Here is a 198,974-nt window from a genome sequence, read left to right as displayed (position 1 = left end):
AGCGACCTCTTCTCCTCCCCACACCAGTTGGGCCGTGCGTGTTGAGACAACCTTGGAACCACCATGCCTGACGCATGAATACGGTTTCTATATTATGAGCCCTGGATTCGTCACCCTATGACGTCATGTCCGGAGGCTTGTGCAGGTGCTGACTGTTCAAGCTGCTGAGTGTCTCATTTCTCAGCACTGGACATTCTTGATTCAGAGGGATTGGCCGCATCACGTGAATTCCTGCTGGACACGTGAGGCAACCTCCAGGCGGATACATTGCGGCTATGAATCTCCTCGACCGCCTTTTGGGGCACGACGCCTGGACGACTGCGTGCCTGCTGCAGCAGAGTCGTGCCCTGACGGAGAAGCAACTTGATCAGGAGTTCGACCTTGGCTGGCGGACAGTGCGCGCTACGCTGGAGCACATCATCGACAACATGGAAACCTGGGTGGACCTGATGAATGGTGGCCTCTTCCGCGAGCACCCTGAGCCAGCCGGTTACTGGCGTACACTTGACGGCCTTTCAGACCGCCTGACGCAGGCCAGCCATGATCTCGCCATCCTTGCGCAGCGTATCCAGGCTGAAGGGCGTTTCGACGACACATGGGTAGACGTTCTCGACGAGCCACATCGCCAGAAGACATTTGGTGGGGCAATTGCGCACGTCATTACGCATTCCATGCATCACCGCGCACAACTCATCCATATACTCCGTAGGCATGGCGTGAAGGATGTCATCGAGGGGGATTTGCTCAGCTGGGAACAACAGTACGCTCTCGCTTGATGCGGCGGCCAAATACTCCACGAAAATCACAACTTTACCTGAATGCGCTTTGAGGTACTGGTCAAAGATAAGGGAGGTCCAGGTCTGAACTTGGGCAGACGTCATCAACCTCCTGCCGTAACGGAAAACATTGACCGCTCGGCGCCCACGATTTTCTACGCCCATTGGCTGTAGCGTGTTTTTCTATATCTCCATCCGAAAAGAGGAGACGACAGCTAGGCAGAGTAGGCCGAACGGGTTCATGGCGGTACGTTGTGGTGATGTGGCTTTACTCTGAACCCAGGCTCTATGACATCGACGCGGAGAAGCAGCGTTTTTCCCAGATGCGGCGTGGTGGTATATCTCGTGCGTGCCAAATCATGTGATAGGTGTTCTGCGAAGTCATCTCCATGATCGGTATGATCACATGCATTTCGTTCCCCTCCGGACGACCTCTCTCCAGGATCCTGGCCATACAATCTGTTTGTACAGGCCATAAGGTGACTTTCACCTGCAGGTTGGTCTTTGTGGTGTCCAACCGGCAGCGATAAAGCGCTGAATGTTGTGTTTCGTCAGGAACGTGAGCCAGTCGCTGTCCTGCAATCGCTGGTCAACAGCCAGGACTGTGAGATTGTTGGTCGGCAAGTTGCGCAGGCTATACACCTGTTGCTTCAGTGTGGCTGTATTGCTCTTTCGACCATCCGACAAAAATGTCCTAGACACCCAGGGTGACGCGTACTGGTAAAGATTATGTTGAGCGTAACCACGGACGTACAGTGCGGCACGCACATGCGGGTTCGTTCCGCGTCACTCAGGCAGGCCAGCAACCGGGGGTAGGGGTTAGCGCGTCATGTGGTCCGCCCGCTGGCGCAGCGTCGGCAAGGGTCACGGGGACAGATCATACTCAGATGGTTCGACGCATTCACAGAGTCAACACGTCAAGGGTCAAGGCGTATGACCTCGCCGATGCATGTGACCTCCTGGTTCTGAACGACCACGCCTGACCCGTCCGGACAGGCATATACGGGCAGCGCGTGCTGAGCTGCAAAGCGCGAGAGTTCGTGCAAAAGACCTGGTGTACCATCGAAGTGCGGCTGAAACGCGAAGTTCACGAGGTTTAACCCGGTGGGGTCGTCGTTGACCGGATTATCGGCGTATGCGCCGAGGTGCGTGGTGCCTATGTGCGGCGTGCTGAGGATCGCGCCGGCACTGATCCCGACGTAGACGCCTCCGTTGGCAACCCACGCACGCAGGTCATTTTGCAGGGAGTGACGCCGCAGCCACGCGACGAAGTAATACGTGTTTCCCCCGGAAAAGTGGATAGCGTCGCACGAGAGCAGCGCGCGCCACGCTGCACGGTCGAGCGCACGGTCGATACGGGTGTACGGGTCGAGGGTCAGGCCGAGCCGTGCATAGTACGCTTGTTTCGCACGGAACCAGGAGCGGTCCGGGTCGCCTGACGATGGAACGAATTTGACGCGCGCGCCAGGAGGAACAAGTGACAGCAGGACCTGATCGACGCGGGCATCCTCCGGTGTTTCTTGCGCGCTGTACAGGACGAGAGTGTGTGGCGTCATACGGCGCGACGATAGCAGGGCCTATGACGCGTCGCATCCGCCGAGATACGTATGACTGGAAGACATGGGAAGAAGATCAAATGGCTGCTGAAATGCATCTCATCGTGCCCCATCTTGCTGCCGAAACGTGGCAGGAGCGTTGCGAGAGGAAGCCACAACGTTGACTGACGCGGCTGCAGATCCTGCAAGGCATCTGAGCCAAAGCCAACCACGCTCGAGCCTGCTCAGGTCTCGTCTTCACGTGAAGACGTGACCTGATTACTGTTCCGATGACAGGGTAGGGCTGAAGTAGGGGTGCGGTCTACGTGAGGGCATCAGTAGCCTGCCTCAGGAAATTCTGCCAGATCAGCTGCCATGTTCACGGGTGAGAGGGCAAAGGCACAGCGCGCAAAAGGCGGACCTCTATTAGTGGAGGTCCGCCTGCTAAATTCTCCGCTCAGCCGTTGACGACCTCTCCACCGTTGGGATGCAGTACCTGCCCGCTGATATAGCTACTGTCGTCCGAAGCAAGGAATACAAAGGACGGGGCAACTTCAGCTGGCTGCCCAGGACGCTTCAGCGGCGTACTCTGACCATGGGCAGCAACCCGCTCAGCGTCGAAGGTGGCTGGAATCAATGGTGTCCAGATGGGACCGGGTGCTACCGCGTTCACACGAATGCCCTGCTCAGCAAGGTTCTGGCTGAGACTGCGTGTGAACGCGACTATGGCTCCTTTGGTGCTTGAGTAGTCGAGCAATTGGGGGCTGCCTTTGTAGGCAGTCACAGACGTCGTGTTGATAATCGTAGAGCCGGGTTTCAGGTGTGGCATCGCGGCCTGTGTCAGGTAGAACATGGCAAAAATGTTGGTCCGGAAAGTCCGCTCCAACTGTTCAGGGGTGATATCGCTGATGCTGTCCTGGGGATGCTGCTCTGCGGCGTTGTTCACGAGAATATCAAGCCCACCAAGTTCCTTGACCGTCTGCTGGACAGCCTGTTTGCAGAATTCGACGTCACCAATATCTCCAGCGATCAGTACACCGCGGCGCCCTTCCTCCTGCACCATAGCCAGTGTCTCCTGGGCGTCCTGTTCCTCATTCAAGTAGAGGATGGCTACGTCGGCTCCCTCACGGGCAAAGTGCACTGCTACTGCCCGGCCGATGCCACTGTCACCTCCGGTGATAAGGGCGACCTTCCCCTTCAGTTTGTCGCTGCCACGGTAGTCATCCCGGATGACGACGGGCGTCAAGCTCATTTCGGATTCGATCCCCGGCTGAACGGACTGCGTCTCTCCGGGTGCCTCCTCAGGCATGTTTTCGGTCGAGGCGGTTTCGGCATGGACGTTCTGCAGTTTTTCATCGTTTGACATAAGTTCTCCTCTCCGCGTGAGTGTGGCGAAGCAACTTGGTACCCGGGCTTGACCCAGATCAAGACATCTTGAGCGGTTCCAGTCAGGACCACAAATGTTCACAAACAGCCGGTGAAGCTAAGATGCCGGATTAATGTAAGGGAAGACTCATTTGGCAGATAATTTTGGCCTGTCAGAGATTGAGTTGATATCTTCACACCGCTGGGTACAGTTGTGTGTGAGAAGACCCAGAGCGCGGTCTACAAGTCGCGGCGGCATACTCGTGACCTGCTGCCTGACATTTCCTCGGTGTGGTGCCCCGCACCCGCATGGGCTGATGACACCATCACGTGCCTGCCTGAGGATACTCAACTGAAACACCTTGCTCAAAGGTAGCGAGAAGCCATTCGTGCTTGTCTGCACACCCTGTCCAATGATCTGAGGCCAAATGTTGAAAGCCTGCCAAATTTCGTTGGGCGGCAGGTCTTTTCATGGGCCATCCACGGGGCAGAAGGGATAGGGGTTGGCTCTGGAACCTGTCAGCTTATGCCTTTGACCGACTCCCGTCACGGGATACATCGCCGCTTTCTCATCACGATGCTGTGGCATCCGGTCACTCGACAAAGTCAGATTGAACCTGATCAGGAGCCCGAAAGTACCCTGACTCGACTTCGCGCACGACTCGTTGACCTTCTGACCCTGACGGATGTGCCCGTGCTTCACAACCTTTTGGCAGTGGAGGACGTTGCTGAACAATCACTCGGCAGATGTCCTCTCCTGCGTCCAACAGGGTGCGGAAGAGGTGACTGAAAACCTTTCTGAGAGGGAAGGCAACCTGATACATGTCGGATCTCCAGAACGCGGATAGATAACCGGAGCGTATATCATCCGCTGAGCCTCACGCCTGGCAGACAGGGGGCTCCACAATTGCCTTGGATTCCGCCAGCAGCTGTTGATGTCTCGAATGGGCCGGAGGACCGGGGTTATGTGCTGCAGGATGGTCTGCCGGAATGGCGGGATGGGCAGTGCTCCTTTGAACTCTGGACCACAAGTGTTCCTCTTTAAAACTCGTCAAGCTGGATGTGAGATTTGCAGGTTCGACAAACACGCCTGCGATCTCAGACAAGGTGACAGATCATAGTTGACGGCCCATTATTTAGCCTCTGGTTTTCAACAAGATCGTTCCTCTCAGCACTGACTGCACCTGTTGGAAAGCTGTTTGAGAATGCATAGAGTGCATTTTCCTCTGCCGTGTAGGAACACGCGCTTCTTGAAAAGCAGCTCTATTAGCCTGGGAGGTAGCGCAACCAGCCGCATTATTACCAGTGATGCCTTCATCTTTATTTCGAAGCGTCATAACCAATCAGAGCAGCACTCACAGGCCAAAAGCGGGCTGCAGGCCTCTAAAGACCGGCAGCCCTACAAGCCATCCCAAAAACGGGGTGATGACCGACTACCGTTTGCGACACGTCCCTCAATACCCGTAGATTTGAGCCGGGTTGATGATGATGAGGATACCAGCAGGCGCCAATTGATCCTGAAGATCGTCTGAGATCGCCGGGGCCTGAATAATGCACCACCGTTCACCCGTCAGCGTGCCTCTCTCGTCCAGAGCTGCGGTTACCGAACCCCCCTGGGCCAGAACCTCCGGTGCCAGTGTCCAGGCGTACCGCCCCAACCAACAATCCAGAATGACATTTGCCTCGATGGCCTCCAGCGTGGAGAGCAGGGCGGCAAAACGATCAAACCAGGTGTGCCAATCATCCTCCACTTGCTTGAAGGTGCCTCCAAAAATGATCGAAGGCGCTTTGTAGCGGGGTGCGCTCTCGATGTGGAAGATGTTCGGGAACGGGTAGAGCTCGTCATATGGAAATGCCTGGAGGGCCTGCCTGTTGGCTTCGTGAGCCTGATTGTCCAGGGTATGGATGTGGCCAAAGACGACAGATCGGAAGCCCATTGCCCCTCATCCTGCCATGCTCGCTCTTCCTGTGCTCATGCGGGTTCAGCAGCATGACGCCGTGGAGTTGACCGATCAACAGTGGGATCTCGTTGCCCCCTTCTTCTCCGATCCGCCGCGCCGCACCGATGGTAAAGGTCGTCCCCGCACGTCAAGTCGACCGATCCTCAACGGGATTTTGTGGATTCTTCGGACTGGTGCGCCTTGGAAGGACTTACCTGCACGCTACCCATCGCGCTCCACCTGTCACCGCCGCTTCCAGGAATGGATTTCCTCCGGTGTGCTTGACCGTGTCCTCCAGGCCTTGTACGAGCAGCTTGCCGACCAAGGGCAATTCAACCTTAGCGACTGTTACATCGACGCGACGTTTGTCAGCGCGAAAAAGGGGGCCTCGAGGTCGGCAAGACCAAGCGCGGTAAAGGCACCAAAATCATGGCGATCACCGACGCGAACGGCCTTCCGATTGCCGTCCACACCGCCAGCGCCAGTCCACACGAAGTCACGCTGGTCCATGACACGCTGGACGCCTCCTTCGGTTTCGATCTCCCACAACGATTGATCGGCGACCGCGCCTATGACAGTGATCAGCTGGACGTCGAGCTTGCGGCTCAGGGTATCGAAATGATTGCGCCCAACCGCCGTAATCGGGCTAAGACGCAGGATGGCCGGGCCCTCCGAAGATATAAGCGGCGCTGGCGGATCGAACGGCTCTTCGCATGGCTTCAGAATTTCCGCCGCCTCGTGGTCCGTTGGAAACAGCATGACGGGAACTTTTTCGGGATGGTGCAACTCGGCATGATGGTCGTGCTCTTGCGGCGCCTTCAACGTTGCCTCTGATCCAGTCCGCTATTTCCGCCGGGCCAGAAGCTTCCGTACCTCAACCCGCTTAGGACGAGTTCGATCCAGGCGCATTTCGCGTTGTGAGAGCAGTTCTGGCAGCTCTCGTAGGTGCTGAGGATACTCGTAGCTCGAACTATGGGGGAAGGTGAAACCTGCCGCGCGAATGGCCTGTACTTTTGCCCACTCCTTATCGTTGTGCCGCCGAGGTACTCGGAATCCTCGACCCATGTATGCCATTGCCTGGCCGCATTTTCTGCATTTTGGGGCGCTTTGATCGTCCTCCTGGCGGGTGGTGAGCCTGTCCTGGAAGCACACCCACGTGGAGTTCGACATACCTAATTATCTGAAACGAATGGGCCAGAAGACATGCGCCAACTGATCTACAGCTTCCCATCGTGCCCGATTTTGGGATGACTTCTAACGAGAATTCTCGGGAACACTTTCTTTAGGGCACAACCCTTCGGGCCTGACCAGACCACGTTCCAATGATTTCATCTGCTACGGATACAGCTGTACCAGACCGGACAAGCGCGACAACCGCCCCGCCGAATCCAGCTCCTGTCATGCGGGCACCGTACACATCTGTATGCGCCTGAAGAAGCTCGACCAGGGAATCGACGTCAGGATGGCTCACGGCATAGTCGTCGCGCAGACTGGCGTGAGACGCATTCATGAGCGCACCAAACTCAGCGGCACCTATTCCGGGCTGCACCGCCTGCTGAACCCGCTGATTCTCACTGACCACGTGGCGTGCCCGCTCCCGCAGTGGGCTGGGCAGGGTCTCTACGTCGGCAACGTTTTGAACGTCGCGCAATTCCTTGACGCCCAGCAGGCGTGAGGCTTCTTCGACTTGTGCCCGGCGTTCGTTGTACCCACTTTCTGCCAGGCGCCGGGGAACCCCAGAGTCCAGAACCAGAACCTCCGATCCTGCCGGCAGAGGCCGCAGTTCGCGGTCCAGGCTGCGGGTGTCCAGGTAGAGCAAAGAACGGGAGTCGGCCAGACTGCTGGCCATCTGGTCCATGATCCCGCATTGCACGCCCACGAATTCGTGTTCAACACGTTGGGCAGTCAGTGCGATCTGCACGTCATCCGACACCAGCAGGCCCAGATCCCGCAGGCCCCGCAGAGTAGCAACCTCCAGGGCTGCACTGCTGCTGAGCCCGGCGCCCATGGGAATGGTGGACGTAATATGCAGGTTCAGGCCTTCTCTGACCCCGCTCAGGGCCAGCGCACCCGCCACGTACCGGGCAAACTCCTCGGGAGCATTCTGGCCCACATCGAAGGTGGAATACTCGTCCAGGTCAGCGGCGTACACCCGGTGCTGCTGGGTACCGTTGCGGCTCAGCTGCACGGTGGTGGTGCGTGTGATGGCCGTCGGCAGGACGAACCCGCCCTGATAATCAGTGTGCTCGCCCAGCAGATTGACCCGGCCGGGGGCGACAGCCGTAATGTCAGACGGCTGACCGTAGACGTCTTCAAAGGTTTTCAACTTGTACCTCCCTGAGCTCCTGAGCCGCCACTTCCGGGAATTTGTCGTTGGCGAATTCTCCGGCGCCCTGCTCGGTGCCTGCCAGGAATTTCAGCCGCCCAGGCGCGCGTAGATACGGGTAGATCTCTATGTGTAGCGGAAAATCCGGGACCGCTGCGTCGCCAACCGGTGCCTGATGAACGGTCATCAGATACGGCATGCGGGCCCCAAACAGGCCGTCAAGACGCTGTAGGGCGTCTTTGAGGACCCGGGCGAAGGCCATTCTTTCGGCGTCATCAAGATCACTGAGCAGCCCTACCGGCCGGGCGGGGACCACCCAGGTCTCATAGGTATAGCGGGCAAAAGGTGGCACGACACTGAGGCTTAGGCCCTCGTCCCGGATAACCCGGACCGCGCTGTCGCGCTCTGCCTTCACAAAGGTTTCCAGCCAGGGCTCGCCGGATTCAGCCCGATGTTTCTGGGCCTGCGCAAGAATGGTCGCCTGGACCGGCGGCACGTGATCATAGGCGTAAATCTGTCCGTGCGGATGGTGCAGTGTGACACCCACCTCCACGCCACGGTTCTCGAAGGCCAGCACGGAGCGAATCTTGCCGGTCGCGGCGAGCACGCTGGTGCGGTCTGCCCATACCCCGAGCAGCAGGGCCATCTGGTCGTCGCTCAGGTCCGCCAGGCGGCCGCTGGCATTCTGACTGAAGACGACCACCTCACACTTGCCGGTCGCAGCCCGCTGCTCCGTATTCAGGGAATGTGCAGGAGTGGGCGGTGACGGCGCTTCCAGCGTCAGACTCGGAAAGCGGTTGTCAAACACGGCGATGTCATAGGTGCCGCGCGGCAGTTCTGTGGGATGCGCCGGGTCAGAGGTGGGCGCCAGAGGATTGTATTCAGGAGGCGGAAGGAAGGTTCGTCCCAGCCGGTGCGCTGCGTACATGACCCATTCACCGCGCAGGGGGTGCCAGCGCATGACTGGCCGGGCGTCTACTGGATCTGGACTTGGGCTTGGTACCTCAGAGTCGAGGTGTACAGGTTGCAGCCCATACAGGGTCAGGCCGCGCCCATCAGGCTTCTGAAGGTGCTCGACGTAAAAGGGGAGGGGAGAGGTGGTCATGGCTGAACGGCTCTTTTCATGGCTGGACTCCCGGGGCACAGAGGAAACATAGAGCGCCCTGCATCGGCTTAAAGCCCAGGTACGGGCTCAGGAACAACGTGGACGGGGATACGACTTGCCGGAGCTGACGCCCCAGTGGCGACCATTCAGCCCAGAGGCTCTGCGTCGTAGAACGTAAAGGCATAGCAGGTGTGCGATGTGTAGGTCTCGCCCGGACGAAGTACGGTGGATGGAAAGTGAGGCTGATTTGGAGAATCCGGGAAATGCTGGGTTTCCAGGCAGATCCCCCAGTGCTGGTTGTACACCTGACCCCCTTTGCCCCGGATCCCGTCCAGATAATTGCCGGTATACACCTGCAGTCCCGGTTCCGTTGTGGTGACGACCAGGCACCGGCCCGAGTGCGGTTCGCGCAACTGGGCAGCCAGGTGCATTCCCGGGCCCTCACGCAGCACAAAGTTATGGTCGTATCCTTTGGCCTGCCGGAGCTGCTGCTCGTGCCCATGCTCACGCAGGACGTCGCCCAGGCGCCGCCACTCACGGAAATCGAAGGGCGTGCCCTCCACAGGCTGCACGACGCCTGTGGGAATAAGTTGCTCGCTGACCGGCGTCATGGCATCAGCCTCGATCTGCAGCTCATGCTCCAGAATGTCCCGCCTGGCATTGCCCGCCAGATTCCAGTAACTGTGCTGAGTCAGGTTAACGATGGTGGGGGCGTCGCACTGGGCGTGATAGGCAATTTCCAGCTGCCCGGGGAGGCCCAGCGTGTACGTGACGCGGACGTCCAGGCGGCCCGGGTAACCTTCCTCTCCTGCGGGGCTGCTGTAAGTGAGGTCAAGCGCTGGCCCACTGTCTGCGAGCCGCATTTCTCCGTGCCAGTGACGGTGGTCGAAACCCCCCTCGCCGCCATGCAGTGCGTTTGGGCCGTCGTTGCATCCCAGACTGTAGGTCTCGCCGTCCAGCGTGAAGCGTCCCTGAGCAATCCGGTTGCCGTACCGGCCGATCAGGGCCCCGAAATAGGGCGACTGATCCCGGCTGAAATACGGGGCTGCCTGATCATGGCCAAGCACTACATCTTCAAGGCGGCCCGATCTGTCAGGGAGCAGCAGGCGGACCAGCACACCTCCGTAGTCCATGATGGCTGCTTCGGTCTGGTCCGGTGTGCGCAGGGTAAACAGCGTGATCTCGCGGCCTTCGGGGGACAGGCCCCAGGATTCAGCGCTGATGGAACCTACGGGACCCGAGAGGTGCTTTCCCGGCGCGTGGTTAGGAGTCATTGGGTGCCTCGCTTTCAAGGGGCCAGCATCTCTTCAACGGCCCGGCGGCGGCTTTTGCCGGGACAGAACGAAAAGCGGGAGAAAACAGAACTATGGTCATGGAGCCTCCTGGCACAACGGTGATACAGGATGCGGAGCAGTCTCAGCTGGCTGGGCCGCATAGATCTGGTCTCACCTTACAAGCCCTGACCCCCACGCCATGATGAGCCCAGGCTAGGGCATCCTCAACACAGAAGGCCCTGCCTCGTCCGGCAGGGCCCTGGGTCATGTGCCTTCTTACTTCAGTACGACGACTTTGTCGACTTCAGCCGTGCCTGAGTAGGTCGTCGCAGCATTCAGATAACCCCTCAGCTCCACGGTCCAGGTTCCAGCCACCGGGTTGGACACGGTGACGGCCTCACCCGTACTGACGCCCTGGGCACTGGAAGCCATCAGCTGACCTGCCGGATCATAGACATACAGATCAAGGTCATACACGGCGTTGCCCCACTCGGTGGCCACCCTCAGCGCGCTGCTTCCCGCGGGAACACTGACGGCGTGTTTGTCGCTGGCATTCACCGCACAGTTCGCCCCAGGGACGCATGCGGCCGGGCTGACGCTGCTGCTCCAGCCTGGCAAAACGGTGGTCTCGACCGTGGTGCGCTTGGGGTTCAGCCGTGCGGCTTCGCGGACCGCAGCGTGAGCGTCGACGTAACCGTAGCCGACTTCCCATTGCTCGCGCCGCGTGGTGGTGCCGGAACTGGCGCTGTACATCTCACGGCTGGTCTTTTTGAACACATTCAGCACCGTGTCGAGATTCAGGCCTGGATTGGCCTCCAGCATCAGGGCGATGACGCCACTGATATGCGGGGTGGCCATGCTGGTACCACTGATCGTGGAGTACTGGGCGTTGTCCAGGTCAGGCAAGGTGGTGGCCGCGACGCCGGTGGTCGCCCGCGCAGCACTGATCTTCACGCCCGGTGCGGTCACGTCGGGGTGAACGTTGGCGTCCCCTGCAACTCCCCGGCTGCTGAAGCTTGCCAGTGCGCCCTTCTTGTCGCCCGCTGCCACGCTGATCACGCAGGGACTGGCTGAATAGGGATTCAGGGTATCGGCGTTCGGGCCTTCGTTGCCCGCTGCGAAGACCACAATCATTCCAGCGTCGTAGGCGCGCTTCGAGGCCAGATTGATGGGGTTGTACGGAGCGAACTTGCCGCTTGTTCCCCAGGAATTGCTGATGATCCGCACGTTATGGTTCTGGCGGACTTCGGGGCGCATCACGTAATCAAAGCCCTGCAGGGCGTACAGGATGCTCAGCCCGTCTCCAGCACCGACGCCCACCAGGGTGGCCCCCGGCGCCACGCCACGGCGGATGTGGGTACTGCCAGCCGACGCCTCGCCGCTGCCGCCTATGGTGCTGGCGACGTGGGTCCCGTGCCCACTGCTGGTGTCGGTATTGACCAGATCAACGTGCACCGCACCACCGACGGGGGAGTTGGTCACGGAGCCGACCAGTTTGACGTTTTTCGCCACGTGGTCAAGGTCGGCGTGCGTGCCGTCCACACCGGAATCAATAATGGCCACACCGACGCCCTTGCCGCTGACGCTGTAAGTGCTCTGGGCCGTATCTGCACCAATGAACGAGACGCTTTCGGCCAGGCTGTAGCGCAGGGGTGCGTCCTGATAGATCGACAGCAGACCAGGAAGATTCTGTTCCAGGTCCTGGATCAGTTCAGGGGTCACCATGGTCCGTACGGCCACCATGGGCAGGTGGGTCAGCGCCCCCAATCCATTGCCCGGATCCACTGCCAGGTTCGAATCCATCCAGGTAATGGCCCGGCCCTTGCTGGCGTCGTCCACGAAGGACAGGATCAACGTGGCGACTTCGCCAAAACGCATGGCGTTGTCTACCTGGACCCGATTTGGGGCGGCGGCATACATCGCCTGGCAGGCACTCAGGCTATTGCCCTGGGCCGAGAGTGAACCGGAAAGGCTGGCTGCTGGGGTCGTGCCTGGTACCGAGGTCTGGGGCGTACCCTGACCGCAGGATGCAAGCAGAAGGGTGATGCAGAGGGTGTACGGGGTGAGCTGTTTCATCGTGCGGCTCCTCAGGGCAACAAGGCAGGGGAAGGGACAATACGGTTGAGCTATTTGACCGCCTTGCCCTCAAAAAAAGCTCAAATAAGCTTCAGGCATACCTCCAACAGCGGGGGTACTGCACTACACTTAAGAAAGAGTCAAGCCGCACCCATATTGCGGGCCGCAATGAAAATACCGTTGCACACAGGGTTATATTGGAACGATGGACACCCTGCCTGCCCGGCTGCGAGGGCGTCTTCATGAGGGTCTGCACGGCGTAGTGGCTCCGGTTGAAGTAGGTGCCGGCCAGCCCGCTTTACGCAAGTGGGCACGCGCGGCCAGCTGGACTGTACTGGATGCGCTCCCCGGACCGGGAGCGAGACGCTGGCTGTGGTGCCCTGCGACACACACGGACCTGCGCAGCCTGTCAGGGGAACATTACGCTGCCCTGATCCTGAGCATGAGTGACCTCAGTCCTGACGAGGATGACTGGAATGCTGCCCTGTCAGGAGCGAGCCCTGACTGGCGGCAGCAGACCTTCGCTGCCTTCGGCCGCTGGCCGGCGGCCATGGAACTGCTGGCCCGGCTGCTTGCTCAGCAGGGAACCGAGAATCTCCCGCCTGTCGAGGAACTGCACCGCCATCCGCTGATGAGCGTGCTGGTCGCTCCTTACCAGCCTTCTGGCTCTCTCAGGGCTGCTGCCGTTCAGCTGGCAGCTGCCGCGCTGGTGACACCCGCCGTGGCTGATGGTCTGGACGTTGAACGCCATCATCTGGAAACCCTGAGCGACGAAGGATGGTTGTGGCCGTCACCAGGCGGCTGGGCATTTCCTGAACTGCTCCGGCGGACCCTGGCCCCGGTCCCGGACCCACGAAGGGCAATCCGAGCCGCTCAGGCGCTTCAGGCCGCAGGACATATGCCGGAGGCTCTGCTCACCCTGGCAACGGCGCAGGCCTGGAGCGAATATCTGGAACTGCTGGCGCAGAATGCCCGCGCGGGGCAGGGTGAAGCGACGCTGCGGGAGCAACTGGCCAGCGTGCCGGAGCACTGGCGTCAGGCACCGGCTGCACAGTATCTGGCCGGGCTGCTGGCACGCAGCGCCGGAGATCTGAACGAAGCTGAGGCGCTGTACTCACAGGCACTGAGCGGCCTGCCGGAGCCCCTGGTGGCCACGGTACACAACGCCCGGGGAGTGGTGCGGGCGATGCGGGGCTCAACCGAAGGTGCCCTGGCCGACTTCGAAGTTGCCGAAGCAGGCAGTGGGGTCACCGCGGGGGAAGCCAGTCAGAACCGCGCTCTTCTGCTTATTCAGACCGGGCGGCATGCCGAAGCCGAACTCAGCCTCGGCCGGGCGGTGGCTGCGTTTCGTGCCGCGGGCGATTCCCAACGCGAGGCCCGCAGCCTCGAAACTCTGGGCGGATTGCAGTTTGGCCGTGGCCTGCTTCGTGAAGCCCTGCCGCCCTATGCCAAGGCGCTGACCTTGTATGCCGGGTATCCCCGGGATGCGGCGATGACTCACCTCAATCTGGCTGAAGTGCACGCTGCGCTGGGTGATGTCGTCAGTGCCGAATCCGAGTTGCATCTGGCCCAGGCGTTGATGCGTGCCCGGGAAACCGACGGCGACGTAGCTGGGTGGGCGTTACGGGTCCAGGCGCTGCTGGCCCTGCACGGCGGTCAGCCCTCACAGGCCCTGCACTGGCTGGGTCAGGTGCAGACCGCAGACCGCACGCTCCATGCTGAAACATCGTTGCTTCTGGCCCGGGCCTACCGTGAAGCCGGTGATCCCGAACGCGCGGCCGTTTCCCTGGAGGGGGCGCGGCAGCTGGGCCTGCGTGCCGACCTGGAAGCGGCCTTGCAGGGCCAGGGAGATCTGGACAGGGTGATTGCTGAGGCTCGTGGCGAAGAGGCCCGGCTGGAATTGGCCACGGCCCTGCTGGAACGGGGCAACGGGGATGATCTCACCGAGACCCTGGAGCTGATCCGGACGCATGGATACCTGCCTTTGTTGAGCAGCCGCGCGGCCGGCACCCTGGTCAGCATGGCCCAGGACGCGGAGACACGCGCTTTGTTCCCTCTGCGGGTGCAGGCGCTGGGTCCGTTGCGGGTCCAGCATGCTGGGCGGACACTGCAGCTGGTTGACTTTCCAACCCGCAAGAGCGCGGCGTTGCTCGTGGCTCTGGCTCTGTCACAGCGGCCCCAGAACCGCGAAACGCTGGCCGAGCGCTTCTGGCCTGGGGCCAAGAACCCGGTGGCAAGCCTGCAAACGGCCCTTTATCATCTGCGCAGTGTCTTTGGCACACCGCTGGTCACGACCGAGAGGGGACAGGTGTCGATGCTCTTTCCGGTTCATAGTGATCTGGATGAGCTGCGCAGCGCACTCAACGGGCCGGATCTGGCGCGCCTGGCAGAACTGCTGCGGCCCATGACGGCGCCGCTGAGCGTGTTTTCAGACCTGCCGACCGAATTGCCCGAGGAACGTGAACAGGCCGAGCGCCTTGTGCACGACGCCTTGAGAATTCATGTCCATGCTCAGCCTGCCGGTGATGCCCGAAGGCGTGACGCCCTGAGGGTACTGATCACCGCAGATCCCCTGGACCTGGACAGCCGTATGGATCTGATCCGGTGGCATGAACTGCACGGCGAACAGGAAGCTGCGGAACAGGAGCGGCGGCACCTGGAGCAAGCCCGGCAGGATCTTGAAGCCCCGTAACTGCTCAGCTGAACTCACGTATGGATTCCGTTGTCTGACTGGACGGCTGAGCCTGAAGTGCAGGCAGCAAAATGTCGGGCTGATGTCGTTCTAAGAAACCCGGTACGCCCGGAGGACGGACCACAATCCGGTATTCACGCCCATAGCGGAGAGTTAAAAGGTTCAGCCGGTGGTGCGGCGCCGGTCGTGCCGTGCCCCCAGAACAACAAACAGCAGAATACCGCCCAAGCCCAGCAGCACCGTCGCGGTCATCCAGCTTGCCTGTGGGGCCAGCAGACTCATGAAGACCACGGCCGTCCCATAGGTAAGCCAGGCGCGCCCAAGACGCCGGAGCGTACTGGCAGAAAGCGGCGGGCCGCTTAAGCTGCTGGGCTCAGATTGAGCTAGCGCAGGACCCATCAGTATGAACAGGACACCCAGGCCCATCATGGTGGCGCGGAAACTGTCCCAACCAAAGGCTTGCGCGGTGGTGTGGGCCAGAGCCAGGAGGCCCAACCCGAGGACACTCACGCGGAGCAGGGGTGCTGAGGTAGGTCGGGCGGGAGACGCGGCCAGAACCAGCAGACTCGTAAACAGCAGAACACCCGGCAACATGAACAGCCCCTCCAGCGGACTCCCCCAGCGGTCGGGTTGACCGCTGGGGCCCCAGTGAATGGGTATACGAGAGGATTGCTGAGGTAAGGCCCAGACGCCCACGGCAAAGCTCAGGCCGAAAGGGAGAAACAGCAGCCAGGCCGGAAGTGTGCGCATTACACCATGGTACCTGGCCTGCAAAGTACTTGCGGAAAGAAATCCGCTATTCACGCTATAAACAACGTGTTTGTGTCAGTCGTTGTGTGAGCCGGAAGCTACCCCGGTTGAGGCAAAAAAGTGTACCGCCTGTTTTCCATTCTGCTTCACGTGGTACATGGCCCGGTCCGCGTGACGCAGCAGGGTGGGGGCGTCCATACCGTCCTCGGGGAACATGCTGACCCCAACGCTCGCACTGATCTGTACGGGGTGTCCCGCAATGATCAGCGGCTGCTCCAGCGATTCCAGAAATCTCATCGCTACCAGCCTGGCTTCAGGTTCCCTGCTGTCCAGAAGCACGGCCGCAAACTCATCTCCGCTAACGCGCACCACCACATCCCGGGCCCGGCACGCGTCCCGGAGGCGACTGGCGACTTCCCGGAGAACCAGGTCGCCCCCCTCATGGCCCAGCGTGTCGTTGATACTTTTAAAGCCGTCCAGGTCAATGCTCAGAAGGCTGAAGCCTGTGGTGTTGGAGATATGCGTCGCCTCCTCCAGGGTCCGCTCGAGCTGCCGCCGGTTGGGAAGACCGGTCAGAGCGTCCACATACACCAGATGTTCAAGGTTCTGAGCATGGGCGACCGTCCGCACATGCTGATTGGCAAAACGGTAAACAATACCGGACAGAACGAACAGCGTGCAATTCGCAAGGTTAAGCTGAACCAAGGCGTTCAGAACCGATGGATCCGAGTCAGGTGACTTGATGATTCCGTACCCGGCAGAAATCGCCACGAGCAGCAGGACAAACAGACGGCCAGTCAATCGGGCGCGGTCCAGGCGTGTGGTGAAGAAGGCAAGCAGATATATCCCAGGAATCCAGAAAAAGGATTCGGTGAATTCAGCCAGCACGTTCAGGCCAGGGCTGGGGAAGAACAGCAGGGCAACCAGCTTGCTGAGAAAAAAGACGCTACTTCCAAGAAGCATTGCCCCAGTGACGTAAGGGTACGAGCGCGGCATGAGAAGAAGCACAGTTTCCAGCGCAAGCAGCGCAGTAAACATCAGCGGATGGGCCACACGGTCAAAAGGATTTTCCTGGCCCGACCGTACATCAGACACGATGGCAATAAGAAACGCGAAGGCGACAATCGGCAGAGTAATGGAAACTGTCCTGTACAGGTCAGCAGAAATAAGTGGCGAAGCCTTGGCATTGAGGGTACTGTTCTGGGTGTCCACGGTCTCCCTTTCCGCCACATCCTGAGGGTAAGCGACTTTGACGCTCTGCCTTTCATTCTAAAGGTAATGAACTGATGTGCAGGTTAAATACCCTGCCTGCACTCAGGTCACGTCATAAATGGACACAGCGTTTGCAGCTGACCAGCGACAACCAAATCGCGGTCCACTTAACTGTCAGAAGTGTCAGGTGACATTCAAGAGAAATCCATTATATAGGGGCATAACGGGCGCAACTTTGGCAGATTTCAGCCAAGCCTGCAGGCCACGAATGTTGACGCGCTCATTTCTTTGCAGCGCGTATCACAGCGCATAAATCCAGTTCTTGCCTGGAGTATGAAACGCCAGGCCTAAAACAGACTCAGGCCGACAGTCGCTGGGGCATGCACTCATTGACCAGTGTGGACAGGCCGCTGATGTATTCGCCCAGGGTCTCGCCCTTTTCGACGACAGGCAGGCTCAGCCCGGTCAATACCTGCCGGTGGCCGGAATGAGCCTGAAGTTCATGTCGGCGGCCCCACAGGACCACGGGCAGTGACCGCCACACCGGATGCAGATCCAGATGATGGAGGAAAGTTTCACTCTCCATATCAGGAAGAGTCACTGAAGCAATAATCATGGACGGCAGAGGAGAGGTTTCCAGATACCGCAAAGCTTCTTCCGCAGAAGCACAGATCATTGCATCAAATGCATACCCACACTTGCTGAGGGCTTTTTGAAGCAGGAGCCGGTCAGTCCTGTTTCCCTCGACAAGAAGTAGCGGGTATGTAAGGTTCATGTTGGCATCCTCCACTAAGGTGCGTTTTGTGACATGGCAGGCAGCTAAAGAGGCTTTGATATTGAAGTTTCGACAAAGTTCAGTTCAACGAAAGCTCAATGTTGGCTATAGATACCAGGCTGGCTATCAGCGTGGATTGTGTTGTCTGGTCCTGACATTGAACCCCTAAATAAGCTGGCAAAAAGTGTACGAAGCCGTGAATAACAGTTGCTCCAGAGCGACCTTTTGAGGGTCTCCAGGGGTTCCTGCGTCCTCCTGCTCAATCAAAAACCGTGTGCTTTGGGGAGAGGATTTGCCTCTGCCCCTGGCGTACCTATGAGAATTTCATGCGCTGAGTAGCGGTTTTCCACAAAATGGCCAGTGCTCGGCACACAATCCAACGTGCGGGAGATGACCGGGCCTCCGGCTGACTTAGTCGTGGGTAGCTGAACCTTTTTCCCCGCCAGGGCGGTCCACGCCGCGCAGGATGCCCACTATGCTGGAGCCATTATTCGGTGGTTCCAGCAGGTGCTTGAGCACCCCACCTGGTTCTACACCGGATACAGGAGGAACCGTTGTGGCTCTTACAGGCCGGGACACGATGTATCAGGAAGCTTTCGAAGCCATACCCTCGACGCTGGCTATCCTTGATCAGAATGGTGTGATTCTTGACGTCAACGACGCATGGATAAAATTCGGTGCCGAGAATGGACTGGAGATGGCTGATGCTGCGGTGGGCACAAATTACCTGAAGGTGTGTGATGCCAGTTCCCTGCCGGAAGCCCATGAAGTGGCCCGTGGTATTCGAAGCGTTTTAGACGGACAGCGCAGCATATATACCCACGTTTACCCCTGCCACAGTCCAGAAGTGCGCCGATGGTTTCAGATGCAGGTAACAGCTTTCGATGAGGGCCGCCGGGCAGTGCTGATCCATGAGGACGTCAGCACCTACAAGCTGGCGGAAGACTACATGCGCGAGCAGGCAGAGTTTACCCAGGCCCTTTTGACCAACAGTCCCGATTCCATACAGGTTCTGAGCCTGGAGGGCACTGTGTTGTGGATCAACGAACGAGGCCGCTTGGCGCTGGAAACACATCAGATTGGACCAATGGAGGCGGTTTCCGGCTCAGGCCTCTGGTCAGAGGAATCGCAACCCAAAATCCAACAGGCCCTGGAAGGTGTCCGGCGGGGAGAGGTAGCCCACGTTGAGGCGGCCAGCCTCACCCTGCAAGGTGCGTTCAGGTTCTGGGACATTGTCATGACGCCCCTGCGGGATGCCACGGGCACGCCAGCGCAGATCCTGGTGACTGCCAGGAACCTGACGGATCTGCAGAACGCCCGGCAGGAGGCCGCACAAAAAGCAGCGCAGATGACTGCAATTCTTTCCAGGATCGAGGAGGCCTTCTTGGCCATAGATACCGAATGGCGCCTGACTTACCTCAATCCGTCGGCCGAGCAGATTGTCCAGCGGTCAGCCGCTGATCTGCTCGGCCACGTGATCTGGGAACTGTTCCCAGACGCTCTGGACAGTGAGTTTCATCAGCAGGCCTCAGCAGCCATTCAGTCGCAGGGAAAAGGCGAGTTCGAAACGTTTTATGCCCCCCTGAACGTCTGGCTGAGACTGAAAATCTACGCTCACTCCACTGGGCTGACGGTTCTGATGCAAAACATCACGGGCAAGAAGGCCGAAGAGCAGGCTCAGGGAGACCGCAACGCCATCCTGGAAATGACAGTCCAGGGCAAGCCGCTCTCCGAGATCCTTCACCGGGTAGCCACGATGGTCGAGGCACAGGTGCCGGACTACGTGTGCGCTGTGCTCCTGCGGCAACGCGGCAGACTGGCGGTGTACGCTGCACCCAGCCTGCCACCGGAGGTGCGCCTGGCACTCAACGGTGCCCCTGATCATGACGGGATCTGCGGGCCTGCAGTTCTGAACGGAGAAGTTCTTATGGTAGAGGATCTCACGACAGATCCTGCCTACGCTGACTGGCAGATGGTTCTGCTGCCGCATCAGCTGCGGGCCTGCGTGTCACTTCCGGTCAAGGACGGGGGCCAGTCGGTGCTTGGGGCCATGACTCTCTTTGCAAAGTCGCCAGGGGTGCTGCCCCCGGAAGTGCTGAGGGTACTGGATAAGGCGCGGCATCTCACGGCCGTAGCTGTCGAACATCATCACCTGACTGAGCAGCTTAAGTATCAGGCGCTACACGATGCGCTGACTGGGCTGGCCAACCGGCAGCTGTTTGAAGAAAGTCTCCAGCGGGCCCTGGACGCTGCGCAGCACGTGGGTGGTGAGCTTGCTGTTCTCTTTATCGATGTAGACAATTTCAAAAGTGTGAACGACAGCCTTGGCCATGAGGCGGGAGATCAGGTCCTGCGGGAAATAGCCAGCCGCCTGAAGGGCTGTGTTCAGCACGGCGATACGGTGGCCCGGATCAGTGGAGACGAATTTACTGTCATTCTTCCGTTTGCTTCAGAATCTGACGCTCTGGAGGTGGCCCGGCAGATTACTGAGGTGCTGTCGGACCCCATGCACGTGGTTGACCGCCAGATTAAGGTGAGTGCGTCGATCGGAATCACCCTGACGCCTGAGGGGGGTAGCGACCCTGAAATGCTGCACCGTACCGCTGACCTGGCGATGTATCACGCCAAGAGCCGCAAGATGAGCTTCGCGGTTTTCCGCAGTGAGATGAACCGCCGTGCGTACGAGCGCTTTCAGCTCACTTCGTTTTTGCGCCAGGCCGCCGAGCACAACGATTTCGAGTTGCACTATCAGCCGCTGATCCGCCTGTTCGATGGTCAGCTGACCGGGGTCGAAGCGCTGGTCCGGTGGCAGCATGAGGAACTGGGCGCCGTCTCGCCAGAACGCTTTATTCCGCTGGCCGAGGAAACTGGCCTGATCGAGTCCATCGGAGCGTGGGTGCTCAAGGAGGCATGTCGTCAAGGCGTGCTGTGGCAGGCCCAGGGGCATTCGCAACTCCGGGTCGCCGTTAATGTTTCCGCACTTCAGTTTGAGCGCAGAAATTTCGTGGAAACGGTTGCCCGTTGTCTGGAAGAAACTGGGTTTCCCGCAGAACAACTGGAACTGGAGCTGACAGAACGAGTCATCATGCGTCAAGTAGAAGAATCAGTCTGGCGGATGCGTCAGCTCCGGGACCTGGGTGTCTGGATTTCCGTGGATGATTTCGGGACCGGCTACTCGAGTCTCAGTTATCTGCCACGTCTTCCTATCAATATTCTGAAAATCGACCGTTCCTTCGTTACTGGTCTGAGCGAAACGTCTCCTACCTTTCCCGTCGTCCAGGCAATTCTGAGTCTCGCCCGCAGTCTGCACCTGGAGGCTATAGCCGAAGGCATTGAAACCAACGAGGAACTGAGTGTCTTGAAGCACCTGGGATGTGACCTGGGCCAGGGTCATTTCTTTGGACGTGCCAAACCTGCCAGCAGGACGAGACTTCTGTAACGCATCCGGAGAACCGGTCCGTAGTGCGAACTGTTGTCTTGTCGGCAGCAGCAAGCGACCAGTCACACTGGACCACTGAACGCAAAAAGCAGGGCCGGTCATGGCCCTGCCTGCGGCTGTTTTTGTCTACCGGGTTGGAACCCGGGCCAAAAGAACTGTAGTTACCCCGTAGGCCTGCCAGACCGAGAGTCGGATGCGTTCACCGTTGCGCTCCAGAATCATGACCTGACGCTCTCTGCCGCTTGGTTGGGCAGAGGCTGCCGTGTCGTCTGCCGCTTCCGTGTCGCTTGCCGTGTCTGTTGCTGCCGTGTCCGTGCCGCCAGTGGTGGTGCCGCCGGCTGCAGCCGTCCCTGTGCCTCCCGCAGCGCTCCCGGTGGTACCCGTACCCGTGGCTGTGCCACCTGTGGCTCCTCCCGTCGCAGTGCCGCCCGCCGTACCTGTGGCCCCCGCTGGCGCCGCGGCGCCTGCTGCTCCAGTCGCGGCGCCCGAAGCACCCGTCGCTGGAGCTGAGCTTCCTTCCGAATCCTCCGAGGCGTCGGCGGCTGTTGCGGGGGTCGCGAAAGGAATGGTTTCGCTCGACACTTCTGTGAAGCCAGCCGCCGTCAGGGCCTCGGCATAACGCTCAAAAGCGTCGGCAACCGCACCTCGATAAAGGACAGCGACGCCCGAGACGGTTTCCACACTGCGAACGGGGGTGGCTCCCGTGAGGTAAGGCAGGGTGATGGGTCCGGAGGCAAGCGTAAATGTGGTTTGTGCAGGCAGTTCGGTGTCAGCCGTGCCGGGGGTTGTGGTGTCTGTTGTCTCCGTCTCAGGAGTTGCTGGCGGCTCTGCCTCCGTCGGTGGGGTCGGGGTGGCCGGAGGTGTGGTGGGCGGCGCTGGCGTCGTAGGCGGTGCAGGCGTCGTCGGTGGAGCCGGGGTCGTCTGCGCACTCACGGTTCCGAGGGCAAAGCAAAGAGCAGTAGTCAGCAGCGTGGAACGGAAAAAGGTTGGCTTCATCTGATCTCCTGAAAAAGAGAATAAAAAGGCCCACATGCTGGCCCTACGCCAGCATGTTCAGCGTAAGAGCCCCAGATGTGGGATGTCGTTCAATATCGCAAGGTTCACTTGGCCCAGGCTTGAGAGTCTTCATCACACACCCGAATGACCGTCAATGCATAGTGGTTCCGGACGCATGGGGCGCAGACCGAGGCTCAGAACTCTTCGGCGCGCTGTTGGGTGCAAAGAAGTGATCTTCCAGGTCCTTAGTGCTGGCCCTCCCCCCGGTGCCAGTAGGCTGGTGTCTCTCCGGCATCAAGCAGGCGCAGCGTATCGGTCCCGGCACGTTCCGAGAGCGCCTGGGCTTCGCGAGCGGCGCGCTCTGCGCCCAGCCACGCCCCCCAGTAGTGGCGCAGCGTAGCCGTGACCAGTGCGGTTTCTACACTGGAGGCGCCGTTCAGCGGTTGATACAGCAGGTCGAGGTCGGTCAGAGGGCCCCCATCAGGACCACCGACAGGTTGCCAGTACGGCACATCCACGGTGCGGTAGCCAAGAGCATGCAGTGCCCGGCGCCTCGCAACTGGGTCAGTCCCGGCCCGTGTCTCGGCTGCACGGTCTGCTGCCGACTGCCGTCCCGCATAGACGCTGTCGGCGAAGAGCCCGGACAGACCAGCGTCGCGGACTTCGCCCAGCCGGGCGGCATGTAGGGCCCGGCTGATCCCCTGTCCTCTGACTTCAGGTGCGACGGCCAGGAAGGAACTGAAGGCGGCCTCTGGCAACAGGTGGTATACCGTGCCTCCAAGCACCTTCCCTGCGCCGCTTTCGGCCACCAGAATGCGGTCCCGGCGCTCGCCCCGGCGCCCGCTGGAGACCAGCCGGGGAAACGCCGCAGGAGGAATAAGCATCTCGGGTGCGTAATAGCTGCGCTGCTGGATCTGTCCGAAGGCCAGCAGCGCTGGATCTGAAGACTCCGTAACGCGGCGAACATGAACATCCGGAGGCGCAGGCATGTCTTTACGGTAGCGCCGGGCCCTGGAAGGCGGATGATGGTCTGCGGTCCCCGCTCAGGGATCCTTCACAGGTGATCGCCGGCGCATATGGGGCGGTAACGCGAATTCCCAGCTCCGCGCCTACACTGCCCGCAGGGTAAAAAAGAACGTGGTGCCCTGTCCGAAAGTCGACTCCAGCCAGATCCGTCCACCATGACGCTCGACAATCTTTTTGCACACCGCCAGACCGATTCCGGTGCCCTGATATTGCTCCTGTCCATGCAGCCGCTGGAAGATCTCGAAAATGCGGCTGTGGTACTGCGGTTCGATACCAATCCCGTTGTCCTGCACGGCAAACCGCCACATGTTTCCGTCGCGCCGGGCAGAAACATGAACGTGAGCGACCACATCCTCGCGGCGATATTTCAGGGCGTTAGACATCAGGTTCTGCAGCAACTGGTCAAGCTGCGGCGCATCTGCGAGGACCAGCGGCAGAGGGTCGCTCGTTATCTGGTGTGCATGCATTTCGCCGTCTTCCGACAGCCTTCCAGCCACCTCCTTGAAGACCGCCTGAGTATCGGTGGGTTCGAGACTGTGCTGCGTGGTGTGTATGCGTGAAAAGGCCAGCAGATCGTCCACCAGGCGTTTCATATGCAGACCGCTGGTTACGATCTGACTCAGGTACTTCTGCCCGCGTTGATCAAGCTGACTGCCGTACCTGCTCTCGAGCAGGCCGGCGAAACTGGTGACCGCCCGAATCGGCGCCTGCAGGTCGTGCGACGCGATATAGGCAAACTGCTCGAGTTCCTGATTGCTCCGCTGCAATTCTGTGGCCTGAGCCTTGAGCTGCTCGGTACGCTCTTCAACGCGCCCTTCAAGCTCACTGTGGCTGTCCTGAAGTTGCTGGTACAGCCGGGCATTGTCGAGGGCCACGGCGGTTTGTGCCGCCAGCCCCAGGGTGACGTTTTCGGCGCGTTCAGTAAATATTCCCGCCTCCTCGTGGCCGAAGAACAGTCCTCCCAGCACTTCACCCGAGCGGGCTATGACGGGCACCGCCAGATAGCTGCGCACCGCCAGATGCCCTTGTGGCATGCCGTGATGCGGCGCGTTTTGTCCGTAGCGCGCATCCTGGGTCACGTCATCGACGCGAATGACCCCCTCACCGCGGAACGTCGGGCCGAAGATGGCTGTCGTGCGGGGCAACGGATAGCCTGCGAACGCCTCCCGGGGAACGCCGGATAATGCATACAGGGTGTGCGTTTCCTTGTTCCGATCGGTGGTGTTATAGAAAAAAGCGCCAAACTGTGCGCCAGTCAGTTCCACTCCTGCATCGGTCACGGCCTGCACTAGGGCGCTCAGTTCCAGCTCGGCAGACAGGGTCTGGCCAATCCGGTTCACGGTCGCGAGGATTTCGGCCTGGGCCCGCAGTTCTTCTTCCACCTGTTTACGCCCGGTAATATCCTGCACCAGCCCCAGCATGTGACCCTGACTCTGATCCTGAACCGTCAGGGAAAGGCCGTGTCCCCAGATCCAGCGGACCTCGCCGTCCGCACGGCGCACACGGCACTCAAAATCCCAGGGGAGGCCGCGTGCCAGCGCCGACTCATAGGTCTGGACAATCCTCTCCCGGTCCTCGGGGAGGACATGCTCAATGAACGAAGTGTAGGTCCAGTCCGGGTGCCCGTCCGGGTAACCGAAAATCGCGTCATGGCGGGCAGAACGCCAGGTGTTCTGAGTCCGTGAGTCCAGTTCCCAGTGACCGATCCCAGCCGCTTCCAGCATGACCCGCAGCTGCGCCTGACTTGTGCGGCGACCTGCCTCTGCCTCGGTTCGCCCAACCGCCTGTGAACACTGCTCTACCAGACTCAGCAAAAATTCCTGTTCAGCAGGATAAAAACGCCGCGCTTCCTCGAAGCTGAGGGCCAGCACGCCCCAGAGTTTTCCTTCGACCGTAAGAGGCAGGGCGGCGAGGCTGCGCGTCTGCTGGGCACGTACCCCCATAGACCCGGGGTAAAGCCGGTCGAATTCATCTCCGCTGACGAAGATGGCGCGTCCCCGCCGGACGGCGTCGCAAGGTGGAATGTCGAGATCCACGGAGAAACGTGCGAAGCGCTGGCGGAGTTCAGGTGTGTAGCCGACATCTTCCTGAAGTTCGAGCGAGGTGCCGTCGGCGCTGGGCGCAGCCAGCGCGCCCATATACGCACCGGCGGACGCCACTGCCTGTTCCAGCAGGACCCTGCCGACCTGCCTGGGTGTAGAGGCCTGGTTCAACCTGGCGGTCAGCTGCTGCAATGACTCGGTCCGTCTGACAAACGTGACGTCCCGCAGCTGCACCGCCAGCCCCTCAGGGGTTGGCACAATATGCACCCGCACCCAGGTGCTCATTGAAGGGCTGAACGCGTCGTACTCGACTGGACGCTGCAGTTCCAGGGCCCGCCGGCTTTCGCCTGGCCAGCGCCGGCTGAAGGCGTCCGGAAAATCCCGCTCCAGGTGCTTGCCGAGGACTTCGGCGGGCGTCAGATTGATCATGGCTGCCGCCGTACTGTTGGCATAGGTGAAATAGCCGGCGGCGTCCAGGGTAAAGATTGCGTCGCCTACGGCGTCCAGAAGATGGACCAGTGGAGGAGTCAGGACAGGGAAGAAGGTCATAGTTCAGATGCAAAACGGCCCTGGATATCCGTGCCAGACATGTTTTGGACGCTCAGCATAAAGCATCTGCGCCGGCGTTCTCGCTGGCATGCCTGCGGACGAACTCTGGACGAGTCAACGTACTGCAACAGAACTCCTCGGTTCGTGGTTTGTTGAAGCTGGAATCAGCCACCCTGATCATCTCGGGAAAAGTATTAAGCAGTGTGGTGTGACACTGAAAGCAAAGGAGTTCACGGTCCGAATGAGCCTGCAGGCTCTTTATCGGTTGAGTTCGTGCACGCCGCCTGTTGCGGTCCTGGCTCCTTTGCTTTCATGTCTGAACACCACAGCGCGCGGTATATACGCCGCATACCTTCACGTCCCGCTGCAATGGCACGAGCTAACGGAACTCCGTGCCGCAACGCCAGCTCAGGAACGTCAGGCCACTCAGGATCCAGACCCACCTTGGCGCGCGTGACGTCGCGCATCAGGCCAGTATCAGTGACCTGATCAGTCAGGACCTCCAGGATTTCATGGTCCGGTTCGCCTAATAAAGCCAGGTGACGCCGGACCATCAGCACCTGCACTGCACTAGGACCTGACCCTTCGTCAGGCCCCTTTTGAATTGTGGGCATGGCTGGAGGCTACTCCTCACTCGTTAGGATTTCGATAAAAGCGTTCAGTATATCGGGACAAAAAAACAAATATGGAGCATGTACTCGGTCAAACGTGGAATGCTTCATGGTTACCCTAAATATATATGTAATGAATACGTCCGCAACTGCATGGTTATGCGTCCGGAGGCTCAGGCTAGATTCCCGGTTTTTGGTGATCAAAAGCCAGCAGATCAGAAGGAACGAGGTGGCTGGACTCTGCAAGACGTGCGGTCTGACACAGCCAGCAGTTTCCCAGAGCTGTAGTTGGCAGGAGGGTCTGCTTCGCGTCCCAGCAGGTTTGAGGTCAGTTATGCGGGGAAAATTACGTCAGGTGCGCTGCACCGGACACGGTTGGTGACAGGCTCATGGTCCGCAGGGGAGGCTGCATATTGCACGCAGCCTCAGGAGGCGCTCCCGGCATTACTCTCAGGTTCTGGTGCTGCAGCTAAGTATCGGGGAAGGAGATTCATGGTGAAGTCTTTGTTTTGTACCGTTCTTGTGGCTCTGGCGTTGGGTGGGGCCCGGGCTGAAACGGCTCAGGTCGCTGCCGCTTCCGATCTGAAGTTTGTTCTGGATGAATTGATCAGCCGCTACCGTCAGCTGTACCCCACAGCTGATCCAGTACAGGTCAGTTATGGCAGCAGTGGCAACTTCGCGGCCCAGATCCGTAACGGCGCACCCTTCACGATGTTCCTGAGTGCAGACAGCAGCTACGCCCGGAAACTGGAAGAGGCGGGCCTGACAGTGCGCGGCACGCGCCGGGACTACGCGATTGGTCGACTGGTGATCTGGGTTCCCAAAGGCAGTCCAGTCGACGTGGCCAGGCTTGGTCCAGCGGCTTTGAATGACCCCCGTGTGCGCAAAATTGCGATTGCCAACCCGGCGCACGCTCCGTATGGTCAGGCGGCTTTGTCGCTGCTGAGGTCGTACAAGCTGGAGAGCACCCTGAAAGGGAAGTTCGTGCTGGCGGAAAACATTGCTCAGGCTGCGCAGTTTGCCTCTACGGCGGCTGACGGCGGCATTCTTGCCTACAGCCTGGTCAAAGCTCCTAGTTTTGCTGCGCTTGGAGGAGAGTACTGGCTTGCTCCACTGGGTCAGCACCAGCGACTGCAACAGCAGATGGTCATCATCAAAAATGGAGAAAATACCCGGCGCCTCTGGAGCTTTCTCCTCAGCCCTAGGGCCCGGGAGGTCTTCAGGCAGTACGGCTTCGTCCTTCCCAGGGAGCAATAATTGGACGCCCCTCTCCGTGAAGCCCTGCTGCTGACCCTCAACCTCGCGACCGTAACCAGCCTGCTGCTGCTGCTCGCCGGGTATCCGCTGGCCTTGTGGCTGGCACGCACCGCGGGCTGGTGGTCCACGCTGCTGCGGGCGCTGATCAACCTTCCACTGGTGTTGCCGCCGACCGTGCTGGGGTACTACTTGCTGGTCGGTATGGGGCGTGAAGGCCTGATTACTGACCTGACTGGCGTTCAACTCGCGTTCAGCTACCCCGGCCTGTTGATCGGGTCGCTGCTGTACAGCCTGCCGTTCGCTGTCGGGCCATACATCAGTGCTTTAGAGGGCCTGGACCCCAAATACGAGGATGCGGGGCGCGCACTGGCGCTGAACCGCTGGCAGCGGCTGCGCTTTGTGGTGATTCCGCTCACGCTGTCCGGCGTGGTCACCGGCACTGCCATGAGCTTTGCACACACCCTGGGGGAGTTCGGAGTGGTCCTGCTGGTGGGGGGCAATATTCCTGGGCAGACCCGCACAGCGGCGATTTATCTGTTCGATCTAGTTCAGGCCCTCGAATACGAACGGGCTGGTCAGCTGGCGTTCGGACTGCTGGTGACTTCAGCTGTCCTGCTGGTCCTGATTCAGCTGCTCGGCCGGCGGCTCATCGTGCGCGTATAAACGGAGTTCCGTGCGCATGGTCAGGCTCCAGGGAAGGACTTCAGCCAGACGGTCGCTGCGCCCGGAGAAGATCTGGCGGCATCAGCCTGAACAAGACCCACCCAGATGCGTGGCTCAGTCCCTGGAAGCGTTCGACTGCGCCTCGTCGGGCGGCACGTCGACGGGACTGATGGCTGGCACATCACCGCCGGTAAAGCGTTTGGTCAGCCAGCGGTCGAAACGGGCCAGGTTTTCTGCCTGCCGGTCGTAGGCATCGTGCAGCATCCGCAGCCGAGCATGAAGGGCGCGCAACCGGGCGTCATCCAGAGGCACGTCCTCTCGCCGCCAGTCACGCCGGTAGGTGCCGTCGACGTTATGTGTAGCGCGGCGCAGAATCACCATGTCACGCGCTTCCTCCAGGGGCAGGCCCAGAGCACGCAGGTCAATCAGGTCGCGCAGCAGCCTCAGCGAGTAGGGTGCGTACAGCGACCGGCCTGACACCGTGATCTGGTCCGGCGTGAGCAGTTGCAGTTCGGCATAGTGCATGACGGTCCGGCGTGTGACGCCTGCGGCGCGGGCCAGCTCGGCCGTGGTGTAGTACGTCACGGGGGTCGCCTGGGAGTGCTCGGGCCCGGAGGTCACGGCGTCAGCACGACCTTTCCGGTAACGCGGCGGTCAAGCAACGCGCGCAGCGCCTCACCGGTGCGCTCCAGCGGATAGCGTTCGCTGACCAGCGGGCGCACCTCGCCCTGGGCGATCCAGGCTGCGAGGCGTGAGAGGTTCCGGGTGTTGCCCTGCGGATCACGGCGCGCGAATTCACCCCAGAAGACGCCTACGATGCTCGCGCCCTTCAGCAGCGGCAGATTCAGCGGCAGGCGCGGAATTTCTCCACCGGCGAAGCCGATCACCAGATAGCGGCCACCCCAGGCGATCGACCGGAAGGCAGCTTCGGCGTAGCGGTCTCCTACGGGGTCGAAGATCACGTCCGGGCCCTGTCCGCCGGTCAGCGACTTAAGGCGCTCGCGCAGGTCCTCCGTGCTGTACTCGATGACCTCATCGGCGCCGTGCTGCCGGGCAACATCGCCCTTCTCAGGAGTGGAGACACCTGCAATCACCCGGGCCCCCAGAGCCTTACCGATCATGACGGCGGCGAGACCTACGCCGCCAGCCGCTCCAAGCACGAGCAGGGTCTCACCGGGCTGCAGGGCACCGCGCTGGATCAGGGCGTGCAGGCTGGTGCCGTACGCCAGCGGCAGGGTGGCTGCCACGTCCAGCGGCAATGCGTCAGGCAGCGGCATCACGGCCCGGGCGTCCGCCTTGAGGTGACTGGCAAAGGCGCCAGTTCCGGTAAAGGCAGCCACCCGCTGGCCGACCTGCAGCCCGGTCACACCTTCTCCTACAGCACTGATGCGCCCGGCTGCCTCAGCCCCCGGAGTAAAGGGGAGGGGAGGGCGCACCTGATACTGGCCCATGACCATCAGGGCGTCGGGGTAATTCACGCCCGCGGCTTCGACGGCAATGACCACTTCTCCTGGGCCGGGTTGCGGGTCGGGAAGCGTCTGGACGGTCAGGGTCTCGGGCTGGTCAAAGGTCTGGCAGATCACGGCGCGCATGGGGGTCTCCTTGAAAGGGGCGCAGGGGGCGGGGTCGGCAGGGGAATGGCCTATAGTAACGCTTACGTTCAAAGTAGACGTGCGCGGACACTCGCGCACCGTTCCCGACCTTCTTTCCCCCAGGAGATCTGCGATATGGCCCCCTTCCTGAGCAAACGAGACCTGAGTTTTCAGCTGTTCGAGGTTCTGAATACTGCTGCCTTGCCGGAGCGTCCCCGTTTTTCGGAGCACAGCCGCGAGGTGTACGAGGACATTCTGAACCTCGCGTACACGGTTGCAGACCGCCACTTTGCCCCGCATGCCCGGGAAGCTGATCTGAACGAACCGCATGTGGTGGACGGCAAGGTCAGGCTGGTTCCCGGCGTCGCGCAGGCTCTCGCCGCGTTTCGGGACGCCGGATTCTTCAGCGCCCATCACGACGAGGAGCTGGGCGGGCTGCAATTGCCCTGGGTGGTGATGCAGGCGGTGCAGGCGCACTTTCAGGCGGCCAACGTGGGAACGAGCGGCTACGCCTTTCTGACGATCGGTAATGCCAACCTGCAGCGGGTGTTCGCCTCACCTGAGCAGCAGCAGCGGTACATGCTGCCGCTGCTGGAGGGCCGCTGGCTGGGCACCATGGCCCTGTCCGAGCCGCACGCTGGGTCCGGGCTGGCCGACATCACGACCACTGCTGCCCCGCGTGGGGACGGGACCTACAGCATCACCGGAACCAAAATGTGGATTTCGGGCGGTGAGCACGAACTCAGTGAGAATATTGTCCACCTCGTGCTGGCACGGATTCAGGGCGCACCAGCCGGAGTCAAGGGCATCAGCCTGTTTCTGGTGCCACGCTACCGTGTCCAGGACGACGGCTCTCCGGGCGAATGCAACCACGTGGTGCTGGCGGGCCTGAACCACAAGATGGGCTACCGCGGCACCACCAACACACTGCTGAATTTCGGGGAAGGCGGCGAGACCATCGGCGAGCTTGTCGGTGAGCCTGGGCGCGGGCTGGCGCAGATGTTCTACATGATGAACGAGGCGCGTATCGGGGTCGGGATGGGCGCCGTCATGCTCGGCTACGCCGGCTATCTGGCCAGCCTGGAGTACGCCCGCGAGCGCCTGCAGGGGCGGCCCGCCAGCCAGAAGGACCCGCTGAGCCCGCCAGTCCCGATCATCCGGCATGCGGACGTGCGCCGGCTGCTGCTGCGCCAGAAGGCGTTCGTTGAAGGCGGGCTGGCGCTGGGACTGTACGCCTCAAGCCTGGTGGACGACCTGCAGACCGGCCCGGAGGACGGGCGCGAGGACGTCCATCTGCTGCTGGACCTGCTGACCCCGCTGGTGAAGTCCTGGCCCAGCAAATACAGCCAGGAAGCGCTCAGCGACGCCATTCAGGTGATGGGTGGGGCAGGCTACACGCGCGACTTCCCGGTCGAGATGTACTACCGCGACAACCGCCTCAACCCCATTCACGAGGGAACCGAAGGCATTCAGGGCAACGACCTGCTGGGCCGCAAGATCACCCAGGCTGGGGGCCGTGGCCTGCAGGTGCTGCTCTCCCGCATACAGGCCGATCTGCGCGCCTCAGAGGACCTCGATGGGCTCGACGAGATCCGTGCGGCCCTGGCCACAGCCGTGAACCAGAGCACCCAGGCCCTGCAGGCGCTGCTGTCCCAGGCCGGGCAGATCGGTCCGGACCTGTATCTGGCCAATGCCAACAGCGCGCTGGAAATGCTGGGTCATACCGTGATCGGCTGGATGTGGCTGCGTCAGGCGGCGGCGGCAGCCCGCGCCCTACCCACGGCCCGTGGCGACGACGCCGACTTCTACCGGGGCAAACTGCATGCCGCCCGCTTCTTCGCCACCCACGAACTGCCCCGTGTGCGCGCTCACGCTGACCTGCTGGCCAGCGTGGACCGCACGACCACCGACATGCAGGAGGCGTGGTTCTGATGCCAGCTTTTGCTCCGCCGAAAACGTTGAAGATCCAGGGGCGCACAGTCGCCTACAGCGAGATGACGCCGCCTGAACCGCAGGGCACGGTCCTGTTTCTGCCGGGACTGGGCGGCACGCGGCTGACCTGGCGCTCTCAACTGCCGGTGTTCGGGCGAAGGTACCGGGCCCTGAGCGTGGACCACCGAGACACTGGCGCCAGTGATCCAGCTCCGGACGACTACACCACAGCCGAGCAGGCGGACGACGCCGCGGCGCTGCTCCGCGCCCTGGACGCGGCGCCCGCGCACGTGGTGGGCCTGAGCATGGGCGGCTTTGTCGCCCTGAACCTCGCGGTGCGGCACCCGGAACTGCTGCGCAGCCTGACGCTGGTGGCCACCTCCGCCGGCGGAGAGACTCACGTCAAACCCGATCCGGCAGGGCGAGAAGCGCTGCGCCCCGACTTTTCCCTGAGCGCGGGAGAATGGGCGCTGCGCTCCACCCGGCTGATCACCGCGCCAGGCTGGATGGACGCCAACACCAGGCTGCATGCAGGGATTGCCGCCGGCGCCGACGAGTATCCGTTGACGCCCGAGGTCCACGCCCGCCAGTTCCGCTCCACCAAAACCCATGATGTGACTGGTGATCTGAGCCGGCTGGACCTTCCCACGCTCGTCATTCACGGCGACGCCGACCCGCTGGTCCGCTACGAGAACGGCGAGCACCTTGCACGCAGCATTCCAGGCGCACAGTTCATTACCTATGCCGGGACCGGGCACCTCCCGCCACTAGAGCGCTACGAGGACTTCAACCGCGACGTGCTGGCGTTCCTGGACGCGCACTAGCCGCCCCCTTCCGCCGGCACGCGCTTGGATGACACACTGAACCATGCAGCGTTCTGACGGTCCTTCTGCGCGCCTCTACTACGGCTGGGTGGTCGTCGCCGTGACCGTCGTCGCCCTGCTGCTGGCCGCTGGCGCCCGCAGTGCTCCAGGGGTGTTTCTGCTGCCCATGGAGCGTGACCTGGGCTTCTCGCGCGCCGAGCTGTCGTTCTCGGCCAGCCTGGGACTGCTGGTGTTCGGGCTGGCTGCGCCGCTTTCTGGACGGCTGATGGACCGCTCCGGGCCACGGCGTGTAGCGACCGCCGGGCTGGTGCTGGTCGCACTGAGTTTCTACCTCAGTACGCTGGCGCAGTCTCTGCTGGCGCTGCACCTCAGCTGGGGCCTGCTCAGCGGCCTGGGCACCGGACTGGTGGGGAGCGTGCTCGGAGCGACCGTGGCCAACCGATGGTTCGTGCGCCGGCGCGGCCTCGTGGTGGGTCTGTTCGGAGCCGCGACCAGCGCCGGGCAGCTGCTGTTCATTCCACTGCTGACCGGCTGGGCCCAGTCGCTGGGCTGGAGCGGCGGCACCCGGCTGATCGGCCTGGGGGCACTGGTGATCGCGCCGCTGGTGTGGGCGCTGCTGCGTGATCATCCTTCGCAGCTTGGCCTGCTGCCCGACGGTCCGGGGCAGGCCGGCACCCCGGTGCCCGTCAACCGCGCGCCGGATCCGCACGTCATGCGCCGCGCCCTGCGCCACCGCGACTTCTGGCTGCTGTCCCTGACATTTTTCGTGTGCGGAGCCACCAGCAACGGCATTATCGGCACCCACTTCATCGCTTTTTGCAGTGATCTGGGCCTGACGGCGGGCTTCGCGGCCGGCATGCTGGCCCTGATGGGCGCGTTCAACTTTATCGGCACGCTGGCCAGCGGCTATTTTACCGACCGGGTCGATCCCCGCCTCCTGCTCGGTGCGTTCTACGCCTTCCGGGGCCTGAGCCTGGTGATCCTGCCGTTTCTGCCGCCGGGGCTGGCCTTCACGGCGTTCGCTGTGCTGTTCGGCCTCGACTACATTGCCACCGTGCCCCCCACCACCGCCCTGGCAGCGGACATCTTTGGCCGCGAGAACGTCGGCACGGTGTACGGCTGGGTGTTCTGTGCCCATCAGGTGGGCGCGGCGCTGGCCTCCTGGCTGGGAGGCGTCAGCCGCGACGCTCTGGGCAGCTACAGTGCGGCGTTTATCGCAGCGGCAGTCCTGGCTGTGGCGGCGGCCGTGCTGGTGCTGGGCGTGACTCCATCAGCCCGGCGGGTCGCTGCGGCGCGGTAATGCGCCTGCGCTGAGCTTGTGTCTTTAGCAAACCTCCGGACTCCCGGCCCTGGTTGGGTTGCGGGCCGGATACTCCTGGGATGAACCCTGGCCGACCCTACAGTGACCCTCAAGGCGGCGGCTTCGTGCGCGTTCGTGGCGCGCGCGAACATAACCTCAAGGACATCTCGGTGGATGTTCCGCGTGACGCACTGGTCGTGTTTACCGGCGTGTCGGGCTCCGGCAAGTCGTCGCTGGCGTTCGGCACACTGTACGCCGAGGCACAGCGGCGGTACCTCGAATCGGTCTCGCCCTACGCCCGGCGGCTGTTTCATCAGCTCGGCGCGCCTGACGTGGACGCCATCGAGGGGCTGCCGCCCGCTGTGGCCCTGCAACAGCAGCGTGGGGCGCCCACCGCACGCTCCTCGGTGGGCAGCGTCACCACCCTGTCGAATCTGCTGCGCATGCTGTACTCGCGGGCCGGGGACTACCCGCCCGGGCAGCCGATCGTCTACGCCGAAGGGTTCTCGCCCAACACCCCGGAGGGTGCCTGCCCCAACTGTCATGGCCTGGGCCGGGTCCATGAAGTAACGGAAGCGTCCATGGTGCCGGACCCCTCGCTGAGCATCCGTGAGCGGGCCATCGCGGCGTGGCCCACGGCCTGGGGCGGCCAGAACCAGCGCGACATCCTGGTGACCCTGGGCTATGACGTGGACCGGCCCTGGCGTCAGCTGCCCCAGGAGCAGCGCGACTGGATTCTGTTCACCGAGGAGCAGCCGGTGGTGCCGGTGTATCCCGGTCTGACCCCCGAGGAAACGAAACGGGCCCTGAAGCGCAAGCTGGAACCCAGTTACATGGGAACCTTTTCCAGCGCGCGGCGGCACGTGCTGCACACCTTCGCCACCTCAGAAAGTGCGGCCATGAAAAAGCGGGTCCAGCAGTTCATGCTCAGCACCGAGTGCCCGGTGTGTCACGGCAGGCGCCTGCGGCGCGAGGCGCTGTCGGTGACTTTCGCCGGAATGGACATCACCGAGTTCTCGCGCCTGCCGCTCAAGGCTGTGGCGCAGGTGCTGCGCAGCCACGCCCAGGGAACTCCTGCCGCTGACGACAGGATGCACCCCGAGCAGGCCATTGCCCGGCAACGCATGGCCCAGGACCTTCAATCCCGTCTGGAGGTGCTGCTGGACCTGGGGCTGGGGTACCTGTCGCTGGAGCGGGCCACGCCGACCCTGTCGCCGGGAGAACTGCAGCGCCTGCGGCTGGCGACCCAGCTCTACTCGCACCTGTTCGGCGTGGTGTATGTGCTCGACGAGCCCTCGGCCGGGCTGCATCCGGCTGACACCGAGGCCCTGCTCACGGCGCTCGACGGCCTCAAGCGTGCGGGCAACTCGCTGTTTGTGGTGGAGCATGACCTCGACGTGGTGCGCCGCGCCGACTGGCTGGTGGATGTGGGACCGGCTGCTGGCGAGCACGGCGGGCAGATTCTCTACAGTGGCCCGCCGGCCGGTCTGAGGGATGTAGAAGCCTCCCAGACCGCACGCTACCTGTTCCGCGACGAACGGGTGGGTGACCACACGCCACGCGTGCCTGCCGGATGGCTGGAACTCCGCGGCGTGACCCGCAACAATCTGCAGGCGCTGGACGTGCGCTTCCCAATGGGCGTGCTTACAAGCGTGACGGGCGTGTCGGGCTCCGGCAAATCCACCCTGGTCAGTCAGGTGCTGGTCGAGGCTCTGGCGGTTCGGCTGGGACATGAACTTCCGGCCGAAACCGAGGACGACGACCACGCCGAGCCCCAGTCAGAGATGCCAGCCACCACAGCACAACTTGCAGGAGACGTGGACCGGGTGAGCCGGCTGGTCCGGGTGGATCAGAAGCCGATCGGGCGCACGCCGCGCAGCAACATGGCCACGTACACCGGGCTGTTCGACCATGTCCGGCGCCTGTTTGCTGCTACACCTCTGGCGAAGAAGCGCAAGTACGGCCCCGGGCGCTTTTCCTTCAATGTAAAGGGCGGCCGCTGTGAGCACTGCCAGGGAGAGGGCTGGGTGATGGTGGAACTGTTGTTTCTGCCCAGCGTATACGCGCCCTGCCCGGTGTGCCACGGCGCCCGCTACAACCCCCAGACCCTGGAAGTCGAATATGCCGGGCAGAATATTGCTGGTGTCCTGGGCATGACGGTGGACGCAGCCCGTGAGTTTTTTGCCGGGGAGCCTCCGGTCCGCCGCGCCCTGGATACTCTGGCCGAGGTGGGTCTGGGGTACCTGCGTCTGGGACAGCCGGCCACGGAACTCTCGGGCGGTGAGGCCCAGCGTGTGAAGCTGGCCACCGAACTGCAGCGCACGGGCCGCGGCCATACGGTCTACGTGCTTGATGAACCGACGACGGGACTTCATCCTGCAGACGTCGAACGTCTGCTGCGGCAGCTTGGGCGCCTGGTGGACGCCGGTCACACCGTGATTACTGTCGAGCATGATTTACAGGTGGTTGCCGGAAGCGACTGGGTGATCGATCTGGGACCGGGGGCTGGCGATGAAGGCGGCCGGATTGTGGCGGCTGGCCCCCCCAGCGAGGTGGCGGGCGACAAGCAGAGCCGCACCGCGCCGTACCTGCGCCGGGTACTTGGCGCAGGGGCCGGCTGACGGGCGCCCCCTGACCAAGCGGGGCATGGCTCACGACCGGTCAGCGCTTCGGGCTTTGTCTCCAGGCGCCGGGCGGGCACTGAGCAGCACAGGCGGCAGGTCTCCGATCAGACCGTCGACTTCCAGGCCGCAGAGCCGCTGCACCTCCTGAAGGCTGTTGACTGTCCAGGCGTTGACCCGCCAGCCGTGTGTCCGGGCCTGGGCCATCAGACTGCGGGTCACCAGGGTATGCAGGGGATGAAGGGCCTGACAGTCAGTCCAGCGCATCACCAGGGGTACGAGGTCCAGCGGTCCAAGGCGGTATGAGCGGTGGATCAGCAGGGCGCGCGGCACTTCGGGCGCGTCAAGCCGTGCGGCCAGCAGCAACCAGGGATTGAAGGAACTGACGATCACCTGCCCTGTCAGGCCAAAAGCACGGATCAGATCCAGGGTGCGGCCTACCCGGTCATCCGGCCGTGCGGCCTCAAATTTCAGTTCCACGTTGACGTAAGCGCCGGTGGTGCCTGCCCAGGCCAGGGCCTGCGCCAGGGTGGGGACCTGCGGTGGCAACTGATGGCGCTCCAGGGTGGTCAGGGCCCGGCCATCTGGCAGTACGGCGTCGTGGTGGACGACCAGCGTGCCGTCTCGCAAGCGGCGCACATCGAGTTCGATCCCGTCGAGCCCGGCATCAAGGGCCGCCTGGAACCCGCTCAGGCTGTTTTCTAAATGTTCTCTCGGAGAACCGCGGTGGCCCAGCAGCAGAGGACGGCGGAGGGCAGAGGAGACCATACCGCAGCGTAACGGGCCAGCGTCAGGACAGATGGGGCAAACTGGTTGTGAAGGCTGTCCGAATCAGTGTGAAGTGCCGACCACACGGTTGACCTGCCAGTACGACAGAAACGCTTCAATCTGCGTCAGGAAGCCGCTGAAGGATGGCGCCTTGACCAGGTAGGAGCTGGCATGCAGCGTGTAGGACCGCGCCACATCTTCCTGCGACTGTGAGGTCGAAAGCATGACCACTGGAATCAGGGCCAGCCGGGGATCCGCCTTCAACGCTGCCAACACCTCGAAGCCGTTCATGCCGGGCATATTCACGTCCAGCAGCAGAACGTCCGGCAGCACCGCAGCATTCTTCAGATACTCCAGGGCTTCAGGGCCGCTGGGCTGGGTAATCAGGTGGCAGTCGCCGCACACCTGCTCAAAAGCCTCTTCCGCCAGGACACGGTCCTGGGGATTGTCATCTATGAGCAGAATCTGGCGCACCATATGGTTTTTATATTAACGCAATCTTCATTCGGTGGGGTGAGACTTCAGTACAGCCCTCAGGGGCCTGGAATATCCCTTTTCGTTCAAAATTGACGCGCACGTACATTTCTCCGTATGCTGGCCGGGCACCGCAATTCAGCCCAAGTTCCTGCACCTGGAGGTCTTATGCCGCCCCAAGAACCCGCGTCCGTGCCGTCTTCAACCCTCAAGAACCTGTTTGACCTGACGGGCCGGATCGCCCTGATCACCGGTGGCTCACGTGGTCTGGGCCTGCAGATGGCCGAAGCCCTGGGCGAGTACGGCGCCACCGTGGTCCTGACCGCCCGCAAGCAGCACGAACTCGACGAGGCCCGCGCACACCTGCAGGGCATGGGCATTCAGGCCCACGTGTATGCCGGCGACCTGGGCGATTTCCAGAATATCGAACCCACCGTGGAGCGCATTCTGGCTGAGGTCGGTCATGTCGACATTCTGGTCAACAACGCCGGAGCGACCTGGGGAGCACCCACGGCCGAGCACCCCATGGAAGCCTGGATGAAGGTCATGAACGTCAACCTCAACGGCACTTTCCTGCTGACCCAGCAGGTGCTGCGCCGCAGCATGCTCCCGCGTGGCAAGGGGCGGATCATCAACATTGCCAGTGTGGCCGGGCTTCAGGGCAACGACCCGCGCATGACGGCCACGCTGGCCTACAACACCTCCAAGGGCGGGCTGGTGAACTTCACCCGCGCTCTGGCCGCTGAAATGGCCGACAAGGGCATTACGGTCAACAGTATCTGCCCCGGCTACTTTCCTACCAAGATGACCAAGGGCACCCTGGCCTACGGCGAGCAGTCCATCCTGGAGCACACGCCCATGCGCCGGCTGGGCAGCGAGCATGACCTCAAGGGGCTGACGCTGCTGCTGGCCAGTGACGCCAGCGCCTACATGACTGGTCAGAACATCGCTGTCGACGGCGGCATCACGGCAGTATGACCACCCTGACGCCTTCTACCGTGGCCGATCACATCGGTCAGGAGGTCGCCTTGTCGGAGTGGGTTCTGGTCGATCAGAACCGCATCGACGCGTTCGCCGCCGCCACCGGAGACCACCAGTTCATCCACGTGGATCCGGCCAGGGCCGCCGCCGGACCTTTCGGCACCACCATCGCTCACGGCTTCCTGACCCTGTCGATGCTGGCTGGCGAATTCATGAACACGGGCGGCGCGCCGCACATCGAAGGAGCCCGGATGGTCGTGAATTACGGCCTGAACCGGGTGCGCTTCATCACCCCGGTCCGTTCCGGAACGAGGCTTCGGAACCGCGCCGTGCTGGTCTCGGCCGAGCCCGGCGCCGGCCACTTGCAGCTCACGGTGCTGAACACCATCGAAATTGAAGGGGAAAGCCGGCCCGCGTGCACCGCAGAGAGCATCTTCAGGGTGTACCTGTGACCCCGGCATGAATCCTGGCGCCGTGTACACGCTGGAGTGCGGTGAGGTCATGCTCGGCACGCTGACCGTGACAGAGGCCGGGACGTTCGCTGTCCAGGCTGTGTTCGAGGCCACAACCGCCTTTGCCGCGTACCGGCCACTGTTCGACGAGGATGCCGCCCTGGCCGCCCAGGTGGCCGACGATCCCGATCCGGCGCTTCTGAGCCGCGCCGAAGCGCTGCTTGAACGCATCCTGGCGCTGGGCTTAATGCTGCGCAGCGCCAGGGGTACCGGATACCGCGACTTTCTGCTCAGCATCGAGGGCAACCAGGCCGGTTTCCGGCCCCTGACCCCCGAGGAGGAACCCTTATGACCCTGTTTGACGTCTCGCCCCGCGTCCGTGACCTGCACGGGCGCCTGACGGCCTTTATGGACGCGCACATCTATCCCAACGAAGCCGAATTTCACCGTCAGGTAAACGAAGGCAACCGCTGGGAGCATGTGCAGCTGATCGAGGACCTCAAGCCCAAGGCCCAGGCCGAGGGACTCTGGAATCTGTTTCTGCCGCCCTCCAGCGACCCGGACGGAAAATACGGCGGCGGCCTGACCAATCTGGAATACGCCCGGCTGTGCGAAGTCATGGGCCAGGTCTGGTGGGCGCCTGAAGTTTTCAACTGCAACGCGCCCGACACCGGCAACATGGAGGTTCTGGCCCGCTACGGCACGCCCGAGCAGAAAGCGCAGTGGCTCACGCCCCTGCTCAACGGCGAGATCCGCAGCGCTTTTTCCATGACCGAGCCGGAAGTCGCCAGCAGTGACGCCACCAACATTCAGGCCAGCATCGTGCGTGACGGCGACGAGTACGTCATCAACGGGCGCAAGTGGTGGACCAGCGGCGCTGGTGATCCGCGCTGCACCATCAGCATTTTTATGGGCAAGACTGACCCGTCGGCCGAGCGTCACCTGCAGCAGTCCATGATCCTGGTCCCGATGGATACGCCCGGGGTCACCACCGAGCGCATGATGACGGTCTTCGGGTACGACGACGCGCCGCACGGGCACGCCGAGATGACCTTCGAGAATGTGCGCGTGCCGGCCAGCAACATGCTGCTGGGCGAAGGCCGCGGCTTCGAGATCGCTCAGGGCCGCCTGGGGCCGGGGCGGATCCACCACTGCATGCGCCTGATCGGGCAGGCCGAGCGCGCCCTGGGCCTGATGATCGAGCGGTCCTCACAGCGCGTCGCTTTCGGCAAACCACTGGCCGGGCACCAGCACGTGCGTGAAGCCATCGCCCACAGCCGTATGGAAATCGACCAGGCCCGGCTGCTGACCCTGCAGGCCGCGCACATGATGGACACCGTGGGCAACAAGGAAGCCCGTGGCCAGATCGCGGCCATCAAGGTCGTGGCCCCCAACGTGGCGCTGAAAGTCATCGACCGGGCCATTCAGGTGTTCGGCGGCGCTGGGGTCAGTCAGGACACGCCGCTGGCCATGATGTACGCCCAGGCCCGCACCCTGCGCCTCGCCGACGGCCCGGACATCGTGCATACCGAGACGGTTGCCAAGGAAGAGCTGCGGCGCCATGGCGTGAGCATGCGGAGGGGCTGACATGGCCTTTCAGAACCGCGTGGTGGTGGTCACGGGTTCAGCATCCGGCATCGGGCTGGCACTGGCGACTCAATTTGCTGCTGAAGGAGCAGTGGTCGTCGCTTCTGACCTGAATGCCGAGCAGGGCGCAGCAAAAGCCGCAGAACTCGGCGCCCGCTTCGTACCTGCCGATGTGGGACAGGAAGCAGGAGTCCAGGGGCTGATCGAGGACGTGCTGGCCGCCGAGGGCCGCATCGACGTGTTCTGCTCCAACGCCGGAATTGCTGTGGGCAACGGCCTGGAACCGCTCGACCGGCTGTGGGATCTGAGCTGGCGGGTCAATTTCATGAGCCACGTGTGGGCCGCCCGTCACCTGTTGCCTCACATGCTGGAGCGCGGAGAGGGAACGCTCCTGAACACCGTTTCCGCTGCCGGTCTGCTGACTGAGGTTCATTCCGCTCCCTACGCCGTGACCAAACATGAGGCGATGGCTTTTGCCGAGTGGCTGGCCATCACCTACGGTGACCGCGGCATCAGGGTGTCGGCGCTGTGCCCCGAGTGGGTGCAGACCCCCCTCATCGAGAACGCGCCGCACCTGCAGGAAGCGGCGATCAGCGCAGATGAGGTCGCCCACGCGGCACTGGATGGACTGCAGCAGGGACAGTTCCTGATCACCACCCACCCGATGACCCTCAAGGCGTTCCAGTCCCGCGCCAACACCCACGACCGCTGGCTGGGCCGGGTGCGCATGCTGGCTCAGCAGACTCAAGAGCAGCTGGCGGGACGCGAGGCGTTCCCGGACAAGTACACCCAGGGGGAGTAAGACATGGACTTTCACAACAAGGTGATCGTGGTGACGGGCGCGGCCTCAGGCATCGGGCTCGCGCTGGCCACCCGTTTCGTGGCCGAGGGCGCCACGGTCGTGGCGTCTGACCGCAATGAGGGGCTCGGCGCGCAGAAGGCCGCTGACATTGGTGCCCGCTTCGTACCGGCCGACGTGGCCCAGGAGGCAGGAGTCCAGGGGCTGATCAAGGACGTGCTGGCCACCGAGGGCCGCATTGACCTGTTCTGCTCCAACGCCGGAATTGCCATCGGAGAAGGCCCGGAGACTGAAGACCGTCACTGGGACCTGATCCAGCGGGTCAACCTCATGAGCCACGTCTGGGCCGCACGCCACGTGCTGCCTCACATGCTGGAGCGGGGTGAAGGCCACCTGCTGAATACCGCCTCGGCGGCTGGTCTGCTGACCGAGCTGCATTCGGCGCCCTACGCCGTGACCAAGCACGCCGCGCTGGCCCTGGCCGAGTGGCTGGCCATCACCTACGGTGACCGCGGCATCAAGGTGGCGTGCCTGTGCCCGGAAGGCGTGTGGACCCCCATGATCCAGAATGCCCCGATCCTGCAGCAGACCGCGATCAGTACCGACGAGCTGGTTGAGAAGACCCTGGCCGTGCTGCGCGCCGATGGCTTCCTGATCACCACCCACGAGACCACACTGAAGTCGTTCCAGAACAAGGCCAACAACTACGACGAGTGGATCAGCAAGATGCGTCACCTCCGCACCAAGGCCATGGCGCTGCTCTCCGGACAAGCGGCCTACAGCGGGGACGCCCGGCCGTGACCCGTCCTGACTCCGCGCCTATGCGCCCCGGCGAGGAGCTGCCCCTCGACCGGCTGCGCGAGGCCCTGCGTGGCCGCCTTCCGGGTGACCTGGAAGCCCTGAGTGCCGAGCAGTTTCCCGGAGGCTTTTCCAACCTGACCTACCTGCTGAGAGCCGGTGAACAGGAATACGTGTTGCGCCGCGCACCGCTGGGGCCCGTCGCCAAGGGCGCGCACGACATGGCCCGCGAGTACCACCTGCTTGAGCGGATTCATCCGGTGCTGCCGGTCGCCCCGCGCCCGGAAGTGCTGATCGAGGACCCGGAGGTCCTGGGCACACCCTTCTACCTCATGGAGCGCCGCCGCGGCGAGGTGGTGCGCTCGTCGCTGCCGGCCGCGTTCGCCGCGAATGCGGACGCTCCACGGCAGCTCTCCGAAGCACTCGTAGACACGCTCTCGGACCTGCATGCCGTGGATATCGACGCGGCCGGGCTGCGGGCCATCGGACGCCCCGAGGGCTTTAACACCCGGCAGGTCCAGGGCTGGGCCGGCCGCTGGCGCCGGGCGCGGGAGCTGCTGCAAGACAGTGGCGACCTGCCTCCTCCGCACGACCTGCATGACGAGGACGTCATTGCCTGGCTGGAAGCCCATACCCCGGCCGAGAGCGCCCACACGCTCGTGCACAACGACTTCAAGCTCGACAACCTGATGTTCGACCCGGCCGACCCCTCGCGGGTGGTGGCGCTGCTGGACTGGGAAATGACCACCGTGGGCGATCCGCTGGTGGACCTGGGCCTGACCCTGACCTACTGGACCATGCCTGAGCAGCCGGGCGGGGCCAGCAACCGCATCGGCGCAGCAGGAGCAGACCAGGGTTACCTGAGCCGAGAGGCGTTTATTGCCCGCTACGCGCAGCGCACCGGGCGGACAGTCACGCCGCAGTCGGTGACCTGGTACGAGGTGCTGGGCCACTTCAAGCTGGCCGTGATTGTGCTGCAGATCTTCGCGCGTTACCGCGCCGGCCAGACCAATGATCCCCGCTTTGCGCCACTGGCTGGTCAGGCCGAGTGGCTGATCCGCGAAGCCTGGAGCCGCATTCAGGCGCTGGAGGGCGCAGGGCCGTCATGAGTGAACTGATTCTGGTCCGGCATGGGCAGGCCACACCCTTTGAAGCCGACACCGACCGGCTCTCCAGCCTGGGCGAGGAGCAGGCCCGCGTGGTGGGCGCCGCCCTCCGTGCTGAGGGCGTCATGCCCACCCACGTGCTGCATGGACCACTGGTGCGTCAGCGGCGCACCGCCCAGCTGGCAGGAGCGGCCGACTGGCCGGCGCCCCAGGAGGACGCCCGGCTGGCCGAATATGACGGTGACGGGCTGATTCGCACGCTGGCACCTATGCTCGCGGCGCGCGACCCGGAGTTCGCCGCTCTTGGAGAGGCCTTCGCCGCGCAGCAGGGAGGAGGACCTGAGCGCAACCGCGCCTTTCAGAAGTACCTCGAAACCCTGGCTGCCCAGTGGCAGGCCGGCTCGGTGACCCACCCGGAAGTCGAGGGCTGGGCGGCCTTCCAGGCGCGTGTTCGCGCGGTCATGGGTGACATTCTGAAATTTCCGCCGGGAAGCACCGTGCTCGCCGTGACCAGCGGCGGCGTGATCGGCCTCAGCGTGGCGCTGGCCCTCGGTGCCCCGGATGCGGCAGCGCTGGCCCTGAACTGGCGGGTCCGCAACGGCAGCGTGACGCGCTTTACCTTTGGTGGCGGGCGGATCAGCCTGGATTCGTTCAACGAGATTCATCATCTGGAGACCGCGCTCCGGTCATGGCGCTGAGTGACCCCCTGCAAAAGGACGCCCCCGCCTTTTCAGGCGGGGACGCGTCCGGTCGGTACTCAGGCTTACAGGTTGCCCTTGAGGGTGCTGGCGACCTTGAAGGCCACTTTCTTGCCGGCGGGAATCTGGATCTTCTCGCTGGTGCCGGGGCGCACGCCGGTACGGGCGGCGGTCTGCTTGACGCTCAGGGTTCCGAGGCCGGGCATGCCGACGCTCTTGCCTTCACGCAGGGCGCCCACGATGCTCTCCAGCATGGTGCTGACGGCTTCCTCGCTCTGCTTCTTGGTCAGGCCGGTGCGGTCGGCGACCATTTCCACGAGCTGGGTCTTGGCGACCTTGTTGCTCTCAGCGGCCACAGCACCCTTCTTGGGGGCAGCCTTGGCGCTGGCAGCGGGCTTCTTGGCGGGGGCTTTCGCAGACTTTTTCGTCATGGTGAGCAGCATGACATATCCCCTCGCCGCTGTGAAGGGGGTCGGAAACAGCGAAGCCCGGCCAGCACGTCCTTTACGGACGGACGCTCTGAAAAATGCCGTCCAGCACGCATGTTTAGTCGTGCGGCCGTGAAGTCCGTCTGGCACGGAGAAACCTTAACCGACGCTCGCGATGGCGCCTGTAGCCTGCCCCGGCAGGGCGTGAGTTACACTTTTGACCACGCACAATCCTATTTCTCCCTTCAACAGGCGGCCCTGCCGCTCTTTTTCAGGAGGTCCTGACATGACTGATTCCACGGTACCCACCCGCTACTGGCCCCCCCACAAGCCCCGCACCCTGACCCTGCCGCAGACCGGCCTGATGCACAACCTGCGGGTGACCTCGGACCGCTACCCGTTCAAGACGGCGCTGTGGCACTACGGCCGCAGCGTGTCGTACCGCGAACTTCGCGAGCAGGCCGAACGCCTCGCAGGTCATCTGGCCAGCCAGGGTGTCCGGAAGGGTGACCGTGTCGCGGTCTGGATGCAGAACAGCCCGGCGTGGGCAGTCAGCGCCCACGCCGTGTGGCACCTGGGCGCCGTGGTCGTTCCGCTGGCCCCCATGCTTCAGGCGCGCGAGTTCGGATTTTTCCTGCAGGACGCCGGGATTCAGGTGGGCATTGTCGGCGCCGAGCTGTACGAGAAGGCCAAGCAGGCCGGGCTGGGCCATGTCGTTGCCGCCAACATCATGCTCGGCACCGACCGCGAGACGGCGCGCATTCCTCTGCCCGAGGGCCTGGACGTCACCCCCTCGCTGCAACCGGGCGACGTGACCCTGGAAGAAGCGTTGCAGCACGCCGCCGCGCCCGCAGCGGACGTCAGCAGCGACGACCTGTGTGTCATGCCCTACACCTCCGGCACCACCGGCCTGCCTAAAGGCTGCATGCACACGCACGGCAGCGTGCAAGCCAATGTATTCGGGGCCGGCGTGTGGGTGGACGGCAACGTCGAGGACCGCTCGCTGGCCGCGCTGCCTTTCTTTCACGTCACCGGCTTCGTCAACAGCCTGCTGACGATGCTGAACGCTGGCGGGACCGTTTACATCATGTCGCGCTGGGACCGCGACGCCGCGCGGCAGCTGATCCGTGATCACCAGATCACGCTGTGGACCAATACGCCCACCATGATCGTGGACCTGATGGCCTCGCCCACCTTTGACGCGGCGGACCTGAAAAGCGTCCGCAACATCACAGGCGGCGGCGCGAGCCTGCCTCAGGCTATTGGTCAACGGCTTCTGGACCTGACCGGGATCAAGTACATCGAGGGCTACGGCCTGACCGAGACCATGGCGCAGTCGCACACCAACCCCAAAGACCGCCAGAAGCTGCAGTGCATGGGCATTCCGCTGTTCAATGTGGACGCCCGCATCATGGATTTTGACAGCGGCACCGAGCTGCCAGCCGGGCAGGTGGGCGAAGTGATTATTCATGGCCCGCAGGTGATGCAGGGCTACTGGAACCGGCAGGACGACACGGCCAACGCGTTTATCACGATTGACGGCAAAGCATTTTTCCGCACGGGTGACCTGGGCTACATGGACGATGAGGGCTACTTCTTCTTCACCGACCGCCTCAAGCGCATGGTGAACGTCTCGGGCATGAAGGTCTGGCCCGCAGAAGTGGAAAACAAGCTGCACGACCACCCGGCGGTGCAGGAAGCGTGCGTGATTGCCCTGCCCGACGAGCGCACTGGCGAACGGGCCCAGGCATTGATTGTCCTGAAGGCCGGGCATCAGATCACGGCCGAGGAACTGCAGGACTGGGCGCGTGAGCAGATGGCAACCTACAAGGTCCCGCGCGACTACCAGTTCGTCGACAGCCTGCCGCGTAGCCCCACCGGTAAGGTGGCGTGGCGTCAGCTGCAGGAACAGGCCAGGCTTCAGCTGCAGAGCACCTGAAAACCTCCTCGTTTCCGGGGCCCGCTGTGCACAGCGGGCCCGGACCCTATTCTGCGGGTATGTCTGCACGCCCTCTGATAGGCCTGAGCACCTCACAACCCCAGGAGGCTGCGCTGGGCCGACTGTTCAACGGCACGTCGCGCCGCTACGCCGAAGGCGTGGAAGCCGTCGGCGGCCTGCCGCTGCTGCTGCCCACCCTGGTTGATCTGGCCGACACCTACGCTGCAAAGGTGGACGCGGTCCTGCTGACCGGCGGGGTAGACGTCCACCCGCGTCATTTCGGAGAGGTGCCCACGCGGGGCCTGGGAGATGTGGATGAGGAGCGCGACGCCTTTGAAACCGCGCTGTACCGTGCGGCTCGCGCCCTGGGCAAGCCCGTGTTCGGCATCTGCCGGGGCGCCCAGATGATCAACGTCCTCGAGGGCGGCACCCTCTGGCAGCACCTGCCGGACGCTGCCGAGTTCTGGGTGGATCACTCCCAGATGGCCCGGCCTCCCGCTCTGGGGCATGAGGTGACCTTCACCTCCGGAACGCGGCTGTACGCCGCTCACGGTGAACGGGCGTATATCAACTCCTACCATCATCAGGCGCTCAAGCAGCTGGCTCCCACCCTGCGTGTGGCCGCCACGGCTCCCGACGGACTGGTCGAGGCTGTGGAAGGCGACGGCCTGATCGCGGTGCAGTGGCACCCGGAGATGCTGCTGCCGGCCCACCCGCACGCGCTGGGCACGTTTCAGGCCTTCATGACCCTGCTGAGCTGATCCCGGCGACCTCCAGGGAGCAAAAGAGAGCCGTCCAGCTGGGGACGGCTCTCTTTTGCTGTTAAGGGCGATTCAACCGAAGCGCCCTGACACGTAAGCTTCGGTGCGCTCATCCCGGGGCGCCTGAAAGATCTGCGCGGTCGCGCCGTGCTCGACCATGTCGCCTACCAGGAAGAACGAGGTGGTATCGCTGACGCGCGCCGCCTGATGCATGTTGTGCGTCACAATCACGATGGTGGTGACCTTCTTCAGGTCGGTCATCAGGTCCTCGATGCGGGCCGTGCTGGCCGGGTCAAGTGCACTGGTGGGCTCGTCCATCAGCAGGATTTCAGGCTCCACCGCCAGGGCACGGGCGATGCATAGCCGCTGCTGCTGCCCGCCGGACAGACCGGTAGCGGGTGAGGAAAGGCGGTCTTTGACCTCGTCCCACAGCGCTGCGCCGCGCAGGGACCGTTCGGCAACGTCCATCAGTTGCTTGCGGTCGCGCATTCCAGCCAGCTTCAGGCCGGCCACCACGTTGTCAAAGACGCTCATGGTGGGGAAGGGATTGGGCTTCTGAAACACCATGCCGACCCGCCGGCGCATGGCCACCGGGTCGACGCCGGGCTCGTAGACGTCCTGACCGTCCAGGATAATCCGGCCCGTCACCCGGGCGCCGGGGGTCAGGTCATGCATACGGTTGATCGCCCGCAGGAAGGTCGTTTTGCCGCAGCCCGACGGGCCGATCAGGGCATTCACGGTGCCGCGTGCGAACTCCAGGTTGACGTTTTTCACGGCATGTTTGTCGCCGTAGTAGATGTTCACGTCGTTGGCGCTGAGCAGGGTGGTCATAGGTAGGTCAGGGCTCCTTGAAATCGGGAAACGGTCAGCGGCGGCTGAAGCGGCGCGCCAGCAGACTGGTGACGAAGATCAGGCTGATCAGCAGCAGTGCTCCGGCCTTGGCCATACGCTGGTTCTCGTCGTAGGCGCTGGTGGCACCGCGGTAGATCTCGAGCGGCAGGGCGCTCATGGGTTCGAGCGGGTTGAGGTTCACATTGGGATTGCCGAAGGCCGTAAAGAGCAGCGGCGCCGCTTCGCCGGCCACGCGCGCCAGCGCCAGCATCACGCCCGTCACGATGCCGCCAGCAGCAGCAGGCAGCACGATCTTGAGGATGACCAGCCACTGCGGCAGTCCCAGGGCCATACCCGCCTCGCGCACGGTATGCGGCACCAGTTTCAGCACTTCCTCGGTGGTGCGCACCACGATGGGAATCATCAGGAAGCCCAGTGCCAGGGCGCCCGCCAGCCCGGAAAATCCGAAAGTCAGCACAATCAGGCCGTAGGCGACCAGACCCATCACAATGGCTGGAATGCCGGCCAGCACGTCACTCAGCATCCTGATGGTCGGCATCAGCGGGTGCCGGGGATACTCGGCAAGAAAGATGCCGCCGGCCACGCCGACCACCACGCCGATCACGCTGGCCATGCCAAGCATGGTCAGGCTGCCGGTGATGGCGTTGAGCAGCCCGCCGCCGGTTTCGCCTTCCGGGGCCGGCGTCTTGGTAAAGAAGTCGGCGTTCAGTGCGCCAACACCCTCGCGCAGCAGGTAGGCGAAAATCAGAATCAGTGGTGCCACCACCAGCAGTGTGGCCAGCAGAATCAGCCCGCCCATCAGCAGGTTCTTGATCCGGCGGGCAGGCGAGAGCAGAACCTTATTGCCCCCGGGAGCCGCATCGGCGCGCGTCATTTGATCCCCTGCGGCGTCAGGCGCGCGATGACTAGCCTGGCCACGAAGTTCACGAGCACACTCAGGAAGAACAGAGCAAAGCCCAGCGTCACGACGCTTGAACGGTGCAGGGTCTCCTGTGCGTCGCCGAACTGGTTGGCAATCACGCTGGCCATGGTGCTCGCGTTGCCCCAGATGCTTTTCAGGATGTCCTGGCTGTCGCCGATGACCATGGCCACCGCCAGCGTCTCGCCGAGCGCGCGGCCCAGGGCCAGGATCACGCCGCCCATGATGCCGGCGCGGGCGTAGGGCAGAATCGCGCGGCTGATCACTTCCCACTTGGTCGCTCCCAGCGCGTACATCGCTTCACGCTGGTCCTGCGGCACCAGCCGGATCACGTCACGCGCCACCGACGCGGTATACGGCAGGATCATGACCGTCAGAATCACAATGGCCAGCGCCAGGCCGCGCCCGCTGGCACTGGGCGGCACAAAGAAGCACTGGAGGGTGGTCTGGTTGTTGTTCCACAGGTCCTGACAGCGGGTCAGCAGCTGCAGGTTCTCCGGATTGACGAAGAAGCTGGTCTGCCAGCGCCCCAGGATCGGTGCGACCACAAACAGGGCCCACAGGCCGTACACCACACTGGGCACCGCAGCCAGCAGTTCAATAAGGTAGCCGACCGGATTGGCCAGCCATTTTGGAGCGTACTCCGCCACAAACAGCGCACTGGCGATGGCCAGCGGAACGCTGATGATCAGCGCCACCAGACTGGTCACCAGGGTGCCTGCAATCATAGCGGCGGCTCCAAACTGACTGTTCACCGGGTTCCAGGTGCGCTGCGTAAAGAACTCCAGGCCAAAGCGCTGCAGCGCCGGCCACGACTCCTTGCCCAGCAGGTACAGGCTCAGCACAAAAACCAGCACGATGATGCTGGACAGCGCCAGGATCACCAGTTCGAAGGCCCGGTCACTGCGGCTCGATAGCCGGGCGCGGGACGGCGGGGTCGTGGTGGGTTGGGGATTGGTGGGTTGGGGATTGGTGGGTTGGGTCATGGGCGTGTGGTCCCCTCCGGAGTGGGTGGCTACAGTTCATAGGACGCAGGTCAGGGAAACGTCAGGGCTTCAGGCATAGGCCGGAACCTGGCCGGGGAAGGTGTCTGGAGACCACGGCAATGGGCGGCCCCGCGTTGGAGGCCGCCCCGTGGAAGTGCGGGAGATTTAGATTTTCTTGCCGCCGTACGTCATCTTGCCAATGATGCTGCGTGCCTTGCTGGCGACCGTGGACGGAAGCTTGGCGTAATCCAGCGCCTCGTTGTACTGCTGGCCGGTGGAGACCATCCAGGACAGCAGGTTCTTGAGTGCCTTGGCCTGCGCTTCGGTGCGGTTACCGTACTTCTGGTCCTGGTAGAAGATCACGTAGGTGAAGCTGGCAATCGGGTAGGCGCCGGCATTGGCGCTGTTGGTGATGCTCACGCGGGTGTCGGCCGGAATGACCACGCCCTGTGCGGCGAGGCTGGCAGGACCGTTGTCGGCCAGAATGAACTTACCGGCGCGGTTGCGCAGGCTGCCGTAGGTCAGCTTGTTCTGCTTGGCATACACCAGTTCCACGTAACCGATGGAGCCGGGCGTGCTTTTCACGATGCCGGCCACGCCGTCGTTGCCTTTGGCGCCGGTGCCCACTGGCCACTGCAGGCTGTTGCCCACGCCCACCTTGCTTTTCCACTCGCTGCTCATCTTGGCCAGGTAGTCGGCGAACACGTAGGTGGTGCCGGAACCGTCACTGCGGCGTGCCACCTGAATAGGCAGTGGGGGCAGGGTAACTCCGGGGTTGAGGGCAGCGATCTTCTTGTCGTTCCAGAGGCGGATCTTGCCCAGGTAGATGTCAGCCAGGACCTGTCCGGTGAACTTGACCGGCTCGGTCACGCCGGGCAGGTTGTAGGCGGGCACAACTGCGCCGATAGCGGTGGGAATGTGCAGCAGTTTGTCCGGCGCGGCCTTGAGCTGTTCGTCGCTCATGGGGTTGTCGCTGCCGGCGAAGTCCACGGTGCGTTCGGTGATCTGCTTCTGGCCGGAACCAGAGCCCACCGACTGATAGTTCACGTCCACGCCTTTGTCTTTCTTGTATTCGGCGAACATCTTGCTGTACAGGGGATAGGGGAAGCTGGCCCCAGCGCCAGTGAGACTCTGGGCGCTGGCAGCGGAGGCGGTCATCATCAGGGCCAGGCCCATGAGGAAGGTCTTCTTCATGCCTGACAGAGTGCCTGACGTTTGTCAGGCGGGCGTCACTGGTCTGTCAGCCTTCTGTCAGCCCGGACCGGCAGCTGACTCCGGGCAGAGTCAACAGGAAGAGGGCCTGCCGTATGTCCAGCTGGATGTGTCAGGGCGCTCAAAAGCCGAAAAAGTTAGCCACCAGTGTGCTGGCGTCCGGTCCGCACGGATCGGCATAGGACCCGGCGGTGCTTCCGCCCGACCAGGCATGCCCCAGACCGCTGATGATGTACTTCTGCATGACGGTGCCCCCCGTGGCACTGTTTCTATAGTCGTAGCGGGTGTACGAGCGGCAGGCCGTGCCGCTGGCACTGGCGTCTGCGGTGTTATCGATGTCGCTGTCATCCAGGCTGTCGTAGGCCAGGTCGCTGGTCTGGGCCCATTGCGCGCCGGTCTGGTGCGTGTTGGTGATACTGACGGTACCGTCAGAGCTACCGTGGAACAACAGGGTCGGCATCACGCGCTTACTGGTGCTCATCTCGTTGTAGCAGGAGGTGCCACGTTCGTTCGGGTCGTACGGACTGCCGGAGCTCATGGTGCTGGTCGCGCCCGTGGCTGAAATGGCGCCCCGGTACATCACACCTGCAAACGCGGCTACCTTGCGGATGTGATCAGGATAGGTGCAGCCCATGATGTTGGCCATGGCGGCGCCAGCGGACAGCCCAGCCACGCCCACGCGGGCAGCATCCACGCGGTACTTGCTTTTGACCAGTGAGATCATGCCAGCGATAATTGACGGCTCGCCTGAACCGCGGCGCTGGTTGACGTCGTAAAACCAGTTCCAGCAGTCGTAGCTGTTGTAGGCCGTCCCCTGCTCGGGATACAACACAAGAAAGTTCCGGGCGTCAGCGAGGGCATTCATGCGAGTGCCGGCCGCGAAGTCGTAGCCGTCCTGCTTGCAGCCATGCAGCATGACCATCACGGGGCGCGCAGTGGTGCCGTCATACCCGGCTGGCACCCATAGGCGGTAGTACCGCGCGCCGTAGGCATTCGAGTATGTGCCGGACACCCAGTAGCCGGTGGACTGCGCGCGCAGGGTCGGGGGCGTGGTTTTTGGGGAGCCTGCCAGATCAGCAGGTAGAACCTGTGCCTGCCTGGAGCAGGCTGCAAGGAGGAATGGGAGCAGGAGGGCAAGGCAGCGAAACTTCATGGTTGACCTCGTCAGGTCGACCGCCCCAACTCCCTTTGGCCAGGGGAGAGCGGTGACGGGAATGTTGGAACAGTCTTTACCTGAGGGCTGGTTTGTCACCAGCCGGTTACCCCCGGTGCGTTGGAAGGGACGCGGGCCCAGAAAAAGCGCTCTGTTTGGATGAAGTCCTGTGTGTCAGGCAGTCCGGATCAGCTTTCCAGCGCATGCCAGGTGTTGGGCCCGACAATGCCGTCTGAGGTCAGGCCACGGCTGGACTGGAAACTTCGGACCGCGGACTCAGTCCCAGCACCAAAAACTCCGTCTGCTGTCACTCCATACCCCCGGGCGGCGAGCTGGCCCTGCGCCGCCTGTACGGCCGGCCCGCTGTCGCCGCGGCGCACCGTGCGGATCAGCCGCTCCCAGGTGGCTGATCCGATGACACCGTCTGGCGTCAGCCCGGCGCCGCTCTGGAAGGCGCTGACTGCGCTGGCTGTGGCTGGTCCGTAGCTGCCGTCGGCGGTCAGGCTCTGCCCATGAGAGACCAGCAGGCGCTGGGCGCTGCGAACACGTTCGCCTGTCTGGCCGCTGCGGGTGGTGGGCCAGATTCTGACGGTGACGCCCAGCCGGGTGGCCACATCCCGCCGCAGCTGAGGCAGCTGACCGTACAGCAGATCTCCTGGGCAGGCCGTGGTGTTGAAATCCCGGTGCCCGTAGAGTTCGGTGGCCGGAATGCCGTAGTGCTGACACAGCCACGCGCACAGACTCACCAGCGCCGAGTACTGGCCAGCGGGCGGCGAAACTGTCATGTAGGTGCCTTCGTTCTCGATGCCCACGGCCACGTCGTTAAATCCGTCACAGTGAGCACCGCGTACATGATGGGTGCCGCCCTGGGCCGCTTCGAGGCTGCGGTGGCGTCCTTCGACGACGTAGCCTCCCCGGCTGATGGTGAACTGCTGGCCGGAATCAATCCAGCCCCGGTCGAAATGGCTCTGCTGGATAGAACGCGCCAGGGTAAACGCCTGGGCCTGCGAGTAGTCGGTGACATTGGCACTGGCGGTATGGTGAACGATAATGCGGGTGGGCCGCGCACTCAGCAGCGTGATGGCCTCTCTGGGCGCCTGGGCCTTCCAGGTGGACGTGCTGGAAATGCTTGGTGCAGTAACTGCCTGCGTGTTCAGAGGCAAGTCAGCCATGGGTGGGGCCTGCAGACCGCAGCTCGCGAGCAGAGTGCTGCCTCCCAGCAGGGCGCCCCACCGCAACAGGTCACGGCGTGTCAACAATGTGTTCATGGTGCTCCTTGGGGGGCTTATGGACCGTGAGGGCAGGACGGCGCCCTGTTCCACAAGTTGCCGAAAACCCTATGGATGGGTTTGGCTGCCGGGCAGGCAGGGGGTCAGAGCACCTGTCCCGGCTTCTGAGCTTCAGTTCCAGGCGCAGTGGACGTGATTGTTGTGACCGCCGGAAGCGTCGTTATAGGCGTTAAACGTCTGGCTCGGATCAGATCCCGCCGCGATGCAGGCGTTGCGTGCGGCGGTGTGCGCGCTGTTGGGGGTCGAAAGGCTGGTGCCGTTCCAGATGCCGATGTCCAGTGCCAGACCAGCGTAATGGTCCGAGTAGGTGGAGTGCACGCCACCAGCAACCGACGTGATGTAAAAGCGGTTGCCCGCGTTGGCCATGTTCAGCATGCCCTGCAGCATCGAGCGCTTCAGGTACACCGTCAGGCCGCAGTTGGCGTTGCTGGCACAGCCACGTTTGGCCGGAAGCCCATTGGCGGTGTCCACGATGTACTGACGTGGGCTGCCGCCGCTGGTGCTGCTGCTGGTCCCCAGGGTAATGCGGGTGTTGTTCAGGATCTGATTGGCCAGACTGGCGGTGGTGCCAGTGCCTCCGGTGCTGCTCCCGGTGACCAGGCTGTGCCAGGTATTCAGGCCTACGACTCCGTCCACGCCGAGGCCACGTTTGCTCTGAAAGTCCCTTACGGCAGAGTTGGTGCCGCTGCCGAAAACCCCGTCGATCGTGACACTGCCGTAGCCGTAGCCATTGCGCAGCTGATCCTGCACAGCCCGCACAGCAGTGTTGCTGTCTCCCTGCTGCACAGTGGCAATCAGTTTTTCCCAGGTGTTTCCCCCCACAATGCCGTCCACCACCAGGCCTCTGCTGCTCTGGAAGCTGCGAACTGCGCTGTCGGTACCGGGCCCGAAGGCACCGTCTACGCTCAGGCTATAGCCGCGGTAACGCAGCAGGTACTGCAGGGTTACGACATCACGGCCGCTGTCTCCCTGCCTCAGGGCCTGCCAGGAGAGGACCGACTGCGTGCTGGGCAGGAGACGGGGAGGTGGCGACGCTCTCGGGCTGACCGGAACTGCAGGCCGCGAGCAGGGGGGCGAGGACCAGGGGAGCGAGCAGAACCAGGGAAGAGGCGCGCTTCGTCATAGGACTCCGGGGCGAACAGGTCCCTGTGAGGGAGAGCCTGACCACCAGCACTCCATTGAGGGAGTTCAGGGAATGCTGGCCTAACCCCGTGCGGAACACGGTGGCCACGACCTGTTGGAGAGTGCGTAGGGCCCACCGTACCTTGTCTAATCAGGCGCCTACTGTGCAAAATTTCACGTGATGTTTCGCCTCAGGTCGGGATTCCTGCCTCCGCAAAAGTCCGCATTTCTCGCAGGGTTGCTGCCGCTGACAGCAGCAAAGGGGCGGCCAGCACGCCTCCAGTACCTTCACCCAATCGCAGGCCAAGGCGGAACATGGGGGAGAGGTTAAGAAACTCCAACTGTGCCGCGTGACCTGCCTCTGCGCACTCTCCAGCAGGAAACAGGTAGTCACGCAGTGCCGGGGCCAGGGCAACACCCACCAGCGCTGCCGACCCTTCCACAAAGCCGTCGAGGATCACCGCCCGGCGCAGTGCCGCGGCCTGAAGCATCACGCCCAGCATGGCTGCTATCTCGAAACCGCCAAATTCGGCCAGAACTTCCAGCGGGTCGCTCGCGTCTGTCCGGGCCAGCGCCTCGCGGATCACATTCACCTTATGAGACAGCCGGTCATCGTCCACACCTGTGCCGCGGCCCGTCACCTCGGCCGCGTCCAGACCCAGCAGCCGGGCCGTCAGGGCCGCGGCGGGCGTGGTGTTGCCGATGCCCATCTCGCCAGGAATCAGCAGGTCGGCGCCGTTTGCAATCGCCTGCCGGGCCAGCGCCGCGCCAGCGAGAATCAAGGCTTCTGTCTCCTCCCGGGTCATGGCAGCCTCGATGCGTAGATTCCTCGTGCCACGCCGCCGGGCAGCGCGCACCAGGGCCGGGTGCTTCGGCAGATCGGCGTTTACGCCTGCGTCCATGACATAGACCCGCGCGCCGACCGTGCGGGCCAGGGCATTGACCGCTGCGCCGCCCGGACCAGCTGGCGTATCGGCCAGGAAGTTGGCCACCATGGCTGGCGTCACCTCCGCCGGGTACGCACTGACTCCGTCAGCTGCCACGCCATGGTCTCCGGCAGCCACGATCACGGCAACTCCACGTGGGTGGGGACGGTCGGTGCCGAAGACTCCAGCCAGTCGCACAGCCAGCTCTTCAAGGTCCCCCAGGGCGCCAGCTGGTTTGGTGAGCTGCGTCTGCCGCGTCCGGGCGGCATTCATGGCCGCGGCATCAGCAGGCTGAACGGCCTGAATCAGGGTGGACATGGTGGTGGAAGCCAGGTCAGAAATGGTCATAGGGAGTTCCTTTCAGGGTCAGTGTCAGCCCGCTGACCACCAGATACGCCTCGTCACTGGCCGCAGCGCAGCGCTGGTTGACCCAGCCCAGGACGTCACGGTAGCGGCGGGCCAGGGCGTTGTCCGGCACGATGCCGAATCCGACTTCATTGGTCACGAGAATAGTAGTGCCGGGCCGGGCGCGCGCAGCTTCCAGCAACTGGGTGGTCTGTGCCAGGATGCCGTCGTCAGAGTGCCCGGCGAACATCAGGTTGCTGGCCCACAGGCTCAGGCAATCGAGCAGGACTGTGGGGGTGGACACCGCGTTCAGGGCAGCGGGCACGTCCAGCGGCTCTTCGCGCGTAGGCCAGTCCGCGGGGCGCTCTGACCGGTGGCGCGAAATGCGGTCTTTCATTTCCTCGTCGAAGGCCTGGGCGGTGGCCAGGTAGGTGACCAGCTGACCTGAACGGGCCGCGTAGCGTTCGGCAAAGGCACTCTTCCCGCTGCGTGCGCCTCCGGTCACGAACACGATCCGGCTCTTCACAGCAGGGCCTGCACGTACGGCCAGTCCAGGCTGGCTTTCACCTGACCGGCAATGGCGTCGAGCCGGGCGTCCAGACTGTCAAGTCCCACTGGCGCCGGCAACCCGGCCCAGCCCAGGAAGCGCTCCAGGTAGGCCGGATTTTCCAGCAGACCGTGCAGGTAGGTGCCGCGCACGTTGCCGGAGCGCCACAGCAGTCCCGGTGCGAGTTCCTGCACGCCTGGCCCGGAGCGGGTCTGCCCGTGATGAATCTCGTAACCCTCCAGAGCAAGGCCGGTTTCGGCGTCGGTGAGGTGGGTCAGGCGGGTGGTCTTGTCGAAGGCGAATTCGGTTTCCAGGTCCAGCAGGCCCAGTCCTGAGGCTTCGCCCCCGCCTTCGACACCGTGGGGATCGTGTACGCGCCGTCCCAGCATCTGCAGGCCCCCGCAGACGCCCAGCACCGGCACGCCCGCTGCTGCCATCCGGGTGATCGCTCCGGCCAGCCCACTCTGCCGCAGCCAGCCCAGATCCGAAGCGGTGCTTTTGCTGCCTGGAATGATGACCGCCTGGGCGCCGCTCAACTCTTCCGGGCGACTGACCCAGCGGGCCCGCTCTCCCAGCGGGGCGAACTCGTCCAGGTTGGACATTCTCGGCAGCCGGGCGATGGCCACAAACCCAGCGGGGCCGTCCGGCGCCTGAGAACGTTCCAGGGCCACTCCGTCCTCCTCAGGCAAGGGAATGTTCAGCCAGGGCACGACGCCCACGGTCGGCACGCCGGTCTGCTCGCACAGCCATTCCGGAGCGGGGGAGAGCAGCCGGGCGTCGCCTCTGAAGCGGTTGAGGATAAACCCCTTGAGCAGCTCACGTTCTTCGGGAATCAGGCAATGCCAGGTGCCCAGCAGGTGGGCAAACGCCCCGCCACGGTCGATGTCGCAGGCAAGCAGCACCGCAGCGCGGGCCTCCCGGGCCACCCGCATATTCACGATGTCCGATGTGCGCAGGTTGACTTCAGCCGGGCTGCCCGCACCCTCGATGACCACCACGTCGAACTCATCCAGCAGACTGTGCAGACTGTCCTGAACATAAGGCCACAGCTGCGGCTTGCGTTCGCGCCAGGGCAGCGCCGTGATTTCGGGATTGGCTTTCCCCAGCAGCACCACCTGAGAGCGGGTATCGGCCTCGGGCTTGAGCAGCACGGGGTTCATGCGAACGTCGGGGATGACACGTGCGGCGCGGGCCTGCACCAGCTGGGCGCGGCCCATCTCCAGGCCAGCCGGGGTGACGCCAGCGTTGTTGCTCATGTTCTGGGCCTTAAAGGGGGCGACCCGCAGGCCCTCGTCCGCCAGGATGCGGCAGAGGGCGGCCGCCAGATATGACTTTCCTGCATTGCTGGTGCAGCCCTGAACCATGATGGCGCTCACGAGGAGGTATTAGAGCATTCCTGCGCGTGTGCGGGCCACAAGGTGCACAGGATGTGGAACAGACTTCTGTTTTTCTGGAATTGGCGCTGGCTTCCTAAAAGGGGCAAGTCCTCGCTGCCAGGCAGCAGACCCTGGAGGTATAGACGAACTGCTTCGCGTCGCCTGGGCCGATTGAAAACAGGACCCGTCTGGGCACAGGACCGCTCCAGCAGTTCAGCCGCTACCCTGTTCCTGATCTTGGCCCAGTGTGCGCCTTCCTCACTCCATGGGCTGTCAATAATCACCGTCGCAGCAAGGTCTGGCGGGTGCTGTTCGCGAAGTCGTAGGTATCTACCGTGCTGGGGACCTGCAGGTCCGGGTGGGCGGCGAGCCGTGCCCACGCCGCCGTATCCTCCGTGCCACAGGCCCGCGCCACTTCGTCGAGCAGTGTGAAGTGCTCCCCGGTCATCTGCTCGAAAGGAACATGCATCAGACCCCAGGTGTCCCATAGCAGCAGTTCATGTCCAGTCAGGGCCGCCAGCTCACGCAACACGTAGTCGCGCAGCATGGGCGGACCGCCGTACAGGCCTGCAGCCACGCCGTACCGCGCCGGGTCCAGTGTGCCCGCCCGAAAGGTCAGCCACGCTTCGCCCGCCGTCTGGAATGTGCCGGGCGGCAGATCCATCGTGTTGAAAGGAAAGCGGAGCGGGTCCATCTCCGGGTCCCCGCGCACCCAGCGTCCACCCTCCTCCCACTCGGAGACCACGTGATCATGCACGAAGGCGGGGTTCAGGTACGGTGCCCAGCCGATGCGAATGCGCGCCGGAATGCCGTGTTCACGCAACGTCGCCACCAGCAGGAGCGCGTAGTCCCGGCAACAGCCAACGAAACGGTCGGGGAGAGCACGGACCTCGGTCAACGGCGCAGCCTTCCGTTGGGCCAGAAGGCCCAGGATGTCTGAAACCCACCGCGCCTGCTTGTCTTCATCACGTCCTTCGGGGAGATGTGGTGTGACGCGGTAGTGAGCGTTCAGACCACGCCAGCAGGCTGCGGCCTCGCGCGGGTCCTCCGGTAGGGCGTGCAGCAAGGCGCTGTGCTCACCAGGCTGCGTGTAGGGAGTGTGCAGCGCAAAGGAATTCACGGCGTCTTTCCGTACGGTATGAAGGGCCAGGCCACTTCTCCAGCAAAGTCGTCGGCCTGCAGGCCCTTCCAGGGTACCGGGTAGACCTCGCGGGGGAAGAAGGCCTCACATTCGCCGCGCTGTCCGGCGTACCTGGCGACAGCGTCGTAGGCATGCAGGATGCCGGGGAACTCGAACTCCTCACGAGTCAGGGCCACGAAAGCTTCAGTGTGGGCGGGTTCCTCGCGCACAGTCACGTCTTCGGGAACGGTCAGCACGCCCGTGAAAGGCAGGCAAACTTCCACCGGACCGTCGCTGTCAGCGTTGACCTGACCGTAGAAGATGACGAAGGCTGGGCCCGACGCCTGCGCGCCTGCCAGCGTACCTAGCTGTTCGCGGGCCTCGCCGATAAAGTTGCTCAGTTCGCCCACGTACAGGCGCCGGGGCATGGTCACTACGCGTTGAGCGGGCACAAAGCGTTGCCCAATGGCGAACGTCTGGGTCATGATGCTCTCTCCCTGCAGTGTTTCGATGAGGTACTGAGCCAGCGCACGTCGCTGCCTATGCTCGCGCTCGGTCTGGCCCCAGAACGCACTCAGCCGGGTCGCACGGCTGGAGGCATCTGCTTCCAGCACGGCCTGGATCTCCGAAAGGGGCAGGTCGAGTTGCCGCAGCAGTCCGATCAGCCGCGCGGTGCCGATCTGTTCGGGGCGGTAAAAGCGGTAGCCCGTGTCCGGGTCTACCCTCGCTGGCGCAAGCAGTCCGAGATCGCCGTAGAGCCGCAGCGCCTTGAGACTCAGACGCGAGGCGCGCGCAAATGCACCGATGGTAAGAGTTTCTGTGCCGACCACTGTATCCTTCGCTGTATCCGTCATGCCGTGCCCTCCGGAGGGTCCAACCCTATAGGTAGGGCAGTCTGAAGTCTGCCCCTGGGGCAAGGTCAAGGCCGGATCGACTGGAGTCGGAACACTGGGAGCATGTTCACTGTCTGCCTCGTTCTTCAGCGCCGCCATCTCCAACGCATGACCCGACAATCCGGTCGGGGCAGCAGGCGCTCGATCTCGCTGCTCTGACGAAATACGGCCGGCACAATCGGGCCAGGTTCAAGGCCCGCGCGGTCCAATCGACAGGTGGTTGGCACACTGTATTCCGGGTTGTTGGAAGGCGTTGTTGCTCGGCGTGCAGATAATAGATGCTGGAAGTGTGACGCGAAGCTCCGCAGGAAGAAGTTATGAGGCAGGAAATCCGGAGAGTCTTGGGGCGGCAACCACCCACGTTCTGCCCACTTGCCAGCACAGCGCCTAGGTGTACGAGGTCACATGACCGCGACCCTTCAAAAGCTGCTCACCAACCCTGGCCTTCTCCATCCGTCACTGAAAGCACATGCGCAGTGAAAAGGGGGTGACTGTGGAGGGCTGAATGCGATCAGCACGTTCCGGCCACTTGGATGAATAAATGCTGGTCGAGGCTGATTGGTGTGGACCCTTAGATGACGTGGTGGGCACGCGTCTCTGGTCAGGCGACAGGACACTCCCAGCATCCGTGAGTCATCCGTAAGTGAGCGCGCTGTACGCTCTGGCTACTCATCATGAAAGGACCCTACGTCATGAAAAAAGCCCTGTCGCTCCTGTCTGTCCTGCTCTGGTCTGCCGTATACGCGCAGCCGGGCCCAACCACAGCCTCCACGATCACCCGCCTTTCCCTGACGCCCGGCGCGGTCCGTGTGACCGATGCGGCAGCGACACGCGAGTTCGGGCAGGTGCTGAACACGCTCGCCAAGGGCCAGAACGGTGGCTGTCAGACCAGTGAGTACCTGGTCTGGGCTAACCCTGACCTGGCAGAACGGATCAGTGCCGACCTGACCGCTCAGTTCAAGGCCCGGGGGCTGACCTTCAAATCGTTGGATGAATCGGAGGATGAGGAGAGCGCCTCCATATCGTTCCTGCTGTCAGACAAGACCAACCGTTACGTGGGCCTGCTGTACGGAGATGCCGAAAGTGTCGTGTTGGGCTGGTGTCAGCTGAAAGCACCAGCACCCGTGGCTGCACCCAAACCGGCTGTTCCTGCTTCTACCAGCAGGACTCCATGGCCAGCTTTCGGCACCTTTAAGGCTGGTGACGTCGTGCAGGTTCTGACCAGCGTCGGCTGGAAACGGAAAGTCATCGTCACGGTTGGGCCTCAGCCGGGTCAGGGCGGCAATTTTGAGAAGCAGTACGTCGTGAACGACCCAGGGGTCACCACGTGGAATGATTTCTACGACTGGGGATGGGTGGCGCACACCGAACGCCAGCCGTATTGGACCGGCTTTTTCATCGGGGACTGGAAGGTTGGAGAAGCGATGGCAATCAACACCCGTACCGACGGCACATCGGCCTGGAATGAAGTAGCGTACGCGAGTGCAAGCGACACCCTGCGCATCAATGGGGACGGCACATACGAGTGGAAGGACATGAACGGCAAAGTCACCAAGGGCAAATGGACCGCCGCACCGGATGGGCCGGGTGTCGTCGTGAAAGACGCCAAGGGTGGAGCCTGGACGCTACGAAACAACACCAACCTGGTAGAGGAACGCATCCGGAAGCTGGAAGGTGCGCGGCTCTACCCGAGTGACCGATCGCAGATGAGCATGGCGGCGTCCCGTCCCCTGACCCGCTGAGGCGCCTGGGTTATTGATTCAGACGCGGAGGGCGAGAGCGCCTCTTCCCCTTGTTCTCTTCGCCCCGCTGCCTTTGCGCTGCACGTCGCGCCAGCACCTGGTGCGCGGCGTGCTCGCCGGACTGCACCCCGCCCTTCAGCATTCAGTGGCGAGGTTTCCGCCCCGGCCCACAACAGGCGGCCACCCAGTGCGGGTTCGCGCAGCAGCGGATGCCCGTACGCCGGGAACACCTTCTGTGGCGCCTCATCCTGTGCGGTACTGGACAGCCGCTCCTGCCTTCCAGCGCATCTCTTCGTAGGACCGTGGGTGCAGCGCCGCCGGTCCGAACAGGCGCCCGAGTTGTTTCATGGCCTGGTGCTGCCGTTCCTGGGCAGGCGCACGGCGCACCCCGGTATGCGTGGTGAAGAAGCCAAACAGGGCGCCCGCCTCCGCGTCCGCTGGTGAGGCGTCGTGAATCTCCTGGAGGGGTCGTCCGGTGTAACTGACCGCGAACCCGGACAGGCCCTGCGCCCGCCAGAATGCGCAGTCGTACCGCATGACGGCTTTCATGGCGTGTCCCATCCAGGTCGGGGTGGCGCTCAGCACCTGGGTGAGCGCGGAGGGGAGCTCCGGCGTAAACGTGATCGTCTGTCCCGTAAGGCGGGGGGGCAACGCGACAATCACCACCGAAGCGTGAAACGTCTTCGCTTCTCCAGCCCGCCCGGTCGCCGTGACAAGGACCGTGTCTCCCTGCACCTGCACAGCAGTCACCTGCACACCGAGCTTCACGCTGCCTGCGGGCAGCGCTACAGCCAGGCGGGTGCTCAGTGCCTCTGCGCCGTGTTCGGAGCGCAGGGCACCAGCCATGGGGGAGCGCACGGCATGACGTTCGGTGCCCTGCGGCCCCAGATCTAGCATCGCGTCGCCCTCCACGTACTGCTCGAAACGGGCAACGCCCAGTGTCTGGGCGAGATGCCGGATGCGCGTCTGGTGCGGCCATGACCAGGTGGCGCCCAGGTCCACGCTGGGCCCCTGATCGTCCGAGCGGGTGAGCGTTCTGCCACCTGCGTGGCCGCGTGCTTCCAGCACCACAACGCAAGCACCCGACCGCGCGAGGATGTAAGCGGCAGTGAGCCCCGAAAGACCGGCCCCGACGATGACGTCCGCCGCCCCGGTTGGTGACTGAGGATGGACGCAGCCTTCAGGAACGGAAAAAATGACTACTCCTTCGGATGACCCGGGGCAGCGCTTCCAGGTGCTGGAAGTAGGAGCGGGCCCGGCTGGCAGTGACTGACGCCCCCGGCCACTGGCAGCATGGTCCGTTTCATGGAGACAGCACAATCCGAGGTGAGGATCAGTCTTATTCCCGCATTACTCGGCGAGGGTGTCCAGTTTGTCGGCGAAGTGCAGGCTGCTGCCGATGACGTCATAACCCTGGGTCTGGAATGAGAACATAACGGTCTCCTTTGAAACCAAGGACAGCGCAAAGGTGTCCGTCACATAGGCGTGATAGTCGTCCCTGCTGCGGCATTGAATCGCTCCTGAATTAAACGGCGATCGGTTAGCCCTGACCCTCAAACGTCCGGTTCACTGGAGGCAGCACGTCCGCTGGGATAGGACTGACATAAGGCACTTCAGCTCGCCGCGTGGCATGCTCTTCCCGAATCTGAGCCAACAGCTCCGGATCTTCCAGCACGGTGATGGCCGTTCCCGCCAGGACCTTGACTGCCTGCAACATGCCCTTGAAGGCCGCGGGTTCCAGGCCCTGCGCCACCTGCTGCCAGGAATGAGCCTGGGTGCCCAGGGCGTAGCAGGCCGCCATGAACTGGGCCGTGGGCGCGACCCAGCTGACGTCGGCGACATCGGTCGATCCTGGCAGCAGCTCCTGAGCCTTCTCAGCGCTGTATGGAATGACATCCCGGGCGAAGACCGCTGAGCTTTTTCCGGAGCGCAGCACCTGCCGGTCACCCTGAATGGCCTCGGGCGGAAGGGTGGCCTGGATCTGCGCGGCGAACACTTCATCGGCGTCATCGAAAGTGGGTGCTCCCACCTGCCCCAGGATCCGTGAAACCACTTCCGACAGAGCCTGGTTGGCCTGAAAACTGCTACAGGCTTTTTCGAACTTTAAGGTGAGCCGGGTGCCTGTCATGAGCGCGGCGCCCCGGGCTACGTCCTGCACGCGGTCAAAAACTGCCCTGGTGGCCTGATCGTCCACAGCGCGCATCAGGTACAGCACTTCTGCTTCCGCCTGCACCACGTTGGGCGAGGTGCCTCCCGTGTTTGTGACAGCGTAGTGCAGTTTTGCGGCGGGCGGCAGATGCTCTCGCAGGTAGTTGGCCCCGATGTTCATCAGTTCGACGGCGTCCAGTGCGCTGCGGCCCAGATGGGGAGCGGCGGATGCGTGGGCCGCAATTCCGCTGAAATGGAACGCGCACTGGATGTTCGCCAGGGACCGGCCCGGAAACAATGTATTGGTTGTGGCGGGATGCCAGGTCAACGCGAAGCTGACATCATCGAATACGCCTTCACGGACCATGAACGTCTTCCCGGATCCGCCTTCCTCTGCGGGGCATCCGTAGTACCGGACGATGCCTGGCTGGCCGCTGGCCTGGAGGTAGTCTCGCAATACCAGCACGGCGCCAAGGGCCGCAGTACCAAGCAGGTGATGGCCACAGCCGTGACCATTGCCTCCTGGATGAAGGGGATCGGGCACGGCCACGCCGGCCCGCTGGCTGAGCCCAGAAAGGGCGTCATATTCGCCGAGAAGCGCCACCACTGGGCCATGGGAGCCGACCTGCGCGCTGAAGGCGGTGGGGATGCCCGCCACTCCGGTAGTCAGCTCGAACCCAGCGTCACGCAGGACGCGCTGTTGAGCCTGCATCGACTGCATTTCCTCGTACCGGAGTTCAGCGTGATGCCAGATCTCAGTGGCCAGCTTCGTGAGCTCGGGGAGGTGGTGCTCCGCCCAGGTGTTCACCTGCTCCAGAGAAGTCGTCACCTTGTCTGATGGTCCAGGAGCACTCATGCGTCCACCCCGGCGAATCCGTCCAGAATGCGGGTTTTATGGTGCGCGGCGTGAAGGAAGCCTGTGAGCTGAACGTGCTTATCGGGAGCGGGGGCGCGGCTGTTTCTGCACCCTACGCCAGCACGTACCACGGGCATGCAGAACGGAACGGAAAAAGCGTACATGGGACCGCTGCTCAACGGGACGATCTGGGCTTCCTGCCGGTACGCGTTCACTGCCGTACGGTTGGTCAAGGTCACGAATGTATGGTTCGGTCTTGCGTTGTACGGCCACATGATCTGACCATTATGGACCATGATTTCTGGCCCGCTTGGGACCGTAATTTCGGGAGGATATCTTCCGGGTCGTGCCTTAGCACAACTATGGTCAGGACCAGTGCGCGGGGGGGTCAATGAAAAAGCGACCCGAAGGCCGCCTTTGATGCTGGTCATTATAGCGCGCTATGCGCAGAGCATTGCAAGTATGCAGCGGGTCTACGTTGCGGCGCCTGTCTACCAAAGCAGGGTCCGGATTTCATCCAGGTATCGACGACACGAAACAGATGCACTTTCAGACGACGGACCGCTTCGGGATTCCAACCCTGATCTACCACCTCCTCGGGTTCTCGGGCTGAGACACAGTGGTGGTGCCTCAGCTGCTCGCTGGGCTCTATACGGCCTAGGTTCAAACCACTTGTTGCCAGCCTGGGCCCCAGGCCGTTTTCAAGAGCGCACCATCATAAGTAAGGAACGGGCTTGCAGCATGAGCGCGACAGTGCAGAAGAACGCGTTTCCCAGTGCCATGCGGTAATCCCCTCGTCGCCACAGCACAAAGGTCCGGTCGGTCGCATAGAGCACCATAAGGATCATTGAGATCAAGCTGAGCTCAACCTGATACGCCTCCAGATGCGTTCCAGACAGCTGATAGACCAGAACCACCAGTAGCAACGCCCCCAAGAGCCATGCGCCGCTCTTCCAGTTCCATTCCCGCACGGGGTTCATAGGATCATGGTACCCCTGCCATACAGGTCGTGCCGTCCCATATCAAGCAAGTGTGGACAACAGGGATAATTCATCTCACTACCTGGACGCGGTGGACAGCACTTGGTGATCTTCAGCCACCTCAAATCGGTGTCAATTTATAGCGTGCCCTATAAAACGCCGGTGCATCATGCGCGTCGAACGCAGAACCTGGTTGGCAGGTCCTTTTATGGGTGAAATGTTTCGCAAGAGATCGCAATACAAGCAGCACCTTAGGAAGAGCAACCCCGAGGAAAATGACGCATGCCCCTTCGCTGGATGCTGCTGTTGTGGTGCGGGTGGAGCGCCGCGTCTGCTCAACCGGTCAGTGTGACGCTCAAAAATATTCGTCATGAGTTTCAGGCCCTGAACAATTGTGCACCCGTAACGGCAATCACGCTCCTTGGGTACTACGGCACCCAGGTGACGCAGGCTCAGGCGGCGAACGCCATGAAGGATTACCCCGGCGATCCGCAGGTGACGAGCCTGGAACTCGCCGGATACCTGGGCCGGGCTGGCCTTCGTAGCGTGATCCGGTATGCCGGCGACGCTGAACTGGTCCGTGCCCTGGTCGCCCGTGGTTTTCCGGTCGTGCTGCAACAACGTCTGCAAACCGGCAGCAATGTGGCTCACTTCCGCACGGTCTACGGCTACAGCAAAGGACAGTTTCTGATCAGTGATCCCTTGCTTGGCCCCTCGCTGCGCCTGAGCACTGCGCAGCTGATGGCCCTGTGGCAGTACTACAACGGCGAGTATCTGGTGGCTTACCCGCCTGCCCGGGAAGCGGAAGTGCGTCAGATTCTGGGCGCTGATTTCAGCGCAGCCGCAAACTGGCAGCACCTCAGGCAGCATGGCGAGCAGGACGTCAAAGCCCGGCCAAATGACCCTTATGCCTGGTGGGGACTGGCCAAGGCTCAGCTCCGGTTGGGCGACGTTCGGGCCGCCACCGAGTCCTTCGACCGCGCGGTTCGTCTGGGTGTGCCCACGGTGTACTTCCTGTACCGTCAGGAAGCCTTTGAAGCCTGGACCCAGGCAGGGCAGCACCAGAAGACGGTGGACGTCACCCAGCGGGCGCTGCGGGCTTACCCGAACAGCAAGGAACTGACCGGGTTTTACGATCTGGCCAGTGCTGCTCTGCGCAAAGCAACGGTCCCTCGTTCCACTACAGGAGTGAATGGCTGGCACCCCATTTCAAGCGACTGACCAGCCGCGACATCCTGCGCGAAGGTCATCATCAGGACGGATCTTCGGCATAGGAACTGGACCGAGACTGCGTGACAAGGCATATTCGAAAGCACCGCGGTGGTGAGTAAGCCTGTCAGTGGGACGTCCTGAAGCCACTCTCGCGCCGTGCGCCGCCATTGAGGTCCAGCGGCCCGATGCCCTCCTCAAGTCCTGTAGGCGCAACCACACTTCCCACTGGTGGTCCAGGGCACACAGTGCGTCCGGTGCTGCCTTACCCTTGCTGCACACAGATGGAGAACGCGCGATACACGGGCGTTCCCCAAAATCTTCAAGTCCGAGCCCAATACCTGTGTCGTGCGGGCTTACCAGCCCCGGCCCTTGATCCGAGAAAGCTCAGTCGAGAGCTGGGCAACGGCTGCCTGACCAGTGGCCTTGCGGTTGAGCACACTGCTCGCAGCGTTGGCGAACGCTTGTGAGACCTGATTGTACTTGCCCTTGGTCGGGCCGGACGGACGCGCGACCGCGTTCGTAAACACGCTGATCAGGCTGCTGTAGAAGGGATTGACCTTCAGGACCTGGGGGTCCTTGTACAGCGCCTGCACGGTGGGATTGAAAGAAGCTCCCGGTGCGGTTGCGCGAATCTTCTGCTCCTCAGGGCTGGTGAGGTAGCGGATCAGGTCAATGGCTGCGGCCTGGTTTTTGGAGTAGGTGTTGACCGCAAGGTTCCAGCCACCCAGGGTCGCAGCTGGCTTGCCGCCGGGTCCAGCGGGGAGGGCGGCCACGCCGATCTTGCCTTTGACGCGCGAGTCCTCACTCTGACCCAAAGCCCAGGCGTAGGGCCAGTTGCGCATGAAGGCGGCGTTTCCTGACTGGAAGGTGCCGCGGGACTGTTCCTCGTCGTACGCGATGACCCCGGCGGGGGTAATGTCACGAATCCAGCTTGCCGCCGTGTCGAGCGCCTGGGCAGCTTTGGGGTTGTTGATGGTGATTTTCCCGGAGTCATCCACGATGGTCCCGCCGCCGAAGGACGCGACCCACTCCAGCGCGTCGCAGGTCAGGCTTTCGCCGTTCCGGCCCTGGAAGACGAATCCTGTGAAGGCCTTATTCGTCTTTCGTTCTCCTGCCTGGATCTTCTGTGCCATGGTCCTGAGTTCGGCCCAGGTCCTGGGCGGCGCCTTGTAGCCGTACTTCTTCAGCAGGTCCGTGCGGTAGTACAGGAGGCCTGCGTCCGTGAACCACGGGATGGCGACAAGCTTGCCGTTCACAGTGTTTGCATCCACGATGCCTTTGAAGTGCTGCTTGAGCTCGGAGGCAGGCACCTTCCCCTTCAGGTCCACAAGTTGATCGGCCAGCAGGCCTGGCCAGACGATGTCGATCAGGTAGACGTCGATGTCGGCACTCTTGGCGGCAAGCTGCTGCTGGATCAGGCCGAGGTGGTCCGTGGAATTGTTGGGACTTTCGAAAAACTTGGCTGTGTTGCCTGTCTTTTTGGCCCAGCGGTTCACGCCCTCCTTGCACAGGTCGTAACCGGTGCCAGCTCCGCAATCGATTGTTACCGTGGCGGCTCCAGCCTGGGCGGTGACAATAGCGGCGGTCAAACTCAGGACAGTCATCGGTCTTTTCATGGTTCCCTCCTTGGGGGTCAATCGCAACGGGCGGGGAGTGATCGGGTGGCCTAGCATCTGGTCTCTGCAGGAAAGCTGGTCAGGTGGCGAACGACGCGTGCGGGTGCAGAACGGCTGACGTTGGAGCGGCTGACCCTGGAACGCTCCTATGGGACAGGAACCGAGGGCCGCAGGGTGGGTCAGTTCAGGCCATCACCCCCGTGGAGGCAGGTGAGGTACACCCGCGCTTCGTAAGGGCGGAGGGTCAGGTGTTCTTCCGGCTGCTGCGGCGCCAGGTAATTGGCAAGCAGCAACTGTGTGGAGGGTGAGGGAAGCTCGCCTGGCCAGGGAAGCGTGACTGTGTCCAGGCTGAAGTTGAGAAGCACCAGCAGCTGTTGCTGCTCCGCCGTCCGGGTGTAGGCGTACACCTGAGGATGGTCCGGCAGGATCAGGTCGTAGCGGCCGGAGACGATCACCGGGTGTGTGCGGCGCAGCCGGATCAGCTCGCGGTAGTACCAGAAGATCGAGTCTGGGTCCTGCAACGCTGCTTCGACATTAATCTCGGTATGGCTCGGATTGACCCTGATCCAGGGCGTCCCCGTCGTGAAACCGGCGTTCGGCTGGGTATTCCACTGCATGGGAGTGCGGGCGTTGTCGCGGCCTTTGGCGTGGATCATGGCCAGGGTCTCGGCGGACGATTGGCCCTGCTGGTGCACCTGTTCGCGGTAGAAATTCAGCGTGTCGACGTCCCGGTAGTCCTCGATGCTGCTGAACTGAACGTTCGTCATGCCGATCTCGTCCCCCTGGTAGATGTAGGGGGTGCCTTGCAGGGTGTGCAGGAACGTGGCGAGGAGTTTGGCGGATTCCACCCGGTAGAGGCGGTCGTTGCCGAACCGGGAGACCAGGCGTGGCACGTCATGGTTGGAGAGGTACAGGCTGTTCCAGCCCTGACCATGCAGGGCGTCCTGCCAGCGGGAGGTGATGCGCTTCAGTTCGGCAAGACTCCAGGGCACCTTGCTCCACTTGGGGGTGGGATGACTGGGGTCACTGTCGAGCGCCATGTGCTCGAACTGAAAGATCATGCTCAGCACGCCTTCGGTCTCGTGCGTGTAGGTGACCCCGAGTTCAGGGCTGACTCCCGGTGCCTCCCCGACGGTGAGCACGTCGTACTTTGAGAGCACCCGCTCGTGCATCTCGCGCAGGTACTCCAGCAGTCGTGGACCATTGAGGAAGTGTTCTTCGGCCAGGACGTACCGCTCGCTGCCCCGCGCGGATGCCTCAGGAAAGCCCGGGGCTTTGGAGAGCATGTTGATGGTGTCCATCCGGAAGCCGTCCACGCCCTTGTCCAGCCAGAAAGTCATCATGTCGTAGACCTGCTCGCGAACGCGGGGGTTTTCCCAGTTGAGGTCGGGTTGCCGCTCGGAGAAGAGATGCAGGAAGTACTCCTCCGTCCCTGGGTCGTACTTCCAGGCAGAGCCGCCGAAGTGCGAGCCCCAGTTGTTCGGTGGTTCGCCCTCCTTTCCCGGATGCCAGATGTAGAAGTCCCGGAAGGGGTTGTCCTTTGATTTGCGTGCCTCGACGAACCAGGGGTGCTCGTCGCTGGTGTGGTTCACGACAAGGTCCATGATCAGCCGCATGCCACGTTGGTGCATCTCGGCAAGGAGTTCGTCGAAGTCTGCCATGGTGCCGAACTCGGCCATGATTGCGCGGTAGTCGCTGATGTCATAGCCGCCGTCGTCGTTGGGGGACTGGTAGACGGGGCACAGCCAGATGACATCTGCGCCGAGGGTTTGCAGGTAGTCCAGCTTCGCGGTGATACCACGTAAGTCGCCGATACCGTCGCCATCCGTGTCAAAAAACGAACGAGGGTAGATCTGATACACCACACTTTCTTTCCACCAGGCCATGCGGGTCGCTCCTTTGCTGAGTGACATCAGGGACTTTTGTCCCGTAAGCGCTTACAGGTTGAGACAAAAATAATCAGAACCTAGAGCCGGCGCACACTTTTCCGCTCTATGATCGTTGTTGGGAAAACCGCGTGTCCTTCCAGCTTTTTAATGTCCTGGATATGGTCAAGCAGCATGGTCGCGGCGCGCCGACCCATCCCATAGAGGGGCTGCCGTACGGTCGTCAGGGGAGGGATGCTCATCTCGGCAAGCGGGAGGTCGTCGAAACCCATCACGCTCAGATCCGAAGGAACCTGAATGCCCCGCGCGTAGGCTGCGGACATGACCCCCAGGGCCAGCTCGTCGCTGCTCGCGAAGATCGCGGTCAGGCCTTTTGCCTGATGCAGCAGGCGTGCACCGCCAGCCTGACCGTCCTTGAAAGCAAAGCCTTCCAGGCACAGCACGTGTTCAGGTACCACAACCAGGCCATGATCACGGTGCGCCTCATGGAAGCCTGTCAGGCGGCCATTCTGCTCTGGTGTCTCATGGGCCCCGCCGTAGAGCATCCCGATATGCTCGTGTCCCTGACCGATCAGGTAGGAAGTGGCAGCGTACGCGGCCTGATGGTCATTGCAGCGGATGGTCGGAATTTCAGGCTGAACACTCTCGCCCGAGAGGACGACGAGTGGAATGCGCACCTGCTGGACGAAGCTGGAGTACTCCTCACGCAAAACTTCACTGGCGAAGATAATTCCATCCACCCGCTTTTCCGCTAAAAGCTGGAGGTAACTCAAGGTGCGGTCGTGGCCGCCGCCCGTTTTGCAGACGATGACGCTGAATCCGCGCTCGTGGGCCGCATCCTCAATTCCGCTGAGGACCGTACCGGAGAACATGTCAGAGACGTTGGGAAAGAGGATCGCCAGGGTTTTGGTCTGCGCGTTCATCAGGCTGCGGGCGACTGCATTGGGTTTGTAGTTCAGTTCCTGCACAGCCTGGAGGACGGCAGCTTTGGTTTGCTCCGCGACCCAGTGCTGTCCGTTCAGGACCCGTGAAACCGTCGCCGTAGAGACCTTGGCTCTCTGGGCAACATCTTTGATCGTCGGTTCCATCGGTAAGGAGACTGTAAGCGCTTACAGGTGGCATGTCAAGCGAAACGGGTGCTCGTAACGAACGGTACGGTCAGAATTCCTGGCCCCTGGGCAATCTGCTCTGCGGGCATATGCACACCTGCGGGGTGAGAACCACCTCCCCAAAGGGCATGATCGGCACGTCAACGGTTACGTGCTGGCCATCACCACTGACAATGCGTTGAGCAGCATGTCGTTCTCAGTGGCGCTTCGGGTGCTGACCCGGATGCATCCTGGCAGGCCGAAGCTGCTGCAGTCGCGGACCCGGACCCCATGGTCGAGCAGGCTGGATGCAACGGCAGACCCCTGATTTACGTTGAGGGTCATGTACGGAGTGCCGTGGTGTTCCACCTGCCCCAGATGCCTCAGATCAGCCGCGAGTGTGGAGGCAAGGTCACGGACGCGCGGCAGTGTCTCCGACAGAAATGGCTGGGCCTCAGGCAGGGTGGCCAGCAACGCCGCTGTGCCGGCAGGAACGTGCCAGGCAGGTGCAAGGTTCTCAAGCTGCGCGACCACGTCCGGCGCTGCCAGCGCATATCCAGGCCGGGCGCCGACCAGCCCATGAGCTTTACCCGGAGAAATCAGGCGCACGACAGCGGCTCCCTGAATCCCGGCTTCATCCAGCAGGAAGGGGGCATAGGCCTCGTCGAGCAGCAGCAGGGCGCCGGCACCTGTGCACACGCCTGCCAGCATCTGAAGTTTTGCAGCGGACAGCCGCCGGCCGGTGGGGTTGTGGGGATGACCGACATACACCAGTCGCGTGCCTGGAGGCAGCACTGTGGGCAGCGTATCGACCACCCGCACGCTGGCCCGCTGCAGGGCGGCGGCGCGGGCAAGTTCGCCGAACGGGGCGTGCAGGCTCAGCAGCGTTCCCCCAGGCGGCAGAAAGGCGCGCACCAGCCGGTGCAGCAGGTCGGAGACGCCGACCGCCAGGGCGACGCACTCCGGCACCACGCCGTGCCAGGCGGCCAGGGTTTCTCTGACGGCCCGGTACGTCGGGTCGGGGTACTGCCCATGGTCTGCGCGCTGCACCGCTTCAAGCAGGATTGGGTTCGGGCCGAACGGATTGGTGTTGACACTGAAGTCGAGGCCAGCAAAGGACGCGGAAGTCGGCCCGCCGTGTGGAGCGCGCGGCAGCAGAGGCGGAAGGGTCACGGCTGGCCTCCCGCAAGCTGTGCGGAGCTGCTGGCGTATGTGCCATACAAGAAAACTCTGGTCATGCGCGGCTACGGCTCCCCACGGTGCGAGGTCCTGGCAGCAGCAGAACGACCACAGCCACGAACAGCGTCGTGCGGGCCAGCCCCAAGGCGTGTCGCACGTCCCCGGCGGTGGGTTCGCGGCCCCCAGGGTTCAGAACATAGACGCCGCGTTTGTCGAGCTGTACGTCCAGCACGCCCGCAAAGGCACTCATGGGATGCCCGGCGTTCGGGCTGCTGGTACGCCCGCGGTCGCGCACCCAGACCCCGAGCCCCCGGCCCCCCGAGGCCACCAGCGTGCACAGGGCCGTCAGGCGCGCGGGCGCTAGATTCAGCAGATCGTCGGCCCGCGCGGCCGTCTTGCCGGTCCACTCCAGTTCCGGTGTGCGGTACCCCCACATCGCGTCGGCGGTATTGCACAGGCGGTAGGTCGATGCCAGAGGCAGGCCGCCCACGCGGAAGGCCAGCAGAGGCGCCACGACACTGTCCGAAAGGTTCTCGGCGAGGCTTTCTATGGCCGCCCCAGCAACCTCGCTAGCACTCAGCTGTGAAGTGTCCCGGCTGACCAGATGCCACGCCAGCAGACGGCGCGCCTCACGCAGGTCGTCCCGGACCAGCGCGGCCCGCACCTCGGCCACGGCGTCAAACAGGGCCTTTCGTGCCAAGAGAGGTTTGAGCGCCGCGCCCTGCACCCACCACGGTCCCCGCGCGGCGAGCAGACCTGCCATTCCAGCCATGCCCGCGCCAAGCCCCCAGCTCACAGCGCCTTCTCGGAGCTGCCCAGCAGACGTCCGGGCGCGCCAGCCACGCCGCGCCCAGCTCAGGTAGTTGCCCATCCACACCACCGGGTGCCAGCGGGGGGGCGGTTCACCCAGGGCGTCCAGAGCCAGGGCCAGCAGCAGCGCCCGGCGGCTCATGAACTGGGCTCCGGTACGCCGGGCTCCGGCCTGCAGGCCATTACCAGTCGGCGGGCTGTTGCCGGGTCGGCGGCGTAATGGAGGTGCAGGTAGCTGGCCAGCACATTGCCATGGGCGTAGCCTTCGAGAACCTCGCTGCCGTCGTGGGCCGTCCAGCGATAGGCCGGGCGGGTGGGTTCGTGCATCAGTGCGCTGTAATGAAATTCGTGCCCACGCAGGGTCGAACCCCCAGGCGCCAGAGGCGTGGCGTGCAGGGCGGTGGCGTCGCGGTACCCTAGCGTCAGACGGCCCTGCATGCGGGTGCGGTAGGGAATGACCCCGCACTGTTCATGGGTCTGCCCTTCAAGGTCCTGCAGCGACTCGGCGAGGTACATCAACCCTCCGCACTCGCCGACCACCGGCCGTCCGGACGCTGCAAAATCCCGGACGCTCTGGCGCATGGATACGTTCGCCGAGAGCTGCGCCGCGTGAGCCTCCGGGTAGCCGCCGCCCAGCAGCAGGCCGCCGATGCCGGCGGGCAGTTCCGGGTCGCGCAGTGGACTGAACGGCACCAGCTCTGCACCGGCCACCCGGAGTTCATCCAGGGCGTCGGGGTAGTAGAAATGAAAGGCCTCGTCAATGGCATACCCAATTCGCGCCACCGGCTGTGCAGGAGCCTGAACCTGGGCTGCAGGCAAGGGCGGCACCTGCGCGGCGCTCAAGATGTCGTCCAGTCGGAGGTGCCGGGCGGCGTTCAGGGCCGCCGCCTCGTCCCAGCTGGCCTGTTCGGCGCTGAGCAGCCCGAGGTGCCGTGAAGGCAGATGCAGCGCCTCGTCCCGCGTCACGAAGCCCAGCACCGGCAGGTTCACCTGGGCCAGGGCCGCTTCACACAGCTCGGCGTGACGTTCGCTGCCCACCCGGTTGAGGATCACGCCGGCAACGTGAACCCCGGTCCCGAAGTCCCGCAGGCCAGCGGCGATCGCCGCGACGGTCCGGGCCATGCCGCCGGCGTCGATCACCAGAATCACGGGAGTGCTCAGCAACCGCGCCAGATCAGCGGTGGAATGCTCGTCACTCAGCGGACTGCGGCCGTCATACAGGCCCATGACGCCCTCCAGCACGCTGACGTCGGCCTGCGCGGCCGCCCGGGCGAACAGCTCGCTCAGCCTGGAAGGCGGCAGCAGGAACGAGTCGAGGTTGCGGGCCGCTCTGCCGGCCGCGCGGCTCAGGTGGGTGGGGTCCAGGTAATCAGGGCCCAGCTTGAACGGCTGCACCCGCAGGCCCCGGTGCCTGAGGGCCAGGCACAGAAGCGACGCGACGGTGGTTTTGCCGCTGCCGGAATGAGGCGCGGCCAGCACAATGCGTTTCACGGGGCCCCCACTGGTGTGGGCCAGAGTGGCTGCACGCGCGCGCCCAGCACTTCAGCCAGGGCCCCGGCGCGGCCCAGCCGCACATGCCCGGCTTCGGTGTCCACCACCAGCGCCGGAACACCACCCAGGGCGCGGGCGGCTTCCAGCGCGTCGGCCCAGGCGTCACCCGACGGTGAGAGCGCCACGTTGGCCCGGCCATCGGTGAACAGCACCAGTTCGGCGCCGGGTTCGGTGGCCAGAACCTCGCGCGCCAGGACCAGCGCGTGGGCCAGCGGAGTGCGGCCTCCGGTCGGGGCTGCCGTGATTGCCGCCTCGGCCAGCGTGGCGTCGGCAGTCCATTCAAGCGCCCGTACCGCTCCCGTCGCACGGAAGGTGATCAGGGCCACCCGGTCACGCCGCGCCTGCTGCTCCAGCACCGCCAGCATGGCGCCTTTGACCGCGCCCATGCGGCCCTGCGCGCCCATGCTGCCGCTGGTGTCAGCGACAAACAGCACCCGCCGGCCTCCGCGCTTCTCGTGAACCGGTGTGTGGAAATCGGCGCGGGACAGCTCAAACGGCTTTCCGCCGCTGCGTAGCAGGGCAGCGCGAAGGGTGTCAGGCAGGGCCAGGCGGCTGGTCTGCGAATCAGGCGCAGCTCTCACCACCCGCCCCTGGGCCGCACCACCCGGATGCCGGCCTGGGGCTGGAAGGGCAGCCAGACGTACCGGAGCACTTCCGGGTGTGGGCGGCAGGACGTCTTCCGGTGTTTCTGGAGCTTCCTGCAAGTTTGAGGATTCCTGGGTATCTGGGGCGGAGTGTTGGTCGCTGCTCTCGTCCGACTCGGGCTCCGGCGGCTCGCTGTGGGTGGAGGGAGGTTCAGGCGGTGGTGGCCGGGACGGGGGCGGCGGCAGCGGTGCCAGGCGGGGGTCTCGGCGGTGAACCAGAACCAGCGGAGCAACCTGATGAAGATCATCTTCGTGGACCTGAGCGCGTCCCTCCAGCGCGGCCAGGGCCCTCGCAGCGCGGTGCAAAACCAGATCGGCACGCAGGCTCCGTACACCAGAGTCGGCACTGAGGGTGGCGATCGCCGTGAGCAGGGCGTCCGGCAGGGTGACTCCCGGCAGCCGCTGCCGGGCTGCGTGCAGCCGCTCACGCAGGGCGGTCTCCTGCGGGTGCCAGGTGGCCTGAAAACCGTCCGGGTCCGTCTCGAAAGCCATGCGCCTGCGCATGATGTCCGCGCGCTGCGCCGCTTCCCGTGGGGCCTGGACATCCACGCACAGGCCGAAGCGGTCCAGAAACTGAGGCCGCAGCGCTCCCTCTTCGGGATTCATGCTGCCCACCAGGGCAAAGCGGGCGGGCTGCTCGACGCTCAGGCCGTCGCGCTGCACCCGGTGAACGCCCATGGCCGCGGCGTCCAGCAGGACGTCGACCAGATGGTCGGGAAGCAGGTTGACCTCATCGATATACAGCACGCCGCCGTGGGCTGCGGCGATCAGGCCGCCCCTGAGCCGGGCCTCACCGCGCAGTGCGGCGTCCAGGTCCAGGCTGCCCACCACCCGGTCCTCACTGGCGCCCAGGGGCAGGTTGACAAACGGCGCCGCCTCGCCGTCCTGACGTGCGGGCAGCAACGACGCCAGGCCGCGCGCGGCAGTGCTTTTCGCTGCGCCGCGGTCGCCCCGGATCAGGACGCCACCGAGTTCCGGAGCCACCGCCAGCAGCGAGAGCGCCAGCAGCAGTTCGGGCTGATGCGCCACCGCACTCAGCGGGTACTGAATCTGTGGGCTCATCCGCTCACCCGCGCTGTTTCGCCGCGGTCTTCCAGCAGACCTTCACTTTCCACCAGCAGGCCCTGCAGGGCTGCCAGCGTCGTGGGCTCCGGCGACCACAGCCCGCGTCCCTCAGCTTCCAGCAGCCGGGTGGCGATGGCGTTCAGCGCCCAGGGGTTGCTGTCGCGCAAAAAGGCCTGATTGACCGGATCGAGCGCGTAGGCCTGCGCGATGCCCTCGTACATGAAATCGTGCGCAATCCCGGCGGTGGCGTCGAAGCCGAACAGGTAGTCCACGGTGGCCGTCTGCTCCAGCCCTCCCTTGTACCCATGCTGCCGGATGCCGTCGAGCCATTTGGGATTCACCACCCGTGAGCGGTACACCCGCAGCGATTCTTCCTTCAGGTCACGCACGCGGGCCCGCTCGGGGTTGGCGCTGTCGCCGAAGTAGCCGCGCGGCTGCGCGCCGCTGAGGTGGCGCACCGAAGCGATCATGCCGCCGAAGAACTGCAGGTAGTCGTCGCTGTCGAAGATGTCGTGCTCGCGGTTGTCCTGATTGTGCAGCACCAGCTGCGTCTGCGAGAGGCGCGCCCGGAAGTCCTCGCGGGCGTCAGTGCCCTGCTCGGCGGCCGTGTAGGCGTAGCCGCCCCAGTTGACGAACACCTGCGCGAAGTCCTCCTCTCCCTGCCAGTTGCCTTCATGAATCAGGTCGAGGATGCCGGCCCCGTACGTGCCCGGCGCGCTGCCAAACACCCGGTAGGCCGCGCGGGCTTCGGCCTCCTCCGGCGGCAGGTCCTGCAGGCGGCCTTCCAGGTCAGCCAGGAAGTGCTTGCGCGGATAGTTCTGCTCCGGGTCCTCGTCGGCGTGCATAGCGAGTGCAAAGGCTTCGTCCAGCCGTGAGATCAGGTGCGGAAAGGCGTCACGGAAAAAGCCGCTGATCCGCACGGTCACGTCGATGCGCGGCCGGCCCAGCTCGGAAAGCGGAATCAGCTCCACCCCGTCCAGGCGGCGGCTCTGCGGGTGCCATACCGGGCGCACGCCCAGCAGCGCGAAAATCTCGGCGATGTCGTCGCCCTGGGTGCGCATGTTGCTGGTGCCCCACACGCTGATCGCCACGTGCTCGGGGTAGGCGCCGGTTTCACGCTGATGGCGTGACAGCACCTCGCGCGCCAGCTGGCTGCCGACGGTCCAGGCCGCCTGCGACGGCAGGGCCCGCGGGTCCACCGCATAGAAGTTGCGACCGGTCGGCAGGATATGCGCCTGCCCCCGCGACGGAGCGCCGCTCGGTCCCGCCGGTACGTAACGCCCGGAAAGTCCGGCAAGCAGGTACGTGATCTCGGCGGTGGTAGCGTCCAGGTTGGGTTTGAGAGCCTCGCAGACGTACTTCAGGGTCAGGGGCAGGGGGCCGTAGTCGTCCCGTTCCCCCAGGGTGTGGGCCAGCACGTCCCCGGTCGCCTGCGGGTCGAAGTTGTGGTCAGCCAGCGCCTGGTACAGGTGCAGGGCAAGTTCGTCCAGGACTTCCAGCGCGTCACCGTGGGTCTGGACCGGCCGGCCAGCCAGTGAATCCAGAACCGCCGGAGCATCGAAGCGCTCGCCAGGGGTGTCCAGCAGACGGTTCAGGTCGAGCCCCAGAACCTCGCACAGCCCGGCGTTCAGGCCCGGCACTTCCGCGTTGGACAGCCGGGTCAGCGCGCGCAACATTTCGGCCAGCGCCTCTCCCTGCGGTGGCAGGCCCAGGGTGTGCAGGCCGCCCCGGATCTGCGCCGCGCCCAGCTCGCACAGGTAGCCGTCGATGTCTTCAAGCAGGTGCGCCACGTCGGCACCGTTCATCTCGCTGAGGGTTACCGGCACGCCTTCTTCGGTGTAATCCTCGTCCCATTCGTGCACGTGGTCGCCATGATCGCGCCGCAGCATGCTGCCCAGGTCCGTGCCCAGGTCCGCCTGCTGCACCAGGTCCCAGATCTGGCCCTGCAACAGCGGCAGTTTGCTGGGGTCCAGGAGTTCCAGCTGGTAATACTCGTCGACCAGGGCGGCCAGTTCGGCCAGCGGACCGTAGGTGTCGGCCCGGGTCAGCGGGGGCGGCAGGTGGTCCAGGATCGTGGCGTGCGCGCGGCGTTTGGCCTGGGTGCCCTCGCCGGGGTCGTTGATCACGAAGGGGTAGAACAGCGGCAGGTCGCCCAGCACGGCGTCCGGAAAGCACTTCTCGCTGAGGCCCACACCCTTGCCCGGCAGCCATTCCAGGGTGCCGTGCTTGCCGACATGCACCATGGCGTCGGCGCCGAATCCTCCGGAGGCGGCAGGCTCTCGCAGCCAGCGGTACAGGGCGAAGTAGTGGTGGGTGGGCGGCAGGTCCGGCGTGTGGTAGATGGCGTCCGGGTCCATGCCGTAACCGCGCGGGGGCTGCAATGCCACGAAGACGTTTCCGAAGTGCAGCCCCGCCAGCGCCAGCGACCCATCATGCACGTAAGCTTCCCCGGGAGGCGCGCCCCACTGCTGACGCATGCGCCGCTGCATGGTGTCGGGCAGCTCCGCGAACCACTGCTCGTAGGTTGCCGCCGGAACCCGGGCGGCCGCCTGAGCCAGCTGCGATGGGGTCAGCAGGGTCGTGTCGTAACTGGTGCGCTCGATCAGGCGGTGCATCAGCTCATCGGACGTGGCAGGCAGGTCACCGACGGTGTAGCCGTCCCCCTTCAGGGCGCGCAGCACCAGCAGCAGCGAGGCTGCTGAATCCAGCCCCACCGCGTTCCCGACCTGCGAGGCCTTGGCGGTGCTGTTGGTGAACACGAAGGCAATTCTTTTGTCCACGTTGGGCTTGTGCCGCAGGGCCGCGAGCCGAACGGTGATGCCAGCCAGCCGGGCCGTGCGCTCCGGATCGGCCGCCAGCCGGCGGGCCGCACCGTCCTGCTCCTTGAAAGCAAACGGCACACCGATAATCCGCCCGTCGAATTCAGGGAGGGCCACGTTCATGGCGGTGTCCAGCGGGCTCAGGCCACGCGAGCTGGTCTCCCATGGTCCGCGCGCTCCACCGCTGGTCAGCCCCTGCACGACCGGCACGTTCAGGCGGGCGAGCGCCCCCACGTTCTCCCCGGCGGCCGTGATCTCGCCTGCCTGAACGTCAGCCATGGCAAACGACAGCGTGGAAATCACGGCGTCCACCTCACCACGCAGCAGCCCGAACGCTTTGGGGTCGCCGTGCGCGTCCACGTCCTTGAGGCTGGTGGTAAACACGGGCAGGGCGTCGGCCCCAGCTTCCTCGAATGCGCCCACCAGGGCGTCGATGAAGCCGGTGTTGCCGCTCAGGGCGTGGGCCCGGTAGAACAGCACGCCCACCGCCGGCCGGGCCGGGTCGCGGCGCTGATGCCAGTCCGCCAGCGTGGCGTTCTCAGGCAGCTCCGGGTGATAGACGCCGTGCTCCGGAAGGGCCAGGGGCGGGGCGGCGCCGTAAGCGGTCAGGCGCAGGGTGTCGGACAGTGAAAGCAGCAGTTCGCGGGTGTTCTGCCAGCCGCTGGCCGCGAGGTACGTCCGGGCGGTGTCCAGCGTGTGGGCTGGCGCGAGGCTCAGTGCGGCAAGTTCGGCGTCCGGCTCGCCGGTCCCACTGACCAACAGCAGCGCCTGACCGGCCTTGCGCGCGTGCGCCAGCAGCAGCTCGGCGCCCGGCACCGCGCTGAATTTGCCGTGAATACGGACCAGCACCACCTGCGCGCGCCCCACCTCGCCGGACAGCAGGGTGGCCATCTGGGCCTCGCTGCGCACGCCGCCGAGCGGGACGCCGGTGACCGGACCGAAATCGGCCGGCAGGGTTTCCTGGGCCGCACGCAGGTTCAGCAGGTCAGTATCCGCGTGGGTCAGGAACGCCACGCCTGACAGGGCGTCCGGTGGCTGGGAGACCGCCACGGCAGGATCGGTGCGTCCGGCCATAGGCAGGGCGCTGGCCGCGTCCCAGGTGTAGTAGTTGAAGGTGTATTCCAGCAGTTCCGGTGGAGGCGGCAGGAACCCGTCGGCCTCCAGCATGGCGCTGATGTAGTCGAAGATCGCCACGACCAGCCAGGCGTCGTTGACCGAGTGAAACCACACGTCGTGCCCGTCGAAGACCAGATGGGCCACGTTCGACAGCGCGCAGGGACCCAGACAGCCGGCCTTGGTCAGATGGACCTGATTGCGGATCTTGCGCCGGGTCCACTCGTCCTTATAGGTGTCCACGGGCGCAGCCACGTAGCCCTTGTCGGTGCGGCCACAGCAGCAGCCGTGAAAGCAGTAGCTCAGGTGCCCGCGCCGGCGCGCCACGTTGATGGTCCGGCCGTCGGCCCGCTGGACCCGCTGGCGGGAGGTGCCCGGGCGGGTCATGCGCGCTGGTTCCAGTGTGGTGAATTCATGGTCATGGTTTCATCCTTGTGGGTCTGCCTGAAACGCCGTTCCCGGCAGACGGGCGCTAGTCGCGCCATTCCACCGACAGAGGCCGGCTGCTGGCCCAACCTACGGTCTGCAGCAGAGGCTCTTTGAGCTCCAGGGCCGGGTGACCCAGGCACAGGTAAGCCAGGGGCCTCAGGTGGGCAGGAATGTCCAGTGCCGCGTGCAGGTCTCCCGGCTCCACCAGGCTGACCCAGCCCATGCCCAGGCCCTCGGCTGTGGCGGCCAGCCAGGCCAGGGTGATGGCGCTGACCACGCTGTACTCCAGCGCCGCCGGCAGGGAGGTGGTGCCCAGGGTGGCAGCTTCCGGCGGCACGAAGCTCACGACCAGACCGACTGGGGCCTCGCGGATGCCCTCAAGTTTCAGCGTGTCGTACAGGGCGCGTCTCTCTCCGCCGAACCGCTCCTGCTCGCGGGTACGGACGCCAGCGAAACTCTGGTAGGCCGCGTCGCGCAGCCCGGCGCTGCGCACCACGGTGACATGCCAGGGCTGGCTCAGGCCCACGCTGGGCGCCACGCGAAAGGCGTCGAGAACCCGTTCCAGCGCTTCGGTGGCCACCGGATCAGGCCGGAAATGCCGGTGGTCGCGCCGGGCATGCAGGACCCGCCACAGGGCTTCCCGGTCCGCTGCCCAGGGGTCGGTCATGCCACGCCCTGCTGCCGCGGAGTCAGGCGGCTCCACACCCGCAGGGCCAGGAGCATGACGAAGACGCCCATGCCCAGCGGCGCGGCCACTTCGCCCAGATCCACCTGAGTGAATCCGGCCAGGGCAAATGCCAGGGACAGCGCGACAACCATCCAGCCCATGACCCGGGAGGCCAGGGCGGCGCGAGCGGGGTCGGCGTTCCGGCCGCGTTGCAGCTGGGCGGCCAGCAGGCCGTCTACCCCGTCGGCCAGGGTCATGCCCAGCGTGAAGGTCAGGCCCAGCAGTAGCGGCGGCACGCTCTGGGCCATGGACAGGGCCGCGAGCTGAGAGCTCGTTTCCATGCTCACGGCCAGCAGCAGCCCCACCACGAACGGTCCCAGCGCCAGCAGGGAGCGGGCCGGGGCGTGGCTGTGAGGAGCCGGCCATACGAGCCGCCACAGGTTCAGCGCGGCCACACCCAAAAACAGGTACGGCGCGAGCCAGTCCAGGCCGAAATGGTCTCCCAGTCTGCTGGCGACCAGGGCCAGCACCGTGACGACCAGCCCGTGACCCAGTCCGAACAGCACGCCGGTCCAGCGGCTGGGACGCAGGCGCGCAAACCCGTCAATCGCCGCCAGGTGGTCGGCGTCCATACCGTGCCGCATGCCCAGCATGAATACCAGGGCCAGGGTGGCGATCATGAGCTCACCTGATGACGCTGCTTCATGTCAGGCCCACCGTTGAGGAAGGGCTTTTTGCAGGGCCTCGGTGACCTTCTTGCGGCTGATGTGATAGCCGATAAAGATCAGCTCGTTGGGCGCGCCGGCCCGGGCAGGAGCCGGGTCGGTCTCCACGCGCGAGCGTACGGCCTGCAACGCGTACCGGCCGCCGTCCGTTCCGTTGACGAATCCCTTGACGCGCAGCACCGGAAACACACGGGCCACGTTCTGCACGGTGCGCAGCAGCTCCGGAACGTTCTGAACCTCGTCACTCGTCAGGCGGAAGGACTGCCAGCCGGGATCATGCTCGTGAAAGTGTTGATGGGTGCTCAGGCTGTGCACGTGCGCGTCCAGGTCGCCGTGCGAATGACCGTCGAGGCTGGTGTGGTCGTGCAGCGGCACCGACAGGTCTCCGGGCGTGCCACTGACCGGCGCCTGATGGGCGGCGCTGCGCCTGGAACCGTGCAGGTTCAGGCCCAGGGTCAGCTGCGTGTCGAGCCTGGCGCCGTACGCCAGTTCCAGGAAGCGCACGCGCGGAGCCCGGTGGCGCACGTCAGCCTCGGCCTGCAGCAGCTGGGCGTCGTCCAGGCTGTCAATCTTGTTGAGAACCGCCACGTCGGCGTATTCCAGCTGCGCGTCGAACACCCGGGCGGCAGCCTCGTCAGTCTGTGTCTGGAAGGCTCCTTCCAGCAGCAGCGGCGTGTCGACCACCACCAGCGTGGCGTCCAGGGCGAAGTCGCCGGCAAATTCAGGCGTTTCCAGCGTGACCATGACGGCGGTAGGCACCGCCAGACCGCTGGTTTCGATCAGCACGTGATCGAAAGTGTGCCGCCGGGACTGCAGCGCCCGGAGCGTGCGGGCGAAGGCGTCACCTTCACCGCCGTAAGCCAGCAGTCCGCCGTGCACGTCGTGCAGCTCGACGCCCTGTTCACGGGTGTCCAGCAGCGGCGCGTCAATGCTGACCTCACCGAATTCGTTGACGATCACGGCCAGCGTGCGGTCATGCGTCTGGGAAAGCAGGTTGTTGAGCAACGTGGTTTTACCGCTGCCCAGAAAGCCGGTAACGATAGTGACAGGGGTTTTCAGATGTCCAGGGATCATGTTGAGCTCCAGTTCAGAAAAAAGCGATCAGAGTTGATTCACAGCCGCAAGAACATCGCGGGCGTCATGCATGGCGCCACTGACGGCCGGTGGGCGCTGCACGACGATCAGGGGCACGCCCAGGTCACGGGCGGCAGCCAGCTTCGCGGGAAAACCGCCTTCGTCGCCGCTGTCCTTGGTGACCACCGCGCCGATGTTCCAGGCCCGCCACTGCGCGGCATTGAACTCGCGGGTAAAGGGCCCCACCATGGCGCACAGGTTCGCCGGGTGAATGCCCAGGTCCAGGGCGCGTTCGATCACCTGAGGCTGCGGGGTCAGGCGCACGAAGACCTCGGCCCCGGGCGCGGCACGCATGAAGGTGTCCAGGTCCTTGCTGCCGGTGGCCAGGAACACCCGGCTGTAGGCAGAGGCGGCGCGGGCCGCGGCCTCGAAGTCCGGCACGAGGTGGATGCCGCTGCGGTCGTCCGGCAGGGCGCTGGGCCGCTCGTAGCGCAGGTAGGGCAGCCTCAACTCGGCGGCCAGCGTCTGCACCTGAGCAGTGATGGCCACAGCGTAGGGATGGGTGGCGTCCACCACGGCCCTGGCTCCGGTCAGAGCGCGCCGGCGGGCCTCCATGCCTCCGGGGCCGCTGTACAGGCTGAGATTCGGATGGCTGGGGGCCACGCGGGCTCCCAGATCCGAGGCGACACTCAGCACCACCTGCTCCCCGGCCTCGGCCAGCTGCACGGCCAGGGCGCTGCCGTCCCGGGTGCCGGCAAACACCCACACGGCGCCATTGGGAAGCGCGCTGGCCTCGGGTGCCCTGGCGCTGGCGTCAGGAGTCTCGGCGCCCGCCTGCCAGTCGTTGTACCCGCGCGGGGTGTACATCCAGCGTCCTTTGCGGGTGGTGAAGCGGTTGCCGATCACGATGGTGGTGAGCATGTCGAAACTCTGGTCCAGCAGCTCCCCCAGGGTGGTGACCCGCACTTCCTGGTCCTCGCGGTAGGCGTTGCGGACCACGCCGCAGACTGTGTCGGGGCCCTTGTGCTGCAGCATCAGCCGCAGGACCCGGTACACACCCTCCTGGCGGGTTTTGCTCTGGACGTTGTACAGCACGCACGCCAGATCAGCCTGCGCGATGTGGCGCGCGCGGTGCTCGATCCATTCCCAGGGGCACAGCAGATCCGAGAGGCTCAGGGTGGCAAAGTCGTGGGTCAGCGGCGAGCCCAGCAGAGACGCACACGCCGTGGCCGAGGTGATGCCCGGAATCACCTCGACCTCAAAGTCGGATTCCGGGCTGCCGGGTTCAACCGGAAGATCCTCGAACACCAGCCCCGCCATCGCATAAATGCCGATATCGCCCGAGCTGACCAGAGCCACCCGGTACCCTTCGCGGGCTTTCTGGATGGCCAGTTCCGCGCGGTATTTTTCCTGGGTCAGGGGCGGCGTCAGGATTTCCTGCGTGCCCAGCAGGGGCCGCACCCACTTCAGATAGAGGTCGTAGGCGACGATCACCTCGGCCTCCTGCAACGCCCGCCGGGCGCGTTCGGGCACCAGCTCCAGCGTTCCGGGACCCACCGAAACCAGGCTGAGTTTTCCGGTGCGTCCTGCCAGTGCAACGCTCTTCCCGAAGGCTCTGGGGCCAGGCTGCCCGGCAGTGAGGTGCTCTGCGGGGCTGCCTGCGGCTGCCCAGGTTTCTGTCATTTCTCCGTTCATGTTCTCCAGCTCCTGTCTTCCACCACAGCCACAGCCACACCGTTCAGGGCTGTTTTCGGCACGATCAGCTGTCCCCGGGGACTGGCCAGCAGGGCGCAGGGCTCACAGACGCCCGCAAGCCCCACGTTCTGCTGCACCCACTCGCTTGCCCGGGTGACGAAGGGACGCGCGGCAAGGTCCGCGCGGGCAAAGACCCGCAGCGGCAGCTCACGCCGTTCGCAGAAGGCGAGCAGCCCGGCCTCATCCGCCTTGAGATCCACCGTGGCGATCTCGCGCACGTCACTCAGCGGACGCGCGCCCAGGGCCTGCTGCACCGCCGACTCGATCTGCTCTGCGCTCACGTCCCGGCGGCAGCCGACACCCACGGTCAGGGGCTTTACGGCCTCGGTCGCGGTGGTCACCACCGGCACCGCACCGGTGAGGCGGGCCACCCGGTAGGCCAAGGCGTTGCCGCCCCCCTCATGACCGCCCAGCAGCGCCACCGCGAAGCGCGCCGCGTCGTCCAGCACGACCACCGCCGGGTCACTGTGCTTGCTGCGGGGCAGCCCGGCCAGAAACCGGACCGCGATGCCGGTGGCTCCGATCAGCACCCAGGAGCGGGCGCCATGAAAAGCTTGCGCAAAGGCTTCGCGCTGGACCTGCCCGGTGGCCCACGGCCGGTGCAACACGCCGCCCAAGGCCAGGGCCAGCCCGTCTGCCAGGGGCTCGGTTTCGGCCCGGACCGGCCAGATGCCCAGGCCTGCAGGGGCGGCGGGTGCGCTCACCCCTCTCCTTTCTGGGCGCGGCGGAAGCGGTGAGCGTAGGCCGGGTCGTACAGCCGGCTGACCTCCTGCAGTTCGGCCGGGTCATGCAGCGCCGGGCTGACCAGGAGCATGGTCGTCAGCGTCCAGTCACTGAGCTTCAGGCCGCCCAGCAGCGTGCCCAGCGTGGCGACGTGGCGGCGCTCCTCGGGTTGAGAGGCCCGCTGCACCAGGGCGGCGGGCGTTTCTGGCGGGTAGTGCCGCAGCAACTCGGCCACGTTCTGCTCCAGCTGATGCCCGCCCAGAAACACGCATAGGCTGGCCTGGTGGGCCGCCAGACTCGCCAGGTTCTCGGCGTCCGGCACCGGGCTCGCCCGGCCAGAGGCCCGGGTCAGGATGACAGTCTGCGTGACGCCCGGGCGGGTCAGTTCCGCGCCCAGGCTGGCGGCGCAGGCGGTAAAGCTGCTGACGCCCGGTACGACCTCATAGGCGATGCCCAGCTCGCGCAGCGCGCGCATCTGCTCGGCGGTGGCGCCGTAGATGGCCGGGTCGCCCGAATGCACGCGGGCGACGTCCAGCCCCTCGTGCTGGGCGCGGCGGTACAGGCTGATCTGCTCCTGGAGGTCCAGGCTGGCCGTGTTGAAGCGTTCGGCGTCCGGTGAGGCGTGTTCGAGCACGGCCTCTGGAACCAGGGAGCCGGCATACAGGATCACGCGGCACTGGCTGAGCAGCCGGGCGCCGCGCAGCGTGATCAGGTCGGCGGCGCCGGGGCCGGCACCAATAAAGTAGACCTTCAAGAAAACCTCCGGGGGGGGTGTTTGCGAATCAGCAGCACGCTCAGGTAGCCCAGCTTGCCGGCTTCGGGCCGCACGTTCAGGGAAGGCAGCACCACTTCGCCGTCCAGGCCCAGTCGGTGGGCCAGGGCGCAGTGCTCCAGGATGTTCATGTTCTGAAGGAGGTCCAGCACCCCGCTCAGGCGCCGCCCCACCTTCATCAGGACCACCACGTCGTTGTGCTCGATGTCCGCCGTCAGGGTGGACAGATCGTCGGGACAGGGCAGGATCAGCACGCGCTCCTTGCCCTCACCCAGCGAAAAACCAGTCAACGCTGCTGCCGTGGCGTAGCTGGTGATGCCCGGCAGGACCCGGCGCGGCAGTTCCGGTGCTTCGCGTTTCAGGGCAGCCACCAGATAACCCAGCGTGCTGTAGGTCATCGCGTCACCGATGGTCAGGTACGCGACGCTCTGGCCCTGCCCTCCCAGCGCTGCGATCTCGCGCGCCAGGGCCGTGTAGTGCTCCCCGATGCGCCGGTCGTCGCCGTCCATCAGGAATTCCACCTCGCGCACGCGCTGACGGGGAAAGTCCAGGCTGCGCAGGGCTTCTATGGCCACCGAGGTCTCTGACACCCGTGAGCGGGGGGCAAAGATGTGATCTACCCGCCGCAGAATGTCCAGCGACGCGACAGGCAGCAGCCCGGCGGGTCCCGGGCCTACACCCAGGCCGTAGAACATGCCGGTCATGCGCCGCCACCGGTGCGGGCCTCACCCAGAGGGGTGCCGTCCAGGGCGAACAGCGCCACCTGCACCCGTTCAGCCGCTGGCGCCCGGTTCTGGATCGTCCTGGCAATCTGCCGCGCCGTCTCAGACCACACGGCAGCGCCCTGCGGGTGGGGTGCCAGAAGCTCCACGCAGGCGTCGACCGTATTGGCCCCAGCCAGGGCGTCCACCATGGCAGGGTCCAGGTTCACCTCAGCGGCCACCCGCGCCAGGGCGTTCATGGCCATCCCGCTGTGGCTGCTGTGGGTGTTCCAGTCGCCGTTCAGAACCTTGGCCAGCTTGCCCGGATGCCCCGCGACCAGCAGCAGCGGCAGCGCGTAAGGCAGTTCGGTCAGCGCCTCCTGCAAAGCGTCCACTCCCGCGCCGACAAAGTTGCTGATCTGCACGATCTTCTCGCGCTGGATGCCCAGGGTCTGCTCGGCGTAATCCCGGCCCAGCTTGCCCGGCGTGAACACCACCGCCGCCGGGCGCGCATGGGCCGCCACCCGCACCTCGACTTCCACCGAAGCGGCGTAGGCTTCCAGGCTCATCGGCTCGACCACGCCGGTCGTACCCAGAATCGAAATGCCGCCCACGATACCCAGCCTCGGATTGAAGGTGCGCCGGGCGATTTTCTCTCCGTTCACGCAGCCCACCGTGACGGCGAAGGCCTCGTGCCCGGCAACTTCATGAGCGGCCCGGCGCATCATGTCGCGCGGCACCGGGTTGATGGCCGGCTCGCCCACCGGCACCCTGATGCCCGGGGCGGTCACGGTACCCACGCCCTCACCCGCGTGAAAGGTCATGGCGGTGGAGGGGCCGGCACCTGCCAGGGGAGTCACCCTCACCCAGAGGGCCGCGCCATGAGTCGCGTCCGGATCGTCGCCGCCGTCCTTGATGACCTCGCCGTAGGCCCCGGCATCCGTCAGCTCGACCCGCTGTACCGGAATCCGCAGGCCCAGGTCGCCGTCCGGCAGCGTGATCTCCACGGGGCTGGGGACCTCGCCCCGGTACAGCAGCGTCAGGGCTGCCTTCAGGGCCGCTGTGGCGGCGCTGCCGGTGGTAAAGCCGCGCCGCAGCCCGTTGGGCGCGGGCTGGCTCAGGTCAAGAAGTGGGCGGGCGGGCATGACGAACACACTCACTGGTCGCGGACCAGGTCCGCCAGGCGGTTCTGGGCCTGGATCATGCAGGCGTTCACCACGCTGCTGGCCCAGGGACTGCCGCCCCGGTACCCGCTGTTGGTGATGCGCGGCACGCTGAGGCAGGTGCGCAGCGCGGCCTTGCTTTCATGGGTGCCCACGAAGCCCACGGGCAAGCCGATGACCAGGGCCGGGCGCCAGTGCCGCTCGCGGATCAGGCGGACGGTCTCGAAAATCGCTGTGGGCGCGTCACCGATGGCCACGACGCAGTCATTGCCGAACTTCTCGTACGCCCGCCGGATGCCGGCCGCCGAACGGGTCAGGCCGGTCTGACTGCTCAGCAGGTGAGTCTCGGCGTCATGGACCCCGCACCACACCTGCACGCCCAGGCGACCCAGAACCTCGCGCTTGAGGCCGCTGTGGACCATGGTCACGTCGGTGACCACCGTCAGGCCGCGCAGAATGGCCTGGATGCCGGCTTCCACCGCTCCGGGCGAGAACGACAGGTCCTCCACGATGCCCGGGTCACCCGCGGTGTGCACCAGCCGCTGCATGGCGTACCGGTCCGAGGCCGCCACCTTGCTCCAGTCGCGCAGCGTCTCGATGATCTCGAAGGACTGCTGCTCGATGGGATGAGGAACATAGTGGGGAACCGTTTTGGGTTCGGCCGGCGTGTTGCCTGCGCCCAGCAGCCCGCGCACCGCGCCGTGATGGCTGACCTGCGCCTGCCCCTGCTGCGCCTCGTACCCGATGACCTGCACGCGGTACTTGCACAGCGAGCAGTTCATGTGTCCCTGCCCCTGCACGCCCTCACGGGAGCGCTCCAGAAACACCTGCGCCACCTTGCGGTGCGGACCCAGATGCGAGGCCGTCAGGAATTCGGTGCCTGACCAGCGCTGCGCCGCAGCGGCCACCGCGTCCCGCACCCTCCGCGCCAGCACGCCGTCGAACAGCAGGTACGGAAACACGATCACGCGCTCGAAGCCCATCGCGGCGGCGCGCGCCAGGCCGGTGGGCAGGTCCGGCCGGGCAGTGCCGCTGTAACACACCTGACTCGCGCCGTACCCCAGCCCCTCTTCGAGAAAGCGGGCCAGTTTATGGATGTCCCCGTTGGCGTCGGGGTCGGTGGTGCCGCGTCCCACCACAAGCAGCAGGGTGCGGTCGCGGCGCACTTCCGTTCCGGCGGCCGTTTCGGCTTCGATCAGGCGTTCGCGGCACACTTCCAGCAGCAGCGGGTGCAGGTCCATCGCTGCGCCGTAATGAAAGGTCACGTCCGGAAACTCACGGCGCAGCGCATTCAGTTCACTAGGCAGATCGTTCTTAGCATGTGTGGCGGCCAGCAGCACACCCGGCACCATCACGATATTGCGGGCGCCGGCTGCCACGGCTGAGCGCGCCGCCTCGTCCAGGGTGGGCGTATTGAATTCCAGAAAGCCGTGCGTAATGATCCGCCCGGGATCCAGGGCCTTCACCTCAGCCACCAGCTGCTCGAACTGCGCCTGGCTGGCCGGGTCGCGGCTGCCGTGGGCGGCCAGAACCACTGCGTAATCGTCCATAAGGACGTTCACGGCGCTCACCGTTCGCCTTCCAGCCCGGTCGGCATGGGCGTCAGCGCGCGGATCAGCATGATGGTCATATCGGAAAAATCCCGTCCCTCCAGGTCTGTCAGCGTGCCGGTCCATTCCGCTTCCTGCCGGGTCAGGTTTTCCCAGACCTCAACCCGGTGGGCCGTGCTGGCCCCACCGGCCAGCAGATACGTCGCGATGTCCCGCGGCATGAAATCCCAGGGACGCGGAATGACAATCGCGTTGCGCCCGGCGCGCAGCACTTCACGCAGGTGAGTCTTGAAGGGGGTCAGGTCGCCGCGGCGGTGAAAGGTCAGAAAGGTCGTCTCGTCGAAGCAGACCCGGCCGCGGCTGGCCAGCACCTGCGCGCTGGAAATACCTGGGACCGTCTCCACCTGATGCCCGCAGGCGGTTTCCACCCGCTCCAAGTACTGAAAGCCGCTGAAGTGAATGTCTCCCATAAACACGACCGCGCACTTCTGGCCGGCATGGTGCAGCTCAGCGACCTCTTCCAGCCGGGCCACCTGATCGCGGTACCCCATGGTCACGATCCGGGCGTTCGGGGAAATCAGCGGCCGCACTACGTCAACCACCGCGTCAAAGCCAGCCACGACGTCGGCCTCACGGACCAGCCGCGCGCCTTTCTGGGTCAGGAAATCCAGGTGACCAGGACCAGCACCGATGCAGGCGATCATTTCAGCCTCCACATGAACGTGCGAGGAACGGGAGTTCTCTGGGGCCTTATGCCTGCAGAAACACGAATGATCAGATCCGGGCGCATCAGTATTCGATCCCTGTCTGCGCCCCGATACCCGAGGCATATGCGTGCTTAACCGGGTTGATTTCACTGACAGTATCGGCCAGCTCGACCAGTTCCGGCAGCGCGTCACGGCCGGTGATCACCACGTGCAGCTTCGGATCGCGGGCGCGCAGGGTCTGCTCAACTTCGGCCCAGCTGACCCAGCCGTACTTCAGCGGGTAGGTGAACTCGTCGAGCACGACCAGGTCGTAGCCGCCGCTCTCGATGGCTTCCCGGGCCAGCGTCCAGCCGTGGGCGGCCATGTCAGCCGAGTTCTCCAGGTCACGCGAACGCCAGGTAAACCCGTCACCCAGACCCTCGTAGGGCAGGCCCAGGGCGTCAAGGGCGCGGTGCTCGCCAAATTTCGCGTTCTCGTGTTTCAGGAACTGGAACATCCGGACCTTCAGGCCCCGGCCGTGCGCCCGCATCATCAGGCCAAGGGCAGCGGTGGTTTTGCCCTTGCCCTTGCCGGTGTTCACGATCAGCAGTCCCCGGCGACCCTTGCTGATGCCCTCGGCCTTCTGATGAGCGTCACGAGCTTCGGCCAGTTCCTTCATGGCCTGCTCGCGGCGCAGGCGGGTCGCCTCGTCGCTTCCGGTCACTTGAGCGCCTCCGGATGCAGCACGCGGATCAGTGTGCGCAGGGCCACAGCCAGACGCGGGCCGGGGCGGCTCAGGGCGTCACGTTCCTCGTCGGTGGGTTTGTAGACCCGGCTGGCCTTGACCGCCTGCAGACCGGTCCAGCCAGGGCGTTCACGGGCGTCATCCAGGTTCAGTCCGACCATCACCTGCGGGTCGGCTTTGACAATCAGTTCCGGGTCGATCTTGGGAAAGTCCCCCAGGCGTGCCGGAATGATGGTCTGGCCACCCGCCTTCTGCAACAGCACGCCGATGAAAGAGTTGGGGCCCACGCTGTAGGGACTGGGGTCCACTTCGTAGTAGGTGCTGACCTTGGGCCGCTTCTGAACGCTGCGCTGCAACTCGTTCAGGTCGGCGCGCATGGACGTGACCAGGCGGGTGGCGCCAGCTTCACGGTTGGTCAGGCGGCCCAGCACACTGATTTTCTCGAAGACCTCGTTGTAGGTCTGCGCAGTGCCGCCGTACACGGTCAGGCCGGCGGCCGCCAGCTTCTCGGTCAGGCGGGAATCGGTGGACTCGTTGGCCAGCACCAGATCCGGCTTGAGGGCCACGATGGCCTCAATGTTCGGCGAGAACCCGCTGCCCACTTTCGGCAGCTTGTCCACCACCGTTTTCGGGTAGTTGCTGAAGCGGTCCACGGCGACCAGCTTGTCGCCGGCGCCGATGGCCACCAGCGTTTCGGTGTGTGACGGCAGCATGGTGACGATGCGCCGGGGTTCTTTGGATAGGGTTACGCTGCGGCCCAGATCATCGGTCACGGTCAGGGGATAGCGGGTGGCCGAAGCCAGGCTGGAGAGCAGCAGGGCACCGAGGGTCAAGGCAAAACGGGGGGAAAGCATGAGCAGGTCTACTCCGGCGTGCACGGTGGAAAAGACCGGAGGGGGGGCACAGGAAAAACCCGCTCCAGCCAGGGCCAGAGCAGGTGCAGGGAAGCAACCTCAATATGCGGCCCTCTGACGACGAGAGGTGTCCTTCAGGCCGGATTGTCCGGCCTTCAGAAACGTCCCCAGGTGGTATTCGGGCTCGCAGGTCAGGGCCTGCATACCGTTGCGCGACAGCGCCGGAATCTCACCGGACTTCCCCAGACGCACCATGTCGCGGTAGCGTCCCTGCCCATATGGCAGGCTCCCAGGTCCTGGCATGGTAGCAGAGCAGCACGCCTTTCGACGGGCTGGCCCTCTTCTGATCAGGTGTGGCTGAAGACCACATACCTGGAAGGCTGGATTTCTTCTTGCAGACGAGAGGAACGGATGGTCCAGGGGGTGCGGGAGCAGATGGTCTGGCGGCACATGAGACACTGCTGCTCAGTACTGTTCAGGAATGTTCCTTCGGAAGAAAGTCGGAAGCTGTTGAGGCCAGCTCAGGTTCCGGCCCTGTTCCAGGGTCAATCAGACGTTGCGTGTTTCCGGTAGGCCTCCACCAGAAAGGTCAGCAACCGATTGAAGTACTCGTCCTCCGGGCTGACGTTCGTCATAAAAGTGGCCGTCGTCAAGAACCCGCTGGTTTCCTTGCTGAACGCTTCGGGCGCAGTCGTTTTGAGGTCGCGTAACTGTTTGAGCAGGGAAGAGCGGGTTGTCTCCTCATGCGCGGGAGACCTGTCCGCCTGGCCCAGCAGTGCGAACACCGGCCGAAGTGGCATGGGGAAACCTGCCTCTACATGTCGGAACCCATCATGGTCCCGCTGAGCATTGAACGTCAGGCCGTTGACCTCATCAGGGCGTTCCATAGATCAGGATACTCAGCTGGGCCGCAGGAGTGGGGCCAGGCGGCTCTGGCCTGAGCAGCGCGGTAGGCAGACAGGTGTCTGACCTACTGATCAGCCACTTTCTGCCTCTGCAGGAAGCCTGGGAGGGACCACCAACACACTCAGGGCCAGCCCACCCAGTCCAGCCATGATCGAGACGCCCAGCCACAGTTCCAGACTGAGGTCGCTCAGGCCAAGGGCTGACGCCCCTCCGAGGAAGGGCCCCCACACCAGCAGGGGCAACAGAAAGGCAAAGGTCCGTAGTGCCCACGGCCTTGCAGGTGACGGCCTGAGGGCCACCAGAAGGCCGTCTGCTACAAGCCCGGCCAGCACGAGCAGCAGCGGCCCCCTCCACTCGCCGGGGGTCATCATCTGGCTCATCAGTACCGTATTCAGGCCGTAGATCACTGTGATGGATCCGAACGGCAGCTGGAAGCGGCGCAGCAGCAGCACGACAGGCGCCGTCATGATCAGAGCCGTCAGCAGTACGCTGCCCAGCATTCCACGTCCCTGGCCGGCGCCAAAAGACATCCCCAGCAGGCCCCAGAGATACATATGCATGAAGGACACCAGACTGAGCAGCGCCAGGGCGGCCAGAACCGCCGACCAGACCACACCCGGGGGCGCGGTGCGGGCAGTCGGCATGCGCCAGGCCGAGACCAGTGGCGCCGAGATAATGCAGGCGGCCCCGGCAAACAGCACCAGATGGGTGGGGGAAAGCAGGGCTTCGATCCCCACTTCGATTCCGAACGCGGTGTGCCAGAGCATGTCGCCCAGACCACCCACGGCAAACACAGGCACGCCCATTGCCGCCAGTTCGTAGCCCTGGGGAAGTGCAGACATTCCCCGGTTTCCTGCCTGCCAGCCACGCCTGCCCAACCACATGACCCAGAGGGCTACAGCCAGAAAACCTGAGTAGAACAGGGCATGCCAGGGCGTAAAGAACGTTTCCAGGCGGTCTCCCAGCTGATTGTGGGCCCAGCCGTCCACAAACAGGCCCACGATCAGCCACCAGGCCAGCGCGATTGTCATCAGGTTCTGGACAGGGGTAACGCGGTACGTCGCTCCAGTGGTTGCCGACCGGGGAGAAGGTGCCGTGGTGGTCATGAACCAGTGTAGACACACACGGCCAGCCCCTGGGTCAGCCTGCCCATGACCTGTTGAGGCGGCTGTACTGCTTACAGGCAACCCGCTCGAACACCTTGGATGAGCATTGTTTGCCGAGGTCCTGCCACTCGGGTGTTTCTGGTTCTGATGCGGTCTGCTCAAAATCACGACATATAGACAGACCGAAATGTCTGACACGGCGCAGCCTTATCGCAAGGGCCCATCCCTGGGGGTAGTGTGTAGGACATGTCCAGCGGAGCCGATTCTGTCCCTGTCCTGACTGTCCCACTTCGTCTTCAGCCGGTACTCAAAGAGCGCGTCTGGGGCGGACAGCGGCTGAATCAGGCCGTCCAGGGCCCGCCCATAGGTGAAGCGTGGCTGGTTCATGAGGACCTGGAGGTGCAGGGCGGTCCTGTCAGCGGCAGGAGTCTGGCCATGCTTGCTGCCCAGTATCCGCGGGAGATGCTGGGCAGCGAGGCGCCAGCCGGCCGGTTTCCGCTTTTGATCAAGCTGCTTGACTGCCAGGACTGGCTGAGCGTCCAGGTGCATCCCAACGATGAACAGGCCCGGGAGCTGGTGGGACCGGACGAGAACGGGAAGACCGAGGCGTGGCACGTTCTGGACGCTGAGCCCGGCGCCCAGCTGATCGGTGGGGTTGATCCTGGTCTGTCCCCGTCCACGTTGCGTGAGGCGATCCTCAGTCAGGACGTGTCTTCACTGCTGCACCGCGAGGACGTGGCAAAGGGCGATACCTTTCTGGTCCGCGCCGGAACAGTGCATGCGCTGGGACCCGGGCTGCTGATCTATGAAGTGCAGCAGACCAGCGACACGACCTACCGGGTGTACGACTGGGACCGCCCCGCGAGTGCCGGCCGGGCCCTGCATCTTCACGAGAGTGCCCAGGTGGCTGGTGTGGGGCTGGCAGAGCGGGCACCCGCGCCGCCGTCTCAGGAGCCTGGGGTTCACCTGCTTACCCGGTGCGAGTACTTCACTCTCGAACAGGTCCGCGCCAGTGGGCAGGCGATCCAGGCTGACACCGGGAAAGACCAGCTGCATGTGTTGACGGTGATCCAGGGCAGAGCCACACTTTCCACATCGGTCGAACAACTGATCTTGCAGCCGTACGACACGGTCGTGATTCCGGCCGCACTGGGTGCATATAGCCTCTCGGGCGACGCGGTGATCTTGCGGGCCACTCCCGGCACAGGCACGGGAAGTACGCATCCCTGAACTTCCGCATGGCACAAACGTCAGCTCTTAGACCAGAAAATTGATATGTAGGCGTGCGCCCGGGTTCCGTGAGTCACTTCGGTGCTGCTGGTAGCCACAGTGCGGGCGTACCCGAGAAGAACTCACCATGTAAGCCTTCTTCCCCTGCGTCCGACGTAGAAAGCCGCTTACAGACTGTTCCCTGCCAGCCTTATTTATCCCAACGGATGTCTGGATGTTCACCGGCCGACGGGGGTCCAGACGGGTCCTGCGTCCTGCCGGGCTTTGAGGTGTCACTCTGATGCACACCTTCCTCTGTGATTCCGGGCGCAGTCCGTTCTGGGGCAAAAGAGCTGCGTGGATCGGCGGTCGAGGTGCTGGCTCCAGTGGTGCTGTTGGTGCCGGTGCTGTACGGGCTGCCCTCGTGTTGAGGGTCGGAATTGCGGGTTCCGCCTTTCATGTGTTGCATGTCGGCGCCAAAGGGTCCGCTGCCTTCGTCATGATGCTCCTGTACAGCTTCAGTGTCGGGAGATTCGGGCTTTTTCAGAGGCCCATCGTGTGTCGGCCCCTGTTGCTCGCGCACCTGCATGTCGTCACGTTCCATCACAGCCTCCCAGGCGCAAGGTTTTACCGCGCCTTCGAGCCTACTTTGGCGATCGGATGACCGTTCGAATTGTCAGCCCGACCCCCAAGTGCAGTTCCTTAAAGAAACGATGTAACTTACGGGGTACGCTTTTCGTTTGACATGGAGACAGTCGCTTAGACTGGCTCCACAAAACAACGCGTTCCGGGAGGCTGGCTTTGAAATCGTCTGATACCGAAGTACTTATTAACTCAACCCCATACGCCGCCCGTGCCGGCGAACCCTTGATCGATGTCCTGAACCGTTCAGGCGTCGAGCTGCCTCAGGTCTGTTATCACCCTCAGCTGGGGCCGATCCAGACCTGCGATACCTGCATCATTAACGTGAACGGTGAGTTGACCCGTGCCTGCGGCACGAAGGTGACTGCTGGCATGCGGGTATCCACCGAGACGACGGAAGCCCGGCAGGCACGTGCAACGGCCTTCGACAAGATCCTGGGCAACCACCTATTGTACTGCACGGTCTGCGACAACAACAACGGCAATTGCGTTGTGCACAACACAACTGCCCTGATGAAGGTGCAGCATCAGGTCACGCCCTACCATCCCAAGCCGTACCTGAAAGACGAAACCAACCCGTTTTACCGGTACGATCCGGATCAGTGCATTCTGTGCGGCCGCTGCGTTGAGGCCTGCCAGAACCTGCAGGTCAACGAGACCCTCACCATCAACTGGGAAGATCCGCATCCCAGGGTGCTGTGGGACGGCGGGCGGCCGATCAACGAGTCGAGCTGTGTAAGCTGCGGTCACTGCGTGACAGTGTGCCCCTGTAATGCCCTGATGGAAACCTCCATGCTGGGCGAGGCTGGGCTGATGACGGATATGCCCCTGCCGGTGTTTCAGCAGGCCGTGGACTTCGTGAAAGCCGCCGAACCCAGCATCGGCTACGGACCGATCCTGACCCTGTCCGACACCGAGGCAGCAATACGCGACCAGAGCATCGAGCGCACCAAGACGGTCTGCACGTATTGCGGCGTGGGCTGCAGCTTCGAGGTCTGGACCAAGGAGCGCCACATCCTCAAGATCGAGCCGACGCACGGCCCGGCCAATGGCGTGTCCACCTGCATCAAAGGCAAGTTCTCGTGGGATCACATCAACAGCGACGAGCGCCTTACCACGCCGCTGATCCGTGAAGGTGACCGGTTCCGGCCAGCCAGCTGGGAAGAGGCCCTCTCCCTGATTGCCCGCAAGTTCACCGAGACCCGGGAGAAGTACGGACCTGACGCCCTGGCCTTCATCGCTTCCTCGAAGTGCACCAACGAGGATTCATGGCTGATGCAGAAACTGGCCCGCGCCGTGATCGGGACCAACAACGTGGACAACTGCTCGCGTTACTGCCAGTCGCCGGCCACCATGGGATTGTGGCGCACTGTCGGCTACGGCGGTGACAGCGGCAGCATCACTGATCTGGAGCAGGCTGGTCTGGTGATCGGAATCGGCACCAACACCGCCGAGTCACACCCGGTTCTGGCCACCCGCGTCAAACGTGCCCACAAGCTGCGCGGTCAACGCCTGATCGTCGCTGACCTGCGCGAGCACGAGATGGCCCAGCGCGCTGACCTGTTCGTGCAGCCCAAGCCCGCCACCGACTTCGTGTGGCTCACGGCAGTCACGAAGTTCATTCTGGACGAGGGCCTGGAAGACAAGGCCTTCATCAGCCAGTGGGTCAATGATCTCGACGAGTACCGTCAGAGCATCGAACGCTACACGCTGGCCTACGCCGAGGAGGTCACCGGCATTCCGGAAGCCACCCTGCGGCAGATCGCCCAGGAAATCGTGCAGGCCGACGGCACCTGCATCATGTGGGCCATGGGCGTGACCCAGCAGTGCGGCGGCAGTGAAACCTCCACCGCCATCAGCAACCTGCTGCTGGTCACCGGCAACTACATGCGCCCCGGCGCCGGTTCCTACCCACTGCGCGGCCACAACAATGTGCAGGGCGCTTCGGACATGGGCGCGATGCCTGCGTTCGTCGGCGGCTACCAGAAGGTCGACGATCCCGAGGTCCGTGCAAAATTCGAAGCGAAGTGGGGCGCGCCGCTTCCGACCACCAAGGGTCTGGACAACCACGAAATGGTGCACGCCGTTCACGACGGCACCCTGCGCGTGATGTACCTCAAGGGCGAGGAAATGGCCATTGTGGACTCCAACGTCAACTACGTGGACGAGGCCTTCGAGAAACTGGACTTCTTCGTGGTGCAGGACATCTTCTTCACGCGCACGGCTCAGTTCGCCGACGTGGTGCTGCCCGCCAGCCCCAGCCTGGAGAAGGACGGCACCTTCACCAACACCGAGCGCCGCATCCAGCGTCTGTACAAGGCGCTTGATCCCCTGGGCGACAGCAAGCCCGACTGGGAAATCATCCAGATGGTGGCCAATGCCCTGGGCGCGGACTGGAACTACCGCCACCCCAGCGAGATCATGGATGAAATCGCCAGCCTCGTACCGCTGTACGCCGGGGTGAATTACGAGCGCCTTGAAGGCTTCAAGTCCCTGCAGTGGCCAGTTCTTCCCGACGGCAGCGACACGCCTCTGCTGTTCACCGAGGGCTTTCCGTTCCCGGACGGCAAGGCGCGTCTGTACCCGGCAGAGTTTATTCCGCCGCTTGAGGTGGCCACTGCGGAGTACGATCTGCACTTCAACAACGGGCGCATGCTGGAGCACTTCCACGAAGGCAACATGACTTTCAAGTCGCCTGGGGTTTCGAGCAAGGTACCCGGTACTTTTGTCGAGGTCTCGCCAGAACTCGCTGCCGAGCGCGGTCTCGAAAGCGGCCGGTTCGTGCGCCTGGTGTCGCGGCACGGCGCGATTCGTGTGCCTGTGGTCGTCACCAGCCGGGTTCAGGGCAAACAGTTGTACATGCCTATGAACACCCAGGACGCGCATCAGGCGGTCAACCGGCTGACCGGCAGCCACACCGACCTGAGTACTCACACTCCAGCCTACAAGGACACTGCTGTGCGCATGGAGATTCTGCCGGAAATGGGCGATCATCCCCTGCCGCGCAGCAATCACCGCTACGGCAAGCCGACCCCGCAGCGTGGGGTCGAGGTCGAGCGCAAATGGTTGCGCAGCGACTACCTGTTCCCAGGCACGCAGCCCGACCGGGCCGTGGTTGCCCAGAAAACCGCACCAGACATGGTGGGAGGAGATGACTGATGGCCAGGCCCGTCGAATTTGACCCTCGTGTGCTTCAACCCACGCCTCATGACCGGGTTGCGGCCAGCACGGCTGAAAGTGCCGACGCGCTGGCCGAAGCACTGGAACTGCTGCGCGAACTGCACGAGCATAAGATCCTGCACACCCTGGTCAGGGTCGTCCAGGGCGGCCAGGGCCTGTCGGTTCATGGCCTGGAAATTCTGAACGAACCCGGCAGCGTGCGGGCGGTGCGCAACCTGCTGGAACTGGTCAAGGTACTGGGCAGCGTGGAACCCGAAGCCCTGACCAGCGTGACCGGGGCCCTGTCCGACGGCATCAAGGAAGGTGCCCGGCGGGTGCAGGCTGGAGAACGCGCTGGCATTGGTGAGCTGGTGTCGCTGGCCCGTGACCCGGACGTTGGTCTGGCCCTGGGCGCGCTGGTGGGCGTCCTGCGCGGATTTGGCAAGAGTCTGCGCGAACGCAGCTCCGAAGCTGGGGCTCCTCACGGCCCGCATTCCTGAGTGGCCGTGCTGCCAGAGCCACCAGCCGAGCGTCCTGTCCTGAAGTACCTGGCAGGCCAGTTGACTTCGGCCACCGATCAGGTGGTGGTCGAAGAACCTCTGGAGATCCGTCTGGTCCACGGTGGCGAGGAACAGACCGTGGCCGTGACCATGAGGACTCCTGGGGCTGACCACGAGCTGGCCATGGGCTTCCTGTACGCCGAGGGCGCCATCCGGAACACTGCAGAGATACTGAGCCTGTCCCGCTGGCAGGAGGGCGGTGTAGAGGCGCCCAATGTGCTGCGGGTGGAACTGCGCTCGGGGTTTGCGGCCATGCGCAGCCTGTCGCGCCATACCTTTACCAGCAGTGCATGTGGTGTGTGCGGCACAGGCAGCATCGAGCGACTGGCGGTACGCGCTACTCCAGCCCTCTGGACACGGCCGCCACTTGCTGCCGAAGTTATTGGCAACCTTCCAGCTCAACTGCGCCGCGAACAACCCCTGTTCGCGGCGACTGGGGGGATTCACGCCGCCGGGCTGTTCACGGCTGACGGCGAGTGTCTGGCAGTGCGTGAAGACGTCGGCCGGCACAATGCGGTAGACAAGCTGATCGGCTGGGCGCTGGCCCAGGATCTGCTGCCTCTGACGGACCACCTTCTGGCGGTCAGCAGCCGCGCGGGCTTCGAAATCGTGCAGAAAGCTGCGCTGGCCGGTGTGCCGGTCGTCTGCGCCGTGTCGGCCCCGACCAGTCTGGCCATTGAGGTGGCCGAGAGCTTTGGTATTACCCTGGCAGGCTTTGTCCGTGGTGAACGCTTCAATCTGTACAGCGTCCCAGAACGGGTGAATTCAGGCGGCCGGGCCCTGGATTCTCCGGCCTGACAGTTCCTGCTGGTGCTTATCCTTCCCCCGCCCTTTTTCAGGAGGTTTCTGCATGTCCTTTTTAGATCGTGAACACAGTGTCGCGCCGCCCGGATACAACCGCTGGCTGGTGCCCCCTGCCGCACTCGCCCTGCACCTGTCCATCGGACAGATTTATGCCTACAGCGTGTTCAACAAGCCCCTGGCAGATCATGGTGGCTGGAGTCTGCTGGCGCTGGGAGTCATTTTCCAGATTGCACTGGCCATGCTGGGGGCTTCGGCCGCCATCTTCGGGAAGTGGGTCGAGCGCGTCGGGCCGCGGCGCACCATGTTCACCGCCGCCCTCTTCTTCGGCGGTGGATTTCTGGTCGCCGCCCTGGGCGTTGCCACCAAGCAGCTGTGGCTCATTTACCTGGGGAACGGGGTTCTTGGCGGCATCGGGCTGGGACTGGGCTATATCTCTCCGGTCTCGACACTGATCAAGTGGTTCCCCGACCGTCCGGGCGTCGCAACCGGAATGGCCATCATGGGCTTTGGCGGCGGCGCCATGATCGCTTCGCCCCTGTCGGTCATCATGATGAACAATTTCGGTGGTGGCGTTCCAGCGAACGGCATCACGCAGACCTTCGTGGTGCTTGGACTGGTCTACTTCGTGTTCATGATGTTCGGAGCCTTCACCATTCGCGTGCCACGACCCGGCTGGGCACCTGCTGGCTACGACGTAAATAGCACCAATGCACCGGGCCACGGGATGATCACCCGCGCCAACGTGGCAGTCGATACGGCCATGCGCACGCCGCAGTTCTGGCTGCTGTTCGCCGTGCTGTTCCTGAATGTCACGGCTGGCATCGGAATTCTGGGGCAGGCGTCAGTCATGATCCAGGAGATGTTCTCCGACACCACCGGAGGGCGCACTGCCGTGAGTGCTGCTGCCGCAGCTGGATTCGTGGGTCTGCTGAGCCTGTTCAACATGGGGGGGCGTTTCTTCTGGTCCTCACTGTCTGACCGCATCGGCCGCAAGACCACCTACGCCATTTTCTTCTCGCTGGGCGCGATTCTGTACTTCCTGATTCCTATTACCGGAAACATGGGGAACGTCACGCTGTTCGTGATCGCTTCGGCCATCATCCTGACCATGTACGGTGGCGGCTTTGCGACCATTCCTGCCTACCTGCGCGACATGTTCGGCACCATGAATGTGGGCGCCATTCACGGCCGTCTGCTGCTGGCTTGGTCAGCTGCCGCTATCGTCGGTCCTTACCTGGTCAACGGCCTGCGCCAGTCACAGATTGATGCGGGCGTGCCGCCGGCCGAGGCCTACAACCTCACCATGCTGATCATGGTGGGTCTGCTGGTGGTGGGCTTTATCTGCAACCTGCTGATCCGCCCGGTAGACCCCAAGTTCCACTACAACGAGGCGAACACGGCACCTGGTCTGCCAGGCGCTACGCCAGCAGCCACCCGTTCCTCAGGAGACTGATATGACCAAGCACAACAACGACGAGACTCCGGCCCCAGGTGCGTTGATCAAGATGATCCTGGCATGGCTTCTGGTCGGGATTCCCCTGGCCTGGGGCGTAGCCCAGACGGTGCTCAAGGCTCTTCCTCTGTTTCAGTAGTTTCCAGAGCCTCAAACTTAAAAGAGACCGGCAGGTGATGGATATCCTGCCGGTCTCGCCTGTGTTCATAGTCCACCATGCCCTGCGAACCCTGCAGGGCATGGTGGATTTTGTGTGATGCCATTCCATTGGCTACGCTGCTTCACGTCGTATGAGGGCCACCACCGTCCGCCAGGGCGATGCCGAAAGACGGAACACCTGGTTCTGAAGATGACGCTTATCAACTTGGACAACAGCGAGGCCTACCTGTTGGAGCGCAGGCTGAACCGCAGGAACAACCGCAGGAACAACCCCATCACGGTCGTTATTTCAGGCGCGACTGTAGAAGTTCTACACCAGTAGACATGGGGGATGGCGTGTTTTGAAATTCCGTCACAGGCTTGGTGAATTCTCAGCAGGACGTGCCTGCCGGTACTGAGCTTGATGATGCGTCACACCTGCCGGGTATCAGTACCGTTGTTTTCGGTGGACATTCGTCTGGAGCCTGCAGGTCTGATGGTGGACCGTGGCTTTTCAGCGGCGCGTTCTGGCTGCAGGAATCGATTTCGCGCGCGAGCTGTCCAGCCCTCTGCTGTTGTTCCATTTCCGGCACACTCTGAAGCCCTCATTTTGGAGGCTAAGGTGCGCCGCGACATTGCCAGCGAAATCAGGCAGGTGCGCAGTTTGAGTGGGCGCCCCTCAGTCGCCGAACTTCGTGACCAACCTTCGGCTGATGCGTGAACATCGATCTTAATTGCATCCCCGGTGCATCAGATCTTTGGTCTGCCAATGTGAAGACTGTCCTTGAGTCTTCCTTAAGATTCAGAGATAGTGGTTGCTTCACTCAGTCGGAAACGAGCTGGTGAGAAATCTGTCCTGAAGGCTCACATCAACGAGCCTGAGCCATAATTCCAGCGTCAAAATGTGGAGTAAAGCATGACAACATTCAAAGCAGGAGACTTCATCTCCTTTACAAAATATCCTCCCTATGCCATGGACCTTTTCGAAGAGATAGGAGTCATACTCGGCGCAGCCTCCGGGTTTTGCCGTGGTGAATGGGAGGTGGCTCTTCGGTGGAAAGATGATCCTGACCGCCCGGTCGCTAAACTTGGTTTTATCGCTCGGGAACTCCACAGCGGAGTAATGCCTGAGGCGGACAGCGACCTGTAGGGCCGAGCACGGCTGACTCTCTCGGCAAAACGCGGCACGCTCCTCCCAACACTCTGCCAGGTCGGGTAGAGCAGCTGATCGGGCCCCACCTGCACACGGACACCACATGGTGTCCGTGTGTTTTCAACTGTACATCCAGCCCGGCTGACCGCATTTGCCCGGCACAACGCAAGCAGATAGGCGCCGAAGAACTGAGAGGCCCGCAGGTACCGGAGTGAAGGTGATCAGGATCCAGCGCATCGGCATGGCGATCAGATTGGGCTTTACGCGCCGCGGGTCAGGGTGCCGATTCTGGCTTCCTCCTGAATGCCATGCAGGCCTTCGCGGACCTGGCACACTACCCACAGTCAGGAGTCAGACCAGGTGCCCTGTCAGGCTTCACGGGGCTCACTGCTGCACAGCGCCTGGCTTCCCGGCTCAGGGCTTTTGAGGAACCTGTGCAGGGTTTTCAGGTCGGCAGGTGAACGTGGAGAAAGTGGCAACCACCGGCGCATGGTCTGACGGGCGCTCGTGCCGGCGTGGCTCAAGGTCCACGGTACAGCTCTGGCACTCAGCGGCCAGGATACCGGAGACAAGAACATGATCGATCCGCAGGCCCCAGTTGCGGGGAAAGCCCAGCCGACCGTAATTCCACCAGCTGAAAACCCGCTCGGGTTGTGGATGCAGCCGGAAGGCGTCGTGCAGTCCCAGGTCCAGCAGGGCGCGGAAGGCCTGTCGTTCGGGCTCGCTGACCAGGACCTGTCCGGCCCAGCGCTTCGGGCTGTGGACGTCGCGGTCTTCGGGAGCCACATTGAAATCGCCAACCACGGCCAGCCGGGGATGGGCCATCAGTTCCAGTTGCAGCCATGCCCGCACAGCCGAGAGCCATTCAAGCTTGTAGGTGTACTTCGGTGAGTCGACCGCCTGCCCGTTGGGAACGTACAGGCACACCACCCGCATTCCGCCAACGGTCGCGGCCACGACGCGGCGCTGCTCGTCGTCAAGCCCTGGAATGCCGATCTGTACGTCTTCCAGCGGGAGACGCGACAGCAACGCCACGCCGTTATAGGATTTCTGACCTGAAAAGACAGCCCGGTATCCCAGCGCCTCCAGCTCAGCCACGGGGAATCGGTCATCCGGCAGCTTGGTTTCCTGCAGCGCCAGCACGTCAGGTTGCTGGGCCTCCAGCCAGGCCATCACCTGCCCGAGCCGCACGTTCAGTGAATTGACGTTCCAGGTAGCCAGCTTCATTGAAAGCGGCCCTCACGACATGCAGACACCCCCGACATGTTCATGCGGTGATGATGCCACGTGCAGGCTACCCGCAGCACGAAGGCCACTCAGCCGCCTTCGATCAGATCCGGGGCGCTCAGGCGGCTGAGCCACCAGGTGCCACGCGACGCGTGTAGTGTGACCACGCCGCAGGGCCTGATTTCCGCCGCCGTAAGTCCGACGGTCAGCCGTAGGGCAGCCAGGATCACTCCGGCGTGGCTGAACGCAGCAACCTCGCCGGTAGGTGGCAAGGAGTTCAGCCAACCCTGGACACGGCTGTGAAAGCTCTGCCCCGTGTCTCCACCGGGCGGTCCGAACGCTGTGGTGGGCTGGGTCATCGCCTCGATCCAGTACCGGGGGGTAGCTCCATAGGCTTGTTCAAGCTCTGCCCAGGTGCGCCCAGCCATCACACCGAAGTTGGCCTCTGCCAGTTCTGGGGTCACCAGCGGTTGGTCAAACCCCGCCAGGAGCGCCGTTTCCAGGGCGCGCCGGCTTGGAGAGCAATAGATCACAGCGGGACAGAGCCGCAGCTTTGCCGCCAGCATCCGGCCCTCCGGAGTCAGGCAGGCGTCTTCGCCTGCCTCAGGGTAACGGCGCTCGGCGTTTGGCGCGGTAGGCGCGTGACGAATCAGATGCAGGGTCAGCGCAGTCTCAGGCATGGTGGCCCCAGGCATAGGCACACAGCACCACGAGTTCTGCAGCAACCACAATGAGCCCATACACGTCACCGCTGAGCCCTCCACCCAGTCTGGAAGCGGCGAACCGTGCGGCCAGCAGGGTCGCGACCAGGGCCGCGAGTCCGGCGACAGCGGCGCCTGGCAGCAGCAGAACCGGCAATGCCAGGACCAGTGCCACGTCCCACCTGCCCTGACGGGAGCGGGCCCCCAGTGACTCGTGACGCGCGGCCGGATACAGGTTCATGGGCAGCAGGACCAGGGTGCGCGCGGTCACCGCGGCCACCAGAGCCGCGTAGGCCGGCAGGGGAGAGGCCAGCAGGCTCCACAGGATCAGCAGCGACACCACCCCGGTCGCCAGCCCGAACGCCCCCACATGCACGTCCTGCAGGATTTCCAGGCGGCGCGCGGGACTTTTCATGACGAACAGGGCGTCAGCGCTGTCCACCAGACCATCGAAGTGCAGCATCCCAGTCATGGTCAGCCACGCAGCCACCGCCACTCCCGCCTGCACGCCGGATGGCAGCGGAACCGGCAGCCACAGCAGAAGGGCAAGCAGCCCTCCCACCGCGTAACCGGCCAGCGGGTAATAGGCGCTGGCGCGCGCAAAATCCCCGTCACGGACCTCACGCACATGGGGCAGGGGAAGCGTGGTCAGAAAGGTCAGTGCCAGGTGCGCGGCGTGCGCTTCCTGCCGGAACCGAAGCAAAAAACTCATTGACCCTCAGGGTGCCATGTCTGCACTCTCAAAAACATTCAGGAACCGGGGCAATCCAAAAGATACAATCCTGGACGACAAAACCAGAGAGCGAAAAGGTGCACCTTTAGAAACCATTCCCGAGCCAGGCGTACGCAGGCACCGCTGGTGTGCCAGAGCTGATTATTCAGCGTTACCATGCGCCTGACGGGTCACGGCTGTCAGGCTCTGCTTGTAGGTGCGCTGGGTGCACCGCAACAAAAGGGAGCGGGACATTTGCTCGGGTGATGAATCCTGCTTGTATCCCCCGGTATAGTGGCCACACTATGCGGCCGCGACTCAGTCCAATGCGCGCACGTGCCTGGGCCAACAGCCTGGCGCGGGCGCTGCGTGACTGGTGGTGCGCAAACCTGGGGCGCCCCATGCGCCAGGGCTGATTGACCGCCCGACTCCATCCGATCAGCCTGGACCGCTTATGCGAGTCCAGGCGCTTCCCCGCGCCCTGGAGGCCCCATGACCACTCCTGTCCTTTCCGCAAAGCCTGCCCTGAGTACCCTGCTTGACCTTGATGCCCGTGACCCGTTACAGCACAAAAAAGCCCAGTTCGTCTTGCCAGAGGGCGTGATTTACCTCGACGGCAATAGCCTGGGAGCCCTGCCTGCCACAGTCCCAGCCAGACTGGAGCGCGTGATTCACCAGGAATGGGGCGACGCTCTGATCCGCTCCTGGACCGCGCATGCGCAGGAGGGCCGTGACTGGATGGCACTGCCCGACCGGGTAGCCGCCAAGCTTGCTCCCCTTATTGGTGCGGAGGCGTCTGAAATTTCCGTAGGCGACAGCACCAGCGTCAACCTGTTCAAGGCCCTGACTGCCGCGCTCGACGTGGCGTCACCGGGGCGCCGCGTGATTCTGACGGACGCCGATAACTTTCCGACAGATCTGTATGTTGCCCAGGGTCTCAACGGCCTGCTTGACGGGCGTTATGAACTGCGCCGCGTTCCAGCGGCTGAGCTGAGCGCACACCTGACCACAGACGTCGCGGCCATGATGGTCACTGAAGTGGATTACCGCACCGGCGAGCGCCTTGATATGGCCAGCCTGACGGCCCAGGCGCACGCCCAGGGCATTGTGACCATCTGGGATCTCGCGCACTCGGCAGGGGCGTTCGAGGTGGATCTGACGGCGGCACGCGCAGATTTCGCGGTGGGCTGCGGGTACAAGTACCTCAATGGCGGCCCAGGTGCGCCCGGTTACCTGTTTGTCGCCAGTCGGCACCTGCAGGCCAGGGTCGCCCTGAGCGGCTGGATGGGTCACGCCGACCCCTTCGAAATGGCCCGCGATTACACTCCGGCCAAGGATGCCCGGCGCTTTATCGTGGGAACCCCAACGGTCCTGAGTCTCAGCGCCCTGGATACCGCCCTTGACGTTTTTGCGGATGTCGATCTCAAGCAGTTGCGTGCCAAGTCGCTGGCGCTGACCGATACGTTCATGGCCCTGGTCGCGGGCGACCCGGACCTGACGCTGGTGACGCCGCTGGATCACGCCCGGCGCGGCAGTCAGGTCAGCTTCCGCCACCCGCAGGCGCGGGAAGCCATGCGGCGGCTGGTCGAGCGCGGTGTGATCGGAGATTTCCGGACTCCCGACATCCTGCGCTTCGGGTTCACCCCACTGTATGTTTCGTACGCCGATGTCTACCGCGCTGCCCAGGCGGTTCTGGACGTTGCTGGCGAGCTGCGCGCATGAGCCGGCAGGACACACCCGCGCCGGGGGAGAACGCTCCGGAACGAGCGCATCAGGATTTCAGCCAGAGCCTGAGCTACGGCGATTATCTGCGTCTCGACGCTCTGAAAGCGGCGCACCAGCCCATCACCGATGCGCATGACGAGCACCTTTTTATTGCGGTGCACCATGTCTCGGAAGTCTGGCTCGCCCTGATCGTGCGCGAACTGAGGGCTGCCATGGATCTGCTTGACCGTGGCATCACGGACGCGCCCCTGAAGATGCTGACGCGGGTGGTGCGGGCGCAGGAGCAGCTCACCAATGCCTGGGAAGTGCTCAAAACCATGACGCCGGCTGACTACCTGCTGTTCCGGCATGCTTTCGGTCAGGCGTCGGGATTTCAGTCGGCCGGGTACCGGATGGTTGAATTCTTGCTGGGAAACCGTCAGAGCGTCATGCTGAGGCCCCACGAGCACCGTCCCGACCTGCATGATCCACTGCACGAGGCCCTGAACGGGCCGAGCGTGTACGATCTGGCGCTGCGGTTGCTCGCCGCACGCGGACTTCCGGTGCCTGCGGAAGTGCTGGGGCGGGACTTTACGCAAAAGCCTGTCCTGAACGAGGAGGTCCTCCAGGCGTGGCTGACGGTCTACCGCGATACCGAGACCTACTGGGACCTCTACGAACTGGCCGAAAAGTTGCTCGACGTGGAAGACAACTTCCGGCGCTGGCGGTTTAATCACCTCACGACTGTGGAGCGGACCATCGGGTTCAAGGCCGGATCGGGCGGCACCAGCGGCGCGGGCTATCTGCGTCAGGCACTCAGCACCGTCCTGTTTCCAGAACTCTGGGAAGTGCGCACCCGGCTGTAAGGGTGCAACAAGAATGTCCCGCTTTTTTCATGACACGAGAAGTGGACATTCCGGGTTCGACCTGACGTCAAGCATGGAACGATCTTCTGCTGGCCAACGCTGACATGGGTTGAGCGGGGGCTGGTTTCCTGACCATGACATCACGACACCGACAGAGGGGGTAGTTTTGGCTGGGTTCCACCCTGAGCAGGACCTGATGCAGGCACCCCAACGACTGAACTCGCCAAGTACTGCGTGTCCACATTCCTTGAGCGGCGCCCAGCACCCAGGCCAAAGGTCGATGTGCTTGCCCTGCATATAGGGATGTCCAACAAACCCGCCGCATGGCCCTCCAATGTCGCGCAGGGCCTGGTCATGTCTGCCGTATTCGGGACAGTCAGAACCTGCACCCCTATCAATCACGTGAACGTCTGCTTCATGTGGATACTTTGACATTAAGTAATATGAAGCATGACCTCGTCTTCCTCTGCTTCTGGCACCAGTCCTGTGCAGGGCCTTCACCATGTCACCGTGATGGCCAGCGACCCGCAGCGCAATCTGGACTTCTACACCCAGGTTCTTGGACAGCGGCTGGTCAAGGTCACCGTCAACTTCGACGATCCTGGCACCTACCACTTCTACTACGGTGACCTGACCGGTCAGCCCGGAACGATCATGACCCACTTTCCCTGGCCCGGCGCGTCCAGGGGCGTCAGGGGCAACGGTGAAGTGGTGGCAACCGCCTACAGCGCGCCAGTGTCTTCTTATGCGGCGTGGCAGCAGCGCCTTCAGGCACACGGGTTGACCGGCTCTGAAAGCACCCGTTTCGGTGACCCTGTGCTGACCTTCGAGGACCCGGACGGTACATGGGTAGAGATTGTGTTCGACAACGGCAAGGAGGTGCAGCCGTGGCCAGCGTCGCCGGTCCCGCAGTCCGAGGCACTCCGCGGCTTTCACTCGGTGACAGCCTGGGTACAGGAGACGGCTGACGTACGTGCCCTGCTTGTGGGGCAGCTGGGCTTTCAGGAAGTCGGGACCGAGGCAGACCCGCAGGGCCCACGCACCCGCTTCAAGGGCAGCGGAGACGGTGTAGGCCTGTATGTGGATGTGGTCGAGCGGGCCGGTCAGCCACGGGGAAGCTTCGGGGCCGGCAGTGTTCACCACGTCGCGCTGCGGACCCGAAACGACGCCGAGCAGCTGGCCTACCTGGAGACGCTCAGCGCTGCCGGTTTCCGGCCCACGCCGGTTCAGGACCGCCAGTACTTTCACTCGATCTACTTCCGCGAGCCCAACGGAGTGCTGTTCGAGATTGCCACCGATGCCCCTGGCTTTCCTGCCGACGAAGCTGTCGAGGAACTCGGCCGGCATCTGAAACTTCCTCAGTGGTTCGAACCGCAGAGGGCACAGATCGAAGCGCACGTTCCGCGCATCTTCAATCACGAATATGGCGTGACGATCGGGTCACGCGACCTGAGCGCCTCAGCCGGGCAGGAGCCGGTTGGGGCAGCTGACGGCATTCAGGTCCACGTGGCCGGGCGGCCACCTTCAGAAGTGAGGGTCGCAATGGTGCTGCTGCACGGCCGGGGCGGAAGTGCTCAGGACATCCTGTCGCTGGAGCGCGAACTCAATCTCAGCGCCTTTACCTATCTGGCGCCCCAGGCACCCGGCAACACCTGGTACCCGTACTCCTTCCTGGCGCCGCTCGAACAGAACCAGCCGCATCTTGATCAGGCGCTGGCTACGGTCGACGCTGTTATGGAAGAGCTGGCGCAGATGGGTATTGCGCCCGAACGCGTGGTGCTGGGGGGGTTCAGCCAGGGGGCCTGTCTGGCGCTGGAGTATGCCAGCCGCGCCGGGAGGCAGCTGGGAGGTGTCGTGGCGTTCAGCGGCGGGCTGATCACGCTCGAGCAGCAGAGCAGCATGTCTGGCATTCCGGTATTCATGGGCGTCGATCCGGACGACGCCCATATTCCGCTGGAGCGCTTCCAGGCGACCGAGGCCCAGCTGCGTGCGCGCGGCGCGTCCGTCGATGCCCGGGTTATTCCAGGGCTCGGTCACAGCATCAACAAGGAAGAACTCGACGCCGCCCGCGTACTGATGCAGCAGGTGGTTGCGCAGAGCGTGTGATCAGGCGGGCCTAGGGCAGATTCACCCGGACCCCGGCGCACTCTGAACCTTGACGATTCGTGCTCCGGCGGGCTCAGAGCAGGAACACAACCTGGGATTCAGTGACGCTTCCTGGTCTCATCCCTGGCTCCTGGTCCACGTGATCCGGTCAGCTGAAGCCTTACTTGGTGTCGAGCTCGTTTGTCCGGCGTCCTGAATGGCGGATGTCCAGGTTGAGGTATTCCGGACGGTGGTAATGACCGGTGACGTCAAGGGTCATGCGCTCCTGAAGATTGCGTCTCAGGTCCAGTTCGGCCACCAGAATGGCCGGCTGATCATAGACCGGTTCAACCACGTATGCGCCGTCCGGACCAATGATCGCGCTGCCACCCCGCATGACCAGCGTCTCCGGGTTGGTTTGTAGTTCGGGAATAAGGTCAAGCCCTTCAGGCAGGGAAGATGCCCGCATCAGACTGCCGGCGGCGAGAACAAAGCAGCGGCCCTCGAAGGCGTAGTGGCGGCTGGCGATCTGGTGCATGTCCTTGACGGTGGGCCACGTCGCCACGTGGATATCTTCCGCCTGTTCATGAAGAGCCTGACGCGCCAGCGGCATCCAGTGCTCCCAGCAGACCAGGCTGCCAATACGGCCCAGCGGGGTGTCGACCACCCGTAAGCCGTCAGCGTCTCCCGGGCCCCATACCAGCCGTTCGGTGTAGGTGGGCACCAGCTTGCGGTGATGGTTGAGCACCTGACCCTCGGCATTGATGGTCAGGATTGTGTTGTACAGCGTGCCCTGCCCGCGCCCGGCAGAGACTCGCTCGATCACTCCGACCACCAGCGTCGCCTGCGCCGCATGGGCAGCGTCCCGCAGCGCGTCGAGCGCCGGGCCGGGTACCGCGACACTGTTTTCCATCATCTGGGCGAAGGCTTCTTTTACCGGCGCATGGTCCCAGAGGGCGACGTCACGGGCAACATCCAGCCAGGCTGGATACCCAGGAAGCCAGGTTTCAGGAAAAGCAATGAGTTGTGCGCCTTTTGCCGCAGCTTCCAGCGACAGTTGAGCCGTGAGCTCCAGGCCCCGGTCAAGGTCTGGCGCCACCTCGGCCTGAACGACTGCGACAGTCACCTTCACGTTGCGCTCCAGCCGTGGCAGGTATCTGCCAGGAAGGACTTCCGGACCGTGGTGTCAGCTGGCTGACAACCGCTGACTTGTCTCATCGTGCAGTTCACAGGTCAAGACTAGCGGGACGGGAGGTGAGCTGGTGCCAGCCGACCAGACTTGGCGAGCAGAGAGGAGCATGTGCGCCCGGTCTGGTGTTTTGGAGTGCAAGGCTTCGAGGTCCGGCGGATGAACCGGGTGGGGTGGAGGGGGAACACCAACGTACGCTACACACCTCAGGGCCGCTCAGAGTCAGCGGCGCAATGTGAAACAGTTTCTAGGTGGCAAGGCAGCAAGGGGGCTGGCCACGGTGACCACCCCCCTTGCTACTACAGCAGGTTCGGGTCAGTAAGCACCTGTTCAATACGCTCAAGGGCCCAGTCAAGGTCTTTCTGGCTGATCACAAGCGGGGGAGCCAACCGCATCGTCGTCACGTGCGTTTCCTTGCACAGCACTCCCAGATCACGCAGGCGTTCGCAGGCCGGGCGGGCCGGCCCACGCAGTTCCACGCCAACCAATAACCCTTTTCCACGGATGTCCCTGACATGCGGGCTGTTCATGGAACGCAGGCGTGTGCGCAGATACTCGCCGAGTTCCAGGGCGCGCGCGGGCAATCCCTCGTCTTCCAGAACTTCCAGGCTGGCCTGCGCTACGGCGGCGGCCAGCGGGTTGCCCCCGAACGTGCTCCCGTGATCTCCGGGACGGAACAGGTCCATCAGCTCACGGCTCGATAGCACCGCACTGACCGGATAGACGCCCCCGCCGAGGGCCTTGCCCAGAATCACCAGGTCCGGCCTGACCCCTTCGTGGTCGCAGGCAAGCCAGCGGCCGGTGCGGCCCAGGCCAGTCTGGATCTCATCAGCGATCATCAGGATGCCGTGCCGGTCACACACGTCCCGCATGGCCCGCAGGAAACCCTCGGGCGGCACGATCACGCCTGCTTCTCCCTGAATGGGCTCGAACAGCACGCCTGCAGTATTGGAGGTGATGGCCGCCTCGATGGCTGCGGCGTCACCGTACGGTACCCGCACAAAGCCTGGAGTCAGAGGCCCAAAAGCGTCCTTATACTGCGCCTCGCTGCTGAAACTGACCAGGGTTGTGGTACGGCCATGAAAATTACCGTCCATGACAATAATTTCGGCCTGGTCAATCGGGACCCTGCGAACTTCATAGGCCCATTTGCGCGCCAGCTTGATGGCAGTTTCCACGGCTTCCGCGCCTGTATTCATCGGGATGACGGCGCCGTATCTCAATAATCGGATTGCCGTCTCGTAAAAGCCAGCCAGACGGTCGTTGCGAAAGGCGCGCGAGGTCAAGGTGGCCTTCTTGGCCTGGTCGGTCAGTGCCTCGATGATGCGCGGATGGCAATGCCCCTGATTGACGGCGCTGTACGCCGAGAGGCAATCGAGATACCTGCGGCCTTCAGTGTCCCAGACCCAGGCACCACTGGCACGCTCCAACACGACGTCCAGCGGTTTGTAGTTGTGTGCGCCGAGAGCGTCTTCGCGCGCGATCAGTTGCTGCGCGCTCGAGATCTGTTCGATTACCTTGGTCATAACGGCTCCTGTCTGGCTTCTGTTCTTCGGCTGGTGCATGGCGCACAGACAGCTATCGACAGAAGCCTCGTTGCTACGAGCCTATTCGTAAATTGGCAGGCTAGAAAGGGCCAGATACCTAAAAGTAATACCAGCCAGTTCGCCAGAGCCTCGTATGCCCAGCGACGCCTCGCCGTGTTCAGAACTTTCCTGCGTTCCTTATCTTCAGGCAAGCCAGAGAACTGTCGGGGGCGGCCTTCTGGCGATCTGACAGGCCGACAGAGAGGAATCTGAGCCTTCCTGGCTCATCAGGGCATCTGCACCTACGTTTTTTCAGAGCTCCTCGGAAAGTGAAAGTTTCCAGGAAGGTAGGTAATAAGCGTTATGCCGGGGGATGTCGCTTTGAGATAAGGACGCCTCATAAACCGCCACTACACTTCAGCGATGGAAGGTTTGTTTGCTGCGCTGTGGGTGGCTATCACCTCCCTGGCATTCATTGTGTACAGAAGCACTCCGCGGCGCCTGGCGCCACCGTCCATCCACACTCGGACGAAGCCGAAGCCTGACAAAGCTTTGCCGGCGGCTGCTTGGGAGAAACAGGGGACCTGCATAATGCGGGGCCACCATGCCTCTACTGAAGTGCTCCCAGTAGTCACGCCCCTTAACAGACTGCAGATATTACATGACAGTGACTCAGACGAGAGACAACCCACGACTCGCCGAATTTTTCACTAAACGACAGACTAAAGGGGATGGCTGACCAATTCCCATAAAGATTACATTGACTTTTCCCCAAGCATTTCGGGGTGGTCCTTCTGATGAACACGTGTAATGCTGCCTATCCAGGTAGATCGACATTACCGGTCTCTCATTCACGGAGGTACACCCATGAAAAACGTAACAAAGACTGCGCTGTTGGTAGCTGCCCTTGGCCTTGCCCCTGCGTTTGCAGATACTGCGGGCACAGACACCAGCACTGCAACCACAACCACGGAGACTGAAACCGATCGTGACGGGATGGATTGGGGCTGGCTGGGTCTGCTTGGTCTGGCCGGACTTGCTGGTCTGCGCCGCAAGGAGCCTGTCGTGCACTCAAACACGACCACCAATACTCACCGTTAATTCGCGCGAGACTCCGGCGGCCTTCGGGCCGTCTTTTTTTGTAAAGACTCCTTCGAAGCATTACATCCGTAGTACATTTACATAGCTAAGGAACAGAGCTTGTCAGGTGGAGATATCTTTTTTTATCTATCTGACCTGACCGGTGTTGAGAAGGCCGCTGAGATTAACGCCTGACCGCATTCGTCCTCCTTCGTTCAAATTTAAGTTTGTTTCAGGATGAGCCTGGAATGTCTAAGCGTATAAACGCCTGCTCATACGGTCAGATATCGATGTTCTGGCTTTGCTGAAAGCGCTATTTCATCAGAGACAGTGGCAGAAAGAGCAGCGCAGCTGGCTGACCATAGCTGCGCTGCTCTCTTTACTACAAGGGCGCTGTTTCCGTTCAGCGCGCGACCACACCGCATAAGGCAAGACGACCCCCTGAAAACATCCTCAGATAGGGGCATGCCCTCAGCCATGCGTTCGCCTCATCCCAGAGCGTTCAAGCCCGTCACGTCCCGACCTACGATCAGGGTGTGAATGTCATGCGTGCCTTCATAGGTGTCGACGGTTTCCAGGTTGAGCATATGGCGAATCACCGGGTACTCGGTGGTAATGCCGTTTCCGCCGAGCAGCTCGCGTGCCAGCCGCGCTCCCGTCAGTGCGACCCGGACGTTGTTGCGCTTGGCCAACGAAACCTGGGTGGGTGCCATGCGACCGGCGTCTTTCAGTGCGCCAAGCTGCACAGCCAGCAACAGCCCTGCCGTGTGGTCGGTAACCATCCGGACCAGCTTGTCCTGAACCAGCTGACGTGAAGCGATGGGCTGGCCGAAGGTCTGGCGGCCGGTGGTGTATTCCAGTGCCGTCTCATACACCGACTCCAGCGCGCCCATAGCTCCCCAGGCAATGCCGTAACGCGCAGACGTCAGGCAGGAGAGCGGCGACTTGAGGCCACCCGAACCGGGAAGGAGGTTCGCCGCAGGAATGCGGCAGTCCTGCAGCACGATCTCTCCGGTCACTGAAGCGCGCAGGCTCATCTTGCGGTGAATCTTGGGCGTGGAGAAGCCCCTGGCGTCGCGGGGCACGATGAAGCCACGGACCACACCCTCATCGTCCTTGGCCCACACCACGGCGAAATCCGCCACGGGGCTGTTGGTAATCCACATTTTATTGCCGTTCAGGACATAGTCGTCACCGTCGCGACGCGCACGGGTACGCATGGCGCCGGGGTCGCTGCCGCCGTCGGGCTCGGTCAGGCCGAAGCAGCCGATCAGCTCGCCGGAGGCGAGTCCAGGTAGGTATTGACGTTTTTGCTCCTCACTGCCGTAGGTCAGGATCGGATACATCACCAGGCTGCCCTGCACGCTCGCGGCGCTGCGCAGGCCGCTGTCGCAGCGCTCCAGTTCGTACATCATGGCGCCGTAGGCGCTGTACGACGCCCCGGCACCGCCGTATTCCTCTGGTGTGGTTGGTCCCAGCAGGCCCTGGGCACCCAGCTCACGCATCAGTTCGCGCACCGGCAGTTCGCCGCTGTCCCACCATTCACCGATGCGCGGCATCAGTTGTCCGTCAACGTAACTGCGGACGCTCTGCATTACCAGCTGTTCGTCGGGGCCCAGCAGGGAACGGGCCTGAAAATAATCCAGCATAAGGTCTCCTTGAATTCGGGCTCGTTGCCCAGGGATGGATGACCGTTACTATCGCATGTGGCGGCCCTGAGGGCCTTGCGACCGGGTTCGACATCTGCTGTCCGGATCACAGCAGGCACCCCGCACGGTGGCTTCACGTCACCGCCGCGAGCCGCTTACACCTGCCGCAGCCGGGTCGCGGCCACCCACGGCACCATCGAGCCCAGCAGCATCAATCCAAAGGCCAGAGCAAAGGCCGTGGGCAGCGACGGCACCCGGGCCAGCAGCGCTCCTGAAGCGCCGGCGGCCAGCGCCACCATCAGCACCTCGATATTGGCCAGCTGCCCGGAAAGCCGGCCCGCTCCCCCGGCCGGAACACTCGATAGGGCGAGCAGGCTGTTGGCGTTGTAGGCCACGCCCATGCTCAGTGCGGTCACGCACCAGCCCAGATAGGCGCTCCACAGAGGCCACACGCCCATTGCTGAAAGTGCCGTTACACCCAGACCGAGGCTGATCAGCACAAGACCTGCACGGATACGAACCGGGCGGCTCTCTGGACCAGAACGGCGTTCCAGCTGGTCAGTGACCCACGACCCCACAGTCCAGGCCACGCCGCCCACGCTGAGCAGCACCCCAGCCTGTGTGAGGCTCAGGCCGCGCAGTTCGTGCAGCGCCAGGGGCAGAAAGGCGTTGGCGCCCAGCACCGCGAACGCGGCAAATCCACGCAGTACCAGGGCTGACGGCAGACCCCGGGCCAGCCGTCCCATGCCTCTGGGAAACAGCGGACGTGCGCTGAGCAGTGTCCCGGCCAGCCCCGCACCTATCATGACCGCTCCCGGCAGGTCAGCGCGGCGCAGGCCCTCAATCAGTGCGCCGGCGGAGATGGTCAGGGCCAGGGCCGGCCACAGCGTGCGGGGATGACTGGCTGTGGCCGGCTCTTCTGCTGAACTTTGCGGCGCAGAGGCTGGCGCGCGCAGCGGCAGCACGCAAAGCGGGCCGGCCAGGGCCAGCACCGGGATCAACCCCCAGAACACGGTCCGCCAGGACCAGTGGTCGGCCATCAAGCTGGCCAGCAGCGGACCGACCAGGGCTGGCAGCAGCCAGGCGCTGGACACGGCCGCCAGCATCCGCGCACGTCTGGCTTCCGGGTAGCGGGCCGTGATCACGGCAAAGGGCAGCGCTCCCAACCCACCTGCTCCCAGTCCCTGGATGAAGCGGCCCAGCACGAAGGCTGGCATGTCTGGTGCCAGCCCCGACACCAGCAGTCCGGCGGCAAACACGCCCAGGGAAATCCCTGCCCCCAGGGCGAGGCCACGGCGGTCACTCAGCAGGCCGCTGACCACCGCGCCAAACAGGCTGGCCAGCAGAAAGGCGCTGGAGGCCCAGCCATACCAGCTCAGGCCCTGCAGCTGGTTGGCCACCCGGGGCAGGACCGTGCTGACGGCCATGGCCTCGAAGGCGACAATCAGAATTACCAGCAACAGGCCTATGCTGAGCGCCTGAGGCGGCGCCTCGCCATCGGCGGGGCTTGTACGGGTTAAAGTCACGCGCCACATGCTACGCGCAGCAGACGGCTGCTGGCCCCGGAGTTCTTCGTGGCATGGTCTCGATGCTCGTGAAGTGCGCTGACAGCCGCGCCGCAACGCGCAGAGCCAGTCAAAATATGTCATAATTAAGGCCATAGAATTCTGTTTTATACAGAATGCTGTTGCGAGTCGAGGCACGGTGCACAAGCGTCCCACTACGGACCATCACCCAGATCACGAGAGGGAATCCTATGACCAAAACTACCCGCCGCAAGGCGACCCCAACTGAACCCGTTACTTCCAGCGTCAACCCCCTGGCCCGCTTTGCAGAGCTGGTGGCCACCGCAGGTCTCCAGAGTGACGTGCAGGCGCTCGCCGACAGTGGCGCCGACGACACCACCCTGGAGGCCCAGCTGACTCAGGAGCTCCGCCTGGCCCATGACCGCTGGGGCCTGGGGCTGCTGCACCTGCAGCACTCTGCGCGTCTGATTCACACGGACGGTGTGCCCAGTGACATTGCTCTGCTGGTCGACGGTGCGCCGCGCGCTCAGCTGTCCGATGGAGCGCGGGCTATCGCCGGCACCTATGCCAGCATGCAGGCGCCAGGGCCCGAAGGCCGCAGTGAATGGGGCATTCTCCCGGAAGGCCACCGCGTGACCCTGCGGCCCGGCCTGGGCCAGCTCCGGGTTCTGATTGAGGACGCCCGTGATTTTGAGACCCACTGGACCCCGGGTGCAGCCCAGACCTGGACCCGCACCTGGCGCCAGGGCGAGACGCTGGCCGTAGAAGTCCACCGGCCTGCCACGCCTGCCACGGCCCTGGCTGACGCCGCCTGGGACGTCATCACCTCTATCAAGGACCGCACCTTTCAGCGTGAACTGATGGAGCGCAGCAACCAGGTGGGCATGCTTGGCGCCCTGCTCGGCGCCCGCCACAGCGGCGCTGGCGACGCCCTGAACCAGCTGCCTGAAGCCCACTTTGCCGTCAGTTCCGCCGTGGTGCGTGAAACCGGTCGTGAAGGCCGTGAGGTGGACCGCTGGAAAGCCATGCAGCGCGAGGCGACCGAGACTCTGGACGAACTGCAGAAGGCCGCCACACGCCGCCTGGCAGCCGTGTTGAGCGGTGGCCTGCGCTAACGCCCGGGTAGCTATCGCTCCCTGACCTGTCCCCGGCGCTCTGCCGGGGACTTTTCCATGCATCACCTGGATACGGAGCTTCTGAGCGCTTTCCCAGCTTTTTCTCAAGAACAGAACCGGCATCGCGTTTCCATCGGACTGCGCAGCGCCCCCTACGCTGACCGAATGAAATTTCACGTGCTGCCTTTTGTGCTGCTCGGACATCTCCTGAGTGCCCCCGCCCTGGCGCAGAGCGCGGCCGCCCTGGCCAGGGTGGACGCCGCTGACCTGAGTATCGCCAAGGCCCGGTCCAGGGCCTATCCCGGCAGCGCCCTGAAGGTGGTGCGAACACTGAATGCCGGGGTGAACTACAGCCGTCAGGTGGTGTCGTACCAGTCCGAAGGACTGACCATCTATGCCCTGCTGACCGTTCCGGCTGGTCCACCACCCAAAGGGGGCTGGCCGGCCATCGTGTTTAATCACGGCTACATTCCGCCCAATGTCTACCGCACCACCGAGCGCTACGCGGCTTACCAGGACGCTTTTGCACGAGCGGGGTTCGTGACCCTGAAAAGTGATTACCGCGGTCACGGCAGCAGTGAGGGCGAAGCGTTGGGCGCCTACTACACGCCCGGCTACACCACCGATGTCATGAATGCCCTGAGCAGTCTCAAGAAAGACCCGCGGGTCAACGCCGCGCGAATCGGAATGTGGGGGCACAGCATGGGCGGCTTTCTGACACTGCGGGCCATGGTGATTGACCGGAGCGTGAAGGCCGGCGTGATCTGGGCCGGCGTGGTCGGGAATTACGACCAGATGATGAACAGCTGGAACAACCGCCCGCCTGCCACGATTCCGCAGCGGGTCCTGAACCTACGGAAGCAGGCCGTGGCCAAATATGGAACGCCCGACAAGAACCCCGCCTTCTGGAATTCGCTTAGTGCCAACAGTTTTCTGAAGGACCTGGGAGGCCCGGTACAGCTGCATATCGGAGCCGCCGACGCCGAGGTTCCAGTGGCCTTCCATAACAGCCTGGCCCAGCAGCTTCGCAGGGCCGGGAAATCCGTGCAGCACTACGTGTATCCCGGAGACGACCATAACCTGAGCCGGAATCTGGGCGTGGCCCTGCAGCGGAGCGTAGCCTTCTTCCGCGACCGGCTGTGAGCGCGCTGCTTCGGCTGATCGCCGTGCTGCTGGTTCTGGGGGGCGCCTATGTTGTTGTGACCCGGCCGGACACGCTGCCATTTTCCTTACCTTGGCAGGCGTCCGAACCTGGCGCACCGTCGCCCGGTACACCGGGCCCGACTGACGGCAGCACCCTGCGCACCGATCCCCTGGGCCGCGTGACCGACGAGGCCATTGAAGCGTTTGTGGCGCGGCAGCCCATCAGTCTTCAGGCCCTGCGTGCCAGGAAGTTTCCCGGCAGCGCCCTGAAGGTGGTGCGAACACTGAATGCCGGAGTGAACTACAGCCGTCAGGTGGTGTCGTACCAGTCCGAAGGACTGACCATCTATGCCCTGCTGACCGTTCCGGCTGGTCCACCACCTAAAGGGGGCTGGCCGGCCATCGTGTTTAATCACGGCTACATTCCGCCGGACGAGTACCGCACGACTGAGCGCTATGTGGCCTATCAGGATGCGTTCGCACGGGCCGGGTTCGTGACCCTGAAAAGTGATTACCGCGGCCACGGCAGCAGTGAGGGCGAAGCGCGAGGCGGCTATTACGACCCCGGATATACGGTCGATGTGCTGAACGCCGCCGCTAGTCTCAAGAAAGACCCGCGCGTCAATCCGAAGCGCCTGGGATTGTGGGGCCACAGCATGGGCGGGCAGCTCAGCCTGCGGGCTCTGTTGGTGGATCCTGACCTCAAGGCGGCGTCGCTGTGGGCCGGTGTGGTGGCTGGCTATGACGTGCTGGCGACGGACTGGAAGCGGTCGCCACAGACGCCGCCTCCAGTGATCGACGGTCTGAACCGGCGCTACCTGCGGCTGCTCAGCCCCAACAGCGCCTTAGAGGACCTGCGCGGCCGCCCCATACAGCTGCATCACGGCACGGCAGACAAGGACGTTCCCTACAGCTTCCAGAAGGCTCTGGCCAACGACCTGCGGGCGGCTGGGCAGCCGGTCGAGGCTTACCGCTATGAAGGAGACGACCACAACCTCAGCCAGAACCTTGGGGTTGCGCTTCGGCGCAGCGTGGCCTTTTTCAAGAAACATCTCTGAATGAGGCGTGCTGGATCAGCCGGCCCTGCTCGGTCAGTTCGAAGCGCCCACTGCGTTCGACGAGCCACCCGGCGCGCAGGGCGTGCGCCAGGGCCGGTCCGACCAGCGCCGGCGTCCACTCCAGGCGGCTGGCCAGCTCAGACACGGTGGGCGCCAGGGTCTGCTCATGCAGGGCCGTGAGCAGCAGCCGGGCGCTGAACTCCTGGCGCTGACGCGAGCGCCGCTGTTGGGTGGCAACCAGACCCTGGAGCGGCGAGAACAGGACGCAGGCCACGAAAATCACGCCCAGCACGGTGGCGATCATGCCAGCAATGCTGCTGTTAAGCCACAGAGCCAAGCCATACCCGGCAGCGCTGGCCAGCACTCCGATGCCCGCAGAAAGCCACAGCATGACAGCCAGTCGCTGCGTGAGCAAAAAGGCGCAGGCAGGCGGAATAATGACGAACGCCACGATCAAAACGGCGCCCACGGACTGAAAAGCCCCCACGGTGGTGAACGACAGCAGAGTCATCAGGGCGTAGTGCAGGGCGGCGGGGACAAAGCCCAGGGTGGCCGCGAGCCCAGGATCGAACGTTGAGACTTTCAGCTCCTTGAACAGCGCTGTGACAAAGATAAAGTTGAGCGCGGCCAGGCCGCCCATCAGCAGCAGAGACTCTGGGACTTCTCGCCCCCCCAGCACAAGGGTGTTGAGCGGGGCGTAGGCAATCTCCCCGTACAGCACTGCGTCGAGGTCCAGGTGGACGTCGCGGAAATACAGCGAGACCAGAATGACGCCTACCGAGAACAGCAGCGGAAATACGACCCCGATCGCTGCGTCGGCTTTCAGGCGCCCGCTGCGCTCCAGCAACTGCACGCTGCCTACAGTCAGCAGCCCGACCATGGCGGCTCCCACCAGGGCCGGCAGGGTCGCGCTGCCTCCCGAGATCCAGAATGCTCCCACGATTCCGGGCAGGACCGAGTGGCTGATGGCGTCACTCATCATGCTCTGACGGCGCAGCACCAGGAAGACGCCGAGCAGGCTCCCTGCCACGGCGACCAGCGCGGCGGTCAGGATAATCACCACGTCGGGGTTCATGGCTGGGCCTCGGGGGTGGCGCGGGTGTGCCGGCGCAGTGCCTGTGCCCGGCGGCGGTGAGCCAGTCCGGCCCAGACCAGACCACGGCGCGGCGCGAACAGCAGCGACACCAGCAGCAGTACGCTGGCGACCACAATAATCACCGGCCCGGTGGGCAGGTTGGCCGTGCCGGCGGAGATCACTGCCCCACTGACACCGGCGGCGGCCCCGAACAGTGCACTGAGCCCCAGCATATGTCCCAGGTGATCGGTCCACTGACGTGCCGCGGCTGGGGGCGCGATCAGCATCGCAGCCATCAGCACCACGCCCACGGTCTGCAGCCCGATCATCACTGCGACCACAGCCAGGGAGGTCAGGAGGGCCCCCAGCCGCCCTGTGGGATATCCGAGGGTCGCGGCGTAGGTCGGATCGAAACTCAGGAGCTTGAATTCCTTGAACAGCAGGGCCACCGTTCCGAGCCCGACTGCAGCCAGAACCGCCATGGTGGTGACGTCGGCCGCCACGATGGTGGCCGCCTGTCCGAACAGGAACTTGTCCAGTCCAGCCTGGTTGGCATTGTCGCCTCCCTGGATATAGGTCAGCAGCGTGATGCCGAAGCCGAAGAATCCAGAAAGTACTGTTCCCAGCGCTGCATCTTCCGACAACCTGGTCTGGCGCAGGACCGCCAGCACCGCCAGCGCGCCCAGCCAGCCACTCAGGCCGCCGCCCAGCAGCAGCCACAGCGGCGCCTTGGTCCCGGTCAGCAGAAAGGCGAGGCAGACCCCTGGCAGCGCGGCGTGGGCCACAGCGTCGCCCAGCAGGCTCTGCCGCCGCAGCATGGTAAACCCACCGATCACGCCGCCTGTAATGCCCAGCAGCGCACTGCCCAGCGCCACGTTCCGCAGGGTGTAGTCGGTCAGCAGTTCGGTCAGGCCGCCCACTTAAGCGCCTCCGGTGGCAAGCAGGTCACGCAGGAAGCGGGTCCGGGCGCCGTACGCCCGTTGCAGCAGTTCCGGCTGAAACACCTCATTGAGCGCTCCGTTGGCAACCACCTCGACGTTCAGCAGTGTCAGATGGTCGAAGTAATCCCGGACCGTATCCAGGTCATGGTGCACGACGATCACCGTCCGGCCGGCCCGCTGCAGGTCCTGCATCACATCCAGGATGGCCCGTTCGGTGGTCGCGTCGACGCCCGCGAATGGTTCGTCCATCAGATAGACCTCGGCGTCCTGGGCCAGGGCCCGTGCCAGAAACACCCGCTGCTGCTGCCCACCGGAGAGCTGTGAGATCTGACGCCCGGCGAGGTCCGCCAGGTGGACCCGCTCCAGCGCGTCCATGGCCAGCTGCCGCTCAGCCCGCCTTAAGCGCCGGAACCAGCCCACCCGGCCGTACAGTCCCATGCTCACAACATCCAGCGCGTCGGTCGGAAAGTCCCAGTCCACGCTCGTACGCTGCGGCACGTACGCGACTCTATGCCGGACCTGTGCCAGAGGTTCACCGAAAAAACGAACCGTTCCGGACGCCACCGGCAGCAGGCCCAACGAGGCCTTGAGCAAGGTGCTTTTGCCCGCACCGTTGGGCCCGACAATGGCACACAGCCGGCCGGCCGGAAACGTCACATCCACGTCCCAGAGGACAGGCTGTTCGTGATAGGCGACCGTCAGGTCACGTACCGTCAGTGGAGCTGGTACAGGTCCGGCAGTCATGTCATTTCCCCCTTAAGGCGCTGCTGATTGCACGTGAGTTATGGCTGACCCTACCCAGGGAGAATCCCTGAGGTGTGCCACGACTTCCCAGAGCGTCGCTGAACAGCTGACCACCAACCCGGACCCGGTGTCCCTGGTCCCGGACTGCTGCGACCACGGCTTTAATGGTCCGCTGGGGCACGCTGCTCTTCACGAACAGGGCGGGGATGCGCCGCTGAACCACAAGGCGCGCAACTTCCGGAATATCGCGCGTTCCGGCTTCCGGGGCGGTTGACATCCCCTGCACGCCGCGAACCTCCGGTCCATACCGCTGCCCGAAATAATTGAGCGCATCATGCGCAGTCACCACCACCCGCTGCTGGCGGGGAACAGCCTGCACGAGGGCCATCACCTCCTTATCCAGCGAGTTTATGTGGCGGAGGTGCGCGGCCGTGTTGCGGTGAGAGATCGCGCGGTCTACGGAACCGACGGCGCTCAAGGGTTTACGGGTGGTTGCAGCCATTTTCCACAAGCTCGCGTCGAACCACACATGGGGGTCGTACAGCCCCTGAACACTGCCGAATCCCCCGGCCAGCCGGTATTTTTCCAGCAGTTCCGTCACCTTGCCTTTCAGGTGCAGCCCCGAGCACAGCACCAGATCCGAGCTGACCAACTTGCGAACATTGCGCGCTGTCGCCTCATACAGATGTGGATTTCCAACAGTGCCCATTAATGCAGTCACGGTGACCCGTTGTCCTCCAACCACCCGTGCAAGGTCACCAACCATATTGACCGTGGTGGTCATTTTAAAGGCCCGTCCGCGGAGGTGCGCCCGGCGCAGGTCACCGACCTGGGTCCCTGTTGCGGATGCTGCGGCCGTACTAGCCAGAAGGCAGAGGCTGCAAGAGAGAACACGAGAAAACATGTTTTAGGTTGTCCTAAAACTATTGTTCTGTCAATGTTTAGGCACTGTTTGAACTTGGGAGGTACCCGAGCACTTTTCTCGGGAACCGCCGCGAATTTCCTGATATGCCGCAGGAATAAAAGCCCAGAAGTCTTATACCTGAAGCGTCTATTCTAGAAAGAGCCGGCCCAAGCAGGCGCATATGAAGTTGCCCAGCGTGTCGTTTCATGGGAGCTGCTTATGATTCACCGTCATCCCACAGCACTGTCGCGGCGGCTGAGTTGTCGTTGATATCGTTGCGCGTAAACCGGTACTCAGTGAATCTCGAAGCTTGCTGCTTCTGTCGGCCGCGACAGGTAGTACCCCTGGGCATGGGTGCAGCGCAGCCCCTGCAGAACGCCGAGCTCACGCTGCTCTGCGACGCCTTCAGCCACGACACTGATAGCCACTGACCAAAGCGCTGCTTTTTCCTTTGGCAAACTTGGTTCCCTGGCTTCTTTCATCGGGCTGATTCGGGAAGGACGCACAGCCAAGCCAGAAGAACTTTGTGGGTACAGAGCCTTAGTGAGCCGTCAAGCAGCTCAGAAGCGACAGGCGGTCGCCGTTGGATGTGTCAGGTTAAGAATGCTTATGGGCTGTCTCTATACACCTTGCATGAGAACCTCATATGTCTGTCCGGTACATCCGTGACGCTGTGCAGAAGCCGTCAGTCCCCCGGCTCGTCGAAGACTTATTGTTCGGCACTATTAACAAGCAAGCGATTCACTCCCTGCAAGGGAGAAGCCCGTGCGTAGGTCCGTCCCAGGAAGCTTTCTTCCATCAAACTGTCCGACTTTTGGGCTGACCTCCTCAGGGAGCACTAGGACGAGCATAGAAGTCGGGGTAGGGCTGGGGCCGCACTTGTGGACAGGCACGGAGGAGGGTTCGGAATCTGACTGAATATGCCCGAAGGCAGGTGCTCTCAGCCTCTTTCTCCTCCGCAATGTTGTGGTCTTCAAGTCCACAGAAAGGTGACCGTATGAAACTTTCTACTGTCTTTTACACGCTTGGTTTTGCTTCAATCGCCCTCAGCGCCTCGCAGTTCCTGACCAGCGAGAGTGCCGATAAGGAACGCAACGGACTGTTCATTGGCCACTGGCCTCCGACGCTGTTCTTACTCGGAGAAATCGCCGAGGACCGTGAGCGTCAGAGCAGTCTTCAGTCCTCGTGAACCTGACTGTTCGCTGCTCTCCGTAACACCTTAGGGTGCCTGCCCACACGAACCAAAGAGTATGAACCTGGACCACCTTGGTGGATCATCACTGCTTTGTATCGCTGGGGCCTATTGCAGAAAGGTTTCACGATGAATTGAGAGGGTATTGTGCCAAGTTTGGTCTTTTGGGCACTTGAGCTGGCCCCGGAACTCTTCGACGTTTTGGATGAGTTGTTTCGCTGCTTTCCTGCTCCACGACGACCCGGCGTCCCTATCGTACCTGCGCCTCCGAATGTCTCATACAGGAGAACAGCCGGTCACCCCGTGATCAGGCACCGCCGAAGAGAGGAGACCTATGACCTATTCCGACAACGATCCGCACCCCGATGTTCAACCAGGCATGGAGGTGGTCTGTTCCGATAGCTACGTTCATGGTCACGTCATCAGCACGTCTGGACCATACCTGCAGACCACTGATCCAGACGGCCGGGCCCATCACCTGCCCCTGTCGGCCGTGTCCCACGTAGACAGCCAGGTACACCTCAACATGACCCACCAGGAACTGATCAACGCCCTATAGAGTTGTGCGCTGCCCGCCTACCTGTGTCCGACACACAGAACGGAGAGTGCAAACGCCTCAGGGTGGTGCCAACTGATTTACGCCGCCGGCTTTGGGTCAGAGACCGACAAGGTGTCCGCTCGAGCCAGGTTCACGCGCCCATCTTGTTGCTCAGTGATCCGCAGGGAATGAGTGCGTGTGCACTCTGCCCGATTTTCCTTGACCTTCAGGAGGTCGCTGCCCATGACCCAACCGCTCGAGCGCCTGCCGCACCACCCGCCCGTATCCACCTTTGGCGGTACGCAACAGTTGCGCCCAGACGTGGTGCGTGTTCGTCTGCCTATGGTCAACGTGTATCTTCTGGGCCTTCCGGGGGAACCGTGGGTTCTGGTCGATGCAGGACTGCCGGGGACTGCTGGCCTGATCCAGGCCGCCGCCCGAAAGATTCATGGCGAGCGTCCGCCGGAGGCTATCGTCCTCACGCATGGGCATCTGGACCATATCGGCGCCCTCAAGGCCCTGAAAGTCGCCTGGAACGTGCCGGTGTACGCGCACTCCCTGGAGCTGCCTCATGTCAACAACGTGGCCCCCTATCCGTTCCCGGACCCCACGGTAGGCGGCGTTATGAGTCTGCTGTCTCCCGCCTTTGTTCCTGGTCCCTTTGACCTGCAGGTCAGCGCTCTGCCCGAAACCGGGGCGGTGCCTCACCTGCCTGAATGGCGCTGGCTGCACACTCCTGGGCATACCTCCGGTCACGTCTCGCTGTGGCGTGACCGCGACCGGTCACTCATCGCTGGAGACGCCTTCGTCACCACGCATCAGGAGACGGTTCGTGGAGCACTGCTGTTACAGCCGACCGTGGTTCAGGGCCCACCGGCCTACTACACCCCAAACTGGGACGCAGCCAAAGAGTCGGTCCACCTTCTGTCGGCCTTGAATCCGGAGATGGCCGCTACCGGGCACGGCCATCCCATGTCCGGCCCTGAACTCATGGCGTCGCTGCACCGGCTGGCCAAGAACTTCGACGAGGCGGCGCGGCCAGTGCAGGGCTGGTACCTGACCCGTCCAGTGCCCGTGGCCCCTGCCCAGGCCGGTCAGCCGGACCCCTGGAGAACCCGGGTGCTGGCGGGCATGTTGTTTCTGGCTGTCTTCCTGCTCAGCGGGCAGCGCCGGCGCCGCTAAGAGGGGTCCAGCAACGAGAGGAGCACCTGCGTGTTCACGCAGGTGCTCCTCTCGTTGCCCACTCATAGTGGATACGAGAGAACCAGTGCTGGTCTGTAGAGCAGCAGGTTCAGGAACCAGACAGAGCGAAAATGGCAGCGCTGCGAGCCGGGATGCCTGAGCCGGCTTCTGAGGTACGCAGAAGTTCATGAGCCTGATCGAGGCTGAACGGCAGCGATTCGTATGCTTCCATGTCTTCGTGGCCAAAGTTGACCACCAGCAGGCGGCGCTGGTCGCCAAGCCGACGTTCCGCCCAAAGTACCGGGCCGGCAGACCCCGCCAGCAGCTCGCCTCGTGAAGCATGGTTCATCACCGGGTCCTCGCGGCGCAGCCGCAGAAGCCGGCGGTAGACCTCCAGGACACGGGCGTGCCGGACGTCCTCAAGCTCGGCCCAGTTCAAGGTGCTGTGCACATAGGTGGATTCGGCCTGAGGATCAGGTACCGCGTGCGCGCCGAAACCCTTAAAGCCTGCAAACTCGGCCAGGCGCCCCTCGGTGACCTGCCGCCCCAGCTCACCGGGGAAATCGGAAAAGAACTGAAACGGCGTGCTGGCCATCCATTCCTGTCCCTGGAACAACAAGGGTGTCATGGGCAGAAACAGCAGCAGTGCGCTGGCCGCCAGGAAGCCTTCGTCACCGGCAGTTTCCTGAAGGCGGTCGCCGGTGGCCCGGTTACCGATCTGGTCATGATTCTGAATGCAGTACACGAAGGCCGGAGCCTCCAGGCCATCGGCAGCGCGCCCCCGCGGTTTGCCGCTCAGCGGCCAGGGCTGGCCTTCGTACAGCCATCCGCGCTCGATACAGCGTGCCAGGTCAGCCACGTCCGGTGGATAGGCCGCGTAATACCCGTCCTGCTCACCCGTCAGCACCACGCGCACCTGATGATGAAAATCATCGGTCCAGATGCCGTCGACACCGTTTTCCTGCACCAGCGGCGGAAAATTGCGGTCGTCCTCGCAGAAGACGTAGGTCGGAGCTCCCCGTTCCTGACCCAGGGCGTGTGTCCGCTCGGCCAGTTCCGCGAGGATGTGCTTTTCGCTGGTATCTACGATCTCGTGAGTGGCGTCCAGCCGGAAGCCATCGAATCCGTAGGTGCGCAGCCAGTGGTCCGCCGAGTCGAGGGCCAGCTGCCGCATGAGGGGTTGCGTGTAGTCCGGCGCCGCCCCCCAGGGGGTCTGGTGCTCCGGATTGAAATATTCCGGGCTGTAAGCCCCCAGATAGTTTCCGTCCGGACCGAAATGGTTGTACACCATATCCAGCAGCACCAGCAGCCCGTGACCGTGGGCCTCGTCGATAAACGCCTGAAGGTCTTCCGGTGGCCCATAGGGCGCGAAAGGAGCAAAATGCGCGACTCCGTCGTACCCCCATCCACGCTGCCCCGGAAAGGCGGATAACGGCAGCAGTTCAATGGCAGTGACGCCAAGTTCCTGCAAGTGCCCCAACCGCTCTGCCGCTGCCCGGTAGGTGCCCCCGGGCGTGAAGGTGCCCACGTGCATTTCGTAGATCACCAGTTCATGCCGCTGACGCTGCGGAGCGCGGTGCCGTGCCCTGTAGCGGCTTTCCCACACCACCGCGGGGCCATGGACGCCCTCAGGCAACCAGCGGGCATACGGATCAGGAAAGGCCTGTCCACCAACTTCAAACTTGTAGCGCGTGCCGGGTCCAAGGTCGGCAAAGGTGCCTTCGAACACGCCGCCGCCTGCAGCGTTCAAAGAGCGGCGGGAAGTGTGGTCACCGTCGTACACCAGCAACGCGGCCTCCTGCGCCTGGGTGCTCCACAGCCGGAAGGTCGTGCCTTCCGGCCCCGTGGAGGCCCCCAGTGCAGGCGGACGTGCAACCGAAGCAGGGTCAGACAGTCTGGTCATGGGTGAATCCTTTCATGAGGCCAACGCCCGGGCCATGGCGTTATTGACAAGACTGCGCTCATGGTCGCGGATTCGGGAAAGGCCCTTCCAGAGCGCCATGATCTGGTCACTGGCGTTGCTCTTCGGCCTCTTTAGCCGCCGGAAGCCCAGGTTCGCGTGCCCGAAGGTCATAGGTATCGCCGGCCGCCAGGACATGCAGGCGCACGTCGTGAATCGACAGGGTCTCTCCGGTGCGCGCCTCCGCCACGTTGGAGTGCGTGACCCCAGAGCCGTCAGCCACATAGACGCCGCCGCTCCCGATCACCGTGAAGCAATCTCCCCGCACCACGATGGCGGTATCTTCGTCAATCCCGATCCCCAGAACCCGGGGATTCTGAGCGACCGCGCCCAGCAGGCGTCCCATCCGCCCACGTTCTGCAAAATGCTGGTCAATGATCACGCCGCGGATCAGGCCCAGGCCAGGAGCCATCTGGAGCTCGCCCACGCGGTAGGTTTCCTCGCTGCGGCCCTTGACGAGCATGGTCTCGCACATCATTGATGCCCCAGCCGACGTGCCGGCGATGACTCCGCCTTCCAGGTAGATTTCGCGAAGGCACTTTTCTACCGGAGTGTCTGCAATCAGGCTGGTAATCCTGAGCTGATCGCCTCCGGAAAAGAGCACTCCAGTAGCTCCCTGAAGTTTGTCCAGGGCTGACGTCTTGCTGGCGTCCGACCGTTCGTCCAGGTACAGTTCGACCAGCTCACTTACATCCAGGCCTTCAAAGCCTTTCTGGTAGCTCTCGAAGTACCCTTCGCGGGTATGTGAAGCCACCGTGGCGATCACCAGCTTGCCTCCACCGGATAACCGGGCCACTTCCTTCAGGATCTCGCGCGAGTCTTCCTTGTCCTCATGACCACCGATAATCACCAGCGTGCCTTTGCCCGGAAGGGCGCACCGTTCAGCGTGGGGTAGTTCCATGTGCTCCCTCCTCCTGTTTCGTCAGATAGACCTTTGGTCCCTCGCTGCCGGCTGCCTCAAACGCGACCGGCATATGGGGGCTGTTGTGCCACCAGCCCAGCTGACCATCCGCAGTCAGCGCGATCCCACCTGCCTCGCCGCCGATACGGGCCGTCATTTCGCTGAGCGTCGCTTCGATGGCCTCAGCCGGGCCAGCCTCCGCGGCCAGACGGCCCATAATGCGGCCGGCGCTCATCATCCGGGCGATGCGCTCGCCCTCACCGGTCAGGGCGACTGCGCCTACTTTGTCCTCGGCGTAAAACCCGCAACCAGGCTGTGGGGAATCGCCTACGCGTCCGACCCGTTGCCCGTCGAGGCCTCCGGTAGACACGGCGGCAGCCACGTGTCCCTGGGCGTCCAGAGCCACGCAGCCGACCGTATCGCACGTCCGCTTCGCGGCATCGGAAGCAATCAGGTCGTTTGGGTCACACAGCTCTGCGCTGCATTCACGGGCAAAGCGGTTGGCCCCGTCGCCCACCAGCAGGATGGCCTCGTCACGCAGCAGGCGGGCTGCGACCTTGACCGGGTTCCGCACGCCTTTAAGCGCTGCCACGGCGCCCACGTCCAGCGTACGCCCGTCCATCACCGACGCCTGGGTCTCCACTTCGCCGTCCTCGTTCTGAGCCGAGCCGTATCCGGCATTGAAGACCGGACGGTCCTCCAGAACGCGAACTGCCGCCTCGACTGCGTCGACGGCGCTTCCGCCAGCTTCCAGTACAGACCGTCCGGCCTGCAGCGCTGCCAGGCAGCCGTCCCGGGCGGCGTCCTGCTGATCGGCGGGAACTTCGTGGGCGCCGCCATGAACCATGATGGCCCAGCGCGCCCTGGTTACAGAATTTTCAGTCATGAGATCCTTTTGCCCAGGCCGAATAAGCAAGTTCAGGCTCGGCCAGGGCACTTGAGCTGTCAAAGTCACGCATCTGCTGCCAGGTGGCTTCAACCTCGGTGGCCAGCAGGACCACCAGGTCACCCGGCACGGCCAGGCGAAGGGCGGCGTCCACTGCAGACGGCTCATCAAGGATGGTCTGCATATGGGCTGAGTCCAGACCGCCGCGCAGGGCGCCTTCCTCAATCAGGCGGGCACCTTCTCCGACAGCCCTGCCGCGGCGCAGCTCGTCCTCCCGCACAATCAGGACATCAAAGGCTTGTGCAGCCAGCTCTCCCATCCGCACGATGTCCTCGTCTCGGCGGTCGCCAGCAACACCCATCACGCCGATCACGCGGCCCTTGGGGGGGCGCAGATGGCCGATCAGTTCTCTGAGATGCTCCATGCCGGTAGGGTTATGCGCGTAGTCGAGCAGCACCCGGAACGGATGGCCGTCATACAGGTTCAGGCGGCCGGGACTGAGCTCGAAGGACGTGGAGAAGCTGCTGAGCGCTGAGCGGATCATCTGTAACGGTACCTGCTGAGCCACGGCGATTGCCGCTGCGGCCAGCGCGTTCTGCACGTTTACCTGGGCGAACCCGCCCAGTGTGGCAGGAATGTCCCGGGCGCGCATGATCGGCTGGCGCCGGTCGTCCTGGTACAGCACCAGTTCGTCGCCCAGCACGGTGGGTTCGCGCACGATGGCGGTGCCGCCCCCGCCGATGTGCTCCTTAAGCTCGGCCGAGTAGGCTCCGCCGCCGCACATAGAGAACAGAATGATTTCTCCCCGCGCCTTGCGACGCATTTTCAGCGTCAGGGGATCGTCCGCGTTCAGCACACTCGCACCGTTTCTGGACACGACCTCGACAATCAGAGACTTGACCCAGGCCAGGTCTTCAATGGTCTCGATCCCCTTGAGGCCCAGATGGTCCGGCTGAATGTTCAGGACTGCTCCTACGTCACAGGTCGCGAAGCCCAGGCCCTCCCGGAGGATCCCGCCGCGCGCCGTTTCAAGGACAGCAACTTCCACGCTTGGGTCACTCAGAACCACCTTCGCGCTTTTGGGACCGGTGGTGTCACCGCTGACGACCTGCTCGCCACCGATGTAAATGCCGTTCGAAGTGGTCAGGCCGACGACCTTCCCGCTTTGCTGCAGGATGTGCGCCACCATGCGTGATGTAGTGCTTTTTCCGTTGGTGCCGGTGATGGAAATAATTGGCATGCGGCACGGCACGCCCGGGGGAAACAGCATGTCCAGCACCGGAGCGGCCACATTGCGCGGCGTGCCTTCCGACGGTTGCAGGTGCATCCGGAACCCGGGAGCCGCGTTCACTTCCACGATGCCGCCGCCTGTCTCGTGTACAGAGCGCGAGATGTCCGGGCTGATCAGGTCGATTCCCGCGACGTCCAGACCGATCACCTTGGCGGCACGCCGCGCCACAGTGATGTTGTCTGGATGAATGACGTCCGTGCGGTCCACGGCGGTGCCGCCCGTGGACAGGTTGGCCGTGTCGCGCAGAAAAACGGTCTGTCCGGCGGGCGGCACGCTCTGCAGGGTCCAGCCGGCCTTGGCCAGCAGTCCCAGCACGTGCTCGTCAATGCGGATGCGCGTCATGATGTTCTCGTGGCCCTCGCCGCGCCTGGGGTCCCGGTTGACTTCCTCGACCAGCGCCTCGATGGTGCGGGTACCGTCACCGACCACGTGTGCCGGAATCCGCTCGGCCACAGCCACAACTTCGCCGTTGATGACGAGCACCCGGTGGTCGTTGCCCTGAAAGTACTGCTCGACCACCACGTCACGGCTGTGCTGCCGGGCCTCAGCGAAACCCTGGCGGACCTGCTCATCTTCGGTCAGCTCGATCGAGACTCCCCGGCCGTGATTGCCGTCCAGGGGCTTGGTCACTACTGGCCCACGCAGCCGGCGCGCTGCGGCCACCGCGTCTTCCGCCGTCCGGACGACAGCTCCACGCGGAACCGGCAGTCCGGCGCGGTCAAGTAACGCCTTGGTCAGGGACTTGTCACTGGCAGTCATGGTGGCAATGTGAGCCGTCTGTCCGGTGATACTGGCCCGCACCAGCTGCTGGTGCCGGCCGTACCCCAGCTGAACCAGGCTGGCGTCATCCAGGCGCAGATGGGGAATGCCCCGTTTTTCTGCCTCACTGACCAGCGACTGCGTGGTGGGCCCCAGGGTGTAGCGTTTGGCCAACCGGCGCAGGGCACTGACCTCGGCTTCAAAATCAAAAGGCGAGCTGGCAAAGAAAGGCTCCTCACCAGCCGGCACGAGCAGCTCCACGCCTTGAACTCCTCGCAGGTGCTCCGGCAGCAGACTGTCCACCAGCCGGAGCGCTACCGCTCCGGCTGCCAGACCCAGGCGCTCTTCGCGGTAGGTATACAGCACGTTGTAGACCCCTGGCTGGCCCTTGACCGAACGGGTCTTGCCGTAGGTGACGCGGCCACCGACCAGGGATTGCAGGTCCAATGCAACATGTTCGGTGACGTGTCCAAGCCAGGTTCCGTCCTGCATCCGGCGGATCAGGCCTCCAGGCTCCTTGTAGGAACAGCCGTGGTTGTGCAGAGACGGCAGCAATGAGACCAGGGCTTCAGTAAATCCAGGCAGGGCACTGGTCGGATACTGTTCCAGATCACCCAGGTCCAGCTGGAAACGGATCATCGGCTCGTACCCGTAAACGTTGGGTCCGCGGTAGATCTGTTTTTCAATTACCCGCATGGGACGTGGAGTAAGGGGCGTAGGTGCGGCATCATTCATAGGGGGTCTCCGTTTCAGTGCCCGGGTGGATCCTGATCAGGCATTAAAAGAAGCTAGAGTTGTCTGAGACGCCGTAAACACAGATTCTGCAAAGTCTGTCAGCGAAAAAACTTGCGCTGTTCTTGATTTGGCTAAAGATGGAGTAAACAAGGCAGCGTGCGAGGTTCTGGGACGTCTTTAACTCTGGCAGTCACGGACTGTAAGCCCTTTTGCACATTGGTACTTTTCACGAGTCCAATGTGCTGACAAAGCACAACTGATGTCGGCCGCTCTGTCACGGTGAAGTCGAGGTTTATGCCGTGATGACGGGCTGCCGATCGGAGGCCCGGCATTCAATAATGCTGAGTGCCTGCTGCTCCGTCATGCTCCCGATAATTCTGAAACTGCCAGAGCCCTCTATGGAACGACCCGGCGTCCCATGGGCGGCCGGATCAGCTTCTCAGACTGTTCCAGTCAAGTGCCTTTCGCACGTACCTGGGCTTTTTACATCTACTATCGATCCTTCTCGGCTTATCCCAAGCCATCATGAGCCAGAGGTCTCAGAACGTGGATAGCTCCCGAAGTCAGGCTGCTAAAGAAGTTCCCGGGTTATGAATCGCCTGTTTTCTCATTGGGGTCGTCCAGAGCCTTGGACTGTGAAGACCCGATTTGACGCAGGAAAATGGTGAGTACAACGATGGCGGTGACTGCCAGAAACTCGCTTTGCCAGTTCTGGGCAGATTCAAACCAGAAGGTGGGTTCTTTAAGGAACTCGCCCAGGGGAAGTGGATCATGGCCCTGTGCCAGACGCTCGTGGTTGAAATTGCGCATCGAGCTGACAAAGTGCAGCAGCAAAGATATGAAAAAAAGTCCGAACAGCGTCACTGTCAGGGAGTTTCGTTTCCAGAAGCCGCGAACGGCACTGTCACGCCTGTTCTTTTCACGCTGTTCTTTAGTCTCCTCCTCAGGGTAAGGATTGGATTCGGCGGATCCACGCTGCCTGAGATAGACCGTCAGGACGACAAACGCCGCCATCTGTAAAAATTCGCTTTCCCAATTTTCGGTGGTAGTGGACCAGAAGTGTGACGAGAGCAAGTATTCGCCCAAGCTCAGGCTCCGCTGTTTTAATTCTTCCAGCTCCTGGTTATGGACCGCCCACCCACTGATCGCCTGACCAGCCCACAACACGAAAAAGAAAATCATCAGGACAATACTGAGCGCATTATCAGACCAGAATTTTTTCAAAGTGCCTCCAGAGCGGATACTCAGATTGTTGCATGTGCTGAGCGCCTCACAGACCTAGTGCTGTTGCCGGCGATCCGATTCTGGTGCAGGTTCATCAGGACTAGGGACTCCGTCATCGCGCAGTCGGTAGTACCGCCGGAGCCACTGACTCAGCCCATTAAGATCTGGAAACAAGGTTCGCTCAGTGATGTTGGAGCCGTCGAGCTTGTCGCGCACCTCCCACTTCAGCGCAGCGGGAAGAATGATCCGCCGGGCCGCGCCTTCGCGCCCGCTAAGCCAGACGTCGAGGGTCATTTCTGGGTCAGAAAGCACGGAAAACAGGGCCGACTGCTGCACGATTCTCTGGTCGAGTGAGGGAGGCTCCAGGAACAGCAAAAAAGGTTGCCCGGATTCGGCCTCCATACGGTCAAGCCAGGTCATCTCGGCATCAAAGGCCAGCGCGTCCCGTCCCTGCGTGCCGAGGAGTTCAAGCATGTCCACGGTAAACACGCTGGCGCCCTCGCGGCGCAGCAGGTCGGACAGTGCCTGAGGGAGGGCCTGATTGGTCTGGCCGGCATTGAGCATCCAGATCACGCCGTCCTGGTCGAAGCGTTCTTCCTGAGCGGTGGCAAAGTGCAGAGCCACCAGGGGAGAATAGGTCCAGTCCAGCAGCCGGGTCGGCAGCCCATGATGCTGGCCCAGCGACAGCCAGTACCACAGCAGGTCGCGGGTCTTCACATTCGCTTCGGCATACTTCCGGAAGGCCCGGACCAGATGCCGCTCGATATCCCGGGTGTTGCCGGCCAGCCGTTGCAGCGAAGTGGTCAGGGGCGCGTCGTGCCCCTGACCACGGAAGACATACGGTGACCGGAAGCGCCTCAGCGCCGGATTCCAGGATTCTCCATGCAGAACCTCCATCAACTCGGTCCATGAGTTGACCCGGATATCCTGCAAGAGGCCTACTCCTTCTCGCCCTGCAGCTTGCGGAAGGTGGCCAGTGACTGAGCCACCACCTGATCCATGTTGTAGTAGCGGTAGGTTGCCAGACGGCCCACGAAGGTCACGTCATTGCGCTGCTGTGCCAGCGCCTCGTAGCGCTTGTACAGTTCAGCGTTCTCCGGGCGGGGCACCGGGTAGTACGGATCCCCTTCAGCCTGCGGGTACTCGTACACCACGCTGGTCTGATGATGCCGCTGCCCCGTGATGTGCTTGAACTCACTGACGCGGGTGTAACCGTAATCGTTGGGATAATTCACAGTCCCGACGGGCAGCAGCTGATCCACGTCATGCGTCTCGTGGCGGAATTCCAGGCTGCGGTAGGGCAGTTTGCCGTAGCAGAAGTCAAAAAACGCATCGACAGGCCCCGTGTAGATCAGGTGACCGTGCGGAATGAAATCCACGATCTGACGGTAATCGGTGTTGAGCATCACCGAGATGTTCGGGCTCGACAGCATGTTCTGGAACATGCGGGTATAGCCGTGCAGCGGCATGGCCTGATAGGTATCGGCAAAGTACCGGTCGTCCCGGTTGGTGCGGGTTGGGACGCGGGCCGTGACGCTCGCGTCGAGTTCGCTGGGGTCCAGGCCCCACTGCTTGCGGGTATAGCCCCGGAAGAACTTGTTGTACAGGTCGCGGCCCACTTTGCTGACCACAACGTCTTCGCTGGTGCGGACCGAGTCGACCTTCTCGGCCACCGAGGCAAAGAATTCCTCCACCTGAAAGGCCGTCAGGTTCAATCCGTACAGCTTGTTGACCGTGTCCAGGTTGATCGGAATGGGCAGCAGCTGACCATCGACATTGGCCAGTACGCGGTGCTGGTAGGGGCGCCACTCGGTGAACTGCGACAGGTACTCGAACACGTCCTTGGAGTTGGTATGGAAAATGTGCGGTCCATACGGATGAATCAGTACGCCTGAGTCGTCGTAGCAGTCGTAGGCGTTGCCTCCGATATGGGGGCGGCGGTCTACGATCAGGACCCGGCGTCCAGTGTTTGCCAGCCGCTCGGCCAGCACACTTCCGGCAAAGCCGGCGCCCACAATGAGGTAATCGAAGCTTTTCCCGTTGTCCCGGGCCTGCATCTCCCGGGGTTCAGTCATCGGCGCCCTCGAAGTACGCTGCTCCAGCGGCCAGAGGTACCGCCGAGTGCAGGACAGCTGCTGCTTCAAGTTCGTCACGCATGCCCTGCCACGTCAGGTCCCAGGAAAGCTGTGACAGATAGGCGTCCGCGCGCTCCTGCCGGAGCCTGGCTGCAGAGGTGCCGGCTTCTGCCAGAGCAGCGGCGCAGGCTGCTTCAAAGGCGTCGGCACCATCAGCGACTCGTACCATGTCACCGTCGCCGTAAGGACGAATCACGTCGCAGATCCCCGTGGATACCACGGGAACACCTGCTGCCAGATACTCTGGAGTCTTCGTGGGGCTGATGAATTCGGTCGATGCATTCAGGGCGAAGGGTAGCAGTGCCACGTCCCAGTGGGCAAGATAAGCTGGCAGGTCTGCGTATTTCTTCTGCCCCAGATAGTGCAGGTTTTCGCCACGTGGGAGCTCTGCCTCGTCGATTTTGACCACGGGGCCCAGCAGCACGAACTGCCACTCCGGGCGGCGCCGGGCCACTTCGCCAATCAGTTCGATGTCGAAACGCTCGTCGATTACACCATAGAACCCGAGACGTGGCCGGGCCAGCGTTGCTTGATCGGCCGGGTCAGCCAGACCGGCGCGGGCCTGTGCAAAGTGACTGACCTCCACGCTGGACGGGAAGGGGTGAACGTTGCCGTGCTGGAGGCATTTGGCCTCGTACAGCCGGTGACCGCCAGTAAAGACCACATCGGCCTGCTGGAACAGCGCGGCTTCACGTCGGCGCAATTCCGGTGACGCGCCTTTGAAGTTGGCCAGTTCATCCATGCAGTCGTAGACCGTGACGCGTGGACTCAGACGTGCGGCAACCGGCAGTTCCATGGGGGAATACACCCACAGGTCGTATTCGGTGAGGTGTTCTTCGGCCACCAGGTCAGCCAGCAGTTTGGCTGTGATCGACTGGGCCTCGGCGGGAGCCAGCCCAACTTGCAGATAAGGCGTACACACGGTGACGCCGCACTCGGTTCGTTCCAGTTCGAAATGATTGGCAAAGTCGCCAAACATGGGTTCTTCAACGTAATACACACGTCGGTCTTTGGCCGCCCGGGTCATCAGGTGCTGTGGGCGCTGGTAAACAAAGTTCCAGCGCAGATGAGACAGCACGATCAAGGCAGGAGTCGGAATTGTAAGGGGCTTAGACACAGGGCTCCTCCCAGTTCAAAAGAACTTGTGAAAGTTATAAACAAAGAAGTACGTCAGGCGACAGAAACTACGTCCCCGACGGGTCTGGAGCCCAAATATATGTCACAATCGCCACGTTATTTTTGGCAGAAGAATCATGTCTGTGAACGGTGGTCAGAGAGTCGGATGAAGACTTCTTAAGACTGTGGCGTGCTCTCAGCACGAAATCTGCCTATCAGCTAAACTATTAAGTTCTTTTAATCACATGAACTGGCTGGGAGTGACCTCGTGCCTGCCCCACATATAGGTTGACCGGTCCAATCGTTGAACGACGCTCCCATCCTGCTCTTTCTCAGGCCAGCTTGGCAAGAGCAGCATGTCAAACTGCTTCAACATGACTGATTTCGATGTGATCGTGATGGGAGCGGGTCACAATGCTCTGGTCACGGCTGCGTATGCGGCGCGCGCGGGCCTGCGTGTCGGTGTGTTCGAGCGCCGGCATCTGGTCGGCGGCGCTGTGAGTACGGAGGAAATTATCCCGGGGTACCGGTTCGACTATGGGGGCAGCGCTCACATCCTGATCCGAATGACCCCAGTGGTTCAGGAGCTCGAGCTGTCGCGGTATGGCCTGCACTACCTGGAACTTGACCCCCTGTTTCACTGCTCCGACGGGGAGACTCCCTGGTTTATCTGGCGTGACCGGGAGCGCACAGCACGCGAGTTGGACAGTACCTTTCCCGGACAGGGCGAAGCCTATTCGCGCTTCCTGGATGACTGGACGCCCTTTGCCCGGAGTGTCGCCGAACTGTTTAACAGCGCTCCTGGGCCGCTGGAACTGGGCCGCATGGCGGTGGGCAGCGGCCGGGGGCGCGACAGCGCCCGGCAGCTCAGCCGCATCCTGCGCCCCTACGGCGAGGTGGCCCGTGAATACTTTTCGGAAGAGCGCGTCCGTGCCCCGCTGACCTGGATGGCCGCGCAGAGTGGCCCTCCCCCGACCGATCCACTCAGCGCTCCTTTTCTGCTGTGGCATCCGCTGTATCACGAGGGCGGCGTGGCGCGGCCAAAAGGCGGCAGCGGTGGCCTGACCCAGGCCCTGACCCGAGCGACCCAGGCGCACGGCGGGCAGATTTTCCTGAATGCGCCGGTGCAGGACATCCTGGTCAAAGAGGGCCGTGCCCAGGGCGTGCGGCTGGCCAATGGGGAGATCTACACGGCCCGCGCCGTGGTGGCCGGATCGCACGTTCTGACCACCGCCGGCGCCCTGCCACCGGAATACGTCCCGGCCGCTGCACGGGACGTGCGGGTCGGCAACGGGTTTGGCATGATTCTGCGGCTGGCGCTCAGCGGCAAGGTCCACTACCGCCAGCACACCGAGCCTGAAAGCCGGGTGGGGCTGGGCCTGCTGATCAAAAGCGAACGTCAGCTGATGAAAGGCTACGGTGAATTCCTGGCCGGTGAACCCACCACCGATCCCCCGCTGGTGGCCATGACCTTCAGCGCCGTAGACGATTCACTGGCGCCGCCTGCAGGCGAGGTCCTGTGGCTGTGGGCCCAGTATTATCCGTTTGAACTGGCCTCCGGAAGCTGGGAGACCCGCACGGCCGAGGCCCGTGAAAACATCCTGAATGCTTTCGAGCATTACGCGCCGGGCACCCGCGAGCAGATTGTCGGCGAACTGGTGCAGACGCCTGCGTGGCTTGAGCAGCACCTGGGGTTGCACCGCGGCAACGTGATGCACCTGGAAATGACTTTTGATCAGATGTTCGCCTTCCGGCCGTGGATGCAGGCCAGCGGCTACCGCTGGCCCGGCGTCAAGGGGCTTTACCTGACCGGGGCCAGCACCCATCCCGGCGGGGGCATCATGGGCGCGTCCGGGCGCACCGCGGCCCGAGTACTTCTCAGCGATCTGACGCGCCGGCGGTGGCAATGACCGCTCAGATGGTCCTGCTCCTGGATCTCAGGCGGTTCATATGACGTACCTGCAGTACCACCTGGTGTTTATCGTGCCGGTGCTGCTGGTGCTGGCGGCACTGACCGCGCGGCGCCGTGGTCCAGTGGCAGGCCGGTATAACACCAACGACCGCTGGAGCTGGAGCTGGTTCTGGGCCCTGCCGCTGGTGGCCGCCGCATACACCACTCCCTGGGACAACTATCTGGTGTTCCGCGAGGTGTGGTCCTACCCGCCCGACCGGGTGCTGGGCCGTCTGGGATACGTGCCTTACGAGGAGTACGCGTTCTTTTTCCTCCAGACCCTGATCACGGGTCTGCTGCTGCTGCTGCTGCTGCGCCGGGGCGGACCGGCACGGATCGCGTCCCGGCCAGAGCTCGTCCGGTGGGGCGGCGCGGCGCTGCTGCTGGGGCTTGCCTTTATAGGAGCGCTGTGTCTGCGTCAGGAAAGCACGCTGTACCTGGGTCTGATCCTGGCCTGGGCCATGCCCGTCCTGGCCGGACAGTGGGCCTTTGGGGGAGACCTGCTGATGGGCCGCGCACGGCTGTTCTGGACCGCGACGCTGCTGCCCACGGTGTACCTGTGGCTGACCGACGCGTACGCGATCACGCACGGCATCTGGCAGATTTCCGCGCGGTACACCACTGGCCTGAACCTGGGCCCCCTTCCTCTTGAGGAGATGCTGTTTTTCCTGGTGACCAACTTGCTGGTGGTCACTGGACTGATGCTGTTCCTGCATCCGGCGGCTCTTGAGCGCCTTGGCCGCGCCCGTCCGTACCTGCGTCCATGGCTGGGCTTTGCAGCGCTGTACCTGCTCGCCAAAATTCCGGTTCCCCTGTGGCCAGGTGGGTTCCCGTTGCTCGGAATGCTGAGCACGGTGTTTCTGTGCCTGGCAGCTCTGACATACGCCGCCCAGCGGGTGGGTTGGGGCCGGGCCCTGTCTCTGCTGCTGCTGGGCAGCGGGACGGGCTGGCTGGTTGAGTGGGTCGGCAGCCAGACCGGGCTTCCTTTCGGCCACTACAGCTACCAGGGCGCTCCGGCCCCCACGCTTCTGGGCGTTCCCCTGATTGTGCCGCTGGGCTGGTTTGCCATGACCCTGGTGGCCACGCTGCTGTCGGGTGGGCGGGCGTGGCTCGCGGGACTGCTGCTGGTGGCCTGGGACCTGGGACTTGAACCCCTGATGACCTCCCAGGGCTACTGGACCTGGCAGGACCCCCACCCGCTGTGGAGCGGCGCTCCACTGCTGAATTTCGTCGGCTGGTGGGGCATAGGCACCGCGCTGAGCTGGGCGTTCGTGCGGCTGGCCCCGGGTTTGCAGCCGGCAGCTTCGGCCCTCCATCCGGGGCAGGTGTATCTGGTCGAACTGCTGTTTCTGCCCGGAGGTCTGCTGCTGTTCGGTCAGCCGGTCGCTGCAGGCGTCACCCTGGTGGCCATGGCGCTGGTCCTGAGCCAGACCCGGCGGGCGGTGTGAACCGCTGGTGGATCGCCCGGATGCTGCGGGCCACCATCCGGCGGCAGGTCCGCCAGGGCCTTGCGGGCCTCTGGGTCAGGGGAGAGGCGCCCCAGGGGGGCGCGGTGCTGGCCCCCAACCACCATTCCTGGTGGGACGGATACCTGCTGGCCGAGTTGGCCTGGCAGGCTGACCAGTCCCTGCGCGTCATGATGACCACGCGGCAGCTTGCCCGGTTTCCGTTTCTGCAGCTGATCGGGGCCCGGCCACCTGAACAGCTGCGTCCCCTGGCGCGTGACGCTCACGCCGGGTGCTGGGTCGTTGTCTTTCCCGAAGGAGCGATTCAGGCCGCCGGACCCCTAGTTGACCTTCAGCCCGGAGCGGCGTGGCTGGCCACTGCCGCCGGGGTTCCGCTGGTGCCGGTGGCCCTCCGGGTGGCGGTGCGCGCCGGACCATCCCCCGAGGCGTTTGTGCGCTTCGGCAGGCCGTGCCCTGCTCCAGAGCTGCCGGTGCGTCTGGCGGAGGTGCTGGCCGCACTTGACACCGATCTGGCTGCCGCCGATCCTGCATTGCCTCCTGCCGGGTATCTGCGCCGCGTCATGGGCCGTACCAGCCGCCCGGATGAAGTCACGCCGGCCGTTCGCTGGCTCGCCCGGCTGAGCGGTTTTCAGGCGCCCGAAGAAGCCCCCCATCATCCCCGTGGGCGACACGGCAAAATGCGCCCATGAGCCTGCGATCCCGCCCGGACCCTTCCACGGTGCTGCTGGCGGCCCTGTTTATCTCCGCTGGGATGATGCATTTTCTCAGACCGGAGTTTTTTGACCGTATCGTGCCGCCCGCCACGCCGATGTCGCCGCGCACCGCGACGCTGCTGAGCGGTGCGGCAGAGCTGGCAGGCGGCCTGGGGTTGCTGCATCCCCGGACCCGGCCGGCGGCCCGCTGGGGCCTGCTCGCCCTGCTGGTGGCGGTTTATCCGGCCAACCTGTACATGGCGCAGGACCCCGAGAAATTCAGCACTCCGGCCTGGGTGGTCTGGGCACGGCTGCCGCTTCAACCGCTGCTGATGTGGTGGGTCTGGAAAACCGGACGCCGGACGTCATGAAGGCGCTGTTGCGTACCCTGCCGTGGGTTGTCCTGTCGGTCAAGGTGGCCGTGGCCCTGGTCAATGTGGTGGCCTTTCCCCGATTGGTTCCTGGCGGCGCTGGCTCCGAGAAGTCCCGGCGGGTCTCGGTGCTGGTGCCGGCCCGCGACGAGGCTCCCAACCTGCGCCTCAACCTGGGCGGCGTGCTGGGTCAGGAGGCCCTGGAAGTGCTGGTTCTGGACGACGACAGCCGGGACGAGACCAGCGAAGTGGCCGCCGGTCTGGGAGCCTGCGTCCTTCGCGGCCAGCCGCTGCCGCCGGGCTGGAACGGCAAGACCTGGGCATGTCATCAGCTCTCCCGCGCGGCTCAGGGAGACTTTCTTCTGTTTACCGACGCAGACGTCACGTGGTCACCTGGAGCTCTGAACGCACTCCTGGCTGAGCAGGAGCGGACTGGGGCCGACCTTCTGAGTGTCTTTCCGCGTCAGGCGAACGTCACCCCAGGCGAGCGGCTGCTTACGCCGCTGGTCGATCATGTGCTGCTGACGCTGCTGCCTGCGCCCCTGCTGCGCGTGCGGCACCGGCTGGCCAGCGCGGCGAACGGCCAGGTCATGCTGTTCCGGCGCGAAGCCTATACCCGCCTGGGGGGACACGCCGCCGTTCAGAACCACCTGCTGGAGGACGTCGCGTTGTCTCAACACGTCAAGGCTGCCGGAGGCCGGGTATCGGTCGCCCTGGGCCGCGACCTGATCAGCGTGCGGATGTACCGGTCCTATCCGGAGTCGGTGAGGGGCTTTGGCAAGAATGCGCTGACGGTGCATGGCGGATCCCGGCTGGCCCTGAGCGCGTCCTGGATGTTGAATCTGCTGACCTACACCGTTCCGTTGCTGCGGGGCCACCCCGGACCAATTCTTCTGGCAGGACTCGAAGGTGTGCTGGTCAGACGCCTGACCGGGCGTACCCGCCCCGCCGACCTTGCGGAAATACTGCTGGCCCCGCTGCTGCCTCTGGCGGCCCTGCCGGTGTATGTGCGTGCCCTGCGGCGGAACGTGGAATGGAAGGGCCGCCATTACGCCCAGGACCGCCAGTGAATGTGGTCGTGATCGGCGCCGGTTTTGCCGGGCTGGCTGCCGCGCTCCGCTTGTCGCGCGGTGGCGCGCGCGTGACTGTTCTGGACCGGCTGGACCGGGCTGGGGGCAAGGCCGCGCTGGGCGACGAGGACTTCTCCAGCGGGCCTACCGTGGTGACCATGCCCCAGGTCTTCCGGGCCCTGTATGAGCGCTTGGACTGGGATCCCCCGGCGCTGGAGCCCGCCCGGCCGGTGACGCTCTATCACGCCCCTCACGGCCGCACCTTTGGCCCTGAAGCGCCGGGACAGCCTGGGGCGCTGGAGAGTACCCTGGCCCAGCTGACCACGCCCGAGGCCAGCGATTACCGCCGCCTGCTGGCCCTTGCCCGTGAGCTGTACGAGGCGGCTGCTCCCACCTTTCTGTTTGCCCAGCCTCCTGGACCTGCGGCGCTGGCCCGGTACGCGGCCCGGCATGGCCGCCGCGCCTCCCCACTGACTCCGCTGCACCAGCTGGTGGAGAGTGGCCCGTTCCTGACCCCCTTCTGGCTGCGGTTCGCCACGTACCTCGGCGCGGACCCCTACCGCGCTCCGGCCGTACTGCACAACATTGCCTGGGTCGAGCTGGGCGGCGGAGTCTGGCACCTGGAAGGCGGTCTGCTGCAACTCGCAGCCCGGATGCAGGCAGAAGCCCAGGCCAGAGGCGTGCAGTTTGAGAGCGTCACGCAAGTCACTTCGCTGCATACGCGGGGGGGACAGGTGGTTGCTGCCCACACCTCACGGGGGGTATTTACTGCCGACGCCTGGGTCAGCGCCGCGGATCATCATCTGACGGCCCGGTGGCTGGGGCGGCAGACCCGGCACGCCGCACTGGGTGTGAGCGGCTTTGCCCTGCAGCTTCGTCTTCATGAGGACTACGGGCAGGGTCACCACGTGTTCTGGCCTGCCGACTACCAGCAGGAGTGGCGCGACATCCGCCGCGGGAAGCTGCCGCGTGACCCCACGCTGTACCTGCACCTCGATGGCCGGCGGGCCTTTGTGCTGGTCAACGCTCCGCCGCAGCCGGAACTTCATGCCCAGGCTGACAACTACGCCGCGCTGATCCTGAGCCAGCTTCAGGCGCGTTTTCCCCTGGCCGTCGCGGAGTGGCGGGCGCTTTCTCCTGAAGACTACGCGCGTACCGCCAGGGCCGGGGCCCTGTATGGCCGTGCGCCTCACGGGCTCCTGGGCAGCCTGCGCCCGGGCTGGCGGGTCCGCGGACTGAGCAATCTCGTGCAGGTGGGCGGAACCGTATTTCCCGGAGGCGGCGTGCCGCTCTCTATGCTGTCGGGTTGGAACGGCGCGGGCGAATTGCTGGGGCTCCCATACGACCCGCTGGGCGGCCCCGACTTCGTGTAAAGCGCATCGCCAACCCTCTTCGGCCTGTGGAAAGGGCCGCCGCAGGTTCCGGATCCATGTGCACCTTACTCCCTGAACTGCTGGACGACACAGACAGGCGGTTCATCCAATCTGCTTTTTCCCTACCCCGTGATTTCGGCAGGCACTCCAAAGTCCTGGGCGATCAGGCGCGCGGTCATCTTGGCCGACATCATCACACTGGGCGTCCCGGCGCCCGGCTGGGCCCCAGCGCCCACCAGATACAGGTTGGACACGTCCTCGCTGCGGTTGTGCGGACGGAAGAAGGCGCTCTGGGTCAGCACCGGTTCAGGCCCGAAGGCATTCCCCAGATAACTGTCCAGCGTCGTTTCGAAGTAATCGGGCGTCACGTACTCCAGATGCGTCAGGCGCGCCCGCAGGTCTGGAATAACGCCCCGTTCTTCCAGATAATTCAGAACGCGGTCCACCAGCAGAGGTCCCTGAACGGTCCAGTCCAGTCCGCTGCCGTTGTGCGGCACAGGAACCAGGGTGTACGCCGCGTGGTGCCCTTCGGGAGCAAGGGACGGATCGGTCAGGGTCGGCACGTGCAGGTACTGGCTGAAGTCTGCCCCCAGCACCTTCTGTCCGAAGATCTCTCGCAACAGGGCTTCATAGCGCGGGCCCAGCAGAATGTTGTGGTGGCGCAGCCCGAGCGGCCGGCCGTTGTCCCGAAATCCGAAATAGATCACCAGCAGGCTCATGCTCTGGCGGGCGGCGCGCACCCGCAGGTCGGAGTTGACCAGCCGCGCCGCGCGCGGAACCCGCCGGAGGTAGGTGTTGGCCCAGTCGCCGTTGCTGACCACCAGATCGGCCGGCACTGTCTCGCCGCTTTCCAGGCGCACGCCACGCGCCTGACGACGTCCCAGCGGAGTCCGGACCAGCTGACCCCACTCGTCGGTAACCAGAATCTCCTCGACCCCGGCGTCATATCGGACGGTCCCGCCGAGCTCCTCAAATTTGCGCACCATGGCCTGAACCAGCGCCCCGGTCCCGCCCATCGCGTAATGGATTCCCCAGGTCTTCTCGACAAAATGAATCATGGCGTAAATCGCCGGAACGCTCAGCGGGTTGCCGCCGACCAGCAACGTCTCGAACGAAAACACCTGCCTCATCTTGTCCGAGCGGAAGTACTTTGACGTGAACGAGAACAGTGTGCGCACGGCGTCCAGGCGGAGCAGGTCAGGCACGGCGCCCAGCATCGTGGGCACATCACCGAAATGCGTGTAGCCCAGCTCCAGGAATCCTCGCTCGAAGATGGCCTGGGCGTCACGGTGAAAGCGCTCGTAGCCCTCCAGATCCTCGGGCGCCAGCGCCGCGATCTGCCGGCGGGTTCCTTCTGGGTCACCGTCGTAATCGAAATACGAGCCGTCATCAAACACGATCCGGTAGAACGGCAGGATCGGCACCAGCTTGACGTAGTCGCGGGTCCGGGGGCCACCGCTTTCGCCGGACGTCACCCTCGGCGCCTGACGGACCGCCGGCGGAAAATCTTCGGCGCCCAGGGCGGCGCGGTCACGTTCCAGTGCAAACAGTTCCTCGATAAAGTGCGGCACCGTGATGACGGTCGGGCCCATATCGAACACGTAGCCGTCGGGCGTGCGTTTCTGATACCCGCGTCCACCGGGCCCGTCAAGGCGCTCCAGAATGGTCGTGTCGAAGCCCAGGCTCTGCAGGCGGATGCCCAGGCTCAGCCCGCCAATGCCTGCCCCGATAATCACGGCAACCTTGCGCCGGGTGAGTTCTGGTGGACGCGCCATGGTGCGGCCACTGTAGCCCGCCTCGCCGGGACGGTGGCCCCTGCTCAGCCGCGCAATCCCTTGAGGCGCAGGTACTGCTGCTCCGCCCAGGCCACCGGGCAAGCCGACGCCGGCGAAGAATGGGCGCGGTATTCCTGCCACAGCAGCCTCAGTTTGTGCCGGGGCGGCACATGGGCACGCCGGCTGAAATTATCGTAGCCGTGGGCTTCCAGGTCATCCAGAATTCCCTCGTAGGTGCGTGCGGCGGCCGCGACCCCCACGCGGGCACGCCCCTCCAGTGCCGGAATGCCCTCCCGACCCCTGGCGTACCATTCCCGCGCCAGACCACACAGCTGTGCCATGAGTGCGCGGTACTCCGGCGTGACCCTGCCGGCCTGCAGGTCGGCGTGTGTGACACCGAAGCGGCTCAGCAGCTCAGCCGGCAGGTAGACCCGCCCGCGTGAGAGGTCCTCTCCCACATCCCGCAGAATATTGGTCAGCTGCATGGCCTGCCCCAGCATCAGGGCCTGTTCCAGGGTGTGTGCCCCGCCACGGTAGCCGCCGATAGGCGCGACCATAAAGCCCACGACTCCCGCGACCCGCCGGCAGTACAGGGTCAGGTCGTCCAGGCTGTCGTAGGACTGGCCCGTCAGGTCCATGCAGAAGCCCTCATATAACTCGGCAAACGCGTCCAGCGGAATCGGGTATTCCCGGGTCGCCCAGGCCAGTGCGGTCTGCATCGGGTCATCCCCGGGGTTACCGCAGAAGGCGGAGCAGACCCTGGCCCACCAGCGGTCAAGCTCTACCCTGGCCCCGGCGCCGGTGTATTCATCCGCGATGTCGTCGCCGACCCGGCAGGCGGCATAGACCGCCCAGACCGCCAGCCGTTGCCGCCGTGGATACAGCAGCGAGCCCAGGTAGAACGTCTGGCTGTGGACCCGGGTCATCACTCGGCACCAGCGCAGGGCGGCCAGTGGAGGAGATCCGGGCAGATTGAGGTCAGGCATGGCGGGTCTCCCAGGAATCGGGCGGGCAGGGCAGTTCACCGCATCTTAGTTCAGGACCAGCCAGAATCTGCTTTAACTTTAAGCAATTTTTCCAAGTGTAAATAAGCTGTCCGGGCAGGATCATACTGTCCATGAAGGTCAAATCAGCGGACCCGGCGTCTGCCCCTGAGTCCGTAGGGCAGCGGAGCATCTGGGAAAGCCGAGCCTGCTTCGCCCTCAAGCGCCTTCTGCCGCCGTAAGCACAAGACCCCTCTGGAGCGTGAGATGAGCCCCAAGACCCTGACCCTGGCCCAGCGAAGCAACTTTCTGCCCCTCACTCCACTGGGATACGCCCGGTGGCGTGAACGTTCCCTGACGCTGCTCAGCGCTCAACCCTTCGGGCTGGAGCGTGAAGCCGGGCTGTTTAAGGCGTTAGGCAGGCCCCAGGCGGGCCAGCGCTGGCTGGACGTGGGCACCAGTACCGGCTTTTACGCAGGAGTCCTCGCCGCTCAGGGGTGCCGGGTAGACGCTGCTGATATCAGTGCCGGCATGCTGCGTCAGGCCGCTGCCCGCGCCCCTTCGGCGCTGATCTCGTGGCACCAGGTCAATCTTGAGCAGTCCGGCTGGGACCCTGAAGGGTACGACGGCGTGACCGCCGGAGCCACCCTCAACGAAACGGCTGACCCGGCCCGGTTGCTTGGCGAACTGGCGCGGCTGCTGCGCCCCGGCGGCGTCGTGTGGCTGATGTATGTTACCCGGGCACCAGGTCTGACCCAGTTGGCCCTGACCCGCCTTGGCGGTCTGTACTTTCCGGACCTGGCCTGGGTCTCGCGCCACCTGCCGGGCCTGACCCTGGAGCACGCATCTCAGCATGGCGCAGTCCAGTTCGCCCTCTGGAGGAAAGAGGAACACACCAGTTCGGCAGTGCAAGGGGCGAAGCTGTAGCCATTTTCACCTGGGCCATCCCACGAAGGGATCCCTTGGATTCTGTATTTAACAGATTTCCGGGAAGTCGGGAGAGGCTCTGCGTGATAATGTCTCCGGAGCCCATGATCATGTCACGCCTGAAACACAGCACCCTGGAGCAGCACCACGAGGTAGAAGCTCTGATGCCTGTGTTGCAGCCGGACCTGACCGTCTCTGCCTATGCCCGGTTGCTGACCCAGGTGTACTCGGTGGTCCAGCCACTGGAGGCCGGGCTGCAGTCCTTGCCTCTTCCAGAGGCTTTCGACCTGCCCGCGAGGCTCAAAACGCCGCTGCTGATCCAGGATCTTGATGCAGTTTCGGAACCCCGGCCTGCTCCTTTGCCCCCCCTGCTTCCTGAAGGTGTGCCCGAGGCGCTGGGGGTCCTGTATGTCCTGGAGGGGTCCACGCTGGGCGGGCAGGTGATCGGCCGGCACCTGAACAGAGCGCTTGGCCTGACGCCCGGAACCGGCGGCGCCTACTTCCATGCCTACGGAGCCCGGACCGGAGCGATGTGGAAGGCCTTTGCTCAGGCCATGAACCAGAGTGTCGCGTCCCACGAGGAAGACCGGGTGGTAGACGGCGCGCGCGTGGCTTTCGGCGCCTTCCAGCGGGTGCTTCAGGGCATGCCGGCATGACCAGCCGCGGCTGCGGAAGTGACCTGTTGCCACCCACCTACCAGGGCGGACCGACCATCACCACCGACAACTGCGAGCGCGAGCCGATTCACGTTCCAGGCAGCGTGCAGCCTCACGGCGCACTGCTGACAGTCGATGCCCTGAGCCTGGACATCCTCCAGGTCAGTGCCAATGCCGAGGACCATCTCGGGACTGCCGCCGCCCTCCTGCGCGGGCGTTCGCTGGGCAGCCTCCTGACGGCAGATGAACTTCAGACCCTGACCACAGCCTTGCCCCCCGGATCTCCCGATCACCTGCAGTTCCGGGCAACCCGCGAATCGCCGGCCCCAGAGCCTTCCCAGGGCCTGCAGGCCCTGACTGTCCACCGCACCGGTGACCTGTACATCCTGGAGTTCGAGCCGGCACCCGAGGTGGAACGCACCGGGTCGCATGCCCTGCGCAACGCGGTCTTCGCCCTGGAAAATGCCCCGACCCTGGACGATCTGCTGCGGGTGGCGGCACAGGTCGTGCGCGATCTGTCGGGCTTCGACCGGGTCATGGTCTATGAGTTTGCCGAGGACGCGAGCGGAGAGGTTCGCGCTGAGGCCCGCCGCGACGACCTGAACTCCTTTCTGGGTCACCGGTTCCCCGAGTCGGATATTCCGGCGCAGGCCCGCGCCCTGTACCTGCGGCACCTGCTGCGGCTGACCGCAGATTCACATGCTGACCCGGTGCCGCTGGAACCAATCCTCGACCCCCGCAGCGGACAGCCCACACCTCTGGGCGGCGCGGTGTTGCGCAGCACTTCACCGATGCACCTGCAGTACCTGCGCAACATGGGTGTCGCCTCAAGCTTGTCCGTGTCCATCGTGGTCGACGGACGGCTGTGGGGGCTGATCGCCTGTCATCACGAACGGGCCTTCGTGGTGCCGCCCGAAACCCGCACGGCCCTGGAGTACCTGGGGCGGCTCCTGGCCCTGCAGGTCCAGGTCAAGACGCGCGCCGACACCGACGCTTTCCGGGCCGGACTCCAGACGCGCCGCGCACACATCCTCGGAGCTGCCGCCCATTCGGTTGACCCGCTGGCCACTTTCGCCGACCAGCGCCTGGATCTGGCCGGGCTGATGCGCGCCAGCGGCGTGATCGTCTTTTTCGAAGGCCGCTGGCAGGCCACCGGCCTTGTACCGGGTCCGTCCCAGATCGAGGCGCTGCTCTCCTGGCTGCGCAGGCAGGCCGGTACGCTGGTTCAGGTCGAGGCCCTGGGCGAGGTGTGGCCAGAGGCTCAGTCCTTCGCTGACCGGGCCAGCGGACTGCTGGCCATCAGCGTCGGCCTTGACTGGTCCGAAGGTGTGATCTGGCTGCGCCCCGCCATGACGACCACGGTGGCCTGGGGTGGCGCTCCCCCCGAGCAGGCCAAGGACGCCCTGGGTCCGCGCCGCTCGTTCGAGACCTACGAGCAGACCGTGCGCGGTCACGCTGAGCCCTGGCACGCGGGGGAAATTGAAGAAGCCCAGGAACTGCAGCGGGCGCTGACAGCAGCGCTGGGTGAACGGCTCAGTGTCGTCCGGAGCCTGAACGAGGCGCTGGAACGGTCAAACGCCGAGTGGCGCCAGTACGGCTTCGTGATTGCTCATGACATGCAGGAGCCGCTCAGGTTGATCACGCAGTTCGCGGAGTTGTTTCAGCTGCGTTACCGCGACCAGGTCGACGAGAACGCGGCGCAGATGATCCGGTTCATGCTGGACGAGACTGCGCGTCTGCGCAGTCTTACGGGTGACCTGCACACGTATACGGCGCTGCTCTCGGCTCCGGCGGTGGCTCGTCGCCGTTTCTCTCTGACTGCGGTGGTCCAGGACGTGCTGGTTAAGGTCTCGGCTCAGATCAGCAGCAGTGGGGCTCGGGTAGAGGTTGACGGCGATCTGCCCACCGTGGAGGCCGATCCGGGCGCCGTGCGCGAACTGCTCTTGCAGCTGGTGAAAAACGCTGTGACCTTCGGTGGACAGTACGCCCCCTGGATCAAGATCGGCGCGGAGCGCTCACCCACAGGCTGGAGCATCACAGTGCAGGACAACGGTCTGGGCATCGCCCCGGAATATCACGAGAAGGTGTTTGGCCTGTTTCAACGTCTGGGACGCCGCGAGGACACACCAGGCAACGGCATCGGTCTGGCGCTGGCCCGGAAAATAGCCGAGCGCCATGGCGGCGCCCTGCGGGTGAATTCGGTTCCAGGGGAGGGCAGCACCTTCACCTTCTGGCTGCCTGACCCCCAGATCAGCAAGGGTGCCCGGCGGGAGGCTGGTCATGACTTCTGAACCGGTCCGGCTGCTGCTGGCCGAAGACAATCCGGCCGACGTCTATCTGATGGAAGCGGCGCTGGAGCTTGCCGCGATGCCGGTCACGATGACGGTGGCGCGTGATGGCCGGGAAGTCATGGACCAGCTGGGCGAACTCAAAGCCACGGGTCACCTGCCTGATCTGGTGCTGCTTGACCTGAACATGCCGCGGATGAACGGCTTCGAGGTGCTGACCGCCGTCCGCCGGGACCCGGTCCTGGCGCACCTTCCGGTGGTGGTCTTCACGACTTCCACCGCTCCCGAAGATATCCGGCGTGCCTATGAGCTGCATGCCAACTCCTACGTCAGCAAGCCGGTCACTCTGTCGGGGTTCATGCAGTTGATGGAACGTCTGGGCGCCTACTGGTTTGGTACGGCCAGCCTGCCCCGCACCTACAGCCCCTGAGTGCCCTGTCAGGCTGCCGGAGACCGGGTAAAGAGACTGAGGACACCGACCGTGTTCAACGACCCTCACGCCCGCGCGGAAGCGAAAAGCTGAAGGTCGCGCCCTGTTCCTCCTGGCTTTCCGCCCAGACCCGCCCGCCGTGCCGCAGGATGATACGCCGGACGTTGGCCAGCCCCACACCGATGCCTTCGAAGGCATCGGGGCGGTGCAACCGCTGAAAGACGTTAAACAATTTGTCCGCATAGCGCGGATCGAAGCCGACCCCATTGTCGGTGACCTGAAAGACCCACTCTCCGGGCCGCTCCTGGGCCGCCACGGTGATATGCGTCTCCTCACGGGGCTGGCTATATTTCAGGGCGTTGGACAGCAGGTTGACCAGCACCTGCCTCAGCAGATCGGCGTCAGCGGTGACCACCGGCAGCGGCCCGACGGTCCAGGTCACCCGCCGCTGGGCGGTGTCGGGCTGCAGCGTGGTCTGCACGCTGGCCAGCAGGTCACCGACATTGACCTGCGTCAGCCTCAGCGTCTGCCGTGAGGTCCGGGACAAGTCAAGCATGGCGTCGATCAGGGTGTTCATGCGGGTTGCTGCCTCGTCCACCAGATTGAGGTAGCGCTCGGATTTCTCGTTGAGCGGCGCGTCCAGCGAGCGGCGCAGCAGGCCGAGGAAACCGGTGATATGCCGCAGCGGCGCCCGCAGGTCGTGGGACACCGACATGGCGAAGGCGTCGAGTTCCTCGTTGGCCATCCGCAGCGCATCGGACCGCAGGGTCAGCTCAGCATGCTGCGCTTCAAGGACGTCGTTCTGAGATTCGAGCTGATGGGTCCGTTCGCTCACGCGGGTTTCCAGGTCACGCAGAAGCCGGGCGCGTCCAAAGGCGATGGCACACTGCGCGGCCAGGGTCCTTAAAAACCGCTTTTCGTCTTCGGTAAAGCGGTGGGGCTCCATAAAATCCAGGACCAGGACGCCCAGGGGCCGGCCATCGAGAAACATGGGCAGGACGGCTGTGGCCACCACCGGAGCGGTTGCTCCAGACCGGGCTTCCACCGAGGGGTACTTCCGTGCCAGTTCCCCTTCGTGCTCGAAGAACAGCGCCCGCCGCTGAGCCAAGGCGTCAGCTGCGGGGCCGTCGTCTTCGAGCATTGCGCCCTGCCAGATCGAGGGGCTGCTGGCGAGCTGGCCTGTCATGGCGACACGCTCGAGATGGAGGCCCTCTGAGCCGGCCAGCAGAACAGTTGCGGCGCGCGCATCAAGCGCCTCACGGGCCGGTTTCAGAATGACCTCAAAGACCCCCTCCTGCATGCGGGTGGCCGCCAGGGCTTCGGTCACTTCCTGGAGCCGCTCACTGAGCGTAGGGGGCGCGAGCGTGCCGTGGTGATCAGGCATGCCTCAACGATAGAGCAGACCGCTGCAGGCCGCCGGAACCTTCAGATCGTGTAAAGCACGCTTCGTCTGCGCCAGAAAGTCGTTTCTGGTTTTTAAGACTCTGATTCCGGCTCGCGGACTCCAAGCTGACGGGCGAGTTCCAGGGCCTGCTGGTAAGCCCGCGGGCTGGTGAAGCCGAACTGATGGGCCGCCTGATACGGTGTGGCGGCAATGGCCATGCCGTGATCGCGCAGCGCAGCCATACGCAGCTGGCTGGGCGTGGACCAGCGTACCCCCGCGTTCTGGAACGCGGTCCACAGCCGGGCCCTGAGGGTGCGTTCGTCAAAGGGAAATACCCTCTGGGTCAGGGCGTCCGGGTTCAGAGGCGCGGCGTCGAGGCGGGCCAGTTCGTGCAGTGCACTCAGGCTGCGGCTGGGGATCCGGCACTCGGTACGGCGCAGCAGTGTCTCACGGCTCAGGTTGACGTGCTGCCACTGCAGCGTCAGCAGGTCCGTCATGGTGAAGGCGAGGTCGTCGATCAGCAGCAGGGCGGCTCTGGCATGGGCGTCGCTGGTCTGGGCATGGACCAGCTGCAGTTCCGCGCGCGAGGGGAGAGGATCGGTGGCACTTTCCCGGGCGTGCCGGGGCAGGCCGTCGAGCGGATTGGCCGGCACAACACCCAGCTCGCGGAAGCGTTCATACAGGCGCGAAAGACTGGTGGCCCGCGCGTTGTAGGTGTTGGGTTTGGCTGCGTTCTGCTCGTCACCGATACGTCCCAGTGGTTTGAGCAGCCAGTCGTGGAAATCGGCCGGTGGTCGGCTGAGGTCAATGTTGTCGGCGCGGGCGTCTTCAAAGGTGGTTTTGAGGTTGCTGCGCAACACCTTCTGAATGCCTGGCAACTGCACCAGCGGAAGCAGGCTGTCGAGCTGCTCGCTGGCACTCATGGTCGGATGCCGCAGCAGCCGCAGGATCGTCACAGCACGTTCGTCAGTTGGATGAAGTCCCGTCACAGGTAAAGTATACGTATGAATGTACGAAAGCGGAAGAGCAGGTGTGCTGAACCAACTTGATGTGTAGCCACTACGATCGAGAGCAGATTCTTCGTAACTTTCCGGCTCAAGCTAGTGGAAATTTTCAAGCGGCCAAAAAAGCTCCTGCCAAAAGCCACCGCAACCAGGCTATAGCCCAAGCACGAGCGAATCAGCAGTCTATCGGGAAGCGAACGGCGAGAGAAAGACCAAAGCCAAGGTGACACCAGCTGTCCTGTCTCAAATGAAATTGAAGCAGAAGCCAGACCATAAACAGGGCACCAGGCCCATGGTAAATGTACGGCTTGGCTCAAGCGGCAGAAGCTGACGCCTTAAACCTGATGAGTACGGGACCGTGGCTATAACTGTCAGGAGGGAAGCGCGATGACAATGAGGAACCAAGTACGTGCTTCCGTAAGCAATTCCCTGGTTCAGACACACAGCAGAAGGGAGGCGCAGCTAGAGGGGAAAAACGTCCGTGTCTAGAACAGGAGGTTCGAAAAGACGGGTGATGAGACGAGTTGCCCAAGTTAGGTACCGCTGACGGGCTTGATAAGACGTACATTCTTACACGTACCAACACGCGGGCAGGCCAAAGCGCTTTACAGGAACTTAACACAGCGGTTCTAGGCTGCGGCCATGACCAAAACTTTGCTGACCACCGTTTTTATCGCCTTGCTGTCGACTGCCTCAACACAGAACCATCACTCAGGGATGAACCATTCCGCAGCGGGAGCCAACCACAAGGAACTCAAAGATCTGAGTGGGAAAGCGTTCGACCGGGCGTTCCTCAGCATGATGATTCCGCACCACGAAGCGGCCGTCGACATGAGCAAAGCCGTTCTTCCTACCACGAAATCAGCTCAGGTCAAGGCCTGGGCCCAGGCCATCATCAAAGCCCAGAACACCGAAATCACGCTGATGAAACGCTTACTTACGACCCATGGCGGAAGCGACAAAGCCATGGCGACCCAGATGAACTCAATGATGGCAGGCATGGTCAAAGACGTTCACACGGCCAGCAACCGCGACCGCGCATTCGCAAAAGGCATGATTCCTCACCACGCCAGCGCTATTGAAATGGCCAGCCACGCCCTGAAAAAGTCAAAGAATCCCACCATTCTGAAACTCGCCCGTGACATTGTCAGCTCACAGACCAAAGAGATCAACCAGTTCAGGGCCTACCTCAAGTAAGGTAGGGCCGTGGCCCGTGTCCTGATTGTGGATGACGACCCGGCAATCCTGGAGATTCTGCGAGCCTATCTCGGGGCTGAGGGTCATGAGGTGCTGGAAGCCCAGGACGGCCAGGAAGCACGGGCACTACTGCCGCGGGCCGACGTCGCCGTGATGGACTGGATGCTGCCCGGCGCAGCCGGCCCGGTCCTGGCCCGCGAAGCCCGCGCGGCAGGGCTGGATCTGCCCATCCTGATGCTGACGGCGCGGGGAGAGGAAGAAGACAAGTTGCACGGGCTGGAAGAGGGCGTTGACGACTATGTGGTCAAACCCTTCAGCCCGCGCGAAATTGTCGCGCGGGTGCGCGCCCTGCTCCGGCGCGTTGGAGTCCACCAGGACGTGCGCTCCGACAGTCTGACCATGGACCTGAAACGGCGCACCGTAATGGTTGACGGCCTTCCTGTCGAGCTCTCACGCCTCGAATTTGATCTTCTCGCGGCGCTGGCGCTGCATCCGGGTCTGGCCTGGACACGTGAACGCCTGCTTGAACGCCTGTGGGGGCCAGACTTCCCAGGAACTGAGCGGGTAGTCGACGTGCATATCACTGCCCTGCGAAAAAAACTCGGGGACGACCCGGAGCGCCCCCGCTACATCGAAACGGTGCGCGGTGTCGGGTACAGGTTCCGGGAACGCGGAGGCTAGCACGGTGGGCTTCTTCATGCGTCTGCTCCTGTCGCACCTGCTGGTGATCCTGCTGGCTGTAGCAGGTGTTTTCATTTCGGTCGAGCTGACGGCTCCGGGCTTCTACCGCGCGCACGTGGAGGAAATGGTCCAGACCCTGGGTCCCGCCGGTGCAGACCTGCGCGGGCACCTGGAACATGGACTGCGTACGACCTTAAGCCGGGCCCTGTGGGCTTCGCTGCCACTCTCTCTGCTGCTGGCCACCATCACCGCCTATATTTCGTCCCGGCGGGTGGTCAGCAGCGTCGAGACGCTGCGGCGCCGCAGCCGGGCGCTGGCCCAGGGCGACTACCGCCAGCGAGTACAGGCGACCGGGCGTGATGAACTGGCTGATCTGGCCCACCATTTCAATGTGCTGGCTGCGGCACTCGAGCGGGTGGAGCAGGGCCGCACCGAACTGATCGGAAATGTGGCACACGAGTTGCGTGCGCCACTCACTGCATTACGCGGCTATGCCGACGCCATGGATGACCGTGTGATGCCTCCGGAACACGCGGCGCGCGCCATCAGCCGGGAGGTGGCCGCGATGGAAAGGCTGGTGCGAGACCTGAGTCTGGTGTCCCGCGTTGAGGCCGGACAGGTTGAACTTCACCTGTGTCCGGTCCGAGTGAGCACGCTGCTGCAGGCCGTGCGCGAACGGTTTGCGCTGGCCTATGAGGAAAAGGGGATCGTGTTGCGACTCCCCGAATTCACCACAGGCTCAGGCCAGGCTGCGCTGTATGCCGATCCGGAAAGAGTGACTCAGATTCTGACCAATATTCTCGGCAATGCCCTGCGTCATACCCCAGCCGGTGGAGAAGTAGACGTATCAATCGGCATTCTGAAAAACAATCTGGTGATTGCTGTCTCAGATACAGGCCCGGGCATAGACGCTGATCATCTTCCACGGCTGTTCGAACGTTTTTACCGGGTAGACCCAGCCCGGTCCCGCCCAGGTGCTGGCAGTGGCGTGGGGCTGACCATTGCGCGGGGGCTGGCTGAAGCCATGAACGGCACGCTGATCGCGGCGTCTGGTCCTGGACGGGGAAGCGTTTTTACACTGACCTTGCCTATGTATGAATCATAAGTTCCTGCTGTCTCTCGTGAACAGCAACGGAAGTGATGACGCCGTGCTCAATTAATTACTGAAGCACCACAATTTGTACTAAGTCCAATATTTATCAGACGCCATAAGAGTAAGAGTCCTGTGTGAACTCCTTTAACATACTAAAATTCAAAGTCAAGCAGATCTGACGAAGGAGCTTTCATGAAACGTCCATACCTATTGCCATTTTTTGCTGCCTTAAGTGCCTTGGCTGTCCTCCCCGAAGCAAGTGCCCGGACTTTTGCTGACATTAAAGCCAGTGGCGTGCTGCGAGTTGTTTCCGGAGGCGATCTCCCCCCCTTTATCCGCGTAGAGGCTGAGCGTCACCGGGGCTATGAGCCTGAACTGATTGAGGCTGTAGCCCGTAGCCTGGGCTTGACCGTCTCTTATCAGGTCGTTCCGCCCTATCAGCTGATCAAGGAACTGCAGGAAGACCGCGCTGACATTGCCATTGGTGCACTGGGCATTACCAGCACCCGCGAAAACAAGGTGGACTTCACGATGCCAACCGCGTGTGCGGGCGTGTCGGTCGTCTCGTTTGATCCCAAGCTTCAGAAGCATACCGACCTGGTCGGCAAGTCTATTGGTGTGGGGGCCGGTTCCATCATGCAGGCATACGTCCAGAAGCTGCCGTTCGAAAAGAAAGTCACGGTATACAACAGCAGCAAGGAACTGATCTTTGCTGTCATGGCAAAACAGGTCGATGCCACCTTTGCGTACACGATCATGGGGCCTGCGGTGAAAAGCCTGTATCCAAAAGCGCCCATCAACTTCGGACCTGAACTGTGGCGCGTTCCAATCGGCTTCATGACCGCTGAGGACAATGTCACGACCCGCACGACGCTGAACGGTGCCATCAACAGGTACATGCAGTCCACCGGCTACGCATTCCTGTCGCAGAGATATTTCAAAGAAGACGTCCGCTGCCGCGGCTGAGTCACGCGAAGCCGTCACCTCCTGTTGACCCCTCAAGAGCGGTTCCTTTCATACCCTTCATTCGTTAAGGACTTGGGGCTGCACCACATGGCCATCGGAGTCCAGAACCGCTCAGAGTACAATCCAAATAATTCGAGCCGGGCTTCCATTTCTGGAAGCCCGGCTTTCCGGGATTACAAGCACTCCTCACACGACCTACGAACCAGAAGGGCTCTGCCGGACCCCGAAGATCCTCGGGACCAGTACGATTGACTCAAGGCGCTCACGCCAGTAGTCAAAATCGCTGGGGAAACGGCAAATTAACGTAGAGCGCCTGTAGGTTACAGGGCAAAACTCAATTGATTGCTTCTGGCTGGTCGGACGAGAACGCCTCCCGCCGCTTCATGTTCGATGACAACGCCCGCGCCACCTTTGCCCTCGACGGTCCGAACTGAGCTCCATCCTCACTACGGCACCAGGCCATCCCAGACCACCTCTCAGCGGTTTTTTGGAATCCGCTGGGAGCCAGATGTTTTCTCGACCACACATCCGCCCACGCATAGCTTATGGTGCTTGACCTGACCCAGCTCTCCGGGCCATCGCAAGCCTCTGGAACGCACCAAATCAATCCCAGTCAAACTCGACTTGCCAAGAAGGGGTACCCCAGTGGGCCCTCCACCCTTAAAGCGCAGATCACGAGATGCGGCTGTGGCTCTCGCGCTTCTGCTGATACATAGCGGCGTCGGCATCCCGCAGCAGGAAGGACCCGGTCATGTCGTCTGTACGCAGTGTGGCGGCGCCCATGTTCAATTCCAGGGCAGGATGACAGGCAACCCTTCTGGCCAGGGCTTCGCGGATCCGCTCGGCGACCTGTAAGGCTCCTTCCAGGGTGGTATACGGCAGCAGCAGGGCAAACTCATCTCCGCCCCACCGGAAGACATGATCTCCCGCTCGCAGGCACTCCCGCAGCGTGGTTCCCACCTCAACCAGGGCCTGATCCCCTGCCGCGTGCCCCAGCGTGTCGTTGATGGCCTTGAAGCGGGTGATATCCGCCAGCAGCAGGGACAGTGGCGTCTTGTGCCGCTGAGCATTTGCCACGACACCCTCAAGACATTCAGTGAAGGCCCGGCGGTTGGGGAGGCCTGTCAGCACGTCCGTGCGCGCCGCGTGCTGGATCCTGGAACGCTGCCAGGCTTCGTGTAACAGCAACGCCGCTTGCACGGCGAACGACCGGGCCACCTCCACCGAGTCCTCGGCGAATGCGTCCGGATCATTGTGAGCGTCGATGTTCAAGAAGGCGTACACCTCACCGTGGTGCAGGATTGGCACCCCGATGTTGGCTGCGATATGGTCCACAGAGGGCAGAGTTCCCTCGTGATACTCCCCTTCCCGCAGAAAGCCGCTGCCCTGCACATGAAGCCGCGCGTTTCGCAGAATACGGGGGACTCCTCTTAACCACGCGTCTTTGCCCAGGCCATACCAGTTGTCCCGGGTGTCATCTATCCGGAAGCTGACCTGACTCAGCTCAGCCTCATCGAACGTGACCGCCGCGGCGTAACGAAACAACTCTCCATCTCGCACCAACAATGAGCCACTCTGGGCGCCGGGAATCTGCTGGAGGGCCTGCTGGAGCAGGGGACGGTAGGCACTTTCAGGATCGTTTTCCAGCAGGCTGCGCTGCATCGACAGCAGTTCCGACAGATGCCGCTGAGACTGAATCCGGTCGTATTCAGTGCTGATGGCCCGCGCCACGATATCCAGCAATTGAAGTTCGTCCCTGCTCCAGCGGCGTCCAGGATCTGGCAGCCACAGGGCGATCCGCGCGCGCCATCGGCCCGCAAGCGGCAGCAACAGGCCACCGGGACGGATCAGAGGCTTGCCCTGACGGCACGCTGCCAGATCCTCACGGGTAAACGTCACCTCAGGAATGGTTCCGGTGGTCCAGGCTGGCTCTGGCACCAGCCTGCCGTGATGGTCCCGCAGGCCCTGAACCCCCAGCAGACCAAACACCTCCATCAACTGTGGCAGAGCCGACCGAATCACCTGCTGGTCCGTGCCCCGTCCAGCAAAGCTGAGGGCCAGCTGACTCAATTGGGCGGAGCGGCCCAGCAGCAGCAGAGTGTCGCGCAGATTGGTCACTGAATCCCTGAAGTGCCCGAAAGCGACCAAGTGTGCAGGATCTGCCTCTTCAGCACCGGCCTTTCCACGCCACTCCACACTCCAGTCAGGACCCGTGGTCACCACCACCGGCCCTTCCGGAAACGCCTGGACAAGGCGGTCGCGCAGCTCCTCTGCGCTCCGGCAGCTGGCAAGACTCACCATGACCTGGCTATAGACCTGCGCTGAGGCGGTTGCCTCGTCCCCTGCGCCGGATTCACTCATTGTGCGCCTGCTGCGCTGGAGCTCCATCGGTGTCATCACGCTACGTCACCCACTCTTTCAGGACTGTGACAGTGCCGCGCGGCTGTTCGCCCTGCATGTGGCGAACACCCAGGCGGGTGTCCCAACCGGGAACGATGTCCCAGATGTTTTTGATCCATCACAGAGTACTGATCCTACTCTCCCTTTTCCACAAGTTCTGCCGGTGTGCCCTCGCTGGTCCGCTCCTCTGCGGGAGCCAGCATCACACCGGGGTCCACACGCGGCAGCGAGAAGCTGAAGGTCGCCCCCCGGTCCTCCTCGCCCTCGGCCCAGACCCGCCCGCCGTGCCGCACGACCATCCTGCGCACATTCGCCAGCCCCACACCATAGCCTTCAAACGCCTCGGCTGCGTGCAGCCGCTGGAACACCCCGAACAGCTTGTGGCTGTAGGCCATATTGAAGCCTACGCCGTTGTCACGTACGTGGACCACGACCTCCTTGCCCTGATCCTCGCCCCAGACCTCGACACACGGCTTGTCCCGGCACTGCGAGTACTTCACGGCGTTGGACAGCAGGTTGGTCAGAATCTGGCGCAGGGCCAGCACGTCCGCCTGGACCACCGGCAGGTCATGCACCTTCCACTGCACCGCTTTGGCACCGGGAGCGTTGTCCAGATCACGCACCACTTCCCGCGTCAGGATGTCCAGGGCCACTGTCTGCGGCGTCAGGTCATGCCGCCCGGTCCGGGCAAAGTCCAGCAAGCCGTCAATCAGGTGTTCCATGCGCCGCGCGCCGTCCTGAATCAACTGCAGGTAGCGCGCCGACGAGGGCGGCAGCTGTTCGAGGGCATTGCGGCTGAGCAGGTCCGCAAAACTGGCGATGTGCCGCAGCGGCGTGCGCAGATCGTGAGAGATGGAATAGGCATACGCCTCCAGCTCTCCGTTGACGTCTTCAAGCTGTGCGGTGCGCTCCTGGACCCGCGCCTCCAGGGAGGCGTTCAGCGCACGAAGTTCCTCTTCCATATGCTTGCGGTACGTCACGTCCTTGCCGGTCGATACAAAATGGGTGATCCGCCCGCGCTCTCCCTTGATCGGGGTGATGGTCTTTTCCTCGTGGTAAAGCGAACCGTCCCGGCGGCGGTTGATGAGTTCACCGCGGTAGACCTCGCCGCGCAGCAGGGTGTCCCACATCTCCCGGAAGACAGCCGGGTCATGCAGGCCCGAGTTGAGAATCCCCGCGTCCTGGCCAACCGCCTCGTCACGGCTATAGCCGGTGATGGCCTCAAAGGCACTGTTGACGTACTCGATCACGCCGTCACGCCCGGTGATCAGGATCGGGTCGGCGGTCTGCTCGATGGCACTGGACAGCTTGAGCAGCTCAAAGCGCGCCGTACGCCGCTCGCGTTCGTTTGCGCGCCGCAGTTCATCCTGCCGCGCTTTGGCCTCGCGCGCTTCGAGCTCGCGCAGCCTGCGCTCGTGCGCCTGCACAGTAAGGGTCTTGAGGTGCAGGTCGACAAAAACGCTGACCTTCGCCTGCAGCACCTCTGACCGCACCGGCGAGAAGATGTAATCCACCGCTCCCAGGGTGTAGCCGCCCAGCATATCGGCTTCAGCGCGGTCATGCGCGGTCACGAAGATGATCGGCGTGGTCTCGGTCTGGCGGCGGCTGCGGATCAGCTCGGCAGTCTCGAAGCCGTCCATGCCGGGCATGCGCACGTCCAGCAGAATGACCGCGAACTCCTGGTTCAACACCATGCGCAGCGCCTCGCGGCCGGAGGAGGCCAGCACCAGATTCTGTCCCAGTGGTTCCAGCGCCGCTGCCAGCGCCAGTCGTTTGGCATCCTGGTCGTCCACGATCAGGATGTTGGCTTTGGGAATATCAAGTGCGGCGGCTGACATCAGGCAATTCTCCGGTAGAGCTTCTCGCTGAGATTGATGGTTTCGAATCTGCGCTGGTGCGCGCTGAAGTCCAGGGTCTCGTGCCGCCCCAGCCCCAGCACCCCGAAGGGCACCAGGCTGCCCAGCAGCAACGCCTGCACCTGCTCTTGCAGCTTCTGGGTGAAGTAGATCAGCACATTGCGGCACAGAATAAGGTGAAACTCGTTGAACGACCCGTCAGTCACCAGATTGTGCTGGCCCCAGATGATGTTGCGCCGCAGGTCGGCGCGCACCAGTCCGTGGTCATACTGCGCCGTGAAATACGAACTGAAGGCCCGGATGCCCCCCGCAAGCTGGTAGTTGCGGGCATATTCCTCAAGCTTCTCCTGAGTGTAGATCCCCCGGCGGGCGACCGCCAGCGCCGGAGCGCTGATGTCGGTGGCATACAGGCGGCTGCGTTCCAGCAGACCCGCCTCGTGCAGCAAAATCGCTACCGAGTACACCTCCTCGCCGGTCGAGCAGCCTGCGTGCCAGACCCGCAGGAAGGGATGGGTGCGCAGCACCGGCAGCACCTGCTCACGCAGCGCCCGGTAGAAGGGTGGGTCACGGAACATCTCAGTGACGTTGATCGACAGGGTGTCGCGCAGCCGCACCAGGGCCATGGGATCGTGCAGCACCCGGTCCTGCAGGGCGCTGACGGTCGCGAGGCCCTCCTGCGCCATGCAGTGCAGCACCCGGCGTTTCACGGTCGCCGGGGCATACCCCCGGAAGTCGTGCCCGGAATGCCGGTAGACGCCTTCGAGCAGCAGGCTGATCTCGATATCCTCGAGCGGTTCGGTCGGGAAGGATGACATGTCAGCGCGAGAGCCAGACACGCAGCAATGACAGCAGCTGACCGGTGTTCACCGGTTTGCTGATGTAATCGCTGGCACCCGACTCGATGGACTGCTCACGGTCGCCCGGCATGGCCTTGGCCGTCAGGGAGATGATCGGCAGGTTCTTCCACTTGCGGTTCTGACGGATCAGGCGGGTGGTTTCGTAGCCGTCAAGCTCCGGCATCATCACGTCCATCAGGACAATGTCGAGCTCCGGATGCTGCTCAAGCATCTGAATGGCGTCCCGGCCGTTCTCTGCCGTCAGCACCTCCATCTGGTGACGCTCCAGGACGGCCGTCAGCGCAAAGATGTTCCGGATATCATCATCCACCACCAGCACGCGCTTGCCGTGCAGAACCGGCTCCTGCTGACGGGCGCCTTCAAGCACCTGACGCTTGGCCTCGGGCAGGTTGGCCTCGACCCGGTGCAGGAACAGCGTGACCTCGTCGAGCAGACGCTCGGGCGAACGCACATCCTTGAGGATGATCGACTTGGCCGCCTTGCGCAGCTGGGTTTCCTGCTGACGGGTCAGGTCCTGCGCGGTGTACACGATGATCGGAATGGCCCGCAGCGAAGGAGTCTGCTGCAACGTGGTCATCAGCTCGAAGCCGCTCATGTCCGGCAGGTTGAGGTCCAGCACGATGCAGTCAAACGGCACGCGCGCCAGGAGTTCGAGCGCCTCGGCGCCGCTGCTCACGGCGGTGGTCTTCACGTCTCCATTGCCGATCAGATCCACGATGTTCTGGCGCTGCGGGCCATCGTCTTCCACCACCAGCAGGTTCTTGACCCGCCTGGCCAGGAAGTTTTCCAGGCTGGCAAACGCGGCGGTGAGCTGCTCGCGGTCCCCGGACTTGGTGATGTGGTCAAGTGCCCCGAGCTTGCGGCCCACCAGCGACTTTTCCTGCCCGGAGATGATATGCACCGGAATGTGCCGCGTCAGCGGATCGTGCTTGAGCGAGTCGAGCACGGCCCAGCCACTCGTGTCGGGCAGGGTCAGGTCCAGCGTGATGGCCGCCGGGCGGTAGGTCTGGGCCAGGGTCAGCGCCTGATCTCCGCGGGTAGCGATCAGCCCCATGAAACCGCGTTCACGGGCCAGGTCCAGCAGGATACCGGCGTAGGTGGGGTCATCCTCGACAATCAGCACGGCCCGGTCGCCCGGCTGGAGTGCGCTGCGGTCGTCAAGGGGCAGCTCAGTGGCCGCTTCACCGGCCGGCTGGTCCACCGTGGCCTGGGCCGGCTCGGCGGACACCGGCGTGGGTGCAGCGCTGAACCTGGCCGGGCCGGCGCTGGACGCCCCTGAGGACAGCTGAGCCATCAGACCGGGCTGGGGCTGACGCTCCTGACGGTCCACCGCGCGGTCGCCCATCGGGAGGTACAGCGTAAACACACTGCCGACCCCTGGAGTGCTCTGCAGGGTGATTTCTCCGCCCAGGATGCGGGCGAGCTCACGGCTGATGGCCAGCCCCAGCCCTGTGCCGCCGTACTTGCGCGAAGTCGTGCCGTCGGCCTGCTGGAACGCCTCGAAAATCACGCGCTGCTTGTCGGCGGCGATGCCGATGCCTGTATCGCTGACGCGGAAGGCCACCACCGAAGGTGCCCGGCGCAGCGTGGAGTGCTCGGTGCTCCAGCCAGACAGCGCAGGCTCGACCTGCAGGGTGACGCTGCCTTTCTCGGTGAACTTGAAGGCATTCGACAGCAGGTTCTTGAGAATCTGCAGCAGGCGTTTCTCGTCGGTCAGCAGGGTGGGCGGCAGATCGGCACTGAAATTCAGCTGCAGCGACACGCCCTTGTCGGACGCCACGTGGGCGAAGGTGGTGTCCACCGCGTCGCGCACGCTGCGCAGCGGTACTTCGGTCAGGTCGGCGCTGACGGTGCCGGACTCGATCTTCGACAGGTCCAGGATGTCGTTGATCAGGCTGAGCAGGTCATTGCCCGCCGCGTAGATGGTCTTGGCGTAGGCCTGCTGCTGGTCGGTCAGGTTGCCGTCCGGGTTGTCGCGCAGCTGGTGGGCCAGCAGCAGCAGGCTGTTGAGGGGCGTGCGCAGTTCGTGGCTCATGTTGGCCAGGAATTCGCTCTTGTACTTGCTGGTCAGGGCCAGCTGGGCGGCTTTTTCCTCCAGAGCGTGGCGGGCCGACTCGACCTCGCGGTTCTTGTCTTCGACCTCACGGTTCTGGTCGGCCAGCAACCTCGCCTTCTGCTCGAGTTCCTCGTTGGTCTGGCGCAGCTCCTCCTGCTGGCTCTGGAGTTCCTGGGCCATGCTCTGGGACTGGCGCAGCAGGGTCTCAGTGCGCATGGTCGCCTGAATGGTGTTGAGCACAATGCCCACCGACTCGGTGAACTGTTCGAGGAAGCTCAGGTGTGTGGCGCTGAACGGCTCAAACGAGGCCAGCTCGATCACGGCCTTGGTCTGGCCTTCGAACACGACCGGCAGCACCACGATGCTGTTGGGCGTCGCGGCGCCCAGCCCGGAGCTGATCTGCACGTAGTCGTGAGGCACGTGGGTCAGAACGATCGGTTCCTGCTCCAGCGCGGCCTGCCCGACCAGACCCTCCCCGAGGCGGAAGCGGTTGCCCAGGCCCTTGCGCTCGCGGTAGGCGTAACTGGCCTGCAACTGCAGGGTGGGCGTGCTGGCCTCCTCGTCAAGGGTATAGAACACGCCGTGACGGGCGCGCACCAGCGGCGCGAGTTCCGAGAGAATCAGGCGGCTGACGGTCAGCAGGTCACGCTGGCCCTGCAGCATCCCGGTGAACTTGGCCAGGTTGGTTTTCAGCCAGTCCTGCTCATAGTTCTTCTCGGTGGTTTCGCGCAGCGTCTGGATCATGGTGTTGATGTTGTTTTTCAGCGCGTCCATTTCGCCGCTGGCATCCACCGAGATCGAGCGGGTCAGGTCGCCCAGCGTCACGGCCGTGGCCACTTCAGCAATGGCCCGGACCTGGGTGGTCAGGTTGGCCGCCAGGCTGTTGACGTTGTCGGTCAGGTCCTTCCAGGTGCCGCTAGCGCCCGGCACGTTGGCCTGTCCGCCCAGCTGACCCTCGGTCCCCACTTCGCGCGCGACCGAGGTGACCTGCTCGGCGAAAGTTGCCAGGGTGCCGATCATGCCGTTGATGGTGTCGGCCAGCTCCGCGATTTCCCCCTGGGCCCTGACGTTCAGCTTTTTGTCCAGCTCACCATTGGCCACGGCTGTCACGACACGCGCAATGCCACGCACCTGATCGGTGAGGTTGTTGGCCATGAAGTTCACGTTTTCCGTGAGGTCCTTCCAGGTGCCGCCCACACCCGAGACCCTGGCCTGGCCGCCGAGTTTGCCCTCAGTGCCCACTTCACGCGCCACACGCGTCACTTCGGAAGCGAAGGCGTTGAGCTGATCGACCATGGTGTTGATGGTGTTTTTCAGGTCGAGAATCTCACCCTTGACGTCCACCGTGATTTTCTTGCTCAGGTCGCCGCCGGCCACGGCGGTGGTCACGAAGGCGATGTTGCGCACCTGATTGGTCAGGTTGTTGGCCATGAAATTCACGTTGTCGGTCAGATCCTTCCAGGTGCCGCCGACGCCACGAACGTCCGCCTGGCCGCCGAGTTTGCCTTCGGTGCCCACCTCGCGCGCCACACGGGTGACTTCTGAGGCGAACGCGTTGAGCTGGTCCACCATGGTGTTGATGGTGTTTTTCAGGTCGAGAATCTCGCCACGCGCGTCTACCGTGATTTTGCGGCTGAGGTCCCCGTTGGCCACGGCCGTGGTCACGTCCGCGATGTTGCGCACCTGACCGGTCAGGTTGTTGGCCATAAAGTTCACGTTGTCGGTCAGATCTTTCCAGGTGCCGCCGACGCCGCGAACTTCGGCCTGACCTCCCAGCTGCCCTTCAGTGCCTACTTCACGCGCCACACGCGTGACTTCCGATGCGAAGGCATTGAGCTGGTCCACCATGGTGTTGATGGTGTTTTTGAGCTCCAGGATTTCTCCACGGGCATCTACCGTGATCTTGCGGCTGAGGTCCCCGTTGGCTACAGCTGTGGTCACGTCCGCGATGTTGCGCACCTGACCGGTCAGGTTGTTGGCCATGAAGTTCACGTTGTCGGTCAGGTCCTTCCAGGTGCCGCCGACGCCGCGGACTTCGGCCTGACCTCCCAGCTGCCCTTCAGTGCCTACTTCACGCGCCACACGCGTCACTTCTGAGGCGAAGGCATTGAGCTGGTCCACCATGGTGTTGATGGTGTTTTTCAGGTCGAGAATCTCGCCGCGCGCGTCTACCGTGATTTTGCGGCTGAGGTCCCCGTTGGCCACGGCGGTGGTCACGTCCGCGATGTTGCGCACCTGACCGGTCAGGTTGTTGGCCATAAAGTTCACGTTGTCGGTCAGGTCCTTCCAGACCCCGCCGACGCCAGCCACCTGAGCCTGGCCGCCGAGCTTGCCCTCGGTGCCCACCTCGCGCGCCACACGGGTGACTTCCGACGCAAAGGCATTGAGCTGCTCGACCATGGTATTGACGGTGCTGACGATCTGCAGGAACTGACCCTGCATCGGCTGGCCGTTGACCTCCATGGCCATGGTCTGCGACAGGTCACCGTGCGCAACAGCCGTGATGACGCGGGTCATTTCTGCTGTGGGGCGGACCAGGTCGTCGACAAGCTCATTGACGCCCTCAATCAGAGACGCCCAGCCGCCGGTAGTGGTGCCCACAGGAATACGCTGTTTGGTGTTGCCTTCCTTACCGACCACCCGCCCGACACGGGCGATGTCCTGCGAAATGCGCTGGCTTTCTTCAAGCAGTTCGTTGAAAGTGTCCGCAATTTTGCCGGGTACGCCGTCCCAGTTCATAGGCAGGCGCACACTGAAGTCGCCCCGCCGGAACGCGTTCAGTGCAGCGAGGATCTGCTGCTGGTCGTCGAGCTGTGGTGGAGTCAGTGTGCTGGTCATGCGATGAGATCCACAGCAGTGTGTCTGGAACGAAATAGAAAGGCGGCGAGCTTCATGTCGGTTAAGAATATGGAGTAGGTTCTGGCTGCATCAGAAGTTAAACGTTGTATGAACGGCTTCTCATGCTTACAGGCAGCAATAGCCTCTATGCAGTTCGGTTAGCAGAAAGTCCTATGAGCGTTGTGCCTGCCAGGTGAGAAGGATTCCTGGCTGGATTTACTCACAGTTCATTCCAGACATTCGTTTCATACAGCAGGTTTGGTCAATCTGTCACCCGGCATGACGAGGCGGACGTTCGACTATGGAAGTCCCCATCACAACAGGGAGGACCTGTCTATGAAGCGCAGCCTGAATGTTCTTAGTTCAACCACTCGCCCTGGCTTCCTGGCCCGCTGCGGCGGCGTTATGGTTTCTTTCCCGGTGGACCCGGAGCCTGACCGCCTCCAGGCGGGCCGCCCATGACCTGCTGGTTCAGAGACCGGGCGGACGCGGGGACTCAGCTTGCGCACCTGCTCCACGCCCGGGGCAACTGGCCGGCCGGCACCCTGGTGCTGGGCCTGCCCCGCGGAGGTGTGCCGGTTGCTGCGCCGGTCGCACTCCTGCTCCGGGCGCAGCTGGACGTCCTGCCTGTGCGCAAACTGGGGGTTCCTGGCTGGCCGGAGGTTGCCATGGGGGCTATCGGGTCGGGGGACGTGAGGGTGCTGCACGAGGACCTGATTGCCCGCCTGAACATCAGTGAGACGGCCATTCGTGAGGTCGAGACCCGTGAGCGCACCGAGCTTGCCCGCCGGGAGGCCGCCTACCGGGAAGGACGCAGCGCGCCGGACCTCGCCGGCAGAACTGTCATCCTGGTCGATGACGGGCTGGCAACCGGCGCCACCATGCGGGCGGCGGTGGGCGTGGTCCGCGCGGCGACTCCAGAGCGTATCGTCGTGGCTGTACCGGTCGCCTCACCCGAAGCCTCCGCAGATCTGAGCAGGGTCGCCGACGAGGTGCTGTGCCTGTGCACGCCGCCTGGGTTCCGGGCCGTCGGTCAGTATTACCAGAATTTCACGCAGACCAGCGACGACGAGGTGCGTACAGCCCTGCGCGCAGCCAGTCAAAGGAGCAACCATGACACAACCACACAAGGCGGCCCTTGAGATCCTGCGCCGTGAACAGCGTCCGCTGGCCACGGACGCCGACCTGAGTTCCCTGCTTGACGCGATCGGCGACGCCCGGTTCGTGTTGATTGGTGAAGGCTCACACGGAACGCACGAGTTCTATCAGGAACGTGCCCGCCTGACGCGGCTGCTGATCGAGCAAAAAGGCTTTACTGCGGTGGCTGTGGAGGCCGACTGGCCGGATGCCTACCGCATCAACCGCTTCGTCCGCGGCGGTTCTTCAGATGATGACAACGCCGCCGTGGCCCTGGGTGATTTTCAGCGCTTTCCCCGGTGGATGTGGCGCAACAGCGTGGTTCGGGACTTCGTGAGCTGGCTCAGGGAATACAACGCCTCGCGCGCCGAGCGGCAGGTGGGCTTTTATGGGCTTGATCTCTACAGTCTGCACCGCTCAATGAACGCGGTGGTGGACTACCTCCAGCAGGTTGATCCGGAGGCGGCCAAACGCGCCCGGGAACGCTACAGCTGCTTTGAGATGTTCGGCGAGAACCCCCAGGCCTACGGCTACGCTACCGAACACGGCGCCTGGGAACCCTGTGAGCAGGAAGCCATGCAGCAGCTGCTTGAACTGCAGCGCCGCGCCCCTGAACTGACTGATGGACAGCAACTGAGCGACGATGAGCTCTTTTTTGCCGAGCAGAATGCCCGGCTGGCCCGCAACGCAGAGCAGTATTACCGGGCGATGTTCCGGGGACGGGAAAGCTCCTGGAACATCCGTGATACCCACATGGTCGAAACGCTTGAAGCCCTCGTGGAGCACGCACGTGGGCGCGGCCAGGAGGCCAGGGTAGTGGTGTGGGCCCACAACTCCCATTTAGGCGACGCCCGGGCCAGTGCGATGGGCTGGCAGCGCGCCGAGGTAAATCTGGGCCAGCTGACCCGGGAACGGTGGCCCGACAGCACCTTTATCATCGGGCAGACGACATACGACGGGCAGGTGCTCGCGGCGCACGACTGGGACGAGCCAGGCCTGGTGATGACGGTACGCCCCGGTCTACCGGGAAGCCTTGAAGCGCTGCTTCACGACGTTGGCGAGCGCTTCTGGCTGGACCTGCGCCCAGGGTCTCCCGCAGCAGCCGCGCTGGTTCAGGAGCAGCTCCAGCGCTTTATTGGAGTGATCTACCGCCCCGCCACTGAACGCTGGAGTCACTACGTGGAGACAGTTCCAGCCGGACAGTACGACGCGCTGCTTCACATTGACCACACCCGTGCTTTGCGCCCCCTCGACGCTGATGCAGGGGACGCACAGGAGGAGGTGCCGGATCTGTATCCCAGCGGGCAGTAAAACCAGTCAGGGCAGCTCTAGCTCTTAACTCTGAACGCTTCAGGAAGGGCTTCTACAGAGGAAACGGGTCCAGGTTGGCGTTCTCCTCATGGCGCAGCCACACGAGCGGCGGAGCATACAGCCATGACCAACGAGAGGGGAGGCAGCAGCGGCTCGGCCGGTGGGCGCGATCCGAACGGTGATGACAAGACCAACAACGGTCTGGGAGATGGCCGGCGGGATCCTGGTTCCAACCACGGCAGCCCCGACGACCGCGAAGGTGACGGCCGGCGCAACGGCAGCGAAAGTGGCGGCGGAAAAAGCCAGACCAAAGACTAAAGACTGATCCCAGAAATCGACTTTGAAGACCAGGAGGCAGACCATGGCAGACAATGAACGCGAACAGCGCCGGGTGAACCACGGTGACGTAACCACCGACGAAACCGGGCTGACCGACAAGGAAGTCGAGCAGCTGGGCGTGCGCAGTGGACGCGGAGACCGGCCGGTGGCCGGTGCCGAGGCCAATGAGGAGTACATCAGCGGGCACGTGCAGCGTGGCTCGGACGGCGGATCCGCCTCGGACCTCCTGGACCCGGACGAGGGACCACGCGAAGTTCGCAACAGCTGAATCTGGTTGACACAGACGCTACAGGCTGCCCCTGCTCTAGCGGCGGGTTACTGGAAGATCCAGCTTGTCAGCTTTATGCGTCGTAGCTGGACACCAGACCACAACATGGACCCATACCCGAAAAAACAGGGGATGGGTCTCTTTTTTTCCAGAGCAGCTTAAAAGTCCTCGACTTCGCGCGATACGTCGTTGTCGAGCACAGCGACATACCGCCGGGTCGTGTCTACGCTGCTGTGACCCAGAAACAGCCCCACACGGGTAAAGTCCCGGGTGGCGGCATACAGCCTCGTGCCGGAATGCTTCCGAGCTGCATGGAACCCGCGCCAGGCGTCTCCGTGACCGGCAGCCCGGAATGCCTTCTGAAGGCGGTAGGTGGCCTGACCATAGGTCCAGTGGAACAGCCGGCCATCGGACCGGGCCGGTGTCAGCCCACTCAGGGCTTCGCGGGTGCGCCGCCCCAGGGGGACCCGGCGCACCTTGCCACCTTTGCCGGTCACCGTGAGCTGAGAGCCGTTCAGATCTGACACCCGCAGTTGAAGTGCCTCGCTCACACGGAGCCCTGCATGGGCGCACAGCAGCAGCAGGGCAGCCAGTCGGGGCTCGCAGTGAGGCAGGGCCGCGTCAATCTCTGCCGAGTAGGGCGGATTTTTGACAATCCCAGGCGTTGGGTCAGGGGGAACGTGCGCTTCCTCGAAGGGCTGTGCGTCGGTGGCACCGGCCCAGCGCAGGGCCCGGTACAGGGCTCTCGCGCCAGCGACGTACTGGGCCACACTGGACGCCGCCAGCGGACCCTGTTTGCCTTTTCCATTGGAGGGCCGGGTCTGCAGCCAGGAGACGAATCGGCCGCCGTCACGTTTTCCCGGCCGCAGCAGCTGCACGCCAGCCTGCTGGGCCCAGGGTACGAATTCCCGTACGGCCAGCGAATACGCCTGGATGGTCTTGACACTGGTCCGTGCACCCTTACGGCTGGCGGTCAGCATGTAGCTTTCCGTCAAGCTGACCAATACCTCCACGTCATACTGGCTGGCGGCTTCAACGGCCCTGACCCGCAGCACCGGATCGGCGAGGTTGGCCAGAATCAGGGCGTCGGTACTGCGGACCAGCGTCATGCTGCAGAGCATACCGGACCCAGGTGTCTGGGTAATTAGTGCCAATTGCCGCAGTAGCGCGTGAGCGGTCGAGGCCGGGCCCAGAGCGCACACATTCTCAGCCGGCCTCCGCAATCATCGCCGGCTCAGTAGGCCAGCGCTTCGAGCTTCCCTACAGCTACACCAGCAGAATTGGCGGTGACGCTTAGGGTCCGGGGTCCCGCCTGCACACCCGCGAAATCCACCGGAATGGTCTGCCCGGCCCCAATGGAGAGGGGAACGCTGCGTCCGTTGAAGCTGACGGTCAGGGCGCTGCTGGCCGCCGAACTCGCATTCGTGATCAAAAAACGCAGGTTGCCGGCCACGCTGACGTTCAGGTCAAAGCTTCGGCTCGCACCGTTTGAAATCGTGCCAACGTTAGTGCTGATGACGCCAGGCACAGGGATGGCCGCACTGGCGGTCGTCACATTCAGGTCGCTGGTAAAGGGAGAGACATTCCCCTGGGCGTCACGCGCACGTACCGTGAAGGTATAGGCGGTTCCAGCGCTCAGGCCGCCAATTGTTGTTCCCGCGCCGCTCACCGTAGTCCGCAGGGCGCCATTCAGGTAGACCTCATACCCGCTGACGCCGCAGTTGTCAGAACTGGCGGTCCAGCTCAGGGTGACGCTGCTGCTGGTGCGGTCCACCGCTGTCAGGCTCCCTGGAGTCCCAGGCGCGGTGGTGTCGGACGCACATGGATCGCTGGGAGCTGAGAGGTTGGCACCGGATATTTGCCCGATGCTGACTCCCTCCGATCTGGCAGTGACGACGACGGCACCTGAACCTGACGCGACATTCGGGAAGTCAGCAATGACGGTCTTTCCAGCGTCGGCAGCAAGATCATAGTTCGAACCGGCGAAGGCCACATTGATCAGGCGGCTGTTCAGGCTGGAAGTGCTCTGCAGCGAAAGGCGGTAGGTTCCGGCTGAGGTGATGGTCACCGGGAACGTTTTTGAACTTCCGGCAGCAATGGCCCCGGCGCTGGTGGTCACTGTTCCTGGCAATGAGGCGGTGGGCGCATCCCCAGTCTGGGTTCTTACGCTGATTTCGGCTGTAAATGGCCCGAGGTTGCCCTGGGCGTCCCGGGCCCGCACCTTGAACTGGTAGGCGGTATCGGTATTCAGACCACTGATGGTTGTCCCAGTGCCGCTCGCTGTGGCTTTCAGGGCGCCGTTCGTGTAGACCTCGTAGGCAGCGACTCCGCAGTTGTCGCTGGCCGCCCCCCACGACAGGCTGACGGAACTGGACGTCTGAGCGGCAGAAGACACGGCGCCCGGGACAGACGGCGCGGCCGCGTCTGTCGAGCAGGGCGTTGTGCCTGATCCACGGGACGACACCACCTGACGGGCCGGGACCGTCAGCGTGGCGCCGTCTGAAAAGGTCACGGTGATGGGACTTGCGGTGGGATTGTAGGCGGCATAAGTGCGGGCGGTGCCTTTCTTGAATACTGCGTAGTTGGGCACGTTCGCGGTAACACTGGTGTCTACCTGCCCCATAGCATTGAGGCTGTGCAGGAACTGATAGGTGTGGGCTTTCGTCTCGCCATCTTCCGGGGTATAACTGCCGCTGCCGAACTTCGAAAGGGCACCCGCCGCGTCAAACATGGCGTACACCGACCAGAAGATGTCCTTCCAGGAATTTGGCTCCCGGCCCAGGAAGTCGTAATTGGTCTTCAGGTACGCCGGGTTACGGCCCAGGTAGAGGCTGCCCGCCTGGATGGGCAGCAGATTGATGCCCTGTATGGCTTCCTTCTCGGCACTGAACCATGTCGAATACGCTCCGCCGTCTCCCCAGACCATCCCCACGGCAGGTTTGTTGAACCCGGCCGGAAATACTCCTCCTCCCTGGTTGAACCAGTACTGCTCTATAGCTGCCGTTTCGTTGGTGTACAGAAAGATACCCAGGTCCCGCACTGCCGTGTTGCCGGTGACTGATCCCCAGTTGATCAGGGCAGAGGAAAAATTCATGTCCTCACTGGAGGATTCCTGATTATTTCCTGCCGCAAACCCGGAGTGCCCTGCAGCCCAGGAATGACCAGCGTAGGGATCAAAGTTGCGCAGGCGCGGAAACTGGCTGGTGGTGGTCGTCCAGTTGGCCGCGTCCATAATCAGATCATTGACGCTCGCGCCCCAGGTACGTCCCTGCGGCGTGGTGCCAGAGGCCCAAGTCGGGCGATACTGCTGCAGCACTGCAGCCGCCTTGATGAAGTAGCCCCAATGGAAGTGGTGGTCGTTCAGTTCCTCCTCGCTGCCGTACCCCTGGGGGTAGCCGATCAGTGTGCCCCAGGTGGCGTTGTAATAGAACAGGTTGCTGCCGCTGCCATCGAGCCAGTCCTGTAGTACCCGCTGAATAGCGTCCAGGAAGGCGTTCTGCGCGGCTGTATTGCCGACCTGCGCTGCCAGCGGCACCAGCTCGGCCAGCTTGCCCAGACCCTTGCCGACCCAGTAGGAGTCCCCTGTGGGGTTGAGGGTCGCCCTGGTGTTGGCCTCATTCACGTAGGCGGCCAGCTGGGTTTTGCTCAGGGTGTTCGCGGTACCGTTATCCGGTAGATAGGGCAACACTCCCTGGAATTTGTGGGTTGTAGAAAAGCTGTTGGAGCCACGAACGACCTTCATTTCGCCGCGCGGAGAGACATACGTGTAGCCCGTGTTCACGCTGCTGGAATTCATCCACTGGTGGCGGTACAACGCCATCAGGGTTCCTGTCGCATTGCCCTCTTTGGCCGCCGTGCTGACGTTGAAGGTGGTCGTCAGGGTGGCCGTGCCTGGGTTGTAGGTCCAGCCCACCTGACTGCCCGTCACAAAGTTGTAGGCATAGGTCCTGAAATCGTTCAGCGTCGTCGTTGACGCATCTGGAAGAACTGCGACCGAGTAGTAATCCTTGCCGGCCAGGCTGGACGTGGCCACAGTATTGTTCACCGACCAGGCTGCTCCAGCCGGCGCAAAAATGCCGTAATGCCGGCCGTTGATGGTTATCCCCAGAACATTGCCCTGATTGGCCCAGACCGTGGGCGTTGCGACAAAAGTGATCTGCGCGTCACCGCCGGACTTGGTGGCATACACAAAAGGCAGTCCATGGCCGAACGTGGCGCGCAGGGTCCGGGCACCGTCATTCCACAGGGCGGTCGTGGTCCAGTCTCCGAAGTCGTCAGTCTTCGTATCAGGCGAATTCAGGCCCGCAATGCCAAGTGTCAGGTCGGGGGTATAAGGGTACTCGTACTTCTCCAGACCCGGCGCCCCTCCGATCTGCGAGCGGTTCGGGTAGCTGAGTTCCAGGCCACCGGACCGCGCGTGTAGGGCCAGCGGATGCGCGAACATATTCTCGGAATACGTATTGCCGGCGTTGCGCTTGAACAGGATTGAAGACCAGAACTCGTTGGTCGGAGCCTTGCCTTTCGAGGAAGCGTTGGCCGTCCAGGCCGGTGTCAGCAGGACACCCGATGTGTTGGTAGGACCACCTCGCGTGCCCGGTGGCGCGGTCGTGCTGTAGTCCAGGGGTCGCAGAAAAGACGATGGAACGTCGCCTGACTGCGGGGCGGCGTTTCCGCAGGCAGACAGCATTAGACTCAGACCGACGAGCACAACGAAGTGGGCGTGACCTTTCGACATGCAGAACCTCCAGACCGCTCATGCTAGCGATCAGTAAGAAAACGTTTTCAAGGAAATGAAAAAAGAGATTCAGAGAGCTGGGCTGCGGGCGTACCGGACAGACTCACGAACTCTCAATGTCAGCGGCAGCAGCGGGAGCTCAGCAGAAGTGTCGGCGTCTTTCAGCTGCTGCAGAATCAGGCTTGCAGCCTGCTGGCCCATCTCGAACAGGGGCTGATGCACTGAGGTAAGCGGTGGCAGGGCGAATTGTGAAGCCGGCAGATCATCAAAACCAACCAGGGAGACGTCCTCCGGAACCCGGATACCCTTGCGATACAAGCCGAGCCGGGCGCCGTAAGCCATCTGATCGTTGGCAGAAAAGATGGCAGAGAAGGCAGTGCCCTGACCCAGCCAGTGGTCCACTGCCTGACTGCCAGATGGCTCATGGAAATCACCCTCATAGATCAGGTGCGGATCAAACGGCACGCCAGCGTCCGCCAGGGCCAGCCGGTAGCCTTCCAGGCGATCAAGCGCGTCCCGGTGGGACGCCATCCCGGTGATATGTGCAATACGCCGGTGCCCCATCTGAATCAGGTGTGTCGTGGCCAGCCACGCCCCATGGATGTTATCTACCTTCAGGCTGCGCCGTTCCAGGCCAGCGACCCGCCGTCCAACAAGAGCCAGGGGAAAGCGTGCGGCGAGGGCGTGCAGCTGATCGTCCTTGAGACGCCCTCCCAGAATGATCAGGCCGTCGACCTGGCGCCGCGTAAGGGCGGAGATAGCAGCCGACTCGTCCTGAAGTTCCCAGTGGCCGTTGACAAAAATTGGCTGGTAGCCAGTGTCCACGAAGCCGACGTCGATCCCACGCGCCACCTCGTTGTAGAACGGACTGGCGATGTCCTGCGTCAGCACGCCGATGGTCATGGACCGGCCCCGCACCAGTCCCTGTGCCGCAGCATTGGGCTCATAGCCCAGGCGAGCTGCTGCTTCCAGCACCCGCTGCTGTTTGTCTGGAGCCACTGTTGACGATCCGTTCAGCGTCCGGGAAACCGTACTGATGGACACATCCGCTGCTCTGGCGATGTCTTTGATCGTCACGTTTCTATTCATCACAAGGTAAACCTGCTTCTGGAGAAGAGGCGGAAAGAATAACCCACAATGGCGGCCTGCTGTAACCGGGGCCGGTAAGTTGTTCCCGTGCTACGAGATTACTCGCCCAAGAAAACGTTGTCAAGCGCTTGAGAAAAGCGGCGTGTATCTGGGTTCCAAGAATTTGAATTCCAACGCCCAAATTCGAATCAGCGTGGGATGACTTTTATAAGCGCAGCAATCCTTTCGTCAGGAATCTATACCGATTGTGCTCGAAAGGACGTCGGTGGTTTTACACCTATTGATGAGGGGTATATCTACTTTCATTCTGGTGGCAACTGCATGAGGCGCCAGTCGGAACCTACCGCTTTCCCGCTCAATTTCCAAAAAGCCTCAGGGACCGTTTCGAATCTGATGTAAATAGACTGGTTTTTGGGCGTGACTTCAGGCTGTTTTCATCCTCCTTTTAGAGCTAAGTCTGATTAGTGCTAAAAATGGCAGGAAAGTCGGAGGAGCATACAGAGGCCGGGCACTCCTCCAAAGGTGCCTTAAAAGCGATTAGGGAGAAGGATTATTTTATGTCGTCCTGGACACGCTTTTTAAGCGATTAGTCATTCCAGCAACTATTTCTAGGGTATTCAGGGCCTGCATCTAAGGTTGAGCAGTGCCAATCTGCACCTTCAGGCGACGTTCACTGGCACCCGGAAAACTCAGTATTGCTACAAAGGTCATCCTTGAAGTCAGCCCGGAAGGAAACGACAGCTGGCTCATCTCGGGAAGCCAGCGCCGAAATCATTTTTGCAACATGCCCGGCGCAGGCTCTAACTCACACTTTGAATCTTGTACCAGCGGTCGGCCTGACACGGATAATTGTTCCGTGTCCATGACTTACCGTACGCCTGGCCTGACGGTCACCGATCATGAATTCCAGATTCCGCTAGTCCATGATTGTCCGCAGGGTCTATTGATCACCGTGTTCGCGCGCGAGGTGGCCCTTCCTGAAGGCCAGGCACGGCCCTTCCTGGTGTTCTTCAATGGCGGTCCAGGGTCCGAAGCGCCCCGGCCACTCTCGCCGCAGCAGCCGGGATGGCTGGCCCGGGCCCTTGAGGATTACCGGGTGCTCCTGCTTGACCAGAGGGGCACCGGGCGCTCAACGCCTGTTGGCACGCTGAGTCATTTGACGGCGGCGGAGCAGGCAGCTTACCTGAAACACTTCCGGGCGGACGCCATTGTGCGTGACGCTGAATTCATCCGTCAGGCCCTGGGCGCCGAGCGTTGGAGTGTGCTGGGGCAAAGTTTTGGGGGGTTCTGCGTCACGACCTACCTGAGCCTGGCACCAGAGAGTCTCGCGGAAGCCTTGATCACCGGCGGCCTTCCCGCAATCGGCCGTCACCCGGACGAGGTGTATGCGGCCACGTACGCGCGGGTGCTGGAGCGAAACGAGCGCTTCTATACGCGCTATCCCCAGGACCTGGAGCGGGTCCGGACGCTGATGCTGCGGTTGAGCGAGCAGGACATCCGGCTGCCAAACGGTGACCGGCTGACCCCCCATCGCTTCCAGCAGCTGGGGCATCTGCTAGGCATGAGCACCGGCCTGGAGAAGCTGCATTACCTGCTTGACCTGCCAAGCGACTCGCCGGCGTTCCTCCACGACGTGGCCGGCGCGCTCAGCTTCGCACGAAACCCGCTGTACGCCGCGCTCCACGAAGCCTGCTGGGCCGACGGGCACACGACGAACTGGTCTGCGCAGCGAACCCTGCCTGAGGAATATGGGGCGCCGGAGCTCCTCACCGGTGAGATGGTGTATCCATGGATGTTCGAGGAGTACGCGGCGCTCTCCCCTTTGCGTGAGGCGGCCAGTCAGCTGGCGGCAGAGCCGTGGGGCACGCTGTACGACACGGAGCAACTGCAGCGGAATACGGTACCGGTGGCTGCCGCCGTGTACGCCGAGGACATGTACGTCGAACGCCGCTTTTCCGAGGAAACGGCCAGCCTGATCCAGGGAGCCCGTATATGGCTGACCAACGAGTTCGAGCACGATGGACTAAGGGTGGATGGCCGGCACGTGCTGGGCCGGCTGATCGACCTGGTGCGCGGACGGATCTAACGCCCGGTCCAGCTCCGAAGTTCCAGACCGGCACCGAGCGGAAAAAAGCGTCACACCTTGAAGACCCAGGTGGACATTGATGTGACACTTCTCTGTGCTGCGAGTTGTGCCAGGTGTCCGTCTCCTCCAAGGTTGGGCCCCAACCCGCCGGCGTGTCAGCCCGCTTGACCCGAGAGCAGCCAGCAAGGACTGTAAGAGTAAGGGTCGCCATGAAAGATCCTCTTGGGTTGCCGGAACAGGACCCGAGGGCATGCTTTCAGCTTGAAGGTGGGCCGCGTCACCAGGTGACGCGGTCCACCTTCGCTGTCCCTGTCAGCGCCTGTCGTGTGACGCGCCGAGACTGCACATCAGGAGGAACACCTATGAACGACGTGATGTTGAGTGTGCACGCGGTTGAACGCTTTCAGGAACGCTTCGCCGGGAATCTCAGCTGGTCAGCCGCCCGCGACCGGCTGCGCCGCGCTCGCTTCATGGGTGTGCGGCCCGGACGGGCCCGGATGTATTCCCTCGGCGACATGCGCTTTATCGTCCAGGACGGCATGCTGATCACGGTCTACCGGCAGACTTACACCACGGTACCGGTCAGCGAGGACCTCTGGTGTCTGAGCGCACTGGAAGGATGAAGACTCGGGTGATCGGGGAAACGTGCCCCACGGCGGCGAGCAGGACAGTTCAGCTGTGCGGATCCATGTGTCGGCTTGTCCAGCACATTTCAGCGTCGTGGAGCGGCATGATCAAGTGGAACCGCGTTTCCAACACTTACAAAGACACTGACTTGTTGACAATCTATCTTGGCAGCATTATGGTGGGCCATGTCAGCGCTGATCCTCCCGGAAGACTGGTCCGGCACCCTTGACGACCTCGTCGAAACCGCCAACCGCCGTCTTCCCGACCTCCTGCCCCTCGACAGGGCTGGCCGCACCAAAGACGACGTCAACGCCCGCCTCGTCCGCCACTACACCACCGAACGCCTGCTCGACGAACCCCTCAGGGTGGGCCGTGAAGCCCGCTACACCCGCCGCCACCTGCTGCAACTGCTGGCCCTGCGCAAACTCATGGCCGAAGGCTTCGGCGCCGCCGCCCTGCAGGGCACCCTCCAGACCCGCAGCGACCCTGAACTTGAGGCCCTGCTCACCGGGGAAACCCAGCTCGAAGTGCAGACCAGCAACCCGGCCCTGGAATACCTGCAGGCGCTCAAACGACCCAGTCCCGCACCCGCCACACGCCCGGTGCTGGCTTCGTCTCCCTCGGTCCTGCCCCCCTCTCCGGAACGCTTCACCCGCCTGATCCTGGCCCCTGGCCTGGAAGTGCACGTCCGCCATGACGTCCGTCTTCCCCGCAGCAAGTTGGAACAGGACCGCCTCGCCCAGATGTTTCTCGACGCCCTCAACAGCCTCAGGAGGCCCACATGACCACGCCCCGTATCGAGCTCCGCCCCCTGCGCGCCGGCCTGACCGCCGGCCAGACCACCACCCTCACCCTGCTGATCCGCGTCCACCCGGCTCCCGTCACCACCCAGGTGTCCCAGCGGCCACCGCTCAACCTGGCGTTCGTGATCGACCGCAGCGGCTCCATGAGTGGGCTGCCGCTGCAGATGGCCAAACAGGCCGCCATCGCCGCCGTCCGCCAGGCCAGACCGGACGACCGCGTCAGTGTCGTCGCCTTCGACGACCGGGTGGACGTGATCGTGCCCAGTCAGCTCGCCACCAGCCGCGAAGCGGTCATCCAGGCGATCGGAACGATCGACGACCGGGGATCCACCAACTTGCACGGCGGGTGGCTGGAAGGGGCCACCCAGGTCGCACAGCACCTGACCCCCGGCGCCCTGAACCGGGTGATTCTGCTGAGTGACGGGCAGGCCAACGTGGGCGTCACCGACCGGCGGGAGATCGCGCGGCAGGTCCGCGGCCTGACCGAGCGGGGCATCAGCACCACCACCATCGGGCTGGGCTCCCACTACGACGAGGAACTGCTGCTGGCGATCGCCAACGCGGGGGACGGCAACTTCGAGCATGTCGAGGATCCCTCGCGTCTGCCGACCTTCTTCGAGGAGGAACTGCAGGGCCTGACGCGCACGACGGGGCGGATAGTCAGTCTGGGGCTCGAGCCCAACCCGGAACACGGCGTGCTGGTGAGTGACGTCCTGAACGACTTCGAGCGCAACTCCTTCGGGCGCCTCCAGCTGCCCAACCTGGTCGGGGGTCAGCCGGTGGACGTGCTCGCGACCCTGACCGTTCCGCCTCAACCACAGCGTGGCGGCCAGACCGTGGGCGTGACCCGCGTGCGCCTCGCCTGGACTGGAACTGACGGAGCCCGAAGGAAGCTGCGTGCCCAGCTTGACCTACCGGTCATGGCGGCCGATGCGTACCACACCTTGCAGGAGGACCCGGCGGTGCTCGAAGCCCAGGCACTGCTACAGGCGGCGCGGTACAAGCGCGAGGCAGTAGAGGCCATCGACCGTGGGGACCGGACCACCGCGCGGCAGCGCTACCGGGACATCCACGGCGTGATGATGTCTGCGCCCCTGCCCGCCCCGATGCTGGCCCAGGAAGTAGAAGACCTGCGCCTGCTGGACAAGGCTCTGGACGCTGGAGATAGCGCCCTCTCTCGCAAACGCGCCGTCAGCCAGGCCAACAACCGGGCCCGCAGTAAACACCGCGAGTAATTACCAGAGGTCAGGTGCGGAAGGGTTGGATTTCGAAGGATCCAGCCTTCTTTGCTGATTCCGGGCACCTCACGACTCCAGGCACACCACGATTTCCCTCGCCTGCAGGCGAGCGTTCCGGAGGGTCCATGATCAACCACAGAACCGAGCCGTCTAACCGTCCGTCTCAGGTCACGAGTGCGATGTCCCCATTCAGGCCCCAAGGGTCACGCTTCCAGCAGGCACCAAAGGAAGTCTGCGAATCACCTTTCTTCCGGGAAAGTGCGGACCGGCGGTGGGCTTCCGGGTGGTCCACGCCCGCGATATGCAAACGGACCTGAATCGGCTCCGGGCTTTAGGAACCACCACCCTGGCAGGATTTACTGAAGTGGACGAGATGGCGGCCCTCAGGGTGCCGCTGGATCACTTGAGCCAGGCAGCACAGCATTGTGGCGTCAACCACCTGCACTATCCCATCCGGGATGTGACGGCGCCGGAGGGCCACGACACCCGGCAAGCCGCGCTGACGTTTGCTCAGGAGCTGGCACGCCGCGTCGAAAGCGGGGAAACCGTCACAGTCTACTGCCGTGGCGGGCTCGGTCGCTCCGGCATGATGGCCGGGGCGGTGCTGACGGTGTTGGGCGTCCCACCTGCGGCGGCCGTGCAGGCGGTCCGGAGTGTGCGACCCGGAGCGATCGAAACCCGGGCCCAGGAGGAGTTCGTGCGTTGGATGGCTGGAACTGAGGCCCATGAGACCACGCCACCCGGCACGCAGGGGAGACCCGTATGACCGCACTTGACCGCGACGACCTGGCCCGGCGCGCCCACGAAACCGTCAGGGTCCTGGAGCAGATCAGCGGCCAAGCGGGAACCGGGGCGCACTTCTTGTAGTACTCTTCCCTGAAGTTACACGGCAGGGCTTGCCGTAGGCGCTCCCTGGTCATCGAGTTGCGGCAGGAGACGCGCAGCCACGCGATCCGGGCAGTGAAGGGCTTCCACGTCGCGTTCCGGCGCGCCGAACGTGGGGGACGTGGGCGGTCGCCGGTTCAAAGAATTGTATTAGTGCTAAAAACAGCACTGTAACTTAGAAGAGGTGCTCTACCCCCGTGAGGCCTTCGATGCCCTTCCTGGCCTTCCTATAAGGAAATGGAAAACTGCTATCTGACGCTGGGCGCGGCTGACTATCTGATCAAACCGTTCGACATCGCGGACCTTCTCGCGTGCACCAAAGTGCAGTTCCACCAGCAGGGAACGGCGGAAGTGAAGCGCGGTTAATTGCCCCTGCAACCCGAACGGTGGCAGGGGCTGTTTCAGGGACACGCGCTGCCCTTCACGCTGAAAGAGTTTGAGATCGTATAGGTGATGCCACAGGAACCCGGGAAGGTATTCAGGCGGGAGGAATTGACCACACTCGTATAAGGGGAAGCTTTGCCGGAGGGCAGTAACGTGATTGACGTCCACCTGTCGAATGAGGATGACCCGATATGGCGTAGATGGAGATAAGCCCTCACGATAGGAGGCACCATCATGACTGATCGCAGAATCCACACCGCCGAGTTCAAGCGAGACGCAGTGCAGCTTGCTCGAACGAGCGGCAACCTGTCGGGCACCGCGCGTGACCTGGGCATCAACAGCTCCCTGCTGCGCAAATGGATGAATGCTGAGCAGGAGAAGGGCGAGTTGGCATTCCCTGGTCAGGGCAAACAGCTCCTCACTCCAGAGCAACAGGAGATACAACGGCTTCGCAAGGAGAACGAAATCCTGCGACAGGAGCGCGAGATCCTAAAAAAGGCGGCAGCCTTCTTCGCCAAAGAAACCACACGCTGAGGTATGAATTCATCCAAGATCAACGCCCCGAGTACCGCCTGGACCTGCTGTGCCGGGTGCTGGAGGTCTCGGTGAGCGGGTACCACAGCTGGCGAAGAAGGCCGATCTGCGACCGCAAGGAAGAGGATGCGCTGCTCGAGCAGCGCATCCAGGAAGTGCATCAACGTAGTAAACGCCGCTATGGGGCGCCACGCATTCACGCGGAGTTGCACGCTGGAGGAGTGCGCGTGTCCCGCAAGCGGGTGGCGCGTCTGATGCGTGCCAGTGGTCTGCGGGCCAAGGGAAAGCGCCGCTGGGTGCGGACCACGGAGAGCAGTCACACCATGGCCGTCTGCCCGAACCTGCTTGAGCGGCGGTTCGAGGTCTCGCAGCCGAACCAGGTCTGGGCGTTGGACCTGACGTATCTGCCCACGAAAGAGGGCTGGCTGTATCTCGCAGTCACCTTAGACCTGCATTCGCGAGCCGTGGTGGGTTACGCGATGGACATGCAGATGCCAGCCACCTTGCCACTGGCGGCCCTTCAGATGGCTGCTGGCCGACGTCTTCCGCCACCAGGCCTCCTTCATCACAGCGACAGGGGCAGTCAATACGCGAGTGGCATCTTTCAGGCAGAACTGGCCCGCATGCGGGCCAGGGGCAGTATGAGTCGTAAGGGGGATTGTTGGGACAACGCCGTGGTGGAAAGCTTCTTCAGCTCCCTGAAAAGGGAGTTGCTGGAGGACACCATCTTTGAGACCCGGGACGTGGTCCGACAAGCCGTATTTGAATTCATCGAGGTCTTCTACAACCGTCAGCGTCGTCACTCGTCTCTTGGGTACTTGACGCCCCTGGAGTTCGAACGCCAAGCTACAGCTGCTTAACTTCAGCTACGCAATATCGGGCCAGGCCCACAGGCCATCAGGCAGACCTGGTTGTTACGTGCCGCCCCATGGCCGATGGGCTGTTCACGACAGCGGACGAGGCCCGGGCATTGGGCGAACTCCCGCACAACACCAGGTGGAACCGGGCAGTGGACAAGAACTGTGCGGGGCTCCTCTGAAACGTGCGTCATCGCCTGCTGCTCTGCTCCTGATGGACAATGGGCCGCCCAAGGATCAGGGACGAACGCCGTTCGGACGTTTGGAAAGATTTCAGCTTTCGGGCCTGCGATGACTCGGCCCCTGGAGCAGCAGGCGCTACAAGCGTTTTCGCCAGAACTTACTGTCACTCCGGGGCACCCAGCGAAAAAACACGTGGGTGCCGGGCCGCAGGTGCGGCCCGACATAAAACATCAGGGAAACAAGAATCCCACCTCAAATCCCACGTCTTCTCATCGCCATGGCCGTCACTCGGCGGCCAGCACCAGCACACCAGGCCTTCGAGGCTGCTGAGCAGCACGGCCCGGAACGAGGAGTCGTCCGGCAGGTACGCGTTCACGCTGGCCGTGACATTCTCCTCCAGGACGGTTACCCGTCCGATGCGCACGTTCCGGTGCGCGTACATCGCTGCTTCAAGCGCCCGCTCCCTCTCTGCCGCGTCATCCAGTGGCCAGAAGTACGGCAGAAGTAAAGTCAGCACGGTCGGCTCGTTACTGGCGGTCACCAGCAGGTAGAGACTGCCTTCGTACTTGAAGAGCACGTCCCCATCGTCATCCAGCGAGGGCCGGAATCCCTCCTCGGCCAGAAAGTCCAGGGCGGCCGCCGCGTACGGCGTGGGAGCGTGCGGTGTGAGGAGCACAGTGTCGTTCAGTTCAAGGTCACTCATAGGCACTCCAGGGAGCAGGTGAAGACGTCAGCGAAGGGCGGCGATCCCAGCCAGGTCACGGTGACGCGCGGATGGCGGCGTCGCAGACCCCCTTGAAGGCGCACCGCTTGCACGTGACAGGATCTGGCGTCGGGGAGAAGTCAAGGGCCGTGAGGCGCGTGACCGCCGCATGGACAGTGTCCAGGCCACGGGCGAGGTCTTCCGGGCCAAACAGGTGCAGGCGCTTGTGCCGCAGGTAGGCCAGCGCGGCTTCTCGCGCGCCCAGGTGGTGCGCGTACAGGGCGAGTTGCGGCAGATGATCCTCCGGGTGCACCTCGCGGTCTGTCTTGTAATCAAGCACCAGCCGCTGCTCCCGGTCGTAGGCATCGACAATGCCTTCGAACGTGACCGGCCCGATGGTGACCTGGAGGGGCCGCTCGCGCTCAAACGTGCGGCCATGAAGCGGCGCGTAGGTCTCCCCTTCCATAGCCTGCACCAACCCGATCACGGTCTTCAGGTCCGGTTCACTGAAGTAGGGCAGGCGCTCCTGCATGTCTTTGGCCGTCCAGCCGTGTTCAAGCGCCCGGTGAACCGCGTCACCAATCTGGCGTCCAGCCGCGCGGCGTTCGGGGTTGCTCGCCTCTTCCGCCTGCCGCTCGCTCCAGAGCTGGGCCAGCGGCAGGCGTCCTTCCAGGTGCCGGTAGGCGAACATGCGCGGGCACTGCAGGTACGTTCCCAGGCTCGTCACCGGCAGGCTGCCCGGCAGGACCACGCCCGGGCCGGTCCTGACCTCCAGGATGAGCCGGGCTCCGTCCAGACGCAGGGGCAGCGGAGCCACCGGGACCACGTCCTGCGGCGTCAGGTACTGCCGTTCCACACCCTCTTCAGGTAGAGAGGCCACGAAAGCGGCGAAGCGCTCCTGAGCCTTCCCCTTGTCCCCACCGGTGGCACTCAGGATCAGCAGATCAGCCGCGCGGGTAAAGGCGACGTACGCCACCCGCTCTGCCTCACTTCCTTCCTGCTCTTTGGCCAGGGTTTCCAGGGCGGTCCATTCCGGGGCGTCCCCTTCGAGCAGCGGCAGCCGCAGGGCCACACCCTGCTCGACATCAAAGCGCACCGGCGGCGTGCGCCCCCCGCCCTGCCGCAGGACGTCAGCGATGATCACCACCGGGAACTCCAGGCCTTTGCTGCCGTGGATGGTCATCAGCTGCACCGCGTCCGGGAGCGGGCTGATGGCCTCCGCTTCCTGGGCGCTCAGCCGCGCCAGCCGGTTCAGGTGGTCGGCCACGCTGACCACGTCCCGCAGACCCTCCTGAGCTCAGGCCCGCAGGAGCGCCTGAAAACGGCGGACGTTCTCCAATCGGCGCGGACCGTCCGGCTGGGCCGCGTGAACCAGCAGCGCTCCGGTGCGGGCGTCTGCGTCCATCAGCAGCTGCGAAGCACTCAGCCGCGCACTCGCCGCACGCAATTCCCGGATCCAGGCCACCGCCGCCTGAACGTCCGGGTGAGCGCTGCGGCCGGCCGCCGTCCAGAAGCTCTCCCCGTCCTGCCGGCGCTGCGCCGTGTCAAGCAGGATCTGGTCGGTCAAGTGGACGTGCGGTCCGCGCAGCACCGCCACCAGCGAGACGTCCGCCGTCGGGTCCGCCACTGCCTGCAGCAGGTTGGTCGCGTCGAGCACTTCTGGACGGTCGTACAGCCCACGGCCTCCATGAACGACATACGGCAGGCCCGCGGCGGCCAGGGCATTCTCGTAGACCTGCTGATGGGTGCGCGCCCGGTACAGCAGAGCGATGTCAGACAGCCGCAAGGGCCGGGTCCCGTTCAATGCCCGGTCGTACACCGGCTGGCCGGCCAGCAGCAGGGCCTGAATCCGGCCCGCCAGGTAAGCCGCTTCCGCGGCCCGCAGCGTGGCTTCGTCTTCCCCCTGTAGGGCGTGCAGTTCCACGCAAGCGGTGTCGCTCCCTGACGGGGACTCGGCCCGGAAGGCGGTAAGGGGTTCAAAACGCGCAGCGGTAGGCCGGTCCATGTCCGGCCCCTGCATCAGGTTCTCGAAGTAGGTGTTGATCGCCGAAACCAGACCGGCATGCGTCCGGAAGGACATTCCCATCGGAATGACACTCCCGCCCCGAGCCTGCACCTCGGTCTGCGCCGCGCGGAACACCTCCACGTCAGCGCGCCGGAACGCATAGATCGACTGCTTCTCGTCCCCCACGACCGTGAGGTTCACTCCGGATCCTGCCAGAGCGGAAAGGATGCGCCACTGCACCGGGTTGGTGTCCTGAGCTTCATCAATCAGCAGGTGTGTCCAGCGGTCGGCGTAGTACGCCTGGACCGCGGCCTGCTGGAGAGCCGTGTCCGCGTACGTTTCCAGGTCCGCAAAGGTAGCGATCTCCTGCTCCGCCTTGAGTTCCGCAAACCGCTGGCGCACATGGGCGAACAGGGCACCCAGCGCCAGGACCGCCTCATCATGAGCCTGAGAGTCAGGCGTGCTTTCTCCGAGCAGGTCGTGGCGCGCGGCCAGGGCTTTCAGGGTTTTCAGGGCCGCGTGGGTGGCTGCTTTCTGGTCCTTGTTCCAGCCCTTGCCGATGGTGCCTTTGTGGCCATCCAGGGCGCGGCGGACCGCCCGCAGGGCGTCGCCCAGGACCGGAGCCGAGGACGCTGCCTGCACAGCGGCCTGCCGGAAGCGCTCGAGCTCATCACCCGCTGGGCCGCCCAGCCCGGCCAGGGCGCCGGCGGCCTCATTCCATTCCTTGGTCACAGCCTGCCAGGCGCGCCGGGCCCGCTCTGAAGCGTCCATCCGCGCCAGCCTGCCCCCTACCCGGAGGGCTTCCTCGGCACTGGTCGGGTCATCCAGCAGTTTCTTCAGGACCTCGCTGCGGATCTTGCCAGGCACCGCGAGCAGGAGTTCCACCGGCAGTTCCGCCAGCACCGGGGCGAGGTGCTCGTCCACCCAGGCTTTGGTTTCGATGTCGTCGAGCACCTCGAACGTCAGGCCGGCACCGCTCTCGACCGGATGCTAGCGGGCCACCCGTCCGCACAGACCGTGGATGGTGCTGACCTGCATCAGGGGCAGGCTGGCCAGCGCGCCGAGCCATTCGCCTCCCTGCGCTTCCGCCCGCGCTTCCACGAAACGGGTGATGCGCTCGCGCAGTTCAGCAGCGGCCGCTTCAGTGAACGTCACGGCCACGATCTGCCCAGGATCCACGCCCAACTGCACCAGATTCAGAATCCGTTCCGCCAGCACCCGGGTTTTCCCGCTTCCCGCGCCGGCCGAGATGGCCACGCTGCCCGGGGAGAAAATGGCCTGCGCCTGTGCCGGCGTGAATCCGGCCGCGTCCTGCAGGGCCCCTGCGCCGGTCATGCGCCCACCTCGGCGACCCGGCCCCGGTCGCGGCACACCGGCTGGACCGCGCAGTACGCGCACGCTTCGCGCTTATGGTCCGGACTGGGCGCCACATTGCCCTGCGCCAGCGCCGTGGCCAGGTTCTCCAGGAACAGGCTGACCTTGGCCTGGTGCTGAGCCCAGCGGTAACTCTTCCTCGGGCTTTCCGCTGCGGGTCCCGCCGCCTCCGGCAGGTTCTCCGCATTCTCGATGCTCAAATACCGGCCACCCGCCGCTCCGAGGGCTTCCATGTACAGCGGGAGCTGCACTTCCAGGTTCATCACGCCTTCAAACACCACCTTACTGACGTACGACCCGGTCTTGTAATCGGTGACGGTCAGCCCGTCCGGCGTCTGGTCCAGCCGGTCGACAATCCCGACCAGCGCGAACGTGGCGTCCCCGGCGCGCACCGTGAACTCCCGGCGCTCTTCCAGGTGGACGGGCACCCAGCCGGGCGGCACGAACGCCGGGCTCCGAACGGCCCGCACGGCCGTCCGGCGGATCTCCTCGCGGTCCACAGGCCACAGTGGGCCGCCACGCAGTTCCCCACTGGCCCACAGCTGACGCTCCTTGCGCTTCAGGGCCTCTTCCGCGCGGCGCACCCGGTCCTCGGTGGTGTCCCCCGCGGCCCGGTCTTGCAGGGCGGCTTCCAGCGCCGCGTGCAGCAGCGTGCCCGTCACTCGGCGGTCTTCCACCAGGTCAGGATCAAGCGGCTCATCCAGGCGCAGCAGCTTCTGGGTAAACCAGCGGTAGCGGCAGGCTCCGGCCGCATGCAGCTGGGACGGACTCCAGCGCCGCTCCTCAACACGGATGGGCGAGTCGAGCTGGCCGGAGTGAGGGCCGAAGTGCCCGGCGTCCCGCTCCCGCTCGACCTGAACTTTGCCTTGGATGGACCCAGGCAGCGTCTGCCCTGCAAGGGCGAGCGTGAGCAGCCGCTCCATCTCCGAACCCAGCGCCAGCGGGGCCGCCTCTGCCTTCCCCTCCCCCAGCCGGCTCCAGAACGGGCTCGGGCGCAGTTCCCGGCCGTCCGGGCCGCGCCGGGGCCGGCTGATCACCAGCTCATGCCCCGCTCCGGCTACCGCGCCCAGAAATAGAGCTTCCTCTACGCTGGCCAGGGCGGACACGTCCGGAACATGCACACCGGAGCGTGACCAGCGGCGGCGGGTCGCGCTGTCGATCAGCGGATGGTCGGCGCTGCGGGCGGGGAACAGGGTGTCGGACACGCCCAGCACCCAGACGTGATCGAACCGGCGGCCCAGCGCGGCAAGCGGATTGGCCACCCGCACGCCACCGCGCCCCAGGAGCACCGGCATGGTTGTCGTCTGCAGCACGTGACGGACCAGGCCCAGCAGCTGTTCGCGCGAGCAGGCGTCCGTGCGGCGGGCTTCCGCGCTCAGGCGGTCCCCCAGCAGGCTGACCGCCACGTTCAGCGCCGGGTCGTGCTGACATTGGTCACGCACACCCAGGTCCACCAGCAGGCGCTGAAGGACGCCCAGGCCTTCCAGCCAGGTGGTGTCCTCAGGAACGTCCAGCCAGTCGAGGTCCGCGTTCCAGACCCCAAGGCCGGACGGGCAGCCCGGCTGCAGGGCCCGGGCCCGGGCGAGCGCATCGACCGACAGGCGCAGCAGAGGATGGGTCAGGACGCGCCGTGTGGCGCTGTAGCGCCACTCCCGGGCGTGAGCGTCGATCCAGGCTTGCAGCAGGCTGCCGAGAGGGGTATGCAGCAGCGGGAGCTGCCCACCGCTCACCAGAGGGACGGCGTATTCACGCGCGACGTCCGCCAGGGCCGCGAGGTAGGTCGCCTCATGCCGCACGATCACGGCCAGATGATCGGCGCGCACGCCATCGTCCAGCCAGCTGCGCACCTGCCGCAGGCAGGACCGCACCTCGCTTTCGATGTCTGGGAATTCCTCGTTGCGAAACGCGCGCTCTGCGGCTGACCGGTGCACGTAGGCCGCGACCACCTCGTCTCCACTCCGGATGGCCTTGCCCTGCAGGTGACACACCTCTAAACCCCGGGCAACAAGAGCCTTCAGGGTCTCTCCTGTCCGCTGCAGCCCCCGGGCGCCGTCCACGAAAGGGAGTGTCACCAGGGATCCAGGGGCCAGCAGACGGTCCAGAAGCGCCACCTGCGACGCGTCGAGGTAGGCAAAGCCGTGAACCAGCATTCGGCGGGCCGGTACCGGAGCAAAGCGTCCCGCAAAAAACTCAGCCCCGACAGGATCAAAGGTTCGCTCGGCTTCCGAACGCTGGACCAGCGCCATGAACATCCGGGCCACGTCACGCTCGCGGCCTGGGGCCGCCACCTCGGACAGCAGGGCCGCGTCAATATTGGCGCGCATCAATTCGCCGAGAAGGCGCTGAAGACTGAGCAGGGTCCCAGGCTTGTCCCGCAGCGGGTCCAGGTACTCGAGTGGCAGGCCGCTCAGCACGTCACGCAAGAACGCCTCCCGGTTTCCTGTGTTCAGGGGCGTCCATCCGGCGTCCCGCAGGAGATCACGGGCCGTCTGAGTGAGGGTCATGGCTGGTCCGGAATTACTGAGCCGGCCACGCAGGTCACGGCCAGCCTGCACGTTGGGCACCAGCAGCCTCAGGTCAGGCGAGTACCGCTCTGCTGCGCCGTCAAGCAGCACGCTGGGGTACGGGTGGGTGAGAAGCAGCCGGGTCATGGATTCACACGGGTTTGCATGACGACAGGAGCAGGCGCACGGTAACCGGCTGATGAGCTAATCCATTCATAAGCGTCATTAAGCACCACAGAGAACAGGCTGGAGGCACAGACGGGCTGTCCCTCCTGTTTGAAGTGCCGCAGGCTGGGAAGGGTATGAAGTCGCGCAGAATATGGAAGCTGAGGAGCAGGGCTCTTGGAGCACAAGGATGGTCTGCTCCGCACACAGTCCTGCCTGCGGCTCGAACCCCACTCTTGATGGCCTGGTAAAGCATCCCGCGTGATCATGGCGTCGTTCATCTCACCGCCTCCTGAAAACAGGGTGACCTTCAGATGCGTCAGACGCTGACGGGAAGAGCTGAAGGGTGGGACGTCATCCGTTGACGCTGACCGCTTTGAATGACTGGGAATGTGTTCGAGTCGAGCGGCTATGAACTCCTGTTGGGCAATCTGAACAGAGGCGCTGGTCCCCGCTCTTCGATGGTGTCCAACCGGCTGGCCTGCGACGCTTGAGCTGCAATGACGCCTTGTGTCTGGGCCTACTCCAGAGGGCACCCGTCAGCGCTGAACTGGATCCCGGGATGGTCGGGGACCAGTTCAGCACTCAGAGCCGGCCCGCCGTTTCCCTCACAGATGTTGCCGTAACCGCTCCCACCCGCCTCCTGCTTGTAGAAAATACCGCCGCGGGTATTCCCGGAGACGATATTCTCCGTCACCTCCGGGCTGGCGTTTCCAGTCACGATCAAGCCATACAGCGCGTTGTCCGACACGGTGTTCCCGCTGAATTGCCCGGAGACGCGTTCAGCCAGGACGACCCCACTCTGCTTGTTGCCCTGAACCATGTTGCCGGTCAGGCGAGGCTGCGCGTCCCCCCAGGCGGAAATCCCGGGATTTCCGTTGCCCGAAATCACGTTGTTCTCGGCGGATCCACCCGTATGGTCGGCGTAGGCCAAGCCGTTTTGCCGGTTGCGGCGGATGGTGTTGCCGCTCAGCGTCGGAGCGGCATACTCCGTGAGCGAGACCCCCGATTTCAGGTTGGCCTGAACGGTGTTGCTGGCCGCCGTGCCGGCCGAGTTGTCGAAGAAGGTCAGCCCGCTCTGCCGGTTGCCCTGAATGGTGTTCTGATTCAGGCGGGGTTGCGCCTCTCCCTGTACGCCAACCCCCTGCAGGGTGTTTTCCTCGACTGTGTTGTCAGTCAGGGTGGGCCGCGCCTGGTCGTAAATGGTCACGCCCCGGCCCCGGTTGCGGCGGATCCGGTTGCCGGTGAATTCTGGTGTGGCCTGCCCGGCCACATGCACGCCGTGCGCTCCGTTCTCTGAAAAGGCGCTGGCACTGACCGCGCCGGTAGCGTCGTCCTTGAACAGCGCCCCACCTTCGCTGTTGCCGGAGAAGGAGGACTCCTCAGCCTGGACGTGCCCGGAATCGGTGACGTACAGGCCGAAGGCGTTCCCCGCCAGGGTGGTCTGAAGAAGCGTGGCGTGACCAGTGCCCTTGACCCACAGGCCACTGCCGTAAGCTTCCTCATCGAGATCCCTGACCGCTCCACTCAAGGTCACGCGCTCGGTGGTGAGCCGGCCGCCGTCCTGCAGAACGGCCCGTGCTGGTGACCGGCCCACGTGAATGACACTCAGGCCGGTCAGGCTCGCCTCGACCTCCTCGAACACCAGGGTGTCGGCTGCCGCGTCACTCATCAGCAGGCTCACCTTCTGCCCCATGCCAGTGAGCTGAACATCGGCCGTCACCCGGACCGGCGCGGTCAGCCAGTACACGCCCCTCTCCAGCGCGACCTCACCGCCCGCGCCCAGGGCTTCAAGCAGCGTCGCCGTGGCCTCCTCGCCCAGGAGCGGAAGGGTATGTTCACCGTTGACCCAGCCGTCCTGGCCGGACGAGGTCCTGACCCGCAGCCAGGGGGTTTGTTCCTCGAGAATGTCCAGGGCGCTGCCCCGGACGACGGTCGCCATCACCGTGCTGCCTGCATTCGGCTGGTCCCGAACGTTGAGGTTGGCTGCGGTCACGATGTCCGTACGTAGGACCACCGGTTCAGGCTCTGGCGTCGCGGCGGGTGTGACGGCCGCCTCGTCTTGTTCTGGGGCGGCCATGGCCGGCTCAGGGGCGGTGGCGCCCATTACGGCGGTAGGCTCCGAGCCCCCCTGGGTAAGCCGAAGCCCGGCCACGGCCCCCCCGACGGCCAGAAGGACCAGTACGGCGGCGACCGCTCCGGTGGGGCGGGCACGTTTTTTCATCACTGGGGGAGCCGGGGGCGCCACCCGTGCTGGAGGGCCCTGCTGGATGGAGGAGATCGGCGGTGACACCGTTTCCTCTTCCCCGGATGCGGCGGAACCTGCCGGTACTTCCACGATCGTTCCGGCCCGATCCATGCCTTCGAGAATCTCAGCAGCGCTGACGGCGCGCTCGGCCGGCTCCAGGGCCAGCGCCTCGCTCAGGGCGTTCCGTACCGCCGGCCAGGTGCCTTCCGGCAGCGGAGGCAGGGGCACGCCCTGGGCCCGCGCTCCCGCTGGAGGTGGGCTCTGTCCAGACGCCGCTTCCAGCAGGCCCGCGCCCAGGGCATACAGGTCGGTCTGCGTGCTGGGGGCCCCGCCGGAGAGCAGTTCCGGCGCGGCATACCGCGGGTCAGCAAGAGCCCCAGGTCCCGCTTCACGAAGCGCCCGGTGGGCCAGGCCGAATCCGGCCAGCACTGGCTGGTCGTCGGCATCAAACCAGATGTGCTCGGGGGTCAACTGGGTGTGCAGCAGCGCCTGCGCATGGGCCGCCCCCAGGGCGCTGAACAGGCTCCGGATGAGGGTCTCGGCCTCCCGCGCGTTCAGGACGCGGCCACCCAACATGTCCCGCAATGGCCGATGCAGCCGGTCGTCCTGCACCACAATCACCTGATCCGGCGTCTCGATCAGGTCGGTGACCCGCAGGATTCCCGGATGCTGAACCTGGGCGAGCATGCGGGCATAGCGTAAGAACGCCTGGCGGATCCGGGCGCCGGTAGGCGTGCCCGGGAAGGGGGCAGTGAACACCGTCAGGATTACGGCGCCTCCCCAGCTGGCGGTCGCGCGGTACGTGGCTTCGTGGGCCTGCACCGTTAAGGTGGTCAGGACGGTATAGCGTTCGGCCACCACCGTCCCGGCGGGAAGGGCATCACTCATGGGGGGCCTCGAGGTCGGGGGAAGGGGCGGCTCTCAGCATCGCCTTGCGGTCTGCTTTAGCAGCCTCGATGACGGGGTTGTTCAGGCGGCTGGCGAACTGCAGGGCGCTGCGTGAGGCCGCCGGGTGCCGGATCACGGCCGCCAGCACGTTGCCGTCCTTCAACGCCCGGCCAGAGGCCTGGACCTTCATCCACGTCACCCAGCGTTCCACCAGAGCATGCCGCTGCAGGCGGGGGGGAGCTTTTTTCAGGGCGCGTTCAAGGCGCAGCAGCTGGGCATACTGCCTGTCGAAGGCCAGCGCCTCCAGCGTCTGAGGCGAGGTGCGGGCGTGCCGAGCCACATGAAGGCGCAGGCGCGGCTGACGCGCGAGAACGGCCAGAGCTTCGGGTCCGCAGGACGGGTTTCGCAGGACCTCCTGGGCCACACTTTCCTGCGGGTCGGACGCCAGATGCAGCTGAACCGCGGCGGGCGTGCGTTCATGCCGAGCGACCCTGGCACGCACGTCCACCGACGGGTGCGGAGCGAGGGCGCTCAGGACCTCAGCGGTTACTGCTTGATGCTTCGTCATGGCCACCAGCAGGGCTTCGTCGGACGCGGAGGGTCCCACCATCCTGAGCATGGCCTCCGGTGAGATGTCGGGCCGCCCCAGCAGTCCGGTCCTGACTTCCACTGACATATCCGCAGCGAGCGCCTGTTGAATATCCTCGGCCAGATGTTCACGCTGGGTCAGGCCGCTCCGGACATGCTCGTGTTCATCCTGGGTGAGCCGCAGCTGGGCGGCGGCCGAAGCGTTCGGGTGCAGGGCCACGTGGTACCGGACTTTAGGGGCGTCACTGTCCAGCAGGGCGTCGAGCGTTTCTTCAGGCGTGGCCAGGTTTCTGGCTTCTTCCAGCTCCAGACGGTGAAGGCTGGGCTGAACCTGGGTGTACAGCGGATGCTGCCGGATGCTGGGCCGCAGGGGTTGCTCCGGCAGCCGGCGCTGCAAGGCCCCTTCTGGGGCGGCCGGGTTGAGCACCACTGCCAGCCGCACGTCTTCGAGAGGGTCGTCGCTCAGCTGGTCGAGGACCGGAGCCGGTGTGGCCGGGTTACGGCTCAGACCCTGGCGGATGCGGGCGTCATGCCGTGGCAGGGCTGCCAGCACAGCAGGCCTGGCATCGGGATCGGCCGCCCGCGCGGCGCGCTGCACCGACAGGTCGCGGTCGTCCAGAAGGGTGTCGCGCTCGAAGTCCGGCAGGGACCGGTGCAGTCCCGCCTGGGCGCGCACCCGGGGATGGCGGTCACGCGCCAGCTGCTGCAGCAATGCGGCGGGCACTTCGGGGCGGGAGGCCACGGCGAGCTTGACATTGCGGCGGCGCGTGGCCAGGGCCGCTTCGAGTCCTTCATGGGTGGTCTCCGCCACCCGCAGCTGGGCCACCAGGCGGACCCGTTCGTTCACGTCCACGCTGAGGGCCGCGAGCACTTCCGGCGGCGTGAGTGGGTGGGCAGCGACAGCCTCGCGGGCCGCGTAGCGTTCATCCCCGGCGAGGAGCGCCAAGGCGGTCGGGGGGGTGCTGGGGTTTCTGGCGGTTTGCAGGCGCACGGCCGCTTCACCGTCTTCAGCGAGGCGCAGGAGGGTCTCTGCTGGCGTGTGGGGATGCCCGGCCGCGTTCTCCCGGATGACGGCCTGCTCCTGCTCTCCCGCCAGGATGGCGAGCTGCTCGGGCGTGGCGTTCGGGTTCTCAGCGGCCGAGGCCCGCACCCACCAGTCAGCATCCTGAGTCAGGAACGGCAGCAGAAAGGCGGGCAGGTGGACGTTGCGAGCCAGCGCTGCGCGGATGGTCCAGTCTCCGACCCGCGCCAGGCGCGCGAATTCCTCAGGCTCCAGGTCATGCTGTTCCAGGCGCATCAGCAGGGTTTCACGCGCCTGCCCGTACGGCTCGGCCTGATCCAGCCATTCAAGCAGGGGGACGGGCAACAGCGGGTGACGCGCGGCCAGCCGCTGCAGCGAGCGGCTCTGAGAGAGCAGTTCCAGCTGAGCGTCGGACAGCTCCGGAGTCTCCTGCCGCTGGCGGAGGATGGCCCGCAAAGCCATCGTCTCCTCACTCGGCCCGCCCGGCTGGGGGGCAGGAGACAGGAGTGGCGCATTTCCAAAGCCGTGCTTCAGCGCCCGCGCGCGCAAGCGCAGCGGCCACGGGACACTCGAATGGGCCTGGAGGAACGTCATCAGGCCCGGGTCCTGAGCGGCCTGGGCGAGCAGCCACCGTTCAGTGCGGTGAAGCTGGTGCTTCACGACCAGCTGGGTATGCCCGGCCAGGACCAGCCACCGCAAGGTCGCGTCTGCAGTTTTGGGATGGGCGGCCGCAACCTGCACGCCGAAGGGGCCCTGCCGGGCCAGCCAGTCCAAGTCCTGGGCCGTCAGGAGGGCCCGGTCACCTTCTGCGCACACGAGCACCTGCCAGTGCGCCTTGTTGAGGTTCGGATGCCGCTGGGCCGTGCGGCGCACGTTCTCGTCCAGACTGGTCGCCAGCTGAAGGAGCAGCTCAGGCGTGGTGCTTTCATGCATGGCTTCCTGAAGGAGGGTCTGGGCGTCCATGTCAGTTGGTCTTCTGCGCGTACTCGACCAGGATCTCCACGCGCTCGTTCCGGACATCGAATTTTCGACCATCGTACGGGGTCTGCCCCCCGCGTGCGGCCACGGCCAGGCGGTTGGGACTCACGCCGCCTTTGAGGTAGAAAGCTTCGGCCACCGCGCTGGCGCGGCCGGCTGACAGGCCCCAGCGTTCCGGCGTGTTCGGCCTGGACGTCTGGGTGTGACCCTCGATACGGACGCGTTTCCAGTGCTTGCCCTGCGCGCGCAGGACGCGGGCAAAGGCCACCAGCGCCGATTGCCCTTCCGGAGTCAGGACGGCAGTATCGCCCACGAACATCCGCTGTGACGAGAACACCCAGCGCTGAGCTCCGGGAGGATCGTTGCGTTGGCCGGGCAGCAGCAGCAGGGGCCGGGCGGGCAGGCGGGCCTTGCGGACCGCCTGGGCCACCGCGTCCTGGGCTTTGCGGTAGCGGACCTGTTCCCAGCCGGCCTGACCGACAGCCAGGATGCCGCCGACAAAGAAGATCAGCACGAACACCAGGTTCAGCATCAGGTCGCTGAACGCGATATAGGGATTGGTGTCCGGCTGCAGGCGGGACCGGATCAAGGTGTGAGCCTCCTCATCAGTCGCTGGCCACCGGGGTCACGTCGCCCCGGGTAAGCGCGCGGGTG

Annotated in this window: 164 protein-coding genes, 1 pseudogene and 1 riboswitch (1 of these 166 only partly in view); of the genes and pseudogenes, 65 read left to right on the top strand and 100 right to left on the bottom strand. The window is 63.7% G+C overall.

What is annotated here, in order from left to right; all coding sequences use genetic code 11:
- The first annotated feature begins 275 nt into the window (after window positions 1-275).
- A complete protein-coding gene (locus DEIDE_RS16010) occupies window positions 276-776 on the top strand; it encodes a DinB family protein (protein WP_012695371.1) in 501 nt (166 codons plus the stop codon).
- Between the two features lie 917 nt (window positions 777-1,693).
- Here DEIDE_RS16010 and DEIDE_RS16005 read toward each other — a convergent pair.
- A complete protein-coding gene (locus DEIDE_RS16005) occupies window positions 1,694-2,332 on the bottom strand; it encodes a Type 1 glutamine amidotransferase-like domain-containing protein (RefSeq protein ID WP_012695370.1) in 639 nt (212 codons plus the stop codon).
- A 23-nt stretch (window positions 2,333-2,355) separates the two neighbouring features.
- On the opposite strand from DEIDE_RS16005, the gene DEIDE_RS19275 reads away from it, so the two are divergent.
- Window positions 2,356-2,496 (top strand): hypothetical protein, encoded by a 141-nt coding sequence (locus tag DEIDE_RS19275; RefSeq protein ID WP_162485710.1) that lies wholly within the window; start codon window positions 2,356-2,358, stop codon window positions 2,494-2,496.
- Between the two features lie 272 nt (window positions 2,497-2,768).
- On the opposite strand, the gene DEIDE_RS16000 is transcribed toward DEIDE_RS19275, so the two are convergent.
- Both DEIDE_RS16000 and DEIDE_RS15990 read right to left on the bottom strand, forming a co-directional pair.
- Window positions 2,769-3,677, bottom strand: coding sequence for an SDR family oxidoreductase (locus tag DEIDE_RS16000; protein ID WP_012695369.1), 909 nt, complete (start codon window positions 3,675-3,677; stop codon window positions 2,769-2,771).
- A 1,453-nt stretch (window positions 3,678-5,130) separates the two neighbouring features.
- Window positions 5,131-5,613, bottom strand: coding sequence for a hypothetical protein (locus tag DEIDE_RS15990; protein ID WP_012695368.1), 483 nt, complete (start codon window positions 5,611-5,613; stop codon window positions 5,131-5,133).
- A 37-nt stretch (window positions 5,614-5,650) separates the two neighbouring features.
- Between DEIDE_RS15990 and DEIDE_RS18760 the strand changes: the two genes are divergently transcribed.
- A protein-coding gene (locus DEIDE_RS18760; RefSeq protein ID WP_242403018.1) for an IS5 family transposase occupies window positions 5,651-6,450 on the top strand; the annotation gives its coding sequence in 2 pieces (ribosomal slippage) (window positions 5,651-6,011 and window positions 6,011-6,450; 801 coding nt in all).
- 448 nt (window positions 6,451-6,898) lie between these two features.
- Here DEIDE_RS18760 and galK read toward each other — a convergent pair.
- The 4 genes from galK to DEIDE_RS15965 all read right to left on the bottom strand — a co-directional run bounded on the left by galK (window position 6,899) and on the right by DEIDE_RS15965 (window position 12,397).
- Window positions 6,899-7,942: a galactokinase gene (galK, locus tag DEIDE_RS15980; protein ID WP_012695366.1), complete on the bottom strand. Its 1,044-nt coding sequence runs from the start codon at window positions 7,940-7,942 to the stop codon at window positions 6,899-6,901.
- Window positions 7,929-9,047, bottom strand: coding sequence for a galactose-1-phosphate uridylyltransferase (gene galT, locus DEIDE_RS15975; protein WP_012695365.1), 1,119 nt, complete (start codon window positions 9,045-9,047; stop codon window positions 7,929-7,931). Before galT ends, galK begins: the two co-directional genes overlap by 14 nt.
- 146 nt (window positions 9,048-9,193) lie before the next feature.
- Window positions 9,194-10,321, bottom strand: coding sequence for an aldose epimerase family protein (locus DEIDE_RS15970; protein WP_012695364.1), 1,128 nt, complete (start codon window positions 10,319-10,321; stop codon window positions 9,194-9,196).
- Between the two features lie 276 nt (window positions 10,322-10,597).
- Window positions 10,598-12,397, bottom strand: coding sequence for a S8 family serine peptidase (locus DEIDE_RS15965; RefSeq protein ID WP_012695363.1), 1,800 nt, complete (start codon window positions 12,395-12,397; stop codon window positions 10,598-10,600).
- A 205-nt stretch (window positions 12,398-12,602) separates the two neighbouring features.
- On the opposite strand from DEIDE_RS15965, the gene DEIDE_RS15960 reads away from it, so the two are divergent.
- Window positions 12,603-15,089, top strand: coding sequence for a transcriptional regulator (locus tag DEIDE_RS15960; protein WP_041227903.1), 2,487 nt, complete (start codon window positions 12,603-12,605; stop codon window positions 15,087-15,089).
- A 162-nt stretch (window positions 15,090-15,251) separates the two neighbouring features.
- Here DEIDE_RS15960 and DEIDE_RS15955 read toward each other — a convergent pair whose 3' ends face one another.
- The 3 genes from DEIDE_RS15955 to DEIDE_RS19270 form a co-directional block, all read right to left on the bottom strand.
- A complete protein-coding gene (locus DEIDE_RS15955; protein ID WP_012695360.1) occupies window positions 15,252-15,839 on the bottom strand; it encodes a DUF1648 domain-containing protein in 588 nt (195 codons plus the stop codon).
- Between the two features lie 75 nt (window positions 15,840-15,914).
- Window positions 15,915-17,069, bottom strand: a complete 1,155-nt coding sequence (locus DEIDE_RS15950; RefSeq protein WP_049760563.1) for a GGDEF domain-containing protein — start codon at window positions 17,067-17,069, stop codon at window positions 15,915-15,917.
- Between the two features lie 340 nt (window positions 17,070-17,409).
- Window positions 17,410-17,667: a response regulator gene (locus DEIDE_RS19270; protein WP_162485709.1), complete on the bottom strand. Its 258-nt coding sequence runs from the start codon at window positions 17,665-17,667 to the stop codon at window positions 17,410-17,412.
- A 715-nt stretch (window positions 17,668-18,382) separates the two neighbouring features.
- Between DEIDE_RS19270 and DEIDE_RS15940 the strand changes: the two genes are divergently transcribed.
- A complete protein-coding gene (locus DEIDE_RS15940; protein ID WP_012695357.1) occupies window positions 18,383-21,265 on the top strand; it encodes a bifunctional diguanylate cyclase/phosphodiesterase in 2,883 nt (960 codons plus the stop codon).
- Between the two features lie 126 nt (window positions 21,266-21,391).
- Here the strand turns inward: DEIDE_RS15940 and DEIDE_RS18230 are convergent, their stop codons facing one another.
- From DEIDE_RS18230 to DEIDE_RS18755, 4 genes are all read right to left on the bottom strand, one after another.
- Window positions 21,392-22,261: a hypothetical protein gene (locus DEIDE_RS18230; RefSeq protein WP_049760562.1), complete on the bottom strand. Its 870-nt coding sequence runs from the start codon at window positions 22,259-22,261 to the stop codon at window positions 21,392-21,394.
- Window positions 22,262-22,506: 245 nt separating this feature from the next.
- Window positions 22,507-23,250, bottom strand: coding sequence for a GNAT family N-acetyltransferase (locus DEIDE_RS15930; protein WP_012695355.1), 744 nt, complete (start codon window positions 23,248-23,250; stop codon window positions 22,507-22,509).
- Between the two features lie 120 nt (window positions 23,251-23,370).
- Window positions 23,371-25,878 carry a GAF domain-containing protein gene (locus DEIDE_RS18225; protein ID WP_012695354.1) on the bottom strand — a complete coding sequence of 836 codons (2,508 nt, stop codon included), beginning with the start codon at window positions 25,876-25,878 and terminating at the stop codon, window positions 23,371-23,373.
- Between the two features lie 230 nt (window positions 25,879-26,108).
- The gene (locus DEIDE_RS18755) at window positions 26,109-26,492 is read right to left on the bottom strand and encodes a hypothetical protein (RefSeq protein ID WP_012695353.1); all 384 of its coding nucleotides are present in this window, start codon (window positions 26,490-26,492) and stop codon (window positions 26,109-26,111) included.
- 489 nt (window positions 26,493-26,981) lie between these two features.
- Between DEIDE_RS18755 and modA the strand changes: the two genes are divergently transcribed.
- Both modA and modB read left to right on the top strand, forming a co-directional pair.
- Window positions 26,982-27,746, top strand: coding sequence for a molybdate ABC transporter substrate-binding protein (gene modA / locus DEIDE_RS15920; protein ID WP_012695352.1), 765 nt, complete (start codon window positions 26,982-26,984; stop codon window positions 27,744-27,746).
- Entirely contained in the window at window positions 27,747-28,409 is a 663-nt protein-coding gene (modB, locus tag DEIDE_RS15915) for a molybdate ABC transporter permease subunit (protein ID WP_012695351.1), read from the top strand.
- A gap of 114 nt (window positions 28,410-28,523) precedes the next feature.
- On the opposite strand, the gene DEIDE_RS15910 is transcribed toward modB, so the two are convergent.
- Both DEIDE_RS15910 and DEIDE_RS15905 read right to left on the bottom strand, forming a co-directional pair.
- Window positions 28,524-29,030 (bottom strand): MerR family transcriptional regulator, encoded by a 507-nt coding sequence (locus tag DEIDE_RS15910; protein ID WP_012695350.1) that lies wholly within the window; start codon window positions 29,028-29,030, stop codon window positions 28,524-28,526.
- Window positions 29,027-30,001, bottom strand: a complete 975-nt coding sequence (locus DEIDE_RS15905) for an NADPH:quinone oxidoreductase family protein (RefSeq protein ID WP_012695349.1) — start codon at window positions 29,999-30,001, stop codon at window positions 29,027-29,029. Before DEIDE_RS15905 ends, DEIDE_RS15910 begins: the two co-directional genes overlap by 4 nt.
- A gap of 135 nt (window positions 30,002-30,136) precedes the next feature.
- On the opposite strand from DEIDE_RS15905, the gene DEIDE_RS15900 reads away from it, so the two are divergent.
- From DEIDE_RS15900 to uvrA, 4 genes are all read left to right on the top strand, one after another.
- A complete protein-coding gene (locus tag DEIDE_RS15900; protein WP_012695348.1) occupies window positions 30,137-31,933 on the top strand; it encodes an acyl-CoA dehydrogenase in 1,797 nt (598 codons plus the stop codon).
- Window positions 31,933-32,757, top strand: a complete 825-nt coding sequence (locus tag DEIDE_RS15895) for an alpha/beta fold hydrolase (RefSeq protein WP_012695347.1) — start codon at window positions 31,933-31,935, stop codon at window positions 32,755-32,757. Before DEIDE_RS15900 ends, DEIDE_RS15895 begins: the two co-directional genes overlap by 1 nt.
- Window positions 32,758-32,800: 43 nt before the next feature.
- A complete protein-coding gene (locus tag DEIDE_RS15890) occupies window positions 32,801-34,057 on the top strand; it encodes an MFS transporter (RefSeq protein WP_012695346.1) in 1,257 nt (418 codons plus the stop codon).
- 80 nt (window positions 34,058-34,137) lie between these two features.
- Window positions 34,138-36,678, top strand: coding sequence for an excinuclease ABC subunit UvrA (gene uvrA, locus DEIDE_RS15885; RefSeq protein ID WP_049760561.1), 2,541 nt, complete (start codon window positions 34,138-34,140; stop codon window positions 36,676-36,678).
- A 30-nt stretch (window positions 36,679-36,708) separates the two neighbouring features.
- On the opposite strand, the gene DEIDE_RS15880 is transcribed toward uvrA, so the two are convergent.
- Together DEIDE_RS15880 and DEIDE_RS15875 are read right to left on the bottom strand one after the other, a co-directional pair.
- Window positions 36,709-37,446: a glycerophosphodiester phosphodiesterase gene (locus DEIDE_RS15880; RefSeq protein WP_012695344.1), complete on the bottom strand. Its 738-nt coding sequence runs from the start codon at window positions 37,444-37,446 to the stop codon at window positions 36,709-36,711.
- Between the two features lie 63 nt (window positions 37,447-37,509).
- Window positions 37,510-37,923: a response regulator gene (locus DEIDE_RS15875; protein WP_041227898.1), complete on the bottom strand. Its 414-nt coding sequence runs from the start codon at window positions 37,921-37,923 to the stop codon at window positions 37,510-37,512.
- Window positions 37,924-38,088: 165 nt separating this feature from the next.
- Here DEIDE_RS15875 and DEIDE_RS15870 point away from each other — a divergent pair, with 165 nt between their 5' ends.
- From DEIDE_RS15870 to DEIDE_RS15835, 8 genes are read left to right on the top strand one after another with little or no spacing between them, the layout of a single operon-like run.
- A complete protein-coding gene (locus tag DEIDE_RS15870) occupies window positions 38,089-38,898 on the top strand; it encodes an SDR family oxidoreductase (protein ID WP_012695342.1) in 810 nt (269 codons plus the stop codon).
- Window positions 38,895-39,353 (top strand): MaoC family dehydratase, encoded by a 459-nt coding sequence (locus DEIDE_RS15865; protein ID WP_012695341.1) that lies wholly within the window; start codon window positions 38,895-38,897, stop codon window positions 39,351-39,353. The genes DEIDE_RS15870 and DEIDE_RS15865 overlap by 4 nt, the downstream gene beginning before the upstream one ends.
- Before the next feature lie 7 nt (window positions 39,354-39,360).
- Window positions 39,361-39,705 carry a hypothetical protein gene (locus DEIDE_RS15860; protein ID WP_041227896.1) on the top strand — a complete coding sequence of 115 codons (345 nt, stop codon included), beginning with the start codon at window positions 39,361-39,363 and terminating at the stop codon, window positions 39,703-39,705.
- Window positions 39,702-40,940 (top strand): acyl-CoA dehydrogenase family protein, encoded by a 1,239-nt coding sequence (locus DEIDE_RS15855; protein WP_012695339.1) that lies wholly within the window; start codon window positions 39,702-39,704, stop codon window positions 40,938-40,940. The genes DEIDE_RS15860 and DEIDE_RS15855 overlap by 4 nt, the downstream gene beginning before the upstream one ends.
- A gap of 1 nt (window position 40,941) precedes the next feature.
- Window positions 40,942-41,742 (top strand): SDR family oxidoreductase, encoded by an 801-nt coding sequence (locus DEIDE_RS15850; protein WP_012695338.1) that lies wholly within the window; start codon window positions 40,942-40,944, stop codon window positions 41,740-41,742.
- A 3-nt stretch (window positions 41,743-41,745) separates the two neighbouring features.
- Window positions 41,746-42,540 carry an SDR family oxidoreductase gene (locus DEIDE_RS15845; protein ID WP_012695337.1) on the top strand — a complete coding sequence of 265 codons (795 nt, stop codon included), beginning with the start codon at window positions 41,746-41,748 and terminating at the stop codon, window positions 42,538-42,540.
- Window positions 42,537-43,646, top strand: coding sequence for a phosphotransferase family protein (locus DEIDE_RS15840; RefSeq protein WP_012695336.1), 1,110 nt, complete (start codon window positions 42,537-42,539; stop codon window positions 43,644-43,646). Before DEIDE_RS15845 ends, DEIDE_RS15840 begins: the two co-directional genes overlap by 4 nt.
- Window positions 43,643-44,341, top strand: coding sequence for a histidine phosphatase family protein (locus DEIDE_RS15835; protein ID WP_012695335.1), 699 nt, complete (start codon window positions 43,643-43,645; stop codon window positions 44,339-44,341). The genes DEIDE_RS15840 and DEIDE_RS15835 overlap by 4 nt, the downstream gene beginning before the upstream one ends.
- A 65-nt stretch (window positions 44,342-44,406) precedes the next feature.
- Here the strand turns inward: DEIDE_RS15835 and DEIDE_RS15830 are convergent, their stop codons facing one another.
- Window positions 44,407-44,784, bottom strand: a complete 378-nt coding sequence (locus tag DEIDE_RS15830; RefSeq protein WP_012695334.1) for an HU family DNA-binding protein — start codon at window positions 44,782-44,784, stop codon at window positions 44,407-44,409.
- A gap of 271 nt (window positions 44,785-45,055) precedes the next feature.
- Here DEIDE_RS15830 and DEIDE_RS15825 point away from each other — a divergent pair, with 271 nt between their 5' ends.
- On the top strand, window positions 45,056-46,708 hold the full coding sequence (locus DEIDE_RS15825; protein WP_012695333.1) for a long-chain fatty acid--CoA ligase: 1,653 nt from the start codon (window positions 45,056-45,058) through the stop codon (window positions 46,706-46,708).
- 59 nt (window positions 46,709-46,767) lie between these two features.
- The gene (locus DEIDE_RS15820; RefSeq protein ID WP_012695332.1) at window positions 46,768-47,469 is read left to right on the top strand and encodes a gamma-glutamyl-gamma-aminobutyrate hydrolase family protein; all 702 of its coding nucleotides are present in this window, start codon (window positions 46,768-46,770) and stop codon (window positions 47,467-47,469) included.
- Window positions 47,470-47,541: 72 nt separating this feature from the next.
- Here DEIDE_RS15820 and pstB read toward each other — a convergent pair whose 3' ends face one another.
- From pstB to DEIDE_RS15760, 13 genes and pseudogenes are all read right to left on the bottom strand, one after another.
- A complete protein-coding gene (gene pstB / locus DEIDE_RS15815) occupies window positions 47,542-48,300 on the bottom strand; it encodes a phosphate ABC transporter ATP-binding protein PstB (protein ID WP_012695331.1) in 759 nt (252 codons plus the stop codon).
- A gap of 34 nt (window positions 48,301-48,334) precedes the next feature.
- On the bottom strand, window positions 48,335-49,195 hold the full coding sequence (gene pstA / locus DEIDE_RS15810) for a phosphate ABC transporter permease PstA (protein ID WP_012695330.1): 861 nt from the start codon (window positions 49,193-49,195) through the stop codon (window positions 48,335-48,337).
- A complete protein-coding gene (gene pstC, locus DEIDE_RS15805) occupies window positions 49,192-50,226 on the bottom strand; it encodes a phosphate ABC transporter permease subunit PstC (RefSeq protein WP_012695329.1) in 1,035 nt (344 codons plus the stop codon). Before pstC ends, pstA begins: the two co-directional genes overlap by 4 nt.
- Before the next feature lie 165 nt (window positions 50,227-50,391).
- Window positions 50,392-51,420 (bottom strand): phosphate ABC transporter substrate-binding protein PstS, encoded by a 1,029-nt coding sequence (gene pstS, locus DEIDE_RS15800; RefSeq protein ID WP_012695328.1) that lies wholly within the window; start codon window positions 51,418-51,420, stop codon window positions 50,392-50,394.
- A gap of 139 nt (window positions 51,421-51,559) precedes the next feature.
- Window positions 51,560-52,591, bottom strand: a complete 1,032-nt coding sequence (locus DEIDE_RS15795) for an extracellular catalytic domain type 1 short-chain-length polyhydroxyalkanoate depolymerase (RefSeq protein WP_083764303.1) — start codon at window positions 52,589-52,591, stop codon at window positions 51,560-51,562.
- A 188-nt stretch (window positions 52,592-52,779) separates the two neighbouring features.
- Entirely contained in the window at window positions 52,780-53,859 is a 1,080-nt protein-coding gene (locus tag DEIDE_RS15790; protein WP_012695326.1) for a peptidoglycan recognition protein family protein, read from the bottom strand.
- Between the two features lie 132 nt (window positions 53,860-53,991).
- Window positions 53,992-54,717 carry a peptidoglycan-binding domain-containing protein gene (locus tag DEIDE_RS15785; RefSeq protein WP_012695325.1) on the bottom strand — a complete coding sequence of 242 codons (726 nt, stop codon included), beginning with the start codon at window positions 54,715-54,717 and terminating at the stop codon, window positions 53,992-53,994.
- Between the two features lie 18 nt (window positions 54,718-54,735).
- Window positions 54,736-54,789 (bottom strand): annotated as a pseudogene (locus tag DEIDE_RS19930) (peptidoglycan-binding domain-containing protein); the annotation flags it as partial.
- A gap of 404 nt (window positions 54,790-55,193) precedes the next feature.
- Window positions 55,194-56,276 (bottom strand): nicotinate-nucleotide--dimethylbenzimidazole phosphoribosyltransferase, encoded by a 1,083-nt coding sequence (cobT, locus tag DEIDE_RS15780; RefSeq protein ID WP_041227894.1) that lies wholly within the window; start codon window positions 56,274-56,276, stop codon window positions 55,194-55,196.
- Entirely contained in the window at window positions 56,263-56,799 is a 537-nt protein-coding gene (gene cobU, locus DEIDE_RS15775) for a bifunctional adenosylcobinamide kinase/adenosylcobinamide-phosphate guanylyltransferase (RefSeq protein ID WP_012695323.1), read from the bottom strand. The genes cobT and cobU overlap by 14 nt, the downstream gene beginning before the upstream one ends.
- On the bottom strand, window positions 56,796-58,184 hold the full coding sequence (locus tag DEIDE_RS15770) for a cobyric acid synthase (RefSeq protein ID WP_012695322.1): 1,389 nt from the start codon (window positions 58,182-58,184) through the stop codon (window positions 56,796-56,798). Before DEIDE_RS15770 ends, cobU begins: the two co-directional genes overlap by 4 nt.
- A 292-nt stretch (window positions 58,185-58,476) precedes the next feature.
- Window positions 58,477-59,316 carry a transglutaminase-like domain-containing protein gene (locus DEIDE_RS15765; RefSeq protein WP_012695321.1) on the bottom strand — a complete coding sequence of 280 codons (840 nt, stop codon included), beginning with the start codon at window positions 59,314-59,316 and terminating at the stop codon, window positions 58,477-58,479.
- Window positions 59,313-60,170, bottom strand: coding sequence for a MerR family transcriptional regulator (locus DEIDE_RS15760; protein ID WP_012695320.1), 858 nt, complete (start codon window positions 60,168-60,170; stop codon window positions 59,313-59,315). Before DEIDE_RS15760 ends, DEIDE_RS15765 begins: the two co-directional genes overlap by 4 nt.
- Before the next feature lie 713 nt (window positions 60,171-60,883).
- Between DEIDE_RS15760 and DEIDE_RS15755 the strand changes: the two genes are divergently transcribed.
- On the top strand, window positions 60,884-61,951 hold the full coding sequence (locus tag DEIDE_RS15755; RefSeq protein ID WP_162485708.1) for a hypothetical protein: 1,068 nt from the start codon (window positions 60,884-60,886) through the stop codon (window positions 61,949-61,951).
- Between the two features lie 243 nt (window positions 61,952-62,194).
- Here the strand turns inward: DEIDE_RS15755 and DEIDE_RS15750 are convergent, their stop codons facing one another.
- The 5 genes from DEIDE_RS15750 to DEIDE_RS15735 all read right to left on the bottom strand — a co-directional run bounded on the left by DEIDE_RS15750 (window position 62,195) and on the right by DEIDE_RS15735 (window position 65,935).
- Window positions 62,195-63,271 carry a flavin monoamine oxidase family protein gene (locus DEIDE_RS15750; RefSeq protein WP_162485707.1) on the bottom strand — a complete coding sequence of 359 codons (1,077 nt, stop codon included), beginning with the start codon at window positions 63,269-63,271 and terminating at the stop codon, window positions 62,195-62,197.
- 30 nt (window positions 63,272-63,301) lie between these two features.
- Window positions 63,302-63,430 carry a hypothetical protein gene (locus DEIDE_RS19815; protein WP_275040579.1) on the bottom strand — a complete coding sequence of 43 codons (129 nt, stop codon included), beginning with the start codon at window positions 63,428-63,430 and terminating at the stop codon, window positions 63,302-63,304.
- Window positions 63,431-63,491: 61 nt separating this feature from the next.
- On the bottom strand, window positions 63,492-64,928 hold the full coding sequence (locus DEIDE_RS15745) for an amidohydrolase (protein ID WP_242403010.1): 1,437 nt from the start codon (window positions 64,926-64,928) through the stop codon (window positions 63,492-63,494).
- Window positions 64,929-64,951: 23 nt separating this feature from the next.
- Window positions 64,952-65,188: a hypothetical protein gene (locus tag DEIDE_RS15740; RefSeq protein WP_162485706.1), complete on the bottom strand. Its 237-nt coding sequence runs from the start codon at window positions 65,186-65,188 to the stop codon at window positions 64,952-64,954.
- Between the two features lie 468 nt (window positions 65,189-65,656).
- Window positions 65,657-65,935, bottom strand: a complete 279-nt coding sequence (locus DEIDE_RS15735) for a hypothetical protein (protein ID WP_041227890.1) — start codon at window positions 65,933-65,935, stop codon at window positions 65,657-65,659.
- Window positions 65,936-66,217: 282 nt separating this feature from the next.
- On the opposite strand from DEIDE_RS15735, the gene DEIDE_RS15730 reads away from it, so the two are divergent.
- Window positions 66,218-67,156, top strand: a complete 939-nt coding sequence (locus DEIDE_RS15730; protein ID WP_012695316.1) for a C39 family peptidase — start codon at window positions 66,218-66,220, stop codon at window positions 67,154-67,156.
- A gap of 344 nt (window positions 67,157-67,500) precedes the next feature.
- On the opposite strand, the gene DEIDE_RS15725 is transcribed toward DEIDE_RS15730, so the two are convergent.
- The 22 genes from DEIDE_RS15725 to DEIDE_RS15615 all read right to left on the bottom strand — a co-directional run bounded on the left by DEIDE_RS15725 (window position 67,501) and on the right by DEIDE_RS15615 (window position 94,774).
- On the bottom strand, window positions 67,501-68,763 hold the full coding sequence (locus DEIDE_RS15725) for an ABC transporter substrate-binding protein (protein WP_012695315.1): 1,263 nt from the start codon (window positions 68,761-68,763) through the stop codon (window positions 67,501-67,503).
- A 179-nt stretch (window positions 68,764-68,942) separates the two neighbouring features.
- On the bottom strand, window positions 68,943-70,649 hold the full coding sequence (locus DEIDE_RS15720; RefSeq protein ID WP_012695314.1) for a glycoside hydrolase family 13 protein: 1,707 nt from the start codon (window positions 70,647-70,649) through the stop codon (window positions 68,943-68,945).
- An 80-nt stretch (window positions 70,650-70,729) separates the two neighbouring features.
- Window positions 70,730-71,737, bottom strand: a complete 1,008-nt coding sequence (locus DEIDE_RS15715; RefSeq protein WP_012695313.1) for a substrate-binding domain-containing protein — start codon at window positions 71,735-71,737, stop codon at window positions 70,730-70,732.
- Window positions 71,738-71,905: 168 nt separating this feature from the next.
- Window positions 71,906-72,910, bottom strand: a complete 1,005-nt coding sequence (locus DEIDE_RS15710) for a pyridoxal phosphate-dependent aminotransferase (RefSeq protein ID WP_012695312.1) — start codon at window positions 72,908-72,910, stop codon at window positions 71,906-71,908.
- 61 nt (window positions 72,911-72,971) lie between these two features.
- Window positions 72,972-73,868 (bottom strand): adenosylcobinamide-phosphate synthase CbiB, encoded by an 897-nt coding sequence (cbiB, locus tag DEIDE_RS15705; protein WP_012695311.1) that lies wholly within the window; start codon window positions 73,866-73,868, stop codon window positions 72,972-72,974.
- Window positions 73,865-75,217 (bottom strand): cobyrinic acid a,c-diamide synthase CobB, encoded by a 1,353-nt coding sequence (locus DEIDE_RS15700; protein WP_012695310.1) that lies wholly within the window; start codon window positions 75,215-75,217, stop codon window positions 73,865-73,867. Before DEIDE_RS15700 ends, cbiB begins: the two co-directional genes overlap by 4 nt.
- On the bottom strand, window positions 75,214-76,983 hold the full coding sequence (locus DEIDE_RS15695) for a VWA domain-containing protein (RefSeq protein WP_012695309.1): 1,770 nt from the start codon (window positions 76,981-76,983) through the stop codon (window positions 75,214-75,216). The genes DEIDE_RS15700 and DEIDE_RS15695 overlap by 4 nt, the downstream gene beginning before the upstream one ends.
- Complete coding sequence (locus DEIDE_RS15690) at window positions 76,980-81,305, bottom strand: cobaltochelatase subunit CobN (protein WP_012695308.1); 4,326 nt, start codon at window positions 81,303-81,305, stop codon at window positions 76,980-76,982. The genes DEIDE_RS15695 and DEIDE_RS15690 overlap by 4 nt, the downstream gene beginning before the upstream one ends.
- An 85-nt stretch (window positions 81,306-81,390) precedes the next feature.
- Window positions 81,391-82,014 (bottom strand): 5,6-dimethylbenzimidazole synthase, encoded by a 624-nt coding sequence (gene bluB, locus DEIDE_RS15685; protein WP_012695307.1) that lies wholly within the window; start codon window positions 82,012-82,014, stop codon window positions 81,391-81,393.
- The gene (locus DEIDE_RS15680) at window positions 82,011-82,694 is read right to left on the bottom strand and encodes a HoxN/HupN/NixA family nickel/cobalt transporter (protein WP_012695306.1); all 684 of its coding nucleotides are present in this window, start codon (window positions 82,692-82,694) and stop codon (window positions 82,011-82,013) included. Before DEIDE_RS15680 ends, bluB begins: the two co-directional genes overlap by 4 nt.
- 27 nt (window positions 82,695-82,721) lie before the next feature.
- Window positions 82,722-83,813, bottom strand: a complete 1,092-nt coding sequence (locus DEIDE_RS15675) for a CobW family GTP-binding protein (protein WP_012695305.1) — start codon at window positions 83,811-83,813, stop codon at window positions 82,722-82,724.
- A 27-nt stretch (window positions 83,814-83,840) separates the two neighbouring features.
- A complete protein-coding gene (gene cobJ / locus DEIDE_RS15670; protein ID WP_012695304.1) occupies window positions 83,841-85,508 on the bottom strand; it encodes a precorrin-3B C(17)-methyltransferase in 1,668 nt (555 codons plus the stop codon).
- Entirely contained in the window at window positions 85,505-86,272 is a 768-nt protein-coding gene (locus DEIDE_RS15665) for a cobalamin biosynthesis protein (protein ID WP_012695303.1), read from the bottom strand. The genes cobJ and DEIDE_RS15665 overlap by 4 nt, the downstream gene beginning before the upstream one ends.
- Complete coding sequence (gene cobM, locus DEIDE_RS15660) at window positions 86,269-87,045, bottom strand: precorrin-4 C(11)-methyltransferase (protein ID WP_012695302.1); 777 nt, start codon at window positions 87,043-87,045, stop codon at window positions 86,269-86,271. The genes DEIDE_RS15665 and cobM overlap by 4 nt, the downstream gene beginning before the upstream one ends.
- Window positions 87,042-87,767, bottom strand: a complete 726-nt coding sequence (gene cobI, locus DEIDE_RS15655; protein ID WP_012695301.1) for a precorrin-2 C(20)-methyltransferase — start codon at window positions 87,765-87,767, stop codon at window positions 87,042-87,044. Before cobI ends, cobM begins: the two co-directional genes overlap by 4 nt.
- A complete protein-coding gene (cbiD, locus tag DEIDE_RS15650) occupies window positions 87,764-88,909 on the bottom strand; it encodes a cobalt-precorrin-5B (C(1))-methyltransferase CbiD (protein ID WP_012695300.1) in 1,146 nt (381 codons plus the stop codon). Before cbiD ends, cobI begins: the two co-directional genes overlap by 4 nt.
- A gap of 11 nt (window positions 88,910-88,920) precedes the next feature.
- Window positions 88,921-90,477, bottom strand: a complete 1,557-nt coding sequence (locus DEIDE_RS15645; RefSeq protein ID WP_041227961.1) for a precorrin-8X methylmutase — start codon at window positions 90,475-90,477, stop codon at window positions 88,921-88,923.
- A 17-nt stretch (window positions 90,478-90,494) separates the two neighbouring features.
- A complete protein-coding gene (locus DEIDE_RS15640) occupies window positions 90,495-91,181 on the bottom strand; it encodes a cobalt-precorrin-7 (C(5))-methyltransferase (RefSeq protein WP_012695298.1) in 687 nt (228 codons plus the stop codon).
- Between the two features lie 85 nt (window positions 91,182-91,266).
- A complete protein-coding gene (cobO, locus tag DEIDE_RS15635; protein ID WP_041227959.1) occupies window positions 91,267-91,842 on the bottom strand; it encodes a cob(I)yrinic acid a,c-diamide adenosyltransferase in 576 nt (191 codons plus the stop codon).
- A 41-nt stretch (window positions 91,843-91,883) separates the two neighbouring features.
- On the bottom strand, window positions 91,884-92,762 hold the full coding sequence (locus DEIDE_RS15630; protein ID WP_012695296.1) for an ABC transporter substrate-binding protein: 879 nt from the start codon (window positions 92,760-92,762) through the stop codon (window positions 91,884-91,886).
- 173 nt (window positions 92,763-92,935) lie between these two features.
- Window positions 92,936-93,005, bottom strand: a riboswitch (cobalamin riboswitch).
- Between the two features lie 302 nt (window positions 93,006-93,307).
- Complete coding sequence (locus DEIDE_RS15620; protein WP_041227886.1) at window positions 93,308-93,649, bottom strand: hypothetical protein; 342 nt, start codon at window positions 93,647-93,649, stop codon at window positions 93,308-93,310.
- A 90-nt stretch (window positions 93,650-93,739) separates the two neighbouring features.
- On the bottom strand, window positions 93,740-94,774 hold the full coding sequence (locus DEIDE_RS15615) for a hypothetical protein (RefSeq protein WP_012695295.1): 1,035 nt from the start codon (window positions 94,772-94,774) through the stop codon (window positions 93,740-93,742).
- Between the two features lie 246 nt (window positions 94,775-95,020).
- Between DEIDE_RS15615 and DEIDE_RS15610 the strand changes: the two genes are divergently transcribed.
- Window positions 95,021-96,004 carry a type I phosphomannose isomerase catalytic subunit gene (locus DEIDE_RS15610; RefSeq protein ID WP_012695294.1) on the top strand — a complete coding sequence of 328 codons (984 nt, stop codon included), beginning with the start codon at window positions 95,021-95,023 and terminating at the stop codon, window positions 96,002-96,004.
- A gap of 190 nt (window positions 96,005-96,194) precedes the next feature.
- On the opposite strand, the gene DEIDE_RS19415 is transcribed toward DEIDE_RS15610, so the two are convergent.
- A complete protein-coding gene (locus tag DEIDE_RS19415) occupies window positions 96,195-96,587 on the bottom strand; it encodes a hypothetical protein (RefSeq protein ID WP_193589578.1) in 393 nt (130 codons plus the stop codon).
- Between the two features lie 197 nt (window positions 96,588-96,784).
- On the opposite strand from DEIDE_RS19415, the gene fdhF reads away from it, so the two are divergent.
- The 6 genes from fdhF (at window position 96,785) to DEIDE_RS15580 (ending at window position 103,889) form a co-directional block, all read left to right on the top strand.
- Window positions 96,785-99,784: a formate dehydrogenase subunit alpha gene (gene fdhF, locus DEIDE_RS15600; RefSeq protein WP_012695292.1), complete on the top strand. Its 3,000-nt coding sequence runs from the start codon at window positions 96,785-96,787 to the stop codon at window positions 99,782-99,784.
- Window positions 99,784-100,284, top strand: a complete 501-nt coding sequence (locus tag DEIDE_RS15595) for a helical membrane plugin domain-containing protein (protein WP_012695291.1) — start codon at window positions 99,784-99,786, stop codon at window positions 100,282-100,284. The genes fdhF and DEIDE_RS15595 overlap by 1 nt, the downstream gene beginning before the upstream one ends.
- A gap of 6 nt (window positions 100,285-100,290) precedes the next feature.
- Window positions 100,291-101,142, top strand: coding sequence for a formate dehydrogenase accessory sulfurtransferase FdhD (fdhD, locus tag DEIDE_RS15590; RefSeq protein WP_162485705.1), 852 nt, complete (start codon window positions 100,291-100,293; stop codon window positions 101,140-101,142).
- Between the two features lie 52 nt (window positions 101,143-101,194).
- A complete protein-coding gene (locus DEIDE_RS15585) occupies window positions 101,195-102,601 on the top strand; it encodes an L-lactate MFS transporter (RefSeq protein WP_012695289.1) in 1,407 nt (468 codons plus the stop codon).
- Between the two features lies 1 nt (window position 102,602).
- A complete protein-coding gene (locus DEIDE_RS19970) occupies window positions 102,603-102,740 on the top strand; it encodes an MFS transporter small subunit (protein ID WP_012695288.1) in 138 nt (45 codons plus the stop codon).
- A gap of 915 nt (window positions 102,741-103,655) precedes the next feature.
- On the top strand, window positions 103,656-103,889 hold the full coding sequence (locus tag DEIDE_RS15580) for a hypothetical protein (RefSeq protein WP_041227885.1): 234 nt from the start codon (window positions 103,656-103,658) through the stop codon (window positions 103,887-103,889).
- 417 nt (window positions 103,890-104,306) lie between these two features.
- Here DEIDE_RS15580 and xth read toward each other — a convergent pair whose 3' ends face one another.
- The 3 genes from xth to DEIDE_RS15565 all read right to left on the bottom strand — a co-directional run bounded on the left by xth (window position 104,307) and on the right by DEIDE_RS15565 (window position 106,532).
- A complete protein-coding gene (gene xth / locus DEIDE_RS15575) occupies window positions 104,307-105,119 on the bottom strand; it encodes an exodeoxyribonuclease III (protein ID WP_012695287.1) in 813 nt (270 codons plus the stop codon).
- An 89-nt stretch (window positions 105,120-105,208) separates the two neighbouring features.
- Window positions 105,209-105,799, bottom strand: a complete 591-nt coding sequence (locus DEIDE_RS15570; RefSeq protein WP_162485704.1) for a histidine phosphatase family protein — start codon at window positions 105,797-105,799, stop codon at window positions 105,209-105,211.
- Window positions 105,792-106,532 (bottom strand): adenosylcobinamide-GDP ribazoletransferase, encoded by a 741-nt coding sequence (locus tag DEIDE_RS15565; RefSeq protein WP_012695285.1) that lies wholly within the window; start codon window positions 106,530-106,532, stop codon window positions 105,792-105,794. The genes DEIDE_RS15570 and DEIDE_RS15565 overlap by 8 nt, the downstream gene beginning before the upstream one ends.
- A gap of 492 nt (window positions 106,533-107,024) precedes the next feature.
- Between DEIDE_RS15565 and kynU the strand changes: the two genes are divergently transcribed.
- From kynU to DEIDE_RS15550, 3 genes are all read left to right on the top strand, one after another.
- Window positions 107,025-108,254: a kynureninase gene (gene kynU, locus DEIDE_RS15560; RefSeq protein ID WP_012695284.1), complete on the top strand. Its 1,230-nt coding sequence runs from the start codon at window positions 107,025-107,027 to the stop codon at window positions 108,252-108,254.
- Window positions 108,251-109,102 (top strand): tryptophan 2,3-dioxygenase, encoded by an 852-nt coding sequence (gene kynA / locus DEIDE_RS15555; RefSeq protein WP_012695283.1) that lies wholly within the window; start codon window positions 108,251-108,253, stop codon window positions 109,100-109,102. Before kynU ends, kynA begins: the two co-directional genes overlap by 4 nt.
- A 450-nt stretch (window positions 109,103-109,552) precedes the next feature.
- Window positions 109,553-111,208 (top strand): VOC family protein, encoded by a 1,656-nt coding sequence (locus tag DEIDE_RS15550; RefSeq protein ID WP_041227881.1) that lies wholly within the window; start codon window positions 109,553-109,555, stop codon window positions 111,206-111,208.
- Window positions 111,209-111,368: 160 nt separating this feature from the next.
- Here the strand turns inward: DEIDE_RS15550 and DEIDE_RS15545 are convergent, their stop codons facing one another.
- Together DEIDE_RS15545 and rocD are read right to left on the bottom strand one after the other, a co-directional pair.
- A complete protein-coding gene (locus DEIDE_RS15545; RefSeq protein WP_012695281.1) occupies window positions 111,369-112,319 on the bottom strand; it encodes a carbon-nitrogen hydrolase family protein in 951 nt (316 codons plus the stop codon).
- A 356-nt stretch (window positions 112,320-112,675) separates the two neighbouring features.
- Window positions 112,676-113,902, bottom strand: coding sequence for an ornithine--oxo-acid transaminase (gene rocD / locus DEIDE_RS15540; protein ID WP_012695280.1), 1,227 nt, complete (start codon window positions 113,900-113,902; stop codon window positions 112,676-112,678).
- 867 nt (window positions 113,903-114,769) lie between these two features.
- Between rocD and DEIDE_RS15535 the strand changes: the two genes are divergently transcribed.
- Window positions 114,770-115,003: a WGxxGxxG family protein gene (locus tag DEIDE_RS15535; RefSeq protein WP_041227879.1), complete on the top strand. Its 234-nt coding sequence runs from the start codon at window positions 114,770-114,772 to the stop codon at window positions 115,001-115,003.
- A gap of 467 nt (window positions 115,004-115,470) precedes the next feature.
- On the opposite strand, the gene DEIDE_RS15530 is transcribed toward DEIDE_RS15535, so the two are convergent.
- Window positions 115,471-116,631, bottom strand: coding sequence for an acyl-CoA dehydrogenase family protein (locus DEIDE_RS15530; RefSeq protein WP_012695279.1), 1,161 nt, complete (start codon window positions 116,629-116,631; stop codon window positions 115,471-115,473).
- A 155-nt stretch (window positions 116,632-116,786) separates the two neighbouring features.
- On the bottom strand, window positions 116,787-118,166 hold the full coding sequence (locus DEIDE_RS15525; RefSeq protein WP_162485703.1) for an MFS transporter: 1,380 nt from the start codon (window positions 118,164-118,166) through the stop codon (window positions 116,787-116,789).
- 221 nt (window positions 118,167-118,387) lie between these two features.
- Between DEIDE_RS15525 and DEIDE_RS15520 the strand changes: the two genes are divergently transcribed.
- The 3 genes from DEIDE_RS15520 to DEIDE_RS15510 all read left to right on the top strand — a co-directional run bounded on the left by DEIDE_RS15520 (window position 118,388) and on the right by DEIDE_RS15510 (window position 121,473).
- Complete coding sequence (locus DEIDE_RS15520) at window positions 118,388-119,272, top strand: hypothetical protein (RefSeq protein WP_012695277.1); 885 nt, start codon at window positions 118,388-118,390, stop codon at window positions 119,270-119,272.
- Window positions 119,273-119,437: 165 nt separating this feature from the next.
- Entirely contained in the window at window positions 119,438-120,415 is a 978-nt protein-coding gene (locus DEIDE_RS15515; protein WP_162485702.1) for an alpha/beta hydrolase family protein, read from the top strand.
- Entirely contained in the window at window positions 120,412-121,473 is a 1,062-nt protein-coding gene (locus DEIDE_RS15510) for an alpha/beta hydrolase family protein (protein WP_012695275.1), read from the top strand. The genes DEIDE_RS15515 and DEIDE_RS15510 overlap by 4 nt, the downstream gene beginning before the upstream one ends.
- Here DEIDE_RS15510 and DEIDE_RS15505 read toward each other — a convergent pair.
- The 5 genes from DEIDE_RS15505 to DEIDE_RS19810 form a co-directional block, all read right to left on the bottom strand.
- Window positions 121,457-122,548, bottom strand: coding sequence for a metal ABC transporter permease (locus DEIDE_RS15505; protein WP_012695274.1), 1,092 nt, complete (start codon window positions 122,546-122,548; stop codon window positions 121,457-121,459). The two genes, DEIDE_RS15510 and DEIDE_RS15505, sit on opposite strands and share 17 nt — an antisense overlap.
- Complete coding sequence (locus DEIDE_RS15500; protein ID WP_012695273.1) at window positions 122,545-123,468, bottom strand: metal ABC transporter permease; 924 nt, start codon at window positions 123,466-123,468, stop codon at window positions 122,545-122,547. The genes DEIDE_RS15505 and DEIDE_RS15500 overlap by 4 nt, the downstream gene beginning before the upstream one ends.
- Window positions 123,469-124,233: a metal ABC transporter ATP-binding protein gene (locus tag DEIDE_RS15495; protein WP_012695272.1), complete on the bottom strand. Its 765-nt coding sequence runs from the start codon at window positions 124,231-124,233 to the stop codon at window positions 123,469-123,471.
- Between the two features lies 1 nt (window position 124,234).
- The gene (locus DEIDE_RS15490) at window positions 124,235-125,017 is read right to left on the bottom strand and encodes a metal ABC transporter solute-binding protein, Zn/Mn family (RefSeq protein WP_049760559.1); all 783 of its coding nucleotides are present in this window, start codon (window positions 125,015-125,017) and stop codon (window positions 124,235-124,237) included.
- A gap of 413 nt (window positions 125,018-125,430) precedes the next feature.
- Window positions 125,431-125,565: a hypothetical protein gene (locus DEIDE_RS19810; protein WP_275040578.1), complete on the bottom strand. Its 135-nt coding sequence runs from the start codon at window positions 125,563-125,565 to the stop codon at window positions 125,431-125,433.
- Between the two features lie 569 nt (window positions 125,566-126,134).
- Here DEIDE_RS19810 and DEIDE_RS15485 point away from each other — a divergent pair.
- The 3 genes from DEIDE_RS15485 to DEIDE_RS15475 all read left to right on the top strand — a co-directional run bounded on the left by DEIDE_RS15485 (window position 126,135) and on the right by DEIDE_RS15475 (window position 128,049).
- Entirely contained in the window at window positions 126,135-126,326 is a 192-nt protein-coding gene (locus DEIDE_RS15485; protein ID WP_012695270.1) for a hypothetical protein, read from the top strand.
- Between the two features lie 337 nt (window positions 126,327-126,663).
- Window positions 126,664-126,888 carry a DUF2171 domain-containing protein gene (locus DEIDE_RS15480; protein WP_012695269.1) on the top strand — a complete coding sequence of 75 codons (225 nt, stop codon included), beginning with the start codon at window positions 126,664-126,666 and terminating at the stop codon, window positions 126,886-126,888.
- 222 nt (window positions 126,889-127,110) lie between these two features.
- Window positions 127,111-128,049, top strand: a complete 939-nt coding sequence (locus DEIDE_RS15475; protein ID WP_012695268.1) for an MBL fold metallo-hydrolase — start codon at window positions 127,111-127,113, stop codon at window positions 128,047-128,049.
- Between the two features lie 109 nt (window positions 128,050-128,158).
- On the opposite strand, the gene treZ is transcribed toward DEIDE_RS15475, so the two are convergent.
- The 8 genes from treZ to DEIDE_RS15435 all read right to left on the bottom strand — a co-directional run bounded on the left by treZ (window position 128,159) and on the right by DEIDE_RS15435 (window position 139,057).
- Window positions 128,159-129,952: a malto-oligosyltrehalose trehalohydrolase gene (gene treZ / locus DEIDE_RS15470; protein WP_012695267.1), complete on the bottom strand. Its 1,794-nt coding sequence runs from the start codon at window positions 129,950-129,952 to the stop codon at window positions 128,159-128,161.
- A gap of 106 nt (window positions 129,953-130,058) precedes the next feature.
- A complete protein-coding gene (locus DEIDE_RS15465) occupies window positions 130,059-130,910 on the bottom strand; it encodes a cyanophycinase (protein ID WP_012695266.1) in 852 nt (283 codons plus the stop codon).
- Entirely contained in the window at window positions 130,891-131,796 is a 906-nt protein-coding gene (locus DEIDE_RS15460; RefSeq protein WP_012695265.1) for an isoaspartyl peptidase/L-asparaginase family protein, read from the bottom strand. The genes DEIDE_RS15465 and DEIDE_RS15460 overlap by 20 nt, the downstream gene beginning before the upstream one ends.
- Complete coding sequence (gene cphA / locus DEIDE_RS15455) at window positions 131,789-134,581, bottom strand: cyanophycin synthetase (protein ID WP_242403008.1); 2,793 nt, start codon at window positions 134,579-134,581, stop codon at window positions 131,789-131,791. Before cphA ends, DEIDE_RS15460 begins: the two co-directional genes overlap by 8 nt.
- A 588-nt stretch (window positions 134,582-135,169) precedes the next feature.
- Window positions 135,170-135,805, bottom strand: a complete 636-nt coding sequence (locus DEIDE_RS15450; RefSeq protein ID WP_012695263.1) for a DUF6766 family protein — start codon at window positions 135,803-135,805, stop codon at window positions 135,170-135,172.
- A gap of 54 nt (window positions 135,806-135,859) precedes the next feature.
- Window positions 135,860-136,738 (bottom strand): FRG domain-containing protein, encoded by an 879-nt coding sequence (locus DEIDE_RS15445; protein ID WP_012695262.1) that lies wholly within the window; start codon window positions 136,736-136,738, stop codon window positions 135,860-135,862.
- A 5-nt stretch (window positions 136,739-136,743) separates the two neighbouring features.
- Window positions 136,744-137,880 carry a UDP-galactopyranose mutase gene (glf, locus tag DEIDE_RS15440; RefSeq protein ID WP_012695261.1) on the bottom strand — a complete coding sequence of 379 codons (1,137 nt, stop codon included), beginning with the start codon at window positions 137,878-137,880 and terminating at the stop codon, window positions 136,744-136,746.
- On the bottom strand, window positions 137,873-139,057 hold the full coding sequence (locus DEIDE_RS15435; RefSeq protein ID WP_012695260.1) for a glycosyltransferase family 1 protein: 1,185 nt from the start codon (window positions 139,055-139,057) through the stop codon (window positions 137,873-137,875). The genes glf and DEIDE_RS15435 overlap by 8 nt, the downstream gene beginning before the upstream one ends.
- Window positions 139,058-139,430: 373 nt before the next feature.
- Between DEIDE_RS15435 and DEIDE_RS15430 the strand changes: the two genes are divergently transcribed.
- From DEIDE_RS15430 to DEIDE_RS15405, 6 genes are read left to right on the top strand one after another with little or no spacing between them, the layout of a single operon-like run.
- Window positions 139,431-140,966: a phytoene desaturase family protein gene (locus DEIDE_RS15430; RefSeq protein ID WP_041227877.1), complete on the top strand. Its 1,536-nt coding sequence runs from the start codon at window positions 139,431-139,433 to the stop codon at window positions 140,964-140,966.
- 40 nt (window positions 140,967-141,006) lie between these two features.
- A complete protein-coding gene (locus DEIDE_RS19805) occupies window positions 141,007-142,455 on the top strand; it encodes a carotenoid biosynthesis protein (protein WP_012695258.1) in 1,449 nt (482 codons plus the stop codon).
- Entirely contained in the window at window positions 142,452-143,162 is a 711-nt protein-coding gene (locus DEIDE_RS15420) for a lysophospholipid acyltransferase family protein (RefSeq protein ID WP_242403007.1), read from the top strand. The genes DEIDE_RS19805 and DEIDE_RS15420 overlap by 4 nt, the downstream gene beginning before the upstream one ends.
- The gene (locus tag DEIDE_RS15415) at window positions 143,159-143,536 is read left to right on the top strand and encodes a DoxX family protein (RefSeq protein WP_012695256.1); all 378 of its coding nucleotides are present in this window, start codon (window positions 143,159-143,161) and stop codon (window positions 143,534-143,536) included. The genes DEIDE_RS15420 and DEIDE_RS15415 overlap by 4 nt, the downstream gene beginning before the upstream one ends.
- Window positions 143,533-144,606, top strand: a complete 1,074-nt coding sequence (locus tag DEIDE_RS15410) for a glycosyltransferase family 2 protein (protein WP_012695255.1) — start codon at window positions 143,533-143,535, stop codon at window positions 144,604-144,606. Before DEIDE_RS15415 ends, DEIDE_RS15410 begins: the two co-directional genes overlap by 4 nt.
- Complete coding sequence (locus DEIDE_RS15405; RefSeq protein ID WP_012695254.1) at window positions 144,603-145,979, top strand: phytoene desaturase family protein; 1,377 nt, start codon at window positions 144,603-144,605, stop codon at window positions 145,977-145,979. Before DEIDE_RS15410 ends, DEIDE_RS15405 begins: the two co-directional genes overlap by 4 nt.
- 122 nt (window positions 145,980-146,101) lie before the next feature.
- Here the strand turns inward: DEIDE_RS15405 and crtI are convergent, their stop codons facing one another.
- Both crtI and DEIDE_RS15395 read right to left on the bottom strand, forming a co-directional pair.
- Window positions 146,102-147,754, bottom strand: coding sequence for a phytoene desaturase family protein (crtI, locus tag DEIDE_RS15400; RefSeq protein WP_012695253.1), 1,653 nt, complete (start codon window positions 147,752-147,754; stop codon window positions 146,102-146,104).
- A 44-nt stretch (window positions 147,755-147,798) separates the two neighbouring features.
- Window positions 147,799-148,740 carry a phytoene/squalene synthase family protein gene (locus tag DEIDE_RS15395; protein WP_012695252.1) on the bottom strand — a complete coding sequence of 314 codons (942 nt, stop codon included), beginning with the start codon at window positions 148,738-148,740 and terminating at the stop codon, window positions 147,799-147,801.
- Between the two features lie 264 nt (window positions 148,741-149,004).
- On the opposite strand from DEIDE_RS15395, the gene DEIDE_RS15390 reads away from it, so the two are divergent.
- The 4 genes from DEIDE_RS15390 to DEIDE_RS15375 all read left to right on the top strand — a co-directional run bounded on the left by DEIDE_RS15390 (window position 149,005) and on the right by DEIDE_RS15375 (window position 153,038).
- Window positions 149,005-149,664: a class I SAM-dependent methyltransferase gene (locus DEIDE_RS15390; RefSeq protein ID WP_012695251.1), complete on the top strand. Its 660-nt coding sequence runs from the start codon at window positions 149,005-149,007 to the stop codon at window positions 149,662-149,664.
- Between the two features lie 110 nt (window positions 149,665-149,774).
- A complete protein-coding gene (locus DEIDE_RS15385; RefSeq protein WP_162485700.1) occupies window positions 149,775-150,320 on the top strand; it encodes a biliverdin-producing heme oxygenase in 546 nt (181 codons plus the stop codon).
- A complete protein-coding gene (locus DEIDE_RS15380; RefSeq protein WP_012695249.1) occupies window positions 150,317-152,611 on the top strand; it encodes an ATP-binding protein in 2,295 nt (764 codons plus the stop codon). The genes DEIDE_RS15385 and DEIDE_RS15380 overlap by 4 nt, the downstream gene beginning before the upstream one ends.
- On the top strand, window positions 152,601-153,038 hold the full coding sequence (locus DEIDE_RS15375; RefSeq protein WP_012695248.1) for a response regulator: 438 nt from the start codon (window positions 152,601-152,603) through the stop codon (window positions 153,036-153,038). Before DEIDE_RS15380 ends, DEIDE_RS15375 begins: the two co-directional genes overlap by 11 nt.
- A 55-nt stretch (window positions 153,039-153,093) precedes the next feature.
- On the opposite strand, the gene DEIDE_RS18220 is transcribed toward DEIDE_RS15375, so the two are convergent.
- Window positions 153,094-154,422, bottom strand: a complete 1,329-nt coding sequence (locus DEIDE_RS18220; protein WP_049760557.1) for a sensor histidine kinase — start codon at window positions 154,420-154,422, stop codon at window positions 153,094-153,096.
- Between the two features lie 92 nt (window positions 154,423-154,514).
- On the bottom strand, window positions 154,515-155,411 hold the full coding sequence (locus tag DEIDE_RS15365) for a hypothetical protein (RefSeq protein WP_162485699.1): 897 nt from the start codon (window positions 155,409-155,411) through the stop codon (window positions 154,515-154,517).
- 657 nt (window positions 155,412-156,068) lie between these two features.
- Between DEIDE_RS15365 and DEIDE_RS15360 the strand changes: the two genes are divergently transcribed.
- The 4 genes from DEIDE_RS15360 (at window position 156,069) to DEIDE_RS15345 (ending at window position 159,363) form a co-directional block, all read left to right on the top strand.
- Window positions 156,069-156,623, top strand: coding sequence for a DUF305 domain-containing protein (locus DEIDE_RS15360; protein WP_012695245.1), 555 nt, complete (start codon window positions 156,069-156,071; stop codon window positions 156,621-156,623).
- A 9-nt stretch (window positions 156,624-156,632) separates the two neighbouring features.
- On the top strand, window positions 156,633-157,304 hold the full coding sequence (locus DEIDE_RS15355; protein ID WP_012695244.1) for a response regulator transcription factor: 672 nt from the start codon (window positions 156,633-156,635) through the stop codon (window positions 157,302-157,304).
- Window positions 157,305-157,308: 4 nt separating this feature from the next.
- Window positions 157,309-158,409, top strand: a complete 1,101-nt coding sequence (locus DEIDE_RS15350) for a sensor histidine kinase (RefSeq protein WP_012695243.1) — start codon at window positions 157,309-157,311, stop codon at window positions 158,407-158,409.
- 180 nt (window positions 158,410-158,589) lie between these two features.
- Entirely contained in the window at window positions 158,590-159,363 is a 774-nt protein-coding gene (locus tag DEIDE_RS15345) for a substrate-binding periplasmic protein (protein WP_012695242.1), read from the top strand.
- Between the two features lie 672 nt (window positions 159,364-160,035).
- Here the strand turns inward: DEIDE_RS15345 and DEIDE_RS15340 are convergent.
- The 4 genes from DEIDE_RS15340 to DEIDE_RS15325 form a co-directional block, all read right to left on the bottom strand.
- Window positions 160,036-161,724 carry a GGDEF domain-containing protein gene (locus DEIDE_RS15340; RefSeq protein ID WP_012695241.1) on the bottom strand — a complete coding sequence of 563 codons (1,689 nt, stop codon included), beginning with the start codon at window positions 161,722-161,724 and terminating at the stop codon, window positions 160,036-160,038.
- A gap of 173 nt (window positions 161,725-161,897) precedes the next feature.
- A complete protein-coding gene (locus tag DEIDE_RS15335; protein WP_012695240.1) occupies window positions 161,898-163,601 on the bottom strand; it encodes a sensor histidine kinase in 1,704 nt (567 codons plus the stop codon).
- Entirely contained in the window at window positions 163,601-164,434 is an 834-nt protein-coding gene (locus DEIDE_RS15330; protein ID WP_012695239.1) for a CheR family methyltransferase, read from the bottom strand. Before DEIDE_RS15330 ends, DEIDE_RS15335 begins: the two co-directional genes overlap by 1 nt.
- A 1-nt stretch (window position 164,435) precedes the next feature.
- The gene (locus tag DEIDE_RS15325) at window positions 164,436-169,370 is read right to left on the bottom strand and encodes a response regulator (RefSeq protein WP_012695238.1); all 4,935 of its coding nucleotides are present in this window, start codon (window positions 169,368-169,370) and stop codon (window positions 164,436-164,438) included.
- Between the two features lie 458 nt (window positions 169,371-169,828).
- On the opposite strand from DEIDE_RS15325, the gene DEIDE_RS15320 reads away from it, so the two are divergent.
- From DEIDE_RS15320 to DEIDE_RS15305, 4 genes are all read left to right on the top strand, one after another.
- Window positions 169,829-170,512 carry a phosphoribosyltransferase gene (locus DEIDE_RS15320; RefSeq protein ID WP_012695237.1) on the top strand — a complete coding sequence of 228 codons (684 nt, stop codon included), beginning with the start codon at window positions 169,829-169,831 and terminating at the stop codon, window positions 170,510-170,512.
- Window positions 170,484-171,818 carry an erythromycin esterase family protein gene (locus tag DEIDE_RS15315; protein ID WP_012695236.1) on the top strand — a complete coding sequence of 445 codons (1,335 nt, stop codon included), beginning with the start codon at window positions 170,484-170,486 and terminating at the stop codon, window positions 171,816-171,818. Before DEIDE_RS15320 ends, DEIDE_RS15315 begins: the two co-directional genes overlap by 29 nt.
- Before the next feature lie 123 nt (window positions 171,819-171,941).
- A complete protein-coding gene (locus tag DEIDE_RS15310) occupies window positions 171,942-172,136 on the top strand; it encodes a hypothetical protein (protein ID WP_012695235.1) in 195 nt (64 codons plus the stop codon).
- A 43-nt stretch (window positions 172,137-172,179) separates the two neighbouring features.
- Window positions 172,180-172,425 (top strand): hypothetical protein, encoded by a 246-nt coding sequence (locus DEIDE_RS15305; RefSeq protein WP_012695234.1) that lies wholly within the window; start codon window positions 172,180-172,182, stop codon window positions 172,423-172,425.
- 158 nt (window positions 172,426-172,583) lie between these two features.
- On the opposite strand, the gene DEIDE_RS15300 is transcribed toward DEIDE_RS15305, so the two are convergent.
- The 3 genes from DEIDE_RS15300 to DEIDE_RS15290 all read right to left on the bottom strand — a co-directional run bounded on the left by DEIDE_RS15300 (window position 172,584) and on the right by DEIDE_RS15290 (window position 178,237).
- A complete protein-coding gene (locus DEIDE_RS15300; RefSeq protein ID WP_041227939.1) occupies window positions 172,584-173,534 on the bottom strand; it encodes a tyrosine-type recombinase/integrase in 951 nt (316 codons plus the stop codon).
- A 125-nt stretch (window positions 173,535-173,659) separates the two neighbouring features.
- A complete protein-coding gene (locus DEIDE_RS15295; protein WP_162485698.1) occupies window positions 173,660-177,160 on the bottom strand; it encodes a glycosyl hydrolase in 3,501 nt (1,166 codons plus the stop codon).
- Between the two features lie 69 nt (window positions 177,161-177,229).
- Entirely contained in the window at window positions 177,230-178,237 is a 1,008-nt protein-coding gene (locus tag DEIDE_RS15290) for a LacI family DNA-binding transcriptional regulator (protein ID WP_242403015.1), read from the bottom strand.
- Between the two features lie 868 nt (window positions 178,238-179,105).
- Here DEIDE_RS15290 and DEIDE_RS15285 point away from each other — a divergent pair.
- The 7 genes from DEIDE_RS15285 (at window position 179,106) to DEIDE_RS15255 (ending at window position 185,666) form a co-directional block, all read left to right on the top strand.
- Window positions 179,106-180,335 (top strand): alpha/beta fold hydrolase, encoded by a 1,230-nt coding sequence (locus DEIDE_RS15285; protein ID WP_012695230.1) that lies wholly within the window; start codon window positions 179,106-179,108, stop codon window positions 180,333-180,335.
- Between the two features lie 362 nt (window positions 180,336-180,697).
- A complete protein-coding gene (locus DEIDE_RS15280) occupies window positions 180,698-180,958 on the top strand; it encodes a hypothetical protein (protein WP_012695229.1) in 261 nt (86 codons plus the stop codon).
- Window positions 180,959-181,147: 189 nt separating this feature from the next.
- A complete protein-coding gene (locus DEIDE_RS15275) occupies window positions 181,148-181,747 on the top strand; it encodes a MerR family transcriptional regulator (protein WP_012695228.1) in 600 nt (199 codons plus the stop codon).
- Window positions 181,744-183,000 carry a vWA domain-containing protein gene (locus DEIDE_RS15270; protein WP_012695227.1) on the top strand — a complete coding sequence of 419 codons (1,257 nt, stop codon included), beginning with the start codon at window positions 181,744-181,746 and terminating at the stop codon, window positions 182,998-183,000. Before DEIDE_RS15275 ends, DEIDE_RS15270 begins: the two co-directional genes overlap by 4 nt.
- 274 nt (window positions 183,001-183,274) lie before the next feature.
- Entirely contained in the window at window positions 183,275-183,769 is a 495-nt protein-coding gene (locus DEIDE_RS15265; protein WP_012695226.1) for a phosphatase domain-containing protein, read from the top strand.
- A 356-nt stretch (window positions 183,770-184,125) separates the two neighbouring features.
- Window positions 184,126-184,254 (top strand): response regulator, encoded by a 129-nt coding sequence (locus DEIDE_RS19800; RefSeq protein WP_275040581.1) that lies wholly within the window; start codon window positions 184,126-184,128, stop codon window positions 184,252-184,254.
- Between the two features lie 252 nt (window positions 184,255-184,506).
- Window positions 184,507-185,666 (top strand): IS3-like element ISDds1 family transposase gene (locus tag DEIDE_RS15255; protein ID WP_162485696.1). Its coding sequence is split into 2 segments (ribosomal slippage): window positions 184,507-184,762 and window positions 184,762-185,666, totalling 1,161 coding nucleotides; the frame shifts between segments, so codons are not numbered across the junction.
- Between the two features lie 343 nt (window positions 185,667-186,009).
- On the opposite strand, the gene DEIDE_RS15250 is transcribed toward DEIDE_RS15255, so the two are convergent.
- From DEIDE_RS15250 to DEIDE_RS15210, 9 genes are all read right to left on the bottom strand, one after another.
- On the bottom strand, window positions 186,010-186,549 hold the full coding sequence (locus DEIDE_RS15250; protein WP_012695223.1) for a hypothetical protein: 540 nt from the start codon (window positions 186,547-186,549) through the stop codon (window positions 186,010-186,012).
- 55 nt (window positions 186,550-186,604) lie between these two features.
- Window positions 186,605-187,825, bottom strand: coding sequence for a PD-(D/E)XK nuclease family protein (locus DEIDE_RS15245; protein ID WP_012695222.1), 1,221 nt, complete (start codon window positions 187,823-187,825; stop codon window positions 186,605-186,607).
- A 21-nt stretch (window positions 187,826-187,846) separates the two neighbouring features.
- Complete coding sequence (locus DEIDE_RS15240) at window positions 187,847-189,508, bottom strand: UvrD-helicase domain-containing protein (protein WP_012695221.1); 1,662 nt, start codon at window positions 189,506-189,508, stop codon at window positions 187,847-187,849.
- A 36-nt stretch (window positions 189,509-189,544) separates the two neighbouring features.
- Window positions 189,545-189,889: a UvrD-helicase domain-containing protein gene (locus DEIDE_RS15235; RefSeq protein WP_012695220.1), complete on the bottom strand. Its 345-nt coding sequence runs from the start codon at window positions 189,887-189,889 to the stop codon at window positions 189,545-189,547.
- Window positions 189,886-192,579 (bottom strand): PD-(D/E)XK nuclease family protein, encoded by a 2,694-nt coding sequence (locus tag DEIDE_RS15230; RefSeq protein WP_012695219.1) that lies wholly within the window; start codon window positions 192,577-192,579, stop codon window positions 189,886-189,888. Before DEIDE_RS15230 ends, DEIDE_RS15235 begins: the two co-directional genes overlap by 4 nt.
- 538 nt (window positions 192,580-193,117) lie before the next feature.
- Window positions 193,118-195,733 (bottom strand): right-handed parallel beta-helix repeat-containing protein, encoded by a 2,616-nt coding sequence (locus DEIDE_RS15225; protein WP_012695218.1) that lies wholly within the window; start codon window positions 195,731-195,733, stop codon window positions 193,118-193,120.
- The gene (locus DEIDE_RS15220) at window positions 195,726-198,305 is read right to left on the bottom strand and encodes a hypothetical protein (protein ID WP_012695217.1); all 2,580 of its coding nucleotides are present in this window, start codon (window positions 198,303-198,305) and stop codon (window positions 195,726-195,728) included. Before DEIDE_RS15220 ends, DEIDE_RS15225 begins: the two co-directional genes overlap by 8 nt.
- A 1-nt stretch (window position 198,306) precedes the next feature.
- On the bottom strand, window positions 198,307-198,909 hold the full coding sequence (locus DEIDE_RS15215) for an OmpA/MotB family protein (RefSeq protein ID WP_012695216.1): 603 nt from the start codon (window positions 198,907-198,909) through the stop codon (window positions 198,307-198,309).
- Window positions 198,910-198,925: 16 nt separating this feature from the next.
- A protein-coding gene (locus tag DEIDE_RS15210; protein ID WP_012695215.1) for a hypothetical protein crosses the window boundary here: on the bottom strand, window positions 198,926-198,974 show its final stretch. Its footprint extends 1,187 nt past the window's final position; 49 of the gene's 1,236 nt are visible here — the last part of the coding sequence; its start codon lies off the right edge, out of view; the stop codon is at window positions 198,926-198,928.

It is taken from the genome of Deinococcus deserti VCD115, from assembly GCF_000020685.1.
GTDB lineage: Bacteria > Deinococcota > Deinococci > Deinococcales > Deinococcaceae > Deinococcus > Deinococcus deserti.
Note: the sequence above shows the minus strand (reverse complement) of the source record. Positions and strands in the feature narration are given on the sequence as shown.

What these genes read in the sequence shown, in the direction of transcription:
- DEIDE_RS16010 (WP_012695371.1), top strand. Translation starts at nt 276, where the DNA reads ATGAATCTCCTCGACCGCCTTTTGGGGCACGACGCCTGGACGACTGCG.
- DEIDE_RS16005 (WP_012695370.1), bottom strand. Translation starts at nt 2,332, where the DNA reads ATGACGCCACACACTCTCGTCCTGTACAGCGCGCAAGAAACACCGGAG.
- DEIDE_RS19275 (WP_162485710.1), top strand. Translation starts at nt 2,356, where the DNA reads ATGACGCGTCGCATCCGCCGAGATACGTATGACTGGAAGACATGGGAA.
- DEIDE_RS16000 (WP_012695369.1), bottom strand. Translation starts at nt 3,677, where the DNA reads ATGTCAAACGATGAAAAACTGCAGAACGTCCATGCCGAAACCGCCTCG.
- DEIDE_RS15990 (WP_012695368.1), bottom strand. Translation starts at nt 5,613, where the DNA reads ATGGGCTTCCGATCTGTCGTCTTTGGCCACATCCATACCCTGGACAAT.
- galT (WP_012695365.1), bottom strand. Translation starts at nt 9,047, where the DNA reads ATGACCACCTCTCCCCTCCCCTTTTACGTCGAGCACCTTCAGAAGCCT.
- DEIDE_RS15970 (WP_012695364.1), bottom strand. Translation starts at nt 10,321, where the DNA reads ATGACTCCTAACCACGCGCCGGGAAAGCACCTCTCGGGTCCCGTAGGT.
- DEIDE_RS15965 (WP_012695363.1), bottom strand. Translation starts at nt 12,397, where the DNA reads ATGAAACAGCTCACCCCGTACACCCTCTGCATCACCCTTCTGCTTGCA.
- DEIDE_RS15960 (WP_041227903.1), top strand. Translation starts at nt 12,603, where the DNA reads ATGGACACCCTGCCTGCCCGGCTGCGAGGGCGTCTTCATGAGGGTCTG.
- DEIDE_RS15955 (WP_012695360.1), bottom strand. Translation starts at nt 15,839, where the DNA reads ATGCGCACACTTCCGGCCTGGCTGCTGTTTCTCCCTTTCGGCCTGAGC.
- DEIDE_RS19270 (WP_162485709.1), bottom strand. Translation starts at nt 17,667, where the DNA reads ATGATTATTGCTTCAGTGACTCTTCCTGATATGGAGAGTGAAACTTTC.
- DEIDE_RS18230 (WP_049760562.1), bottom strand. Translation starts at nt 22,261, where the DNA reads ATGAAGCCAACCTTTTTCCGTTCCACGCTGCTGACTACTGCTCTTTGC.
- DEIDE_RS15930 (WP_012695355.1), bottom strand. Translation starts at nt 23,250, where the DNA reads ATGCCTGCGCCTCCGGATGTTCATGTTCGCCGCGTTACGGAGTCTTCA.
- DEIDE_RS18225 (WP_012695354.1), bottom strand. Translation starts at nt 25,878, where the DNA reads ATGACCTTCTTCCCTGTCCTGACTCCTCCACTGGTCCATCTTCTGGAC.
- DEIDE_RS18755 (WP_012695353.1), bottom strand. Translation starts at nt 26,492, where the DNA reads ATGCCCACAATTCAAAAGGGGCCTGACGAAGGGTCAGGTCCTAGTGCA.
- modA (WP_012695352.1), top strand. Translation starts at nt 26,982, where the DNA reads ATGGTGAAGTCTTTGTTTTGTACCGTTCTTGTGGCTCTGGCGTTGGGT.
- DEIDE_RS15905 (WP_012695349.1), bottom strand. Translation starts at nt 30,001, where the DNA reads ATGCGCGCCGTGATCTGCCAGACCTTTGACCAGCCCGAGACCCTGACC.
- DEIDE_RS15900 (WP_012695348.1), top strand. Translation starts at nt 30,137, where the DNA reads ATGGCCCCCTTCCTGAGCAAACGAGACCTGAGTTTTCAGCTGTTCGAG.
- DEIDE_RS15895 (WP_012695347.1), top strand. Translation starts at nt 31,933, where the DNA reads ATGCCAGCTTTTGCTCCGCCGAAAACGTTGAAGATCCAGGGGCGCACA.
- DEIDE_RS15890 (WP_012695346.1), top strand. Translation starts at nt 32,801, where the DNA reads ATGCAGCGTTCTGACGGTCCTTCTGCGCGCCTCTACTACGGCTGGGTG.
- uvrA (WP_049760561.1), top strand. Translation starts at nt 34,138, where the DNA reads ATGAACCCTGGCCGACCCTACAGTGACCCTCAAGGCGGCGGCTTCGTG.
- DEIDE_RS15880 (WP_012695344.1), bottom strand. Translation starts at nt 37,446, where the DNA reads ATGGTCTCCTCTGCCCTCCGCCGTCCTCTGCTGCTGGGCCACCGCGGT.
- DEIDE_RS15875 (WP_041227898.1), bottom strand. Translation starts at nt 37,923, where the DNA reads ATGGTGCGCCAGATTCTGCTCATAGATGACAATCCCCAGGACCGTGTC.
- DEIDE_RS15870 (WP_012695342.1), top strand. Translation starts at nt 38,089, where the DNA reads ATGCCGCCCCAAGAACCCGCGTCCGTGCCGTCTTCAACCCTCAAGAAC.
- DEIDE_RS15865 (WP_012695341.1), top strand. Translation starts at nt 38,895, where the DNA reads ATGACCACCCTGACGCCTTCTACCGTGGCCGATCACATCGGTCAGGAG.
- DEIDE_RS15860 (WP_041227896.1), top strand. Translation starts at nt 39,361, where the DNA reads ATGAATCCTGGCGCCGTGTACACGCTGGAGTGCGGTGAGGTCATGCTC.
- DEIDE_RS15855 (WP_012695339.1), top strand. Translation starts at nt 39,702, where the DNA reads ATGACCCTGTTTGACGTCTCGCCCCGCGTCCGTGACCTGCACGGGCGC.
- DEIDE_RS15850 (WP_012695338.1), top strand. Translation starts at nt 40,942, where the DNA reads ATGGCCTTTCAGAACCGCGTGGTGGTGGTCACGGGTTCAGCATCCGGC.
- DEIDE_RS15845 (WP_012695337.1), top strand. Translation starts at nt 41,746, where the DNA reads ATGGACTTTCACAACAAGGTGATCGTGGTGACGGGCGCGGCCTCAGGC.
- DEIDE_RS15835 (WP_012695335.1), top strand. Translation starts at nt 43,643, where the DNA reads ATGAGTGAACTGATTCTGGTCCGGCATGGGCAGGCCACACCCTTTGAA.
- DEIDE_RS15830 (WP_012695334.1), bottom strand. Translation starts at nt 44,784, where the DNA reads ATGCTGCTCACCATGACGAAAAAGTCTGCGAAAGCCCCCGCCAAGAAG.
- DEIDE_RS15825 (WP_012695333.1), top strand. Translation starts at nt 45,056, where the DNA reads ATGACTGATTCCACGGTACCCACCCGCTACTGGCCCCCCCACAAGCCC.
- DEIDE_RS15820 (WP_012695332.1), top strand. Translation starts at nt 46,768, where the DNA reads ATGTCTGCACGCCCTCTGATAGGCCTGAGCACCTCACAACCCCAGGAG.
- pstB (WP_012695331.1), bottom strand. Translation starts at nt 48,300, where the DNA reads ATGACCACCCTGCTCAGCGCCAACGACGTGAACATCTACTACGGCGAC.
- pstA (WP_012695330.1), bottom strand. Translation starts at nt 49,195, where the DNA reads ATGACGCGCGCCGATGCGGCTCCCGGGGGCAATAAGGTTCTGCTCTCG.
- pstC (WP_012695329.1), bottom strand. Translation starts at nt 50,226, where the DNA reads ATGACCCAACCCACCAATCCCCAACCCACCAATCCCCAACCCACCACG.
- pstS (WP_012695328.1), bottom strand. Translation starts at nt 51,420, where the DNA reads ATGAAGAAGACCTTCCTCATGGGCCTGGCCCTGATGATGACCGCCTCC.
- DEIDE_RS15795 (WP_083764303.1), bottom strand. Translation starts at nt 52,591, where the DNA reads ATGAAGTTTCGCTGCCTTGCCCTCCTGCTCCCATTCCTCCTTGCAGCC.
- DEIDE_RS15790 (WP_012695326.1), bottom strand. Translation starts at nt 53,859, where the DNA reads ATGAACACATTGTTGACACGCCGTGACCTGTTGCGGTGGGGCGCCCTG.
- cobT (WP_041227894.1), bottom strand. Translation starts at nt 56,276, where the DNA reads ATGACCATTTCTGACCTGGCTTCCACCACCATGTCCACCCTGATTCAG.
- DEIDE_RS15770 (WP_012695322.1), bottom strand. Translation starts at nt 58,184, where the DNA reads ATGGTTCAGGGCTGCACCAGCAATGCAGGAAAGTCATATCTGGCGGCC.
- DEIDE_RS15760 (WP_012695320.1), bottom strand. Translation starts at nt 60,170, where the DNA reads ATGACGGATACAGCGAAGGATACAGTGGTCGGCACAGAAACTCTTACC.
- DEIDE_RS15755 (WP_162485708.1), top strand. Translation starts at nt 60,884, where the DNA reads ATGAAAGGACCCTACGTCATGAAAAAAGCCCTGTCGCTCCTGTCTGTC.
- DEIDE_RS15735 (WP_041227890.1), bottom strand. Translation starts at nt 65,935, where the DNA reads ATGAACCCCGTGCGGGAATGGAACTGGAAGAGCGGCGCATGGCTCTTG.
- DEIDE_RS15730 (WP_012695316.1), top strand. Translation starts at nt 66,218, where the DNA reads ATGCCCCTTCGCTGGATGCTGCTGTTGTGGTGCGGGTGGAGCGCCGCG.
- DEIDE_RS15725 (WP_012695315.1), bottom strand. Translation starts at nt 68,763, where the DNA reads ATGAAAAGACCGATGACTGTCCTGAGTTTGACCGCCGCTATTGTCACC.
- DEIDE_RS15720 (WP_012695314.1), bottom strand. Translation starts at nt 70,649, where the DNA reads ATGGCCTGGTGGAAAGAAAGTGTGGTGTATCAGATCTACCCTCGTTCG.
- DEIDE_RS15715 (WP_012695313.1), bottom strand. Translation starts at nt 71,737, where the DNA reads ATGGAACCGACGATCAAAGATGTTGCCCAGAGAGCCAAGGTCTCTACG.
- cbiB (WP_012695311.1), bottom strand. Translation starts at nt 73,868, where the DNA reads ATGAGCCGCCGGGCGCTGCTGCTGGCCCTGGCTCTGGACGCCCTGGGT.
- DEIDE_RS15695 (WP_012695309.1), bottom strand. Translation starts at nt 76,983, where the DNA reads ATGAGCCCACAGATTCAGTACCCGCTGAGTGCGGTGGCGCATCAGCCC.
- DEIDE_RS15690 (WP_012695308.1), bottom strand. Translation starts at nt 81,305, where the DNA reads ATGACCCGCCCGGGCACCTCCCGCCAGCGGGTCCAGCGGGCCGACGGC.
- bluB (WP_012695307.1), bottom strand. Translation starts at nt 82,014, where the DNA reads ATGACCGACCCCTGGGCAGCGGACCGGGAAGCCCTGTGGCGGGTCCTG.
- DEIDE_RS15680 (WP_012695306.1), bottom strand. Translation starts at nt 82,694, where the DNA reads ATGATCGCCACCCTGGCCCTGGTATTCATGCTGGGCATGCGGCACGGT.
- DEIDE_RS15675 (WP_012695305.1), bottom strand. Translation starts at nt 83,813, where the DNA reads ATGATCCCTGGACATCTGAAAACCCCTGTCACTATCGTTACCGGCTTT.
- cobJ (WP_012695304.1), bottom strand. Translation starts at nt 85,508, where the DNA reads ATGAACGGAGAAATGACAGAAACCTGGGCAGCCGCAGGCAGCCCCGCA.
- cobI (WP_012695301.1), bottom strand. Translation starts at nt 87,767, where the DNA reads ATGACCGGCATGTTCTACGGCCTGGGTGTAGGCCCGGGACCCGCCGGG.
- cbiD (WP_012695300.1), bottom strand. Translation starts at nt 88,909, where the DNA reads ATGCCCGCCCGCCCACTTCTTGACCTGAGCCAGCCCGCGCCCAACGGG.
- DEIDE_RS15645 (WP_041227961.1), bottom strand. Translation starts at nt 90,477, where the DNA reads ATGGACGATTACGCAGTGGTTCTGGCCGCCCACGGCAGCCGCGACCCG.
- DEIDE_RS15640 (WP_012695298.1), bottom strand. Translation starts at nt 91,181, where the DNA reads ATGATCGCCTGCATCGGTGCTGGTCCTGGTCACCTGGATTTCCTGACC.
- cobO (WP_041227959.1), bottom strand. Translation starts at nt 91,842, where the DNA reads ATGAAGGAACTGGCCGAAGCTCGTGACGCTCATCAGAAGGCCGAGGGC.
- DEIDE_RS15630 (WP_012695296.1), bottom strand. Translation starts at nt 92,762, where the DNA reads ATGCTTTCCCCCCGTTTTGCCTTGACCCTCGGTGCCCTGCTGCTCTCC.
- DEIDE_RS15620 (WP_041227886.1), bottom strand. Translation starts at nt 93,649, where the DNA reads ATGGAACGCCCTGATGAGGTCAACGGCCTGACGTTCAATGCTCAGCGG.
- DEIDE_RS15615 (WP_012695295.1), bottom strand. Translation starts at nt 94,774, where the DNA reads ATGACCACCACGGCACCTTCTCCCCGGTCGGCAACCACTGGAGCGACG.
- DEIDE_RS15610 (WP_012695294.1), top strand. Translation starts at nt 95,021, where the DNA reads ATGTCCAGCGGAGCCGATTCTGTCCCTGTCCTGACTGTCCCACTTCGT.
- DEIDE_RS19415 (WP_193589578.1), bottom strand. Translation starts at nt 96,587, where the DNA reads ATGGAACGTGACGACATGCAGGTGCGCGAGCAACAGGGGCCGACACAC.
- DEIDE_RS15595 (WP_012695291.1), top strand. Translation starts at nt 99,784, where the DNA reads ATGGCCAGGCCCGTCGAATTTGACCCTCGTGTGCTTCAACCCACGCCT.
- DEIDE_RS15585 (WP_012695289.1), top strand. Translation starts at nt 101,195, where the DNA reads ATGTCCTTTTTAGATCGTGAACACAGTGTCGCGCCGCCCGGATACAAC.
- DEIDE_RS19970 (WP_012695288.1), top strand. Translation starts at nt 102,603, where the DNA reads ATGACCAAGCACAACAACGACGAGACTCCGGCCCCAGGTGCGTTGATC.
- DEIDE_RS15580 (WP_041227885.1), top strand. Translation starts at nt 103,656, where the DNA reads ATGACAACATTCAAAGCAGGAGACTTCATCTCCTTTACAAAATATCCT.
- xth (WP_012695287.1), bottom strand. Translation starts at nt 105,119, where the DNA reads ATGAAGCTGGCTACCTGGAACGTCAATTCACTGAACGTGCGGCTCGGG.
- DEIDE_RS15570 (WP_162485704.1), bottom strand. Translation starts at nt 105,799, where the DNA reads ATGCCTGAGACTGCGCTGACCCTGCATCTGATTCGTCACGCGCCTACC.
- DEIDE_RS15565 (WP_012695285.1), bottom strand. Translation starts at nt 106,532, where the DNA reads ATGAGTTTTTTGCTTCGGTTCCGGCAGGAAGCGCACGCCGCGCACCTG.
- kynU (WP_012695284.1), top strand. Translation starts at nt 107,025, where the DNA reads ATGACCACTCCTGTCCTTTCCGCAAAGCCTGCCCTGAGTACCCTGCTT.
- kynA (WP_012695283.1), top strand. Translation starts at nt 108,251, where the DNA reads ATGAGCCGGCAGGACACACCCGCGCCGGGGGAGAACGCTCCGGAACGA.
- DEIDE_RS15550 (WP_041227881.1), top strand. Translation starts at nt 109,553, where the DNA reads ATGACCTCGTCTTCCTCTGCTTCTGGCACCAGTCCTGTGCAGGGCCTT.
- rocD (WP_012695280.1), bottom strand. Translation starts at nt 113,902, where the DNA reads ATGACCAAGGTAATCGAACAGATCTCGAGCGCGCAGCAACTGATCGCG.
- DEIDE_RS15535 (WP_041227879.1), top strand. Translation starts at nt 114,770, where the DNA reads ATGAAAAACGTAACAAAGACTGCGCTGTTGGTAGCTGCCCTTGGCCTT.
- DEIDE_RS15530 (WP_012695279.1), bottom strand. Translation starts at nt 116,631, where the DNA reads ATGCTGGATTATTTTCAGGCCCGTTCCCTGCTGGGCCCCGACGAACAG.
- DEIDE_RS15525 (WP_162485703.1), bottom strand. Translation starts at nt 118,166, where the DNA reads ATGTGGCGCGTGACTTTAACCCGTACAAGCCCCGCCGATGGCGAGGCG.
- DEIDE_RS15520 (WP_012695277.1), top strand. Translation starts at nt 118,388, where the DNA reads ATGACCAAAACTACCCGCCGCAAGGCGACCCCAACTGAACCCGTTACT.
- DEIDE_RS15515 (WP_162485702.1), top strand. Translation starts at nt 119,438, where the DNA reads ATGAAATTTCACGTGCTGCCTTTTGTGCTGCTCGGACATCTCCTGAGT.
- DEIDE_RS15505 (WP_012695274.1), bottom strand. Translation starts at nt 122,548, where the DNA reads ATGAACCCCGACGTGGTGATTATCCTGACCGCCGCGCTGGTCGCCGTG.
- DEIDE_RS15495 (WP_012695272.1), bottom strand. Translation starts at nt 124,233, where the DNA reads ATGACTGCCGGACCTGTACCAGCTCCACTGACGGTACGTGACCTGACG.
- DEIDE_RS15490 (WP_049760559.1), bottom strand. Translation starts at nt 125,017, where the DNA reads ATGACCACCACGGTCAATATGGTTGGTGACCTTGCACGGGTGGTTGGA.
- DEIDE_RS15485 (WP_012695270.1), top strand. Translation starts at nt 126,135, where the DNA reads ATGAAACTTTCTACTGTCTTTTACACGCTTGGTTTTGCTTCAATCGCC.
- DEIDE_RS15480 (WP_012695269.1), top strand. Translation starts at nt 126,664, where the DNA reads ATGACCTATTCCGACAACGATCCGCACCCCGATGTTCAACCAGGCATG.
- DEIDE_RS15475 (WP_012695268.1), top strand. Translation starts at nt 127,111, where the DNA reads ATGACCCAACCGCTCGAGCGCCTGCCGCACCACCCGCCCGTATCCACC.
- treZ (WP_012695267.1), bottom strand. Translation starts at nt 129,952, where the DNA reads ATGACCAGACTGTCTGACCCTGCTTCGGTTGCACGTCCGCCTGCACTG.
- DEIDE_RS15465 (WP_012695266.1), bottom strand. Translation starts at nt 130,910, where the DNA reads ATGGAACTACCCCACGCTGAACGGTGCGCCCTTCCGGGCAAAGGCACG.
- DEIDE_RS15460 (WP_012695265.1), bottom strand. Translation starts at nt 131,796, where the DNA reads ATGACTGAAAATTCTGTAACCAGGGCGCGCTGGGCCATCATGGTTCAT.
- cphA (WP_242403008.1), bottom strand. Translation starts at nt 134,581, where the DNA reads ATGAATGATGCCGCACCTACGCCCCTTACTCCACGTCCCATGCGGGTA.
- glf (WP_012695261.1), bottom strand. Translation starts at nt 137,880, where the DNA reads ATGACTGAACCCCGGGAGATGCAGGCCCGGGACAACGGGAAAAGCTTC.
- DEIDE_RS15430 (WP_041227877.1), top strand. Translation starts at nt 139,431, where the DNA reads ATGACTGATTTCGATGTGATCGTGATGGGAGCGGGTCACAATGCTCTG.
- DEIDE_RS19805 (WP_012695258.1), top strand. Translation starts at nt 141,007, where the DNA reads ATGACGTACCTGCAGTACCACCTGGTGTTTATCGTGCCGGTGCTGCTG.
- DEIDE_RS15415 (WP_012695256.1), top strand. Translation starts at nt 143,159, where the DNA reads ATGAGCCTGCGATCCCGCCCGGACCCTTCCACGGTGCTGCTGGCGGCC.
- DEIDE_RS15410 (WP_012695255.1), top strand. Translation starts at nt 143,533, where the DNA reads ATGAAGGCGCTGTTGCGTACCCTGCCGTGGGTTGTCCTGTCGGTCAAG.
- crtI (WP_012695253.1), bottom strand. Translation starts at nt 147,754, where the DNA reads ATGGCGCGTCCACCAGAACTCACCCGGCGCAAGGTTGCCGTGATTATC.
- DEIDE_RS15395 (WP_012695252.1), bottom strand. Translation starts at nt 148,740, where the DNA reads ATGCCTGACCTCAATCTGCCCGGATCTCCTCCACTGGCCGCCCTGCGC.
- DEIDE_RS15390 (WP_012695251.1), top strand. Translation starts at nt 149,005, where the DNA reads ATGAGCCCCAAGACCCTGACCCTGGCCCAGCGAAGCAACTTTCTGCCC.
- DEIDE_RS15385 (WP_162485700.1), top strand. Translation starts at nt 149,775, where the DNA reads ATGTCACGCCTGAAACACAGCACCCTGGAGCAGCACCACGAGGTAGAA.
- DEIDE_RS15380 (WP_012695249.1), top strand. Translation starts at nt 150,317, where the DNA reads ATGACCAGCCGCGGCTGCGGAAGTGACCTGTTGCCACCCACCTACCAG.
- DEIDE_RS15375 (WP_012695248.1), top strand. Translation starts at nt 152,601, where the DNA reads ATGACTTCTGAACCGGTCCGGCTGCTGCTGGCCGAAGACAATCCGGCC.
- DEIDE_RS18220 (WP_049760557.1), bottom strand. Translation starts at nt 154,422, where the DNA reads ATGCCTGATCACCACGGCACGCTCGCGCCCCCTACGCTCAGTGAGCGG.
- DEIDE_RS15360 (WP_012695245.1), top strand. Translation starts at nt 156,069, where the DNA reads ATGACCAAAACTTTGCTGACCACCGTTTTTATCGCCTTGCTGTCGACT.
- DEIDE_RS15345 (WP_012695242.1), top strand. Translation starts at nt 158,590, where the DNA reads ATGAAACGTCCATACCTATTGCCATTTTTTGCTGCCTTAAGTGCCTTG.
- DEIDE_RS15340 (WP_012695241.1), bottom strand. Translation starts at nt 161,724, where the DNA reads ATGAGTGAATCCGGCGCAGGGGACGAGGCAACCGCCTCAGCGCAGGTC.
- DEIDE_RS15335 (WP_012695240.1), bottom strand. Translation starts at nt 163,601, where the DNA reads ATGTCAGCCGCCGCACTTGATATTCCCAAAGCCAACATCCTGATCGTG.
- DEIDE_RS15330 (WP_012695239.1), bottom strand. Translation starts at nt 164,434, where the DNA reads ATGTCATCCTTCCCGACCGAACCGCTCGAGGATATCGAGATCAGCCTG.
- DEIDE_RS15325 (WP_012695238.1), bottom strand. Translation starts at nt 169,370, where the DNA reads ATGACCAGCACACTGACTCCACCACAGCTCGACGACCAGCAGCAGATC.
- DEIDE_RS15320 (WP_012695237.1), top strand. Translation starts at nt 169,829, where the DNA reads ATGACCTGCTGGTTCAGAGACCGGGCGGACGCGGGGACTCAGCTTGCG.
- DEIDE_RS15315 (WP_012695236.1), top strand. Translation starts at nt 170,484, where the DNA reads ATGACACAACCACACAAGGCGGCCCTTGAGATCCTGCGCCGTGAACAG.
- DEIDE_RS15310 (WP_012695235.1), top strand. Translation starts at nt 171,942, where the DNA reads ATGACCAACGAGAGGGGAGGCAGCAGCGGCTCGGCCGGTGGGCGCGAT.
- DEIDE_RS15305 (WP_012695234.1), top strand. Translation starts at nt 172,180, where the DNA reads ATGGCAGACAATGAACGCGAACAGCGCCGGGTGAACCACGGTGACGTA.
- DEIDE_RS15300 (WP_041227939.1), bottom strand. Translation starts at nt 173,534, where the DNA reads ATGACGCTGGTCCGCAGTACCGACGCCCTGATTCTGGCCAACCTCGCC.
- DEIDE_RS15295 (WP_162485698.1), bottom strand. Translation starts at nt 177,160, where the DNA reads ATGTCGAAAGGTCACGCCCACTTCGTTGTGCTCGTCGGTCTGAGTCTA.
- DEIDE_RS15280 (WP_012695229.1), top strand. Translation starts at nt 180,698, where the DNA reads ATGAACGACGTGATGTTGAGTGTGCACGCGGTTGAACGCTTTCAGGAA.
- DEIDE_RS15275 (WP_012695228.1), top strand. Translation starts at nt 181,148, where the DNA reads ATGTCAGCGCTGATCCTCCCGGAAGACTGGTCCGGCACCCTTGACGAC.
- DEIDE_RS15270 (WP_012695227.1), top strand. Translation starts at nt 181,744, where the DNA reads ATGACCACGCCCCGTATCGAGCTCCGCCCCCTGCGCGCCGGCCTGACC.
- DEIDE_RS19800 (WP_275040581.1), top strand. Translation starts at nt 184,126, where the DNA reads ATGGAAAACTGCTATCTGACGCTGGGCGCGGCTGACTATCTGATCAAA.
- DEIDE_RS15250 (WP_012695223.1), bottom strand. Translation starts at nt 186,549, where the DNA reads ATGAGTGACCTTGAACTGAACGACACTGTGCTCCTCACACCGCACGCT.
- DEIDE_RS15235 (WP_012695220.1), bottom strand. Translation starts at nt 189,889, where the DNA reads ATGACCGGCGCAGGGGCCCTGCAGGACGCGGCCGGATTCACGCCGGCA.
- DEIDE_RS15230 (WP_012695219.1), bottom strand. Translation starts at nt 192,579, where the DNA reads ATGACCCGGCTGCTTCTCACCCACCCGTACCCCAGCGTGCTGCTTGAC.
- DEIDE_RS15225 (WP_012695218.1), bottom strand. Translation starts at nt 195,733, where the DNA reads ATGAGTGATGCCCTTCCCGCCGGGACGGTGGTGGCCGAACGCTATACC.
- DEIDE_RS15220 (WP_012695217.1), bottom strand. Translation starts at nt 198,305, where the DNA reads ATGGACGCCCAGACCCTCCTTCAGGAAGCCATGCATGAAAGCACCACG.